Source organism: Rhizobium sp. 01L410 (assembly GCF_056400165.1).
Window position 1 is genome coordinate 224,529 of sequence record NZ_JBFTST010000002.1, and the last position, 224,313, is coordinate 448,841.

The 224,313-nt window shown below is 61.2% G+C and carries 216 protein-coding genes and 2 riboswitches (2 of these 218 running past the window's edge); of the genes, 119 read left to right on the top strand and 97 right to left on the bottom strand.

From position 1 onward, the window contains the following. Nucleotides 1-996, top strand: the end of a protein-coding gene (locus tag AC1DV9_RS05650; RefSeq protein ID WP_477946627.1) for a beta strand repeat-containing protein. Its footprint begins 1,434 nt before the window's first position; only the last 996 of its 2,430 coding nucleotides appear in the window; its start codon lies beyond the left edge, outside the window; its stop codon occupies nt 994-996. 136 nt (nt 997-1,132) lie between these two features. Continuing rightward, nucleotides 1,133-2,194 carry an autotransporter outer membrane beta-barrel domain-containing protein gene (locus AC1DV9_RS05655; RefSeq protein WP_477946629.1) on the top strand — a complete coding sequence of 354 codons (1,062 nt, stop codon included), beginning with the start codon at nt 1,133-1,135 and terminating at the stop codon, nt 2,192-2,194. Nucleotides 2,195-2,235: 41 nt separating this feature from the next. Here AC1DV9_RS05655 and AC1DV9_RS05660 read toward each other — a convergent pair whose 3' ends face one another. After that, nucleotides 2,236-3,285 (bottom strand): LacI family transcriptional regulator, encoded by a 1,050-nt coding sequence (locus AC1DV9_RS05660; RefSeq protein ID WP_112387124.1) that lies wholly within the window; start codon nt 3,283-3,285, stop codon nt 2,236-2,238. Between the two features lie 456 nt (nt 3,286-3,741). Between AC1DV9_RS05660 and AC1DV9_RS05665 the strand changes: the two genes are divergently transcribed. From AC1DV9_RS05665 to AC1DV9_RS05710, 10 genes are all read left to right on the top strand, one after another. Then, nucleotides 3,742-4,974, top strand: a complete 1,233-nt coding sequence (locus AC1DV9_RS05665; protein ID WP_112387125.1) for an ABC transporter substrate-binding protein — start codon at nt 3,742-3,744, stop codon at nt 4,972-4,974. 197 nt (nt 4,975-5,171) lie between these two features. After that, nucleotides 5,172-6,077, top strand: coding sequence for a carbohydrate ABC transporter permease (locus AC1DV9_RS05670; protein ID WP_112516006.1), 906 nt, complete (start codon nt 5,172-5,174; stop codon nt 6,075-6,077). After that, nucleotides 6,070-7,014 (top strand): carbohydrate ABC transporter permease, encoded by a 945-nt coding sequence (locus AC1DV9_RS05675; RefSeq protein WP_112387127.1) that lies wholly within the window; start codon nt 6,070-6,072, stop codon nt 7,012-7,014. The genes AC1DV9_RS05670 and AC1DV9_RS05675 overlap by 8 nt, the downstream gene beginning before the upstream one ends. A gap of 2 nt (nt 7,015-7,016) precedes the next feature. Then, the gene (locus tag AC1DV9_RS05680) at nt 7,017-8,102 is read left to right on the top strand and encodes an ABC transporter ATP-binding protein (protein ID WP_477946631.1); all 1,086 of its coding nucleotides are present in this window, start codon (nt 7,017-7,019) and stop codon (nt 8,100-8,102) included. A gap of 121 nt (nt 8,103-8,223) precedes the next feature. Beyond that, nucleotides 8,224-10,689 (top strand): beta-mannosidase, encoded by a 2,466-nt coding sequence (locus AC1DV9_RS05685; protein ID WP_477946633.1) that lies wholly within the window; start codon nt 8,224-8,226, stop codon nt 10,687-10,689. A 35-nt stretch (nt 10,690-10,724) separates the two neighbouring features. Continuing rightward, the gene (locus AC1DV9_RS05690) at nt 10,725-11,486 is read left to right on the top strand and encodes a sugar phosphate isomerase/epimerase family protein (protein WP_477946634.1); all 762 of its coding nucleotides are present in this window, start codon (nt 10,725-10,727) and stop codon (nt 11,484-11,486) included. Nucleotides 11,487-11,494: 8 nt separating this feature from the next. Then, the gene (locus AC1DV9_RS05695; protein WP_477946636.1) at nt 11,495-12,628 is read left to right on the top strand and encodes a Gfo/Idh/MocA family protein; all 1,134 of its coding nucleotides are present in this window, start codon (nt 11,495-11,497) and stop codon (nt 12,626-12,628) included. Between the two features lie 85 nt (nt 12,629-12,713). Further along, entirely contained in the window at nt 12,714-13,745 is a 1,032-nt protein-coding gene (gene mgrA, locus AC1DV9_RS05700) for an L-glyceraldehyde 3-phosphate reductase (protein ID WP_477946638.1), read from the top strand. Between the two features lie 245 nt (nt 13,746-13,990). Beyond that, the gene (locus AC1DV9_RS05705) at nt 13,991-15,604 is read left to right on the top strand and encodes a glycoside hydrolase family 43 protein (RefSeq protein WP_477946640.1); all 1,614 of its coding nucleotides are present in this window, start codon (nt 13,991-13,993) and stop codon (nt 15,602-15,604) included. A gap of 387 nt (nt 15,605-15,991) precedes the next feature. Continuing rightward, the gene (locus AC1DV9_RS05710; protein WP_477946641.1) at nt 15,992-16,315 is read left to right on the top strand and encodes an RcnB family protein; all 324 of its coding nucleotides are present in this window, start codon (nt 15,992-15,994) and stop codon (nt 16,313-16,315) included. Between the two features lie 213 nt (nt 16,316-16,528). On the opposite strand, the gene zigA is transcribed toward AC1DV9_RS05710, so the two are convergent. Together zigA and znuA are read right to left on the bottom strand one after the other, a co-directional pair. Then, nucleotides 16,529-17,734, bottom strand: coding sequence for a zinc metallochaperone GTPase ZigA (gene zigA / locus AC1DV9_RS05715; protein ID WP_477946642.1), 1,206 nt, complete (start codon nt 17,732-17,734; stop codon nt 16,529-16,531). Nucleotides 17,735-17,829: 95 nt separating this feature from the next. Then, entirely contained in the window at nt 17,830-18,834 is a 1,005-nt protein-coding gene (gene znuA / locus AC1DV9_RS05720) for a zinc ABC transporter substrate-binding protein ZnuA (protein ID WP_477946643.1), read from the bottom strand. A 101-nt stretch (nt 18,835-18,935) separates the two neighbouring features. Here znuA and AC1DV9_RS05725 point away from each other — a divergent pair, with 101 nt between their 5' ends. The 5 genes from AC1DV9_RS05725 (at nt 18,936) to AC1DV9_RS05745 (ending at nt 21,958) form a co-directional block, all read left to right on the top strand. Next, entirely contained in the window at nt 18,936-19,832 is an 897-nt protein-coding gene (locus tag AC1DV9_RS05725; protein ID WP_477946948.1) for an ATP-binding cassette domain-containing protein, read from the top strand. Then, a complete protein-coding gene (znuB, locus tag AC1DV9_RS05730; RefSeq protein WP_112387138.1) occupies nt 19,825-20,637 on the top strand; it encodes a zinc ABC transporter permease subunit ZnuB in 813 nt (270 codons plus the stop codon). The genes AC1DV9_RS05725 and znuB overlap by 8 nt, the downstream gene beginning before the upstream one ends. Beyond that, complete coding sequence (locus AC1DV9_RS05735; RefSeq protein WP_112516017.1) at nt 20,634-21,032, top strand: Fur family transcriptional regulator; 399 nt, start codon at nt 20,634-20,636, stop codon at nt 21,030-21,032. Before znuB ends, AC1DV9_RS05735 begins: the two co-directional genes overlap by 4 nt. Nucleotides 21,033-21,138: 106 nt before the next feature. Continuing rightward, a complete protein-coding gene (locus tag AC1DV9_RS05740) occupies nt 21,139-21,588 on the top strand; it encodes a hypothetical protein (protein ID WP_477946645.1) in 450 nt (149 codons plus the stop codon). A 13-nt stretch (nt 21,589-21,601) separates the two neighbouring features. Next, on the top strand, nt 21,602-21,958 hold the full coding sequence (locus AC1DV9_RS05745) for a hypothetical protein (protein ID WP_477946647.1): 357 nt from the start codon (nt 21,602-21,604) through the stop codon (nt 21,956-21,958). Here the strand turns inward: AC1DV9_RS05745 and AC1DV9_RS05750 are convergent, their stop codons facing one another. Both AC1DV9_RS05750 and AC1DV9_RS05755 read right to left on the bottom strand, forming a co-directional pair. Then, nucleotides 21,959-22,489: a gamma carbonic anhydrase family protein gene (locus AC1DV9_RS05750; protein WP_477946648.1), complete on the bottom strand. Its 531-nt coding sequence runs from the start codon at nt 22,487-22,489 to the stop codon at nt 21,959-21,961. It abuts the gene before it with no gap. A gap of 8 nt (nt 22,490-22,497) precedes the next feature. Further along, nucleotides 22,498-23,196, bottom strand: coding sequence for a fumarylacetoacetate hydrolase family protein (locus AC1DV9_RS05755; protein ID WP_477946650.1), 699 nt, complete (start codon nt 23,194-23,196; stop codon nt 22,498-22,500). Nucleotides 23,197-23,199: 3 nt separating this feature from the next. Here AC1DV9_RS05755 and AC1DV9_RS05760 point away from each other — a divergent pair, with 3 nt between their 5' ends. Continuing rightward, nucleotides 23,200-23,409 carry a hypothetical protein gene (locus AC1DV9_RS05760; protein WP_477946651.1) on the top strand — a complete coding sequence of 70 codons (210 nt, stop codon included), beginning with the start codon at nt 23,200-23,202 and terminating at the stop codon, nt 23,407-23,409. A gap of 395 nt (nt 23,410-23,804) precedes the next feature. Then, nucleotides 23,805-24,017 carry a cold-shock protein gene (locus tag AC1DV9_RS05765; protein WP_007533154.1) on the top strand — a complete coding sequence of 71 codons (213 nt, stop codon included), beginning with the start codon at nt 23,805-23,807 and terminating at the stop codon, nt 24,015-24,017. 75 nt (nt 24,018-24,092) lie between these two features. Here AC1DV9_RS05765 and dusA read toward each other — a convergent pair whose 3' ends face one another. After that, nucleotides 24,093-25,139 (bottom strand): tRNA dihydrouridine(20/20a) synthase DusA, encoded by a 1,047-nt coding sequence (dusA, locus tag AC1DV9_RS05770; protein ID WP_477946653.1) that lies wholly within the window; start codon nt 25,137-25,139, stop codon nt 24,093-24,095. A gap of 398 nt (nt 25,140-25,537) precedes the next feature. Between dusA and AC1DV9_RS05775 the strand changes: the two genes are divergently transcribed. Further along, on the top strand, nt 25,538-26,143 hold the full coding sequence (locus AC1DV9_RS05775) for a J domain-containing protein (protein WP_477946950.1): 606 nt from the start codon (nt 25,538-25,540) through the stop codon (nt 26,141-26,143). Nucleotides 26,144-26,174: 31 nt separating this feature from the next. Here the strand turns inward: AC1DV9_RS05775 and AC1DV9_RS05780 are convergent, their stop codons facing one another. From AC1DV9_RS05780 to AC1DV9_RS05800, 5 genes are all read right to left on the bottom strand, one after another. Beyond that, nucleotides 26,175-27,356 (bottom strand): ATP-binding protein, encoded by a 1,182-nt coding sequence (locus AC1DV9_RS05780; protein WP_477946654.1) that lies wholly within the window; start codon nt 27,354-27,356, stop codon nt 26,175-26,177. Nucleotides 27,357-27,434: 78 nt separating this feature from the next. Continuing rightward, entirely contained in the window at nt 27,435-28,661 is a 1,227-nt protein-coding gene (locus AC1DV9_RS05785) for an IS701 family transposase (RefSeq protein ID WP_477946656.1), read from the bottom strand. A 34-nt stretch (nt 28,662-28,695) separates the two neighbouring features. After that, on the bottom strand, nt 28,696-29,496 hold the full coding sequence (locus tag AC1DV9_RS05790; protein ID WP_477946657.1) for an AlbA family DNA-binding domain-containing protein: 801 nt from the start codon (nt 29,494-29,496) through the stop codon (nt 28,696-28,698). A 78-nt stretch (nt 29,497-29,574) separates the two neighbouring features. After that, on the bottom strand, nt 29,575-32,508 hold the full coding sequence (uvrB, locus tag AC1DV9_RS05795) for an excinuclease ABC subunit UvrB (RefSeq protein WP_477946659.1): 2,934 nt from the start codon (nt 32,506-32,508) through the stop codon (nt 29,575-29,577). 151 nt (nt 32,509-32,659) lie between these two features. After that, a complete protein-coding gene (locus AC1DV9_RS05800) occupies nt 32,660-33,703 on the bottom strand; it encodes a class I SAM-dependent methyltransferase (protein ID WP_477946661.1) in 1,044 nt (347 codons plus the stop codon). A gap of 318 nt (nt 33,704-34,021) precedes the next feature. Between AC1DV9_RS05800 and AC1DV9_RS05805 the strand changes: the two genes are divergently transcribed. Continuing rightward, nucleotides 34,022-36,022: a putative bifunctional diguanylate cyclase/phosphodiesterase gene (locus AC1DV9_RS05805; RefSeq protein ID WP_112387149.1), complete on the top strand. Its 2,001-nt coding sequence runs from the start codon at nt 34,022-34,024 to the stop codon at nt 36,020-36,022. Nucleotides 36,023-36,195: 173 nt separating this feature from the next. Next, on the top strand, nt 36,196-37,446 hold the full coding sequence (locus AC1DV9_RS05810; RefSeq protein WP_477946662.1) for an MFS transporter: 1,251 nt from the start codon (nt 36,196-36,198) through the stop codon (nt 37,444-37,446). Nucleotides 37,447-37,767: 321 nt separating this feature from the next. Here AC1DV9_RS05810 and AC1DV9_RS05815 read toward each other — a convergent pair whose 3' ends face one another. After that, on the bottom strand, nt 37,768-39,024 hold the full coding sequence (locus AC1DV9_RS05815) for an MFS transporter (RefSeq protein ID WP_477946664.1): 1,257 nt from the start codon (nt 39,022-39,024) through the stop codon (nt 37,768-37,770). 224 nt (nt 39,025-39,248) lie between these two features. Between AC1DV9_RS05815 and AC1DV9_RS05820 the strand changes: the two genes are divergently transcribed. Continuing rightward, a complete protein-coding gene (locus tag AC1DV9_RS05820; protein ID WP_112387466.1) occupies nt 39,249-39,602 on the top strand; it encodes a DMT family protein in 354 nt (117 codons plus the stop codon). Nucleotides 39,603-39,798: 196 nt separating this feature from the next. Next, complete coding sequence (locus AC1DV9_RS05825) at nt 39,799-40,263, top strand: phage regulatory CII family protein (protein ID WP_112539345.1); 465 nt, start codon at nt 39,799-39,801, stop codon at nt 40,261-40,263. A 1-nt stretch (nt 40,264) separates the two neighbouring features. Here AC1DV9_RS05825 and AC1DV9_RS05830 read toward each other — a convergent pair whose 3' ends face one another. Beyond that, nucleotides 40,265-40,486: a hypothetical protein gene (locus AC1DV9_RS05830; protein WP_112539343.1), complete on the bottom strand. Its 222-nt coding sequence runs from the start codon at nt 40,484-40,486 to the stop codon at nt 40,265-40,267. A 193-nt stretch (nt 40,487-40,679) separates the two neighbouring features. On the opposite strand from AC1DV9_RS05830, the gene AC1DV9_RS05835 reads away from it, so the two are divergent. The 3 genes from AC1DV9_RS05835 to AC1DV9_RS05845 all read left to right on the top strand — a co-directional run bounded on the left by AC1DV9_RS05835 (nt 40,680) and on the right by AC1DV9_RS05845 (nt 43,692). Beyond that, nucleotides 40,680-40,916, top strand: coding sequence for a hypothetical protein (locus AC1DV9_RS05835; protein WP_477943118.1), 237 nt, complete (start codon nt 40,680-40,682; stop codon nt 40,914-40,916). 80 nt (nt 40,917-40,996) lie between these two features. Next, complete coding sequence (locus AC1DV9_RS05840) at nt 40,997-42,508, top strand: DUF1800 domain-containing protein (RefSeq protein ID WP_477946666.1); 1,512 nt, start codon at nt 40,997-40,999, stop codon at nt 42,506-42,508. 11 nt (nt 42,509-42,519) lie between these two features. Next, nucleotides 42,520-43,692: a DUF1501 domain-containing protein gene (locus tag AC1DV9_RS05845; protein ID WP_477946668.1), complete on the top strand. Its 1,173-nt coding sequence runs from the start codon at nt 42,520-42,522 to the stop codon at nt 43,690-43,692. 11 nt (nt 43,693-43,703) lie between these two features. On the opposite strand, the gene AC1DV9_RS05850 is transcribed toward AC1DV9_RS05845, so the two are convergent. Then, entirely contained in the window at nt 43,704-44,090 is a 387-nt protein-coding gene (locus AC1DV9_RS05850) for an acyl-CoA thioesterase (protein WP_112516033.1), read from the bottom strand. A 567-nt stretch (nt 44,091-44,657) separates the two neighbouring features. Here AC1DV9_RS05850 and AC1DV9_RS05855 point away from each other — a divergent pair. The 5 genes from AC1DV9_RS05855 (at nt 44,658) to AC1DV9_RS05875 (ending at nt 50,278) form a co-directional block, all read left to right on the top strand. Continuing rightward, on the top strand, nt 44,658-46,478 hold the full coding sequence (locus tag AC1DV9_RS05855; RefSeq protein ID WP_477946670.1) for a methyl-accepting chemotaxis protein: 1,821 nt from the start codon (nt 44,658-44,660) through the stop codon (nt 46,476-46,478). 113 nt (nt 46,479-46,591) lie between these two features. Continuing rightward, complete coding sequence (locus AC1DV9_RS05860; RefSeq protein WP_477946672.1) at nt 46,592-47,893, top strand: extensin-like domain-containing protein; 1,302 nt, start codon at nt 46,592-46,594, stop codon at nt 47,891-47,893. A gap of 65 nt (nt 47,894-47,958) precedes the next feature. Beyond that, nucleotides 47,959-48,207: a hypothetical protein gene (locus tag AC1DV9_RS05865; protein WP_477946674.1), complete on the top strand. Its 249-nt coding sequence runs from the start codon at nt 47,959-47,961 to the stop codon at nt 48,205-48,207. Nucleotides 48,208-48,593: 386 nt separating this feature from the next. After that, entirely contained in the window at nt 48,594-49,520 is a 927-nt protein-coding gene (locus AC1DV9_RS05870) for an ABC transporter ATP-binding protein (protein ID WP_112539333.1), read from the top strand. Then, nucleotides 49,517-50,278 carry an ABC transporter permease gene (locus tag AC1DV9_RS05875; protein WP_112387159.1) on the top strand — a complete coding sequence of 254 codons (762 nt, stop codon included), beginning with the start codon at nt 49,517-49,519 and terminating at the stop codon, nt 50,276-50,278. The genes AC1DV9_RS05870 and AC1DV9_RS05875 overlap by 4 nt, the downstream gene beginning before the upstream one ends. Before the next feature lie 7 nt (nt 50,279-50,285). Here AC1DV9_RS05875 and AC1DV9_RS05880 read toward each other — a convergent pair whose 3' ends face one another. Continuing rightward, entirely contained in the window at nt 50,286-50,900 is a 615-nt protein-coding gene (locus AC1DV9_RS05880; RefSeq protein WP_477946677.1) for a TetR/AcrR family transcriptional regulator C-terminal domain-containing protein, read from the bottom strand. 76 nt (nt 50,901-50,976) lie between these two features. Here AC1DV9_RS05880 and tet point away from each other — a divergent pair, with 76 nt between their 5' ends. Beyond that, nucleotides 50,977-52,152, top strand: coding sequence for a Tet(A)/Tet(B)/Tet(C) family tetracycline efflux MFS transporter (gene tet / locus AC1DV9_RS05885; protein ID WP_477946678.1), 1,176 nt, complete (start codon nt 50,977-50,979; stop codon nt 52,150-52,152). Nucleotides 52,153-52,394: 242 nt separating this feature from the next. Continuing rightward, nucleotides 52,395-52,541 carry a hypothetical protein gene (locus AC1DV9_RS05890; protein ID WP_477946679.1) on the top strand — a complete coding sequence of 49 codons (147 nt, stop codon included), beginning with the start codon at nt 52,395-52,397 and terminating at the stop codon, nt 52,539-52,541. A 29-nt stretch (nt 52,542-52,570) separates the two neighbouring features. Here the strand turns inward: AC1DV9_RS05890 and AC1DV9_RS05895 are convergent, their stop codons facing one another. The 5 genes from AC1DV9_RS05895 to AC1DV9_RS05915 form a co-directional block, all read right to left on the bottom strand. After that, nucleotides 52,571-54,223, bottom strand: coding sequence for a hypothetical protein (locus AC1DV9_RS05895; RefSeq protein ID WP_477946680.1), 1,653 nt, complete (start codon nt 54,221-54,223; stop codon nt 52,571-52,573). 21 nt (nt 54,224-54,244) lie between these two features. Next, the gene (locus AC1DV9_RS05900) at nt 54,245-55,747 is read right to left on the bottom strand and encodes a UbiA family prenyltransferase (protein ID WP_477946681.1); all 1,503 of its coding nucleotides are present in this window, start codon (nt 55,745-55,747) and stop codon (nt 54,245-54,247) included. A gap of 90 nt (nt 55,748-55,837) precedes the next feature. After that, nucleotides 55,838-56,539 (bottom strand): retropepsin-like aspartic protease family protein, encoded by a 702-nt coding sequence (locus tag AC1DV9_RS05905; protein ID WP_112387161.1) that lies wholly within the window; start codon nt 56,537-56,539, stop codon nt 55,838-55,840. Further along, nucleotides 56,536-56,748: a DUF1289 domain-containing protein gene (locus tag AC1DV9_RS05910; RefSeq protein ID WP_112387162.1), complete on the bottom strand. Its 213-nt coding sequence runs from the start codon at nt 56,746-56,748 to the stop codon at nt 56,536-56,538. Before AC1DV9_RS05910 ends, AC1DV9_RS05905 begins: the two co-directional genes overlap by 4 nt. An 18-nt stretch (nt 56,749-56,766) precedes the next feature. Next, nucleotides 56,767-57,549, bottom strand: coding sequence for an adenosylcobinamide-GDP ribazoletransferase (locus tag AC1DV9_RS05915; protein WP_477946682.1), 783 nt, complete (start codon nt 57,547-57,549; stop codon nt 56,767-56,769). Nucleotides 57,550-57,706: 157 nt separating this feature from the next. On the opposite strand from AC1DV9_RS05915, the gene cobT reads away from it, so the two are divergent. The 3 genes from cobT (at nt 57,707) to AC1DV9_RS05930 (ending at nt 60,414) form a co-directional block, all read left to right on the top strand. Beyond that, complete coding sequence (gene cobT / locus AC1DV9_RS05920) at nt 57,707-58,723, top strand: nicotinate-nucleotide--dimethylbenzimidazole phosphoribosyltransferase (RefSeq protein ID WP_477946683.1); 1,017 nt, start codon at nt 57,707-57,709, stop codon at nt 58,721-58,723. Nucleotides 58,724-58,808: 85 nt separating this feature from the next. Next, nucleotides 58,809-59,246, top strand: a complete 438-nt coding sequence (locus AC1DV9_RS05925) for a diacylglycerol kinase (RefSeq protein ID WP_477946951.1) — start codon at nt 58,809-58,811, stop codon at nt 59,244-59,246. A 97-nt stretch (nt 59,247-59,343) separates the two neighbouring features. After that, complete coding sequence (locus AC1DV9_RS05930; RefSeq protein ID WP_477946684.1) at nt 59,344-60,414, top strand: hypothetical protein; 1,071 nt, start codon at nt 59,344-59,346, stop codon at nt 60,412-60,414. A gap of 2 nt (nt 60,415-60,416) precedes the next feature. Here the strand turns inward: AC1DV9_RS05930 and AC1DV9_RS05935 are convergent, their stop codons facing one another. Beyond that, complete coding sequence (locus tag AC1DV9_RS05935; RefSeq protein ID WP_477946686.1) at nt 60,417-61,952, bottom strand: sensor histidine kinase; 1,536 nt, start codon at nt 61,950-61,952, stop codon at nt 60,417-60,419. A gap of 105 nt (nt 61,953-62,057) precedes the next feature. Between AC1DV9_RS05935 and AC1DV9_RS05940 the strand changes: the two genes are divergently transcribed. From AC1DV9_RS05940 to AC1DV9_RS05950, 3 genes are all read left to right on the top strand, one after another. Further along, nucleotides 62,058-62,606: a thermonuclease family protein gene (locus AC1DV9_RS05940; RefSeq protein ID WP_477946687.1), complete on the top strand. Its 549-nt coding sequence runs from the start codon at nt 62,058-62,060 to the stop codon at nt 62,604-62,606. Then, nucleotides 62,603-63,220 (top strand): uracil-DNA glycosylase family protein, encoded by a 618-nt coding sequence (locus AC1DV9_RS05945; protein ID WP_477946688.1) that lies wholly within the window; start codon nt 62,603-62,605, stop codon nt 63,218-63,220. The genes AC1DV9_RS05940 and AC1DV9_RS05945 overlap by 4 nt, the downstream gene beginning before the upstream one ends. A 67-nt stretch (nt 63,221-63,287) precedes the next feature. Then, entirely contained in the window at nt 63,288-63,776 is a 489-nt protein-coding gene (locus AC1DV9_RS05950) for an Lrp/AsnC family transcriptional regulator (RefSeq protein ID WP_112387170.1), read from the top strand. A gap of 174 nt (nt 63,777-63,950) precedes the next feature. On the opposite strand, the gene AC1DV9_RS05955 is transcribed toward AC1DV9_RS05950, so the two are convergent. Continuing rightward, on the bottom strand, nt 63,951-64,820 hold the full coding sequence (locus tag AC1DV9_RS05955) for an NAD(P)-dependent oxidoreductase (RefSeq protein ID WP_477946690.1): 870 nt from the start codon (nt 64,818-64,820) through the stop codon (nt 63,951-63,953). A gap of 262 nt (nt 64,821-65,082) precedes the next feature. Between AC1DV9_RS05955 and AC1DV9_RS05960 the strand changes: the two genes are divergently transcribed. Genes AC1DV9_RS05960 through AC1DV9_RS05975 form a run of 4 tightly spaced genes read left to right on the top strand, consistent with a single transcriptional unit; the run spans nt 65,083 to nt 68,941 of the window. Then, complete coding sequence (locus tag AC1DV9_RS05960; protein WP_477946692.1) at nt 65,083-66,051, top strand: aliphatic sulfonate ABC transporter substrate-binding protein; 969 nt, start codon at nt 65,083-65,085, stop codon at nt 66,049-66,051. Between the two features lie 26 nt (nt 66,052-66,077). Next, entirely contained in the window at nt 66,078-67,247 is a 1,170-nt protein-coding gene (gene ssuD, locus AC1DV9_RS05965) for an FMNH2-dependent alkanesulfonate monooxygenase (protein ID WP_477946693.1), read from the top strand. Nucleotides 67,248-67,272: 25 nt separating this feature from the next. Continuing rightward, nucleotides 67,273-68,109: an ABC transporter permease subunit gene (locus tag AC1DV9_RS05970; protein ID WP_112539301.1), complete on the top strand. Its 837-nt coding sequence runs from the start codon at nt 67,273-67,275 to the stop codon at nt 68,107-68,109. Between the two features lie 10 nt (nt 68,110-68,119). Further along, entirely contained in the window at nt 68,120-68,941 is an 822-nt protein-coding gene (locus AC1DV9_RS05975; protein WP_477946694.1) for an ATP-binding cassette domain-containing protein, read from the top strand. A 5-nt stretch (nt 68,942-68,946) separates the two neighbouring features. On the opposite strand, the gene AC1DV9_RS05980 is transcribed toward AC1DV9_RS05975, so the two are convergent. The 9 genes from AC1DV9_RS05980 to AC1DV9_RS06020 form a co-directional block, all read right to left on the bottom strand. Further along, complete coding sequence (locus tag AC1DV9_RS05980) at nt 68,947-69,423, bottom strand: SRPBCC family protein (protein ID WP_477946696.1); 477 nt, start codon at nt 69,421-69,423, stop codon at nt 68,947-68,949. Continuing rightward, nucleotides 69,420-69,755 carry an ArsR/SmtB family transcription factor gene (locus AC1DV9_RS05985; protein WP_477946697.1) on the bottom strand — a complete coding sequence of 112 codons (336 nt, stop codon included), beginning with the start codon at nt 69,753-69,755 and terminating at the stop codon, nt 69,420-69,422. The genes AC1DV9_RS05980 and AC1DV9_RS05985 overlap by 4 nt, the downstream gene beginning before the upstream one ends. Further along, a complete protein-coding gene (locus tag AC1DV9_RS05990; protein WP_477946699.1) occupies nt 69,752-70,444 on the bottom strand; it encodes a glutathione S-transferase family protein in 693 nt (230 codons plus the stop codon). The genes AC1DV9_RS05985 and AC1DV9_RS05990 overlap by 4 nt, the downstream gene beginning before the upstream one ends. A 92-nt stretch (nt 70,445-70,536) precedes the next feature. Further along, entirely contained in the window at nt 70,537-71,922 is a 1,386-nt protein-coding gene (locus AC1DV9_RS05995; RefSeq protein ID WP_477946701.1) for a hypothetical protein, read from the bottom strand. A gap of 399 nt (nt 71,923-72,321) precedes the next feature. After that, the gene (locus AC1DV9_RS06000; RefSeq protein WP_477946702.1) at nt 72,322-73,134 is read right to left on the bottom strand and encodes a class I SAM-dependent methyltransferase; all 813 of its coding nucleotides are present in this window, start codon (nt 73,132-73,134) and stop codon (nt 72,322-72,324) included. A gap of 94 nt (nt 73,135-73,228) precedes the next feature. Further along, nucleotides 73,229-73,495: an usg protein gene (locus AC1DV9_RS06005; protein WP_112387181.1), complete on the bottom strand. Its 267-nt coding sequence runs from the start codon at nt 73,493-73,495 to the stop codon at nt 73,229-73,231. Nucleotides 73,496-73,655: 160 nt separating this feature from the next. Further along, nucleotides 73,656-74,486 (bottom strand): ABC transporter permease, encoded by an 831-nt coding sequence (locus AC1DV9_RS06010; protein WP_477946704.1) that lies wholly within the window; start codon nt 74,484-74,486, stop codon nt 73,656-73,658. After that, nucleotides 74,483-75,286, bottom strand: a complete 804-nt coding sequence (locus AC1DV9_RS06015) for an ABC transporter permease (protein WP_477943098.1) — start codon at nt 75,284-75,286, stop codon at nt 74,483-74,485. The genes AC1DV9_RS06010 and AC1DV9_RS06015 overlap by 4 nt, the downstream gene beginning before the upstream one ends. 112 nt (nt 75,287-75,398) lie before the next feature. Beyond that, nucleotides 75,399-76,169 carry an ABC transporter substrate-binding protein gene (locus tag AC1DV9_RS06020; RefSeq protein ID WP_112387471.1) on the bottom strand — a complete coding sequence of 257 codons (771 nt, stop codon included), beginning with the start codon at nt 76,167-76,169 and terminating at the stop codon, nt 75,399-75,401. 320 nt (nt 76,170-76,489) lie between these two features. On the opposite strand from AC1DV9_RS06020, the gene AC1DV9_RS06025 reads away from it, so the two are divergent. Continuing rightward, a complete protein-coding gene (locus AC1DV9_RS06025; RefSeq protein ID WP_477946706.1) occupies nt 76,490-78,775 on the top strand; it encodes an OmpA family protein in 2,286 nt (761 codons plus the stop codon). 48 nt (nt 78,776-78,823) lie between these two features. Here AC1DV9_RS06025 and mobB read toward each other — a convergent pair whose 3' ends face one another. Genes mobB through AC1DV9_RS06040 form a run of 3 tightly spaced genes read right to left on the bottom strand, consistent with a single transcriptional unit; the run spans nt 78,824 to nt 80,891 of the window. Beyond that, nucleotides 78,824-79,345 carry a molybdopterin-guanine dinucleotide biosynthesis protein B gene (mobB, locus tag AC1DV9_RS06030; RefSeq protein ID WP_112387185.1) on the bottom strand — a complete coding sequence of 174 codons (522 nt, stop codon included), beginning with the start codon at nt 79,343-79,345 and terminating at the stop codon, nt 78,824-78,826. Continuing rightward, nucleotides 79,342-79,974 (bottom strand): molybdenum cofactor guanylyltransferase MobA, encoded by a 633-nt coding sequence (gene mobA / locus AC1DV9_RS06035; RefSeq protein ID WP_477946708.1) that lies wholly within the window; start codon nt 79,972-79,974, stop codon nt 79,342-79,344. Before mobA ends, mobB begins: the two co-directional genes overlap by 4 nt. Before the next feature lie 8 nt (nt 79,975-79,982). Further along, on the bottom strand, nt 79,983-80,891 hold the full coding sequence (locus tag AC1DV9_RS06040) for a DMT family transporter (RefSeq protein WP_112539287.1): 909 nt from the start codon (nt 80,889-80,891) through the stop codon (nt 79,983-79,985). Nucleotides 80,892-81,108: 217 nt separating this feature from the next. Here AC1DV9_RS06040 and AC1DV9_RS06045 point away from each other — a divergent pair, with 217 nt between their 5' ends. Next, nucleotides 81,109-81,300, top strand: coding sequence for a hypothetical protein (locus AC1DV9_RS06045; RefSeq protein WP_112387188.1), 192 nt, complete (start codon nt 81,109-81,111; stop codon nt 81,298-81,300). Nucleotides 81,301-81,328: 28 nt separating this feature from the next. Here AC1DV9_RS06045 and moaA read toward each other — a convergent pair whose 3' ends face one another. Further along, nucleotides 81,329-82,375, bottom strand: a complete 1,047-nt coding sequence (moaA, locus tag AC1DV9_RS06050; protein WP_477946709.1) for a GTP 3',8-cyclase MoaA — start codon at nt 82,373-82,375, stop codon at nt 81,329-81,331. A gap of 134 nt (nt 82,376-82,509) precedes the next feature. Between moaA and AC1DV9_RS06055 the strand changes: the two genes are divergently transcribed. Further along, complete coding sequence (locus AC1DV9_RS06055; protein ID WP_477946711.1) at nt 82,510-82,884, top strand: gamma-butyrobetaine hydroxylase family protein; 375 nt, start codon at nt 82,510-82,512, stop codon at nt 82,882-82,884. 25 nt (nt 82,885-82,909) lie between these two features. Continuing rightward, a complete protein-coding gene (locus AC1DV9_RS06060; protein ID WP_477946713.1) occupies nt 82,910-84,100 on the top strand; it encodes a low temperature requirement protein A in 1,191 nt (396 codons plus the stop codon). 3 nt (nt 84,101-84,103) lie between these two features. Here the strand turns inward: AC1DV9_RS06060 and AC1DV9_RS06065 are convergent, their stop codons facing one another. Further along, entirely contained in the window at nt 84,104-84,571 is a 468-nt protein-coding gene (locus AC1DV9_RS06065; protein WP_112516060.1) for a MarR family winged helix-turn-helix transcriptional regulator, read from the bottom strand. A 45-nt stretch (nt 84,572-84,616) separates the two neighbouring features. Between AC1DV9_RS06065 and AC1DV9_RS06070 the strand changes: the two genes are divergently transcribed. After that, a complete protein-coding gene (locus tag AC1DV9_RS06070) occupies nt 84,617-85,570 on the top strand; it encodes an alpha/beta hydrolase (RefSeq protein WP_477946715.1) in 954 nt (317 codons plus the stop codon). A 50-nt stretch (nt 85,571-85,620) separates the two neighbouring features. Beyond that, entirely contained in the window at nt 85,621-86,232 is a 612-nt protein-coding gene (locus tag AC1DV9_RS06075) for a pyridoxamine 5'-phosphate oxidase family protein (protein WP_112539282.1), read from the top strand. Nucleotides 86,233-86,253: 21 nt separating this feature from the next. On the opposite strand, the gene AC1DV9_RS06080 is transcribed toward AC1DV9_RS06075, so the two are convergent. From AC1DV9_RS06080 to fumC, 4 genes are all read right to left on the bottom strand, one after another. Further along, nucleotides 86,254-87,321: a GGDEF domain-containing protein gene (locus AC1DV9_RS06080; RefSeq protein ID WP_112387195.1), complete on the bottom strand. Its 1,068-nt coding sequence runs from the start codon at nt 87,319-87,321 to the stop codon at nt 86,254-86,256. A 381-nt stretch (nt 87,322-87,702) separates the two neighbouring features. After that, nucleotides 87,703-89,310 (bottom strand): fumarate hydratase, encoded by a 1,608-nt coding sequence (locus tag AC1DV9_RS06085; RefSeq protein ID WP_112387196.1) that lies wholly within the window; start codon nt 89,308-89,310, stop codon nt 87,703-87,705. A gap of 149 nt (nt 89,311-89,459) precedes the next feature. Further along, nucleotides 89,460-90,557, bottom strand: a complete 1,098-nt coding sequence (locus AC1DV9_RS06090; RefSeq protein WP_477946717.1) for a porin — start codon at nt 90,555-90,557, stop codon at nt 89,460-89,462. Between the two features lie 494 nt (nt 90,558-91,051). After that, nucleotides 91,052-92,443, bottom strand: a complete 1,392-nt coding sequence (gene fumC / locus AC1DV9_RS06095; protein ID WP_477946719.1) for a class II fumarate hydratase — start codon at nt 92,441-92,443, stop codon at nt 91,052-91,054. Nucleotides 92,444-92,835: 392 nt separating this feature from the next. On the opposite strand from fumC, the gene AC1DV9_RS06100 reads away from it, so the two are divergent. Beyond that, nucleotides 92,836-94,710 (top strand): L,D-transpeptidase family protein, encoded by a 1,875-nt coding sequence (locus AC1DV9_RS06100; protein WP_477946720.1) that lies wholly within the window; start codon nt 92,836-92,838, stop codon nt 94,708-94,710. A gap of 64 nt (nt 94,711-94,774) precedes the next feature. Here the strand turns inward: AC1DV9_RS06100 and AC1DV9_RS06105 are convergent, their stop codons facing one another. Further along, nucleotides 94,775-95,500 carry an HAD family hydrolase gene (locus tag AC1DV9_RS06105; protein ID WP_442207856.1) on the bottom strand — a complete coding sequence of 242 codons (726 nt, stop codon included), beginning with the start codon at nt 95,498-95,500 and terminating at the stop codon, nt 94,775-94,777. 177 nt (nt 95,501-95,677) lie between these two features. On the opposite strand from AC1DV9_RS06105, the gene rpiA reads away from it, so the two are divergent. From rpiA to gor, 3 genes are all read left to right on the top strand, one after another. Next, entirely contained in the window at nt 95,678-96,376 is a 699-nt protein-coding gene (gene rpiA / locus AC1DV9_RS06110) for a ribose-5-phosphate isomerase RpiA (protein ID WP_112539278.1), read from the top strand. Nucleotides 96,377-96,392: 16 nt separating this feature from the next. Then, on the top strand, nt 96,393-97,034 hold the full coding sequence (locus AC1DV9_RS06115; RefSeq protein ID WP_112539277.1) for a DUF2059 domain-containing protein: 642 nt from the start codon (nt 96,393-96,395) through the stop codon (nt 97,032-97,034). 118 nt (nt 97,035-97,152) lie between these two features. Continuing rightward, nucleotides 97,153-98,538 (top strand): glutathione-disulfide reductase, encoded by a 1,386-nt coding sequence (gor, locus tag AC1DV9_RS06120; RefSeq protein WP_477946721.1) that lies wholly within the window; start codon nt 97,153-97,155, stop codon nt 98,536-98,538. Nucleotides 98,539-98,541: 3 nt separating this feature from the next. Here gor and AC1DV9_RS06125 read toward each other — a convergent pair whose 3' ends face one another. Next, nucleotides 98,542-99,831, bottom strand: coding sequence for a TadE/TadG family type IV pilus assembly protein (locus AC1DV9_RS06125; RefSeq protein WP_477946953.1), 1,290 nt, complete (start codon nt 99,829-99,831; stop codon nt 98,542-98,544). A gap of 315 nt (nt 99,832-100,146) precedes the next feature. Here AC1DV9_RS06125 and AC1DV9_RS06130 point away from each other — a divergent pair, with 315 nt between their 5' ends. Beyond that, nucleotides 100,147-101,520: a class II 3-deoxy-7-phosphoheptulonate synthase gene (locus tag AC1DV9_RS06130; RefSeq protein ID WP_112387204.1), complete on the top strand. Its 1,374-nt coding sequence runs from the start codon at nt 100,147-100,149 to the stop codon at nt 101,518-101,520. 44 nt (nt 101,521-101,564) lie between these two features. Here the strand turns inward: AC1DV9_RS06130 and AC1DV9_RS06135 are convergent, their stop codons facing one another. Together AC1DV9_RS06135 and AC1DV9_RS06140 are read right to left on the bottom strand one after the other, a co-directional pair. Further along, the gene (locus AC1DV9_RS06135) at nt 101,565-103,292 is read right to left on the bottom strand and encodes a pilus assembly protein TadG-related protein (protein ID WP_477946722.1); all 1,728 of its coding nucleotides are present in this window, start codon (nt 103,290-103,292) and stop codon (nt 101,565-101,567) included. Continuing rightward, nucleotides 103,293-103,715: a TadE/TadG family type IV pilus assembly protein gene (locus tag AC1DV9_RS06140; RefSeq protein ID WP_112387206.1), complete on the bottom strand. Its 423-nt coding sequence runs from the start codon at nt 103,713-103,715 to the stop codon at nt 103,293-103,295. It lies immediately after the preceding gene. A 300-nt stretch (nt 103,716-104,015) separates the two neighbouring features. Between AC1DV9_RS06140 and AC1DV9_RS06145 the strand changes: the two genes are divergently transcribed. Continuing rightward, nucleotides 104,016-104,411: a GFA family protein gene (locus tag AC1DV9_RS06145; RefSeq protein ID WP_112539398.1), complete on the top strand. Its 396-nt coding sequence runs from the start codon at nt 104,016-104,018 to the stop codon at nt 104,409-104,411. On the opposite strand, the gene AC1DV9_RS06150 is transcribed toward AC1DV9_RS06145, so the two are convergent. Next, entirely contained in the window at nt 104,408-104,941 is a 534-nt protein-coding gene (locus tag AC1DV9_RS06150; protein ID WP_112387207.1) for a DUF1003 domain-containing protein, read from the bottom strand. The genes AC1DV9_RS06145 and AC1DV9_RS06150 overlap by 4 nt on opposite strands. 74 nt (nt 104,942-105,015) lie before the next feature. Further along, complete coding sequence (locus tag AC1DV9_RS06155) at nt 105,016-106,905, bottom strand: LTA synthase family protein (protein ID WP_477946723.1); 1,890 nt, start codon at nt 106,903-106,905, stop codon at nt 105,016-105,018. Nucleotides 106,906-107,147: 242 nt separating this feature from the next. On the opposite strand from AC1DV9_RS06155, the gene AC1DV9_RS06160 reads away from it, so the two are divergent. The 4 genes from AC1DV9_RS06160 to bluB all read left to right on the top strand — a co-directional run bounded on the left by AC1DV9_RS06160 (nt 107,148) and on the right by bluB (nt 110,976). Further along, the gene (locus tag AC1DV9_RS06160; RefSeq protein WP_477946724.1) at nt 107,148-108,827 is read left to right on the top strand and encodes an NAD+ synthase; all 1,680 of its coding nucleotides are present in this window, start codon (nt 107,148-107,150) and stop codon (nt 108,825-108,827) included. A gap of 44 nt (nt 108,828-108,871) precedes the next feature. Further along, nucleotides 108,872-109,078, top strand: coding sequence for a hypothetical protein (locus AC1DV9_RS06165; protein WP_112539272.1), 207 nt, complete (start codon nt 108,872-108,874; stop codon nt 109,076-109,078). A 141-nt stretch (nt 109,079-109,219) separates the two neighbouring features. Then, nucleotides 109,220-110,050: a TolB family protein gene (locus tag AC1DV9_RS06170; RefSeq protein ID WP_477946726.1), complete on the top strand. Its 831-nt coding sequence runs from the start codon at nt 109,220-109,222 to the stop codon at nt 110,048-110,050. A gap of 17 nt (nt 110,051-110,067) precedes the next feature. Then, a riboswitch (cobalamin riboswitch) is annotated at nt 110,068-110,249 on the top strand. A gap of 43 nt (nt 110,250-110,292) precedes the next feature. Then, complete coding sequence (bluB, locus tag AC1DV9_RS06175) at nt 110,293-110,976, top strand: 5,6-dimethylbenzimidazole synthase (protein ID WP_477946728.1); 684 nt, start codon at nt 110,293-110,295, stop codon at nt 110,974-110,976. Here the strand turns inward: bluB and AC1DV9_RS06180 are convergent. Together AC1DV9_RS06180 and AC1DV9_RS06185 are read right to left on the bottom strand one after the other, a co-directional pair. After that, nucleotides 110,973-112,070 (bottom strand): DUF2865 domain-containing protein, encoded by a 1,098-nt coding sequence (locus tag AC1DV9_RS06180; protein ID WP_477946729.1) that lies wholly within the window; start codon nt 112,068-112,070, stop codon nt 110,973-110,975. The genes bluB and AC1DV9_RS06180 overlap by 4 nt on opposite strands. 124 nt (nt 112,071-112,194) lie before the next feature. Next, the gene (locus AC1DV9_RS06185; protein WP_477946731.1) at nt 112,195-114,507 is read right to left on the bottom strand and encodes an NADP-dependent malic enzyme; all 2,313 of its coding nucleotides are present in this window, start codon (nt 114,505-114,507) and stop codon (nt 112,195-112,197) included. A gap of 213 nt (nt 114,508-114,720) precedes the next feature. On the opposite strand from AC1DV9_RS06185, the gene AC1DV9_RS06190 reads away from it, so the two are divergent. Next, nucleotides 114,721-115,524: a UDP-2,3-diacylglucosamine diphosphatase gene (locus tag AC1DV9_RS06190; protein ID WP_112387475.1), complete on the top strand. Its 804-nt coding sequence runs from the start codon at nt 114,721-114,723 to the stop codon at nt 115,522-115,524. A 150-nt stretch (nt 115,525-115,674) separates the two neighbouring features. Then, nucleotides 115,675-116,895: an MFS transporter gene (locus tag AC1DV9_RS06195; RefSeq protein ID WP_477946733.1), complete on the top strand. Its 1,221-nt coding sequence runs from the start codon at nt 115,675-115,677 to the stop codon at nt 116,893-116,895. Here AC1DV9_RS06195 and dgcA read toward each other — a convergent pair. Further along, nucleotides 116,847-117,830, bottom strand: coding sequence for an N-acetyl-D-Glu racemase DgcA (gene dgcA / locus AC1DV9_RS06200; protein WP_477946735.1), 984 nt, complete (start codon nt 117,828-117,830; stop codon nt 116,847-116,849). The two genes, AC1DV9_RS06195 and dgcA, sit on opposite strands and share 49 nt — an antisense overlap. An 83-nt stretch (nt 117,831-117,913) precedes the next feature. On the opposite strand from dgcA, the gene AC1DV9_RS06205 reads away from it, so the two are divergent. The 5 genes from AC1DV9_RS06205 to AC1DV9_RS06225 all read left to right on the top strand — a co-directional run bounded on the left by AC1DV9_RS06205 (nt 117,914) and on the right by AC1DV9_RS06225 (nt 122,733). Continuing rightward, a complete protein-coding gene (locus tag AC1DV9_RS06205) occupies nt 117,914-119,095 on the top strand; it encodes an MlaE family lipid ABC transporter permease subunit (RefSeq protein ID WP_477946737.1) in 1,182 nt (393 codons plus the stop codon). Nucleotides 119,096-119,104: 9 nt separating this feature from the next. Continuing rightward, the gene (locus AC1DV9_RS06210) at nt 119,105-119,953 is read left to right on the top strand and encodes an ABC transporter ATP-binding protein (RefSeq protein WP_477946738.1); all 849 of its coding nucleotides are present in this window, start codon (nt 119,105-119,107) and stop codon (nt 119,951-119,953) included. 9 nt (nt 119,954-119,962) lie between these two features. Continuing rightward, nucleotides 119,963-121,333, top strand: coding sequence for an MlaD family protein (locus tag AC1DV9_RS06215; RefSeq protein ID WP_112387216.1), 1,371 nt, complete (start codon nt 119,963-119,965; stop codon nt 121,331-121,333). A 32-nt stretch (nt 121,334-121,365) separates the two neighbouring features. Further along, nucleotides 121,366-121,980 carry an ABC-type transport auxiliary lipoprotein family protein gene (locus AC1DV9_RS06220; protein WP_112387217.1) on the top strand — a complete coding sequence of 205 codons (615 nt, stop codon included), beginning with the start codon at nt 121,366-121,368 and terminating at the stop codon, nt 121,978-121,980. Nucleotides 121,981-122,079: 99 nt separating this feature from the next. After that, complete coding sequence (locus tag AC1DV9_RS06225) at nt 122,080-122,733, top strand: glutathione S-transferase family protein (RefSeq protein ID WP_477946739.1); 654 nt, start codon at nt 122,080-122,082, stop codon at nt 122,731-122,733. Nucleotides 122,734-122,736: 3 nt separating this feature from the next. Here the strand turns inward: AC1DV9_RS06225 and AC1DV9_RS06230 are convergent, their stop codons facing one another. Next, nucleotides 122,737-123,600, bottom strand: a complete 864-nt coding sequence (locus AC1DV9_RS06230; RefSeq protein WP_477946740.1) for a D-alanyl-D-alanine carboxypeptidase family protein — start codon at nt 123,598-123,600, stop codon at nt 122,737-122,739. A 242-nt stretch (nt 123,601-123,842) separates the two neighbouring features. After that, nucleotides 123,843-130,235 (bottom strand): apolipoprotein A-IV repeat region-like domain-containing protein, encoded by a 6,393-nt coding sequence (locus AC1DV9_RS06235; RefSeq protein ID WP_477946742.1) that lies wholly within the window; start codon nt 130,233-130,235, stop codon nt 123,843-123,845. Nucleotides 130,236-130,699: 464 nt separating this feature from the next. On the opposite strand from AC1DV9_RS06235, the gene AC1DV9_RS06240 reads away from it, so the two are divergent. Continuing rightward, nucleotides 130,700-131,068 carry an Hpt domain-containing protein gene (locus tag AC1DV9_RS06240; RefSeq protein WP_112539261.1) on the top strand — a complete coding sequence of 123 codons (369 nt, stop codon included), beginning with the start codon at nt 130,700-130,702 and terminating at the stop codon, nt 131,066-131,068. Nucleotides 131,069-131,295: 227 nt separating this feature from the next. Beyond that, nucleotides 131,296-131,616 (top strand): 2Fe-2S iron-sulfur cluster-binding protein, encoded by a 321-nt coding sequence (locus AC1DV9_RS06245; RefSeq protein WP_112387222.1) that lies wholly within the window; start codon nt 131,296-131,298, stop codon nt 131,614-131,616. 285 nt (nt 131,617-131,901) lie between these two features. Here the strand turns inward: AC1DV9_RS06245 and AC1DV9_RS06250 are convergent, their stop codons facing one another. Beyond that, complete coding sequence (locus tag AC1DV9_RS06250) at nt 131,902-132,528, bottom strand: DUF922 domain-containing Zn-dependent protease (protein WP_477946744.1); 627 nt, start codon at nt 132,526-132,528, stop codon at nt 131,902-131,904. Between the two features lie 100 nt (nt 132,529-132,628). On the opposite strand from AC1DV9_RS06250, the gene folP reads away from it, so the two are divergent. Genes folP through folK form a run of 3 tightly spaced genes read left to right on the top strand, consistent with a single transcriptional unit; the run spans nt 132,629 to nt 134,374 of the window. Next, nucleotides 132,629-133,498, top strand: a complete 870-nt coding sequence (gene folP, locus AC1DV9_RS06255; protein WP_477946746.1) for a dihydropteroate synthase — start codon at nt 132,629-132,631, stop codon at nt 133,496-133,498. Next, a complete protein-coding gene (gene folB, locus AC1DV9_RS06260) occupies nt 133,495-133,866 on the top strand; it encodes a dihydroneopterin aldolase (RefSeq protein WP_112387225.1) in 372 nt (123 codons plus the stop codon). The genes folP and folB overlap by 4 nt, the downstream gene beginning before the upstream one ends. Further along, nucleotides 133,856-134,374, top strand: coding sequence for a 2-amino-4-hydroxy-6-hydroxymethyldihydropteridine diphosphokinase (gene folK, locus AC1DV9_RS06265; protein WP_477946748.1), 519 nt, complete (start codon nt 133,856-133,858; stop codon nt 134,372-134,374). The genes folB and folK overlap by 11 nt, the downstream gene beginning before the upstream one ends. 54 nt (nt 134,375-134,428) lie before the next feature. On the opposite strand, the gene AC1DV9_RS06270 is transcribed toward folK, so the two are convergent. The 4 genes from AC1DV9_RS06270 to AC1DV9_RS06285 all read right to left on the bottom strand — a co-directional run bounded on the left by AC1DV9_RS06270 (nt 134,429) and on the right by AC1DV9_RS06285 (nt 138,315). Next, on the bottom strand, nt 134,429-134,977 hold the full coding sequence (locus AC1DV9_RS06270; protein ID WP_112387226.1) for a hypothetical protein: 549 nt from the start codon (nt 134,975-134,977) through the stop codon (nt 134,429-134,431). A 212-nt stretch (nt 134,978-135,189) separates the two neighbouring features. Beyond that, nucleotides 135,190-136,272, bottom strand: a complete 1,083-nt coding sequence (locus AC1DV9_RS06275) for a YcjF family protein (RefSeq protein ID WP_477946750.1) — start codon at nt 136,270-136,272, stop codon at nt 135,190-135,192. Further along, complete coding sequence (locus AC1DV9_RS06280; protein WP_477946752.1) at nt 136,269-137,744, bottom strand: YcjX family GTP-binding protein; 1,476 nt, start codon at nt 137,742-137,744, stop codon at nt 136,269-136,271. Before AC1DV9_RS06280 ends, AC1DV9_RS06275 begins: the two co-directional genes overlap by 4 nt. Before the next feature lie 76 nt (nt 137,745-137,820). Next, nucleotides 137,821-138,315: a SixA phosphatase family protein gene (locus tag AC1DV9_RS06285; RefSeq protein WP_477946754.1), complete on the bottom strand. Its 495-nt coding sequence runs from the start codon at nt 138,313-138,315 to the stop codon at nt 137,821-137,823. A 275-nt stretch (nt 138,316-138,590) separates the two neighbouring features. Between AC1DV9_RS06285 and dksA the strand changes: the two genes are divergently transcribed. Beyond that, entirely contained in the window at nt 138,591-139,010 is a 420-nt protein-coding gene (dksA, locus tag AC1DV9_RS06290) for an RNA polymerase-binding protein DksA (protein ID WP_112387229.1), read from the top strand. A gap of 76 nt (nt 139,011-139,086) precedes the next feature. Here dksA and AC1DV9_RS06295 read toward each other — a convergent pair whose 3' ends face one another. Next, a complete protein-coding gene (locus AC1DV9_RS06295; protein ID WP_477946756.1) occupies nt 139,087-140,190 on the bottom strand; it encodes a flagellar biosynthetic protein FliO in 1,104 nt (367 codons plus the stop codon). Nucleotides 140,191-140,467: 277 nt separating this feature from the next. Between AC1DV9_RS06295 and cckA the strand changes: the two genes are divergently transcribed. Further along, nucleotides 140,468-143,074 carry a cell cycle histidine kinase CckA gene (gene cckA, locus AC1DV9_RS06300; RefSeq protein WP_477946758.1) on the top strand — a complete coding sequence of 869 codons (2,607 nt, stop codon included), beginning with the start codon at nt 140,468-140,470 and terminating at the stop codon, nt 143,072-143,074. 36 nt (nt 143,075-143,110) lie between these two features. Here cckA and AC1DV9_RS06305 read toward each other — a convergent pair whose 3' ends face one another. Together AC1DV9_RS06305 and AC1DV9_RS06310 are read right to left on the bottom strand one after the other, a co-directional pair. Further along, complete coding sequence (locus tag AC1DV9_RS06305; protein ID WP_112387232.1) at nt 143,111-144,037, bottom strand: pseudouridine-5'-phosphate glycosidase; 927 nt, start codon at nt 144,035-144,037, stop codon at nt 143,111-143,113. A 30-nt stretch (nt 144,038-144,067) separates the two neighbouring features. Next, nucleotides 144,068-145,012 (bottom strand): carbohydrate kinase family protein, encoded by a 945-nt coding sequence (locus AC1DV9_RS06310; RefSeq protein ID WP_477946760.1) that lies wholly within the window; start codon nt 145,010-145,012, stop codon nt 144,068-144,070. 241 nt (nt 145,013-145,253) lie between these two features. On the opposite strand from AC1DV9_RS06310, the gene recA reads away from it, so the two are divergent. The 3 genes from recA (at nt 145,254) to AC1DV9_RS06325 (ending at nt 150,148) form a co-directional block, all read left to right on the top strand. Then, a complete protein-coding gene (gene recA, locus AC1DV9_RS06315; RefSeq protein ID WP_112387234.1) occupies nt 145,254-146,339 on the top strand; it encodes a recombinase RecA in 1,086 nt (361 codons plus the stop codon). Between the two features lie 160 nt (nt 146,340-146,499). Then, complete coding sequence (gene alaS, locus AC1DV9_RS06320) at nt 146,500-149,163, top strand: alanine--tRNA ligase (protein WP_477946762.1); 2,664 nt, start codon at nt 146,500-146,502, stop codon at nt 149,161-149,163. Nucleotides 149,164-149,296: 133 nt separating this feature from the next. Further along, a complete protein-coding gene (locus AC1DV9_RS06325) occupies nt 149,297-150,148 on the top strand; it encodes an AraC family transcriptional regulator (protein WP_477946763.1) in 852 nt (283 codons plus the stop codon). On the opposite strand, the gene AC1DV9_RS06330 is transcribed toward AC1DV9_RS06325, so the two are convergent. The 3 genes from AC1DV9_RS06330 to AC1DV9_RS06340 all read right to left on the bottom strand — a co-directional run bounded on the left by AC1DV9_RS06330 (nt 150,140) and on the right by AC1DV9_RS06340 (nt 152,601). Beyond that, on the bottom strand, nt 150,140-150,778 hold the full coding sequence (locus AC1DV9_RS06330; RefSeq protein WP_477946954.1) for a glutathione S-transferase family protein: 639 nt from the start codon (nt 150,776-150,778) through the stop codon (nt 150,140-150,142). The genes AC1DV9_RS06325 and AC1DV9_RS06330 overlap by 9 nt on opposite strands. A gap of 88 nt (nt 150,779-150,866) precedes the next feature. Next, on the bottom strand, nt 150,867-151,310 hold the full coding sequence (locus tag AC1DV9_RS06335) for a GNAT family N-acetyltransferase (RefSeq protein WP_112539250.1): 444 nt from the start codon (nt 151,308-151,310) through the stop codon (nt 150,867-150,869). Between the two features lie 76 nt (nt 151,311-151,386). Beyond that, nucleotides 151,387-152,601 (bottom strand): NADP-dependent isocitrate dehydrogenase, encoded by a 1,215-nt coding sequence (locus AC1DV9_RS06340; RefSeq protein WP_112387238.1) that lies wholly within the window; start codon nt 152,599-152,601, stop codon nt 151,387-151,389. A gap of 189 nt (nt 152,602-152,790) precedes the next feature. Here AC1DV9_RS06340 and AC1DV9_RS06345 point away from each other — a divergent pair, with 189 nt between their 5' ends. The 6 genes from AC1DV9_RS06345 to AC1DV9_RS06370 all read left to right on the top strand — a co-directional run bounded on the left by AC1DV9_RS06345 (nt 152,791) and on the right by AC1DV9_RS06370 (nt 159,937). Beyond that, entirely contained in the window at nt 152,791-153,315 is a 525-nt protein-coding gene (locus tag AC1DV9_RS06345) for a hypothetical protein (RefSeq protein WP_477946765.1), read from the top strand. Nucleotides 153,316-153,388: 73 nt separating this feature from the next. Beyond that, nucleotides 153,389-155,383, top strand: coding sequence for an FUSC family protein (locus AC1DV9_RS06350; RefSeq protein ID WP_477946766.1), 1,995 nt, complete (start codon nt 153,389-153,391; stop codon nt 155,381-155,383). A 56-nt stretch (nt 155,384-155,439) separates the two neighbouring features. Then, nucleotides 155,440-156,270, top strand: a complete 831-nt coding sequence (locus AC1DV9_RS06355; protein ID WP_477943055.1) for an RNA methyltransferase — start codon at nt 155,440-155,442, stop codon at nt 156,268-156,270. Continuing rightward, complete coding sequence (gene murI / locus AC1DV9_RS06360) at nt 156,251-157,054, top strand: glutamate racemase (RefSeq protein WP_477946768.1); 804 nt, start codon at nt 156,251-156,253, stop codon at nt 157,052-157,054. The genes AC1DV9_RS06355 and murI overlap by 20 nt, the downstream gene beginning before the upstream one ends. Nucleotides 157,055-157,137: 83 nt before the next feature. Further along, complete coding sequence (locus AC1DV9_RS06365) at nt 157,138-158,325, top strand: MFS transporter (protein WP_477946956.1); 1,188 nt, start codon at nt 157,138-157,140, stop codon at nt 158,323-158,325. A gap of 97 nt (nt 158,326-158,422) precedes the next feature. Continuing rightward, a complete protein-coding gene (locus AC1DV9_RS06370) occupies nt 158,423-159,937 on the top strand; it encodes an ATP-binding protein (protein ID WP_112516146.1) in 1,515 nt (504 codons plus the stop codon). Nucleotides 159,938-159,943: 6 nt separating this feature from the next. Here AC1DV9_RS06370 and AC1DV9_RS06375 read toward each other — a convergent pair whose 3' ends face one another. Further along, nucleotides 159,944-160,279, bottom strand: coding sequence for a cupin domain-containing protein (locus AC1DV9_RS06375; RefSeq protein ID WP_477946770.1), 336 nt, complete (start codon nt 160,277-160,279; stop codon nt 159,944-159,946). Between the two features lie 99 nt (nt 160,280-160,378). Between AC1DV9_RS06375 and AC1DV9_RS06380 the strand changes: the two genes are divergently transcribed. From AC1DV9_RS06380 to AC1DV9_RS06400, 5 genes are all read left to right on the top strand, one after another. Further along, a complete protein-coding gene (locus AC1DV9_RS06380; RefSeq protein WP_477946772.1) occupies nt 160,379-160,906 on the top strand; it encodes a MarR family winged helix-turn-helix transcriptional regulator in 528 nt (175 codons plus the stop codon). A 198-nt stretch (nt 160,907-161,104) separates the two neighbouring features. Further along, complete coding sequence (gene rpsD, locus AC1DV9_RS06385) at nt 161,105-161,722, top strand: 30S ribosomal protein S4 (protein WP_477946773.1); 618 nt, start codon at nt 161,105-161,107, stop codon at nt 161,720-161,722. A gap of 72 nt (nt 161,723-161,794) precedes the next feature. Continuing rightward, nucleotides 161,795-162,724 (top strand): glutaminase, encoded by a 930-nt coding sequence (locus AC1DV9_RS06390; RefSeq protein WP_112387246.1) that lies wholly within the window; start codon nt 161,795-161,797, stop codon nt 162,722-162,724. Nucleotides 162,725-162,783: 59 nt separating this feature from the next. Then, nucleotides 162,784-163,668 (top strand): tRNA 2-thiocytidine(32) synthetase TtcA, encoded by an 885-nt coding sequence (ttcA, locus tag AC1DV9_RS06395; RefSeq protein WP_477946774.1) that lies wholly within the window; start codon nt 162,784-162,786, stop codon nt 163,666-163,668. A gap of 30 nt (nt 163,669-163,698) precedes the next feature. Continuing rightward, nucleotides 163,699-164,523, top strand: a complete 825-nt coding sequence (locus AC1DV9_RS06400) for an inositol monophosphatase family protein (RefSeq protein ID WP_477946775.1) — start codon at nt 163,699-163,701, stop codon at nt 164,521-164,523. A 115-nt stretch (nt 164,524-164,638) separates the two neighbouring features. Here the strand turns inward: AC1DV9_RS06400 and AC1DV9_RS06405 are convergent, their stop codons facing one another. Next, nucleotides 164,639-164,767 (bottom strand): hypothetical protein, encoded by a 129-nt coding sequence (locus AC1DV9_RS06405; RefSeq protein ID WP_310300038.1) that lies wholly within the window; start codon nt 164,765-164,767, stop codon nt 164,639-164,641. Nucleotides 164,768-164,962: 195 nt separating this feature from the next. Between AC1DV9_RS06405 and AC1DV9_RS06410 the strand changes: the two genes are divergently transcribed. The 3 genes from AC1DV9_RS06410 to AC1DV9_RS06420 all read left to right on the top strand — a co-directional run bounded on the left by AC1DV9_RS06410 (nt 164,963) and on the right by AC1DV9_RS06420 (nt 165,894). After that, a complete protein-coding gene (locus tag AC1DV9_RS06410) occupies nt 164,963-165,199 on the top strand; it encodes a DUF982 domain-containing protein (RefSeq protein ID WP_112387249.1) in 237 nt (78 codons plus the stop codon). A 209-nt stretch (nt 165,200-165,408) separates the two neighbouring features. Then, a complete protein-coding gene (locus tag AC1DV9_RS06415; RefSeq protein ID WP_112387250.1) occupies nt 165,409-165,618 on the top strand; it encodes a cold-shock protein in 210 nt (69 codons plus the stop codon). A gap of 108 nt (nt 165,619-165,726) precedes the next feature. Continuing rightward, nucleotides 165,727-165,894, top strand: a complete 168-nt coding sequence (locus AC1DV9_RS06420) for a hypothetical protein (protein WP_162702600.1) — start codon at nt 165,727-165,729, stop codon at nt 165,892-165,894. 56 nt (nt 165,895-165,950) lie between these two features. Here AC1DV9_RS06420 and AC1DV9_RS06425 read toward each other — a convergent pair whose 3' ends face one another. The 4 genes from AC1DV9_RS06425 to AC1DV9_RS06440 all read right to left on the bottom strand — a co-directional run bounded on the left by AC1DV9_RS06425 (nt 165,951) and on the right by AC1DV9_RS06440 (nt 169,332). Continuing rightward, the gene (locus AC1DV9_RS06425; protein ID WP_477946776.1) at nt 165,951-167,231 is read right to left on the bottom strand and encodes a multidrug effflux MFS transporter; all 1,281 of its coding nucleotides are present in this window, start codon (nt 167,229-167,231) and stop codon (nt 165,951-165,953) included. A 35-nt stretch (nt 167,232-167,266) separates the two neighbouring features. Next, nucleotides 167,267-168,472 (bottom strand): multidrug effflux MFS transporter, encoded by a 1,206-nt coding sequence (locus tag AC1DV9_RS06430; protein ID WP_112443942.1) that lies wholly within the window; start codon nt 168,470-168,472, stop codon nt 167,267-167,269. 141 nt (nt 168,473-168,613) lie between these two features. Next, nucleotides 168,614-168,949 (bottom strand): Grx4 family monothiol glutaredoxin, encoded by a 336-nt coding sequence (gene grxD, locus AC1DV9_RS06435; protein ID WP_112387253.1) that lies wholly within the window; start codon nt 168,947-168,949, stop codon nt 168,614-168,616. A 158-nt stretch (nt 168,950-169,107) separates the two neighbouring features. After that, entirely contained in the window at nt 169,108-169,332 is a 225-nt protein-coding gene (locus AC1DV9_RS06440; protein WP_477946777.1) for a hypothetical protein, read from the bottom strand. A gap of 156 nt (nt 169,333-169,488) precedes the next feature. On the opposite strand from AC1DV9_RS06440, the gene AC1DV9_RS06445 reads away from it, so the two are divergent. Then, the gene (locus AC1DV9_RS06445; protein WP_112516301.1) at nt 169,489-170,646 is read left to right on the top strand and encodes a hypothetical protein; all 1,158 of its coding nucleotides are present in this window, start codon (nt 169,489-169,491) and stop codon (nt 170,644-170,646) included. Here the strand turns inward: AC1DV9_RS06445 and AC1DV9_RS06450 are convergent. The 5 genes from AC1DV9_RS06450 to AC1DV9_RS06470 form a co-directional block, all read right to left on the bottom strand. Continuing rightward, nucleotides 170,643-172,454 (bottom strand): hypothetical protein, encoded by a 1,812-nt coding sequence (locus AC1DV9_RS06450; RefSeq protein WP_477946779.1) that lies wholly within the window; start codon nt 172,452-172,454, stop codon nt 170,643-170,645. The genes AC1DV9_RS06445 and AC1DV9_RS06450 overlap by 4 nt on opposite strands. 119 nt (nt 172,455-172,573) lie before the next feature. Further along, complete coding sequence (locus AC1DV9_RS06455; protein ID WP_112387257.1) at nt 172,574-172,807, bottom strand: BolA/IbaG family iron-sulfur metabolism protein; 234 nt, start codon at nt 172,805-172,807, stop codon at nt 172,574-172,576. 21 nt (nt 172,808-172,828) lie between these two features. After that, entirely contained in the window at nt 172,829-175,063 is a 2,235-nt protein-coding gene (purL, locus tag AC1DV9_RS06460) for a phosphoribosylformylglycinamidine synthase subunit PurL (protein WP_477946781.1), read from the bottom strand. A gap of 127 nt (nt 175,064-175,190) precedes the next feature. Further along, a complete protein-coding gene (locus AC1DV9_RS06465) occupies nt 175,191-175,766 on the bottom strand; it encodes an acyloxyacyl hydrolase (protein WP_477946782.1) in 576 nt (191 codons plus the stop codon). A gap of 131 nt (nt 175,767-175,897) precedes the next feature. After that, the gene (locus tag AC1DV9_RS06470; protein WP_477946783.1) at nt 175,898-177,316 is read right to left on the bottom strand and encodes an aminotransferase-like domain-containing protein; all 1,419 of its coding nucleotides are present in this window, start codon (nt 177,314-177,316) and stop codon (nt 175,898-175,900) included. Nucleotides 177,317-177,397: 81 nt separating this feature from the next. On the opposite strand from AC1DV9_RS06470, the gene AC1DV9_RS06475 reads away from it, so the two are divergent. Beyond that, nucleotides 177,398-177,652, top strand: a complete 255-nt coding sequence (locus AC1DV9_RS06475; RefSeq protein WP_477946785.1) for a DUF1127 domain-containing protein — start codon at nt 177,398-177,400, stop codon at nt 177,650-177,652. Here AC1DV9_RS06475 and AC1DV9_RS06480 read toward each other — a convergent pair whose 3' ends face one another. From AC1DV9_RS06480 to AC1DV9_RS06510, 7 genes are all read right to left on the bottom strand, one after another. Beyond that, nucleotides 177,653-178,051 carry a hypothetical protein gene (locus tag AC1DV9_RS06480; RefSeq protein WP_477946787.1) on the bottom strand — a complete coding sequence of 133 codons (399 nt, stop codon included), beginning with the start codon at nt 178,049-178,051 and terminating at the stop codon, nt 177,653-177,655. It abuts the gene before it with no gap. Nucleotides 178,052-178,098: 47 nt separating this feature from the next. Beyond that, complete coding sequence (purQ, locus tag AC1DV9_RS06485; RefSeq protein WP_477946788.1) at nt 178,099-178,770, bottom strand: phosphoribosylformylglycinamidine synthase subunit PurQ; 672 nt, start codon at nt 178,768-178,770, stop codon at nt 178,099-178,101. Continuing rightward, nucleotides 178,767-179,024 carry a hypothetical protein gene (locus tag AC1DV9_RS06490; RefSeq protein WP_112516161.1) on the bottom strand — a complete coding sequence of 86 codons (258 nt, stop codon included), beginning with the start codon at nt 179,022-179,024 and terminating at the stop codon, nt 178,767-178,769. Before AC1DV9_RS06490 ends, purQ begins: the two co-directional genes overlap by 4 nt. A gap of 19 nt (nt 179,025-179,043) precedes the next feature. After that, a complete protein-coding gene (gene purS, locus AC1DV9_RS06495; RefSeq protein ID WP_477946790.1) occupies nt 179,044-179,286 on the bottom strand; it encodes a phosphoribosylformylglycinamidine synthase subunit PurS in 243 nt (80 codons plus the stop codon). Between the two features lie 18 nt (nt 179,287-179,304). Next, nucleotides 179,305-180,069, bottom strand: a complete 765-nt coding sequence (gene purC / locus AC1DV9_RS06500) for a phosphoribosylaminoimidazolesuccinocarboxamide synthase (RefSeq protein ID WP_112387266.1) — start codon at nt 180,067-180,069, stop codon at nt 179,305-179,307. Nucleotides 180,070-180,297: 228 nt separating this feature from the next. After that, nucleotides 180,298-182,553 (bottom strand): sensor domain-containing protein, encoded by a 2,256-nt coding sequence (locus AC1DV9_RS06505; RefSeq protein WP_477946957.1) that lies wholly within the window; start codon nt 182,551-182,553, stop codon nt 180,298-180,300. Nucleotides 182,554-182,675: 122 nt separating this feature from the next. Continuing rightward, nucleotides 182,676-183,230 carry an RBBP9/YdeN family alpha/beta hydrolase gene (locus tag AC1DV9_RS06510; RefSeq protein ID WP_112516303.1) on the bottom strand — a complete coding sequence of 185 codons (555 nt, stop codon included), beginning with the start codon at nt 183,228-183,230 and terminating at the stop codon, nt 182,676-182,678. 165 nt (nt 183,231-183,395) lie between these two features. On the opposite strand from AC1DV9_RS06510, the gene AC1DV9_RS06515 reads away from it, so the two are divergent. Together AC1DV9_RS06515 and AC1DV9_RS06520 are read left to right on the top strand one after the other, a co-directional pair. Further along, nucleotides 183,396-184,193 carry a DUF2189 domain-containing protein gene (locus AC1DV9_RS06515; RefSeq protein ID WP_477946791.1) on the top strand — a complete coding sequence of 266 codons (798 nt, stop codon included), beginning with the start codon at nt 183,396-183,398 and terminating at the stop codon, nt 184,191-184,193. A 78-nt stretch (nt 184,194-184,271) separates the two neighbouring features. Beyond that, entirely contained in the window at nt 184,272-184,829 is a 558-nt protein-coding gene (locus AC1DV9_RS06520; RefSeq protein WP_477946793.1) for a low affinity iron permease family protein, read from the top strand. A 29-nt stretch (nt 184,830-184,858) separates the two neighbouring features. Here AC1DV9_RS06520 and purB read toward each other — a convergent pair whose 3' ends face one another. The 4 genes from purB to AC1DV9_RS06540 form a co-directional block, all read right to left on the bottom strand. Continuing rightward, nucleotides 184,859-186,160 carry an adenylosuccinate lyase gene (gene purB, locus AC1DV9_RS06525; protein ID WP_477946794.1) on the bottom strand — a complete coding sequence of 434 codons (1,302 nt, stop codon included), beginning with the start codon at nt 186,158-186,160 and terminating at the stop codon, nt 184,859-184,861. A gap of 65 nt (nt 186,161-186,225) precedes the next feature. Next, nucleotides 186,226-186,711 (bottom strand): hypothetical protein, encoded by a 486-nt coding sequence (locus AC1DV9_RS06530; RefSeq protein ID WP_477943035.1) that lies wholly within the window; start codon nt 186,709-186,711, stop codon nt 186,226-186,228. Between the two features lie 28 nt (nt 186,712-186,739). Next, nucleotides 186,740-187,417 (bottom strand): ribulose-phosphate 3-epimerase, encoded by a 678-nt coding sequence (gene rpe, locus AC1DV9_RS06535; protein ID WP_112387271.1) that lies wholly within the window; start codon nt 187,415-187,417, stop codon nt 186,740-186,742. Between the two features lie 88 nt (nt 187,418-187,505). Next, on the bottom strand, nt 187,506-188,582 hold the full coding sequence (locus AC1DV9_RS06540) for an ABC transporter substrate-binding protein (protein ID WP_477946796.1): 1,077 nt from the start codon (nt 188,580-188,582) through the stop codon (nt 187,506-187,508). Between the two features lie 172 nt (nt 188,583-188,754). Here AC1DV9_RS06540 and AC1DV9_RS06545 point away from each other — a divergent pair, with 172 nt between their 5' ends. The 7 genes from AC1DV9_RS06545 to AC1DV9_RS06575 are packed head-to-tail and all read left to right on the top strand — an operon-like array spanning nt 188,755 to nt 194,449. Beyond that, entirely contained in the window at nt 188,755-189,249 is a 495-nt protein-coding gene (locus AC1DV9_RS06545) for a flavin reductase (RefSeq protein ID WP_112516167.1), read from the top strand. Between the two features lie 21 nt (nt 189,250-189,270). Further along, a complete protein-coding gene (locus tag AC1DV9_RS06550) occupies nt 189,271-190,200 on the top strand; it encodes an AAA family ATPase (protein WP_477946797.1) in 930 nt (309 codons plus the stop codon). Between the two features lie 3 nt (nt 190,201-190,203). After that, entirely contained in the window at nt 190,204-191,466 is a 1,263-nt protein-coding gene (locus AC1DV9_RS06555; protein ID WP_477946799.1) for a vWA domain-containing protein, read from the top strand. Continuing rightward, nucleotides 191,463-191,792, top strand: a complete 330-nt coding sequence (locus tag AC1DV9_RS06560; RefSeq protein WP_477946801.1) for an XdhC family protein — start codon at nt 191,463-191,465, stop codon at nt 191,790-191,792. Before AC1DV9_RS06555 ends, AC1DV9_RS06560 begins: the two co-directional genes overlap by 4 nt. Continuing rightward, on the top strand, nt 191,792-192,499 hold the full coding sequence (locus AC1DV9_RS06565; RefSeq protein ID WP_477946802.1) for an XdhC family protein: 708 nt from the start codon (nt 191,792-191,794) through the stop codon (nt 192,497-192,499). Before AC1DV9_RS06560 ends, AC1DV9_RS06565 begins: the two co-directional genes overlap by 1 nt. Beyond that, nucleotides 192,496-194,130, top strand: coding sequence for an NTP transferase domain-containing protein (locus AC1DV9_RS06570; RefSeq protein WP_477946804.1), 1,635 nt, complete (start codon nt 192,496-192,498; stop codon nt 194,128-194,130). Before AC1DV9_RS06565 ends, AC1DV9_RS06570 begins: the two co-directional genes overlap by 4 nt. A 1-nt stretch (nt 194,131) precedes the next feature. Then, nucleotides 194,132-194,449 (top strand): TfoX/Sxy family protein, encoded by a 318-nt coding sequence (locus tag AC1DV9_RS06575; protein ID WP_477946806.1) that lies wholly within the window; start codon nt 194,132-194,134, stop codon nt 194,447-194,449. Here AC1DV9_RS06575 and AC1DV9_RS06580 read toward each other — a convergent pair whose 3' ends face one another. The 5 genes from AC1DV9_RS06580 to AC1DV9_RS06600 form a co-directional block, all read right to left on the bottom strand. Further along, the gene (locus AC1DV9_RS06580) at nt 194,450-194,872 is read right to left on the bottom strand and encodes an NUDIX domain-containing protein (RefSeq protein WP_477946807.1); all 423 of its coding nucleotides are present in this window, start codon (nt 194,870-194,872) and stop codon (nt 194,450-194,452) included. Between the two features lie 7 nt (nt 194,873-194,879). After that, entirely contained in the window at nt 194,880-196,385 is a 1,506-nt protein-coding gene (locus AC1DV9_RS06585; RefSeq protein ID WP_477943027.1) for a DEAD/DEAH box helicase, read from the bottom strand. Between the two features lie 157 nt (nt 196,386-196,542). Beyond that, nucleotides 196,543-197,850: a M23 family metallopeptidase gene (locus tag AC1DV9_RS06590; protein ID WP_477946808.1), complete on the bottom strand. Its 1,308-nt coding sequence runs from the start codon at nt 197,848-197,850 to the stop codon at nt 196,543-196,545. Between the two features lie 101 nt (nt 197,851-197,951). Then, the gene (locus AC1DV9_RS06595; RefSeq protein ID WP_112387282.1) at nt 197,952-198,776 is read right to left on the bottom strand and encodes a ferritin-like domain-containing protein; all 825 of its coding nucleotides are present in this window, start codon (nt 198,774-198,776) and stop codon (nt 197,952-197,954) included. Next, nucleotides 198,773-199,246, bottom strand: coding sequence for a peroxiredoxin (locus AC1DV9_RS06600; protein WP_477943024.1), 474 nt, complete (start codon nt 199,244-199,246; stop codon nt 198,773-198,775). Before AC1DV9_RS06600 ends, AC1DV9_RS06595 begins: the two co-directional genes overlap by 4 nt. A gap of 116 nt (nt 199,247-199,362) precedes the next feature. Between AC1DV9_RS06600 and AC1DV9_RS06605 the strand changes: the two genes are divergently transcribed. Then, nucleotides 199,363-202,764: a YhdP family protein gene (locus AC1DV9_RS06605; RefSeq protein ID WP_477946810.1), complete on the top strand. Its 3,402-nt coding sequence runs from the start codon at nt 199,363-199,365 to the stop codon at nt 202,762-202,764. Nucleotides 202,765-202,813: 49 nt separating this feature from the next. Here AC1DV9_RS06605 and tyrS read toward each other — a convergent pair whose 3' ends face one another. Next, entirely contained in the window at nt 202,814-204,070 is a 1,257-nt protein-coding gene (gene tyrS / locus AC1DV9_RS06610) for a tyrosine--tRNA ligase (RefSeq protein ID WP_477946812.1), read from the bottom strand. 120 nt (nt 204,071-204,190) lie between these two features. On the opposite strand from tyrS, the gene AC1DV9_RS06615 reads away from it, so the two are divergent. Both AC1DV9_RS06615 and AC1DV9_RS06620 read left to right on the top strand, forming a co-directional pair. After that, nucleotides 204,191-205,333 carry an anhydro-N-acetylmuramic acid kinase gene (locus AC1DV9_RS06615; protein WP_477946814.1) on the top strand — a complete coding sequence of 381 codons (1,143 nt, stop codon included), beginning with the start codon at nt 204,191-204,193 and terminating at the stop codon, nt 205,331-205,333. A gap of 4 nt (nt 205,334-205,337) precedes the next feature. Further along, nucleotides 205,338-205,829: a GNAT family N-acetyltransferase gene (locus tag AC1DV9_RS06620; RefSeq protein WP_477946959.1), complete on the top strand. Its 492-nt coding sequence runs from the start codon at nt 205,338-205,340 to the stop codon at nt 205,827-205,829. Here the strand turns inward: AC1DV9_RS06620 and AC1DV9_RS06625 are convergent. Continuing rightward, nucleotides 205,826-206,503, bottom strand: coding sequence for an alpha/beta hydrolase (locus AC1DV9_RS06625; RefSeq protein WP_112516181.1), 678 nt, complete (start codon nt 206,501-206,503; stop codon nt 205,826-205,828). The genes AC1DV9_RS06620 and AC1DV9_RS06625 overlap by 4 nt on opposite strands. A gap of 204 nt (nt 206,504-206,707) precedes the next feature. Between AC1DV9_RS06625 and AC1DV9_RS06630 the strand changes: the two genes are divergently transcribed. The 8 genes from AC1DV9_RS06630 (at nt 206,708) to AC1DV9_RS06665 (ending at nt 214,474) form a co-directional block, all read left to right on the top strand. Further along, a complete protein-coding gene (locus tag AC1DV9_RS06630; protein WP_477946816.1) occupies nt 206,708-207,874 on the top strand; it encodes a cysteine desulfurase family protein in 1,167 nt (388 codons plus the stop codon). Between the two features lie 143 nt (nt 207,875-208,017). Next, on the top strand, nt 208,018-209,487 hold the full coding sequence (gene sufB, locus AC1DV9_RS06635; RefSeq protein WP_112387289.1) for a Fe-S cluster assembly protein SufB: 1,470 nt from the start codon (nt 208,018-208,020) through the stop codon (nt 209,485-209,487). Between the two features lie 70 nt (nt 209,488-209,557). Then, nucleotides 209,558-210,313, top strand: coding sequence for a Fe-S cluster assembly ATPase SufC (gene sufC / locus AC1DV9_RS06640; protein ID WP_112387290.1), 756 nt, complete (start codon nt 209,558-209,560; stop codon nt 210,311-210,313). A gap of 23 nt (nt 210,314-210,336) precedes the next feature. Next, nucleotides 210,337-211,611 carry a Fe-S cluster assembly protein SufD gene (gene sufD / locus AC1DV9_RS06645; protein ID WP_477946818.1) on the top strand — a complete coding sequence of 425 codons (1,275 nt, stop codon included), beginning with the start codon at nt 210,337-210,339 and terminating at the stop codon, nt 211,609-211,611. 12 nt (nt 211,612-211,623) lie between these two features. Further along, nucleotides 211,624-212,865, top strand: a complete 1,242-nt coding sequence (locus AC1DV9_RS06650; RefSeq protein WP_477946819.1) for a cysteine desulfurase — start codon at nt 211,624-211,626, stop codon at nt 212,863-212,865. A 10-nt stretch (nt 212,866-212,875) separates the two neighbouring features. Next, nucleotides 212,876-213,256, top strand: a complete 381-nt coding sequence (locus tag AC1DV9_RS06655) for an SUF system Fe-S cluster assembly protein (RefSeq protein ID WP_112387293.1) — start codon at nt 212,876-212,878, stop codon at nt 213,254-213,256. Between the two features lie 94 nt (nt 213,257-213,350). Continuing rightward, complete coding sequence (gene sufA, locus AC1DV9_RS06660; protein WP_477946821.1) at nt 213,351-213,746, top strand: Fe-S cluster assembly scaffold SufA; 396 nt, start codon at nt 213,351-213,353, stop codon at nt 213,744-213,746. 92 nt (nt 213,747-213,838) lie between these two features. Beyond that, nucleotides 213,839-214,474 carry a LysE family translocator gene (locus tag AC1DV9_RS06665; RefSeq protein WP_477946823.1) on the top strand — a complete coding sequence of 212 codons (636 nt, stop codon included), beginning with the start codon at nt 213,839-213,841 and terminating at the stop codon, nt 214,472-214,474. A 1-nt stretch (nt 214,475) separates the two neighbouring features. Here AC1DV9_RS06665 and AC1DV9_RS06670 read toward each other — a convergent pair whose 3' ends face one another. After that, nucleotides 214,476-214,751 carry a flagellar basal body protein gene (locus AC1DV9_RS06670; protein ID WP_477946825.1) on the bottom strand — a complete coding sequence of 92 codons (276 nt, stop codon included), beginning with the start codon at nt 214,749-214,751 and terminating at the stop codon, nt 214,476-214,478. 202 nt (nt 214,752-214,953) lie between these two features. Here AC1DV9_RS06670 and AC1DV9_RS06675 point away from each other — a divergent pair, with 202 nt between their 5' ends. Beyond that, complete coding sequence (locus AC1DV9_RS06675) at nt 214,954-215,754, top strand: class I SAM-dependent methyltransferase (protein ID WP_477946827.1); 801 nt, start codon at nt 214,954-214,956, stop codon at nt 215,752-215,754. Between the two features lie 7 nt (nt 215,755-215,761). Here AC1DV9_RS06675 and AC1DV9_RS06680 read toward each other — a convergent pair whose 3' ends face one another. From AC1DV9_RS06680 to gcvT, 4 genes are all read right to left on the bottom strand, one after another. Continuing rightward, nucleotides 215,762-216,031: a DUF982 domain-containing protein gene (locus AC1DV9_RS06680; protein WP_477946829.1), complete on the bottom strand. Its 270-nt coding sequence runs from the start codon at nt 216,029-216,031 to the stop codon at nt 215,762-215,764. A 118-nt stretch (nt 216,032-216,149) separates the two neighbouring features. Continuing rightward, complete coding sequence (gene gcvP, locus AC1DV9_RS06685) at nt 216,150-219,014, bottom strand: aminomethyl-transferring glycine dehydrogenase (RefSeq protein WP_477946831.1); 2,865 nt, start codon at nt 219,012-219,014, stop codon at nt 216,150-216,152. After that, nucleotides 219,014-219,376, bottom strand: coding sequence for a glycine cleavage system protein GcvH (gene gcvH / locus AC1DV9_RS06690; protein WP_065693824.1), 363 nt, complete (start codon nt 219,374-219,376; stop codon nt 219,014-219,016). Before gcvH ends, gcvP begins: the two co-directional genes overlap by 1 nt. A 24-nt stretch (nt 219,377-219,400) precedes the next feature. Continuing rightward, nucleotides 219,401-220,537 carry a glycine cleavage system aminomethyltransferase GcvT gene (gene gcvT / locus AC1DV9_RS06695; RefSeq protein ID WP_477946833.1) on the bottom strand — a complete coding sequence of 379 codons (1,137 nt, stop codon included), beginning with the start codon at nt 220,535-220,537 and terminating at the stop codon, nt 219,401-219,403. A gap of 150 nt (nt 220,538-220,687) precedes the next feature. Next, nucleotides 220,688-220,780, bottom strand: a riboswitch (glycine riboswitch). A gap of 159 nt (nt 220,781-220,939) precedes the next feature. Between gcvT and AC1DV9_RS06700 the strand changes: the two genes are divergently transcribed. Further along, nucleotides 220,940-221,320, top strand: coding sequence for a hypothetical protein (locus AC1DV9_RS06700; protein ID WP_477946835.1), 381 nt, complete (start codon nt 220,940-220,942; stop codon nt 221,318-221,320). A 76-nt stretch (nt 221,321-221,396) separates the two neighbouring features. After that, entirely contained in the window at nt 221,397-222,383 is a 987-nt protein-coding gene (locus tag AC1DV9_RS06705) for a copper chaperone PCu(A)C domain-containing protein (protein WP_477946837.1), read from the top strand. 74 nt (nt 222,384-222,457) lie between these two features. Here the strand turns inward: AC1DV9_RS06705 and AC1DV9_RS06710 are convergent, their stop codons facing one another. Beyond that, entirely contained in the window at nt 222,458-222,727 is a 270-nt protein-coding gene (locus tag AC1DV9_RS06710; protein WP_477946960.1) for a hypothetical protein, read from the bottom strand. A 120-nt stretch (nt 222,728-222,847) separates the two neighbouring features. On the opposite strand from AC1DV9_RS06710, the gene crcB reads away from it, so the two are divergent. From crcB to AC1DV9_RS06725, 3 genes are all read left to right on the top strand, one after another. Continuing rightward, a complete protein-coding gene (gene crcB, locus AC1DV9_RS06715; RefSeq protein WP_310299912.1) occupies nt 222,848-223,225 on the top strand; it encodes a fluoride efflux transporter CrcB in 378 nt (125 codons plus the stop codon). A gap of 89 nt (nt 223,226-223,314) precedes the next feature. Then, nucleotides 223,315-224,307, top strand: coding sequence for an RluA family pseudouridine synthase (locus AC1DV9_RS06720; RefSeq protein WP_112539202.1), 993 nt, complete (start codon nt 223,315-223,317; stop codon nt 224,305-224,307). Further along, nucleotides 224,304-224,313, top strand: the start of a protein-coding gene (locus AC1DV9_RS06725; RefSeq protein WP_477946839.1) for an HAD-IA family hydrolase. It continues 641 nt past the right edge of the window; the window shows 10 of its 651 coding nt (coding positions 1-10); its start codon is at nt 224,304-224,306; the stop codon falls past the right edge of the window. Before AC1DV9_RS06720 ends, AC1DV9_RS06725 begins: the two co-directional genes overlap by 4 nt.

A 224,313-nucleotide genomic window follows, 5' to 3' on the forward strand; every position in this document is an offset into this window, starting at 1 on the left:
GGGCTGAGCAACGGCACGGCCTACACGTTCACGGTGACGGCAAGCAACAGCATGGGGGCAGGGACTGCTTCGGCTGCGACCTCTGCCGTCACGCCGGCAGCCGCATTGACCAAGCCGGTCGCCGGTTTGGCATCGGCGACAGTTGCGGCGAATTCGTCCGCCAATCCGATCACGCTCGCGATCACCGGCGGCACGCCTGCTTCGGTTGCGGTCGCCTCGGCGGCTGACCACGGCACGGCGACGGCTTCCGGCACGGCAATCACCTATACACCCGCTGCTGGCTATTCGGGTGGCGACAGCTTCACCTATACTGCGACCAATCCCGCCGGCACATCGTCACCGGCAACGGTCAGCATCACGGTGACGGCGCCGACGTTTACTTTCGCGCCGGTTGCCGGTGCGTTGACGGCAGGCACGGCCGGAACCGCTTACAGCACGACGATCGTCGCCTCGGGTGGCGGTATTTCCTATACTTATGCCGTCACAGCCGGCTCGCTGCCTACCGGTCTGTCGCTTGCCACAGATGGCACGATCTCCGGCACGCCGACAGCTGACGAAAACGCCAGCTTCACCATCACCGCAACGGATACACACGGCGCGACGGGCACGGTATCCTATTCGCTTGTCATCGGCGCCCAAGCTCCCTTCGCCAACGGGGTTTCGGCGACGGTGGCGGCGAATTCATCGGCCAATCCGATCACGCTCGATATCACCGGCGGCGCGCCTGTTTCGGTTGCTGTCGACTTGACGGGTACGCGTGGCACGGCGACGGTTTCCGGTACAGCGGTCACCTATACGCCTCTTGCCGGCTATTCGGGCACTGACAGCTTCACCTATACGGCGACCAATTCTGCCGGCACATCTTCACCGGCAACGGTGACCATCACGGTGACGGCGCCGACATTCACTTTCGCGCCGGCTGCCGGTGCATTGACAACGGGCACAGTCGGAATCGCGTATAGCAAGACTATCGCCGCCTCCGTTTACATCAGCTGACATTACCTTTGTCGAACCGGCCAATGCCGGCAGCACGGCGATCATTCAGGGCCAATTGGCGCAAGCGGGATCGTTCGCGCCTGTCGGCTGGTACCTTCAGTTCACACCGAACCCTGCATATTCGGGTCAGGTTCGAGTGGGCTTCCGGCTTACCAGTTCGCTCGGCAATTCGAACACCGGTACCGTGACCTATAACCTCAACTACGCTGCAGGCCAGGTCGCAGAAAGCATCGACCATCTGGTCCACGACTTCGTCCAAAGCCGCCAGAACATGATTTCCTCGACCATCAAGGTGCCGGGTCTTCTTGAGCGCCGCCAGATGGGGCAGGAAAGCAATCCTGTGACCGCACGCATGATGCCGTCCGAGAACGGACTGACGGTCGGATTCTCGACCAGTCTGGCGCAGATGGAAGCGGCGGGCAGCACGCCGGCGGACGGTAAAAATGCCGATCTTTCGCCTTTCAACATCTGGATCGACGGCGCATTTCTGACACACAGGGACAGCGCCACCGATGACGGAAAGTGGGGAAGCTTCGCCATGATCAACCTGGGAGCGGATTACCTGCTCTCCGACAAGGCGCTGCTCGGCTTCTCCCTGCATTACGACCGTATGACCGATCCGACGGATGCCGATGCAGAGCTGACCGGAAACGGATGGCTGGCGGGTCCGTATGCCTCCTTCGAAATCGGCAAGAACATGTTCTGGAACACCAGCCTGCTTTATGGCGGATCGTCCAACGACATCGATACGGATTTCTGGGACGGCACGTTCGATACAACGCGCTGGATGGCCGATACCTCAATCGAGGGGCAATGGGCGATCGATGACGACACCATCCTGACGCCAAAGCTGCGGGCTGTATACTTCTCCGAAAAGATCGAGGATTACGCCGTCAGCAACGGCGCCGGCGATATGATCGCGATCGATGGCTTCGACGAAGAACAGTTCCGTCTCAGCCTCGGGGCGGAGATTGCCCGGTCGTTTACGGTTGAAAGCGGTTCGGTGCTGACGCCGAAGCTCGGCTTGACAGCCGGATTCTCGGGTTTGGATGGATCGGGCGCATTCGGGTCGCTCACGGCCGGCCTGTCTATCCAGACCGTCGATCTGTGGATGATCGATGCCAGCCTGCTCCTGAATGTGGAGGGCGACGGTGAGACATCGGCCGGTGCCAGGGTCGGGGCGGCAAAACGGTTCTAGAACCGTTTTGTGCCTTCCATCCCGGCGGACTTGCCGTCAGGCTACCAGTCTGCTCGGCGTCGCCCATCCGGCCACACCGGTTTGCTGACGCTTTGCAGCAGTTCCGGTTCGATGCCGTCGATGCGGGCGATGACGGCCTTGGCCATTTCGCGGCCGGCGTGGCGGACGTCTTCGTAAGCGGTGATGATCTCGGGGCGGATCCAGTTGAGGATCGGGGCGGATTCCTTTGAGACCATGTCGACATCCTTGCCGAGGCGCTTGCCGGCGGCCTCGATCCCGGCGTTGACGGCGATGGCAGCACTTCCGGCGGAACAGACGATCGCGTCGGGTGCGCCCGGCGAGCGCATCATCGTCTCCACGGCATTCCTGATCTCGTCGAGCGGCGCATCGATGTTGACCCTGAGCGGCACTTCCTCGGCGCCGTAGTCGTGCAGGCCGGTCTGGAAGCCGATCCGCGTGTGGGTGTAATAGGTGAGTTTGCTCGGCGGCTGAAGCAGCGCGATGTGCTTGCGTCCGCGCTCGACCAGCCGCTTCACGGCCTCGTGGGCGAAGGCCTCGTTGTCGAAGTCGTGGTAAGGATGAACGAGGCCGGCATCGGTGCGGCCGTGGGTCGCGAAGGGGATGTTCTGCTCGGCGAGCAGGCGCACGCGTGCATCATCCGGCTCGATGCGCGAGATGATCACGCCATCTGCCGAGCCGGTGTCGAGAATATAGCGCACCGGCGCCATCGGATCGCGGCTGTGGGAATGCGGCGTGACGACGATGTGGTAGGGCGTTCCGGTCAACACTTCCGAGATGCCGAAGACCATCTGGCTCGAAAAGCCCATGATCTCTTCATCGATCGAGAGAACCAGGGCGATGACGTTAGTCTTGCCGGTGCGAAGGCGTACGCCGGCACGGTTTGGCTGGTATCCGAGCTGGCGCGCCACCATGCGCACCCGCTCCTTGGTTTCAGCGCCGATATCCGGTGCGTCCTTCAGGGCGCGCGAGACGGTGGTGATGCCAAGACCGGTCATGAAGGCGATCGTCTTCAGCGTCGGACGCTCGCGCTGGACGGTCGCCGCCCCCGCGAAATTTCCCTTGTTTTCCATAGGTCTAAGCTACCCTCACGCGATTTGCGTCTGCTTATAGATGCTTTTTGAACGCGCTGTAAGCGCATCCGCATCGAAAAGCCGCTCCTCCCTAAGTCACAAAATCTGTAACGATACAGTAGAAAAGTCGAGCACTTTTTGATGCCTAAGGGGAAGGGATAGACGCATAGGTTGAATCGATGGAAATCGCACAGATTTTTTGCGGCTGCGAAGGGCAGCAATTGAATTTTTCTGGGAATGATTGTAAATGTATAAGCTATAACAATTATTTATGTCATGAAGTGCGCTGCGGTATTGACCGCACAAGTTGGCGCCATAGATGCACGTTTCCTGGCTTTTTGACAGGTATGGGTAGCAATCGCAGGCGCTAAAGAAAATTTTACGTGCAGGCTGTTGCGTCAAAAAATCGATTGCACTAAGTTTTTCCGGCAACGTTTCAGTGAGGGAGGAGAACTCATGAATATCCGTTCGTTCGCGGCCATGCTTGCCGCTTCGGTCATCATTCCGTTTAGCGCCGCGCAGGCGACCGATCTCGAAGTCACCCATTGGTGGACCTCGGGCGGCGAAGCTGCGGCTGTCGCAGAACTCGCCAAGGCATTCGATGCCACCGGCAACAAGTGGGTCGACGGTGCCATTGCAGGTTCCGGCGGTACCGCACGTCCGATCATGATCAGCCGCATCACCGGCGGCGATCCGATGGGCGCCACGCAGTTCAACCACGGCCGTCAGGCTGAAGAGCTCGTCCAGGCCGGCCTGATGCGCGACCTGACCGATGTCGCTACGGCAGAACACTGGAAGGACATCGTCCGTCCGTCGAACCTGCTCGATTCCTGCACCATCGACGGCAAGATCTATTGCGCCCCTGTGAACATCCACTCCTGGCAGTGGCTGTGGCTCTCGAATGCCGCCTTCAAGAAGGCTGGCGTCGAAGTGCCGAAGAACTGGGATGAATTGGTCGCTGCTGCACCGGCTCTCGAAAAGGCAGGCATCGTGCCGCTCGCCGTCGGCGGTCAGGCATGGCAGTCCGCAGGCGCGTTTGACGTTCTGCTGCTGGCTCTCGCCGGCAAGGATACATTCTACAAGGTCTACAAGGACAAGGATGCGGAAGTCGCCGCAGGCCCCGAGATCGCCAAGGTCTTCAAGGCTGCAGACGACGCCCGCAAGATGTCCAAGGGCACCAACGTTCAGGATTGGAACCAGGCAACCAACATGGTCATCACCGGCAAGGCCGGCGGTCAGATCATGGGTGACTGGGCGCAGGGTGAATTCCAGCTCGCTGGCCAGAAGGCCGGTGTGGACTATACCTGCCTTCCGGGCCTCGGCGTGACCGACATGATCGCAACGGGTGGCGATGCCTTCTACTTCCCGCTGCTGAAGGACGAAGAGAAGTCCAAGGCGCAGGCCGTTCTCGCCAAGACGCTGCTCGACCCCAAGACCCAGGTTGCCTTCAACCTGAAAAAGGGTTCGCTGCCGGTTCGCGGTGACGTCGATCTCGGCGCGGCCAACGACTGCATGAAGAAGGGTCTCGACATCCTTGCCAAGGGCAATGTCGTCGAATGGACCGACCAGCTGCTTTCGGCAGACAGCCAGAAGCAAAAGGAAGACCTCTTCTCCGAGTTCTTCTCCACGGCGATGACTGTCGAAGACGCTCAGAAGCGCTTTGCCGGTATCATCGGCTCCGCTGACTGATCCTGTATATCTGCCCTTGCGGTCCGGCCCTGCTTTTCAGGGCCGGATCTGCACTGATCTTCGGGATCGGCGGGCGGGGTAGGTCTCAGGCGTCCTTGAGAGGGCGGCGCTGAGATGGAGACGATTGGAAGCTCGCCTGCAAGGCCGTCTTCCATTCCGGATCACGAAACGCGATTGCGATTTCAGGAGGAGCCACAATGACGGGTCAAGCGCGAGCAGGCCGGCCAAATCAATTACTGCGCAATCTGAATGCGAAGATTGCATCCATTCCCATGATCCTGACCGCGGTGGTTATCTTCCTCGGCGGCACGGTCTGGACCGTATTCTATTCTTTCACCAATTCGAAGCTTCTGCCGCGCATGAGCTTCGTCGGCTTCGATCAGTATCAGCGGCTCTGGGCCGCGCCGCGCTGGGTGACGGCGATCGAGAATCTTGCCGTCTACGGCATTCTCTCGCTGATCTTCTCGCTGGTGATCGGCTTCGTGCTGGCGGCGCTGATGGATCAGAAGATCCGTTTCGAAAACACCTTCCGCACCATTTTCCTCTATCCTTTCGCGCTGTCCTTCATCGTCACCGGTCTCGTCTGGCAATGGGTCCTGAACCCCGATTTCGGCGTGCAGTCCGTGGTGCGTTCGATGGGATGGACGAGCTTCACCTTCAATCCGCTCTATACGCCCGAGATCGTCATCTACGGCATCCTGATCGCCGCCCTCTGGCAGGGCACGGGGCTCGTCATGTGCCTGATGCTGGCGGGTCTTCGCGGCATCGACGAGGACATCTGGAAGGCCTCGCGTGTCGACGGCATCCCGATGTGGAAGACCTATCTCTTCATCGTCATCCCGATGATGCGCCCTGTTTTCATCACCACGCTCGTCATCATCGCGTCCGGTATCGTCAAGGTCTACGACCTCGTCGTGGCGCAGACCTCGGGCGGGCCGGGCATCTCGTCGGAAGTGCCTGCAAAATACGTCTACGACTACATGTTCCAGGCGCAGAACCTCGGTCAGGGCTTTGCCGCATCGACGATGATGCTGATCACGGTCGCGATCATCATCGTTCCCTGGGCCTATCTGGAATTCGGTGGAGGGCGCAAGCGTGGCTGATACAGGAACCCTCAACACCACTGCTGCCGGCATAGACGCCATCAAGCCGAAGCTCGGCGCCGGGCCGAGCGGGCCGCGGCCGAAGCCGATGCTGTCGGGCCGCAACATCATGCTCTACGGCACGCTGACGATCGCAGCGCTCTACTACCTGCTGCCGCTCTATGTGATGGTCGTCACCTCGCTGAAGGGCATGCCCGAAATCCGCATGGGCAATATCTTCTCGCCGCCGATGGAAATCACCTTCGAACCCTGGGTGAAGGCCTGGGCGGAGGCCTGCACGGGTCTGAACTGCGACGGCCTTTCGCGCGGCTTCTGGAATTCGGTGCGCATCACCGTCCCGTCGGTGGTGATCTCGATCGCCATTGCCTCGGTCAACGGCTATGCGCTGGCCAACTGGCGCTTCAAGGGCTCTGAACTGTTCTTCTCGATCCTGATCATCGGTGCCTTCATTCCCTATCAGGTGATGATCTATCCGATCGTCATCGTGCTGCGCGAAATCGGCCTCTATGGCAGCCTGACGGGCCTCGTCATCGTGCATTCGATCTTCGGCATGCCGATCCTGACGCTGTTGTTCCGCAACTACTTCGTGTCGCTGCCGCAGGAGCTTTTCAAGGCGGCGCGCGTCGATGGTGCGGGCTTCTGGCAGATATTCCTGCGCATCATGGTGCCTATGTCGCTGCCGATCTTCGTCGTGGCGATGATCCTGCAGGTCACCGGCATCTGGAACGACTTCCTCTTCGGCGTCGTCTTCACCCGTCCCGACACCTACCCGATGACGGTTCAGCTGAACAACATCGTCAATTCCGTCCAGGGTGTGAAGGAATACAACGTCAACATGGCCGCAACGATCCTGACGGGTCTGGTGCCGCTTATCGTCTACTTCGTGTCCGGGCGTCTCTTCGTCCGCGGTATCGCCGCTGGCGCAGTGAAAGGTTGATCATGAACACAAGCGTTTCCATCAAAGATCTGTCGCTGAATTTCGGTGCCGTCAGCGTCCTCAAGGACCTGAACCTCGATATCAACGACGGCGAGTTCCTGGTTCTGCTGGGCTCGTCCGGCTGCGGCAAGTCCACGCTGTTGAACTGCATCGCCGGGCTGCTCGATGCGTCCGAAGGGCAGATCCACATCAAGGGCAAGAACGTCACCTGGGAAGAGCCCAAGGACCGCGGCATCGGCATGGTGTTCCAGTCCTACGCGCTCTATCCGCAGATGACGGTCGAGAAGAACCTGTCCTTCGGCCTGAAGGTCGCGAAGATCCCGCAGGCCGAGATCGACAAGCGTGTCGCCCGTGCTTCCGAAATCCTGCAGATCCAGCCGCTTCTGAAGCGCAAGCCGGCGGAGCTTTCCGGCGGTCAGCGTCAGCGTGTGGCGATCGGCCGTGCGCTGGTACGCGATGTCGACGTCTTCCTCTTCGACGAACCGTTGTCGAACCTCGATGCGAAACTCCGTTCGGAACTGCGCGTCGAGATCAAGCGTCTGCACCAGTCGCTGAAGAACACGATGATCTACGTCACCCATGACCAGATCGAGGCGCTGACGCTCGCCGATCGCATCGCCATCATGAAGAGCGGCATCATCCAGCAGCTTGCCGATCCGACGACGATCTACAACAAGCCGCGCAATCTCTTCGTCGCAGGCTTCATCGGCTCGCCGTCGATGAACTTTTTGCATGGCGAGCTCACAAACGCCGGTGGCAAGACGGCCTTCGTCTCCAACGGCGTGACCTTCTCGCTCGATGGCTATCAGACCGAGCAGACGCTGCAGCCTGGCCGCAAGGTGGTTCTCGGCGTCCGACCCGAGCATATCAAGGTGAACGAGAATATCGGCGCCGAGGTCCATGAGGCGACGGTCGATATCGAAGAGCCGATGGGCGCCGACAACCTGCTGTGGCTTAAACATGCCGGGCATACGATGTCCGTGCGCATTGCCGGTTCGCGCCGCTTTGCCCCGGGCACGCCGGTCAAGCTCAGCTTCGATATGTCGCTTGCATCGCTGTTTGACGCTGCAAGCGAAGACCGTATCTAAATCGCAATACAGGCGGGGCGATGGCTCCGCCTGATCTTCAATAGCGGCCCTCTGGCCGTCCAAATTCGGCCGCGGTCCGGTTCGTCCGGCACCTCCCAAGGCGGCCTGATCGGGTACTATCATGACGTCCTTGCCGAAGAACGGTTCCTCCATCGATCTCGCGGGCAGCTGGCAGCTGGCCTCCGCCGATGGCGAAATCAAGAGCACGATCGCAATCCCCGGCGATGTGCATTCCGCGCTCCATGCCGCCAAGCTCATCCCGGATCCGTATTTCGGCCGCAACGAAGAGACGATCCAGTGGGTAGCGCACCAGGAATGGGCGATCGAGCGCAACTTCAAGCTGAAGGAGACGGAGGGCGACTGGTATCTGGATATCGATTATCTCGATACGGTGGCTTCGGTCTTCGTCAACGGTTTCCTGGCGCTGTCTGCCGACAACTGCTTCCGCCGCTACCGGCCAGATGTTTCGTCGATGCTGAAGGCAGGCGACAACACCATCCGTATCGTCTTCAAGTCGAGCATCGCCGAGGGCGCCGACCAGCAGGGCAAGCAACCCTTCTACATTCCTTATTCGACCGGCAATTCGCCGATCCCGAACGGCAACATGCTGCGCAAGCCGCAATGCCATTTCGGCTGGGACTGGAACATCGCGATTGCACCGCTCGGCCTCTATGGCACCATTGCGCTGCGGAAGCTGGAGACGGCACGCATCGAGCAGGTGACGACGCGCCAGACGCACAATCTCGACGGCAGCGTCGAGGTGCTGGTGACGGCCACGCTCCATTCCAAGAACCCGGGCATCGTTCCCGTTCATTTTGCGCTGGATGGCGAGCGTGTGCGCCTCGATGTCGGCGTCAGCGGCGGCGAGACCGTCGTCAATCACGTCTTCCAGATCGACAAGCCGACGCTGTGGTGGCCGGCGGGCAGCGGCGAGCAGGCGCTCTATGAGCTGACCGTCGATCTGCCTTCGGACGTGGTGACGAAGCAGATCGGCATTCGCACCATCGAACTGATCACCACGCCCGACGCCGCCGGCAGCCGCTTTGCCTTCAAGGTCAACGGCCGCGAAATCTTCTGCCGCGGTGCCAACTGGATCCCGGCCGATGCGCTGTTTTCGCGGTCGTCGCCGGAGAAGACCGAAGATCTGCTGCAATCGGCCAAAGCCGCCAACATGAACATGATCCGCGTCTGGGGCGGGGGTTTCTACGAGCAGGACTATTTCTACGATCTCTGCGACCGGCTGGGACTGATGGTCTGGCAGGACTTCATGTTCGCCTGCAACCTCTACCCTTCGACCGAAGACTTTCTCGACAACGTCGCCGTCGAGGTCGATTACCAGGTCAAGCGGCTGTCGTCGCATCCGTCGATCGCGCTCTGGTGCGGCGACAACGAGCTGGTGGGCGCGCTCACCTGGTTCGATGAATCGAAGAAGGATCGCGACCGGTATCTCGTCTCCTACGACCGGCTGAACCGGACCATTGAGCAATCGGTGAAGAAGGCGCTTCCGGGCGCGCTGTGGTGGCCGTCCAGCCCGGCTTCCGGCTATCTCGATTTCGGCGATGCCTGGCATGCCGATGGTTCCGGCGATATGCACTACTGGTCGGTCTGGCACGAGAACAAGTCGTTCGACAATTACCGCACGGTGCGGCCGCGCTTCTGCTCGGAATTCGGCTTCCAGTCCTACACGTCGCTGCCTGTCATCAAGACCTATGCGGACGCGAAGGACATGAACGTCGCATCGCCGGTGATGGAGCTGCACCAGAAGAATGCCGGCGGCAACGAGCGGATTGCCGGCACGATGTTCCGCTATTTCCGCTTCCCGAAGGATTTCCCGAATTTCGTCTATCTCAGCCAGATCCAGCAGGGCCTGGCGATCAAGACGGCGGTGGAATACTGGCGGTCGCTGAAGCCGCATTGCATGGGCACGATCTACTGGCAGCTCAACGACACCTGGCCGGTTGCCTCGTGGTCGAGCCTCGACTACGGCGGCCGCTGGAAGGCGATGCACTATCTCGTCAAGCGTTTCTTCCAGCCGGTGGCGGTCGCAGCGATCCCCAATGACGATGGCAAGTCGATCCGTTTCTCGCTGGTCAACGATACGCTGGATGAAGTCAGCGTCGATCTCTCGATCTCGATCCTGACGATGAAGGGCGAACGCAAGCATCTCAGGGATGTGCAGGCGATCTGCACGCCGGATGCGGCGGTCACGGCTGCCTCGATCGACCTGTCCGACGTTCCAGACGGGACGCTGCTTGCCTGGCGCTTCACGGCGTCGAACGGCATGGGCGGCGAGGGGCATTATGTCCACGGCACCTACAAGGCGCTGGAGCTCGAACCCGCCGGCTTGCAGGTGACCCACGAATATCTGGATGAGGACGGTTCCGTCTGCCTCAATGTCACCGCCAAGGGACTGGCGCTTTTCGTGATGATCGAGACGGACGAGGACGGCAAATATTCCGACAACGCCTTCGATCTTGCGGCCGGTGAAACCCGCCGCATTACCTTCACCCCGGCAAATCCGCTCGAAAAGGGCAAGCTGCCGGACTTCCGTTTCTATGATCTGCATTCCTGCCAATCGGCAGAATGATTTGAAAGATGGGCACGAGGCCCGAGGAGGATACTATGACGAAACTCAGCTTCCAGCTTTACAGCGCGCGCAACTTCCAGCCCTATTCGGCGATCTTCGAGAAGCTCGGCAAGGCCGGCTACCAGGAAGTCGAAGGCTTCGGCGGCATCTATGCCGATCTCGACGATGCCGGCCTGAAGAGCCTGCGCGCCGAACTCGACAAGAACGGTCTGACGATGGCGACCGGCCATTTCAGCCCGGATTTCCTCGACGGCGAAGTCAAGAAGTCGCTCAACATCGCAAGGACGCTGGGCATGGATTCGATCTATGCGCCGCATCTGGCGGCCGAACAGCGCCCGAGCGATGGTGCCGGCTGGCTGGCATTCGGCAAGCGCCTGCATGAGATGGCGAAGCCCTACAAGGATGCAGGTTACGAGTTCGGCTGGCATAACCATGACTTCGAATTCGTCAAGCTCGCCGACGGCTCTCTGCCGATCGAGCGCATCTTCGAAGGCGCGCCTGACATTTCCTGGGAAGCCGATATTGCCTGGGTCGTTCGTGGCGGCGCCGATCCCTTCGCGTGGATCGAAAAGCTCGGCTCGCGGATCACGGCGGTTCACGTCAAGGACATCGCGCCTGCGGGCGAGAACAAGAACGAAGACGGCTGGGCCGATGTCGGCCATGGCACGCTGCCCTGGGCAAAGCTGATCGCGGCTCTCAAGGGCACCAAGGCCAAGCATTTCGTCGTCGAACATGACAATCCGGCTGATATCGATCGCCTGATCACCCGCTCGATCGCATCCTACAAGACCTATTGAGGCTTATCATGACCAAGGAACTTGGCGTCGGCATCATCGGATGCGGCAACATCTCCACCACCTACTTCTCCCTGTCGCCGCTGTTCAAGGGCCTAAAGGTCCTTGCCTGTGCCGACATCAACATGCAGGCCGCCGAAGCCCGTGCCACCGAATACGGTGTCAAGGCGCAGACGATCGAGGAGCTGCTTAAGAACGACGAGATCGACGTCGTCGTCAACCTGACGATCCCCGACGCGCATTTCCCGGTTTCGAAGTCGATTCTCGAGGCCGGCAAGCACGTCTATTCGGAAAAGCCGCTGGTCCTGACCCTGGAGCAGGGCGAAGAGCTTCGCCGCATCGCCAAGGCGAAGAGCCTGTCGGTCGGTTGCGCGCCGGACACCTTCCTCGGCGGCGCGCATCAGCTTGCCCGCAAATATATCGATGAAGGTAGCGTCGGCCGCATCACGTCGGGCGCCTGCTATGTCATGAGCCCCGGCATGGAAATGTGGCATCCGAACCCGGACTTCTTCTTCCTGCCCGGCGGCGGCCCGATCCTCGATCTCGGCCCGTACTACATCGCCAACCTGATCAACCTGATCGGCCCGGTGAAGCGCGTCGGCGCCATGACCTCGATAGCATCGGAAACCCGCACCATCACCAGCGCCCCGCGCAACGGCGAAGTCATCCCGGTGAAGACGCCGACGACCATCCAAGCGATCCTCGAATTCGTCAGCGGCGCCACCGTGACGCTGACGGCGAGCTGGGATGTCTGGTCGCATCGTCATGCCAATATGGAGCTCTACGGCACCGAGGGCTCGATCTACGTGCCGGACCCGAACTTCTTCGGCGGCGTCGTCGAGGCGAGCGGCAAGGACAAGGACATCAAGCCGGTTGAGGGCTGGGAACATCCCTTCGGCATCTTCAACCAGGAGAGCCCGCAGGGACCGCGCGCCAACTACCGCACGGCTGGTCTCGCCGACATGGCGATGGCGATCATCGAGGGGCGGGACGCACGCTGCTCGCTCGATCGCACGCTGCACGGCGTCGATGTCATGACCTCGATCCTGAAGTCGGGCGAAGAAGGCCGGTTCATCGAACTGACGACGACCTGCACCCAGCCGGCCGCCCTCGGCATCGAGGAAGCCCAGGCGCTGCTGCGATAAGGCCGCTCTTGAAGTAAGGCTTCAAACGACTATTGTCCCGCGCGGGCAAAATCTGCCCGCGCGATTTTCTTAAAGGAATAGAATTATGAGCTGGCAACCGGCTTCCGACCGTTATTCGAAGATGAAGTACAACCGCACGGGCCGTTCGGGCCTGAAGCTGCCAGCCGTCTCTCTCGGCCTCTGGCACAATTTCGGCGGCGACACCCCGCATGACCGCAAGGTCGATATGTGCCGCACGGCCTTCGATCTCGGCATCACCCATTTCGACCTCGCCAACAATTACGGCCCGCCTCCAGGCAGCGCAGAAACCGCCTTCGGCGAAATCCTGCGCACCGATTTTGCCGGTCTGCGCGACGAGCTGATCATCTCGTCGAAGGCCGGTTACGACATGTGGCCGGGTCCGTATGGCGAGTGGGGCAGCCGCAAGTATCTGATCGCTTCCTGCGACCAGAGCCTGAAGCGCATGGGCCTCGACTATGTCGATATCTTCTATTCGCACCGCTTCGACCCGGAGACCCCGCTGGAAGAAACCTGCGGCGCGCTCGATCATATCGTGCGCTCGGGACGTGCGCTCTATGTCGGGATCTCGTCCTACAATTCGCAGCGCACCCGCGAAGCAGCGAAGATCCTCAAAGATCTCGGCACGCCCTGCCTGATCCATCAGCCGAGCTATTCGATGCTTAACCGCTGGGTCGAGGACGACAAGCTGCTCGACGCGCTCGACGAAACCGGCATGGGCTCGATCGTTTTCTCGCCGCTGGCACAGGGCATGCTGACCACCAAATATCTCGGCGGCATTCCTCAGGACAGCCGTGCGGCGCAGAACCACTTCCTGAAGAAGGATTTCATCCGTCCTTCGATCATCGACAACATCAGGAAGCTCAACGAGATCGCCGAAAAGCGCGGCCAGACGCTGGCGCAGATGGCGATCGCCTGGGTGCTGCGCGGCGACCGCGTGACCTCGGCGCTGATCGGCGCCAGCCGCTCCTCGCAGATCGTCGATTGCGTCAAGGCGCTGGACAATCTCGAGTTCACGGCGGACGAACTGAAGCAGATCGATGTCTATGCCAAGGAAGCGGATGTCAATCTGTGGGCCAAGTCGGCCGAGCTGGACTAGGGCAGGGCGATTGGGGAGTTTGGGGGCTAAATCCCTCGCTCCCTCATCTCTGTGCCCTTAGGGCTGCGCCCACGGGATGTCACAGAGATCCAGCGGTCGCGCGTCTGCGCGACGAATAGACTCTTCCCGGCCCAAGGACTTGGGCCGGCTGGATTCCTGTGACGAGCACAGGAATGAGGGAGTTGGGGAAACGTCGCCCGTACCTCTTGTTATACTGACGTACCGCAAATTCTGGAGGAGCCGCCATGATCCGCAATCCCATCCTGCCGGGTTTCAATCCGGATCCATCGATCTGCCGCGTCGGCGAGGACTATTATATCGCGACCTCGACCTTCGAATGGTATCCGGGCGTGCAGATCCATCATTCGCGCGATCTGGTGAACTGGACGCTGGTGAAGCGGCCGCTGGAACGCAAGTCGCAGCTGGATATGCGCGGCAACCCCGACAGCTGCGGCGTCTGGGCGCCGTGTCTTTCCTATGCGGACGGGTTGTTCTGGCTCGTCTATACCGACGTCAAGCGTTTCGACGGCAATTTCAAGGATGCGCATAATTACATCGTGACGTCGCCTGATATCGAGGGCGAGTGGTCCGAGCCGGTCTATGTGAACTCGTCGGGCTTCGATCCGTCGCTGTTCCATGACGATGACGGACGCAAATGGTTCGTCAACATGCAGTGGAACCACCGCACGGAGAGCTATGGCGGCGCACCGAAGTCACCGGCTTTCGACGGTATCCTGCTACAGGAATGGGATCCGAAAACGCGCGAGCTTGTCGGTCCGATCAAGAACATTTTTGCCGGCAGCCCGCTGGGGCTGGTGGAGGGACCGCATCTCTTCAGGAAGAACGGATACTATTATCTGACGACGGCCGAAGGCGGAACCGGCTACGACCATGCGGTGACCATGGCGCGCTCGCGCAACATCGATGGTCCCTACGAGATGCATCCGAACATGCATCTGATCACCTCCAAGGACCAGCCGGGCGCGGTGCTGCAGCGGGCAGGGCATGGGCAATATGTCGAGACGCCGGATGGTCAGGTTTATCACACGCATCTCTGCGGCCGGCCGATGCCGCCGAAGCGGCGCTGCACGCTGGGGCGCGAAACGGCGCTGCAGAAATGCGTCTGGAAGGATGACGGCTGGCTCTATCTCGAGAACGGCACCGTGGTGCCCGATGTCGAGGTTCCCGGCCTCAATGGTGCGACACTCGCCGAAAAGCCGGTTCGCACCGAATACAGCTTCGACGGCGGAAAACTGCCTGCCGATTTCCAATGGCTGCGGACGCCGGAGCCGCAGCGCATCTTCAATCTCACGGACCGGCCCGGCCATCTCCGGCTGATCGGGCGTGAGAGCATCGGCTCCTGGTTCGAGCAGGCTCTGGTGGCGCGCCGTCAGGAGCACCACAGTTTTCGCGCCGAGACGGTGGTGGAGTTTCAGCCGGATACTTATCAGCAGGTGGCTGGGCTGACTCACTACTATAACCGTCACAAGTTTCACGCTGCCGTCGTGACACTGCACGAGAAGCTCGGCCGTTGCGTGACGATCTTCTCCTGCGATGGCGACTATCCGAATGGGCGTATGACATTTCCGGCCGGAAGCGGTGCCGCATTGCCGCCGGAAGGGCGCGTGCAACTGTCTATGGAAATCCGCGAGAACGGGCTGCAGTTTTTCTGGCAGACGGAAGGGATGGGCGCCTGGCAGCCGATCGGGCCGGAGCTGGATGCCGGTGTGGTTTCCGACGAGGGTGGGCGCGGCGAGCATGGCTCGTTTACCGGTGCCTTTGCCGGTGTGTTTGCCTTCGACACATCGGGCAGGGCGAAGACCGCCGATTTCGACTGGTTCAATTACGAGGAGTTGTGAGGGAGTGGCGGCCTGTCTGCCACTCGCCCTCGTCCTTCGAGGCCCCTGCGGGGCACCTCAGGATGAGGGCTGGTCGTTTGCGGGCTTGGTTGTTGATGGCTTTTCGAGTGGTTTGGTCGCTGATGGATTTGCAGGTGGCTCAGATCCTTGATCCTGATCATGGCGAAAACATCCACTCCAACCTCATCCTGAGGTGCCCCGCAGGGGCCTCGAAGGACGAGGTTGGCCACCAGAGATGCAAGGTAATAATCGCAAATAAGATAAAACTAAATTATAAACTTCTCCCTTTATCATGCAGATTTGATTACGAAAGTTTAATTTAAGTTTCAGATTCGGTTCATCTTTAGAGACGTAACTTCGGGGCGTGTTCAACACGAGGAACCCCCAATGAAAAAGATCTTCGCCGCTCTGCTCTCCGCCTCCTTCCTGCTGTCGCCGATCGTTGCTTCGGAAGCCAGCGCTAACGATTATCGCCGCCCCGGTGTCGTCGAGCGGGACGTACACAAGCAGGTCATCGTCAAGAAGTACCGCTGGACCAAGGGTCACCGCGTCAGCGCTGCGGAAGGCCGCCGCATGTCTGACGTTCGCGACTACCGCCGCTACCGCCTGTCGGCTCCGCCGCGTGGCTACCATTGGGTGAAGGTCGATAACGACTTCCTGCTGGTTGGCGTGGCAAGCGGCATCATCTCCAGCATCATTTCCGGCCGCTAAGCAGCCGGGATCGATGAGGAGGGCGGCAGCGATGCCGCCCTTTTCATTTGTGCTTGATGCTGGATGGACGGCGCCAGATAGCGACACTCAGCAGTGCCGCTCCAAGCGCTGCTGGCTTGCTTTTCTCTTCTTCCGGAGCGCTGAGACCGGGGATCGGCGGCAGCGGTTCGCATTCCTCGCAGACGCACCGGAACGGCTTGATCGGCCTTGCGGTCATGCGGCACGCAGCGCCCAGCTGGCGAAGGGATCCGGCAGGTGGCGCCATTGGTCCGGTGTGAAATCGTCGGCTTCGACAAGACATGCATCGAGGCTGGCGCGGATCGCCGCCTCCTCCATCGGATCGGCGCCGATGAAGACGATCTCCTGACGCCGATCGCCCCAGATCGGGTCAAGATTGCGCGCGAGTGCTGCCGTGAAGCCCGGATCGCGGGGCCATTGTTCGTTCGGCACGGCTGCCCACCACAATCCCATCTTGCCGGTCCGCACGATCGCGCCAGCCTGGCTGATCTCCCCGACATAGTGAGGCCGGGTGGCCAGCCAAAAGAAGCCCTTGGCACGCACCACGCCCGGCCATGACTGATCGAGAAAGGCCTGCAGCCTGGCGGGATGAAAGGGACGCTTCTCGCGATAGACGAAGGAGCGGATACCGTATTCCGCGGTCTCCGGCACATGATCGCGGAAGCCATGGAGCTCCTTGTACCAGAGGGGATGGGTCTCGGCCTTGTCGATATCGAAGCGGCCGGTATCGAGGACGTCGCGGAGGTCCACACGGCCGAAATCGGTCTCGATCAGCCGCGCGTCCGGGTTCAGCCCGGTGATGATGGTGCGGGCCGCGTGGCGTTGTTCTGGCGTTGCGGTCCCGCTCTTGTTCAGCACGACGACGTCGGCGAATTCGATCTGTTCGACGAGGAGATCGACGATCGTCCTGTTGTCGCCATCGCCCGCCGTTTCACCGCGGTCGGCGAGGAAATCGGTCGAGCCATAGTCGGCCAGGAGATTTGTGGCATCAACCACAGTGACCATCGTATCCAGCCGGGCGATATCGGAGAGGCTCTCACCCTTCTCGTCGCGGAACTCGAAGGTGGTGGCGACGGGCAGGGGTTCGGCGATGCCGGTCGATTCAATCAGCAGATAGTCGAACCGGCCCTGGGCGGCGAGCTTACGGACTTCGCTCAGTAGATCGTCGCGAAGGGTGCAGCAGATGCAGCCATTGGTCATTTCGACCAACTGCTCCTCGGTGCGCGAAAGATTGGCGCCGCCGTCACGGATCAGCGCTGCGTCGATATTGACCTCGCTCATATCGTTGACGATCACCGCCACGCGCATTCCCTGCCGGTTGGAGAGGACATGATTGAGAAGCGTCGTCTTGCCCGCGCCGAGAAAGCCCGAGAGAACCGTCACCGGAAGTCTGCCGTCCATGAATATCTCCATTGTAAATGTTATACCATTACATATGATGACCTAAAAAAGGCGAGCAGAAGCGCTCGCCTTCTCTGGCCGGTGCTCGAACGCGCTCAGCTATCGCGGCTGAGGCAATCCTTCATGCTGGCGGCGATGCCGCGCATCAGGGTGAAATAGAGATCGGGGCCGGCCTTCAGCGTTGCGGCTTCTGGATCGAGCACGCCCGATTTGGCCTTCGTGCCTTCGATGACGACATCGACGAGGCGCGGTTCGAATTGCGGTTCGGCGAAGACGCAGGTGGCGCCGAGTTCGCCGACCTTCTGGTGGATCTCGGACACTCGCTCGGCGCCGGGAATGGTTTCGGGGCTGACGGTGATCGATCCTGCCACCTTGATGCCGTAGCGATGTTCGAAATACTGGTAGGCGTCGTGGAAGACGATGAAAGGCTTGTCCTTGACCGGAGCGACTGTCGCCGCCAGTTCCTTGTCGAGTGAATCGAGCTTGTCATCCAGCGTCTTGGCATTGGCCTGGTAGGTCAACGCGTTCGCCGGGTCGGCGGCGACCAGCGTGGTGGTGATTTCGGCGGCCATTGCCTTGGCGTTCATCGGGTCTAGCCAGAGATGCGTGTCGAATTCGCCATGCCCGTGATCGTGGTCATTGTCGTGCCCGCCATCGTGACCGGTGGCCTCCGCAGCCTGGTGATCGTGGTCATGATCGTGGCCCTCGGCCTCGTCGCCGTCATCATGCGGCTCGAAGGCGCCGCCTTCGCGGAATTTCAGCTTGGTGAGGCCGGGCGCATTGTCGAGTTCGGCGATGCTGGCATCACTGCCCAGCGCCTCCAGAGGCTTCTGGAGAAATGCTTCCAGCCCGGCGCCGACCCAGAAGATCACCTTTGCATCCTGCAGCGCCCGCGCGTTGGATGGTTTCAGATTGTAGGTATGCGGGGAGGCGGCGCCATCGACGATCAGCTCTGGCGTACCGACGCCCTGCATGATCGAGGCGACCAGTGAATGAATGGGCTTGATCGAGGTGACGACAACAGGCGCATCGGCAGCCTTGGCGGTTCCTGCCAGCATCAGGGCCGGAAGGGCGAGGGAGAGGCCGGCAGCCAGTTTCATGTGCACGCTCCGCTTGAATTGCGTTTGTTATGTTATTACATCAATTGCGTAATGCTATAACGTGTGCGATAGCAGGACGCAACAGCACATCAGGAAAAATGATGCTATCTCCCGCCAATTCCGGGGCGAAGCCACTGGTTTCCCTCAATAATGCCGGTATCCGCCGCAATGGCCGCTGGCTGGTGCGCGGCGTCGATTTTTCCGTTTCGCGCGGCGAGATCGTGACGCTGATCGGGCCGAACGGCTCCGGAAAATCGACAAGCGCCAAGGCTGCCATCGGCGTGCTCAAGCCTGACGAGGGCAGCGTCGAACGGCTGCCTGGGCTGAAGGTCGGCTATGTGCCGCAGAAGCTTGCCGTCGATTGGACATTGCCGCTGACTGTGCGCCGGCTGATGACGTTAACCGGCCCGCTCGCCGAAAAGGAAATGATGGCCGCGCTCGAGTCTGCCGGCATGGCGCATATGCTGAATGCCGAAGTTCAGCATCTCTCCGGCGGAGAATTCCAGCGCGCCTTGATGGCGCGCGCCATTGCCCGCAAGCCCGATCTGCTGGTTCTCGACGAGCCTGTGCAGGGCGTCGATTTTTCCGGCGAGATCGCGCTCTACGACCTGATCAAGCAGATCCGCAACGAAACCGGCTGCGGCATTCTGCTGATTTCCCATGACCTGCATGTGGTCATGGCCGAGACCGATACTGTCATCTGCCTGAACGGTCATGTCTGCTGCCGCGGTACGCCGCAGGCCGTCAGCCAGAGCCCCGAATATGTGCGGCTGTTCGGCAGCCGGGCGGCGCAGACGCTTGCCGTCTACAGCCACCACCATGACCATACGCATCTGCCGGATGGGCGCGTCCTGCATTCAGACGGATCGGTGACCGATCACTGCCATCCAGAAGACGGCCATCACCACGATCACGATCATGGGGACGGGCACGATCATAGTGCTCACGATCATGATGGCCACGATCACCATCACCATGCGGGAGAGCGCCATGCTTGACGATTTCTTCGTCCGCGCCGTGCTCGCAGGCGTCGGCCTGGCGCTGACGACAGGGCCGCTCGGCTGCTTTATCATCTGGCGGCGAATGGCCTATTTCGGCGATACGATCGCCCATTCGGCGCTGCTTGGGGTGGCGTTGTCGCTGCTCTTTCAGCTCAATCTGACGCTCGCGGTCTTCGGCGTTGCTGCCACAGTGTCGATCCTGCTGCTCTTTTTGCAGAAGCGTCAGGCGCTTTCGGCCGATGCGCTGCTCGGCATTCTCTCGCATGCCACACTCGCCATCGGCCTTGTCATGGTCGCCTTCATGAGCTGGGTGCGGATTGATCTGATCGCCTTCCTGTTCGGCGACATCCTTGCCGTATCCAAGACCGATATCGCGATGATCTGGGGCGGCGGGCTGTTCGTCGTCGCGGCGATCGCCTGGCTCTGGCGGCCACTGCTGGCCTCGACCGTCAATCCGGAGCTTGCCGAAGCCGAAGGCCTGCAGCCCGAGCGGGCACGGCTGTTCTTCATGCTGCTGATGGCGGTTGTCATCGCCATAGCCATGAAGATCGTCGGCATCATGCTGATCACCTCGCTACTGATCATTCCGGCAGCTGCGGCGCGCCGCTTTTCACCGACGCCCGAGATCATGGCGGTGCTGGCATCGCTGATCGGCGCCGTTGCCGTCGTCGGCGGTCTCTTCGGCTCGCTCACCTATGACACGCCGTCAGGCCCGTCGATCGTCGTCGCAGCCCTCATTCTCTTCATCCTCAGCCTGCTGCCGCGGCTGGGGCGCAAGGAACCGCAAGGACAAGGCACATGAACACGCCACAGCTGACCAAGAACCAGGCGCTCGTCTTCGATGTCCTGGAAAAGGCGGAAGGCCCGCTCAGCGCCTACACGATCCTCGACAAACTGCGCGATCACGGGTTCCGGGCGCCGTTGCAGGTGTACCGGGCGCTGGAGAAGCTCCTGGAATATGGCGTCGTGCACCGGTTGGAGAGCATCAATTCCTTCGTCGTCTGCGCCCATCCGGATGAGAACTGCCACAGCCACGGCACCGTCGCCTTCGCCATCTGCGATAGCTGCGGCCAGGTTATCGAGTTCCATGACCACGCTGTCGATCATCAGCTGATGAACTGGATGCGCAGCAAGAAGTTCAAGGCGGAGAAGACGACGATCGAGATCCGCGGCGTTTGCGAGAGCTGCGCGGCCTGACGTCATGCAATCGAATGCATCTATTTGGTGTATTTTATTTTATATGTAATTTAAGATTGCATTTGATTTTGCACGCGCTAGGATGTCCGTGAATGGAGGGCATCCTATGGGTCTTATCCGCAAACTGATGAGCTTGACGCTGCCGCTGCCGCTACTGCTCGGCGGCTGTGCCATTTTCGCGCCCAGTTACAATGAGGCGATCTATACTAAGCTGGACGGCGCGCACGTCAGTCTCACCAAGATCGAAACCTCTATCGAGGCAAGCAGCCCCTCGCGTGTGCCCTATGGCAAGGTGGAGCCCTACTATATCGACGCCTTGGCGGGTGTGAAGGAGGCTGCGGACATTGCCGGCAAGCGGCCGGCCTACCTCCGCGGGCGGCCGGCGGCCAATGCCGCACAGCTTCTTGTCGATAATATCGATAATTGTCGCCGGGCGATCGAGGCCTCGCGCGCAGCATTCAAGGCCGACGGCCAGGCGCCTAACGAGGCCGACAATATTTCCGTTGTTCGAAACGTCTGCGCCATTCCAAAGACGATGGAAGGCGCCTTGAAATAATAGGGGGTTGTTCATGCCGATCGATACTGCGAATTTCGCGCCGGGGTCTGCCAAGGAGCTTTTCGAAGGGCTCCTCGAGGTGGCGATCCTCAAGGCAAAAGACCAATGGAGCGGTATCAAGCAGGAGATGACCTTCCAGCTTGAATTCATCGCCCAGAAAACCGCCAAGGTCATCGCGCAGCTTGCTGCCGGGGAAATTAGCGACAAGAACGCCGACCTGACGCTTCATCTGCTTGAGATCAATCTCAACAGCGCTCTGAAGGAGTTCGAATTCCTTCTCTACAACGCCGCCCAGAAGATTCTGTCCGCCGTGTTCGGCCTTATCAAGGTGGCGGTGAAAAACGTCACCGGCGTCACTCTTCTGTTCTGATCAATCCAGCCGCTGCAAATCCCGCGCGAACCGCTGCCAGTTGGCGACGTATTTTTCGGCCGAGCGTTTCAGTCCCTCGATCGCCTTGTCATCCAGCGTGCGGATCGCGCGCGCCGGTGAGCCGACGATCAGCGAGCCGTCTGGAAATTCCTTGCCTTCGGTGACCAGCGCATTGGCGCCGACCAGGCAGTTGTTGCCGATCTTCGCGCCGTTCAGCACTGTTGCGCCCATGCCGATCAATGAATTGTCGCCGATGGTACAGCCGTGGACGATGGCGTGGTGTCCGATGGTGCAGCCTTCGCCGATCGTCACCGGGGTGCCCGGATCGGTGTGCAGCATGGCGCCTTCCTGGATATTGGTGTTGCGGCCGACGGTGATCGGCTCGTTGTCGCCGCGCAGCACCGCGCCGAACCAGATGCCAACGCCTTCGCCGAGCGCGACATCGCCGATCACATGGGCATCCGGGGCGATCCAATAGAGGCCGTCTGCCGGCAGCCTCGGCCTCAATCCTGCAAGTGCATAGACGGGCATGGCGCGCCTCAGCCGACGGTAACGGTGAGGGTGGCGACGCCGTCGATGCCGCACTCGACCGTGTCGCCCTTCCTGACAGCGCCGACACCGGCTGGTGTGCCTGTCATGATGACGTCGCCGGGGGCGAGAATGAAGAGCTTTGAGAGTTCGGCAATGATCTCCGGCACTTTCCAGATCATCTGGTTCAGATCGCCTTCCTGCACGCGCTTGCCGTTGTGATCGAGCCAGATCCGGCCGCTTTCGGGATGACCGAGCTCATCGGCGGGGACGATCGGCGAGACGGGTGCCGAATATTCGAAGGCCTTGGCCACCTCCCACGGACGGCCCATCTTCTTGGCAACCGCCTGCAGGTCGCGGCGGGTGAAATCGATGCCGATGGCGTAGCCGTAGATGCAGGCGAGCGCCTTTTCGACCGGAATGTTCTCGCCGCCTTCCTTCAGGAAGATCACGCACTCGGCTTCGTAATGCACGTCCTCGGAGAGCGGTGGGTAGGGGAAGGGCTGGCCGGCGGGCAGAAGATTGTCCGGGTTCTTCTGGAAGAAGAAGGGCGGCTCGCGGCTCGGATCATGGCCCATCTCGATCGCGTGGTCCGCATAGTTGCGCCCGACGCAATAGACGCGGCGCACCGGAAAGAAACTGGCGCTGCCTTCGACCGGCAGGAGAACGGGTTGCGGAACAGGAATGACGGTGTTGATGGCGGATGACATGGCATGCTCTTGCTGTTGGTGTCCGGCGATCTTAGACGCAAAGCGGCAGGCAATGAAAGGACGCGGGCGCGATTATCGGTCGCGTGCCGTGCAGCGAACACCGGCAACAAAGCGATTGCGATCGCCCGCGGCAAGTACCGTCGCATGACGCTCGCCTTCCACGGATCGATGGTGACTGTAATCGCCCATCTGATGCTGTTGATTGCGGCCTGATATATCTCTGCAGGTTGTATAACGGTCCCGTTCCGGCACGGAGTCCCGAAATGGGACAGCCGAATCTGTGGGTTGTCACATTTGGTCAACTATCTGAATCTTTGGTATTTCCGGGCTTCGCGAAGGGCGTGCCACAATATTGCCGCTTGCTTTTTATTCCGAATGCTGTCACGTCATGCAGTACTCGGGCATTAGCATGCCGGTGACTGGACAGATTGGTAGCTCTCCCGCAAGGGTGGCAGAGCGGCAAAACCGCTTCGTAGACGTTCTTTCCCCGTACGTGACTTCTCCGACTGACCCTTCGCGCCCGGTTCGCGGGACGAAAGCTAAAGCCGTCCGCTTCCTCTCGAGGGGGCGGATACTAAGACAAGACTAAGGGAAAAGGACTATCCCACATGGCCACCAAGGGCACCGTAAAATTCTTCAACCAGGACAAGGGTTTTGGTTTCATCACTCCGGAAGGCGGCGCTAAGGACGTATTCGTCCACATCTCCGCTCTTCAGGCTTCGGGCATCCAGTCGCTGCGCGAAGGCCAGCAGGTCACGTTCGACACCGAGCCGGATCGCATGGGCAAGGGCCCGAAGGCCGTCAACATCTCGGCCAACTAATTCAGTTTCTGCCATCCGGCAGGAATGAGAACGGCGCCTTCGGGCGCCGTTTTTCGTTTGTGCGCATTGCTGCGCTCAGGCGCTGAGCGCTTCGGCCGGTGCTGCGCTGACATCCACCGCTGCGAAGGCGGCGGCGATCACCTCGGGACCGGCGCCGGGCTTGGTGGCATCGGTCGACAGGATCTGCCGGTAGCGGCGGGCGCCGGGCAGGCCGGTGAACAGGCCGACCATGTGGCGGGCGATATGCTGGACACGGCCGCCATTGTCGATATGCGCCTGCGCATAGGCCATCATCCGGTCGCGCAGGTGATCCCAATCCATCTCGCGGGCCGGGGCGCCACAGAAACGCTGGTCGACGTCGGCGAGAATGGCGGCATTCTGATAGGCGGCGCGGCCGAGCATGACGCCGTCGACATGCCCGAGATGGGCCTCAGCCTCATCCAGCGTATGGATGCCGCCATTGATGCCGATGAAAACGTCAGGCCAGCGCTGTTTCATCCGGTAGACCATCTCGTAGTCGAGCGGTGGAATCTCGCGGTTTTCCTTCGGGCTCAGGCCCTTCAGCCAGGCCTTGCGGGCATGGATCCAGATCGCGTCGGCGCCGGCATCGAGCACGCGGGTGATCAGATCGGGCAGGGCGGCCGTGGGTTCCTGCTCATCGACGCCGATGCGGCATTTCACGGTCACCGGCACCGCCGACACTGCCTTCATGGCACGCACGCACTCGGCCACCACTTCGGGAGTCAGCATCAGGCAGGCGCCGAAGGTGCCTGACTGCACGCGGTCGGAGGGACATCCGACATTCAGATTGATCTCGTCATAGCCATAGGGCGCGGCGATCCTGACGGCCTCGGCAAGCTTGGCCGGATCGGAACCGCCGAGCTGCAGCGCGACCGGATGTTCCGCCGCGTCGAAGGACAGCAGCCGCTCGCGCGGGCCATGGATGATCGCATCGGCCACCACCATCTCTGTATAGAGCAGGGCGTTGCGGCTGATCTGGCGGTGAAAATAGCGGCAATGACGATCGGTCCAGTCGATCATCGGTGCCACGGAGAACACCGGCCCATTCGCATAATGAGCCTTGCCTTCCGTCACCGATGTGCCGCCGCCCTGCGCCGTCATGCCGTTCCGATCCTGTTTCGCTGTCGTCCCGCCATCAAATGGCCCATCACAGATGGGAATACGACGCGCGATGCGCAACCGCCGGGGACGAGGTCCTATACAGAACAAATCCCGGCATGGCGAGCGGCAAAATCCGGATGCGGGGCGGCGTTTTGGCTGTGAAAATCGCCCGCTGTTCACAATTTCGTCCCGACCGGCGGAATAATGTGGGCGCCGGATGCCGGGACTTGATGCAATCAGGGTGAGGGCGTAGGTCAAAGGCAGGCGTTTTCGCGCGTGCGGCTGACGACGCAAATGCGGCCTCACGGCGGCCGGCGCCGGGCTGCTTTCGACGGGGGGCCGGAGACAGGAATGGGAATGCGGAAGGACAGGTGGGCGGTTTGATCGATCCCTATGTTATGCTCGGAATTGACCGCGATGCCGGAGAGCCTGCGATCCGCAGCGCCTGGCGCAAGGCTGCCAAGACCGCGCATCCCGATTCCGGGGGCGATGCCGAGCATTTCGGCAAGCTGCAGGCCGCCTATGATCTCTTGAAGGACCCGGTGCGCCGCCGCGTCTATGACGATACCGGCTACGACCCCCAGCTCGCCGATCCCAAGGATCTCGAGGGCGTGCTGATGCTGGAAAAGCTGGTCAACGACCTCATCCTCGACGAGCGCGAACCCGGCAGCTTCGACCCCGTCGCCGCCATCCGCCGCAAACTCTCCGACGACATCGTCAAGAACCGCTTCCACATCCTGGAACTGGAGCGCCACCGCAACCGCGTCCGCCAGCACATCGACCGCCTCGGCCGGCGCCCCGAAACCGACGTCCTCGGCTCCATGCTGCGCGCCCGCAGCCAATCGATCACCGACGCCATCCAGAAGGCGCAGGGCCAGATCGAGGCGATCGAGCATGCGTATCAGATGCTCGAGGGGTATAGCTATGAGCTGGAGGCGTTGGTGATGGTGGCGGAGCGGGAGAGTGAGCCGCAGGTGGTGAGAAGGGGTGAGGCTGCGGAGTGAGGGGGCTACTCACTATTTACAAAGCTAAAATCTACCGATTCAAGCGCTTCGGCTGAGCGCGAGCGCCGCGCGCCGGCTTGATGATGCAAACTCGATCCTCGATCGTGACTGAGCCTGCGCCTAAAGCTGCCTTCTGAGCATCTTCGGACGAGAACGCTATGAAGCAATAGCCTCTGCCATTCTTTAATTCAACGGACTGAATTTCCCCGAAAACTGACAGTGCGTCATAGAACGACTTTCTGCGAGCACGATAGGGAACATTCGAAACATGGATCTCGAATGACTCTGGAGGCAGGTCTTCCTTCTCCGCTATAGTTTCTGTCCTCTGTACACTTGTCTTTGCCGTCGAAGTAGTTGTCGCGATATCCTCGGGATTTGTGTTGACCCGAAACCGTGCAATACTCCTAATGCCGATCTTTCTTTTAATGGCATGAATTTTGGCCTTTTCTTTCGAAACGGCTGATTGAATTATGCCGATCTTTTGTAAAGATTGCAGTAATTGCCTGTAATGTTCGATGTCGATAATCCCGACGCGATCGATTATGTTTTGCGGAGATATCAAATTTCCGTCGCGACCAAGCAGCACAATTGATTTTTGCTGAGAAGAAAGATTGTACTTGTCAAAGTGACTAAGCCACAAAACTTCATCTTTGCTATAGATCGTTCTATGGTGCATATCCAAGTGGAACGAGTTATTTAGGCTTCTGATTTCCGGCGGTGCGAGTTCGTTTGACTTCATGAGCTCAAAAATTCGGCGCATTCCTTCGCCGAGCTCTCTCATGAAGCCTAATTCTCGCAATGTACGTGCGACGTAAGAGTTTCGAGACTGGTGGACGCCCCTCATTTCCTTTAGATCTTCAAGTCTTACTGAGGAAAGCAGACCGCCTGGATTCTTGATCTCGATACGATCATCGAAAACAAAGATCTCGATGCCTGCGCCCTCGTTTGAGTAATCACGGTGGGCAATCGCATTAACCAATGCTTCTCTGCACGCGTTTTCTGGATACATGAAGGTGGACCGAAAACGTGCATCCTCATGGAAGGTGGTCTGGACCAGAAATGGCCTCAACAGGTCCCACGACGCATCGATAATCCGACATATATTGGTTGAAACAACGTCATCTGAAACCACGTTATAGGCGGCACCAGTCCCTAGCACTACTTTGGCAGAAGAGATTTTGGGGTTCGAATTTGCCCTTTGCAGTGGGGACATCGGATTAGCGTCTGAATTAGCGTCATTGGTCTAGCGAGTGCGCTGATGACGGCTCGACGGATAGCAGGCAAGGTGGGCTCAGGCGGCCCCTTGCGTATTTGTCGCTTCTTTTTTTTCCCGCTTTGCAGTCTGCAATCTCTGGCGCTGCAGGAAGGCATAGGCGATCATTGTCATCAAGGCGTGCCGGTGTAGCCCTTGCCATGATCGGCCTTCGAAGTGGTCGAGGCCGAGTTCCTCTTTCATCTGCTGATGCGCTTGCTCGCAAACCCATCTTGCCTTGATGGCGGCCGCCAGCGCTTTTAATGTCGCATCGGCCGGCAAGTTGGACAGGTAGTATTTGCGCTCGTCGTTTGATCGCCATTCGCCAACCAGCCAGGCTTCCTCACCCGGCATGTGTTGCTGTCCCTTGTCAAGAATGCGTTGCGGCATGCCGTCTGCGATCCGAACGCGCAATGCGGCAAAGCGTGCCGTCAGGCGGCCCTTTGTGCCACGCCGCCAACTGATCTTCTTCCAGCTTGCGTGCGTCAGGATCGTTTCCGCGGCTACCGACAGAATATCGGGGATTGGATGCTTGCGAGGACGACCATGACCGGCGACGGGAAAGATCAATGCAACATCATGAGGATATACTTTCTGATGCTTGGGAATGCCGACCGCCCAGGTCAGGCCGCGGCCACTCAATCCCTGGCGGAAGGCCGCCGACAGGCCGTAGCCTGCATCAGCCAGCACTGTACCAAACCGGACGCCAGTCACGATCAACCGGTCGATCTCGGCGAGAGCAATTTCCGGCTTCGTGCGAGACGTTCGCATGCCGTCGGGAACTCCGGCCTTGGCCATCCGCTCCCTGTCGCTCGTCCAGCTCTCGGGCAAGAACAAACGCAAGCCAACTGGAACTGGCACCTCGTCTCGGGCAAGCGTCACCGACACCAGCGTCTGGCAATTTGCCCTCTTGCCCAGCATCGAGGCGTATTGCGGTGCAACTCCGACCGAGTGATCGCCCTTCTTCGGCAGGCCGGTGTCATCGATCACCAGAAACGCATCGGATGCGCCAACGATCCTGTCCGCCTGCAGCGCAAGCTCAGTTTCAAGAGGAACAGCATCCCAAAGGCCGTCAGAAATGAAATGGTGGAGGCGGTCGTAATGGCCTGGAGCAAACCGTTCCGCCATCGGCTCGATACTCTTGCGATCACCGGGACCAATGAGCCCGGACACGTAAAGAGGGCACATCTGTCGCCGCTTCTTGTGTCCGAGCTTCTCCAGAAATGGCTGCAAAAATGCTGAAAGCTCCGTATCCCAATCTGCCATGTCGCGCCCTCAAATGAAGAGAGCACAAATCATCTCAAACCAGCCTTGCCCGAATCTGCCAAAGTAGTGCTAGGTTGATCCCGTCGATTTTCATGATTCGCACTTGGCATCTGGGGTGCCATTTCGTGATATCTTTTGCGAAGAGTAAAAGCGCTGCGCGACGCAGTCGAAATCCTATCTCCGGCCCACCATATTCAGCCAACCCGAGGTACTGAAGAGATTTCTCGGCGCTCATTCCTTTGGAGATTTGATCTCCCGTTATTTGCAATAGGTCTGCATCTAGATCCCAAACGCTGGCACCATCTACAAATTGCCTATCGAACTCTCTCGACAATATTTCGAATCTATCAAGCTGAATCGATTCGGCTGAAATTGGTATTGTTTCGAGATCGTTTCTTTTTAGGCATCTCCCATCTGATGTCTGATGTATGTATTTTGTTGATTTTGGTATACTAAAGGAAATAACTGTATTTCCATTTATTGTTTCTATGCTTGATTTTACCGATTGCAAAGGTGTTGTGCGAAGCACATGCGTTATCGGAGCCTCCATTATAGTCTCAATGGCTACGGTATCATAACACTGTGAGCCGGTGATCTCTCCCGAGTCCTCTACCCCGATTAAAATTTCGCCTCCATCGGCGTTGGCGAATGCGACGAGTGCCTCAGCGATATCCTTGCAAACGTCTCTCAATGGTCTGGCAATTTTCTTTCCGGGAGCGCCGTGGTAGGCACTTTTGAATTCGCGAAAATGGCTTTCTCCCAGTGATATTGAGACCGAAATCTTTTCGTTTGCTGACAGCATATTCTTCTCCCAATCGCTGTCATCTGTCTTCATAATATCGCATACGTCAATTGAAAATTGAGCTTTTTAAATAAAGCTCATGGTTGAGATGTCTTAAGTGATCGGCGGCTCTCACCGCCCCGGCCGCCCCGTTTTCCCCTTCGTCCGGCTCTTGCGCTTCTGCTCGCCCGAATCCTCATAGCTCCCGACACCTGTCTTGCCGCGCACCAGCGGGCGGACGTCATGGTTCGAGACGGCCCTTTGGGCCTCCTCACCATGAGGGGAGCGCTCCGCTTGCCCTTCGAGCAGGGGCGAGAAGCGCTTGGTGCTCTTTGAAGCATCCGGCTTTTCCGGCAGCTTTCCGCTGACCGGTTTTTCGGTGCGGCCGACGGTCATTTCGTCGAGGTCATTGCGGCGGAAGTAGGAGGGCTGAGCAAGATCGCCCCCCTCTGGCCTGCCGGCCATCTCCCCCACAGGTGGGGAGATTGGCTGGGGGGCGCCGCTCGCTCCATTTTCTAGCTTCGGCGCTGACGCCGTCGACCGCAGCCTCGCAGCATCCCGCTTGCCGGCTTCCATCGACTTGGCTTCCTCGCGGGCCATCGGGTCGTCCATGACGGCGAGTTCGGCGGCCTTGAGGCGTTTGATCTCGTCGCGCAGGCGGGCGGCCTTTTCGAAGTCGAGGTCGGCGGCGGCGTCGCGCATGGATTTTTCGAGCGCGTTGAGATGGGCCTGCAGGTTGTTGCCGACGAGGTTGCCGCCATCGGCGAAGCCCTTGCCGTTGACGCCCGAAATGTCGGCGCGGACGTGGTCGCGCTCGTAGACGCTGTCGAGGATGTCGGAGATCTTCGCCTTGACCGATTCCGGGGTGATGCCGTGTTCGGCATTGTAGGCCATCTGCTTTTCGCGGCGGCGGGTGGTTTCCTCCATCGCCCGCTTCATCGAGCCGGTGATGTTGTCGGCATAGAGGATGACCTTGCCGTCGACGTTACGCGCGGCGCGGCCGATGGTCTGCACCAGCGAGGTCTCGGAGCGCAGGAAACCTTCCTTGTCGGCGTCGAGGATGGCGACGAAGCCGCATTCGGGAATGTCGAGGCCTTCGCGCAGGAGGTTGATGCCGACGAGGACGTCGAAAGCACCCAAACGAAGATCGCGGATGATCTCGATGCGTTCGAGCGTGTCGATATCCGAGTGCATGTAGCGGACGCGCACGCCCTGTTCATGCAGATATTCGGTCAGGTCCTCGGCCATGCGCTTGGTGAGCACGGTGCAGAGCGTGCGATAACCCTTGGCGGCTGTTTCGCGGATTTCGCCGAGCACGTCGTCCACCTGGGAGCGGGCGGAGCGGACTTCGACAGGCGGATCGATGAGGCCGGTCGGGCGGATGACCTGTTCGGCGAAGACGCCGCCGGACTGTTCCATTTCCCAGCCGCCGGGGGTCGCCGAGACGGCGATCGTGTCGGGGCGCATGGCGTCCCATTCCTCGAAGCGCAAGGGACGGTTGTCCATGCAGGAGGGCAGGCGGAAGCCGTATTCGGCCAGCGTCGCCTTGCGCCGGAAGTCGCCCCGGTACATGCCGCCGATCTGCGGCACGGTGACATGGCTTTCGTCGATGAAGACGATGGCGTTGTCAGGAATATATTCGAATAGCGTCGGCGGCGGATCGCCGGGGTCGCGGCCGGTCAGGTAGCGCGAATAGTTCTCGATGCCCTGGCAGGAGCCGGTGGCCTCCAGCATTTCGATATCGTAGCGGGTGCGCTGCTCCAGGCGCTGGGCTTCCAGCAGGCGGCCGGCCTTTTCGAGTTCGGCGAGGCGGAGCTTCAGCTCCTCCTTGATCGACTTGATGGCGCCGTTCAGCGTCGGGCGCGGGGTGACATAGTGCGAGTTGGCGTAAATCTTCACCGATTTCAGGTCGCCGGTCTTGGCGCCGGTCAGCGGGTCGAACTCGGTGATGGCGTCGATCTCGTCGCCGAACATCGAGATGCGCCAGGCCGCGTCTTCCAGGTGGGCAGGGAAGATTTCGATCGTGTCGCCGCGGACGCGGAACGAGCCGCGGGTGAAATCCATGTCGCGGCGTTTGTATTGCTGGGCGACGAGGTCGGCCAGCAGTTGACGCTGATCCAGGCGGTCGCCGACCGCCATCTGGAAGGTCATGGCGGTGTAGGTCTCGACCGAGCCGATACCGTAGATGCAGGAGACCGAGGCGACGATGATGCAGTCGTCGCGCTCCAGCAGCGAGCGGGTCGCCGAGTGGCGCATGCGGTCGATCTGCTCGTTGATCGACGATTCCTTCTCGATATAGGTGTCGGAACGCGGGACGTACGCCTCCGGCTGGTAATAGTCGTAGTAGGAAACGAAATATTCGACGGCGTTATCGGGGAAGAAGTTCTTGAATTCGGAATAGAGCTGGGCGGCCAGCGTCTTGTTCGGCGCCAGGATGACGGCGGGGCGCTGCGTCGCCTCGATCACCTTGGCCATGGTGAAGGTCTTGCCGGAACCGGTGACGCCGAGCAGCACCTGGCTGCGGTCGCCGTTCTCCAGGCCTTCGACGAGGTCGCGGATCGCCGTCGGCTGGTCGCCGGCGGGGCTGTATTCGGAGTCCATGCGGATGGTGATGCCGCCCTCGGACTTGTCGGGGCGGGCAGGTCGGTGCGGCGTCCAGATCTTGCCGTTCTTGTGCAGCGGATTTCCAGATTCGATCAGCGCCGACAGCGCCTCGACGGTCGCCGTCACGGCGGTGCCTGCCTGCAGAGAGGCGGCCTCTTCCAGCGTCGTGTCCATGCCGGCGACGGGATTGAGACCGGCGGCGGCGCGGGTCTTCGGGTCGGTCGAGCCGCCCATCGACGTGCCGCGGGCGGATTTCGACGCGGCGATCTCCACCTTCTTGCGGTGCTTGCCGGCTTTCGAGGCGATCTGGCGCTGCGTCTCGACGGAGGATGCCTCCGCATCGGCCTCCAGCTGCTTCACCCAATCGGCGACGGAACCCTCGAGCGGGACGCCTTCGAAAGACGACTGGGGAGCTTCCTCGAAACCATTCGGGGCGGGGGATTTCTTCGTCGGTTTTGCCATGGCCGGAATATGGAGAGAGTCAGCGCGAAAGTGAAGAGGCAAAGGGTACAAAAGGGAAACGAATGAATCGTTCGGATTCGGCGAATAATGGCGCCAAGCAGAAAGCCGGCCGGGGTGCCCCCGGCCGGCTTTGTCATGCTCTAAAAATGTCTCAGCCGCGCTTCTTGATGACGCCGTAGACGATGTTGCGGTTCTTGCCGAAGAAGACCTTGGATTCGCAATCCTGGCCCGCCGTCGCCTCGTGGATGATCTTCCACATGTCGGCTTCCGAACGAAGCAGCAGTGCCCAGTTCATGAAGGTCTCGATATAGCCGTCGACGAGGATCGGGTAGGAATAATTGGCGAACAGGAAGGTGCCGCCCGGCTTGACCATCTCCAGGCAACGCTGCGTCAGCTTGATGGCAACGCGATCGACCAGATAGTCGTAGAGGCCGGAGGCATAGACGAGGTCGAAAGTGCCGGGGTTGGAGCGGCGCATCAGCAGTTCGCGCACCGAACCATCGATCGCTTCGACGGCCGTCCCCTGGAAATCACGGGCGATGGTGCCGATGCTGATCGGATCCTGGTCGAGAGCGACCCAGCGCTTCAGCGCCTTCTGCCTCATCGCTTCGGAATAGGCGGCTTCGCGCAGGTGGCCGGCGGCGACGCTCAGCACTTCCGTGCCCGGGCCGCGTTCGGCGGCGACTTCATCGACCTGGCGGGCGAGGATGTCGCGGCGGTCCCAGTTGGCCTGCGAGGAGGGCGCGGTGCTGGTATATTCGAACAGCGCCTTGCCGAGATCGGAGGCGGCGGCGACCTTATCCATTACACTTTCGTGGCGGTAGATGAAGTCGAGCAGTGTGGCATCGCCGGAATAGCCGCGCGGCTTGTCCCAGGACCACTTGGTCAGCGGATCCTCGAGGAAATAGCTGGTGACGGCGTGATTTTGGATCAGCGGCACCAGTTCCTGCCAGACGCGCGGATGAATGCGGGCGCGCATCTCATGCAGCGAGATCGTGACGCGATCGATAATCTTGGTCGGGTCTTCGGATTTGGCAAACTGCTGGCGGGCCAGTTCGAGCAGCAGGGCGACTTCACCCTTGCTGATGGCCAGATGCTCTTCGAATCGGTCGCTCTTCGGCGCTTCGAGCTCGGTCGCTATGGCTTTGGGCGTAATAAGGCTATGGCCGTCGAAATCCATCTTGGGCTGGGTCACGCGATACGTCCTCTAATCAATTGGGGTTATATTACCGGGTCACACCTGTATCGTTTTGGGCGTTACCTTGAATTGTACATTAGCGAGAAACTTTTCATTAACCATTGAAATCCATAAACATGATTAACGGCGCCGGTCTGCCGCTCATTTAGCAAGCTTTAATCGAGCCCCTGTATTTTGGTGGTATTAGATTGCCGGTGTTGCCGTGCTTCCTCATCAGAAGGGGCTAAGCGAACCGCACGAATGCGTCAGTCAATTCCGCCCAGAGTATCAGCGGAGAGCTCTGGCGAAGCGTAGTACGGAGCGGTGGAACAGTGCATGAAGCACGAAATTGCCTATGCGGCAGAGATCGATCTTGAACCGAAGTTGCTGCGGCCGACGCCGGGCGAACTGCGGGATCTCTATCGCATCGAGGGGGAAGCTGAACGAAAGATGGCGACACGGCAGGGGCTGTGGATCGCGGTTATCGTCTATATTCTGTTTTCCGCCACCGACCTGCTGCTGATCCCCGATGTTGCCGCCTTCACGATTCTGGCCCGCGTCAGCGTGGGCAGCTTCGCGCTGCTGTTCCTGGAAGCCGAAGTCTATCTGAAGAAAAGTATCCAGTGGCTCGACCGCACCAGTGCGCTGGCGCTGGTGCTGGGCTTCGCGATCTGGTGCTTTCCGGCCGTGCGCACCGTCCATGCCGACAGCCTTTCCTATTACATGATCTTCGGCGCCATCTTCATGATGGGTGCCAACCAGTTCTTCAATTTCCGGTTCGGCCTTTCGGTTCTGGCCTCCAGCGCGGTGCTGGTGACCTTCCTGATCTCGCTGCTGTTCTTCTGGCCGACGAGCGTCTACGCCATGGCCTTCGGCATGTTCTACGTGTCGTGCTTCGTCTTCACCTCCTATGTGAACTGGAAGCTGAACCACGAGCGCTATCACGTCTTCCTCAATGCGCTTGAAGCCAGGATGCAGCAGAAAGAAGCGACGGATCGCGGCGAGGCGCTGCTTCGCATGTCGAACACCGATTACCTGACCGGTCTCGAAAACCGCCGGGCCGTGGACCAGCGGCTGCGCGACTACTGGAAGGAATGGCAGCGCAAGGGCGTCGGCTTCACCGCCATCCTCGTCGATGTCGATTTCTTCAAGAAGTTCAATGACGGCTATGGTCACCAGGAAGGCGACCGCTGCCTCATTCATGTTGCGCGCACCATCAAGGACGCGATCGAGCCCTATGGCGCGTCGATCGGCCGCTACGGTGGCGAGGAATTCATCGTGCTGGCGCAGTTCGACGAGGTCGCGCGCGTGACCGATCTGGCCGAATGCATTCGCGATACGGTCGAGCAGATGGGTTTGATCCACGAGGAGCGCCGTGACGGCACCTCGATCGTTACCGTCAGCGTCGGCGCGGCCTATACGCGTGACCAGAGCGGCAAGCTGGAAAAGATCATCCACGAGGCCGACCGGGCGCTCTACAGTGCGAAGGCGGCCGGTCGCAACTGCGCCCGCCTGTTCGATCCGAACGATCCGTTCAGCAGCGACGAGAGCGAGAATATCGCGGCCCTGCTGCGGATCGCCGTGGCGCAGGATCTGCTTTCGCTGGTCTACCAGCCAATCGAGGATATCCGCACCGGCCGCCGCGATGCGGTCGAAGCGCTGATGCGCCTGAAGACGCTGGATGGCAGCTCGATCCCGCCGAGCCTGTTCATCCCGATTGCCGAGCGTACCGGCATGATTCTCGAGCTTGGCCGCTGGGTCATCCAGACGGCTTGCCGCGAGGTTTTGGCTCCGAACCTGGCGCAGATCGCCAGCGTCAACGTTTCGCCGATCCAGCTGCGTATGCCGGGCTTTGCTGCCAGCGTTGCCGCCGTGCTTTATGAGACCGGCGTTGCCGGTAACCGCCTTGCCTTCGAAATCACCGAAGGCCAGGAAATGGAAATGCATGCCGACGTCCTGAAGTGCATCAGCGATCTGAAGACTCTGGGCATCAAGATCTGGCTCGACGATTTCGGCACCGGTTTTGCCGGCCTCTCCTGGCTGCGCCTCATCGATTTCGACACCGTCAAGATCGACCGCTCGTTCCTGCATGGCAGCGCCACGCCGCGCGGCAAGGCGATGCTCGAAGACATCGTCGGGCTGATCCGCAACCGTGGACCGAAGATCCTCGTTGAAGGCGTGGAGACGGCGGATCAGCTGTCGCTGTTGCGCCAGCTCAGGATCGACTATGCGCAGGGCTATCATCTCGGCCGCCCGGCGCCGGTTCAGGCAATCGATTCCACGCCCGCAAAGCCGAGCCGTCCGGCGCTCGTCGCATCCCGGCCAGCCGGCCGCTAAAGCCTTCCAAGGCCTGCCAAAATGCCGCAGTCAGCTTGGGGGAACAATGTCAGCAGCGCTGACGTTGTGATCCGCTGTCTTCAAACAGCGCTCCCGCCCGCTTCCAGGGCACTCTTTCCGACGGCATCCGGAATTGCCCCGCCTCGCCGCCGTTTTCGGATGGAGGACAACAGATGTCCGCATTGGCAAGTCTGCGTGCACTTACACCGCAGCAGCGCAATACGCTGATCGCCAGCTATCTCGGCTGGACCCTCGATGCCTTCGATTTCTTCATTCTCGTCTTCGTTCTCAAACACATTGCCGAAGAATTTCACACCGACGTTCCGGCCGTCTCGGCGGCAATCTTCCTGACGCTGGCGATGCGCGCCGTCGGTGCTCTGGTCTTCGGGCTGGCGGCAGACCGGTTCGGCCGCCGCGTCACGCTGATGGCGGATGTGCTGCTCTATTCGATCTTCGAGTTCCTGACCGGCTTTTCGACCGGGCTGACGATGTTCCTGATCCTTCGGGCGCTGTACGGCATCGCCATGGGCGGGGAATGGGGCGTCGGCGCCTCGCTCGTCATGGAGACGGTGCCCGACGAATCCCGTGGGATCGTTTCGGGTATCCTGCAAGCCGGTTATCCGTCCGGCTATCTGCTGGCGTCGATCGTCTTCTTCCTGCTGTTTCCGGTTATCGGCTGGCGCGGCATGTTCTTCGTCGGCGCTCTGCCGGCGCTGCTGGTGCTCTATATCCGCCGCAATGTCGAGGAGAGCCCGGCCTTTCTGCGAAGGCAGCGGGAAGGGCGCAGGCCGTTCCTGACCATCCTGCGTGAAAACGTGCCACTGTTCATCTGGTCTGTGCTGCTGATGACGGCGTTCAATTTCCTCAGCCATGGCACGCAGGATATCTATCCGACCTTCATGGAAACGCAGCGCGGTTATGACAGCTACACGACCGGGGCGATCGCCATCGTCTACAATATCGGGGCGATCTGCGGCGGATTGTTCTTCGGTGCGCTGTCGCAGCGGATTGGCCGCAAGAAGGCGATCGTTATCGCGGCGCTGCTGGCGATCCCCGTGGCACCGTTATGGGTCTACGCGCCCGGGCCAGTGCTGCTGGCGCTTGGCGCGTTCCTGATGCAGTTCTTCGTACAGGGCGCCTGGGGCATCGTGCCTGTGCATCTCAACGAGCTGTCGCCGGACGAAGTGCGCGGCACATTCCCGGGCTTTGCCTACCAGCTCGGCAATCTGCTGGCCTCGGGCAATGCAACGATGCAGGCGGGCCTGGCCGCCCATTGGAACGGCGACTATGCCACAGCGCTGCTCGTCGTCGCGGCGATTGTCGCCGCCGTCGTCGCGCTGCTTGCGGGCTTCGGCTACGAGAAAAAGGATGTGCGCTTTGGCGCGGCGAAGGCCGAGACGCCAGAAGGCGCATTCCGGGCCTGAGTAACTGCGGCGGACGCGAGCCGTCCGCCGCCGATCTTTGCCGATTGTAGTCTTTTCTTAACCAGCGTCTTCTAATCTTTCCTTGCGGTGGTCAGGTATTGCGTTCCACTGCGACTTTTTATGATGCGGTTTACACGATGGCCGGCATCACAAAGGCGATAAATTTCGCCATTGCCTTTCCCAATGAATTCTTGCTGACCAGCGGACATGCCGTTTCTGCACCGTTTCCAATGCGGCGTACGAGACGAAGCCGGCGAGCTTTTTCGATTGCGAAGCCGCTGGGTGATTTGAAACGAGTTGAATACAATAAGATGTGGCGATCTAGAGGGCCGCGGTGGTAGCGGCTGGCGCGAGTGTCCGGGCCTTCGGGCGCTCCGGCACGATGGCCCGCCGCGCATACCAGAACACCCCGATGGCGGCGATGGCTGCGGCGCCGTGGACCCAGTAGGCGAGCGCATAGCCGCCTTCCTTGGTCAGCCAGCCGGCAACGATATTGCTGAGGGATGCGCCGATGCCCTGGACCGTCATGACGGCGGCGAGGCCGGCGTTGAAGCGTCCGGTGCCGGAGAGGATGCGCTCGGCGGCAAGCGGCGTGGCGATGCCGATCAGTCCGGCGCCGACGCCATCGAGGAATTGCACTGGATAGATCGCTGCGAAGTTGCCGAAGCTTCCGGCGATGGCACCGCGCAGCGGCAGGGCGCAGAGCGCTATGATGAAGACGAGCGCGAGGCCGAAGCGGCGGATCAGGAAAGGTGCGGCCAGCGCCATGGCGATCATCGACAGTTGAGAGACGCCGGTGACGATTGCCGTCGTGCGGAAGGGTGTGCCGAGCTGGATCGAAAAATCCTGGGCGATCAGGCGGCTCATCGGCGCATTGCCGAAATGGAAGATCAGCAACGTGACGGCGAGCAGGATGAGGCCGCGCGAGCTGGCGATGATTGAATAGCCGGATGGGCCGGGTGTACCGTCGTCGTGGGCCAGACCGCGCGCGACGGCGTTGTCGATACTGCGCGGATCGATCGCCAGCGTGGCGCCGACCGTGGCGATGGCCGTCGCAATCATCAGCCAGATGATGCCGTTGAGCCCGAAAAGCAGCGTAGCGAGATAGACACCGGCCAGAGAGACAACGTTGCCGGCATGGTTCCAGAATTCGTTGCGCGCCACCTGATCCGGAAAGGCCGCCTCGCCGACGAGACCAAGCGTCAGGCCCATCAGCGCTGGGCCGATCACCGCCCCGACAATTGCGGTTGCCGACTGGCCGCCGAAGACGGAGGCGTTTCCGGGGCTGGCCAGCGTCCAGAGTGCGGCGGCGGTGACTAGAATGACCGGGATGATGATCAGCAGCCGTTTGTGTGGCGAGGCATCGACCAAGGCGCCGAACAGCGGCGTGGCGATCAGCCCTAGGATGCCGCCGAGCGTTGCGACAATGCCGAGCGTCATCGGCGACCAGCCATGCGTGGCGAGGAAGCCGTCAAGGAACGGCCCCAGTCCGTCGCGGGCGTCGGCAAGAAAGAAATTGAGAGTTGCCAACGCGACCAGCGAGCGGCGGCTGAGGGCGGATTGTTGCGGCGATGGCATCTCTGCTCTTCCTTCAGGACGGTGGTGTCCTGAAGGTGGCTCCGCCGTTTGCGGGCCGCTTCCGGCGCTCGCCATGAACGGCGGCCCGGATCAAAAGTTCCGCGCCTGCGGCAGGGCCGCTTCGATTTTCTTCAAATGCGCCCAATGGGTTCCGCGGGGCTTGAAGAGCGCGAATTTCGGGATACATGCTGGCGCCAGCAGTCACGCCTTCCAAGGATTCTCATATGCCGTTTTCGCTGAGCCCCGCCGCCGTCTGGCCGGTCATCATGCTTTTTGCCTCCAACATCTTCATGACCTTTGCCTGGTACGGGCATCTGAAGCACAAGAGCAGCGCCATTTTCCTGGCCATTCTTGCCAGCTGGGGCATTGCCTTCTTCGAATATTGCCTCGCCGTTCCCGCCAACCGGATGGGCTCGGAAGTCTATTCGACGGCGCAGCTGAAGACGATGCAGGAAGTGATCACGCTGATCGTTTTCGCCGGCTTCTCGATCTTCTGGCTCGGCGAAAACCTGACCTGGAACCACGCGATCGGCTTTGCGCTCATTGCGCTCGGCGCGTCCTTCATCTTCCGCGGATGAGGATGCGGCCGCCCGCGATGCGGCGTAAGCGGACGGGCGGCCTTCGCCGCGACCGGGGTGGTGATCGCAGCGCGCCGGTTGCCTAGCCGGCCGCGCATGCGAGTTCCATCAAATCGGCGCCGTCTTTTCAACGGCACGTTGCCACTTGCCATTGCCTTCCGCTGCATGGACACTCTTCCCATAGAGGGAGTGGACCATGGCAGAGCGCGGCCGCGAGTTTGCAGATATCGCCTATACCGTCCTCGTCGTCGAGAAGAAGCCGGGTATCGAGGCGGTGGCCGCGGCGCTCGGCATGACCTATGCCGTCTTGCATTCGAGGCTGATCAACCGGACCTGCTTTTCGGCCGACGAAATCAATGCCCTGGTGCGGGCGGTACCGGATGTGCGGCTCGTCAATTGCCTGCTGAAGGAAACGGGTTTCGTGGCAGCCGACCGTCCAGTGCCTGATGCCGCGGGCCACGATGGCCAGCCGGCCGAGACGATCGGCCTCCAGCGCATCGCGACGCGGGTGGTTGTCGACGCAACCGGCATCCTGGAGCTTGTCGATGCTGCACTCGCCGGGGGCGGAATGGACCACAGACGGGAAGCGCTCGTCCGCAACGAGATCAGCGAGACCGAGCGGTCGCTTGCCACCCTGCGACTGCGGATCGCCGAGGCGTGATTCAGCGGACGCGGCGGCGGAGCTTGTCCAGCCAGTCATCGCCTTCTGCTCGCAGCACTTCCATCTCGGCCGAAATGTCGCCGTGGCGTTGTTCCAGCAAACTCTTGCGCGCCGGCGTGCCGCCCTTGCGAAGCTTGGACTCGATTGCAAGAAGCTGAAGCTTGTAGAGGTTAAGCGTGCGCACGACGCGCATATATTCGCTGAGAGGATTGGGATCTGGCATCGACTGTCGGCTGGCTGGATCTGCGTTTCAAACGCGCAGCCCCTATCGCGCCGGACACAACCGCGACATCAAAACGCGTGGTATTTTTCAACGGCGAGGTGGTGGCCTCATGACGGCCGGTAACATCGAGTGACCGGCCAGCGGGGAACGGGTGGAGGCGTTCTGCGTTGGTTTCCAGAACCGGAGATCAATAATGCAGAAGAACAAACCACTCGTCGAAGTCGTCGTATCCACCGCCGAAGGCAAGGTGCCGATGGGCATCATGAACACGGAGCAGGCGCTGGCTCTGCCCGATGATATCGATGCCAAGGTCTCGCATCCCGATCATAAGGCAGGCGAGACGGATGTGTATATTCCGATCGAGGAGTTGGAGCAGCATGCTGTTGCATCTGTCGGTTCAGCGGGCCGAAAACCCAATAATTACAAATAGTCCATGTCTGCAATCTGCCTGAATGCAGTCGCATTTGGTTGAGACCTTGTCACCATCAGGTGATGATGAGGTGATCGGCCATGAGCGTGTCATTTCAGACGATGGCGGCTATCCGTTTCGGTTATGGCTTCCGGCCCGGCGAGTCTGGGCCGCAGGACATCCAGGCGCTTCTCGGCCAGCTGAAGACCGGGGCGCAGAGCCCGCCGTCTTTTCCGGCCGGCGGCGCTGATGCATGCCGCCAGCGGCTGACGGCGCTGCAGGATCAGCTGAAAGCGATGCGTCAGGATGCCAACGCCGGCGGCGACGAGGGCGAGCGCCGCGACCGGCGCCGCGATCTGCAACGGCAAGTGCAGCGCGGGTTCCAGCGCGATGCCAATCAGCGACTGATGCAGCCGGTGCTTTCGGCCAACGGTTTTTACGAGCGGCTGGCGACCTTCTGGACCAACCACTTCTCGACCAGCGCCAACAAGAGCCTGCCGATGCGGATGATCGTGCCACTCTACGAGGCCGAGGCGATCCGTCCGAATCTCGGCGGCTCGTTCCGCGATCTCTTGCGGGCGGCGACCGAGCATCCGGCGATGTTGATCTATCTCGATCAGGCACAGTCTCAGGGGCCGGATTCGCCCGGCGGGATACGGCAGAGGAAAGGCCTCAACGAAAATCTCGGGCGCGAACTGCTGGAACTCCACACGCTCGGCACAGGCAGCGGCTATACGCAGGCCGACGTGCGGGGCGCCGCCATGGTACTGACTGGGCTTACCGTGGATCGTGACGATGTGGATACCGTCTTTCGTCCGCGTCTTTCCGAGCCCGGACAGCATAGCGTGCTTGGCATCTCCTACGGCGGTGAACGGCGAACGCGCAAGGACTACCTCGCGATGCTGGATGACCTCGCGGCGCATCCGAAGACGGCAGAGCACATCTGCCGCAAGCTTTGCATCCATTTCATCTCCGATCAGCCGCCGTCCGAAATGATCGCGGCGATGGCAGATGTCTGGAAGCGCACTGACGGCGATCTGACGGCTGTCTATGGCGCGATGCTCGACCACCCGGCCGCCTGGCGCGACGAAGGCTCGAAGGCGCGCCAGCCTTTCGATTTCGTGGTCGCCGGGCTGCGGGCGCTGAATGCCGGGAGTTTCATGGAAGCCAATCAGGACAATGACGACGATGCCGATGCCGCCATGGCCGCACCGGCCAGGGACATGACTGCCGGCGATGTGATGAAGAGCGTGGCGCCTGCCGATCCCGCGGGCAAAGAGGCGGTCAAGCGGCGCAAGGCGTCTCAAACCGCCAGAGCTTTGGGGCAGGGTGCGTTACGCCGTATGGGCCAGCCGGTCTGGCTGCCGCCGAGCCCCGCAGGTTTCGAGGAGACGTTCGGCGCCTGGATCACCGCAAGCCAGCTTGCCGAGCGGCTCGCCTGGGCCCGGCGGGCTTCGGCGCAATTCGGGAAGGACGAGGATCCTCGCGACTTCCTCAAGGCAACGCTCGGCGATGCGGCGCGCGACGAGACGATCCGGGTCGTTTCGCAGGCGCCGAGCAAGGTCAGCGGGCTGACGCTGGTTCTTGCCTCACCCGAATTCAACCGCCGATAAGGAGACCGGCCATGACAGAGTTTCTGCTTTCCCGCCGCGGTTTTCTGGCCTCCGCCTGCTGTCTCGCCGCTGCTCCGGTTTTCACGCCCGTCACCTTCGCCGCCATGCCGGGCGATAACAGGTTCGTCACCATCGTGCTGCGCGGCGCCATGGACGGGCTCGATCTGGTGCAGCCTTATGGCGAGGCCAGTTTTGCAACGCTGCGTCCGACACTGGCGCTGACGCCGGACAAGGGGCTCATCGATCTCGACGGTCATTTCGGCCTCAATCCGGCGGCTGCCGATCTTCTGCCATTGTGGAAATCGAAGGAGCTGGCCTTCGTCCATGCGGTATCTACGCCTTATCGCGACCAGCGCAGCCATTTCGACGGGCAGGATATGCTGGAATCGGGCGGCGAGCATGTGGCGGAAGAAAAGACCGGCTGGCTCAACAGGGCGCTCGCCGTCATCCCGCGCTCGGATGCGCGCAAGGCGATCGACGTCAACACATCGACGGAGCTGATCCTTTCAGGTCCGAACAATGTCGATGTGTGGGCATCGGATTCCAATCTCGGCACCGCCAAGGACGAAATGCAGTTTCTGATGCGGCTCTATGCCGGGGACCCCGCCTTTGCCAAGGCGATGGAGGAGGCGACCCGGGCCAATGGCGCGGCGATCATCGCCGAACCCGACGGCAAGCGAGGCGAGAAGATCGCCGATGTCGCCGCGCTTGCCGGCAACATGCTGAAGGGCGACTATCGGATCGCCAGTTTCTCGATCACCGGCTGGGATACGCATGTCGGGCAAGCCGCGCAGTTCAAGCGGCCAGTTCAGGATCTGGCGGAAGCGATCAACACACTGAAAACCACGCTAGGCGCTGATATCTGGTCGAAGACGGTTGTCCTTGCGATGACCGAGTTCGGCCGCACAGTTCGCCAGAATGGCTCGGGCGGTACGGATCATGGAACGGGCGGTTGCGCGCTGCTTGCGGGCGGAGCTATCAACGGCGGCCGTATCCTCGGCAAATGGCCGGGGATCGGCGATGCCCAATTACTCGACGACCGCGATCTGATGCCGACGGCCGATGTTCGGGAGATCGCCGCGGCGATGCTCTACCGGCAGTTCGATGTTACTGCCGAAGACCTGACGGCGAAGATGTTTCCGGGGTTGAGTTTTGACAAGGGCTCGCAGTTCCTGCGAGCCTGATGAGAGCCAAGTCACTCGGCAGGGACAGGTTTCGGCGCGCCGTTTTCGTCGAGGGCCACCATGATGAAGGTGCCGGCGGTGACTTTCTCCATCTTGTTATAGCGGGAACGGTGCGCCCAGGCTTCGACACAGAGGGTGATCGAAGTGCGGCCGACGCGGTCGATATCGGTATAGACGGAGAGCGTATCGCCGATCTTGACCGGCAGTTCGAAGGCCATTTCCTTGACGGCGGCGGTGACGACGCGGCCGCGGGCGCGCTCGGCGGCGCGGATGCCGCTAGCCAAGTCCATCTGCGCCATGACCCAGCCGCCGAAAATATCCCCCGCCGGATTGGCGTCGCCGGGCATGGCGAGCGTGCGGAGGGTCAGTTCACCTTTCGGCTTCGGGCTGTCGTTCATCATCAAGTCCTTGTCATGTCACGGAGGGTGAAGATGGCAGGCTTGACCGCCGGATGGCAAGGGCAATGCGGTGGTTATGCAGGGAGGGATTCTCAGAGACGGCCGAGCGTGAAGAAGAGTGCGGCCCAGAAGAGCGCCGAAAGCTCGGCGGCTACCAGAAAACCGATTGCGCGTTCCGTCATAGGAGCTCCCCCTCGTGGTTAAAAGGGGCTCGCGACCCCAGACGCGAGCCCCAATCCCTTCGTGTCCGCCAAGACGCGTTAAGATGGCGAGCGAAATACTCAAAATGGGGGAGGCGCGGTATCGTAAGATCTTGGGATCCCACGGCTGGAACAGTGCTCCGTGTGTCTTCCATGGCTGACCGGACAATTTTTATTCTTGGCAGTCCGCAAAAAATTCGCTGAGCTTAAATATAATAGAATTCATATATTTATCTCTTGCATGGCGGTTCAGGAAGGTTGTTTCCGTTACGTTATGTGAAGTCGAGCTAATAATGCTTCACTGGCCGGTAAGACATGCCCTGCAGAATTTGCGCCGATCATCAGTGCGTGAATGCGAGGGGACTTCGTGCGCAATACAAAGATTTCGACCCGTCTCTACGGGCTTGTCGGGCTTACACTGGCGATTTTCGTCGGCGTGATGGCTTTCTTCCTGAACTATTCCTACTCGGAGCTCGAGGCTGAGCGGAAAGCCGGTCTGGCGCAGATGGATGCGACGGCCATCAACATCATGAAGAAATACTACAAGATGGAGCAGGACGGCACGCTGACGCGCGAACAGGCGCAGACGGCGGTCAAGGATGTCATCGCCTCCATGCGCTACGGCGACAGCGGCTATTTCTGGATCAACGACATGCATCCCAACATGGTGATGCATCCGATCAAGCCGGAGCTTAATGGCACCGACCTGTCGCAGAACAAGGATCCGAACGGCAAATTCCTGTTCGTTGAGTTCGTCAATACGGTCAAGGCGCATGGCCAGGGCTTCGTCGATTACTACTGGCCCAAGCCGGGTGCCGAACAGCCGGTTCTGAAATACTCGCATGTTGCCGGCTTCGAGCCCTGGGGCTGGGTTGTCGGCACAGGCGTCTATGGCGACGACCTTGCTGCGCTTTATCGCCAGAACGCACTATGGGCCGCGCTGCTCTGTGGTGCGGGCGCTATCGTCACCCTGCTCATTGCCTATGCGATCGTTCGCAGTGTTACCGGTCCGGTTGCGCGGATCGGTGCTGCGATGCATGCCATTGCTGCCGACGACTCCACTGCCGCAGTGGTTGACAGCGAACGCCGTGACGAGATCGGCCACATGGCCAAGGCGCTGCTTGTCCTGCGGGACTCGATGATCGAGCGTAGCGAGATGCGATCACGCGAGGATTCCCGTCAGCGCGAGCTGGATGGTGAGCGCCGCAGCAGCGAGCAGCGGATGCGTAGCTCCGCCGAACGCCAGAACCACGCGATGATGGCGCTCGGCCAGGGCCTCGAGCGTCTTGCCGCCGGTGATCTGACGGTCACGGTCGGCGATCTCGGCGAGGAATATGCCAAGCTGCGTTCGGATTTCAATGCGGCTGCCGGTGCGCTTAGCAGCGTCATCCAGGCGATTTCGGAATCGAGCCATATCGTCAACGACAGCGCCGCCAATATCAGCGAAGCGACCAACAATCTTTCGAAGCGCACCGAGCAGCAAGCGGCCGCTCTGGAAGAGACGGCAGCGGCGCTCGACGAGATCACGGCGACCGTCCGCACAGCCTCCGAGCGGGCGACGGAAGCGCGCGAGATGGTGTCCGAGACCAAGACCAGCGCCGGCAAGTCGGGCGAGATCGTCCGCAATGCCGTTGCGGCGATGAGCCGGATCGAGGATTCGTCCAGCCGTATCGGCCAGATCATCGGCGTCATCGACGAGATCGCCTTCCAGACCAACCTTCTGGCGCTCAATGCAGGCGTCGAGGCGGCGCGTGCGGGCGAGGCCGGCCGCGGCTTTGCCGTCGTTGCGCAGGAGGTCCGCGAGCTGGCGCAGCGCTCCGCAAACGCCGCCAAGGAGATCAAGACACTGATCAGCAACTCGGCTGCGGAAGTCGGCAACGGCGTTTCCCTTGTCCGCTCGACGGGCGATGCGCTGGTGGAAATCGAGGCGCTGGTCAACAAGGTCAATGACCACGTGAATTCGATCGCCACGGCGGCGCGCGAGCAGGCAACCGGGCTGCAGGAGATCAACACCTCGGTCAATCACATGGATCAGATGACGCAGCAGAACGCTGCGATGGTCGAGGAGACGACCGCAGCCAGCCAGACGCTGGCTGCCGAGAGTAACCAGCTGCGCACGCTGCTCTCCAACTTCCGCCTCGGCCAGAGCCAGCCGGCGGCGCCGCGCGCCTATAACCGGGCGGCCTGAGAGCATCCGGAAAAGGCGGGAAACCGCCTTTTCCACCAGGGGTAAGCTTTCCTTCACCAGTTTTATTTAAATTTGATTGGAATTCTTCAGGTTGCAAGCAGGGCTGCGGGGCGATGGAGGGTATTGTGTCTGTCTCTCTTCTGCGGCGTATCGTGCTGACCACGCTGGTTTCCACGGCGCTTACGACTTGTTCCATCAGTGACGGCCTCGTGCCGCCTGCCAATGTCGATCGCGGCACCAAAGTCAGCTCCATTTCTCCGCCAAGACAGTCCGCCATGCGCATGGCGCCGATGGAAACGGCGCAGTCCTATCCCGCTGCGGCGCCCGTCTCGCGCGCCGGCGGATCGGTCGATTACCTCGATACGCCGAACCTTGCGGGCGAGGGACGTTCCGCCAGCGATGCCGCTCCAGCACCCGGCCGCAAGCTGCCGATGATCGACAGTGACGAGGCGCTTGCCCAGCAACAGGTGCCGCGTTCGCAGAATGAGCCTGGCAACTGGGGCGGCACGCGCCAGCTTTCCGTTCCCGAGGGCGGCGTCAACATGGATTCCGAACTCGGCGCCGAACCGGTCGTCGGCCTTGCCCAGGAGCAACAGCAGCAGATCGCCGAAGGTGAAACGGCCGAGCCCGTTGTCGATGGCATCGGCACAGATGCGCCTGTTCAGACCAACCAGCGCCACATGCCGCGCCCGGCCGCACAGGCCGAGATGAACCAGGCCGCCGCCTGGAATGACGGCAGCGCAGTCGTTGCCCCGCAGCGCGTTCCCGAAGAGAACGAGAGCCAGGAAGTGGCGATGCTGAGGCCGAACGATCCTATGATGAGCACGCCGGCCATACCCGCTGATCCGAGCGTGATGCCGGCCTCGGAGCTTTCCTGCCGCCGCGAACTGAAGCGCATGGGCGTGGTCTTCACCGACAAGCCGGCGATCTCCAATGGTCCCGCCTGCCAGGTGCCTTACCCAATCTCATTGCAGGGGCTTTCCGGCAATATCGGCGTCCGGCCTGCTGTGACGCTGAACTGCCAGGTGACGCTCGCCTTCGCCAAGTGGGTGAAGAACGAGCTCGCGCCGTCGGCACGCTTTCGCTACTGGTCGGGCATCAAGACTATTGAGCCGCTCGGCGGTTATTCCTGCCGGCGCATGAACAACAGCCGCCAGAAATACAATTCGATGTCGGAGCATGCGCATGGCAATGCGATCGATGTCGGCAAGTTCGTGCTGAAGAACGGTCACGAGATCGATATCCGCAAGAAGGGGCTCTTCTCTTTCCGCGAAGGGCGGCTGCTGAAAGCCGTGCGCAGCGACAGCTGCAAATATTTCAACACGGTGCTTGGCCCCGGCAGCAACCCCGAACACTGGAATCACTTCCACTTCGATCTGAGAGACCGCAAGAGCGGCCGGGTCTATTGCAGCTAGCGTGCCTTCTTGGCGCATGCCGGGGAATCTGATCTGACGGGCACTCCTGGAAGAGGAGAGCAGAGATGGCAGACCGCAGACGCCCGAATTTCGTCATGCTTTTTCTTGTGGTGGTGATTGCCGCAGCCGCCGTTTTCGGCGGGCGGTGGTATGTCTATGTCGCCTATGCGAGCGACCCCTTCGACGAGGTCGGGATCAGCCTCAACACGATGATGCCGGGACCCATCCGCGAGATCGGCTGCGGCATGCTGAAGAGCCGCTTCGAAGGCAAGACGCTGCCGCCCTTCGGCTGCGGCCTCAACGGACAGTGGTGAGCGCTCAAAAAGAAAGCCGGCGAAACGCCGGCTCAGACTGACCGGTCTTCAGGGGAAATCGACCGGATTCTAAAAGTGTTCGTGCTTACGGCGGCATTTCTCTACAAACAGAGGCAGCGGAAATATGGGCGTAACGAGCGCCCGTTGACGGTTCCGCAAAGGGATGGGCGGCGGGGCGGAAACCGTTGCTTGCCTCTGTGGCGGTTATCCTCCGCGAAGATCACCGGTTGATGACAAGGGCGGCGGAAAGACGATTTTCCGCTGGCCGCCTTTCTTCGCGCCACTATGGCTGGCCCGCTGAATAGTGTGTTCACGGGGTACGGGATGTCAAAGTGTTACAAAGGGGCTATATAGCGGCCCAATAAGAGGAAACATCCAAAAGCCGCATGACACCCATCATTTCGATCCGCAATCTCACCAAGCATTACGCCAATGGATTTGAAGCGCTGAAGGGCATCGATCTCGATGTCGAGAAGGGCGAAATCCTGGCGCTGCTCGGCCCCAATGGCGCAGGCAAGACGACGATGATCTCGATCGTCTGCGGCATCGTCAATCCAAGCGGCGGCGAGGTGCTCGTCGGCGGCCACGACGTGGTCAAGGATTTCCGCGCGACGCGGACGATGATCGGCCTTGTACCGCAGGAGCTGACGACCGATCAGTTCGAGACCGTCTGGAACACGGTGAGCTTCTCACGCGGGCTGCACGGCAAGAAGCCGAATCCGGCGCATATCGAGAAGGTACTGCGCGACCTGTCCCTCTGGGACAAGAAGGACAACACGCTGCGCCAGCTTTCCGGCGGCATGAAGCGCCGTGTGCTGATCGCCAAGGCGCTGAGCCACGAACCCGAGATCCTCTTCCTCGACGAGCCGACGGCCGGTGTCGATGTGACGCTGCGCAAGGACATGTGGCGCGTCGTTGAGCAGCTGCGCGAGTCCGGCGTGACGATCATTCTGACGACCCACTATATCGAAGAGGCCGAAGAGATCGCCGATCGTGTCGGCGTCATCAACGGTGGCAAGCTGCTGCTCGTCGAAGACAAGGCAGCGCTGATGGCCAAGCTCGGCCGCAAGCAGCTGATCCTCGAACTCACCGAGCCGCTTGAAAAACTTCCGGAGCATTTTGCCGGAAACGGCCTGTCGCTGGAACAGGGCGGCACGCGACTGGTCTACAATTTCGATGCGCATAACGAGCAGGAAAGCATCGCGGCGCTTCTGACCCGGCTTTCGGCAGACAACATCCATTTCAAGGATCTCTCAACGCGGCAAAGCTCGCTCGAGGATATCTTCGTGGCACTCGTGGGAGGCGCCAAATGAATATCGAAGCCGTCAAATCCATCTACTTCTTCGAGATGGCCCGTACGCGCCGCACGCTGCTGCAGAGCGTCGTGTCCCCTGTCATCTCGACCTCGCTCTATTTCATCGTCTTCGGCGCCGCCGTCGGTTCGCGCATCCAGACGGTGGAAGGTGTCTCCTACGGCGCTTTCATCACCCCCGGCCTGATCATGCTGACGCTGCTCGGCCAGTGCATCAGCAACGGTTCCTTTGGCATCTACTTCCCGAAATTCACCGGGACGATCTACGAGGTGCTGTCGGCGCCTGTAGCGATGACCGAAATCCTGCTCGGTTATGTCGGCGCGGCGGCCACCAAGGGATTGCTGATCGGGTTGATCATCCTGCTGACGGCCAATGCCTTCGTGGAGGTCCGCATCGAGCATCCCTTCATGATGATGCTGTTCTTCCTGTTGACGGCGATCACCTTCAGCCTGTTCGGCTTCATGATCGGTATCTGGGCCGGCAATTTCGAACAGTTGAACCTGATCCCGATGCTGGTCGTCCCGCCGCTGACCTTTCTCGGCGGCAGCTTCTATTCGATCAACATGCTGCCGCCCTTCTGGCAGGCGGTCAGCCATTTCAATCCGGTGCTTTATCTCGTCAGTGGTTTCCGCTGGAGCTTCTACGGGATCGCCGACGTCAATCCGCTGATCAGCCTCGGAATGATCACGCTGTTCCTGGCGATCTGCCTTGGCACGCTCGGCTGGATGTTCAGGACCGGTTACCGGCTGAGAAACTGACGCCGGATCAAGCCTGTCGCTTTGCCAGGCGCATCGCCGCGGCCTCGATCATCAGGGTGACACCGGCCTCGAAGAAGATCTCGGGGCCGCTGTCACGGTAGTGCAGAACGGCGCTGCTCATCAGCGGATAATCGGCGGCTGCCTCATCAAGCTGCTTCGTGTTGGGCTGCGGTTCCGCCTGCTCTTCGATCACGCAGCCGAGCGTATAGCGCCCGAGGGCGACGAGAAGCTCCATCGCGGTCTCCGGCGTCATCCCGGCATCCACGAGCAGGCCGATCTGAGTTTCGACCTTGGCAAGATCCTGCGGGTCGGCCTCCGTTCCTGCATGCACGCGCCCGCCATCACGATAGGCAAGCAGCGCGTTGCGAAAGCTGCGGCAGTTGGCGAGCAGATAGCTGCTCCACACGTCTCCGGGTTTTGGTGCCGCATGCGTATGCCCGCGTCTCAGAATCTCTGCATTCATCGCGTTGATCAGCGCGCGCTTTCCCTTGAAATGCCAGTAAAGTGCTGGCTGGCGGATGCCTAGGCGCTCGGCCAGCGCGCGGGTGGAGAGCGCGTCCAATCCCGCTTCGTTCAAAAGCAGAAGCGCCTCATCGATGATACGCTGGCGGTCGATCTTCATCTCGTTGGCAATCCTGATTGCGTTTTCACCTTATCAGCGATAAATAGCTTATCACTGATAAATTTTGGTGAACGATATGAAGAAAGCGCTCAGCGTCGTCTATGCGTCCGTGGTTCTGGATGCGGCGGGGATCGGCCTGACCTTGCCGATTTTTCCGCGTCTTCTGCGCGATGTCGGCCATACGGACGATCTCGGATGGCGTTTCGGCGCCTTTCTGGCGCTTTATGCGCTGATGCAATTTCTGTTTTCGCCCGTGTTGGGATCGCTGTCCGACCGGTTCGGACGCAAGCCTGTTCTACTCGTCTCGCTTGCGGGCGCTGCTATCGACTATATGTTTATGGCCTTTGCTCCGGCCCTCTGGATGCTGTTTCTCGGCCGTGCGATTGCCGGCCTTACCGGCGCGAGCAATGCCGTTGCGGCGGCCTGCGTCACGGATGTAACCGAAGAGCATGAGCGCGCGCGCCGTTTTGCGCAGCTGAGTGCCTGTTTCGGCGTCGGCTTCATTGCCGGGCCCGCGATCGGCGGGATCCTTGGCGAATATTCCGTTCGCCTGCCGTTCATTGCCGCCGCGGTACTGCACGGTCTGAACTTTGCCGTGGCGATTTTCCTGCTGCCGGAAACCCGCAAGCGCGGCGAGGGAGAGGAGGGGCAACCGCTGTCGCCCTTCACGCATTTCAAATGGTTGTTCAGCTTCAAGCCGTTACTGACGCTGATGGCGGCTTATTTCCTGCTGGCTTTCATCGGCGAAGTCGGCGGCACCGTGTGGGTTCTCTATGGCCAAGACAAGTTTTCCTGGTCGGCGATGATGGTCGGCATTTCGCTGGCCGCCTTCGGGTTTTTCCATGCGGTGGTGCAGGCTTTCGTGGCCGGACCAGTCAGCGAACGCTGGGGGGAGCGGCGTGCAGTACTAATCGGCGTCATTGCCGACAGTATCGCCTATGTGACGATCGCCTTCCTGAGCGAAGGGTGGATGGTGTTTTTTCTGATGCCGTTGTTTTGCCTGGGCGGCATCGGCGCGCCGGCGCTGCAATCGCTCGTCACGGCTAATGTCGATGCGGAGGCGCAGGGCAGGGTCCAGGGCCTTTTGGCAAGCATGGTCAGCCTCGCCTCGATCGCCGGGCCGCTGGCGATCAGCACCATCTATTTCGCCTCACGGGACGTCTTTCCGGGGCTTGTCTGGGTGCTTGGTGCTGCCGTTTATCTGGGACTTCTGCCGCTGATTTTCAGTCGCCGCCCTGCTGTCTCGTCATGAGCCATTTTGCAATGCATGGCTGTGCAATGTCTGATGTCGGCAGGGAATATTTCACCTATGGTGGCGTAAATCGCGATAGAGGTGTGGAAATCGCCCCATGTCACGCCTTCGTCACGCGACAAGCTTATCGATAGTGTGCTTAATAAGCCCTGCGAAGCGAGGGGATCGCTAGCGTTTCCGTTCCTGGCCTGCCACCTGGTGGGCTTCGATATTCTACCGCCATTAGAATACGGACGCCGATTATGATCAGACTTCACATTTTATTCGCCGTCGCGTTCATGGTTGCGATGTGTTCGCTGGCATTTGCGGTCAGCTACAATCATTCGAAGACAAGCGACAGCCACATCAACGGAAGCTCAGGCTTCCTCTGGCTCTCGGCTTCCAGCTGAGCTGAGGGCTGAACGCAAGGATGCCGCGACTAGCGGTTGCTCACTGCATAAACGCAGCTATCGCCTTCCTGATGAACGATTTCGCCGAAGACCGGATCACAATCCGTACCCAGATATGCGGCGCCGTGTGTGCTCGCATAGGCCAATATATCCTGGGACGTCGCAGACTTGCGGCGCAGTTGCCTGCTTCCGTCCCATATATCGAAATAGGCAGGCGACCACATGACGGCCGCGCCAAACTTGGTCGCGAATATCTGCTGCCGTCGAGACGTATACTCGAAACCGAGCGCCGCGATTTCGGGCAGCCGTTTCGGCCAGATCAGGAACTTTGTATCCGGAGGAAGCTGGTGATCGGCCCAACTGCCCAACGCCTGCCATTCATGGCTCACTTCAAGGTTTTTACGCTGGTAGAGGTATGTTGGATAAGACAAGAAGATCACCGTCATCGCGGCAATCGTGCAAAGGGCTACGATCGCAACGGTATGCTTTCCTTGCCGATCCTCGTCCTTTCCAAGACGGTTTGCCGCTCGATAGAAAGCAAACAGCACGCAAGCGAAGGCGGCGCTGAACCAGACGGCAACGAGCGCGATGGCTAGTGTCAGTCCGCGAAAAGCAACTGCTCGGTCTGGCGCCGCCATCCATGCGGCAGCGAGCAGTGCGACAGCGAATGTCGAAAGCATCATGATCATCACGGCGCTGCGAATAAGGTGCAGGTTCAGGACCAAGGCTGAATCGGTGACGAGCGGCGCTGCTGCGCCGATGACAAGCAGCGCACTCGCGCCTCCCGCCAGATGTCGCAAGGCGTTCGCCTGACGGCCGAGCTGCGCGGCGGCAAGAAAGCATGACAGGGCGGCAGCGGCCAAGGCAACCACTTCCAGCCAGCTGTTGCCGTCGAGGAAGAAGTGAGCGGGATAGAACCCTCTCAGGAACCGCCTGTAGGAGAAGACCGGAGCTTCAAGGATCTGGTGGTTTGACAGGACGTTGAGCAGCGGCGGCACCAGGAGCACGCCGCCGATCAATGATCCGAGCAGGCCGCGGACCATCAATGCACGCCACGAGATGGCGCCGGCGCGGAGTTGATAGGCCGCCAGAAAGCAAAGCGGCAGGATCATCCACACCGCCATGAAGGCGTTGAGAAAGAATGTCAGGGCCGTGGCGATGGCGGCCTGCGCATATCTGCCGCGCACGGCATAGGAAAAGCCAAAGATCAAGGGTGCGTTGGCAAGCTCGGAATGGGTGAAATAGTTGAGCATTACGCCGGCGCCGCCCACTGTCGTGCCTTGCAGGCAGGCAGCCATAGCGAGCAGCAATACGTAGATATTGAGCACCCGTCTTTCGTGGAATCCGAAGCTTCGCGCCAGATGCAGCGCGGCAGCGAGCAGCGAAAGATGCGTTGCGGCGAGCCAAAACGCCAGGAACAGTTTGGGATTGACGATCTCTCCAGCGCCGGTGAAGACGATCCAGAAACCGGACGAAAAGTGCTGCAGTGACTGGATGAAGGGATCACTGGCAAACTGCGGCAGCGCGAACGAATTCATCAGTATCGGCAAATGATAGACGTTGTTGTTATCGATTGGCAGATAGCCGGTGCGTAGAAAGCTGAGCACAGTTGCCAGCAAAACCACTGAATAAGGGTGCCAGCTTAGGATGCGGACGAGGGGATTGCGAGATCGGGTCACCACTTGGCTATCCACAGGCGTGTCTCAACGGGCGGCAAGGATGACGGCAATGATGGAAAATCCTACCAGCCAGCTCTTGCGATCACGCAGCGCGAAAGTGATCGGGTCGTCGTGCAACATGCGGCGATGGGCAAGCATAAGCGTCCTGCTGGTCCAGTAGAGGAAGAGCGGGCACAGACCCCAGAGGATATGCGGATGGCTGTAAAGGCTGGCCACCTCTGGTGACGACACATAGAGAGCGAGAACGGTGATCGAGTTCATTCCGGCTGCGGCGGCAAGTGCGGCAATCACCGGAAGATCGGTAAGACGGTAGTCGCGATTGTCCGGATCTGCGAGGCCGTTGTCGAGGCGCGCGGCGAGTTCAATATGCCGCTTCGTCAACGCCAGCGCGGCGAAAATCATAAGCGAGAAAGTGAACAGCCATTCCGATACGACGACGTCGATCGCCGCTGCACCTGCAAAGATCCGGATCGTGTAGAGGATCGCCAATGTTACGACATCGACGATCATTTTCTTCTTGAGTGACAGCGAATAGATCAGTGTTCCGGCAAAATAGACGGCCAGCAACAGCGGAAATAGCGGCGGCAACAACGACGCGACGGCGAATGCTGCGATTGTCAGTGCAGGTATGAGCGCCAGCCCTGATGCCAGGGATGCCCTGCCGGCAGCAAACGGCCGCAGATGCTTGCTTGGGTGAGCCCGGTCGGCCTGCAGATCGAGCAGGTCGTTCAGCAGATAGACGCCCGAGGCACACAGCGAGAAAGCAATGAATGCGAGCGCCGCGGCCAATAAGGCCGCAGGTGTAAATTCGTGCGACGTCAGGGCCGGAACGAAGATCAGGGCGTTTTTGGCATATTGATGCGGCCGCATTGCCGCCCAAAGCGCCCGGTATCCATCATGGCCGGGTGCCAGTTTCACATGCGAGGGATGGGCGGCATCAAGCCGGTTCGACTGACGGGCCGATAAGCCGATGCTAAGTGCCTTGCGGGCATGCGGCCAGATATGAAAATCATCGCCGCTATTGCCGATGTAGTCAAAGCCATTGCGGCCAAACGCGGCGATCAGCGCATCGGCTTTCCGCTGGCCTTTCAGGTTGATCGCTTCATCCGACGCGAAGATCCCATCGAGAAGAAACGGCATTTGTGCGGCCACGGCTTCTGCATGCTGCCGGTTAGCCGCCGTTGCGAGATAGACCTTGCGCCCCTGATCCTTGGCGGCGACGATCGATGCCAGCACCTGTTCGCTGAATGGAAGCCTGGCGTAGTCGATCTGCGATAGCCCGGCGAAATGCGCTTTTAATCCGGCTCTGGAGCCTATCGTAGAGTTCGATGGGAGAAGGGCACGCCATCCATTTCTGGCGATCGAGTCGAATATGCTTTCGAGGAAGAGATCCGAACGCACCAGCGTACCATCGAGATCCACGACGAGTGCGATATTGGTGTCTTCGGCCGGGCGATCAATCCCGGTCTCATCGCCCGTAAAGGGTGCGCCGTATTCGGCGTCTGCCTTGAATTCGTGACTCATCATGCGCCGACCACCAAAGGAACTGGGCTATAATCGGCGAAAAAGATTAATCAAATCGTGGGTGCCGCTACGAAAGCCGTGCCTTGCCGGCTCTCAATCCCGCAGGCGCAGTTCGTCTGTCTGCATCTGCATCGAGCCCAGCGTTTCCAGGAAGCTCATGCCGAGCAGGCTCTGGTCGAGCTTGCCGTCTTCGGCGACGCTGGCGGCGACACCGGTGCGGACGATGGGGCCGATGGCGACACGGTCGAGCGTGACGGGTGCTGCGCGGGTGCGGCCGTTGGCGGTCATGACGGTCATCGAGTAGTCGAGGTTTTCGGGGATGATGCCGATGCGTTCGGCGTCGGCATGCGAGAGTGCGACCATGCTCGCGCCGGTATCGACGAGCATCTGAATGGTCTGACCGTTTACGGAGACGTCAGCTTCGAAATGGCCGTTCAGCAACTTGTGCAGGATGATCTCGCTGCCGCCTTCGCTGGTGGTGACGACGACGGCACGGCCGGGGACGAGCCCGGCCAATAGCCGGTTGCCGACGCCGAGCAGATCCTGCCGGTAGAGATAGACGGTGGCGAGCGCCAGGATGATGACAAGCCAGATCATCAGGTTGCGCATCGTTTCGCCGATATTGCGACGGCTCGCCCAGATGCCGGCCGAGAGCATCAGCGCGATCGGCAGAAGATAGACCATACGCCCGAAATCGTCGGTCTCCATGCCCATGATCCGGTCGTTGCCGTTGTTGAAGACGAGGATGGCGAGGCCGATGCCGAGGATCAGCAGGAAGATCGTCAGACGGCTCATGCAGGCCGCCCCGTATCGATGCTTTGTCGGCTACTCTCCGCGTGCGCCGCGCCTTCGAAGAGCCTGGCGGGCAGAATCGCCATCAGGCTGGCGCGTTCGGCATCGGAATAGCGCATCCAGGCGCCGATTTCCTCGATCGTGCGGCCGCAACCCGTGCAAAAACCGGTTGCAGGATCGATGGCGCATACATGGATGCAGGGTGTTTGCATGAAGGATATATCGTTGTTTCACAAGGCCATGGCAAGGGCGCAGAGCGCGGCGATCTCGGAAATCTGTTCGGCGGCGCCGAGCGTGTCGCCGGTATGGCCGCCGAGTTTTCGTCGGATATAGAGGGTGACGGCGACGACCGAGATTCCGGAGGCCAGCAGGCTGCAGACAAAGGGCAGCAGACCGAGTGCCGGCCAGATGATGAGGGCGGTGAGCAGGCATCCCGAGACCAGCGCCACATGCATCGCGCCTTCGCCCGGCTTGCCGGCAGAGGCGGCAACGCCGTCGGTCTTGGCCGGCGGTAGCCGATGCCATTGCCAGACGAGCGCGGCGCGGCCGAGGCAGGCGGCGGCCGGGATGGCGAGCGCGGCCTCGAAGGCCGATGCTTCCCGGGCGATGGCGGCCAGTGCTGCGGCGCGGAGCGCGATCGAGAGAATGAGCGCAATGGCGCCGTAGCTGCCGATGCGGCTATCCTTCATGATGACGAGCGCATGGTCGCGGTCACGTCCGCCGCCGATGCCGTCGGCGGCATCGGCCAGGCCATCCTCGTGCAGTGCGCCGGTGATGACGGTGAGCGCTGCGATCGCCACCAGCGCCGACATCAGCCGGTCGGCACGCAGGCCAAGCATCATCAGGAAAATTGCAGCAGGGATGATGCCGATCAACAGGCCGGCCAGCGGGAAGGCGCGGGCGGTCCGGGCGAGCTTGCCGTCGTCGCCTGCAAAGACGAAAGCGGGCATGGGGATACGGCTCAGGAACGCGACGGCGCGGGCGGTATCGATCGCATAGGCCTTGATATTCATGTCCCCACTTCATGCATGGAAGCTGCGGCGCTTTTGGAGTTGTTCGCCTCTGCCGCTGGCTTTAAGAGAGTCGCGACGAAAGAAGCCGATTTGCTGCGAAAAGACAAGTTGGCCCCGGATCGCCGGGAAAGAGCAAGAAGACAAGGAATCCCCATCCATGAGCGTTTCAGGCCTGCCGTTCGACGATTTCCGCGCGCTGCTGCGCGATCTGCCGGGTCCGGATGCCCGGGCGCTGGTTGCGGCACGCGAGCGCGACGCGCAATTGACCAAGCCGCCGGGTGCTCTCGGCCGCCTGGAAGAAATTGCCTTCTGGCTGGCAGCCTGGACGGGCAGGGCGCCTGCCGTCAACCGGCCGCTGGTGGCGATCTTTGCCGGTAATCACGGCGTCGCCCGCCAGGGCATCACACCCTTTCCGCCATCGGTCACGCAGCAGATGGTCGAGAATTTTGCCGCTGGCGGCGCTGCGATCAACCAGATCTGCGTTGCCTACGATCTCGGCCTCAAGGTGTTCGACCTGGCGCTCGATTACCCGACCGGTGACATCACCCAGGAAGCCGCACTTTCCGAGCGCGACTGCGCCGCCACCATGGCCTTCGGCATGGAGGCAATTGCCGGCGGTACGGACCTCCTCTGCATCGGCGAGATGGGTATCGGCAACACGACGATTGCGGCAGCGATCAACTACGCCCTTTACGGCGGTTCGGCACGCGACTGGGTCGGTCCGGGCACGGGTTCGGAAGGCGAGATGCTGGAGCGCAAGGTTGCCGCCGTTGAGCGCGCAGTCGAGCTGCACCGCGATCATCTCGACGATCCGCTGGAGATCATGCGCCGTCTCGGCGGCCGCGAAATCGCGGCGATGGCCGGTGCGATCCTGGCGGCGCGCGTCGAGAAGATCCCGGTCCTGATCGACGGCTATGTGGCGACGGCCGCCGGTGCTATCCTGCAGGCGGCCAATCCCTCGGCGCTCGACCACTGCCTGATCGGCCATGTCTCTGGCGAGCCCGGCCATCTCCGGGCCATCGAAATGCTCGGCAAGACGCCGCTTCTGGCGCTTGGCATGCGGCTTGGCGAGGGCACTGGTGCTGCTTTGGCGGCCGGTATCGTCAAGGCGGCTGCCGCCTGCCATTCCGGCATGGCGACCTTCGCGCAGGCAGGTGTCACCAACAAGCATTGATTGGGCGCCTCGCGTTCAGCTTTGTGACAGGTTGATGACGGACGCTTGCGGCGCGGACCGGGAAACGGTATTCGCATTTTCACTGATGGACGGCGCAGGACGCCGTCCCCGACCGCAAGACGAGGACGCCTTGGAAAAACCTGCCGTTCGAAAGCTGACCGGTGTCAGCCACTTCTTTGCCGCTGCGAGCTATTCCTGGGCGGGATTTCAGCGTCTGATCAAGGAATCGGCTTTCCGGCAGGAACTGCTGTTCGGCGCCGTTTCGCTGATCCTGCTGATCGCTGTCGGCGCCACGCTTTCCGAGCTGGTGATCGCGGTGATCCTGCTGCTGGCACTGTTTGCCGTCGAGGCACTCAACACGGCGATCGAAGAGGTCATCGACCGCATTTCGCCTGAAATCTCGATGGTCGGCAAGCATGCCAAGGACCTCGGCTCCTTCGCCGTGCTCTGCATGCTCGGCGCCTGCGGGCTCTACCTGCTGTTCACCATCGGCAAGCATCTGATCGCCATCGTCTTCGGATGATATTCAGACCGACCCTTAAATATTGAGGTTGTATAAATAATAATTGTACGTTTAGGTTGTTTTCGTTTTGCACGACAGGTGCACACGGGGGCGACGATTGGCACATCTTCAGGCGAATGCGGTTCACCAGGTTGAAGGCGGCGAGAAGGCCAGAGACCTTGGCTATATGGGGCTGGCCGCGCTTGGCCTGACCTTTCTCTTCTTATGGCTGTCGCAACAGGGCGGCGTCTCGTCGGCGATCGGCATCGGCGGGCTTATCGTTGCTGCCTCCGCCGCCGTCGGCGGTGTCATGGGATTTCTGTTTTCCGTGCCGCGTATCATGACGAAAGAGGCACCTGCCGTTCCAACTGCGGATGTGAAGGCCGGCGCGGAAGGCTTGAAGTTGCCGCGGCGCGAGAGGCTGCTGGCGTCGAATACCAACCTGGAGCGAATTTCGGAATGGCTGACAACGATGCTGGTCGGCGTCGGGCTGACGCAGGTGGCGAGTCTGCCCTCGCATCTGAATTCATTTGCTGATTTCATCGACAAGCAGGCCGGTGGCCTCTTTGCCGGAGCCAATGCGCCGCTGCTAAATGCGGTCACCGTCTCGTCGCCTTTCCTGCTTGTCTTCGGGCTTATCGCCGGCTTCATATTCTTCTACCTCTACACGAGGATCTATCTGTCGCCGCTGTTCCAACAGGTGGAAATCCTGCTGGATAAGGATCCGGGTGAGCAGAAGCTCGGCGAGCAGACGACAAAGCAGATCGTCGATAGCGTGCCTGTCGAGGATCGAGACGCCTTTCTGTCATACCTGACGAGCAGTGACCGTCTGTCCGTCAATCAGGGGATCGAGATCATTTTCGACCTGCTTTACCAGCCCGGCGGCTATGAACAGGCGATCGCGATCGGCACCAAGCTTGCGAGCACACCGGCCTCGAAGATCGCCCAGTTCTGGTTCCTGATGGCCGCGGCCTACGGGCAGAGGCATCGCGCATTGCGCGTCGGCGAGGCTGCTCCGGAAGAGTTGGCGAAGACGAAGAAGGCGGTGCTGAGTGCGGCAAAGCAGGCGATCCTGCTCGACCCGTCCTACAAGGAGAATCTGAGAAATCTGACGCGGCTGGATAGTATCGACAACGATCTGGGAGACTTCCGCGATGATCCCGCGTTCCTGGCGTTGCTCGCGGGCTGAGCTTAGGCGAAGCTCTTGCGCTTACGGGACACGGCATGCGCTTCCTCGACGGCAGGAAGGCTCTGCAGCACGCGTTTGCCGGGCAGGATGGCAATGACTTCGGTGCCTTCGCGGAGCTTGGACTTCAGCACGAACTGACCGTCGTGCTTGGCGAGGATCGCCTGGACGATCGGCAGGCCGAGGCCGGTGCCCTGTTCGGCGCTCTTGATTGCGATCGAGCCCTGACCGAAGGCGGAGAGGACGATCGGGATTTCTTCTTCCGGAATACCGGGGCCGTTGTCCTTGATCGAGATGTACTGCCCGCCGCCGGCGGTCCAGCCGACCTTGACGTGGATCTCGCCACCCTGGGGCGTGAATTTCACGGCGTTGGAAAGAAGGTTGAGAACCACCTGGCGCATTGATTTCTCGTCGGCCCAGACAGAGGGAAGCTCTGGCTCGAATTGCTGGCTGATGGTGATGTTCTTGCCGCTGGCGCGCAGCTGCACCATGCCGATGCAATCCTCGGAGATATCGAGCAGCGAGATCGCCTCTTCGCTGAGCTCGTACTTGCCGGCTTCGATACGGGAGAGGTCGAGGATTTCGTTGATCAGGTTCAGCAGATGCTGGCCGGAGCGGTGGATGTCGCCGGTATATTCCTTGTAGGTTGGGTTGTTGAGCGGACCCATCACCTCCGACGACATGACTTCGGAAAAGCCGAGGATGGCGTTCAGCGGCGTGCGCAGCTCATGCGACATCGAGGCGAGGAAGCGGGACTTGGCAAGGTTTGCCTCCTCGGCGCGGCGGCGCGCTTCGTCCGACATCGACTTGGCAACTTCGAGCTCGGCAATCAGGTCGTCTTTTTCCGACTGGAAGGACAGGATGCGCAGGTTCTGCTTGAACAGACGGTCGCTGATATAGCTGAAGAAGACAACGGTGGTGGTGAAGAGTGCCGTGAGGCTGAGTTCGAGGACGTCGCGGGAAATCCCGGCCTTGGCGGCGAGCGCTATGATCGCAGGCGTAAAGGTGACGAGCACCGATGGCGCCAGCATAAAATTCGACATTGCCGTGACTGACAAGGCGATCAGCAGCGTCGCACCCTTGTAGAGGATGAAGCTGGAGGGCTCGCAGGCAGGGCAGCTCTGGAAGGCGAAAAAGGCCCAGGCAAGTCCGATCGGCAACTGGCCGGCGAGAAGCGCGCGTCGCCATTTGCGGGCGGATTCTGCTGTCATTTCCTGCTTGCGGGCGCGGCGGACGAGATAGACGTTGGCAGCATAGGCGAACAGCGTTGCAACGGCCCAGAAGAAGATCTGCGTGTCGCCGGTGAAATAGATGCCGAGAGCAGCGATGATGATGACGAAGAGCGGCATCAGGGCGGCACCCTGCGTGAAGGCCGTCATATACATGCGCAGGACGTCGCGGTCGAAAGCTGCGGTCGAGGAATGGCCGGACTGCAAGCGCTCGCGTGTCTGCCGAACAGCCTTGGAAACGGGCTTGTTGCGGTGACTGCGGGACTTGTCGACGATAATCTTATCGGTCGATGTGCTGACGCCGTTACTCATTTGCACTTGAATACTTGATCCGCGGGTGTTTCCACCGTAACCGGCAAATCTTAAGAAGGTGTTTGCCATTTCTCTCAACGGTTTGTTTTTGAAGGAGGCGGAAGCGTGACGCGCGGCTTCAGGACGATACGCGACGGCGTGACCGCCTTTGCCATGCTGGCGCTGATCTGGCTGATCGCGGCCAAGCTTAACGATCAGCCGGAAACGGTGCATAGCGGCGCGTTTCATGCGGCGGATGGCGATAGTCTGGCGATCGGCGGCGAACGCATGCGGCTGAAAGGCATCGATGCGCCGGAGCTCGTGCAGAGCTGCGAGCGGAACGGTAGGCCGTGGTCATGTGGCCGGGAGGCCCGGGATGCGCTACAGCGGCTGGTCGCCGGCGCTGACGCGCAATGCGCCGGGACCGAGCGCGACCAATATCAACGGCTGCTGGTGATCTGCCGGAGCGGCACTCTCGACATCAATGGCGAGATGGTTCGAACCGGCATGGCGGTTTCCTATGGCGATTACCGGCGGCAGGAGGACGAGGCACGCGCCAGACGCTCGGGTCTCTGGGCAGGGACATTCGAGCGGCCGCGGGATTTTCGCGATGACGAGAGACTGCATTCCGGCGGCATCGTCAGGATGATCGGGCAGGCGGTCGGATGGGAATGACGATCGAGACGTTGCAGGGCGAGATTGCTGCCTGCCGCATCTGCCGGGATGCGCCGCTTGATCCGTCGAAGCCTTTGCCGCATGAGCCGCGTCCTGTTGTCATCCTGTCGCAAACCGCGCGCGTGCTGATTGCGGGGCAGGCGCCTGGCCTTCGCGTCCATGAAAGCGGCATTCCGTTCAACGATGCCTCGGGCGATCGCCTGCGCGACTGGCTGCAGGTCGGCCGCGAGGCCTTTTACGATGCAAGCCGTTTTGCGGTCGTGCCGATGGGCTTCTGTTTTCCGGGATATGACGAGAAAGGAAGCGATCTGCCGCCGCGCCGGGAATGCGCGCCTCAATGGCGAAAGCAAGCGATGGATTTGATGCCGCAGATCGAGCTGATCCTGACTGTCGGCCAGTATGCGCAGGCCTGGCATATGGGCACGGCGCGGCAGGCCAACATGACTGATACGGTCAAGGCGTGGCGCGACACGCTGTTTTCGAACCGGTCACCCGCGGTCTTGCCGCTGCCGCATCCGAGCTGGCGCAACAGTGGCTGGCTGAAGCGCAATCCATGGTTCGAGGAAGAGTTGCTTCCAGTTCTTCGCAGTAGAATTAAACTGCTTATAAACTGAAACAAAATTCTTTTCCTGCGCCGGAATCGCGATATACAGAGAATATAATTCGAAAGGGCTTTCGCATATGGACCGTCTCGACCGTAAGATACTGCGCCTGCTGCAAGAAGATTCGACCCTGGCGGTCGCTGATCTCGCCAAGAAGGTCGGCCTTTCGACAACGCCTTGCTGGCGCCGTATCCAGAAGATGGAAGAAGATGGCGTCATCAAGCGCCGCGTTGCCATTCTGGATCCCGAGAAGGTCAACACCAAGGTCACGGTTTTCGTCTCGATCCGCACGGCGACGCATTCGATCGAATGGCTGAAGCGCTTTTCCGAGGTCGTGGTGGAATTCCCCGAAGTGGTCGAGTTCTATCGGATGAGCGGCGATGTCGATTATCTGCTGCGTGTCGTGGTGCCTGACATTGCTGCCTACGACGCCTTCTATAAGCGGATGATCGCCAAGATTGAGATCCGTGACGTCTCATCGGCCTTCGCGATGGAACAGATCAAGTATTCGACGCAGCTGCCGCTCGACTACATGCTACTCGACAGCGCCAAGTCCAACGAAGACTGAGCTATTTCAGTCGGGCGATGACAGCATCGCTCGTCAGCTCGCGCATTGCATCCTTGCCAATCCATCTCGCCGTCTTGCCGGAATTATCCGCAGGGCGGCGAGCCAGTTTTAGCGCCTGCGTGTAGCAGGTCCGGCGCAGCGTGATCAACTCCGCTGCGCCGGAAGAGGGCCCGATCATTTTTCCAGGCGGGCGAGCAGCGAGGACGTGTCCCAGCGATTGCCGCCCATCGCCTGAACGTCGCCATAGAACTGGTCGACCAGCGCGGTGACGGGCAGCTTGGCGCCGTTGCGGCGGGCTTCGGTCAGCACGATGTCGAGATCCTTGCGCATCCAGTCGATGGCGAAGCCGAAATCGTATTTTCCCTGGTTCATCGTCTTGTGGCGGTTTTCCATCTGCCAGGAGCCTGCAGCACCCTTGGAGATGACGTCGACGACCTTCTCGATGTCGAGGCCAGCACGCTTGCCGAAATGGATGCCTTCGGCGAGCCCCTGAACGACGCCGGCGATGCAGATCTGGTTGATCATCTTCGTCAGCTGGCCGGAACCGGCAGGTCCCATCAGGCCGACCATGCGCGCATAGGCGTCGATAACGGGTTTGGCCTTTTCGAAAACGGCTTCGTCGCCACCGCACATGACGGTGAGCACGCCGTTTTCGGCACCGGCCTGGCCGCCGGAAACCGGTGCGTCGATGAAGTCGCAACCTTTGGCCTTGGCGGCTTCATCGAGTTCGCGGGCGACTTCGGCGCTGGCCGTCGTGTTGTCGATCAGGATCGCACCCTTCTTCATGCCTTCGAAAACGCCGCCCTTGCCCGTGGTCACCGAGCGGAGATCGTCGTCGTTGCCGACGCAGGTGAAGACGAAATCGGCACCGGCGACAGCTTCGGCCGGGGTTTGTGCGGAGGCGCCACCGAACTTGGCGACCCAATCGGCGGCCTTGGCGGCAGTGCGGTTATAGACCGTGACGTCGTGGCCGCCTTTCGTTTTCAGATGACCCGCCATCGGGAAACCCATGACGCCGAGACCGATGAAAGCGACTTTTGCCATATGCCAGATCCTTTTCGTGATGTGGGGGCATGCTTAGCGGAAACCGCCGTTGCTGAAAAGTCATCACGGGCAAGCGCGGTACGGCCCGCTGCCGGCTGCCGGGGAATAAAATTCTGCGGGATCGCCGGTTTGAGGTGAGGAAAGTTTCTGTTGGGACAAAACTCACAAATATAAATGTCGATCTAATTTATAGAGTTTCTCATTATCAGCCTTCACAACGCGCAGGCACGCCGTCTGCACTGCCGCCGAAAAGGGGAAAGCCATGATCTCACGCCGTCAGACCTTCGGTCTCCTTGGTGCGGCCGCCGCTGTAGCCGTGCTTCCGTCCATCAAGCCGGCGCGTGCCGCCGCAGCAACGGAGTTTCGCATCGGCTGGCAGAAGAATGGCGTGCTGGCGCTGGCCAAGCGCCGCGGGGCGCTGGAAGCGCGGCTTGCCGACAAGGGGATCACTGTCAGCTGGTCGGAATTCACGTCTGGACCGCCGTTGCTGGAGGCGCTTGGCGCCGGTGCCCTGGATTTCGGCGCCACCGGTGACGTTCCGCCGCTGTTTGCCCAGGCAGCCGGTGGCCATCTCTATTACGTCGGCACCTATCGCGGCAGCCCGGCCGGTTCCGCGATCCTGGTGCACAAGGATTCACCGATCCGGACGCTTGAGGATCTGAAGGGCAAGAAGCTGGCCTTCAAGCGCGGATCGAGCGCCCATAACGTTGCCGTCAAGGCGCTGCGCAAGGGTGGCCTCAAGGTCGAAGACGTGCAGGCGCTGGATCTGTCGCCGCCGGACGCCGCAGCCGCCTTCAAGACCGGCAGCATCGATGCCTGGTCGATCTGGGATCCCTATCTGGCGATCGCGGAGGCCGATCCGGATACGCGGATCTTGACGACGGCTGAAGGCCTCGTCGATTCCTACAGCTTCTTCCTGGCGAACCAGGATTTCACCGACAACAACGGCCAGGTGATCGTCGATGTGATCGATGAACTCGCCAAGGTCGGCAAGTCGGCGCAGGGCAAGCTCGACGAGACGGCCAAGGAGCTTTCCGAGATCACCGGAGTGCCTGCCGAGGTGACCCGGGTGACGCTCAGCCGTCCCGGCGCCGATCTCGGCGCGGTGACGACGATCACCGATGGCGCGGCTGCCTATCAGCAGGCACTGGCCGACGAGTTCTACGCGCTGGGCATCGTGCCGAAGAAATTGACGACGGGCGACATCGTCTGGCGCCCGAAGGCCAGCTGATCCGTTTTTGAAGAAAGGTAAATTTCATGACTTCCAAACCAATCGATTTTCTCTGGTTCATCCCGACCTCAGGTGACGGCGCCTATCTCGGTTCGTCCGACCAGACGCGCGCGCCTGAAATCGGCTACATGACGCAGATCGCCCAGGCGGCCGACCGTCTTGGTTTTTCCGGCGTTCTGCTGCCGACCGGCGTTGCCTGCGAGGAATCTTTCGTCACGGCGGCGGCTCTTTCGCAGCATACCGAGAAGCTGAAATTCTTGGTGGCGATCCGTCCCGGCACGGCGTCGCCGGCCTACTACGCGCGTCTGGCGACGACGCTTGACCGGGTATCGAACGGCCGCGTTCTCCTCAACATCGTCGTCGGCGGCAGCCCGGCAGAACTCGCGGGCGATGGCATTTTCCTGCCGCATGACGAGCGCTACGACCATGCCAACGAGTTCTTTGACGTTTGGGAAGAGCTTCTCGAAAAGGGTGTGGCCAGCATCGATGGCAAGCATATCAAGGCGACCAATGCGCGTCTCGGCTTCCCGTCCTACCAGAACCCGCGTCCGCCGCTCTATTTCGGCGGCTCTTCGGACGCCGGGATCGATTTTGCCGTCGGCCGTGTCGATAAATATCTGACCTGGGGCGAACCGCCTGCACAGGTCGGCGAGAAGATCGAGCGCGTTCGTGCGGCTGCCGCCAAAGTGGGCCGGGAAGTCACCTTCGGCATCCGTCTTCATTTCATCGTCCGGGAGACGGACGAGGAGGCATGGGCCGCTGCCGACCGGCTGATCTCCAAGCTCGATGATGCGACGATCGAAGAAGCGCAGGCGCGCTTCGCCAAGGAATCCGACTCCGTCGGCCAGGCTCGCATGGCAGCGCTTCATAACGGCCGCCGTGACAATCTGGAGGTTTCTCCGAACCTGTGGGCCGGTGTCGGCTTGGTGCGCGCCGGTGCCGGAACGGCGCTCGTCGGCTCGCCGAAGACGGTTGCCGCGCGGCTTCGCGAATATCAGGAGCTCGGCATCGAGACGGTGATCGGCTCCGGTTACCCGCATCTCGAAGAAGCCTACCGCGTCGCCGAGCTGCTGTTCCCCGAACTCGGCCTTGGCCAGAGCGAGCAGCGTCACGGTCTCCGCAACGATTTCGGCTCGAAGCAGGTCTTCGGCGGCGGCAGCCATGGCGGCAACCTGAAGGTCGTTTCGGGTTCCTGATCCGGATAATAACGAGGAGATGAGCATGTCGGTATTCGAAACGCCGCTCGCACGCGTCGCCGCAAGGCAGGCAAGCCGGAAGGGCCGGGCGCTGCCGCGGCTGCCTGACGGCTCCGCGCTGCTGCCCTATCTTCTGCCGGTGACAATCGTGATCTGCTGGCAGATCGCGTCGTCGGCAGGGCTCATCTCCTCGCGCATCATGCCGTCTCCCGCCGATGTCGCCGTCGCCTTCTGGTCGACCACGACCTCGGGCCAGCTGCCGCATGACGTGCTGGTCAGCGCCGGGCGCGCTTTTGCCGGCCTGCTGGTTGGTGGCTCGATCGGCTTCCTGCTTGGCATCGCCAATGGCGTGTCGAAACTCTCCGAGCAGCTGACCGACACGACGCTGCAGATGCTGCGTACCATCCCGCATCTGGCCATGATCCCGCTTGTTATCCTGTGGTTCGGCATCGGCGAGGAATCCAAGCTGTTCCTGACGGCGCTCGGCGTTCTCTTCCCCGTCTATCTCAACACCTATCATGGCGTTCGAAATGTCGATCGCGACCTGATCGAGATGGGCAGGGTCTATGGGATGGGCAACTGGACGCTGTTCCGGAAGGTTATCTTTCCGGGCGCGCTGCCTTCGATCTTCGTCGGCCTGCGCTATGCGCTGGGCATCATGTGGCTAACGCTGATCGTTTCGGAATCGATCGCCGCTTCCTCGGGTATCGGCCATATGGCCAACAATGCCCGCGAATTCATGATGACGGACGTCGTGGTGCTGGCGCTTGTCATCTACGCTGTGCTCGGCAAGCTCGCCGATGTCGTGGCGCGGGCTCTGGAGCGGCGCACGCTCACCTGGAACCCGATCTATCAGAAGTAGGAGCGAGACGATGACCGCGATCACCCACGAACGCTTCCGCGAGCCTGTCGAGGCCGAATACGAGGCAGACATCGACGCCGCCCGGATCGCGCCGGGGACTGCTGCCGCGATCACCCTGACGGGGCTTGAGAAGAGCTTTGACGGCAATCGCGTCCTTCGTGGCATCAATCTGCATATCCCGGCCGGCCAGTTCATCGCCGTCATTGGCAAGAGCGGTTGCGGCAAGAGCACGCTGCTGCGCGTGCTGCTGGGCCTCGACCAGCCGACGGCGGGCAGCATCCGCTTCGAAAGCAGCAATGGCGAGGAAAGCCAGCCGAACGCTCGCATCGTCTTCCAGGAGCCGCGGCTTCTGCCGTGGCTGAGCGTTGTCGAGAATGTTGCGGTCGGCCTTGGCGACGGCGTCGATAAGCGGCGGGCACTTGCAGAATCCGCGGCCGTGCTGTCCGAAGTTCAGCTGGCGGAGAAGGCGAAGGAATGGCCTTCGCGGTTATCCGGCGGGCAGCGCCAGCGCGTGGCATTGGCGCGCGCGCTGGTGAGCAAGCCGGGCGTTCTGGCGCTGGACGAACCGCTCGGCGCACTCGATGCGCTGACCCGCATCAGCATGCAGGAACTGATCAACCGCGTCTGGCGGGAGCTCGGCTTTACCACCGTGCTGGTGACTCATGACGTCAGTGAAGCTGTGCATCTGGCCGACCGGGTGATCGTTCTGGAAGAGGGACGGATCGCGCTTGACGTCGCGGTTCCCTATCCCCATCCGCGCCGTCATGGCAATCCGGAGCTCGCCGAACTCGAAGGCAAGCTGCTCGGCGCCATTCTCGGCACCGGCCGCTGAAAGCGTCAATGCGTGCCGCTGGCCTCGCGATCGAGAAAGGCCTCGAAATTGTCGAGGCCGATTTCCGTGCCCTGGCGGCGCAGGCCATCGTCGGGATAGCCGTCGAGGAACACCACCTGCTCGGTAAACAGCATGCGGGTGCCCGCCGCTGACGGCTCGAAAGTGACGGTGGCAAGGGAGGCGGAGATGCGGGTCTCGCCGAGCTTCATCTCGTAGGCGTAGACGATGCGGGCATTCTCGACGACATCGAGATAGTGGGCGTCATAGGCATGCAGCAATCCTTCGCCATCAGCGGTGTGGTTGCGCTCGCTGCCGCCGGCGCGAAAATCCAGCCGGTATTCGATCGTCGCCCAGCCGTCATGGCAGGCAAACCAGGTCTGCTTCGAGGCAGGATTGGCCCAGGCACGGAAGGCGCGTTCCGGCGTGGCCTTCAGCTGGCGCTCGATGGTGAAGGTCGTGTGTGTGGCGGATGGCGGGGTCACGGTGTCGATTCCTCTTCGGCAAGAAACTGGTCCAGGCGGTCGAAGGCAGCGTTCCACCCGGCCTTGCGCTCGCCGATCCAGCGCTCGAGTTCTGCCAGCCGCTCCTGCCGCAGATGGTAGGTGCGGACGCGGCCGGTCTTTTCCGATTGAACAAGGCCGCTGTCTTCCAGCACGTTCAGATGTTTCAGGACCGTTGGCAATGCCATCGTCAGGGGTTCGGCAAGTTCCGTGACCGATGCCGGGCCGCGGCCGAGGCGATCGATCATGCCGCGGCGGCTGCGATCCGAAAGCGCATGGAACATCCGGTCAAGTGTGGCGGCTTCGATGATCATTCGGCGGGCATAGCCTTGCGGATCGTCTCGGGTAGCTGGTGCTTGTAGGGATAGAATTTGAAATAGGGCAGGGCTTCCTTCAGCACCCGGGAAAAGGAGGGGCGCTCGACGAGCCGGCGGTAATAGCCGGCAAGTTTCGGCCGTTCCGCTCCGAAGGGCACCAGTGTCTCGCTGTAGAAGAGCGCCGGGGCGGCGGCACAATCGGCCATGGTGAAGGCATCGCCTGATATCCAGAGATTGCCCGCCAGCTGCCGCTCGATCATGTCATAGGCCATCTCAAGCGTGTCGCGGGCGTCGGCAACGCCCTGCGGATCCTTCGCATCGGCGGCGCGCATCGTGTCTGCGACGATCTTCTGCATCGGCGTCTGGACATAGAGATCGAAGAAACGATCCCATAGGCGGACCTGCAGGGCGCGGTCCGCATCAACCGGGATCAGATGCGCTTCGCCGGGATAGTGCCGGTCGAGATATTCGATAATGATGCTGGTTTCCGGAATGGTGCTGTCACGCGCTTCATCCCTGAGGATCGGCATCTTGCCGACCGGCCAGTAGCGGAAGAGGTCGGCCCGCGAACTTTCGTCCGAGAGATCGACGAGCCGATCTTCGAAGGGCGTGCCGTTTTCGTAAAGCGCGATCAGGACCTTGTGGCAGAAGGAGGCGAGCGGATGTCCGTAAAGCACGAGCGACATGAGGCGGCCTTTCAGCTGGGATAAAACTTTGCTGATTGGCTAAGTATCAGGATGAGGTGGTTGTGGCAAGGGATAGTTTGCTGATTGGGTAACTATTGTTTTGCGTTGCGAGCTTCGTCCTTGTGAGACGGTGCATTTTCCTCGGAGTCGAGAGTTCTCGATGCGGAACCGAGATCCTTTGACATCTCCTGCCAGATACGCCGAAGCCGCCTTACGTGCAGATCGTCTGCAATCCAGCTCATCATGTGTTCGACACATCGGGTTGTCGTTTTCGGCTCCTTAGCGATGACTTCGCAGACCCAGCGACAATAGTTCTCAATGTTCGTGGTCTCGACGGTATAGCCTGGTGATGGTTCCGTCTTGGCCGCAGCAGCGGCCGGCGTTGATGGCGCTACAGCTGCTGCCGGTGATGTTGCTTCCGTTGTCTCCGTTGTCGCAGGAGGGGTTGCAGCGACGACAGTTGCAGCCTGCGCAGCGGCGGCTGCCTGACCCGCAGGCTGCTCGACCGGAGCTGCTGACTTCAGCATGAATGGTTTCATGCCGCTGATCTTCGCGATCGTGCGCATCTCGTCTGTCGCGGCAAACAGCAAACCGGCGAAAATTCTATCGAACTCGTCAGGGTCGTCTTTTCCGGAATCCTTCCGCTTGTAGCTCAGTGCACGTTCCAGATCGAAGATCGTGCGGACATTCATCTGCCGCAGCAGCAGGAAACGGTCGAGACCAACCGTGTGGCAAAGCTGTGCCTGACTGATCCAATCGACTGCCTGGAATATTTTGAACGGCGATTCGATATGCAGCAGGATCGGGTTATAGGTCGCGAGATTCTGAACATCGTAGATCCCACATTCCTCAAGCCGGAAGCGCGTGAAATAATCGATGCCCTCAATCACATCGAGAGGCGTCAGTCGCGTGACGCTGTTGAAGCGATCGTCATCCATCTTGACCCAGGAGATGATGGACTGCATGCGCAACGCGAGAAACTTGGTTGCGCTCTGTGGCAGCAGGCCGAGCAGGGGTGCCAGGGCAATCCAAGTTGACGGAATGCCATTTCCTGACGGGTGGGCTGCCGGCCCTGCCACAAGAGCGGTTACGTCTCCAACCGGATCGGGGAACGTCCTGAAAAGAATGAGGACGAAGATAACCGAGGCAAACATCTCCACCGTTTGCCAGATGAAAGTATAGGCCGAGAGATCGAAGACGGCGAGGCTACGGACGAACTGTCGGGCGGCCGCAACGAAGGCGCCTGCGAAGGCGAGAGCGCCGATGATCTCCAGGGATCCCACGTCGCCGCTGCAACCAACTCCACCCGCCCGGGTCGGCCCACACCAGACGGGCAGGCCTTTGGCCAAGGTGTCGTAGAGTGAGGCAAAGCCAAAATAGCAGATGACAACCAAGCTAAGCGAGGACAGGAAAAGCCTGAGATCGCCGAGATTGCCAATCGTTCTGGAGGAGCGGATCGCAGTCTCGATCTCCTCCACCATTTTCTCGGCGTCCCATTTTCTCGTGTTGGAGGACGCCTTGGGCGTGATGAGATCGGCTATGTATTTCGACGCCACGAATTCCAGCGACGGGTTGCCACCCTCTGTACCGTCGTCGTGATGAAGCTTGGTGGCGGGATAGGTGGCTATGAAATCCGATATGGTTCTCAGCCGCCTCACACGGATTTCGTTCCGGCTGTAGAGCAGAAGGATTGGTACGAAGAGAGCAAGCGCCAAGGCCGAAAGCCGGACATCTGCAAGCAGGCCCGTGACAAAGCCCCCAAGGTGATTTTGGTCAAAAATGCCCATCAAAAAAGCCCCCGGTTTCCCATCGGGAGCTTCTTGTCGTTGTCAGGCGTTGTCTACTATCGGACTAATCTTATAGGTTGTGTTTCGCAATCACCCAGCCAGCCGTGCAATCACCAGATGCCCGGGGCTCGGTTCACCTTCCTGCATGCGCACGTTGATCTCGGTCATTTCGACCAGCTCGAAGCCGGTCGCCGTCAGGCGGTCGCGGATATAAGTATCGGCGTGGAGGAAGCGCTGGTGCGGGCCGACGGCGTAGGGGCGGGTGTCGGCGGCGGGCAGGCTTTCGGACGAGAAGATGAAGAGGCCACGCGGCGTGAGGTTTTCGGCGGCGCCGAAGAACAGCGGTTCGAGGGCGCCGAGATAGGGCAGAACGTCGGTGGCGGTGATCAGGTCGAAGGCGTCTTCGTCGTTGTCTTCGAGGAAATCCTCGACCTCGGCGACGAACAGCGTCTCATAGAGATCCTTTTCATGGGCGATCTCAACCATGTTTTCGGAGAGATCGATGCCGGTCATGTCTTCGCAGAGATCGCGCAGCGTGCCGCCGGTCAGGCCGGTGCCGCAGCCGAGGTCGAGCAGGCGCTTGAAGGGACCGAGCTTCAGCTCCTGCAGGCGCTGGCGCACCATCATCGGCACATGATAGCCGAGTTGCTCGACGAGCACGTCTTCGAAGACTTCGGCATGTTGGTCGAAGAGCGTCTCGACATAGGCGTCCGGCGCCTTGGCCGGGGTTTCGCCGCGGCCCATGGAGGCGATGCGGACGGCTGCGCCGCCGTGGTCGTCGGGATCGATTGCAAGCACGTCTTCGTAAGCCTTGACGGCCGCGTCGACATCGCCTGCCTTTTCGAGGGCGAGCGCGCGGTTATAGGCTTCTGCCAGTGCGTCTTCGTCGATCTTCTTTGCCATTGCCGGTCCACCTTTTCGCTTTATGGATGCCTCTAAGGCGGCGAGGCGGCTTTGGCAATGGCAAGCGTGACGGTGATGGAACGTGGCGGGGCGCTCAGTGAATGATGAATTCGCCGCGCAGCGCGCGCCATTCGGTCGCCGAGATCAGCTTGCGGTGGATGTAGCGGACGGAATGCAGCGGGCCGTCGAGCTTTTCCTGCCAGAACTTCAGGAAGCCACGCATCTCCGGAAAATCCGGGGCGAGGTCGTATTCCTGCCAGAGATAGGTCTGCAGGATCGCCGGGTGATCCGGCATGCGATAGAGGATCTGGGCCGTCGTCAGGCCGTAACCCTGGAGCTGCTTTTCCATGTCCTTGGTCATGTCAGTCTCGCTTTCGTTCCCACTCCCGCTTATGAGCGGCAGTTAAAATGGAAACACGGCGTGGTTAACCGAAGATTGACACCAAGCGGGCAAAAGAACCATTCATTTTTGTTTGATTTCAATAGTTTGGCAGCATCGCATCGCGAGTGCTGCCAAAGCGTCAGCGGATCAGATGCCGGGTCAGGCGGCGCTCGATCCAGTTCCAGAAATGGCGCAGCGCTTCCACCATCGTCAGATAGAAGATCGCGGCCCAGAGATAGGTCTGGTAATCGAAGGTGCGCGAGAAGGCGTAACGGGTCTCGCCCATCAAGTCCAGGACGGTGATGATGGCGACGACGGCTGAGCCCTTGATCAGCAGGATGATTTCGTTGCCGTAGGGGCGGAGTGCGACGATCAGCGCCTGCGGCAGGATGATCTTGCGGAAGGATATTGCCTTGGACACGCCGAGGGAATCCGCGGCCTCATGCTGGCCCTTCGGCACGCTTTCGAGGGCGCCGCGCAGGATCTCGGCCTGATAGGCGGCGGTGTTGATGGTCATCGAGAACAGGCCGCAATACCAGGCATCGCGGAAGAACCACCAGAGACCGACAGATTCAAGCTGCGGCCGGAAACCGCCGAGGCCGTAATAGATGAGGAAGAGCTGTGCCAGCAGCGGCGTGCCGCGGAAGACGTAGACGTAGCAATAGGCAAAGGTGCTGAGGATCCGGTTCTTCGACATTCTGGCGAAGGCCAGCGGCAGCGACAGGACAGCGCCGCAAACGACTGAGATCGCCACCAGGATGATCGTCGTCATCAGGCCGTGCAGGTAGCGCGGTCCGTAGCGGGTGAACTTGTCCGGATCCCAGCCGGCGACGACCATGTAGATCAGCGTTGCCGCGAGCGCCAGCCAGATGAGGACGAGAACCGTGCCGGTGACGCGCGCCGCCGAAAGCGGCTTGGCGATGTCTTTCGGCGCCGGCTGCGGCGGAATGAGGGTTTCTGCGACGCTCACCGGCGAACCTCCGAGCGCTTGGCCCAGCGTTCGATATAGCTGAGGCCGTAGGAGGAGATGACTGCAAGCACCAGATAGATGATGCAGGCGAGGAGATAGAAGAAGAAGGCTTCCTTGGTGACACGTACGGCAACGGCGGTCTGGCGCAGGATGTCGGCGAGCCCGATGATCGAGACGTAGGACGTATCCTTCAGCAGGATCATCCAGAGATTGGTCATGCCGGGAAGCGCAATGCGGATCAGCTGCGGCAGAACGATCAGCCGCAGGGTTCGGCCGCGGTGGAAGCCGAGCGCATCGCCTGCTTCGTACTGACCCTTCGGAATAGCGCGAAATGCCGAGAGAAGCACTTCGGAGCAATAGGCCGAGAAGACGACGGAAAGGGCGATCATGCCGGCGACAAAGGCGTTGATCTCGATCCGCTCGTCATAGCCGAAAGAGGCGAGCACCGACTGGATCAGGATCTGCATGCCGTAATAGATGATGAACAGCGTCAGCAGCTCGGGCAGGCCGCGGAAGATCGTGGTGTAGATGCCGGCGGCGAGCCGCACGGACTTCTCTTCCGACTGCTGGCCGAGTGCCACCAGAAAGCCGATCACCAGACCGACGGGTAGCGTCAATAGCGCGACGGCGACCGTGGTCTTCAGGCCGACGGCGATTTCATCGCCCCAGCCGGTATCGCCGCAGGCGAGGATCGTCGACTGGCCGAACCAGGTGAAAAGACCGGCAGGTCCGCATAGCGGATCGAAAACATACCCTATCCAGGCCCAGAGCGAGCCCAGCGCGGAAAACAATCCGCCCATCCACTTTTCCCCTCACGGCTTATGCCGTTTTGATCTTTAGCATGTTGTCAGACAAAAATGGCGGAAGAGCAAGCCTTCCGCCATCATCTTTACAGGTCAGTTACAGTTTCTCTCAATCGCCGTAAACGTTGAAATCGAAGTACTTGTCCTGAATTTCCTTGTACTTGCCGTTGGCGCGGATCGCGGCGATCGCGGTGTTCAGCTTGTCCTTCAGCGGGTCACCCTGGCGGACGGCGATACCGGCGCCGATGCCGTTGATTTCCTTGTCGACGGGAAGCGTGGTCAGGATCTTGCAGCAAGCGCCGGCGTCAGACTTGACCCACTGCGAGAGAACGACGACGTCGTCGATAACGGCGTCGATACGGCCGTTCGAAACGTCGAGCTTGTACTCGTCGGCGGTTGGGTAGAGCTTCAGCTCGGTGTCGGCCAGGTGCTTTTCAGCATAGTTGGCGTGGGTGGTCGAGGTCTGGGCGCCGATCGTCTTGCCCTTCAGGCCGGCGACGTCGGTGATCGTCGAATCCTTCGGCACGGCGATTGCCGGCGGGGTGTTGTAGTACTTGTTGGTGAAGTCGACGAGCTTCGAGCGCTCCGGCGTGATCGACATGGACGAAACGATCATGTCGAACTTCTTGGCCTGGAGAGCCGGGATGATGCCGTCCCAGTCGTTGCTGACGAAGGAGCATTCAGCCTTCATTTCAGCGCAAAGAGCCTTGGCGATGTCGATATCGAAGCCCTTGATCTCGCCGCTGGCGTCGACGAATTCGAAAGGCGGGTAGGTGGAATCGGTACCGATCACGAGCTTCTCGCCATCGGCCATTGCCGAGCCGGCGAAGAGGGACAACGCTGCAAGCGAAGCTGCGGCGAGGAGATTGGAGATACGCATAGAGATCCTCTCTGTTGGCGACCGCTGCGTCTTCTTTTTATCCGCCAGCGGCCAAAATGCGGCGGGCATGAGCACCGCCTTGGCGCGATAATCAAACCTTTTTGCCGCAAATTGCAACTGGAATCCGCTCGCCTTTGTTGCGTCGCAAACTATGGCGAAGATGAACGGAGGCGGACCGGGGTGTTCATAGAGGGTTAATGGAGGTGTTCCTAAAAAACGCATGGAACAAATCCGGGCCTCGGAAATTTCGGTCCCGACTCAACATGCGGGGTGCGCGCAACAAGCACTCTGGAAAAGCCAATAAGGAACGAGGAAACCCTATGGGAATGAAATCGAGATTGTTCGCCAGCGCTGCCTTTCCGCTGCTTTCGCTGACACTGGCCGTCACGCCGGTGCATGCGTCAGCGCTCGGCGGCACCGGCGCGGCGCAGTCGCCCCAGGCGATCAGCGGCTCGTATGAGGTTGCCCAGGATGCGCCTTCGGAAGAGGAATTGCTGAAGAAGCGCCACAAGCAGCCGGAGGCCGAACAGCAGCAACAGCAGGAGGCCGCTCCGCAGGCCGAGCAGCAGCAGGAAGCGCCGAGCCGCAAGCAGCGCGAAGCCGCGCCGCAGGCCGAGGAAGCAGCCCCGCAGGCAGAACAGGCGCAGCCATCGGAAGAGCAGCAGCCGCGCCGCAAGAAGCGGGAAGCAGCCCCCGAGCCGGAACAGGCTGCCCCTCAGGCCGAGCCGGCACAGCCAGCTGAAAACCAGGAACAGCCACGCCGCAAGAAGCGCGAGGCGGCTCCCGAAGCTCAGCAGCAGGAGCAGGCAGCTCCGCAGGCAGAACCTACCGAACAGCCAGCCGAGAAGCCGCGCCGCAAGCGCGATCAGCAACCTGAACAGCAGGAGGCCGCTCCGGCACAGAACGAAGCCCAGCCTCAGGTAGAGCAGGCGAAGCCGGAAGTAGAAAAGGCAAAGCCAAAGGCCGAAGAGGCCAAGCCGCAGACAGAAGAGGCCAAGCCGCAGGCCGGTGAAGCGAAGCCTGCAGTAACCGAAGAGGCACAGCCCGAGCAGCAGCGTCCGCACAAGGGCGACAAGAAGCAGCCGGCGACCGAAGGCGAGCAGCAGCAAGAGCCTGCCGCAAAGCCCGGCAAGAAGAATGCCCAGCAGGCCGAGCAGCCTGCCGAAGGCAAGACGCCTGTGCCGACGGAATCGCCAGCCCCCGATCAGGCACCCGTACCGGCCGAATCGCCGGTACCGGCAAAGCCGCCGGTACCGGCAGAACCCGGCCAGGCGCAGAAGCCTGCAGTCGAAGGCCAGCCGCAGCAGGGTGAGCAGCAGCCGGCTCCCGGTCAGCAGCCCGGTGCCAATACTGCGGAACAGCCCGCCGTGAACGGTCAGCAGCCGGTGGCCGAGCAGGCAATCCCGGCACCTGAAAAGGTGACGCCGCAGGAGCTTGAGCGCCGCAAACAGATCGCTGCCGATCCGAGCAAGAGCACGGAGACGGTGGTTCTGCCGGTCGAGAATGGTGCGGCCGTTCTCGATAGCGACAAGGATGCCGATCGCTCGGGTGGCCGTGACGGCCGCCGCCAGCGCGACAAGCAGCGTGCGGACGAGCAGCAGCCGGTCTTCGTGCCGAAGTCGGATGCTGATGCACAGCGCGCAGCTGGCGGCGAAGCCCGTCCGCCGGTCAAGATCGAAGCCGTTACCGCCGAGGAAGGCCGCCGGCTCGACCGCCGTCCGCAGTTCCAGCGTCCTGACGGCGCGCAGGTCGAAGGACGTGTCGGCGACGACAACCGCGTTCTGCTGCAGATCAACAACAATATCGTGGTGCGCAGCGACGACGACCGCCGCTTCATCCGCGATGGCGAACGGCCGATGTATGAGCAGCTGCCGCGTGACCGCTATCGCGAAACGATCGACCGCCCGGACGGCTATCGCATCGTGACGATCCGCAACCGCTATGGCGACATCATCCAGCGTTCGCGTGTCGATAGCCGCGGCCGTGAGTATGTCCTCTACTACTCGCCGGAGCTCTACGACAATCCGGATCAGGACTATTTCGAGGATCCGGGTGCCGATCTGCCGCCGATGCGTCTGCGGATCCCGGTTCGCGACTACATCATCGATACGAGCAGCGACCCGGATCGCGATTATTACGACTTCCTGCGTGAGCCGCCGGTCGAGCCTGTCGAGCGCGTCTACTCGCTGAACGAAGTGAAGTATTCGGCCCGTATCCGCGACAAGGTGCGCCGTATCGACCTCGATACCATCACCTTCGCCACCGGCAGTGCCGAAATTCCGATGAGCCAGGCGCGCAGCCTGCGCAAGGTCGCGGATGCGCTGAATGAGGTGCTGCAGAAGGATCCGAGCGAGACCTTCCTGATCGAAGGTCACACGGATGCCGTCGGCTCCGATCAGAGCAATCTGGTTCTCTCGGACCAGCGTGCGGAATCGGTCGCCAACGTGCTGTCGGATGTCTATGGCATCCCGCCTGAAAACATGGCGACGCAGGGCTATGGTGAGCGTTACCTGAAGGTCAACACGGCCGGTCCGAACCAGGAAAACCGCCGCGTCACCATCCGCCGCGTCACGCCGCTGGTGCGTCCGGTCGCCTCCAACAACTGAGGCGGGCCGATATCGAAATAAGAGCCGCCGGGCGACCGGCGGCTTTTTCTATGGCTGAAAGGCGGGAAGGCCGAGGGTTGCGGCGATGAAATCGGCGATCGCCAGCGTGTCGTCGAGGTCGAAGCGCGGCAGGGCCGTATCCGTGACCGGATGGTCGGCGGCGATGGCGCAGATATAGGGATCGGTGGGCGCCAGCGGCTCGCGCTTGGCGGCCTGCAGGCGGCGGGCCTCGATCTTCGGGATCTTCTCGTGCTTGTAGCCTTCGATCAGCACCAGGTCGCAAGGGGCGAGGCGAGCCAGTATCTCTTCGAAGGCGGGCTCAGGTTCGCCGCGCAGCTCGTGCATGATAGCATAGCGCGTGCCGGAGACGATCGTCACCTCATGGGCGCCGGCCTGCCGGTGGCGGTAGCTGTCGGCGCCAACCTTGTCGATGTCGAAGTCATGATGGGCGTGCTTGATCGTCGAGATGCGATAGCCGCGGCGGGTAAACTCCTCGACGAGGCGCACGGCAAGCCCGGTTTTGCCGGAGTTCTTCCAGCCGGCGATGCCGAAGACCCGCGGGCCGCTCATGATGGCAGCGCCTGCAGCCAGCGCTCGGCCTCGATGAGATCGTCAGGGGTGTTGATGTTGAAAAAGGGATCGAGCATAGCGGCACGAGTCGGGCGGAGCGGAAATTGAACTTCCGCAACGTCATGACGTAACAGGAAGTCGCGGACGCGGCGCTTTTCGTCGGTGGCGATCCAGGATTCCAGGTCTGCCGCGAGCGCGACCGGCCACAGGCCGAAGACAGGGTGGCTGCGGCCTTCCGATGCGGCGATCGCGATCCTTTCCGGGTGATCGAGCGCACCGATGAAATCTGCCACCAGTTCGGCCGGGAAGAACGGGCTGTCGATCGAGATGGTAACGACGTGGCTGACGCCTTTGAGCTTCGCCGCATAGGCCATGGCTGCGTGGATGCCTGCCATCGGTCCGGCCTTGCCGGGGATGATATCCGGAATGAAGGCAAGGCCGCATTGCGCTTCGCTGCCGGCGTTGACGGCAACCGACGAGACTTGAGGCGAGAGCCGCGATATCGCGTGGTCCAGTAGCGTGCGGCCGCCGAGATGGGCCGAGGCCTTGTCGGAGCCCATGCGCGAGGAGCGTCCACCGGCTAGGATGACGCCCGGGATATTGGTCTTCTGCGGCGGGAAATCGGCCATGGTGGATCTCAGACTGGGCTTCTCGGTTCGGATTCCTGCGCCAGCGGTGCAACGCGGCGTTTGGCCTCACGATAGAACGTATAGAGGCCGGAGGCGATGACGATCGCTGCACCCGTCAGTGTCCAGGCATCCGGCAGTTCGGAGAAGAACAGGAAGCCGAGAAGGCCGGAAAAGATCAGGCTCGTGTAGCGGAAGGGCGCCACGAAGGAGACTTCGCCGGTCCGCATGGCCGTGATCACCGACTGGTATCCGATCAGCACAAGAACGGAGGCCAGCAGCAGATGGGACAGCGCTGTCCACGTCGTCGGGTGCCAGCCGCCAAGCGGCGGCATTAAGAGGGCGCCGAAGAAGGCGACCGATATCGCGGTGACGACAGTCACCATCAGCGACGGAATTTCCGGATCGATCGAGCGTGTCGCGAGATCGCGTCCGGCTGTTGTCAAAACGCTGGCAACGCAGAGCAGGGCTGCCGGCGTAAAACCTTCCGGTCCTGGCCGAATGATGATCATCACGCCTATCAGGCCGACGAGGATCGCCGACCAGCGGCGCCAGCCGACCGGCTCGTTGAAGAACAGCGCTGCGCCGAAAGTGACCACCAGCGGCAGCGATTGCAGGATCGCCGAGGCATTGGCGATCGGCATCATTCCGAGCGCCGTGATGTAGGTGACGGCAGCCAGCATCTCGCAGATGACGCGCAGAATGATGATCGGCTTCAGAATGATCGTCCAGGAGCGCAGGGCGCCCATCTTGCGGGCGATCAGATAGACCAGGACGCTGGTGAACAGGCCGCGGATGAACATGATCTGCCCGGCATTCATGTCACCGATAACCGATTTCGAGAGGGCGTCACTGGCCGAAAAACCGGCCATGGCCATGCTCATGAAAATGGCGCCCTGGGTATTGCGAGACCGCGGCATGCTAAGAGATTCCCGATAATGCTGAGGCCCTTTTAGAGGGGAAGAAGTGGGAATGAAATCGATTGCAAGTCACAGTCTGCATAAATCGATGGCGCAGTGCACAATAGGGCAGCAGTCCGTCGCCACGACGGCCGCTTGAACAAAAGCGGAGCGGTAGCGTTTCCCTTATGAGTGAAAGCGGCATGTCCGCGGCTTTCGAAAATCCAGGGAGATCATCATGCCGACCGAAATTCCAAACCCGGCCGAAACGCCCCGCGGCCCGACGCCGACACCCGGGATACCGGATCGTGTTCAGGAGAAGCCGCCGCTGACGCCGGCTCAGGATCCGGCCGACAACAAGAACCCCAACGACCCGACGCCGCCGAATCCGGCATTGCTGCCGATCGGCGATCCCGCAGGGGCGGCGTAGCGCAGGCGCTAACGCAAATTCCAGGAAGTCACCCGCCGGTGACGCTCATGTGGCGTGCGACGGCGGGTTTTTTATGGGTGCGGTCGATGATGAAATCGTGGCCCTTCGGCTTGCGGGTGATCGCTTCGTCGATCGCCGCATAGAGCAGGCCGTCATCTTCGGTGGCGCGTAGCGCGGATCGCAGGTCGGCGGCATCGTTTTGCCCGAGGCACATGTAGAGCGTGCCGGTGCAGGTCAGCCGCACACGGTTGCAGCTCTCGCAGAAATTATGGGTCATCGGCGTGATGAATCCGAGGCGTCCGCCGGTTTCGCCGACGGTCACATAGCGCGCCGGGCCGCCCGTCTGGTAGCCGATATCGGTTAGCGTAAACTGCTTTTCCAGCGAAGCGCGCAGCTCCGAAAGCGGCAAATACTGGTCGGTGCGATCCTCATCGATTTCGCCCATCGGCATCGTCTCGATCACCGTCAGGTCCATGCCGCGGCCATGGGCGAAGCGCAGCATGCCGGGGATTTCATGCTCGTTGAAATCCTTCAGTGCGACGGCGTTGAGCTTGATCTTCAAACCGGCCTTCTGCGCCGCATCGATGCCCTGCATGACCTTTTCCAAGTCGCCCCAGCGGGTGATCTTGTGGAATTTGTCCGGGTCGAGCGTATCGAGCGAGACATTGATGCGCCGTACGCCGCAATCATAGAGCTCCTCGGCATGACGGGCGAGTTGGGAGCCGTTGGTGGTCAGCGTCAGCTCCTCAAGGCCGGTGCCGACCTGCTTTCCGAGCGCGCGGATCAGGAACATGATGTTCTTGCGCACCAGCGGCTCGCCGCCCGTCAGGCGGATCTTGCGGACGCCCTTGGCGATGAAGGCGGAACAGAGCCGGTTCAGCTCTTCGAGCGAAAGCAGATCCTTCTTTGGAAGGAAGGTCATGTTCTCGGCCATGCAATAGGTGCAGCGGAAGTCGCAGCGGTCGGTGACGGACACACGCAGATAGCTGACGGCCCGTCCGAACGGGTCGATCATCGGGCTTGCATCCGCAACAAGCGGTGCAGCGCTTCCTATCGTGCCGACATTGCTGTTCACCAATACCTCCGCAATCATGTTAATGTGGTCATATGTGACTGTGTCGTCAAGGTAAACGGTACAGGCACACGGTAGATTGAGCTTGCCAGAAAACGCCTCAATGCCTACTCAACGAATGCGAACGGAGTGCAGCAATGAGCGACATCTGGCCCACCGAACTCAGGGTTTCGAAAGACCGGCAGCGTCTTGCCGTGACGTTCAACGATGGTCAGAGCTTCGATCTCTCGGCCGAAATGCTGCGTGTACTGTCGCCTTCGGCGGAAGTGCAGGGGCATGGTCCCGGGCAGAAGTTGACCGTTGCCGGCAAGCGCAACGTGGCCATCATCGCCATGACGCCGACCGGAAACTATGCGGTACGCATCGGCTTTGACGACATGCACGACACCGGCATCTTCACCTGGACCTATCTGCGGGAGCTCGGCGAACGGGGTGTCGAGCTGTTTGAGAATTACGAAAAGGAACTGGCCGACAAAGGCATGAGCCGGGACGTGGCGGAACAGCCGCGCTGATTGACAACAGCCATAGGGGGCATGGATGGCGGGAACTGCGATAAGAAACTGGCTCCGGGCGAAGGGTAGCCCGGGTGGCAGCAAGGTCACCTTTCTGGAATTGTTCTTCGACCTTGTCTTCGTCTTCTCGATTTCGCAGCTCTCGCACGCGCTTGCCGCCCACTACACACCGCTCGGCGCCGCCGAAGCGGCGCTGATGACATTTGCGGTCTGGTGGGTCTGGATCTTCACGGCTTGGGTGACCAACTGGCTGGACCCCGATAAAATGCCGGTGCGGGCGATGCTGATCGTCCTGATGCTGCTCGGCCTCATTCTGTCTTCGTCGATCCCCGAAGCCTTCGGCGACAAGGGGTTGTTGTTTGCCGGCGCCTATGTGCTGATGCAGGTGGGGCGCTCGCTTTTCACCGTCTATGCGGTGCGGCATTCCAGCCATTCCAACTATCTGAATTTCACGCGTATCAGCATCTGGCTGGCGGTATCAGGGGTGTTCTGGATCGCCGGAGGCTTGCTCGAGCATGAGGCAAGACTGATCGCCTGGGTGATTGCGCTCGCCATCGAATATGCCGGTCCTGCGTCTGGTTTCTTCGTGCCGGGTCTTGGCAAATCGACCACCGCCGACTGGGATGTTTCCGGTGCGCATATGGCTGAGCGCTGCGCTCTTTTCATCATCATCTGCCTCGGCGAGGCCGTTCTCGTCTCCGGCCGCACATTTTCCGAAATGCCGTTCTCGCCGATGACCGGCCTCGTTCTGGTCACCAGCTTTGCATCGACAGTTGCCATGTGGTGGCTATATTTCCGTTTCGGCCATGAGCGGGCCGCGCATCGGATCGAACATGAGGAGACGCCAGGAAGTCTGGCACGCCAGGCGTTCACCTATGCGCATATCCCGATTCTGGCCGGCATCATCGTCGATGCCGTGGCTGTGGAATTCATGTTCTCGCATCCGCACGAGGTCGGCGATATCGGCATTGCCGCTGCCGTGCTCGGCGGGGCCGGGTTGTTCCTTGCGGGAAATCTCTGGTTCAAGGGTGCCGTCAGCGGGCGGGCGCCGCTCTCGCATCTGGCAGGCATCATCCTTCTGATCCTGCTGGCGTTTCTGTCGCCAGCCGTCGAGATCTACGTGATGGGGATACTGGCAGCACTGGTGCTCGTCATCGTCGCGGTCTGGGAGTACCGGTCGCTGGGTTCGGCGGCGCCCGCGCCGACGCTGCACTAGCGCTCAGTCGTCGTCCTTCAGGTCCTGCTGGAGCAATGCGATGATGCGCTCCATTGAGCCGGCCATGGCCATGCATTGCTCCAGCGGCTCGTCGGATAGCATGCGGTCGATCAGGTCGGTCTGGATCACCATGGCCTTTTCCGTCAGCGCGCGACCGTCCTCCGTCAAATAGAGCCGCAGCACCCGCTTGTCGCGCTCGTCGCCGCGCCGCTCGATCAGGCCGCGCTTTTCCATCTGCGGCAGCAGCATGCTCATGTTGGAGCGGCCGACCAGCAGCTTGCGGGCTAGATCCTGCTGCGTCAGGCCTTCGAAGCGGTAGAGATTGATCAGGATATCGAGATGCGGTGTCTTTATATCGAGTTCGGCCAGCGAGCGGCCGAGCGATTGCTGCATCAGCTGGCAGGCGCGGGCAACGGCGATCCAGCTGCGAAAACGCGGATGATCCCAGGGAAGGGATTGATTTTTGTTCATCGTTGTACTTTATTGTTCAGTGTTGAACATTGTTGGATTCCCACTATGGCAAACTTTGCGCTTGCGGTCACTCGCTTCGGATTTCGCGCGCTGCAGGCTCTTTCGCCCGATCTGGCGGGCGAGGCGGCCTTCCGGTTGTTCTGCCGAACGCCCTCGCTGCGTCCGAAGGGAGCAAAGGCCAAGGCCGCACACGCCGCTGGATCCTTGTGGCTGAAAGATGCCGAGCGCATCGCGATCCGGCTTGCAAACGGCCGGCGTGCGGGAGCCTACAGGATCAATGGCGGCGCGCGCGGGCAGCGCAAGCGCTATCTCGTAACTCATGGCTGGGGATCGGGCATGGCCTATATGACCGATCTGATCGCAATGCTGGCCAAGGATGGTGCCGAGGTCATCGCGCTCGATTTCCCGGGACATGGTATCTCCGGCGGGCGCTCGCTGCATATGGGGTTGGCGGTGGAGACGATTGCAGCAGCCCAGGATCGTTTCGGCCGCTTCGATGCCGCCATCGGCCATTCCTTCGGCGGTGCAGCTTTGATGGTATCGGCGACCGGCATCCTGCCGCAGATCCACAAACTGGAAGCGGAGAAGATCGTCACCATCGGCTCGCCAAGCGAGATGGCCTGGCTGTTTCATGATTTCGGCCGGATGATCGGCCTTGGCAGGCAGGCGCAGGCAGCCCTGGAGCGCAAGGTTCAGCGCGTAACCGGGCGCAAGCTCGCTGATTTCGATGTCGGCACTTCGGCTGGCCGTCTCGCGGTGCCGGTTCTTGTCGTCCATGCCGAAGACGACAAGGAAGTAAGCGCCGATCATGCGCGGCGCTATGCGGCGTCGGGAGAGAATGTCAGGCTGTTCTGGGCCAACAGCTTCGGCCACCGCCGGATCATCGGCGCCGAACCTGTGCTGCAGGAGATCAAGTCGTTTCTTGATGCCGCTACCGGCAAGAGCGATGCCGAGATCGTTTCTCTTTTCGAGCTTCCGGCGAGGCGCGCGTCATTGTAGCGTCATCTTAGGCGGCTAATGAAAGCCGTGAACTAGGATGGCAGGCGATCATGAAAATCATCAGGACAGTGGAAGAGCTCGGCGAGATCTATGCAGGCGGGTTGACGCAGGCTTCGGTTGCCAAGGTCACCAAGGTGCTGACGCCGCTCTACCGGCAGATGATCGAGGCCTCGCCATTCGTGGCGCTGGCGACGGTTGGACCTGAGGGCCTCGACTGCTCACCGCGCGGCGACATCGGCGGCGTCGTCAGGATCGTCGACGAGAAGACCCTCCATCTTCCGGACTGGCGCGGCAACAATCGCGTCGATTCGCTTTCCAACATCGTTCGCGATCCGCGATTGGCGCTGATGTTTCTGGTGCCCGGATCGAACACGACGATGCGGATCAATGGCCGCGGCGTGGTCTCCGATGACGAGAGCCTGCTCGAAAGCTTCGAGATGGACGGCAGGCATCCGCGCACTGTCGTGGTGATCACTGTCGATGAAGTCTATTTCCAGTGCGCCAGGGCGCTGATGCGCTCGCAGATCTGGAACCCGGAAACCTTCGCCGATCCGGCAAGCCTGCCGACACCGGGCATGATGTTGAAGGCGGCAGCAGGCGATTTCGACTACGAAACCTATGATCGCGAATGGGCGGGACGCGCTGCGAAGACGATGTGGTAGCGCGTCACCGGATGGTGATGGTCAGGCCTTGTAGATCAGCCAGCTCTTGGTGAAGTCCTTCTGCATGCCATCCTCATAGAGGACGCTGCAGTTGCGGCCGGCGTGCTTGGCGCCGTAGAGGGCGATATCGGTCTTGTAATAGAGCTCTCCCGCGTCGTCGGCATGGGATGCCATGCAGACACCCATGGAAACCGTGACCGGGCCATAGTTGATCCGGGTGCGGGAGTTCTTGAACGGTGTCGCTTCGAGGGTGCGGCGGATCCGCTCGGCCATGCCCATGACCTCTTCCTGCGTGTTGCCGTCGATGATCAGGGCAAATTCTTCGCCGCCCGTGCGTGCCACGAAGATATCGCGGCGGACATTGGCTCGGATGACCGAGGCAACAGTGGCCAGGATCTTGTCGCCGACCGGGTGGCCGTAGGTGTCGTTGATCTTCTTGAAGTTGTCGATATCGGCCAGCACCAGAGCGGTCACAGGCTTCAGGGCGACGTTGTCGAAGACAGCGGCGAGCCGGTCGTCGAAGGCGCGGCGGTTGGACAGGCGGGTCAGCGAGTCGGTGTTGGCGATGCGCTTGTACTCGTCGAGTTCCTTGCGGACCTCATCCATTTCCTGCGAGCGCTGAGCGACATTCTCGACGGTACGTTCGCCGTGGGCCATGGTGTCGCCGGTTGCCTGGGTCAGTAGGGTGATGGCGTTTTCGAGGAGATCGACACTGGTGGTGTTCTTGGTGTTGATACGGCGGTAGGTTTCGCCGAGCAGCTTGTTGTAGCTCTCGAGAGAGGTCTGCTCCTGGCGCAGCACTCTGAGCAATCCCTCAAGTTCGGCGGCAATGCGGGAATGGACATCGTCGAAGACGCGGGCGGGAGAGTGGGTGAAGTATTGCGAGCCGAGCTCGTCGAGTTCTTCCTGCGTCGCCTGTCCGCCGAGTGCCGCGAGATCGCGCGTCAGGGCCGGATTGGAACCGATATAGGCTTCGTAGAAGAGTTCGTAATTGCGCGGGATTGGCGCGACGCCCATAGAACGCATGGCAAAAGTGATCTGGCCTGCGACATCCGGGATCTGCGCTTTCTGCGCTGCAGCCGTATTCATCCGGCATACTCCTCAAGGAATTAGAAAAGCAATCTTCTATTGGTTAGCTTAAATTCGTTGGGAAACAATTAAGACGATATATACCAACGATTACATGTGATTATTCTGGTTGTATATTCCAGAAATACTATAGCATTGAAAAAACTCAGGAATCTGAGGGATGCTCACACCTGAGGCTGTCTTCCGGCTGTGGCCGGTTGAAAGTTTCCCGGAAAATCTCTGAAAAAATTTGCATAAGCGTGTTCTTATTTCATTGACGGTGACGGCGACGGCGTCCGTCTTTTGTGAACGCGGCTTTGCCCTGCCGTCAGAGAGATATCAAGATCATTGCTTCCGAAGCTATTTTGAACGCTCCGGAAGCTAATGCGTGTAGTCCCGGCATCAGCCGAGATTGAGTTCCTGGAAGAAGTCGTTGCCCTTGTCGTCGATGACGATGAAAGCGGGGAAGTCTTCGACCTCGATCTTCCAGACGGCTTCCATGCCGAGTTCGGGATATTCGAGAACCTCGACCTTCTTGATGCAGTCCTGTGCCAGACGGGCGGCCGGGCCACCGATCGAGCCGAGATAGAATCCCTGATGCTTCTTGCAGGCTTCGCGCACGGCGCGCGAGCGGTTGCCCTTGGCGAGCATCACCATCGAACCGCCGAAGGACTGGAACTGGTCGACATAGCTGTCCATGCGGCCCGCAGTCGTCGGACCGAAGGAGCCGGAGGCATAGCCTGCCGGGGTCTTGGCCGGACCGGCGTAATAGACCGGGTGGTTCTTCATATAGTCAGGCATGCCTTCGCCATTTTCCAGGCGCTCGCGGATTTTCGCATGCGCAAGGTCGCGGGCGACAATAATGGTGCCAGTCAGCGACAGGCGGGTCTTGACCGGATGCTTGGAAAGCTCGGCGAGAATGCCAGCCATCGGCTGGTTGAGGTCGATGCGGACCATCGATTCCGACAGCTTCGTCTCGTCGATCTCCGGCATGTATTTCGAGGGGTCGGTCTCGAGCTGTTCGACGAAGATACCGTCGCGAGTAATCTTGCCCTTGGCCTGACGGTCGGCGGAACAGGAAACACCGAGGCCGATCGGCAGCGAGGCGCCGTGGCGGGGCAGGCGGATGACGCGGACGTCATGACAGAAATACTTGCCGCCGAACTGGGCGCCGACGCCCATCTGCTGGGTCAGCTTGTGGATTTCCTTTTCCATCTCGATATCGCGGAAGGCGTGACCGCTTTCCGAGCCCTCGGTCGGCAGGTCGTCGAGATAGCGCGTCGAGGCGAGCTTGACCGTCTTCAGGTTCATCTCGGCGGAAGTGCCGCCGATAACGATCGCCAGATGGTAGGGGGGACAGGCTGCCGTACCCAGCGTGAGGATCTTCTCCTTGAGGAAGTCGATCATGCGGTCATGCGTCAGCAGCGATGGCGTGCCCTGGTAGAGGAAGGTCTTGTTGGCGGAGCCGCCGCCCTTGGCGACGAAGAGGAAGTCGTAGCTGTCAGTGCCTTCTTCATAAATATCGATCTGGGCCGGCAGGTTGTTCTTGGTGTTCTTTTCCTCGAACATCTTGATGGGCGCCAGCTGCGAATAGCGCAGGTTCTTCTTTTCATAGGCGTCAAGCACGCCCCTGGAGAGCGCCGCGGTATCGCCGCCTTCAGTCCAGACGCGGCGGCCCTTCTTGCCCATGATGATGGCGGTGCCGGTATCCTGGCACATCGGCAACACGCCGCCGGCGGCGATATTGGCATTCTTCAGCAGATCATAGGCAACGAAACGGTCGTTGTCGGTGGCCTCGGGATCATCGAGGATCGAGGCGAGCTGCTTCAGATGGCCGGGGCGGAGCAGGTGGTTGATGTCGGCAAAGGCGGTCTCGGCCAGCAGCCGGATGCCCTCTGGCTCGACCGCCAGGATCTCCTGACCCTTGAAGCTGTCGACCGAGACGTAGTCGCTGCTGATCTTGCGGTATTGCGTCGTGTCTTTGCCGAGCGGGAAGAGATCGTCAGCCATTGGAAACCTTTCGAATGGGCTAGTTTGGAAGCGATCTAAATCCGGGCGCGGCGAAATGCAATGCGCTGGAGAAGGGTCTTGGTTCCGCCGCGGCAAAAAGCCCGCCCGGCAGAGCCGGACGGGCCTCGATCCGAAGGAGTCAGATCAGATTAGAATGCACGCTGCAGGCGGAAGAAGCCCGTAACGCCGGTGTAGCTTGCGCCAACCGTAGAGGTGTCAGAGTCGTGATCGACGTAGGTGACTGCGAGCTTCGCTGCCAGGTTCTGAACGACCTGATAGTCGAGCGTTACGCCTGCGCGCCACTCGCTACCACCGTCAAATTCCTGCTCGCCAGCCAGGCCGGTGACATCGACATTGCCGGTGTACTGGAAGCCAGGGGTGATCGTGAACTTGTCGGTCGCCTTGATGGCGTACTGGGCTGCAACAGTCCATTCGCCCTTGGTGAAGTAGGCGCTAGGACCATCAGCCCAGATCGCTGCGATGCCGAGCGTGCCGGGGCCGATGTCGGCACCGATCTTGCCGCGAACGGCGAAGTTGTCAGCATCGACGTCGTAGCCAGCGAGAACTTCGTATGTGAAGCTGCCGGCCTTGCCGCCGATTGCAGCGTCGATACCGAGGTCGTTGCCGCCAGTTTCCCAAGCGAAGCCGTTACCGCCGAGTTCTTCGAGCGCGACGCCAGCGTAGAAGCCGTTGGCTTCATACTGGTAACGGGCCGTGTTGAAGCTCGTGGTGCCAGAGTTGGTGATGTCGAATTCGCCCGAGAAGTCGTTATCCCACCAGTTGACGAACTTACCGACGCGCAGGCCAGCGATGTCGATGTAGGCGGTGTCGAGAACGGTTGCGTTCTGAGCGCCGCTTGGGCTCAGAGCGCCGTCCTTGATTGACGGGCCACGATAGTTGGCCTGGTAAACGATAACACCAGTGAGCGGGCCGTATTCGGTATCGCTCTTGGCAGTGAACTGAACCTGACCGCGGGTACGGACGTTCCAGTCTTCGCCGCCCTTGCCGGTGGCCGGATTGTCGGTGCCGTCGCCAAACGCGAAGTTGACGTCGAAACGGATGTAGCCGTTGATCTTCAGGCAGCTTTCGGTACCCGGGATGTAGAAGTAGCCGGTGCCGTAAGCGTCGCAGACGCGAACGTATTCGACGGCTTCCGGTTCTGCAGCGACGATGGCGTCTGCGGCGTGAGCGCCGGAAACTGCTGCGAGAGCTGCAGCGGAGCCAAGGAGAAGGCTCTTGATGTTCATGGATAACCTCCAATTCAAAGTTTCGATTGGGCTGGGATTTTTTGCCAACGGCATTCCCTTTCCCGGCCCTTGTTTTTGAGAAGAAGGTGGCATGCCCCCAACTTCGAGGCGGTGGGTACAGGGCGAACGAAACGTCAAAATTACAAGTTTGTCACAACGGGTGGTAAAGTATCGATGTTGCGTATTTGTCACGCGTATGTATATATAAACGCCAACGTACAGTAATATACTGAACTATAGGTAATATATTACATGATTATAATGAATCCTGATGTTGAGTTTATATTTTATAATATATTGTAATTACATTTCGATATTCGAATCTTAATCTTATTTTTCGAAGTCGTGGCGTTTTTATACGTCCGTCATGGAGCGGCGCTAGAGGTTCGCCCCGGGCAAACCCAAGGCCCGTTTATGCCGGGAAAAAACGGCGAAAGGCTCGCGAAGTGACCTCCGCGAGCCTTTCTTGTTCAACAGGCGTTGCTTGATCAGCCTTATTTCGGTCCGATCATCTGCTCCGGCCGGACGACCGAATCATACTGTTCCGACGTTACCAGCCCGCTGGCGAGTGCTTCTTCCTTCAAGGTCGTGCCGTTCTTGTGGGCCGTCTTGGCGATCTTGGCGGCGTTGTCGTAGCCGATCGTCGGGGCAAGAGCGGTGACCAGCATCAGTGATCGCTCGAGGCCTGCCTTGATGTTGTCCTCCCGGGCTTCGATGCCGACGACGCAATTGTCGGTAAAGGAGATCGCGGCATCGCCAAGGAGCTGAACCGATTGCAGGAAGTTATAGGCCATCATCGGATTGTAGACGTTGAGTTCGAAATGGCCCTGGCTGCCGGCGAAGGTGAGGGCGGCATTGTTGCCGAAGACCTGGGCGCAGACCTGGGTCAGCGCTTCGCACTGGGTCGGGTTGACCTTGCCTGGCATGATTGACGAGCCGGGTTCGTTTTCCGGCAGTGCCAGCTCACCGAGACCGGCGCGCGGGCCGGAGCCGAGGAGGCGGATGTCGTTGGCAATCTTGAAGAGGGCTGCAGCTGCGGCATTGATGGCGCCATGGCTGAAGACCATGCTGTCATGCGATGCCAGCGCCTCGAACTTGTTGGGCGCCGTTACGAATGGCATATCGGTGATCTTGGCGATCTCATCGGCAACGGCCTCTGCAAATCCGACCGGCGCATTGAGGCCGGTGCCCACGGCCGTGCCGCCTTGTGCGAGCTCGCAGAGGCCGGGAAGCGTCATCTCGATCCGCTTTATCGCCGAACCCACCTGTGCAGCATAGCCCGAAAATTCCTGTCCCAGCGTCAGCGGCGTGGCGTCCTGCGTATGCGTGCGGCCGATCTTGATGATGTGATTGAACTCGACCACCTTCATGTCGAGCGCGGCGTGCAGATGCTTGAGGGCGGGCAGCAGGTGATGAGCGAGCTGTTCGGCGCAGGCGATATGCATCGCTGTCGGATAGGTGTCGTTCGACGACTGACTCATATTGACGTGATCGTTCGGATGAACAGGCTTCTTCGAGCCCATCACGCCGCCCAGCATTTCGATGGCGCGGTTGGAGATCACTTCGTTAGCATTCATGTTCGACTGCGTGCCGGAGCCCGTCTGCCAGACGACCAGCGGGAAGTGGTCGTTGAGCTTGCCGTCGATGACCTCCTGCGCCGCCACTGAAATCGCCTTGCCGATCTCAGGGTCGAGCTGGCCGAGTTCGACGTTGACGCGCGCGGCCGCCTGCTTCACGATACCGAGTGCGCGGACGATCGACAGCGGCTGCTTTTCCCAGCCGATTTTGAAGTTGCCGAGCGAGCGCTGGGCCTGTGCGCCCCAATAGCGGTCGCTGGTGACTTCGATCGGGCCAAAGGTGTCTGTTTCGGTACGGGTCGTGCTCATCGCAGTGCCTTCCTCTGCTGTCGTCAGGATGGCGTCTTATAGGCCCGGAGCGCCGCCAAGAAAACCGTCTCGCGGCTTAAAATATGAGAGTGATTTTCATGTTTTAGGCCCGGTTGGCGTGGTATTTGGGACACGGCCGGAATTTTATGCGGAACAGCTGAAAAACGGGCTTTGGCGGCGGCGCGAAATTGGGTAAAAAATTAACCAATAATTTCATAATTTTGTGTGAACTGCGGAGCGCCGCCGCGAAGGATCACGTCACGCAAAGTTGAGTCGTCCGGCGCTGGCGGCGCAGGCTGGATTCTGCCAATGGAGCAGTGAGCCAGGCGGTAGAAATCTCGAATGGGCTCGGGCCCACGCCAAGACAGCATGACACTGGGACTGGAAAAAGCATGACATCGTTTTTCAAGGGTGCGGTTTCCGCACTGGCACTTTCCTGCGGCTTTGCGGCACTTGCTGCGCCCGCGCATGCCTATACGCTGATGGACATGATCCGCGGTGACCGGCCGCGCACCCAGAGCACCATCATCGATCCTTCCAATCCCGCGCAGATGCCGGCCATGCAGGCCCCCGTCGACGCGCCGCTGCCGAAGGTGACGTCGCCGACCTATTATACGTATAAGCCGGACCCGATGCGTCTGGTGAACACGGCGAAGTTTGCAGACCCGGTGGTAACCGGTGCCGTCGTTGATGCGTCGGCAACGTCGGGCGACCAGTCTGGCGTTCAGCGCCGCTATCTCGCCGATGCCAAGGTTCGCGCCGACGGCAATGTCGCGAAGTCGCTCGAAAGCTATTACGGCGACACCAAGAACCCGCTCGTCTGGGTCAGCGGCACGGAAGTGAACGATCGCGCCAAGGCCGCCATGAGCTTCCTGGCAAGCGCCGGTTCCGTCGGTCTCGATCCGGCAGACTACGCGGTCGATCTTCCGGCTGCCGATGCCGCCAATCCTGACTCGACCGTTAGCGATCACGCGCTGACGCAGTTCGAACTTGAGCTGTCGTCGAAGGTTCTGGCCTATGTTCAGGACACGGTGCGCGGTCGTATCGATCCGAACAAGCTGTCTGGCTATCACGATTTCAAGCGCAAGGTCGTCAATCTCGATCCGGTACTGAAGCTCGCGCGCATGAGCCCGGATGTCGGCTCTTATCTCGCGAGCCGCAGCCCGGATGGGCGTGAATTCGATATCCTGAAGAAGGAGCTTGCCAAGCTGAAGGCCGAAGGCGGCGACCAGGAGCAGATCACCATCTCGCTCAACGGCCTGCTGCGTCCGGGCGACAGCTCGCCGGAGATCGCCAATATCGTCAAGGCGGTCGGCAAACATGGTTCGGAAACACTGAAGACCCAGCATGCCGCGATGCTCGCTGCCTATACCGGCGGTTCCGACTATTCGCCCGAGGTGGTGTCACTGGTCGAGGACTTCCAGAAAGAGCATGGCCTGAAGCCTGATGGCGTCATCGGTCAGGCGACCGTCCGCGTCATGACCGGCGGCGACAGCAACACGGCGAAGATCAACAAGCTCGTCGTTGCCATGGAGCAGGCCCGCTGGCTGCCGGAAGATCTCGGCTCGCGTTACGTGATGATCAACCAGCCTGCCTTCATGGTCTACTACCACAACGACAACAAGGAACAGTTGTCGATGCGTGTGGTCGTCGGCCAGCCGACGCATCAGACCAATTTCTTCGAAGATGAGATCCAAACCGTCGAGTTCAATCCGTTCTGGGGCGTGCCGCAGTCGATCATCATCAACGAGATGCTGCCGAAGCTGCGCGCCGATCCGAACTATCTCGACCGCATGGGCTATGAGGTGGCCGTCAACGGCCGTGCTGTTCCGTCTTCGAGTGTCGACTGGTACGGTTCGACCGCCAACGTTTCGGTGCGCCAGCCACCGAGCGGTGACAATGCGCTCGGCGAACTGAAAATCCTGTTCCCGAACTCGCATGCGATCTACATGCACGACACGCCGCAGCGCAGCTTCTTCAAGCGTGATATGCGCGCGTTGAGCCATGGCTGCGTGCGCCTTGCCGATCCGCGGGCGATGGCGGCTGCCGTGCTGAACACGACGGTCGACGATGTCGCCAAGCAGATCGCCAGTGGCCAGAACAAGGCTGTTTCGGTGCCGCAGCGGATCCCGATCTATATCGCCTACTTCACGGCCTGGCCGAACAAGGACGGCAATGTTGAATATTTCAACGACGTCTATGATCGCGATACCTACACGATGAAGGCCTTCGACATCACCAGCAAGGCGCGCGGCGCTCAGATTTGAGCGTTTTAATAGTCATGAAAAAGGCGGCCGGTGGCCGCCTTTTTTGTTTGCCATGCTGGCGGGCTCAGGCGGTCTGTACGGCCTTGTTGCCTGCCGCATAATCGCGGATCAGCGCGTTGGCGAAATCGGGCGTCAGTTCATCGAAATGCTGGATGATACGGGTGGGTTCCAGGCTCGCGATCGGCACGTCGGAATAGCCGAATGGGACGCCGATAGAGGCGACCGAGGCGTTCTTGGCGACGGCGATATCGTTAAAACTGTCACCGACCATGATGCTCCGCTCAGGCGTACCGCCGGCCTTTTCGATCGTACCGAGGAGATGACGGGCATCGGGCTTGCGTACCGGAAAGGTGTCTCCGCCGGTGATCGCGTCGAAATAGCCGGTGAGGCCAAGCTTTTCCAGCAGCGTGCGTGCCAGCGATTCCAGTTTGTTGGTGCAGACGGCCAACTTGAAGCCGTTGGCCTTCAGATTGTCCATGGCGGCGACAAGGCCGGGATAAGGCTTCGTGTGGCCGGGCATGGTCTCCGTATAATGCGCGATGAAGCGCTCCAGCAGCAATGGGGCCTCGCTTTCGGTCAGCGGGTGACCGCGCAGCTTGCAGGCGCGCTCGATCATCACCTTGGCGCCGTGACCGACGAGATGGGTCAGGTTGTCATAACTGACGGGCTCGAGGCCGATCGAGCCGATCGAGTGATTGAGGCTCTCAATGAGATCGGCATGGGTATCGAGAAGCGTGCCATCGAGATCGAGTACGACAAGGGCAGGGGTCAAGGTCTGTTGCCTCTTCATGAAAACGGGTCGGTCCGGAGTAGGCGAAGGGCGGTGAAAAAGCAACGTCAAGACTAGCCTGTTTCGGGCCCGCCGCGATGCTTTTGCTTTTCAGTTTGCTTCGGTTATTTTGGCTTTCGTTTGGCATGCGAGCCGTGTTAACAGCACATCCAACGAAACAATCGGAGTAAGCGGCGCATGGATGCCCGCGAGATGAAGATCAAGGCTGCCGCGGTTGCGCTGACCCATGTGAAAAGCGGTATGCGCCTCGGTATCGGCACGGGGAGCACGGCTGAAGAGTTCGTGCGGCTGCTGGCGGAAAAGGTCGCAGGCGGCTTCAAGATCGAAGGCGTTCCGACATCCGAACGCACGGCGCGGCTTTGCGTCGAACTCGGCGTACCCCTGAAATCGCTCGATGAATTGCCGGAACTCGATCTGACCATCGATGGCGCCGACGAGGTGGATGGCGCCCTGCGTCTGATAAAGGGTGGCGGCGGTGCGCTGCTGCGTGAAAAGATCGTCGCCGCAGCATCCGGACGGATGATCGTCATTGCCGACGAAAGCAAGCTGGTGGAGACGCTCGGCCAGTTTCCGCTGCCGATCGAAGTCAATCCGTTCGGTCTGGTTTCGACCCGGATTACGATCGAGAAGGTCGCCGCGAAGCTTGGCCTCAGCGGCAGTCTTGCGATCCGCCGATCGGGTGACGGAGATTTTACCACGGATGGCGGCCACCACATTATCGATGCATCATTTGGCCGCATTCCTGATGCAGAGGCGCTTTCGAGCGAGCTGAATTCAATACCCGGTGTCGTTGAACACGGGCTTTTTCTCAATATGGCGGCACTTGCGATCATTGCTGGTCCATCCGGTGCCCGCACGCTGCAAGCGAACAGATAACAGGAGCATTGAACTCATGAAGACATTTGCAGGTCTTGGCCGCATCGCCGCTGCGACCGTAATTCTCTCCAGCTTCGCTTTCGGTACTGCCGTCAAGGCTCAGGAAGTCACGGAAGAGCAGCTGAAGGCAGCACGCGCGGCAATCGCTGCGATCGGCGCCACCGCTCAGTTCGACAACATCCTGCCGGGTTTGGCAGAGCGCCTCAAGGCCGGCCTGATCCAGGATTCGCCGAACTATGAAGACCAGATTTCGCAGACGGTCGATGCGACCGCTCTCGCCCTGGCGCCGCGCCGCGCTGACCTCGAAAAGGAAGCTGCGACCAACTATGCCAAGGCTTTCACCGTTGAAGAGCTGAAGGCGATCGCCGATTTCTACGGGTCCGACGTCGGCAAGAAGCTGCTCAAGGACGGCCCGATCGCTTCGCGCGAGACCAACCGTGCGGCCGATATCTGGGCTCAGGGTATCGCCCGCGACCTGCAGAAGAATGCCAGCGACGAACTTGGCAAGATCATCAAGGTCGAGCCGGTTCAGCTCGACACGCCGGCAGCACCGGCCGATGCTTCCGGCGCTCCGGCTCAGGCGCCCGCCAAGGCTCCGGCAAAGGCACCTGCCAAGGCTCCGGCTGCTCCGGCCCTCAACCTGCAGACCCCGCAATAAGCGGTTTCACGATTACCATGACGAAAGCCCGGCTCGCGCCGGGCTTTTGTTTTCGTGGCCACCGATACTATATGCTTTGTCAGCCTTCCCTCCCGATTCCCAACCGGAGCATTTCCTCATGTCTGCATATGATTACGACCTCTTCGTCATTGGTGGCGGTTCGGGAGGCGTAAGAAGCGCGCGCGTGGCGGCTTCGCTCGGCAAGAAGGTGGCGATCGCGGAGGAGTATCGTTACGGCGGCACCTGCGTTATCCGCGGCTGCGTGCCGAAGAAGCTGTTTGTCTATGCTTCGCAGTATCATGAGCATTTCGAGGATGCGGCTGGCTTCGGCTGGACCGTTGGTGAAACCAGCTTCGACTGGAAGAAGCTGATCGCGGCCAAGGATGCCGAGATCTCACGGCTGGAAGGGCTCTACAAGAAGGGACTTTCCACTGCCAACGCGGAAATTCTGGAAACCCGCGCCGAGCTTGTCGACAATCACACAATCAGGCTCGTCAACACCGGCAAAACGGTGACGGCCAAGACGATCGTGATCGCTACAGGCGGCAAGCCGAATGCGCATGCAGCGCTTCCCGGCCACGAGCTCTGCATCTCGTCCAACGAAGCCTTCGATCTTGAAGAGCTGCCGAAATCGATCGTTATTGCCGGCGGCGGCTATATTGCCGTCGAGTTCGCCAATGTCTTCCATGGCCTCGGTGTCGAGACGACGCTGATCTATCGCGGCGCCGAGATCCTCTCGCGCTTCGACCATGATCTGCGCCGCGGCCTGCACGAGGCGATGACGGCCAAGGGCATTCGCATTCTTTGCCACGATCTGATCGAGAAGGTCTCCAAGGGCAGTGAAGGTCTCGTGGTCGAGACCAAGAACAACGGCACGCTGAACGCCGGTGTCGTCATGCTGGCGCTTGGCCGCGATCCGAATACCGATGGCCTCGGGCTTCAGGCCGCGGGCGTGAAGACCAACGAGCGGGGCGCCATCGTCGTCGACGATTACTCGCGCACCAGCGTCGATAACATCTATGCGCTCGGCGATGTCACCGACAAGGTACAGCTGACGCCGGTCGCCATCCACGAAGCGATGTGCTTCATCGAAACCGAGTACAAGAACAACCCGACCAAACCGGATCACGATCTGATCGCCACGGCGGTGTTCTCGCAGCCGGAGATCGGCACTGTCGGTTTGACGGAAGAAGCGGCTGCGAAGAAATACCGCGAGATCGAGGTCTATCGCGCCCAGTTCCGGCCGTTGAAGGCGACGCTGTCAGGCCGTGGCGAGAAGATGCTGATGAAGCTGATCGTCGATGCCGCCAGCCGCAAGGTCGTGGGCGCGCATATCCTGGGGCATGACGCAGGCGAGATGGCGCAGATACTGGGCATCACACTGAAGGCCGGCTGCACCAAGGACGATTTCGATCGCACGATGGCTGTTCATCCGACCGCCGCCGAAGAACTCGTCACCATGTATGCGCCGAGCTATCGCATCGTCGACGGCCAGAAGGTCTGATCGTCAGCTGGTGATGCGCGGCATGCGGATGACCTTGAGGAACAGGGCATTCATCGCCTGAGCGATACCGTCGGTCGGCGTTACCTCGAAGTAGAGGCCGGGTGTCGCGCATTCGGCCATCTTCGTGGAAATCTGGCTCTGGAACGGCTTGATCCAGCTGTTGTACCAGCTGTTGTTGGGCAGCGGCAGGTAGGTGGTGTAGAGTACGGCGATCTTGACACCCTTGTCCTTCAGCGGCTTGCAGAAGGATGTGTCGATCGGCTCCTGGCAGCGTCCGCCTGTCGTCGCCTTGGTGCAGGTTGACGGCTTGTTGCTGTCGCCGACACCATCCGAGACGAAGAACAGGATTTTCTGAGGCTGGGTCTGGCTGTTGCCGTCACCCTGGTTGCCGATGATCGTCTTCATCTGTGTCAGGGCGTTGTCGAAGCTGGTCTGCTGGTCGTTGTTGTATCCCTGAAAAGGGATCGACATCAGATCGACGGCATTCGTGTAGTTCGCCACCTTGTCGAGATCGGTGATCGGGTCGGAAATCGTCGTCAAGTTGGCATCCTGCGCGCGTTTGCCGAAGGTATAGACCCCCATGGCGAACTGGTTGTCGGTGACGCGCTGGACTTTCGCTGTCTGCGTCAGCTGCTGCGTCGCCTGGCGCACGACGTCGATGCGCAGGGTGACGTTGTTCTTCTTGGCCAGATTGTAATAGCTGTTCGGGTCTTCGACGCCGGCGTCAGAAACGACGTGGCAGGCGAAGGCACAGGTATCCGACGTCTTCTTTTCCATTGTCGCGACATCGGTCGGCGTCGCGCCGACACCCATCGACGGCGTGTTGTCGAGCAGGATGTAGAAATTCATGAAAGCGGCGGTCTGGAAGACGGCATTTGCCGTGCCGTCGATCTGGATGCTGTTCCGGCCGAAGATCTGCATGAAGGTCGTCGGAATGCTGGCGCTGAACGACACCTGGGAATTCAGCTGATTGGCGACCTTGTTGACCTGGACGTCGAGGCTGACGTCGCTTGCCTTCAGTTCTCCCTGCATCTGGGCAAGAAAGATGCTGCGCGCATCCGCCAGGCCGGTCGAAAGCGGGCCATCGCCACTCGTCATCGCCTGTGTGACCGCACTGGACTGCTGCGAGATGGAGCCGACAGCTGCGGCGTCTGCCGCAGCATAAAGCTGTGTCCGCAGACTCATCGCATGGCCGAAATCGATCGCCATGCCGGCCGAGCCGATCAGCGGCACGGCGAGCAGGGCAGTCAGCAAACCGAAGTTGCCGGAACGGTCGGCGAGCAAACGGCGCATGGTCATCGGCGTCGAAATCCCTGTCTCAGCCGCTCGCCTGCATTTTCAGGAAAGGCACCAGTGCGGCCCATTAATATTGAAGGGTGTTGTAACAGCGAAAGCTAAATCGTCAGCAAAACGACGTGGTATAGTTTGTCTTAATGGCGGGGATTGAAGTGCGGGCGCAGCGTTCCTTTATATGCAGGAAAAACGTCGCCTTTTGCCCTTGAAAGTGTCCGAAACGCCGCTAGGCAAGCCGGGCCTAAAGGTTTATAAGCCGCCGTTATTCTTCAAGGACGATGCCCGGCGTTATCCGGTGTAGCAAAGGTGAGTAAGATGGCACAGACTTGGACCCCGAACAGTTGGCGGCAAAAACCGATCCAGCAGGTTCCGGAATATCCGGACCAGGCCGCTCTGGCGGCAACGGAAGCCACGCTTGCCACTTATCCGCCGCTGGTTTTTGCCGGTGAAGCACGCCGCCTCAAGAAGCAGCTCGCCAGCGTTGCCAATGGCGACGCATTCCTGCTTCAGGGTGGCGACTGCGCCGAAAGCTTCGCCGAACATGGCGCTGACAATATCCGCGACTTCTTCCGCGCCTTCCTGCAGATGGCCGTGGTTCTGACCTATGGCGCGCAGCTTCCTGTCGTCAAGGTTGGCCGCATCGCCGGTCAGTTCGCTAAGCCGCGTTCGTCGAACATCGAAACGATGAACGGCGTGTCGCTGCCGAGCTACCGCGGCGATGTCATCAACGGTATCGAATTCACGGAAGAAGCCCGCATTCCGAACCCGGAGCGCCAGCTCGATGCGTACCGTCAGTCGGCGGCAACGCTGAACCTCTTGCGCGCCTTTGCGATGGGGGGCTATGCCAACCTCGAAAACGTTCACAAGTGGATGCTCGGCTTCATCAAGGACAGCCCGCAGGCGGATCGCTACCGCAAGCTGGCTGACCGTATCTCCGAAACCATGGACTTCATGAAGGCGATCGGTATCACTGCCGAGAACCAGCCGAGCCTGCGCGAGACGGATTTCTTCACCAGCCACGAAGCTCTGCTTCTCGGCTACGAGGAAGCGCTGACCCGCGTCGATTCGACTTCGGGCGACTGGTATGCGACGTCGGGCCATATGCTCTGGATCGGCGACCGCACACGTCAGCTCGACCATGCGCATGTTGAATATTTCCGCGGCATCAAGAACCCGATCGGTCTGAAGTGCGGCCCGTCGCTGACGCCCGACAACCTGATCGAGCTGATCGATGCGCTGAACCCGGCCAACGAAGCCGGCCGCCTGACGCTGATCTGCCGTTTCGGTCACGACAAGGTTGCCGACAGCCTGCCGAAGCTGATCCGCGCCGTCGAGAAGGAAGGCAAGAAGGTCGTCTGGTCCTGCGATCCGATGCATGGCAACACGATCACGCTCAACCACTACAAGACGCGTCCGTTCGAACGGATCCTGTCGGAGGTCGAGAGCTTCTTCCAGATCCATCGCGCCGAAGGCACGCATCCGGGCGGCATCCATATCGAGATGACCGGCAAGGACGTGACGGAATGCACCGGTGGCGCCCGCGCAGTGACGGCGGACTCGCTGTCCGACCGCTACCACACGCATTGCGACCCGCGTCTCAATGCCGACCAGGCCCTCGAGCTTGCCTTCCTGCTTGCCGAGCGCATGAAGGGCGGCCGCGACGAGAAGCGTCTGGCCGTCAGCGCCTAAGTGCAAATGACTGAATTGGAAAAGCCCCGCACTGCGGGGCTTTTTTATTGGACGAGGACCGATTGCTGGCAGCGCGCATCGGTGACGCGGATATCGGCTTCGCCTATCTTGATACCGAGCATCATCAGCGTGTTGTAAAGCAGCTCGTCGAGCGGCTTTGTCAACCCCGTCAGGGTCTGCGCCACGGCCGCGGTCACCGCTTTGGGTGTGCCGAGCGTCAAGGTCAGCAGCTGCACCTCGATATCGGTGTTGCCGAGCAGGCTCTGAACCGTTGAGGTCAGGCTATCCTTCGTCGAAATGTTCTTGACCGTCTTTGCCGCGATGTCGGCTGGCTGGAAGGTCAGCTTGCTCTTGTCGAGGTTGGTGACATTGACGTCGGCCATGGCGCTTGCTTTCAGAAGTCCGAAGACATCGAGAAGCGTGGCGCGATTGACGCGTGGCTTGCTGCCGAAATTCGCGAATGCCGTCGTATCGACATCGGCGAGCGCGATCTCGGCAACACCCGGCACGGCTTCGACGCCGACGCTAGTATTCTTGGCGCCGCCGCCAAGGCAGGTGATATTGGAAAGCCTGGCTTCCGCATAGGCCACCTCGACATAGAGCGGCACGCGGAGTTTCAGGCCGCCGAGCAAGCCGAGACCCGGCACGCTGGTTTCGATCGCCAGACGGATTTGCGGCGTGCGGACGGCGGAACCTGCAGAGCCCACAGCTGTCGCCGCATAGCCGACCGGCCGCTCGCCGACGGCGACGCTGAGCTTGACGTTCAGCAGACCGGGAACGGTGCTGTTGACGTTGGCCGCTACCTGCTTCTTCTGGTTGGCGGCCAGCGCGGTCGCCGAGATCAGCTCCATCGCGGTGGCATCGACCTGCAGGTGCGAACCGCTGCCGATGGCGCGTTCGCCGGTGGAGCCGAGATTGAGGATATCTTCAAGCTTTACTTTGAGCTGAGTGGAGCCGAGACCCTTCTCCAGCGCCGTGATCGTCTTGTTGACCGCAGCAGGGAGACCGGGCGTCTTGCCGAGCGTGTTCAACAGACGCGGATAGGAGACATCGGTCGCCAGCAATTCGTCATAGGTGGCGGCGTTGGCGTTGAGATTGGTCGCCAGGAGATCGAGATAGGAGAGCAGGTTGATGTCGGTCGAAGCAAGGCCTTCGTAATCGACCGCTTTCAGCGAGACAGTGGTGCCGAGGAGGGCGCTGAGCAGGGCGTTCAGCACGCCATCGTTGACGCTTGCCAGACGCGAGCCGACGGAAAAGGCTGCGACTTTTGCGGCCGAGGCGGTACCGGTAGCACTCAGTGTCGGGGCACTGGCGAAGATATTGGCGAAGGCCAATTCACCCTTCTGCGATACTGCAACTTTTACGGCATCGTAGGGCTGCTTTCCGGAAACGAAGCGCTGGCCGGGGGCGACGGTCTCGTCGGCGAGATAGGCGCCCAGCGAATAGCTGACGACAGCCTGGAATTGTGACGTATCCGCGTCCTTCGGGAGCGATCCCTTGCCGGTCAGGTAACCGTTCTCGGTAAGCACCGCCACGTTGATCCCGTTCTCTGTGAAATTGGCAAGAATTTGGTCGGCGGCCCGGTTGATGTCCGACGCAGCGGCGATGGCGCCTATGTCGCTCATCTGCTGCAGCCGGCGCTGCTGCAGCGTCAGCATGCCGTAGTCGACCCCGAGGCCAAGGGAGTAGATGATGAGGGGCGCGCAGAGAGCGGCACTGATGGCAATGTTGCCGCGCTTGTCACGGCAAAGCCTGAAGGCATTCAATGTCATTCAGATGCCTCCCATCCGGATCGTCGCGAAGCGCTTGATGGTATGGTCCGGAAGCGGAAAAGTGTATAAATTCCATATAGGTAGATTGGCGGAATCATATTCCGTCGTCACCGTGAACTGGTTGACGTTGCCGGGATCCGTGGTCACCGTAACGTGGATCTTGTCCTTCTGCAGCAAAGGATGATTGATCGTCGAGGCGGTGATGAAATTGTCGACCAGCGTTTCGCGCTCCTTGGCGGAAATGCCGGCGACAGCCGTCCGGGCGGCGTCGGCGGTGATCTGTTGGACGGAATGGGCCGCGGTCAGGTAGATCGCGTAGGCGATCAGCGTCAACATCACGAGCAGGAACAGCGGAGCGATGATCGCAAATTCAATCGCGGCGGCTCCTTTGTCGTTCGAACGGAAACGGCGAAACACTGTCATACTGCGCCTCATGCGAGCTTCGTAAGCTGCGTTCTGTATAGGCCTGAAACTATTAATTTTGGATTAGCTAATAAAAGTAATGCGTGTGTTCTAGCGCGGCAAGATGACCTATTTCGGGAAAGCCCTCCGGGCACTTCATGCAACTCCCGATGGCTTTCGGCCTGAGAGGGCCTGTCTCGACCAGTGCGGGGCGGTCTTTCAAACCATCAAAAACACTGAGCTTTTCCATCAACAGATTGGATTTGACCCCTTCGCCGTCTGCCGTCAGTTTCCGCAGGAGTTCAAATGGAGACGGCGGCAATGAGCGGAGACTATGCTGGAGGATGCGCCTGTGGCGCCGTGCGGTTTCGGGGCACTGGCAAGCCGGGGCCCGTCGTTGCCTGCCATTGCTCGCAGTGCCGGCGGCAGACGGGGCTGTATTTTACCTCAACCGACGTCCCGCTTGAAGGGCTCGTCATTGACGGCCGGGAGGCTTTGCACTGGTATCAGTCGAGCGATGCGGCAGAGCGCGGTTTCTGCCGCAATTGCGGATCGGGGCTGTTCTGGCAGCGCACCGGCGCTGACACGGTCTCGATCCTTGCCGGTGCCTTCGATCAGCCGAGCGGGTTGTCCATCGGCTACCATATCTACTGCGCCGACAAGGCCGATTTCTACGAGATCAACGACGGCCTGCCGCAATATCCCGAAAGCGCCTAGATGCGTTTGGCGTCGAGCGCGGCACTGAGCCTCGCGACATCTTCGCGCAAAGATGTCAGTTCGGTCAGCACGCGCATGTCGATCTTCTGGTGCAGCGCCAGCACTTCCAGTTCGGCCTTCAGGTTCACCTCGTAATCCTTGGCTGCCTCCAGACGGTCACGCTCGGCCTGGCGGTTCTGCGACATCATGATGATCGGTGCCTGGATGGCGGCGAGCATCGAGAGGATGAGATTGAGGAAGACGAAGGGGTAGGGGTCGAAGGCGCCCGTCGCCAGGATGATGGTGTTGATGACAGTCCAGATCACCAGGAAGGCCAGAAAGGTCAGGATGAAGGACCAGGAGCCGCCGACGCGGGCGATGCCATCGGCAATGCGCTGGCCGAAGGACGACTCGGCGGAAAGGACGGCGTTGACGTTGGTGGAGATGATCTTCCGTTCATGCGCCTTCTGCAGCACGCGCTTCTCGATGTCGCCGAGTTCGTCGGCACTCTTGCCGAAATGCGTGTGGATGAAATTGGGGAGGTTATACATGCGAGGCTCCGATGCTGTATCGCGTCGGAGCCAGTATTCCCGCTGATGGCCTGAATGCAATGCGAATTAGTGTCTTAGCTGCCCGGTTTGGTGACCATCACATGCTGCGGGAAGAAGCGGTCGAGCGTCTGCGCCTTACCGAACATGACGTCGTGCTGCAGGTAGCGGTAATCGCGCACCAAGGGATCGAGCTTCTTCGGATCGAGCACCCAGTCCGGCGTCACCTCGTTCTTGCGGGTTGCCAGCTGGTAGCGGTCGATGATGTCGTATTTCTTCTGCACCCGGCCGAGGAAGCCGGTGTAATAGGGATGCTCGAAGCCGGCGAACTTCAGGAGATTGTAGGAGATCAGCGACGGGCTGATGGTGCCGACATCCTGCTTGACGCCCTTCTTGTTCGACCAGATCACCAGCGGCGTCTCGTGCTGCTGCTTCATCACGTCGAGCGGCGCCTTGCGGGTGGCGACCTGGTCCGGCATGTAGCCGGCGCTCATATAGACATTGCCGAGCGGCGGCAGGTGGTCACCCCAGAGAACGATTATCGTCTCGCGGTCGCGATGCGAGGCCCAGTCCATCAGCATCTTCAGGCTGTCGTCGGCTTCCTTGACACCCTGCGTATAGGTCGCGAGCGTTGCGCGGTCGGCTTCCGGAATGTCGCCCTGGATGTCGATCGAGTTGTGGGCGTAGCGGTTGGCCTCGTAGGGGCCATGTCCCTGCAGCGTGACAGCGAAGAAGAAGAACGGCTTATCCAGTCCGTCGCCCTCGCGCATGATTTCTTTCATCAGCGAGTCGTCGGAGGCAAAGATGCCGCGTTTTTCCATCGGCGGCAGGGTTTCCTCGGTGCGGAACTCCTCGAAACCGAAATCCTTGTAGACCTCGTTGCGGTTCCAGAACCAGCCGCTGAAAGGATGGAGCGCGCGCGCCGTGTAGCCTTCGCCGCGGAAGAAGGTCGCAAGCGAGGGCACGTCGCGGCGGATATATTGCTGATAGGGAATGCTGCCATAGGGCAGGAAGGCATTGGAGAAGCCTGTCAGTGCCTCGAACTCGACATTGGCGGTCATGCCGCCAAATTCGGGCGAAAACACATAGCCGGACTGCGAGGCGCGGATAACAGGCATCGGGTCGGCGCTGAAATTCAGCTTCTTCAGCCGCGTCGGATCCCAGAAGGATTCGCTCATCAGCATGATGACATCGGGCTTTTCGCGCGGGCCGGCGAGATAGCCGTAATTGCGGGCCGGGATCGCGTCGAGCGCCTCGGCATTGAGGCCGGCAGGGGCTGCCACATCGGCCATCGGTACGTTGAAGATGAAGGCCAGGATGAAGCCGTTGCTGCGGTAATTTTCCTTCTGGTCCCACATCATCGGCACGACCTGCAGGCGGTCGCGGATGTAGGAATATTGCGAATAATCCATCAGCGAACCGAAGGCGGCGATCACCGGTAGGCCGAGGCAGAGGCGGCGAAGACGCGCCTGGTTCGACAGCTTCGGAAAGGTGCGCCAGGCATAGCGCCAGCCGAACACCATGCCGGCGGCCAGCAGCACCAGGCCGACGACGATGGCGATGGCCGTGAACGGCCGGTCACGCACCATCACCGGCAGCAATTCCATGATCTGGCGGCCGAAGAGGATGTCCGAGGGATAGAAGGGATCGGACAGGTAATGCTGTTTCTGATTGGAGACGAAAGCCGGGATCAAGACAAGCGGAACGAGGATCAGCGCCGAGAGATAGCGGCGGCCGAAGGCGGCATCGAGCGTCAGCATCAGGATGGTCAGCATGACGACGGTGGTCATGCCGGGGCGGGCCGTCGAGGTCAGGAAATCGCCGACATCGGCAAGCGTGCTGCGGGCGATCCATTCGACGGCGATGACACTGAGCAGCGCCATCGAAAAGGTGAATGCGATGCTGAGGGCGGCTCGGGCGGCGGGAGAGCGGACATTCGCGCCGAGACCAGCAGAAAGCAGCGCCATTCTTCTGGCCTGCGCGGACTTCATGACCAACGCGATCAAGGGCGGACTCCAATGTCATTCCCGCCGTCATCCCGGCGTCATAAAACCTTCACCGAACTGTCACATGCCCGCCATGAACGCTAGATGAACCATTAATGTTTCCTTGCTTTTCCCGAAGATTTGAATTTTCGTCTGAGCAGACCCGGCGGCTTTTCATGGCAGGACACGTTGCGGGGCGAACGCGCGCGCGCTAAATAGATGACATGACACAGGAAAACGCTCCCTTGAACACGCTCCGGATTGCCGTCGGCCAGCTCAACCCAACGGTCGGCGATGTTGCTGGAAATCTTGCCAAAGCCCGCGAGGCACGCGCCGATGCGGCCCGTCAGGGCGCGGATCTGCTGCTTTTGACCGAGCTTTTCATTTCCGGCTATCCGCCCGAGGATCTGGTGCTGAAACCGGCATTCCTGAAGGCTTGCCTCAAGGCCATCGAGGATCTCGCTGCCGATACCGCGGATGGCGGACCGGGGCTGATCGTCGGCTTCCCGCGGCAGGGCGAGACAGGGCGGCACAATTCCGTCGCGGTGCTCGATGGCGGCAAGATCCTGGTGTTCCGGGACAAGATCGATCTGCCGAATTACGGCGAGTTCGATGAGAAGCGCGTCTTTGCCGAAGGCTCGATGCCGGGGCCGGTGAATTTCCGTGGCGTCAGGATCGGCGTGCCTATTTGCGAGGAGATCTGGAACGATCTCGGCGTCTGCGAGACGCTGGCCGAAAGCGGCGCCGAAATCCTGCTGGTGCCGAACGGCTCGCCCTATTATCGCGGCAAGGTGGATGTGCGCCATCAGGTGGCGCTGCGACAGGTGATTGAAACAGGCCTGCCGCTGATCTTCGCCAACCAGCTTGGCGGCCAGGACGAACTGGTCTTCGACGGCGCGAGCTTTGCCTTCAACGGCGACAAGTCGCTTGCCTTCCAGATGAGCCAGTTCGAACCGGCGCTTGCCGTGACCACCTGGAAGCGCGGCGACAACGGCTGGCGTTGCAGCGAAGGGCCGATGTCGCATATTCCGGAGAAAGAGGAGGCGGATTACCGCGCCTGCCTGCTCGGCTTCCGCGACTACGTCAACAAGAACGGCTTCAAGAATGTCGTGCTTGGCCTCTCCGGCGGCATCGACTCGGCGATCTGCGCGGCGATTGCCGTCGATGCGCTGGGCGAGGAGCGGGTGCGCACCGTCATGCTGCCCTATCGCTACACGTCCGAGGATTCGCTGAAGGATGCCGCCGAATGCGCCAAGGCGCTCGGCTGCCGCTATGATATCGTGCCGATCGAGGCGCCGGTGACCGGCTTTACCTCGGCGCTCTCGGACCTCTTCGAAGGCACCGATAGCGGCATCACCGAAGAAAACCTGCAGAGCCGCGCCCGCGGCACGATCCTGATGGCGATCTCCAACAAGTTCGGCTCGATGGTCGTCACGACGGGCAACAAGTCGGAAATGTCGGTCGGCTATGCGACGCTTTACGGCGACATGAACGGCGGCTTCAATCCGATCAAGGACCTCTACAAGATGCAGGTCTATGCGATCTCGCGCTGGCGCAATGCGCATGTGCCGCCGGATGCGCTCGGACCGTCAGGCGTGGTGATCCCGCAAAACATCATCGACAAGGCGCCCTCTGCCGAACTGCGGCCTGATCAGACCGACCAGGATTCGCTGCCACCTTATCCGGTTCTCGACGACATTCTCGAATGCCTCGTCGAAAAGGAAATGGGTGTCGACGAGATTGTCGCGCGCGGCCACGATGTCGCGACCGTGCACCGGATCGAGCATCTGCTCTATCTCGCCGAGTACAAGCGCCGCCAATCGGCGCCCGGCGTGAAGATCACCAAGAAGAATTTCGGCCGCGACCGCCGCTATCCAATCACCAACCGTTTTAGGGATCGGTAGGGGTATCATCAATTGCTGTTTGTCTAGATTGAGAGGTGACGAGCATGGCATTGCGCACAATTGCCTTGGATGAGCTCGATGGTTTTCAATTGGACGAAGCAAACCGGCTTTATTGGCGGGGCGAGACGGTTGTTCTTGAGCGCCGGTTGAAGCTCGAAACATATCAGATTGTTCTCGCTACATTGGCTACGGTCGGCGCCGTCGCATCTGGAATTCATCCTTTCCTGGTGAGTTGGCATCTTCTGAACTGAGGATTTCGTGTCCTTGAACCTCAGTTCGCTTTTGAAGCGCTGCGCCTTTATCGAAACGCAGATGCATGGCACAAACCGCATGCAAATCAGAATGAAGCGGAACGGCTAAGCGCCGGGCCGCAGCAAATGCGGGAGGCATGCATGCGCAGTTCGGTCGAGATCTACAACATCCTCACCGGTCAGAGCCGGGTCGTGTTCCAGACGGAGCAGCTGATCGAGGCGCCGAATTTTTCGCCCGATGGCCGCTACCTACTGCTGAACGGTGATGGCCTTCTCTATCGTTTGTCACCGGATGGTGAGGGCGGTCTGCAGCAGGTCGATACCGGCTTTGCCACGGCCTGCAACAACGATCACGGCATTTCGCCCGATGGCCGCCGCTATGTGATTTCCGACAAGACCGAGCACGGCAAATCCTGCATCTATACGCTGCCGTCGGAAGGCGGCGCGCCAAAGCAGATCACCGAAAACCTGCCATCCTATTGGCATGGCTGGTCGCCTGACGGAAAGGAACTCGCCTATTGCGGCATCCGCGGCGATCTCTTCGACATCTATACGATTTCCGTCGATGGCGGGGCCGAGCGGCGGCTGACGCATGGCGAGGGGCGCAATGATGGGCCTGACTATTCCTTCGACGGCCAGTGGATCTATTTCAATTCCAGCCGCACCGGGCTGATGCAGATTTGGCGGATTCATCCCGATGGGACCGGCCTCGAGCAGGTCACGCACGACAATTACGGCAACTGGTTTGCCCATCCGGCGCCTACCAACGACAAGGTGCTGCTGCTTTCCTACGACCCTGACGTCTTCGATCATCCGCGCGACCTGCATGTGCGGCTGCGGTTGATGGATATGGACGGCGGCAATCTGACGACGCTTTTCGAGCTGTTCGGCGGGCAGGGCACGATCAATGTTCCCTGCTGGTCACCTGATGGTGACGAGTTTGCCTATGTCCGGTATTTCCCGGCTACTTGAAGCGTCTCGTAAAAGCGGGCAAGACGCTTCGGTCAGGTGCCCGCTTGTCGCGGGAGAATCGGGAATCCGGTGCAAGCCCGGAACGTGCCCAACGCTGTAAGGCCGACGCCTGCCGCATCATGCCACTGGTTGACACCGGGAAGGCTGCGGCGGGCGGATGACGCCAAGTCAGAAGACCGGCCTGGCATCATAGACTGATCCCGTGCGGACGGCGGGGCGGTTGCGTTGTTGGGGATTTGACGATGCGGCCCATGAACAAGGATGCGCTTGAAGGCGCGTCTGCCTTTTCCGCTGACGAGCGCGACGCCGTCTACCGGGCGATCATGACCCGGCGCGATGTGCGCGACCAGTTTCTGCCTGATCCCATCCCATCCGATGTGCTGATGCGGCTGCTTGAGGCCGCACACCACGCGCCCTCGGTCGGCTTCATGCAGCCCTGGAATTTTATCGTCGTCGAAGATGTCGCTGTCCGCCAGCGCGTCTGGAACGCCTTCGACCGGGCGAACCGCGAGGCGGCCGGGATGTTCGATGGTGAGCGGCAGGCGACATACCGATCGCTGAAGCTCGAGGGCATCCTCAAGGCGCCGCTCGGCATCTGCATCACCTGCAATCCGTCGCGCAGCGGTGACGTCGTGCTGGGGCGCACGCATAACCCGCGGATGGATAGCTATTCGACCGTCTGTGCCGTGCAGAACCTCTGGCTCGCGGCACGGGCTGAAGGCATCGGCGTCGGCTGGGTCAGCATTTTCCACGAGAGCGAGCTCAAGGACATTCTCGGCGTGCCCGTGCATATCGAGATCGTCGCCTGGCTCTGCGTCGGCTATGTCGATACGCTCTATAGCGAGCCCGAGCTGGCCGTCAAAGGCTGGCGGCAGCGGCTGCCGCTCGACGAGCTGATCTTCCGCGATGGCTGGGGCCGCCGCTAATTCCGCTGTTGCTGCTGCGGCTGCGGGCCCGATGTTGCCGGGTTCTTCAGGTCGATACTGCCCTGGTCGCCCGCGAGAAATTGCGGGCCGATCTGGCGTACCTTGCTGTTTCCGGGGTCGTAGGGGCGGTCCGGTACCTGTGCCTGCGGCGCAGCCGGTGTGGGGGCGGCCGTTGCCGGCGGCTTGGTGGTGATTGTCGTGATCGAGCCCTTTGGCGGCGGCGCGCTGACGGTCTGGTTCTTGCGCATCTGCTCGTAATAGGCGGTCAGATTGCAGGTGCAGGAGGATTTCTCGCCGGGTGCCCGGTTCTTGTAGGCGAAGGCGTTTGGCATGGCGCTGTAGCGCGCGCCGGTCGCGGCCGAGATCATGTTGGCGGCGTCGGTATTCGAAACGTCCTGATAGAAAAGTTCGGTCTCGATGCCGGGACACATTTTCGAGCAGGTCGAGGCGTCGCGGCTGAAATCGATCGAGGTCGCATTGGTGCTGATCGGGAAGAAGCCGCCGTCGCAGCTGCGCACGCACATGGTGCTGACATGCGACATCATCTCGCCGCGCGGCACACCATATTGCGTGTTGCCTTCTTCGCCGTTGCCGAGCGGAATGAAGGTGTCGCCGCGCATCGCCTGTTCTTCGGTACTTGGCGCAGGGACATAGGCGCGCTCGTCCGGCTGATAGCCCGGATCGTCGTTGCAGCCGTTATCGTCGAGGGCGGCCATCAGTTCGCGGCGTTCGTTGACATCGCTGCCGCCGGCCTCCCGCAGTTGGTTGCGGCGGTCCTGGAGGTAGTGGATGTTGTCGATCATCCGCGATTCCGATTCCTGCAGATCGCTGCAGTAGCGGTCATTCTCGCCGCCGATGACGACCATGCTGTCGACACTGCAGCCGTTGCTGCGCAGGTCGTTGCGCAGCTTGCGTAGCTCGAGGTTCTGTTCGGCTATGGCGCTTGCATATTGACGGATCTCCGGGCCGTTGCCGATCACCTGCGGCAGGTCGGCAAGGCGTCCGCGCAGATCTTCGCAGATCGCGCTGGTCTGCGCCGCCGCGGGCGCGGCAGTAGCGAGAAAGAGAGCAAGGGTCAGGCTTCGGCGTTTCACGGTATCATCCCGCAGCATAGTAAACCGGAAGCGGCAGAGCATTTGCCGCATCCGTTCTGTCTAGCTGCCTTCCGTTAACAAGCTAACGACGGAATTCTAACGCATTTTTCCGATCTACGGCAAATCACGCCGGCTGCTGGGCCTCGACGACGGCGAGCGCCGCCATATTGACCACACCGCGCGACGTCACCGACGGAGCCAGGATGTGGGCCGGGAGCGCCGTGCCGAGCAGGATCGGGCCGACATGCAGGCCGTCGGTCATCGACTTGACGACACCGAGCGTGATGTTGGCGGCATCGAGGTTCGGGAAGACCAGCAGGTTGGCTTCGCCGTGCAGCGTGGTGGAGGGCATGACGCGCTTGCGGATTTCGTCGGCGATTGCGCTCTCACCATGCATTTCGCCATCGACTTCGAGATCGGGCGCGGCGTCACGGATCAGCTGCAGGGCACTGCGCATCTTGGTGGCGCTTTCGCTTTCGCGCGAGCCGAAATTGGAATGCGAGACGAGGGCGGCGCGCGGCGTGATGCCGAAGCGCTTGATTTCCTCGGCAGCCAGAACGGCGGATTCAGCCACTTCCTCGGCGCTCGGATTGAACGTCACGTAGGTGTCGGTGAAGAAGGTGGCGCCGCGCTGCGAGATCAGCAGGCTGAGTGCCGAGAAATCGCGGACATCCTTGCGCTTGCCGATGATCTGGCGAACGTCGCGCAGGTGCTTCTCGTAACGGCCTTCGAGGCCGCAGATCAGCGCGTCTGCTTCGCCGCGGCGCAGCGCCAGCGCACCTATGACGGTGGTGTTGGTACGCACGATCGTGCGGGCCGCTTCCGGGATGACACCCCGGCGGCCGACGAGGGACAGATAGAGATCGACATATTCGCGGAAGCGCGGATCGTCTTCCGGATTGATGACGGCGAAGTCGGAAAGCGGGCGGATGCGCAGGCCGTAGCGTTGCAGGCGGGTTTCGATGACCTGCGGACGGCCGATCAGGATCGGTTCGGCAATGCCTTCTTCGATGAGAACCTGAGCGGCGCGGAGCACGCGTTCGTCTTCACCTTCGGAGAAGATCACTCGCTTCTTTTCGGCAGCCTTAGCGGCCGTAAAGATCGGCTTCATGATGAAGCCGGAGCGGAAGACGAAGCGGTTCAGCTGGTCGAGATAGGCGTCGAAATCGGTGATCGGACGGCGTGCGACGCCGCTCTCGGCCGCTGCCTTGGCGACGGCAGGCGCGATGCGCAGGATCAGGCGCGGATCGAACGGCGAGGGGATCAGGTAGTTCGGTCCGAAGATCGGCGTTTCACCAGAATAGGCGCGGGCGGCGACATCGGACGGCTCTTCGCGGGCGAGGCCGGCGATGGCGCGGACGGCTGCCATCTTCATCGCTTCGTTGATCTCCTCGGCGCCGCAATCCAGCGCGCCGCGGAAGATGAAGGGGAAGCAGAGAACGTTGTTGACCTGGTTCGGGAAGTCCGAGCGCCCGGTGCAGATCATCGCGTCCGGGCGGGCGGCGCGGGCGAGTTCTGGCATGATCTCCGGCGTCGGGTTGGCGAGCGCCATGATCAGCGGCTTTTCGGCCATCTGCTCGAGCAGTTCCGGCTTCAGGACGCCGGCAGCAGAGAGGCCGAGAAAGACATCGGCGCCGCCGATGTTTTCGGCGAGTGTGCGGGTATCGCTCTTCTGCGCGTAGACGGCTTTCCACTCGTCCATGAGCACGTTGCGGTCCTCGTAGACGAGGCCTTCGATGTCGTGGACCCAGATGTTTTCGCGCTTGGCGCCGAGTTCGACGAGCAGATTGAGACAGGCGAGCGCCGCAGCGCCGGCGCCAGACGTGACGATCTTGACGTTGCTGATCGACTTGCCGGCCAGTTCCAGGCCGTTGAGGATGGCGGCGGCGACGATGATGGCGGTGCCGTGCTGGTCGTCATGGAAGACGGGGATTCGCATCTTTGCGCGCAGCTGCTGTTCGATCTCGAAGCATTCAGGCGCCTTGATGTCTTCGAGGTTGATGCCGCCAAAGGTCGGCTCCAGCGAGGCGACGGTCGAGACCATCTGCTCGACGGTCGAGGCATCGACCTCGATATCGAAGACGTCGATATTGGCGAATTTCTTGAAGAGAACGGCCTTGCCTTCCATCACCGGCTTGGACGCGAGAGGGCCGATGTTGCCGAGGCCGAGAACGGCGGTGCCGTTGGAGATGACGGCGACCAGATTGGCGCGCGAGGTATAGTCGGCGGCCGTCTCCGGATCGTCGCGGATCGCGAGACACGGCGCGGCGACACCAGGCGAATAGGCAAGCGCCAGATCGCGCTGGTTGCCGAGCGGCTTGGTCGCCTGAATTTCGAGTTTGCCGGGGCGGGGATAGCGGTGGAAGAACAGCGCCTGTTCGTCAAGAGTTCCACCTGTCAGGTTCTTCTCCGTCTTGGATTTGTCCTGATTATCCATTGCCTTCTCCAATACCGCAGTCATGTCGTTTGAAGCCTTCTCCATACAACAATCAGTGCGGCGGGACAGCGGGAATTTGAGGTTGAAAGCGGAAAACTCTTATGCCCGGAGGATGCGTCAAACAACCGCGCTGTCATCTTCCTGAAACACGAGTCTGATTTTGGAAGGCCAGATGAACGATGGGGCACGGGCAGGATGCCTGTGATGGATTACATGGATACGCGACACTTCCGTACGCTCTTCATTTCCGATGTGCATCTCGGTTCCAAGGCTGCCAAGGCCGACTTCCTGATCGACTTTCTGCGCCACCACGAGGCAGACACGATCGTCCTCGTCGGCGATATCGTCGATGGCTGGCGCCTGAAGCGCAGCTGGTACTGGCCGCAGGTCTGCAACGACGTCATCCAGAAACTGCTGCGCCAGGCGCGCAAGGGTACGCGCGTCGTCTACATTCCCGGCAATCACGACGAATTCCTCCGCGACTTCCCGGGCATGCATTTCGGCGGCATCGAAGTGGCCGAGCGGATGATGCACGAGGGCGCCGACGGGAAGAAGTATCTGGTGCTGCATGGCGACGAATTCGACGTCGTGGTCCGCAATGCCCGCCTGCTCGCCTATCTCGGCGACTGGGCCTATGACATGGCGATCCGCATCAATATCGTTCTGGCCGCCATCCGCCGCCGCATGGGCATGCCCTACTGGTCGTTCTCGGCCTGGGCCAAGTTGCAGGTCAAGCATGCCGTCAACTTCATCGGCGAGTTCCAGCGCGTCGTCGCCGACGAGGCCCGCAAGTGCGGTGCCGACGGCGTCATCTGCGGCCATATCCACCATGCCGTGATCGAGGAGATGGATGGCGTGCGCTACATCAATACCGGCGACTGGGTCGAGAGCTGCACGGCGATTGCCGAGCATGAAGACGGCACTTTCGAACTGATCACCTGGAATGCGATCGCCAGCAGCGAGCCGGTGACTTTGAAGCTGACGCACCAGCCCGAGCGCGCGCCGCAGGCTGCCTGATTTTCATCCCGCCATATTGCAAGACATTTAGCCGTTGCCCCCGGGCAACGGCCCTATTTATTTTTTAAAACGTTTCAAATGGGCTATTTCTCGCCATAGTCGCCCCTAGGTTGATGTGTTAGGCAGCGCACAGTTTCCTGCAGGTCCACCATGATTCCCGCCCAGAATGCCTCTGTCGATGAGGGGGCTCCGCCGCGTTTCCGGCTGCTCAGCGCCCTGTCTTACTGCGCCCCGCTGATCGTCAACGGTGTCGCGCTTCCATTCTTCCCTGTCTGGCTTGCTGTTCACAAATTCACCGATCACGAGATCGGCGTCATCCTTGCCGTGCCGATGGTCGTGCGCGTCCTCGTGGCACCGGTTGTGGCGATGTATGCCGACCGGATGAAGGAGCGCGCCGACGTGCTCCTATGGTCTGGCGGGCTGTCGCTGCTGACGGCGATCGCACTTTACTGGACGACGAGCTTCTGGCCGGTGCTGATCGTCTACAGCGTCCAGGGCGCCACCTTTGCGCCCTATGTGCCGATCGTCGAATCGATCGTTATTTCGGGCGTCCGGCGCTGGGGTCTGGATTACGGTTCGATGCGTGTCTGGGGATCGATCGCCTTCATCGTCTCGACGATGATCGGCGGCGAAATGATCGGCCTGTGGGGTGGCGATATGGTGCTGCCGGTCATGATCTTTGGCTTTGCGATGACCATGGCGATGGCGATCTACTGTCCGCGTATCGGCCCGACGCGGCGCCGCAATACGCCTGTCGATCTGCAGCAGGCAACGGGTAGCTCGTTGCGTCAGCCGCATCTGCTGGTGCTGCTCTGGGGCGTGGCGATCCAGCAGTCCAGCCACGCGCTGCTCTATGCCTTCGCATCCATCTATTGGCATCAGCTCGGCTTCACCGGCACGCAGGTCGGTATTCTCTGGAGCGCCGGCGTGGCCTCCGAGGTTCTGGTGTTCTTCGTCTCGAAGCATCTCAGCCGCCGCTTCAATGCCTGGACGCTGATCCGCTTCGGCTGCGCCATGTGCATCTGCCGCTGGATCCTGTTTCCGATGCATTGGGACTTCGCAGGCTTCTTCTTCCTGCAATGTTTCCATTCCTGCACCTACGCCTTCGTGCATACGGGCGTGCAGCGGCGGATCGTGGCTTCGGTGCAGGCGACGCAGGAATCCTCGGCGCAGGGCGCCTATTTCTTCTACAACGGCATGTTCCTGGGCCTGATGACGCTCGCTTCAGGCTATCTGTATGCCTGGCTCGGCCTCGCCAGCTACTACGTCATGGCGCTGGTCGCGGCGATCGGCATGGCGCTGGTGTTCGTCGCCTATTACCTTCAGCCCCAGAGCTCTTTGTCCGGCGGGAAGACGAGGGACGCTTCGTAGCGCAGGCCGGGCTCGCGATCCCTGGCGAGCAGCAAAGGTCCGTCGAGATCGACGAATTCGGCGTCCTGCGCCAGCAGCACCGCCGGCGCCATGGCGAGCGATGTGCCGACCATGCAGCCGAGCATGATCTGGAAGCCCAGCCGCTGCGCTTCGCGCTTCATCGCCAAGGCTTCCGTCAGGCCGCCGGTCTTGTCGAGCTTGATGTTGATCGCGTCGTAACGGTCGCGGAGGCTGGCGAGATCGCCAGTGTGATGAACGCTCTCGTCGGCGCAGACGATGACAGGCCGCTTGATCACCGCGAGCATCTCGTCCTTGCCGGTCGGCAGTGGCTGTTCGACGAGCGCGATATTCATTTCAGCGGAGATCCGCAAGTGATGTTCGAGCGCCTCCTCCGGCCAACCCTCGTTGGCATCGAGAATGATTGCCGCGCTGGGGGCTGCGGCGCGAACAGCGCGGATGCGGCTTTCGTCGTCGCCGGTGCCGACTTTGACTTTCAGCAGCGCGCGTCCGGCATGTTCCCGCGCCTGTGCCGCCATCACCTCGGGCTCGCCGAGCGATATCGTATACGCAGTCGTCAGCGGCTTTGCCGCCGCAAGGCCGATGGTGGCCGCGACGGCGGCACCGGTCAGCTTGGCCTCCAGATCCCAAAGGGCGCAATCGACGGCATTGCGGGCAGCACCGGGCGCCATCGCCGACTGCAGGTCATCTCTTGAAATACCGGCCTCGATCAACGGCCGTGCCGCTTCGATCTGTGCCTCGACACTTTCCATCGTCTCGCCGTAGCGGCGATAGGGCACGCATTCGCCCCAACCGATTCTGCCATTTTCCCTCAGCGTGACGCTGATCACCTCCGCGGAGGTCTTGGCGCCGCGCGATATGGTGAAAGTGCCCGCGATCGGGAATGAATTCATTTGGATTTCGAGGGACCGTGGCATATTTGCAATCCTGAAAGCATGGAAATTCTGCGGGGCTTGAGTATATTAACCCGCCGGGCGCGCGAGATGTTCGCGAGTCGGCAATGTCGCCGCAAGCCCTGAAAGACACAAGCATTTTGAAGCCCGAGCCCAGCAAAGCCGCCTCACTCCACGTGGACGACCAAGCCAAAGGCTCCGGGCGATTGGTGTGTCTCGAAGGCAATTGGCGCAGCGGCAACATCCACACCGTTCTGAAGGATTTCGAAGCGCTGTCTCGCGGTAACGGCGATCTGACGCTCGATCTTTCCGATGTCACCGATATCGATACTGCCGGTGTCTGGCTGCTGGTGCGGCTGAAGCTCGAAGAGGAGGCCGCCGGCCGCCAGGTGCATTTCGAGGGCACCAATCAGCACATCGACGAGATGATCGAGGAATTCTCGCAGCGGCCGGAAAAGCAGGAAGCGGAACCAGCGAAGAAGCGATCGCTTGCCGAGAGGATTTTTGCGCCCATCGGCAAAATGGCCTACGATCTGTGGGATAATTTTGCGGCAGCGATGTATATTCTCGGTTCCGCAGTGCGCGGTGCGCAGATGAAGTTCGGCCGCGGCAGCGGCGTTTCGCCGGCCTCGATCGTCAACCAGATCGATCATATGGGCGTTCGCGCCGTGCCGATCATCCTGCTGATGTCGTTCCTGATCGGCGCGATCATCGCGCAGCAGGGCGCCTTCCAGCTTCGCTATTTCGGCGCCGAGGTCTTCGTGGTCGATCTCGTCGGCATTCTGCAGCTTCGCGAAATCGGCGTGCTCCTGACGGCGATCATGATCGCCGGCCGCTCGGGCAGCGCGATCACCGCCGAAATCGGCTCGATGAAGATGCGTGAAGAGGTCGATGCGCTGAAGGTCATGGGCCTCAACCCGGTCGGCGTGCTGATCTTTCCGCGTCTGGTGGCGCTGACTGTTGCACTGCCGCTGCTGACCGTGCTCGCCAATTTCGCGTCGCTGCTTGGGGCTGCGACCGTTGCTTGGGCCTATTCCGGCATCACCTTCGCGACCTTCACGTCGCGCCTCCACGAGGCGGTGACGCTGTCCACCGTGCTTGCCGGGATGATCAAGGCGCCGTTCATGGCGCTGGTTATCGGCATTGTCGCCGCCGTCGAAGGGCTTAAGGTCGGCGGCAGTGCCGAATCGCTGGGCCAGCATGTGACGGCTGCGGTCGTTAAAGCGATTTTCGTTGTCATCCTCATGGACGGGCTTTTCGCCATCTTCTATGCGGCCATCAATTTCTAGGGTTTGAGCGTGAACGAGCAACAGACGGAAGCGGGCGGAGAAAAGGAGCGGGACATCGTGCTTTCGGCACGCGATGTCACGGTCGGATTCGGCTCGAAGATCGTGCTCGACAAGCTGAACCTCGATATCTACCGCGGCGAAATCCTCGGCTTCGTCGGCGCTTCCGGTACCGGCAAGTCGGTGCTGATGCGCACGATCCTGCGTCTTTTACCGCGCCGTTCGGGATCGATCGAGATCCTTGGTCAGAATTTCGACGAACTGAACGAGAGCGAGCGCAACTCGCTCGACATGCGCCTCGGCGTTCTCTTCCAGCAGGGCGCGCTGTTCTCGTCGCTGACCGTCAAGGAGAACATCCAGGTTCCGATGCGCGAATATCTGGATCTGCCTAAGTCTCTGATGGACGAACTGGCGCATCTGAAGATCAAGCTGGTGGGACTGGCTGCCGACGCTGCCGACAAATATCCGTCCGAGCTCTCTGGCGGGATGATCAAGCGCGCGGCGCTTGCCCGCGCCTTGGCGCTCGATCCGGACCTCGTCTTCCTCGACGAGCCGACATCGGGTCTCGATCCGATCGGTGCCGCCGAATTCGACGATCTCATTGCCAGGCTGCGCGATACGCTGGGTCTCACCGTCTACATGGTGACCCACGATCTCGACAGCCTGTTTTCCGTCTGCGACCGTATTGCCGTGCTTGGAAAGAAGCGGGTAATGGTGGAAGGGACGATCGACGATATGCTGGCCTACGATGATCCGTGGGTTCAGTCCTATTTCAAGGGCAAGCGCGCACGCTCGATCGTGCCGCAGGAAGAGACTGCCGGCGCCTCGCGCGCGGGCAGTCACGACAGCCGCGGGAAGTGACCGGAGACGATGGAAACCAAAGCGAACTATACGATTGTCGGCATCTTCACCGTTCTGGTGATCGCAGCGGCGTTCGGCTTCGTCTACTGGATGGCGGAATATGGCCGCAGCGGCCCGATGGCCGAGCTTGTCGTGCGTATTCCGGGATCGGCAAACGGCCTTAGCGTCGGTTCGCCGGTGCGCTTCAACGGTATTCAGGTCGGCTCGGTGAAGTCGCTGTCGATCGATGCCGACGATCCGCAATATTCGCTGGCCTTCACCGAAGTGCGCGTCGATGCGCCGATCTACCCGTCGACCAAGGCGATCCTTGAAATCCAGGGCCTGACGGGTGCTGCCTATATCGAAATGTCGGGCGGTAAGGTGGGGGAAGAGAACATTCTCCAGAAGTCGATCGATTCAGGCAAACGTGCGGTGATCGTCGCCGACCAGTCGAGCGTTACCAACCTGCTTGCCACTGCCGACAAGATCCTCGACCGCGCCAATGACGCCGTCGGCCAGGTTCAGGGCTTCGTGCAGGATGCGCGCGGGCCGCTGACCAAGACGCTGCAGAATGCCGAGACCTTCTCCGATGCGCTTGCCAAGAATTCCGGCAATATCGACAGCTTCCTGCAGAGCGTCGGGCAGCTTTCTGAGACCGTACGCAACGTTTCCGGCAAGGTGGATTCGACGCTTGCCGCCGTCGAGGCGCTGGTGAAAGCCGTCGATGCCAAGAAAATCGATACGATCCTCGCCAATGCCGAGAAGGTCAGCAAGGACATCGCAGACGCATCCGGTGGTCTGAAGGGCGCGATCGACAAGTTCGACCAGACGGCAACGACCTTCAACGATGTCGGCAAGAAAGCGCAGTCGGCACTTGATCGCGTCGATACGCTGGTGGCGCAGATCGATCCGCAGAAGCTGAAGGGCTCGGTCGACGATATCTCGCAGGCGACCAAGGATGCACGCGTTGCCGTCGCGTCGATCCGCGATGTGGCCAATACCGTCTCGTCGCATCAGAAGGACATTAACCAGACGATCCAGGACGTCTCGCAGATGGCGAACAAGCTGAACTCGGCTTCGACGCGCGTCGACGGCATCCTGATCAAGCTCGACGCGCTGCTCGGCACCGACAATTCGCAATCGCTGTTTGCCGAAGCGCGTGACACGCTGGAATCCTTCAAGAAGGTTGCCGACAATCTGAACGCCCGTATCGGGCCGATCGCCGACAATCTGCAGAAGTTCTCGAGCGGCGGGCTGCGGGACGTGCAGTCGCTGGTCAACGATACGCGCAACACGGTGCAGAACCTCAACGACGCGATCAGCAATTTCGACAGAAACCCGCAGCGCCTGATCTTCGGTGGCGATACGGTCAAACAGACCGACGGCCGCTCGCGCCGTTGATTTCGATATGAGAAAAGCAGGGGAAGCATAATATGGCCGTATCGCATCTGTTGGCGCGCCGTTCATTGCTGGCGAGAGCAGCCTTCACGCTGCCGCTGGTGGCGCTGACCCTTGCCGGTTGCGGCACGGGCGCCAAGAACGACACCTACGATCTGTCTGCGGCCGTCGGCAGCGGTGCCGGTCCGGCCGCCAAGCGCAGCCAGATCCTTGTGCCGGAGCCGACGGCGCTGGCGGCGCTGAACAGCGAGCAGATCGTCGTTCGCGTCTCGCCCTCCGAAATCCAGTATCTGGCCCGCTCGCAATGGAGCGACAAGCTGCCCCGCATGGTGCAGTCGAAGCTGGTCGAGGCCTATGAGAATTCCGGCAAGTTCGGCGGCGTCGGCAAGCCCGGCCAGGGACTGGCGATCGACTATCAGGTCGTGACCGATATTCGCGCCTTCGAGATCGACAGCAGCAAGGGCAGCCAGGCGGTGGTCGAGATCTCTGCGAAGATCCTCAACGACCGCAACGGCACGGTGCGCGCCCAGAAGGTATTCCGGGCTGCTGCTCCGGCTGGAGGTGCAGCCGAGGGCATGATTAAGTCGCTCGACCGGTCCTTTTCGGCAGTAACGACCGAGATCGTCGACTGGACGCTCCAGTCGATCTGATACCAGAGACCGGCGGGCGAACGGGAAAAATCGGCTGCCGCTGTCGGAACATGACGTGCCGGGACGTCCTTTGCTAAGGAGATAGCAAGGAGACAGAGAATGACCGGCCTCGTCCTCACCACTTTCGATTGGGTTCCCGATCTGCCGCGCGGCTATGTGCGCGACATCCGCGTGCGCTGGGCGCTGGAGGAGGCGGGATTGCCCTATCGCGTTGCGGGCATACCCTTTGCAAAGCGCGACGCGCAGCATTTCGCGCATCAGCCGTTCGGCCAGGTGCCGTGGCTGACCGATGGCGATCTCTCGATCTTCGAAAGCGGCGCGATCCTGCTGCATCTCGGCAGCAAGAGCGAAGCGCTGATGCCAGGTGGCGCGAAGGGCCGCAGCGAGGCGCTGGAATGGCTGTTTGCGGCGCTCAACTCCGTCGAGGCGGCAAGCCTGCCCTGGACGATCATGATCTTCTCCGGGCAGGATGGCGACATGCCGGCTTGGAAAAGCCTGGATTCCTTCCTGAAGGCCAGACTGAAGCATATGGAGCCGGTGCTTGCCGCGCGCGAATGGCTGGCCGGGCAGTTTTCCGTCGCCGATATCCTGATGGCGGATGTGCTGCGCCTCGTCGACCGTTTCGACGGGCTGTCGGACTTTCCGGCCTGCCGCGCCTATGTCAAGCGCGCGACGGCGCGGCCGGCTTTCGCGAAGGCCCATGCGGGCCAACTCGCACATTTCGCGGCTGCCGATGTGAAGCAGCCGGCGTAGCGATCAGTTCGCGGGAACGGCGGCACTGGCTGTCGCCGGATCGGCCGACGCCGTCGCCGCGGCGGGAGCGCCGAGCAACGCAGCGTCCAGCATGGCGGCCATCTTGTCGTCGCGGATCGCTGCGGTCTTTTCGCCCATGACAACGCCGACGACGTGGCGGCCGTCCTTGTTGACCGAGGTCACGACGTTATAGCCGGATGCATCCGTGTAGCCGGTCTTGATGCCATCGGCGCCCTGGTAGCGATACATGACATTGTTGTGGCCGCGCAGCTTCATGCCGCGGAACTGGAAGCCGCGCATCGAGAACATCTTGAACTCTTCCGGATAGTCGCGGATCAGCGCGGCGCCGAGCGTCGCCATGTCGCGCGCCGTCGTCATCTGTTCCGGATCGGGCAGGCCGGACGGGTTCTTGAAGGTGGTGTTGGTCATGCCGAGCTGGTGGGCCTTGGCGGTCATCAGCTTTCCGAAGGCATCTTCCGAGCCGCCGAGCTGTTCGGCGATCGCCACGGCCGCGTCATTCGCCGAGAGAACGATGATGCCCTCGACGGCTTCGCGGACGGTGACCTTGCGGCCGGCACCGACGGCGAGCTTGAAGGGCTCCTTGCTCTCGGCATTCTCGGACATGGTGAGCTTCTGATCCCAGCCGAGGCGGCCGGCATGCATGGCTTCGAATGCCAGGTAGAGTGTCATCATCTTGGTCAGCGACGCCGGGTAGTTCAGCTCGTCCTGATTGGCACTTGCCAGCACCTGGCCCGTCTGCGCGTCGATCAGGAAACTCGCCTGTCCGGCTGAGGATGTGGAGGAGAGGCCGAGGAACAGGGAAGCGGAGAACGCTGCGGAGAGAAGCAGCGGCATGGTCTTTGGCATCGAATGTGGTCTCTTCAAAAACGGCGGCAGCGCGCTGGCAACCTGAATAGGGTCGTGACGGAGTGACGTTGTCTGGCCACCGGATTGAGCAAATCTACGGCATTATGACAAGCGTGTCTTGCTTATAAGCCCGGATTTGCGGCGGCCGTTTGTCTCACTTTGCCGTGAGGCGCTTCGTACCGAATGAAAAAGGGCCGCTGATGAAGCGGCCCTTTGTGTAGCGAAGTCCAGGTTCTTTTCCGTTAGGTCAGGCGGCCCGCGGCGTGGGCCAGCATGGTGTAGACCTTGCCGGTATCGGACGTCAGATAAGACTGGGTGATCGTCCGGTCGCGGTCGCTGCGGGCGACGTCCGCAAGCAGCTTTTCGAAGTCGGCGATGTAGCGATCGACAGCTGTGCGGAATTCCGGCTCGCGGTCATACTTGCGCTTGATCTCGTCGAAGGTCTGCTGGCCCTTCAGCGTATAGAGGCGGCGCGTGAAGACGTCGCGCTCCCCACGCTGGTAACGGCGCCACAGATCGACTGAGGCGTCGTGATCGATGGCGCGAGCGATATCGACCGAGAGCGAGTTCAAGGATTCGACGACGTGACGCGGATTGCGGCTGTCGGCGGCGCGCTGCTGTGCCGGAGCGGCTGCTTCGGCGCGCGGTGCTGCCGAACGGGCAGGTGCTTCCTCGGTATCCTCGTCACGCGAGGCGCCACGCAGCAGATCGCTGATCCAGCCACCGGATTCCTGGCGGGCAGGCGTAGCAGCTACGGGTGCGGGCGCAACGGGAGCAGCACGCTGCGGCGCTGCCGCCGGTGCCGGAGCGATGGTGCCGCGAAGTGCGAAGCCATCTTCGATCTGCGGACTGGGTGCCGGAGCAGCCACAGGCTGCGGGGCCGGCTGTGCAGCAACGACGGGCGCTGCAACAGGGGCCGGAGCAGGTGCCGGCGGAGCCTGGCGCGGCGCGGGAGCCGGGGCCGGTTGGGCGGCGCGCGGCGCCGGTTCGGAGACTTCGAACTGCTGCACCGAGCGGCCGACGATATGCGAGATATCCTGCAGCGCCTTGATCTGTTCGGCGACGGCGCGGCGCATGGCGGCAGCGCTTTCCTTGGCTTCCTCTGGAAGATCGAAGGCACCGCGCTTCAGCTCGCTGCGGGTCATGTCGAGTTCCTTGCGGATATCGCCAGCCGAGCGGCGGATTTCTTCCGTCGCACCCGAGAAGCGGGCAACCGCCTCGTCAACGGCTTCGCGCAGCGATTCACGCAGCTGCTGGGCAGCGCCATCCGAGGCGCGGCCTGCTTCGCCGAGCATGCGTTCAACATCTGAAAGGGAAGCCGTCAGGCCGCCGCGGAGACGGTTGGCAAGCTCGCTGGAGCGGCGTTCGGCATTGCCGAAGGTGCCGTCGATCGTGGCATTGGCTTCTTCGCCGGCCTTGACGATCGAGCTGCGCATGGCCTCGGCGGCTTCTTCGGCACGCTTCTCGGTGTCGGAGAGCACGCGGCCGATATCGGCGAAGGAAGACTGCACGCTCTGGCGCAGATTTCCGCTGACCTGATTGGAGCGCTGTTCGGCGCGCTCGAAGGCGCCTTCGACCATGGTGCCAAGCGCACGCATCGTCTTTTCGATTTCTTCCGAACGCTGCACGAGACCGATCGACAGGCTCTGGAGAGCGCCTTCGCGCTCTTCGAGGGTCGAAACGAGGTTCGACTGGGCGGCACCCAGCAGACCGGAGGCCTGCGTCAGAACCTTGGAGTGTTCGTCGAAGCGGCCGATGATCGAGCCGACCTGGGCGAGCGTCTGGCCGGAGATATCCGACAGGCGATCGACCTTGCCTTCGAGAAGGCGGGTGGAGGCGGAGACCATTTCGGCAGCCTTGGCAGCCGAGTCCGTGAAGCGCGAGGTCGTGTCGCCGAGGCGGCCGTCGACGTCGGTCAGATCCTGGGCGGCGCGGTTCATCATCAGCGCCATCGAGGCGCTGTTATCAGAGAGGCGCTCGATCAGCGAATTGACGTTGGCAAGCAGGCTGGTCTCGATGGCGTTGACGGCCGTCGAGGCGCTTTCCGTGCGGGCGGCAATGGCGTTGGCGAGAGCGGCATTTTCGGCACGCAGGCGATCGGCGCTCTGCTCGGCAGCAGCGGCGATGCGGGCGGCGGCCTCGTGTCCGGTCTCGGCATAACGCTCGATCATCGGGCGGGCGGTCTCGTCGATGAGGCGCGAGAGCTCGGAGGAGCGGCCGGCCAGCATCGAGTTCAGTTCGCGGGTGCGCTCGTCGAGCGTTGCACGGATCGAGGTGCCGCGGGCTTCGAGAGCCTTCTCGACATCGGTCAGCGACGCGTCGATTTCGCGGGCACGATCTTCCAGACCGGTGCGGATCGCCGTGCTGCGGGCTTCGAGCGCACGGTCGACATTCGACATGGTGCTGGCGATACCTTCGCTGGCGCTGGTGATCGTCGTGCGGATGGCGTCGCCGCGGGTCTCAAGCGACGACTGGGCGTCGGAGAGAGCCTGCGAGATGGCGTTGACCTGGCCGCTGACCAGGGTCTCGGCTTCGGCAACCTTGTTGACGATGGCGTTGCCGGCTTCGGAGAAGGTCTGGGCGACGGCGGCGGCCTGGCCTGCGAGGCGGTTCTGCGCCTCGGAAACGCGGCCGACGATCTGCTCGGAGCGCTCGTCCATGGAGCGGGCGAACTCGCCGGTCTTGTTATCCAGTGTTTCGGTGAACTGCTGGCCGGTGCGGCCCATCAGGTCTGCGGTGCGCTGTGCTTCGGCATCCATGCCCTGAGCGGCATCGGCCACAGCGTTGCGCAGCGTCGAGGCGAGGCCGGCGGCCTTGCCTTCGATCGTCTGGTTGACGGCGTCGAGACCCATGGTCAGCGCCCGGTCCATGGTGGACAGGCGTTCGCCGAGACGTTCACCGCCGCGGTCCATGGTGTCGCCGAGATTGGCGGTACGCTCGTCGATCGACGACGAAAGCGTTGCCGTGCGCTCATCGAGCGAGGTGGCAAGGCGGTTGGTGCGATCATCGAGCGAGGAGGCAAGACGCGCGGTGCGCTCGTCCAGGGCTGCGGTCAGATTGGCCGAGCTGCTTTCGATCGACGACGTCAGCTGAGACGCGCGGCCGTCGAGGCTCGACGTAAGACCTGCGGCCTGTGCATCGATCGAGGCGGAAAGGCTGCGTGCGCGCTCATCGAGCGTGGCTGCAAGATTGGCGGTGCGTTCGTCGATTGCGCCAGACAGCGTGTCGCTGGTGCTTTCGAGAACGGTGGTGACGCGCAGGGCGGCGTCATCGCCAAGTTCGCGCAGCTGGTTGATGCTGTCGGAGAGCGTCTCCGAGAGGCGCGTACCGGCGGCATCGACCTGTTCGGCAACACCACCGACGCCATCGCGGATGCGGTTTTCGAGCGCCGAGAGGCCGGCTTCGACGCGCGAGCCGGTTTCGGAGAAGCGTTCCGTCATGCTGCCGACCGACTGGTCGAGATGAGCAGAGAAGGTTTCAGCCGAGCGCGAGATCTCGTCGGCGGCACCCTGGAAGCGTCCGGCGATCTGGCCTGCGCCATCGCGCAGGCGTTCGTCGAGTGCGCGTGCGCTGTTGTCGATCGTCTGACGCAGCGAAGCTTCGTGATCTTCGAGCGACATTTCCAGCATGCTGGCGCTGGCGGCGACAGAGGCGCTGATCGTCGTTGCCTGCTCCGACAGCGTGTCGCTGATCTGCGCATGGGCTTCGCCGAGCGCCAGGCTGATGGCGTTAGTGCGGTCTTCGAGGGTCGAGCGGATGCGGTCATGCGCCGATGCCAGGCCACCCTCGATGCGGTCGGCGGCCTCGCCGGTCAATGTCCGCAGGCGCTGCGCAGCATCGCCGGTGACGGCTTCGATGCGATCGGCAGCTTCTCCCGTCAGCGACTGCATGCGGGCAGCGGCATCACCGGTAACGGCCTCGATACGATCGGCGGCTTCGCCGGTCAGCGTCTGCAGGCGTGCGGCTGCATCGCCGGTGACGGTCTCGATACGGTCGCTGTTGCTCGACAGCGAAGAGTGCAGGGCGGCCGCGTGGTCGCTCAGCGAGCGTTCGAGGCGTTCCTGGCTGTCGATATAGGCGCTGCGGATGGCTTCCGACTTGTCGGCGAAGGCGCCGGCAACGCGGGCTTCGGCGCCGGCAACCGTGTCCAGCATGGCATTGGCGCGGGCTTCCAGGGCGCTGTCGAAACGGCTCTGGCTGTCATCCAGCGAAATCGCCATTGCCATAGTCTTCTCGTCGAGCGAGTCCGACAGACGGTCATGGTGACCTGCCATGGCATCGACGAGCGCATTGCTGCGTTCGGACATGGTGTTTTCAAAGCGCTCCTGAGCGGAGTCGAGCGAGATAGCGAGTGCCATTGTGCGTTCGTCGAGAGCGTCGGCGACACGGTCGTGGTGACCGGAGAGCGTGCTTTCCAGAGCGTTGGCGCGTTCGGCCATGGCGCTGTCGATGCGCTCATGGGCGGAATCCAGGGCCGTCGTGATCGCTGCGGCGCGCTCGGAGATGACAGTGTTCAGGTCGTCGGCGCGGCCGAAGGCCGAGGTAATCTGCTCGGTGCCTGAAGAGACCGCTGCCGTCAGTTCCGATGTCGTCGACAGCAGCGTGTCACGGAATTCGGTCGAGCGGGCCTGAAGGTTGTTGTGCAGTTCCGAAGTGCCTGCTGCCAGTGCCAGCGAGATTTCGCCGGTGGCGTTGTGGAGGGCAGACGACAGGGCTGCGGTGCGGTCGGCAAGGCCGGCATGCAATTCGGACGTGCCGGTGGCCAGCGCGTTGGTGATCTCGCCGGTAGCGCCCTGCAGCGCTGCGGAGAATTCACTGGTGCGGCCTGCGAGGCTGCCGTGGAAATCGGCCATGCCTGCTGCCAGCGCTTCGTTGACTTCACCAGAGGCGCTCTTCAGCGTCTGGTTGATTTCCTTGGTGCGGGTGGCCAGCGCTTCGGAAATCTCATCGACCTTGCTGCCGAGCGAGCTTTCGAGAACTTCCTGGCCGGTGCCGAATGCCGTTGCCAGCGCGAAGGACTGGTCGGTCAGCGATGCGCCGAGACGCTCGATGCTCGAGGTCAGGATGCCATCCAGCGATTCCGAACCGCCAGCCAGCGTCTCGTTGATGCGGGCGAGACTTTCCATCAGCTTGGTGTCGAGAGAACCTGCGCGCTTGTCGAAAGCGGTGGCGAATTCGGCGACGCGTTCGTCGAAAGCGGTGGACATCTGCGCGACCGTGCTCTGCAGGCGCTCTTCGAAGAAGCCCGAACGCAGGTCGAGATCCATGATCGCGTCGTCGGCGCTGGACTGCAGGCTCTGGCGGAAGCTCTGGCCACGCTCGTCGAGAGCGCTGTTGAGCTTGGCAAGCACGCCATCCAGCGAGCCGGTGATCTCACGTTCGCTGCCGGTCAGCGTCTCGTTGATCTCGCGGGTGCGGGCAATCAGGATTTCGTTCAGCTGGCGGGCGCGGTCGTTGAGCGCCGCGTTCAGCTTCTCGGCGCTGCTGTCCATGGTGGAAGCGCGCGTCTCGAACTGGCTGAGCAGGTGCTCGCCGCGTTCGCTGAGGCTCGACGTCAGCGTATCCAGGCGGGTGTCGAATTCATGGGCCAGCGCAAAGCCCGACGAGGTCAGGGTCTGCAGCAGGGAATCGGTCTTGACGGCCAGCAGCGAGCCGAGCGACTGGATGGCGGCTTCCGACTTTTCGGTGAGCGTCGCAGCGCGCGTATCGATCATCGAGGCGAAGGCTTCGCCCGAGGTCGAGAGGCGGACGGCGATTTCTTCCGTCGCCAGCGACAGGTCTTCCTTCAGCTGGTCGTGAACGCCGACGATCGAGCTGCGGATGCGCTCGGCGTGATTGACGATCGCTTCGCGTTCGGAGCCGAGCTCGTGGACGAGGCCGCGCACGCGCAGTTCGTTATCGGCGTAGCTGCGCTCCAGCGCGTTGACTTCAGAATGGACAAGGGTTTCCAGCTCGGAGGCGCGCGCAATAGTGCGCTCGATGCCTTCGTTCATGGCGGACACTTCGCGGCGCACAGCCTGGCCGACGGTCATGATGCGCTCGGAGGCGATCGTTTCCGGTTCGGAGAGACGCAGGGCCACTTCAGCCATCGAGCGGGCGGCGTTGCGCATGTCCTGGGCACGCGAAATCATGATCGCGAAGGCGTAGAACAGCAGCACGGGAACGATGATGCCGACGATGCCGGCAATCACGCCAGGCAGGCCGACCAGATCGGCGACCGAACGGATCTGCCAAATCTGCGGCGAATAGAGCAGGGACATCAGACCGATGCCGCCGACAATCCAGATCAGCGAAAACAGAGTGGCGTTGCGCACGGCGACGCGCGTCGAGCTGCCGTCGAGCGACTTCAGAAGCGAAGCGGGCGTGTTGCGGTTGGCATCGTTTGCCGGGGCAAAGGCGGGAGCGCGGGGTGCCTGCTGCTCTGCAGCCTTTGAGCGGCCGCGGCGGCGCTGGCTGTCGTCCTGGTCCTGCTGATTACGCGCAGATGGGTTCTCAGACACATTGGCCTCCGGGGCGTCGGGCGTTTTGCCGCTGCGAGACGGCGCTTTCTGCTGGCTGAAATCGATCTGGAGCGCTTCGTCCAATGCTTTGAACGCCTTGTCCTCGATCGACTCGTTGTACTTGTTGTTCGCCATTCCGTTACGCCTCGTTACATCTCAGCCGGTTCAGCCGCTGGTCCGGACATCGCCGCGTCCGGACGTCAACCTTTTGCCTCTGACCTTCCCATCCAAGACGACGGACGGATAAGCATGTCATTTCAGAGTGGATAGCCGCTTTTTCAAACGGACGGTATCAAAACATTACCATTATCCACTTGGCCCGCAAAGGCGCGTAGCACAAACCCACTGTACCAGTATCGTAGTGACACATCCGGGCTTCGTAGACAATTAACGAAGGCTTGCTAATCACCTGCCGTTAATGGGTTGTTAACATGATTTAACGGCAGAGCCTGTTGAAAAACCAATAATTTAGCGATGTTTAACGGATATTAACCATAGCGCCAGAATCCCGCCCTCAATGTGCCGGAATTTAACGCGATCGCCACTCTCCAACCGCACTGTAGAGTTCAACCGCGGGGATAAAGACGGGAGTTTGGCACATGGCAGCAGTCAGTATCGCGTTCGAGGCGCCGGATAATTCGAAGGGGCCTTGCCCCTCAAAGGTCCGTCCGATCGACCTGGTGCATCTTGCAAAGCAGACGATGGGCGACAAGGCCCTCGAAATCGAAGTCCTCCAGATGTTTGCGCGCCAGGCACGCGCGTGTCTCGGAGAGATCGCCTCTGGAGAGGCGCAGAAGATCGTCGCAGCCGCGCACCGGCTGAAGGGCGCGGCAAGCGCTGTCGGTGCTTTCCGGGTGTCGGAGACGGCGGAAACGCTTGAGGACAATGCTGGTGACGCCGCATCGATGGCAGCCGTCGGTGCTGCTGTCGTCGAGGCCGAGAATTTCATCCTGAAGCTGAGCCGCTAAGAGCTGGCATAAGTCGCAAAGCTGGACCCGCTGCATCATTCCGGAACAGGCCTATCTGTTTCCGATGAGCAGCGGGTCTTTTTGTGACCAGCGGCATGCCGCAATCAAGCAAGCCTGTCGCTTTTAAGTATGGGATGACACTGCCGGGGCGGTCGATGTTGACTGCCTCGCAGATTTGTTGGAAGAAAAATTCTGATCCTCCCTCAATACGGTTACCGGAAATCACCATGCCCAAACTGACCATTGTCGCCTTCGACGGCACGCGCTTTGACCTTGACGTCGATCAGGGTTCCACCGTCATGGAAAATGCCGTGCGCAATTCCGTCCCGGGCATCGAAGCCGAATGCGGCGGCGCCTGCGCCTGCGCCACCTGTCATGTCTATATCGACGAAGAATGGGTCGAGCGCGTCGGCCCGCCCGAAGCCATGGAAGAAGACATGCTGGACTTCGCCTTCGACGTCCGCCCAACCTCGCGCCTCTCCTGTCAGATCCGCATGAAGGCTGTGCTGGATGGGCTGACGGTTCACGTGCCGGAACGCCAGGCCTGATCTCGCCAAAAAAAGCCTCGCGCGCCGGATGACGAGCGAGGCGAGGCGGGCGCATAACCATCGGACGAGGGAGGACCGTCCGCGGCTTGGAACGCGCCAGGAGAACCCAGCGACAGAAAGATCAGGCTGTTCAGCCCTGAACTTTCGAATGTGTTCATATTAGCGCGCCTCAGTTGAGTCGCCTATCGCTAATTTTCACCATTGAGAGGCTGGGGAGGACGCAAGTTTCGCACAGGTTTCGTTGTGCAGCTAACGATCTTTCGTCGTATTTTGCCCGCAAATGCGCTAGTTTTTGCCGCCGGATGATTTGAGTCGGTTGTTGAGCAGCCGCATCATCCGATTCTGGAAATTGACCGCTTCGACCTTGTCGAAGCGCGCCTGAAGGCGGTCGTGCTCGTCTATGCCGCGAGTGGATTCTTCCGATACCAACTCCTGCATTGCCTCGCAGTTGCGCTGTGCGGGAAGCGCGAGAATGCCGCGCTCCATGGCGCGTGCCTGTGTTCTGGCGATTTCGGCGTGGCGCTCTTCGTGGCGCTTGATATCGCTCGATAGCGCATCCCAGATCATCGACAGATCCTTCGTCGCGCCCTTGCGGTTACGCCAGCGCGGCAGGATGATCTGAGTATGGACGGTGACCTTGGCGCTGCCGACCTTGCAGCGTGCGTTGTGCTGGACATAGGTGGCTTCTCCGCCGAAGCGGATCTTGGTGGCGCCGGGGTGGCGGGCGGATGAACCGTTGGCCGTCGGGCCGCGGGTGCTGAGCTGCTGGTCGAGCTCGTCGGCGGTTTTGCCGCGGATGTCGAAATAGGAATAGCTCTTCGTGGCGACCACTTCGGCCGACGCTGAGGTGCAAAGGGCAATCGTCATGGAAAAAGCAAGGAGAAGACGCATATTCGGCGATGCGGAAGGCATTCTAGACGGTGACCCATGTTGAAGTTTGGCGGAGCTTGGGGCATAGCCACCGCGAGCGCAATAGGCGCAGGATTTTTTATTATCAATAGGATAAACGCCGGTGAGTGAGCTTCAGGTCAGCCGATGGCGGGTCGCCCATGACCGCGAATTGACGCTCGGCGCAACGAGCGTGATCATGGCGATCGTCAACGTGACGCCGGACTCGTTTTCCGATGGCGGGAAGTACGATCACGCCGATGCAGCCGTCGCGCACGCGCTGGCGGCGGTGGCCGAAGGTGCTGAGATCATCGACATCGGCGGCGAGTCGACGCGGCCGGGTGCCGCCAAGGTCGATGCGGCCGAGGAGCAGCGGCGCGTGCTGCCCGTCATCGAGGCGCTGCGCGGCAAGACCGAGGCGCTGATTTCTGTCGATACCTACCGGGCGGAGACCGCAAGGCTCGCCATCCAAGCCGGCGCCCATATCGTCAACGACGTGTTCGGGCTGCAGAAGGATCTGGCGATGCCCGGCGTTGTTGCGAAGGCGAATGCCGGCGTGTGCATCATGCATACGGGCCGCGAGCGCGAGAAGCTGCCAGATATGGTCGCCGATCAGGCAGTGTTCCTGGAGCGGTCGCTGGCACTGGCAAGCGAGGCCGGGATTGCCAACGAGCAGATCGTTCTCGATCCAGGCTTCGGTTTCGCCAAGGAAACGGCGGATGAGAATTTCGAGTTGATGGCGCGGTTTGCGGAGCTGTCGCGCTTCGGCTTTCCGTTGCTCGCCGGGACCTCGCGCAAGCGCTTCATCGGCGCGGCGACCGGCCGGGATGCCGCCGATCGCGATGCGGCGACGGCGGCCAGCAGCGCGCTGCTCAGATTGGCGGGGGCTGCGGTTTTCCGGGTCCACAATGTCGCAATCAACAGGGATGCGCTGGCTGTTGCCGATGCTATGCTGGGGGCACGCCGAAATTACGAAGGACGCCGGGGCCAATGACTATGAAATACACGATCCTGATGCAGAACTGTGCGTTCTTCGCGCGCCACGGCGTGCATGACGAGGAAGAGTTTCTCGGGCAGCGCTTCTTCGTCGATGCCGAACTCGATGTGACTGCCGGAAAGGCGCTGGAAAGCGATTCGATCGAGGATACCGTCAATTACGGTATCGCCTTCACCGTCATCGAGGAGATCGTCGTCGGCAAGCGGCGCTATCTGATCGAGGCGCTGGCGCTTGATATCGCCAAGGGGCTCTGTGAGCGCTTTCACCAGATCACCCGCGCAAAGATTACGGTGCGCAAGCCGAGCGCGCCAGTTCCGGGCGTGCTGGATTTCGTTCAGGTGAGCGTCGAACATTTTGCACACTGATCGTTTCAAGGCGGCCACACTCGGTCTCGGCGGCAATATCGGCGATCCCGTCAGCGCGATGGCTTCGGCACTACAGCGGCTCGATATGCGGGACGATTGCCGGGTGACAGCAGTGTCCAGGCTTTACCGGACGCCGCCATGGGGCAAGACCGATCAATCCTTCTTCTTCAATGCTTGTGCCGGGGTCGAGACGTCTCTGGCGCCGGAGGCACTGCTCGATGTCTGTCTTGAGATCGAGCGGGAGATGAAGCGCGAGCGGATCGAGCGCTGGGGCCCTCGCACGCTCGATATCGACGTTCTGACCTACGAAGGTGTCGAGCAGGAAGCGCCGCGGCTGGAGCTACCGCATCCACGCATGACGGATCGCGGCTTCGTGCTGATGCCGCTTGCTGATTTCGCGGGAGATCTTCTGGTGAAGGGGCGGACGGTTCGGGATTGGCTCGCTACTGCCGATGTGCAGGGCATCGAAATCGCTGATGCCAGCTTCGAGTGGTGGCGGGAACCCTGAAACGGAAAGCGGCGGAAAATCCGCCGCCTGGGTGTGCCCTGAGGATGTTCCGTCTTACTGGACTGAGCCGACCGTCATCTCGTCCAGCTGACGGGTGAGGGTGAGGCCGATCACCGGAATCATGCGGTCTTCGACCTTGACTGAGACGGTAACGTTCATCGTCTTGTCATCGCGGATGCGGGCGATCATCGCGCCGTTCAGCTTGGAGCGGTTGAGACCAACGACGACGGTATCCGGGGTGACGGTGCCGGATACAACGTCCAGACCCTTGCCGGCGGCGCCATCCAGGAACTGTCCCTTGTAGCTGCTGCCCGACTGGGTGATCGTCGCGGTCATCGGCTGTTTGAAGACGCCGACGCGGCAGGAGCCGTCAAGCTTTATACCGGTGCCATCTGTAACCGAGGAGCCGACCAGGTTGCAGGTGAACTTCGTGCCCTTGTACTTCCCGGCAACGATTTCGCCCGGTCCACGCCAGGATCCGGCCACCGATTCGAAGAAGGCCTTATCGCGTGTCGCAGCGGTTGCTGCAGGAGTGACGTCAGCCATTGGCGACAGAGCCACGGCGGCCAGGCCGCAGACGAAAAGAAGCTTGCGCAAATACATGGATTTTCCTTGGCACACCTACCCGCTACTGCCTCAGAGTTTTGCCGAATAATGGTTAATGGTTGGTTTCCGGGCTGGCGAAAGGCTCTGGAAAATAGGGATTTCTGGCGCCCGGATAGCCTTCAACCTGGGTAGCTACGCCTATGAAAAATATAGGTTTCCTGATTGCTTCCGTTGCGTCAGGCGAGGAAGCTGAGAAAAACCCGTGGGGATTACTTCTGCTGGTCGCGGCCCGATATCGAAGGCGTGAGATCGCCGATGAAATCGCTGATTCCCGGCCGCTTCAGGGCGTGAAATGCCAGCGGGCGGCAGAGATCCATGGCGGCGATTCCGATGCGGGCCGTCATCAGGCCGTTGATGACGCCTTCGCCAAGGCGCGCTGAGAGCTTCGACGCCAGTCCATGGCCGAGAACCTGCTGCACCAGACTGTCGCCGACGGCGATCGAGCCGGTGACCGCGAGATGGGCAAGCACGTCGCGCATTAGCCTGATCATGCCGAGCGTGCCCGGCCGCCCGCCATAGAGCTCCGCCATGGCGCGGATCAGCCGCGATGCCTCATACAGCACGTAGAGCAGATCGACGATAGCGCGCGGGCTGACGGCGGTGACGATCGAGACGCGCTTCGAGGAATTGACGATCAATGCGCGCGCCTGACGGTCGAGCGGTCCGAGCAACTCGCGTTCGGCAAGCGCCACCAGATGCGGGGCGTCTATGATATCGTTTTCCGAGGCCTTCAGCGTGGCGCGGCCCTTGGCTGTCTCGGGCTTTGCCGAAAGCATTGCCGCTAGCCGGTTGACGAGACTGCGCGCCTTGGCCGGCTTGGTTTCCAGAATTGCCGCCTCGGCCTCCGCCTTGATCGTCTGGACGGCGGCGAGCCGCATCATGCCCGCGGTCTCGCGGATGACGATACCGATCACGGCAAGGATGCCGATCGCAAGGGCGGTGAGGGCGGCGTAACCCAGCCAGTCGGCGCGGGAAAAGAGGTCGCGGATCAGGCTGTCGGTCCAGAGACCGAAGGCGAGCGACAAAAGCACGCCGAAAGCCGCTCCGGCGATCTTTGCGAAGGACGTGCGGCGTCTGCGCGGCATTGCGACTGGAAGCGGCGCGGCATCCTTGTCGGGGTTGATGAAGGGATCATCCTCATCCGGCGTCAGGACGACGTCGGCCTCGAAGCTGGATGGCTTGCGGCGCTGCACCGGCACAGCCGCTTCTAGCGGGCGAGGCTCGTCTTCGTAAACGAAGGCTGCAGGTTTGCGCGTGTTGCCAGCGGCATTTTCTGGACTGGACTTGCTCATGCGAGACGGTCTCCAAACAGGAACTGCATGGCGCGGTCGAGGCGGATATGCGGCACCGAGAGCTTGATGCCGCCACCGGTTTCCTCGAGCTGCGGCGGCCTGAAGCGGACGACGTTAACATCCGGGAGGTGGATATCTCCCGCATTGGATTCAATGGCTGCGAACAGGCTTTCGGGGTTCTCGGGCAGGTCTCCGGGGAAGATAGCGGTCTTGCGGATTCCATCGAAACGCTCGCCGCCGATCGTCTCGCCATCGATCGGCGTGCCCACGATCACAGGCAGGTCGTGTCCGTCGCGCCTGACGGTCGCCTCGCGGGTGGCGCGCACCGAGGCAAGCGCCATGACGTCGATGCCCGCGCCGGCCATGCCGATGCGGTGGACGGCGCGTTCGACGAGGCGCCGCGTCAGGGCGTCGAGCCGGTCGTGGCTTTCGTGATGCAGGTGGTCGGCCTTGGTGGCGGCGACCAGCACGCGGTCAATACGGCGGCCGAGAAGCGAGGAGAGGAGCGAGTTGGTGCCCGGACGGAAGCAGGCCAGCACGTCTGTCAACGCCCGTTCGAGATCCTGCACGGCTTCGGGGCCGCGGTTGATTGCCTGCAGCGCATCGACAAGCACGATCTGGCGGTCGAGACGGGCAAAGTGCTCGCGGAAGAACGGTTTGACGACGACCGATTTGTAGGCCTCGTAGCGCCGCTCCATCATCGCCCAGAGCGAGCCTTTTTCAGCTCGGCCGTCCGCGGGCAGGAGCAGCGGCGCGAAGGTCAGTGCCGGTGAGCCGTCGAGATCGCCCGGCAGGAGGAAACGGCCGGGTGGCAACGTCGAGAGCGAACGTTCGTCTGCCTTGCAGGCCTTCAGATAGGCGGCAAAGGAACTTGCGAGGTCTCGGGCCTGCATTTCGTCCGCGGCCGCGTGAATATCTGCTGTCTGCGTGAGCTCGAGCCAGGTCTTCGAGAGTTCGGCGCGGATGCCGGTTCGGGCGAGCGCCAGCGTATCCTCGCTGAAGGTGCGGAAATCCTTGGCGAGCAGCGGCAGGTCGAGCAGCCATTCGCCCGGATAGTCGACGATATCGATCGACAGGCGCCCTGGCGAAAACATGCGGTTCCAGCCGCTGGCGCTCTGATAGTCGATGGTGACCCGCAGCTCCGAGATGGCGCGGGTGGAGTCCGGCCAGACGCGATCCTTCACCAGCGCCCGGATATGGTCCTCATATTGAAAGCGCGGAACGCCGTCATCGGGCTGCTCTTCGAGACGTATCGCCGAAACGCGGCCCGATTGCACCGGTTCGAACAGCGGCAGGCGGCCGCCATGCAGGAGGTTATGGACCAGGGAGGAGATGAAGACCGTCTTGCCGGAACGGGAAAGACCGGTGACGCCGAGACGGACGGTTGGATTGACCAGGCCCGTGGCACGGTCGGTGAGATTGTCGAGAGCGATGCGGGCATCGTCAGCGAAGGAGGTCAAGCTTGGCGGCAAGGCGGTGTCCCGGTTGTCATTGCTCAAGCATATAGGATGGCGAGGCCGCCGGAAAAAGAACCGGCATGCAACCTCGTCAGCTGCTCAGAAATTCACGCAGCTTCCAGGCGGCGGCCGCGGCGTTGAAATCCAGAACCGCAAGGCCGCCTGCGGGAAAGCCGCCGGGCAGGGCGCGCAGCAGCTGTTCGTGGCCGATCAGCGCTTCCAGCGTCTGCTCGATCGTCGGATTATGGCCGACGAGCATCACCGCATTGGCTTCCTGCGTATCGAGGAGCTCGATATAGACATTGGGGGCAGCGTTATAGAGTTCGTCGATATAGCGCAGCTCCAGCGATAGCCCCATGGCGCGGTGAACAGCATCGGCCGTCTGGCGGCAGCGTTTCGCCGTCGAGCTCAGGATAATGTCCGGACGATAGCCCTTGTCCGCTGCACGGTCGGCGAGGATCTCGGCATCGCCGTATCCCTTTTCGCTCAGGGCGCGGTCGAAATCGCGTTCTCCGGGCTGCGCCCAGGCGGCTTCGGCATGCCGCAACAGGTAGATTCGCGAAGGCGTATGCAAGGTTGCGGCCATAGAAAAATCCACGTGCGAAGGAGCCTTTTCAGTAGCCGCCGGGTATTGCCGGCGTCAACCGGTGACGTGCCGTGGTGGTGCAAAAGCGCTTGGCCTACACGGCTTGTTGAAGGCAGGGTGAGAAAGCGAATCTGGAATAGTGGTGAGAAAATAGACTGTTAGCCTAAAAATATGACAGATTTAAAAATCTGTTTACATGTCGTATTTGGCTTGAATCGATATTGGCGCATGAGATATACAGCCCGCCACATGAGATGTTCTTCAGGAGAATCGCGTTGAGTGAGAAGATCGATCTTAGCAGCTACGTTCCCTCGGAAGACGAGGAGTTCATGAACGTAAACCAGCGAGCATACTTCCGCACGAAGCTGGTCGCATGGCGAAATGACATCCTTAGAGAAGCGCGCGAGACACTGGATCATCTCGCTGAAGAAAGCGCCAACCATCCCGACCTCGCGGATCGGGCATCTTCCGAAACAGACCGCGCTATCGAACTTCGGGCGCGTGACCGTCAGAGAAAACTGATTTCCAAGATCGATGCTGCCCTGCAGCGGATCGAGGAAGGCACTTACGGCTACTGCGAAGAAACCGGCGAGCCGATCGGCCTCAAGCGTCTCGACGCCCGCCCGATCGCCACACTGTCGATCGAAGCGCAGGAACGCCACGAGCGCCGCGAAAAGGTTTACCGCGACGAATAAGCGTCCTGGGAGCAGGCATAAAATAAAAGGCACCGCATTGCGGTGCCTTTTTCGTTTTGGTGCTCCGGCTGACCGATTACTTGTCTCGGTTGACGCTCATCTCGCCAAAGATGCGCGCGACTTCTTTCTGCAGTTCGGCATCGGCGCCGGTGACCGGCGGTGCTTCCGGGTCACGGCGCTGCAGGTTGACCGGCTGCGGCGTAATGGTGCGGATCGGCGTGCTCTGAATGGATTGCACCGGCTGGACCACACGTTCGGCGGCCAGCGTGGTGTTCATCTCTTCTTCGAGAATGCGCTGAAAATCGCCTTTCTGCTGCTGTGGCGGCGCTCCCGCGTCGGCGGTCACCACCGGATGGCCCTCCGAAACCGTCGGAAGGCTTTGTGCCGGCGGTGTCAGCACTTCGGGTTCGATACGCGCCTGTTGCGGCAGGACGCGGGCGCGAGCGGCATCCAGGATATCGGCGGCATTGGTGGTTTCGAGCGACTGTGCCGGTTGCGGCTGCTCCATCGGGCGGACGGTGATCGTCGGCGGGACACGGCTTTCTGCCGCGGCAATGACCGGAGGAACGGTGATGGCCGGAGCGGGAGCCGGAGCGAAGGCGGGCGCTGTAGCGGCGGGCGCGATGGGTTGCGGGCGGCGCGGCTCGATGAAAGGTGCCGGAGCGGGGGCAGGGGCAGGGGCAGGGGCAGGGATGTAGGGCTCGGCCTCTTCCTCGTCGAAGATCGCCACTGGTTCCGGCTTCGGTTCAACCCGGGGCTGCGGCCGCTGTTCGGGAACCGCGCGGAGTGCAGGGCGTTCGGCCACGGCCGGGCGCCGTTCGGTTACGGGAGCTGCAGGTGGTGCAACCGGCGCCGGGCGGAACTCCGACGACGGTTTCGCCTGTTCGGCGCCCTCAGGCAGGATGCGGCTTTCGATGACGATATCGCTGGGGCCGCCGATCATGATCAGGTGCTCGACGTCGTCGCGGCGCACCAGCACGAGGCGGCGGCGGGTATCGACGGCAGCGGCGTCAAGAACCTGCAGGCGGGGCTGGCGGTTCTTGCCGCCGCGCACGAAAGGCGAGGGTGCGCGGTTGCGCATCAGCCAGAGTACGCCGATCAGGACGACCAGGCCAAGGCCGACGCCACCTGCTGCTAGGAGGAAACGGCTGCCGTAGTCGCTCACTACGCTGTCAAACATGATCTTAAACTCCCCTATACGCAGGCCGCATCATGAAGGCTTTTCAGTTCCTTAGGCAATAGGCTGTGTGCTTGTCCAGTCACGCCCGTGCGAGAAGATCGCCTCAGAAGCCCGATGGCTTGCGAAACTGGCGCTGTTCCTTGTGAATTCAAGCGTTCCGGCGGTACGGCACTGTTTTTGCAAGGCCTACAAATTGCTAAGAAGGAACGAACGCCTGATTCCTGCTTTGTCTTCCGGTGACAAAGCGCCATGCCGGATCGGCGCATGCGAGGACTAGATGACGACACCGCGTCAGGCTGACGACTACAATTCCCCGATCGTGGATCGAGGAGGACGTTCCGGCACGGCTATCCGCATCATCCTCCTGGCGCTGGTGCTGATCGCCGCTGCCGCCGCCTTCGTGGTGTTCAAGAGTTCGCTCGACAACGAGATGGTGCTCGGCGTTCTCGGCGTGCTGGCGATGGTCGGCATCTTCTTTCTGGTGTCTTCGGTGATCGGCTTCATAGAAGTGATGCCCCAGCGCCAGTCCGACAGCCTGGCCCGCTCGTTTCTCAACAGTCACCCGGATGGTTCGCTGATCACGGACGACAAGGGCCGGATCATCTATGCCAACGGCGCCTATGGAAAACTGACCGGCGCGCGCAAGGCAACCGAGGTGCAGACGCTGGAAGCGCTGCTGTCGCGTCACCGCGAGTCCAATGAGGCGCTCTACCGTCTGTCGAACGGGCTGCGCGAGGGCCGTGAAGGGCAGGAAGAGTTCCGGCTGCTGCGGGCGCTCGGACCATCGCCGAATGGTTCTGGGGCGCACTGGTACCGTCTGAAGGCGCGGACGCTGAAGACCGAGGAGAGCGGCAGCAAGCCGCTGCATATCTGGCAGATCAGCGACATCACTTCGGAGCGCGACGATCAGGAGCGCTTCTTCAAGGAGTTGCAGAACGCCATCGACTATCTCGACCATGCACCGGCCGGCTTCTTTTCCGCCGGACGCAAGGGCGAGATTTTCTATCTCAACGCGACGCTGGCCGAATGGCTTGGTCTTGACCTCACGAAATTCATTCCGGGCTCGATGACGATCGGCGACGTGGTGGCGGGCGAGGGACTGGCACTGATCCAGTCGGTTCAGGCCGAGCCGGGTCTGAAGAAGACCGATACGCTGGATCTCGATCTGAAGAAGTCGAACGGCCAGAGCCTGCCAGTGCAGATCGTCCACAGCGTCACGTCGATGCGCGACGGTGCGCCGGGCGAAAGCCGGACGATCGTGCTGCGGCGCGAGCCGGGCACCGAGAACGAGCAATCCGCCTCGGCCGCCGTCATGCGCTTTACCCGCTTCTTCAACAATACGCCGATGGCGATCGCGTCGGTTGATGGCGAAGGCCGGATCCTGCGCACCAATGCGCCGTTCCTGAAGCTGTTCTCCGGCCTCGTATCCCGCGATGACGTCGACAATGGCGCACGGCTTGAGGCAATCGTCCAGCAAAGCGACCGTGAACGGCTGCAGAGCGCGCTCGACGCGGCCAAGGACCGGCAGGGCGACATTCCGCCGATCGATTCCCGCACGCCTGATGACGATGCGCGCCATTTCCGCTTCTATATCAATGCCGTCATCGACCAGAGCGATGAGGCGCCGGAAGAGGCGGCGATCGTCTATGCCGTCGAGGTGACCGAGCAGAAGGCGCTCGAGGCACAGATGGCGCAGACGCAGAAGATGAACGCCGTCGGCACCCTGGCGGGCGGCATCGCACATGACTTCAACAACGTGCTGACGGCGATCCTGCTATCCTCCGACCACCTGCTGCTGCAGGCGAGGCCGGCCGATGCGAGCTTCGCCGACCTGATGGAAATCAAGCGTAACGCCAACCGCGCGGCGGTGCTGGTGCGCCAGCTGTTGGCCTTCTCGCGCAAGCAGACGATGCGGCCTTCAGTGCTCAATCTGACCGATGTCGTCGGCGATCTGCGCATGCTGGTCGACCGGTTGCTGTCGGGCACCAACGTCAAGCTCGATGTCGAATATGGCCGCGATCTCTGGCCCGTCAAAACCGACCTCTCTCAGTTTGAACAGGTGCTGATCAACCTCTGCGTCAACGCCCGCGACGCCATGCCCGAAGGCGGCAAGCTGACGGTGCGGACACGCAATGTGACGGCGGATGAAGTCGCGGCCTTCAACTATTCCTATATGCCGAACGAGGACATGGTTCTTGTCGAGGTCAAGGATACCGGCACCGGTATCGCGCCCGAGATCATGGACAAGATTTTCGAGCCGTTCTTCACCACAAAGGAAGTGGGCAAGGGAACCGGCCTCGGGCTGGCGATGGTCTATGGCATCGTCAAGCAATCCGGCGGCTATATCCAGCCGGAGTCCGAAGTCGGCAAGGGAACCACCTTCCGGGTGTTCCTGCCGCGCCATATCGTTGAGCCGGTCATAGCTGCCGAGGGGAGCGCAGACGGCTCTGTTGCCAGCAACGTCGTGCAGATGCCTGTCGCGGTGCAGCCGGAGCAGCCGGAAGACCTGACCGGCAACGCCGTCATTCTGCTCGTCGAGGATGAGGAGGCGGTACGCCGCGGCGGCAAGCGGATGCTTGAGACCCGCGGCTATACGGTTCACGAGGCGGGATCGGGCATCGAGGCGCTCGACATTCTGGAAGAACTCGACGGCAAGGTGGATATCGTCGTTTCCGACGTCGTCATGCCGGAGATGGATGGGCCGAGCCTGCTGCGCGAGCTGCGCAAGACATATCCGGATATGAAGTTTGTCTTCGTTTCCGGTTATGCCGAAGATGCGTTTGCGCGCAATTTGCCGGAGGGATCGAAATTCGGCTTCCTGCCGAAGCCGTTCTCGCTGAAGCAGCTGGCCGTCGTCGTCAAGGAAACGCTCGACAGCAAATGACGGGAGGCGTTTCCGCCTCCCGGGTTTTCAATTCATTCAGGCGTCCAGCGCCACGGCGATTTCGGCCGCCAGCCGCGCGTTGTTTTCCACCAGCGCGATGTTGGTCTTCAGGCTCTGGCCGTCGGTCAGGTCGAAGATGGTGCTGAGCAGGTAAGGCGTGACCGCCTTGCCGGTGATTTCGTCGCGCTCGGCGCTATCGAGCGCACGCTCGATATAAATCTCCATCTCCTCGCGCGGAATTTCGTCGGCTTCCGGAACCGGGTTGGCGATCAGCATGCCGCCATCGATGCCGAGCTGCTCGCGGGTCGTCTGGAAATTGGCGATTGCCGCCGGGCTGTTCAGGGTCAGCGGGCTCTTCAGGCCTGACTTGCGCGACCAGAAGGCCGGGAATTCTTCGTTCTCATAGGTGACGACGGGAACGCCGGAGGTTTCCAGCACTTCCAGTGTTTTCGGAATATCGAGGATCGCCTTGGCGCCGGCGCAGACGACGATGACGCCGGTGCGGGCAAGCTCTTGCAAGTCGGCCGAAATGTCGAAGCTCTCTTCGGCGCCGCGATGCACGCCGCCGATGCCGCCGGTGGCGAAGACCTTGATGCCGGCACGCGCCGCAGCAATCATTGTCGCGGCCACGGTCGTGGCGCCGGTGCGGCGCTCGGCGATCGAGAAGGCGAGGTCGGCGCGCGACACCTTCATGACGTCCTTTTCCTTGGCGAGCCTTTCAAGCTCTTCCGGCTCCAGGCCGATATGCAGGACACCGTGCATGACCGCGATGGTCGCCGGAATGGCGCCCTGTTCGCGGATGATCGCCTCGACGCTGCGGGCCATCTCGATATTGCCCGGATAGGGCATGCCGTGGGTGATGATGGTCGATTCCAGCGCGACTAGCGGTGCGCCGCGCTGCTTGGCGGCGGCAACTTCCTTCGAATAGGAGATCGGCAGCAGAGGGGAGATCGGTTTCGTCATTGTCGTTTCCAGTTCATCGATAAGCGCGCTTCAATGCAGAATTCTGGCGGCCGGAACAAGGGCCAGCGTGTCGCGGAGGAGCTCCGGCGTCAGTTTTTCGCTGACGGCAAGCGGCGATTGGACGGTGACGGCTGCTGCCGCAGCGCCATGGCGCACGGCTTCCTCCAGCGGCAAACCGTTCATGAATGCGGATAGCACGCCTGCGGCAAGCGAATCCCCGGCGCCCGTGACGTCGGCCACGCTATCGACTGCGGGCGGCTGCAGCGCGATCGACTGCTTGCCGGCAAAGGCGATCAGTTCGCGCTGTCCGCGGGTGACGACGCCGCCCTTCAATCCGGTGTCGCCGAGCAGCGACACCCAGCCTGCCGCATCATCAGGGCGCGCTCCGGCGAGAGCCGTGGCTTCTGCCTCGTTGAGGAACAGGAAGTCGATGCCTTCGGCGCAGGCCTTCAGCTTGACCACCTTGGCCGGCGAAATGGCAATCGCCGCCACCGGTTTTCCGAGGCCGTTTGCACGGGTGACGATGGCCGCGATCGTGTCTTCGGGCAGATTGGCGTCGAAGAGGATCAGATCGTTGGCGGCAAAAGCCTCCCGCACCGCGCGGATGGCGAGACGGCGGGGCGAGAAATAGCGGTAGAGGTCCATGTCGGCGAGCGCGATGACGAGATTGCCGTCGCGCTCGATGATCGCGGTGTAGCTCGGCGTCCTGCGGTCGAGGAAGACGAAGGGGCGGTCGTTGACGCCGGCTGCATAGGCAGCCTCCGTCACCATCTCGCCGGTCGGATCACCGCCGCGCGGCGAAATCATCGTCACGTCGAAGCCGAGGCGGGCGAGATTGCGCGCCGCGTTGAAGCCGCCGCCGCCGGCTTCCTCGAACCAGGATCCCGGGTTGCTTGAGCCCGGCGCCGTCTCGCCGGATATCCGTCCGCGCCGGTCGATATGGGCGCCGCCGAGCACGAGAATCTTGCGCTTCATGCGCGAGTTCCAGAGGGGGCGATTTCGCCGAATCGAGCCATCCGCTGCAGCTCGCCGTCAGGCCGCGTCACGCTGCTAAGCCCTTGCGCCGCATCAATAAAACAAATGTAGAACACGTACTGATTTACCTTTTCGTTTCAATTATTTGGACGCCACTTGCGTAATGAGAACAAATCACGTACAAAATCGGCATCGGCGGCAACATTGCTAGAGCGGCTTCAATAACCTAAAGGTGGATCGAATGTCACAGAATACATTGCGGCTTGTAGAGGACAAATCGGTGGACAAAAGCAAGGCACTTGAAGCGGCACTCTCTCAGATCGAGCGGTCGTTCGGCAAGGGCTCTATCATGAAGCTCGGCTCGAATGAGAGCGTGGTCGAGATCGAGACTGTTTCGACGGGCTCTCTCGGACTGGATATCGCACTCGGCATTGGCGGTCTTCCCAAGGGCCGCATCATCGAGATTTACGGACCGGAAAGCTCCGGCAAGACGACATTGGCGCTGCAGACCATCGCAGAAGCGCAGAAGAAGGGCGGCATCTGCGCCTTCGTCGATGCCGAACATGCGCTCGACCCGGTCTATGCCCGCAAGCTCGGCGTCGATCTGCACAATCTCCTGATTTCGCAGCCGGATACCGGGGAGCAGGCGCTTGAAATCACCGATACGCTGGTTCGTTCCGGCGCCGTCGATGTTCTCGTCGTCGACTCGGTCGCTGCACTGACGCCGCGCGCTGAAATCGAAGGCGAGATGGGCGACAGCCTGCCGGGTCTCCAGGCGCGTCTGATGAGCCAGGCATTGCGCAAGCTGACCGCATCGATCTCGAAGTCGAAGACCATGGTCATCTTCATCAACCAGATCCGCATGAAGATCGGGGTAATGTTCGGTTCTCCGGAAACGACGACGGGCGGCAACGCCCTGAAGTTCTACGCCTCGGTTCGCCTCGACATCCGCCGTATCGGCGCGGTCAAGGAGCGTGAAGAGGTGATTGGCAACCAGACGCGCGTCAAGGTCGTCAAGAACAAGATGGCGCCTCCCTTCAAGCAGGTCGAATTCGACATCATGTACGGCGAAGGCGTATCTAAGACCGGCGAATTGGTCGATCTCGGCGTCAAGGCAGGCATCGTCGAGAAGTCAGGTGCCTGGTTCTCCTATAACAGCCAGCGGCTCGGGCAGGGGCGTGAGAACGCCAAGATTTTCCTGCGAGACAATCCGGATACGATGCGCGAGATCGAGACTTCGATCCGCCAGAATGCCGGCCTGCTTGCAGAGAAGCTGCAGAACGGCGGTCCCGATGCCAATGACGGCGATGGTGACGGCGAACCCTGATCGTCAGCGCAGTTATGAGTTCGAAACGGCCGCATTTCGCAAGGAATGCGGCCGTTTCGTTTTGCAGGCGGGTTTGCCTGCTGGACAGTGGTTAATGCGGACGATAAAAGCCACTGGATTTAAGATTTGACCTGCCGTGGGCAGCATTGAAGGGCATAGCATGAGCGGTGTGAATGATATCCGGTCGACCTTCCTCGACTATTTCAAGACCAACGGCCACGAAGTCGTTCCGTCGAGCCCTCTCGTGCCGCGCAACGACCCGACGCTGATGTTCACCAACGCCGGCATGGTGCAGTTCAAGAACGTCTTCACGGGTCTTGAAAAGCGCCCCTATTCGACGGCGACGACGGCGCAGAAATGCGTTCGCGCCGGCGGCAAGCACAACGACCTCGACAATGTCGGCTACACCGCGCGCCACCACACCTTCTTCGAGATGCTCGGCAACTTCTCCTTCGGCGATTATTTCAAGGAGCGGGCGATCGAGCTGGCCTGGAACCTGATCACCAAGGAATTCGGCATCGATGCCAAACGCCTGCTGGTCACCGTCTATCACACCGATGACGAGGCCTTCGGTCTCTGGAAGAAGATCGCCGGTCTGTCGGAGGACCGGATCATCCGCATTCCGACCAGCGACAATTTCTGGGCGATGGGCGATACCGGTCCCTGCGGTCCGTGCTCGGAAATCTTCTACGATCACGGCGATCATATCTGGGGCGGCCCTCCCGGCTCGCCGGAGGAAGACGGCGACCGCTTCATCGAGATCTGGAACCTCGTCTTCATGCAGTACGAGCAGATCACCAAGGAAGAGCGCGTCGATCTGCCCCGCCCGTCGATCGACACCGGCATGGGCCTGGAGCGCGTCGCGGCGCTGCTGCAGGGCAAGCATGACAATTACGATATCGACCTGTTCCGCGCGCTGATCGAGGCGTCCGAAGAGGCGACCGGCGTCAAGGCTGAAGGCGACCAGCGCGCCAGCCACCGGGTCATTGCCGATCATTTGCGTTCGTCCGCCTTCCTGATCGCCGACGGCGTTCTGCCGTCCGCGGAAGGCCGCGGCTACGTGCTTCGCCGCATCATGCGCCGCGCCATGCGCCATGCCGAGTTGCTTGGCGCCCGCGAACCGCTGATGTGGAAGCTGCTGCCGGCGCTGATCCAGCAGATGGGCCGCGCCTATCCGGAACTGGTGCGCGCCGAAGCGCTGATCACCGAAACGCTGAAGCTCGAGGAAACCAAGTTCCGCACGACGTTGAAGCGCGGCCTGTCGCTGCTGTCGGAAGCCACGACCACGCTCGGCAAGGGCGATATGCTCGACGGCGAGACCGCCTTCAAGCTCTACGACACCTACGGATTCCCGCTCGACCTGACGCAGGATGCCCTGCGCGCCCGCGAGATCAACGTCGATCTCGCCGGCTTCACCGATGCCATGGAGCGCCAGAAGGCGGAGGCCCGTTCGCATTGGGCCGGCTCCGGCGACAAGGCGACCGAGACCATCTGGTTCGAGCTGCGTGAGGCGCATGGCGCAACCGAATTCCTCGGCTATGCCACGGAAAGCGCCGAAGGCGTCGTCCAGGCGATCGTCAAGGATGGCGCCTCTACTCCGCAGGCCGTCAGCGGCGACAAGGTGCAAATCGTCGTCAACCAGACGCCTTTCTACGGCGAGTCCGGCGGTCAGGTAGGTGATGCCGGCATCATCTCTTCCGACAATGCCAGGATCGAGATCACCGATACGCAGAAGCGCGGCGAGGGGCTGTTCGTGCATATCGGCACCGTCGTCGAAGGCACGATCAAGACCGGCGATGCGGTTGCGATGACCGTCGATCACGCCCGCCGCTCGCAGATCCGCGCCAACCATTCGGCAACGCATCTGCTGCATGAGGCGCTGCGCGAAGTGCTCGGCCACCACGTTGCCCAGAAGGGCTCGCTGGTGACGCCGGATCGTCTGCGCTTCGACGTGTCGCATCCGAAGCCGATGTCTTCAGAAGAGCTGAAGGTGGTCGAGGATATGGCCAACGAAATCATTCTGCAGAATTCGCCTGTCACGACGCGTCTGATGAGCGTCGACGATGCCCGTGCTGAGGGCGCCATGGCGCTGTTCGGTGAGAAATACGGTGACGAAGTGCGTGTCGTGGCCATGGGCCAAGGCCTGCATGGCGCCAAGACCGGCAAGCCTTATTCGATCGAGCTCTGCGGCGGCACGCATGTGTCTGCGACCGGTGATATCGGGCTGGTGCGCATTCTCGGCGACAGTGCCGTCAGCTCCGGCGTGCGCCGCCTCGAGGCAGTCACCGGTGAAGCGGCCCGTGCCTATCTGGCGGAACAGGACGACCGCGTGAAGACGCTGGCGTCGGCCCTCAAGGTGCAGGCAGGCGATGTGGTTTCGCGCGTCGAAGCGCTGATGGACGAGCGCCGCAAGCTGGAGCGCGAACTGGCCGATGCCAAGCGCAAGCTCGCCATGGGCGGCGGCCAAAGCGGTTCGGCGGATGACGCAGCCCGCGAGATCGGAGGCGTCAAGTTCCTCGGCAAGGCCATTACCGGCGTTGATCCGAAGGATCTGAAGGGCATTGCCGACGACGGCAAGGCCAGCCTCGGCTCCGGCGTCGTGACGCTGATCGGCGTTTCCGACGACGGGAAGGCCAGCGCCGTGGTTGCCGTTACCGAAGATCTCGTCGGCCGCTTCAGCGCCGTCGATCTGGTGCGCATCGCTTCTGCAGCACTCGGCGGCAAGGGCGGCGGCGGCCGTCCCGATATGGCCCAGGCAGGCGGTCCGGACGGATCGAAGGCTGACGAGGCGATCGAAGCCGTTGCGGCAGCGCTCGCCGGCTGATCGTCACCGGATGGTGATAGTGAAAGGCGGAGACTTCGGTCTCCGCCTTTTTTTGTTTTACGCCCGAACTCCGCAGGATTTGTCAAACCGGACTATGGTTGTCTGCTGGTGATCGATTTGCATGAGGTCTGACATGAACGGGCAAACGGCTTGGTCTCTCTATGAAAACCGCCTGAGGCGGGTTTCGGCCTATATCCACGACCACCTCGACGAGGAGCTGGATATGGAGCGGCTGGCCGATATCGCCTGCATGTCGAGCTATCACTGGCACAGGATCTACCGGGCGATCTACGGCGAGACGCTGGCGGCCACCGTCAAGCGGCTGCGGCTGCATCGCGCGGCGGGCGATATCGTCCGTACCGGTCTTGATATCAGTGAGATTGCCAAGCGATCGGGCTATCCCAATCTCCAATCCTTCAACCGCATCTTCAAGTCGGTCTACGGCATGCCGCCGGCGCGCTACCGGAAAGAGGGAAGCCATACAGTCTTCGAACCCTCGATTTCAGGAAAGGCGACAGCCATGTTTGACGTGACATTGAAAACCATTGAGCCGATCGAATTGATCGGCGTGCCGCATACCGGTTCCTACATGCAGATCAGCAAGGCGTTCGAGACGCTGTTCGGAACGCTCTATGCCCGTGGGCTGGCGTCACCCGGCATGCGGATGATCGGTGTCTATTTTGACGATCCCGATATTGTTCCGGCTGAAAGACTGCGGTCGGTTGCCTGCGTCAGCGCTGATGAGACCATCGCCGCCGAGCCGCCTTTCGTCCGGCAGTCTCTCAGCGGCGGCGAGTATGCGGTGCTGCGCCACAAGGGTCCCTATGCGGATATGCACAAGGCCTATCAATGGCTCTATGCTGAATGGCTGCCGGTTTCCGGCCGGCAGCTGCGCGACGGGCTGATGTTCGAGGAATATCTGAACAACCCGCGCGACACAGCGCCGACCGGGCTGCTGACGGATATCTACATGCCGCTAGTGTGAGTGGGCCTTGAGCTGCATGTCCTGCATCGCTTCGTCATCCAGCGCGTTGGCCCGGCGGTAGGCATCCCGGTTGGCGACGCGGCCGAGATAATCGGCAAAGGCCGGCCGTTGTTCGAGCGAACCGAAGTTAAGGCCCCAGCCGATATGCGAGCCGACATAGACATCGGCGGCCGTGAAGCGGTCGCCGGCGATATAGGGGTTGTCGGTCACGGCTTTTTCCAGCGTGTCCATGACATCGCCGAAGCTGCCATATCCGACGCTTCGGGCCTTGTCGGCAGGGGTGACGAAGCCGAGCATACGGATGGTGACGACCGATTCCAGCGGGCCGGCGGCGAAGAACATCCAGCGGTAATAGGCGCCGCGCTCTTTAGGGCGCGGCGCCAGCTCCTTCTCTGGAAACGTATCGGCCAGATAGGCGCAGATCGCGGCGCATTCGGTGACGATGGTGCCGCGATGCGAGATCGCCGGGACCTTGCCCATCGGATTGACCGAGAGATAGTCCGTTCCCTTGATCGTACCGTCGAAGGTCTTGATCTCGGTGCGGTAGGGAACACCGGTTTCCTCCAGCATCCAGCGGGCGATCCGGCCGCGCGACATCGGGTTTGTGTAGAACACCAGCTCTTCGGTCATCATTGTCTCCTCATCGATTGCTCATATCTGGCGCAGGCCAGCGACGCGGCAATGTCTAGGGGAGGATGCTGCCAATTTCTGTCAGCAGTCAGAGCTGCTTTCGGTACTGAATGAAGCCGGAGCGTTCGGCGATCTGATCGTAGAGGCGGCGGGCACGCTCGTTGCTCTCGTGCGTCATCCAGTAGAGCCGGCCAGCACCCTGTTCGCGGGCGAGATCGGCAACGCGCTCGATCAGTGCGGCACCGGTTCCAAGACCGCGCTGGTCCGCCTCGACATAGAGATCCTGCAGGTAGCAGGTCCATTTCGGCAGCCAGGTGGAGCGATGGAAGATGGCGTGGACGATGCCCTTCAGCTTGCCGTCGTCATCGAAGGCGCCGAAGGCATGCATCGGCTCGTTTGCAGCGTGGAAGCGCGCCCAGGTCAGTTCAGTGGTCTCAGGCGGAATGACGACGTCGTAGAAGGTCTGATAGCCCTTCCACAAGGGCTCCCATTGCGAGCGGTCGGATGGCTCAAGCAGGCGGATCGTCGTCATGTGCTGTTCCCTTTGTTGTTGAAATGAAAACGGCGGGAAGATCCCGCCGTTCTGCTGTTCTCTGGTTCTGGCCGCCTCAGGCGCCCATGGCCTTCTTGAGGTTCTCGTCGATCTTGTCGAGGAAGGCAGTCGTTGACAGCCACGGCTGATCCGGGCCGATGAGCAGCGCCAGATCCTTGGTCATGAAGCCAGCTTCGACGGTGTCGACGCAGACCTTTTCGAGCGTCGCCGCGAACTTTGCGAGTTCCGCATTGTCGTCGAGCTTGGCGCGGTGTGCGAGGCCGCGGGTCCAGGCGAAGATCGAGGCGATCGAGTTCGTCGAGGTTTCCTGGCCCTTCTGGTGCTGACGGTAGTGGCGGGTCACCGTGCCGTGCGCGGCTTCCGCTTCGACCGTGCGGCCATCCGGCGAGAGCAGGACCGAGGTCATCAGGCCGAGCGAGCCGAAGCCCTGGGCGACCGTGTCGGACTGGACGTCGCCGTCGTAGTTCTTGCACGCCCAGACGTAACCGCCGGACCACTTCAGCGCCGAGGCGACCATGTCGTCGATCAGGCGGTGTTCATAGGTGATACCGAGTTCGACGAACTTGGCCTTGAATTCGGCCTGGTAGACTTCCTCGAAGATGTCCTTGAAGCGGCCGTCATAGGCCTTCAGGATGGTGTTCTTGGTCGACAGGTAAACCGGCCAGCCGCGCATGATGCCGTAGTTCATCGAGGCGCGGGCGAATTCGCGGATCGACTCGTCGAGGTTGTACATCGCCATGGCAACGCCGGCGCCGGGAGCGTCGAAAACGTCCTTCTCGATGACTGCGCCGTCTTCACCGACGAACTTGATCGAGAGCTTGCCCTTGCCCGGGAATTTGAAATCGGTTGCCTTGTACTGGTCGCCGAAAGCGTGACGACCGACGACGATCGGCTTGGTCCAACCGGGGACGAGGCGCGGAACGTTCTGGCAGATGATCGGCTCGCGGAAGATCACGCCGCCGAGGATGTTGCGGATCGTGCCGTTCGGGCTCTTCCACATCTGCTTGAGGTTGAATTCCTTGACGCGGTCTTCGTCCGGCGTGATCGTCGCGCACTTGATGCCGACGCCGTGCTTCTTGATGGCGTTGGCGGCGTCTACGGTCACTTGGTCGTTGGTGGCGTCGCGGTTTTCGACCGAAAGGTCGAAATAGTCGATATCGAGGTCGAGATACGGATGGATCAGCTTGTCCTTGATAAGCTGCCAGATGATACGCGTCATTTCATCGCCGTCGAGATCGGCGACGGGGTTAGCGACCTTGATCTTTTTCATGTATCTGCCTCGTAAGCTGGTGGGGACTAGGTCCCGTGGCGGGTGATTTTTGAAATCCCGAGCGCTATAGCATTGTGTGCTTGGAAGGCAAAGCCGCAAGCACCCCGGAAAGAGCATTTTGGGGCCATTGCCAAGTCCGCGGATTTGATTAGTGTCCGCGGCAATTGCTTCGTTAACGGACATTTCATCATGAAGACGATTGCCTTGCTGCTTACCGTATTCGCCGGTCTTCCGACCCTTGCAAAAGCTGCCGAAATCCCGGCGCCGGTTCAGGAGGTCATGGACGCCACGGTCAACAACTGGTCGGGCGACGATATCGAATGGGTCGACATCTTCGACCCCGGCAAACTCGACACGCGATACAGCAAGGATTTCGCCGCCAAGTACCGCGAGGCGGCAAAGCATCCTGCCGTGGACGACGGCATCTCACCCTTCGATTACGACGTCATCGTCAACGGGCAGGATGCCTGCCCGCTTGAAGATCTGAAACTGACGCCGCAGAAGACGGCCGATGGTCAGGATGAGGTCGTGGCGTCGTTCCGCAAGATGGCATGCGGCGAGGGTGAAGAGGCCCAGGCGGTCTCCACCGTGCGGTTCGAGATGGCGACGGAAGGCGGCAAGGCCGTGATCGACGACATTATGCTCGAGGATCCCGAGACCAAGGCCACCAGTTCGCTGAAGGCGACGATGGACGAGATCGCCAAGGGCCAGTGAGGGCCGGCCCGGCGTTTGATTTTGCCCGATTGGGCGGTATGTCCGGAGAGGGCATGTTTCGTGACTGCGCCGGATGAGGGTTCATCGGTTGTTTTCGGGCTTCGATCTTCGTGACTGGCTGCTTGCCAACGACCCGGCGCTGTCGCGCTTTCGCATGGCATCGCGGGTGACGCTGACGATCGTCATCTCCTTTGCGATCCTGTTTGCGATCCATCTCTTTGCTGTGCCGCTACCGACTGCCTCCTACGGTCTCGGCATCGTACTGTCGATCGAGGGTGGCGTCGCCGTGCGCGACAAGGGCAATTCGCGCCAGCTGATCACGCGGCTGCTTGGATGCCTGGCCAGTCTTGCCGTCGTGGCAATCGCCGCGGCGCTGGAAGATCATCGGGTGCTGACCGATCTGGTCTTTCTGGTGGTGATCTGCCTTGCGGCCTCGGCGCGCGTCTTCGGTCCGCGTGGGTTTGCCATCGGCATGTTTGCCTTTACCTCTTATTTCATGGGGGCCTATTTCCACCCAGACATTGGCGAATTGCCGCTGATCGCGGTCGGTCCCGTGGTTTCGGCGCTGACCGGCCATGTCGTCCGCGCGATGCTGCTGCCGGATAACTGGCGGCGCGATCTGTTGCGATCACTGGAAAGCGTGCGGGGCAGGGTCAACCAGATCCTCTTCAAGCTGGCAGCGCTTGCTTCGGACGGACAGGTCAATGAGCACGATCGCCAGGAACTGCGCCAGCTGGAGGATCGGCTGAAGGAAGTGGTGCTGATGGCGGAAAGCTTCATTCCACGGCCGGCCGGCGGCGTTTTCGACAAGGGCGGGGATCCGGCAGCCGAACTGGCGATCCGTCTCTTCGATCTGCATCTCGCCGCCGAAAGCGCCATCGTGCTCAGCCAGCAGAGCCTGCCGGATTTCGCGCTCGTTCACGCCGTCATCGAAGGCAAGCAAGGAAGCCTTGCTCAACAGGACGACGCATTGTCCGATGCGGCAGCCGAGACCAGGCGGGCGCTTTTCTGGCTCGGTGACGCCAGACATCACCTCGTGGAGACAATCGCGCAGGCGCAGATGACGGCATTCGCCGCGGTGGAGCAGGTCGAGGAAAAGCCCGCAACTGCGGCGATCGACTTTTCCTTTGCCAACCCGCTGATCAAATCGGCCTTGCAGATCACGCTCGCGGCCGCGCTGGCCATGAGCTTCGGGCTGATGCTGTCGCGCGAACGATGGTTCTGGGCGGTGCTGGCCTCGTTTCTTGTCTTCACCAATACCAATTCCCGCGGCGACACGGCGATGAAGGCGCTGCAGAGGTCGCTCGGCACGCTGTTTGGCATCGTCGTGGGCCTCGGGCTTGCGACGCTGCTGACCGGGCACGACGCGATCGCCATCCCCGTCGCGGTCGTCTGCATCTTCCTGGCCTTCTACTTCCTGCAGATTTCCTATGCGACGATGACCTTCTTCGTGTCGATCGTGCTCTGTCTCGTTTACGGGATGACCGGCGCGTTGACTGTCGATCTGCTGGCGCTGCGCATCGAGGAGACGTTGATCGGCACTTTGGCCGGGACGGCGGTCGCCTTCCTGGTTTTCCCGGCGCGCACCCGCGGCGCACTGGATGCCGCACTTCAGAAATGGTTCGACGCGCTCGATGCGCTGCTCTCGGCGATCCTCGACGGCAAGCCGCGCTACGAATTGATCTCGCTTTCGCAAACGCTCGATGGTGCCTATCGCGATGTCACCGTCGCCGCACGGCCTCTCGGGTCGGCCTGGTCGGTGGTGACACGTCCCGGCCGGATCCGGCAGACGCTGGCAATCTTTCTGTCGGGCACCTATTGGGCCCGGATCGTCGCCAGCTCCTATGGCGAGGGTCTGAGCGATGCGGACCGTGAAAAGGTGAGGGCGGCGCTGGCGGCTGCGCGGACGCGGCTCTCGGCGGTGGCGCCGCGCAGTTCGGAGTGTTTCTTCGTCGAGCGCCAGTCGGCAGCTTCCGCCGCACGGCATCTGCCGATCTCGATGAGCGGCGCGAGGCTCGGCGTTGAGATGGTCGGCGGCGTCCTCGACCGGCTCTATCCGGCCGCATAAGTCTTGCCGTTTGCCGCGCGCAAGGTTATTCCGGCTCGAAAGCAAGGACGGCATTCATGGCAGGCACAAACAGCGAGCGGGAACTTCTGACCGAAGGACCGGCGATCATTCTGGTCGAACCGCAGATGGGCGAGAATATCGGCATGGTGGCACGCGCTATGGCGAATTTCGGCCTGGCGGAGCTGCGGCTCGTCAACCCGCGCGACGGCTGGCCGAACGAGAGGGCGCAGGCGACGGCGTCGAAGGCCGATCACGTCATCGCCGGCACGAAGGTCTACGACACGCTGGAGGAGGCGATCGCCGACCTCAACTTCGTCTATGCGACGACGGCGCGCGAGCGGGACGGTTTCAAGCCGGTGCGTTCTCCCGTGGTTGCTGCCGAGACGCTGCGGACGAGATTTCGCGCCGGGGAGGGTGTCGGCATTCTCTTCGGGCGCGAACGCTGGGGCCTCAGCAACGAGGAAGTGGCGCTGGCGGACGAGATCGTCACCTTTCCGGTCAATCCGGCATTCGCCTCGCTCAACATCGCCCAGGCGGTGCTTTTGATGTCCTACGAGTGGATGAAGTCCGGGATGGACGATCTGGGCGAGGTGCGCTTCCAGGCCATGGAGCAGACGCCATCGACCAAGGAGCAGCTGTTCGGCTTCTTCGACCAGCTGGAAGAGGCGCTCGATGCGCGCAATTATTTCCACCCGCCCGCGAAAAAGCCCAAAATGGTGGACAATCTGCGCGCAGTTTTGTCGCGCCGCGCCTTCACCGAGCAGGAAATCAGCGTGCTGCGCGGCGTGATCTCCTCCCTCGACCGGTTCTCGCGGAAATATCCGCGCGGCAGCCGGGCTCCCGAAAAGACCAAGGAACGGCCGAAAAATGACAGCAGCGGGGAATGAGCTGAAACCGGTCCTGGTTTTCGATTCCGGTATCGGCGGGCTGACCGTGCTGCGCGAAGCGCGCGTGCTGATGCCGGAGCGTGGCTTCATCTATATCGCTGACGACGCCGGCTTTCCCTATGGCGGCTGGGAGGAGCAGGCGCTGAAGGAGCGTGTCGTCAGCCTGTTTGCCAGGCTGCTTGAAGAGCATGATCCCGAAGTCTGCATCATCGCCTGCAATACGGCCTTCACGCTTGTCGGCGCCGATCTGCGCGCTGCGTTTCCGCAGATGACCTTCGTCGGAACGGTGCCTGCGATCAAACCGGCGGCTGAGCGGACACGTTCCGGGCTGGTTTCGGTGTTGGCAACGCCTGGCACCGTCAAGCGCGCCTATACGCGCGACCTGATCCAGTCCTTCGCGCAGCAATGCCATGTCCGTCTCGTCGGATCGGAAAACCTGGCGCGGATGGCAGAGGCCTATATCCGCGGCGAGACCGTATCGGACGTCGCGGTGATGAGCGAAATCGAGCAATGTTTCGTCGAGAAGGACGGGCGCAAGACCGATATCGTCGTGCTCGCCTGCACGCATTATCCGTTCATGGCCAATCTTTTCCGGCGGTTGGCGCCGTGGCCCGTGGACTGGCTGGATCCGGCCGAGGCGATTGCGCGCCGTGCCCGCAGCCTCGTGCCCGAAGTTGCCGATGCGGTTCATCCTGACAATTTCGATTTTGCGGTCTTCACGTCGGGCAACCCGGATTTTGCGACCACACGGCTGATGCAGGGCTTCGGCCTCAGCACCCGCTAAGGCGTTTCAACGCTTTCTTTCGCTCTGGTGATGACGCAGACTCGCTGCCGGGGAATCAGGTGCGGCGCCTTCCGTGCCTGAGAATGAAGGAATGCGCCGTGCCGCTTCAACGACTTGTCATGCTGATCTTTTTCCTGCAGCCGATTGCCTTCGGCGCCTGGCTGCCACGGATTCCCGACATTCAGGCGAAGCTGCAGCTCGGCACCGCCGATCTGGCGATCGCCCTGCTTGGCTTGCCTGTCGGAACGCTGCTGACGCTCTCCTTTGCCGGGCGCGTCGTGTCGCGCATCGGCGGACGGGCGGCGATTATCTATGGCTTCGTCTTCTTCCTGGCCGTTGTCTCGCTGCCGGCCTTTGCGCCGACCGTCACATTGCTGTTCTTCTCGCTGATGATCCTCGGCGTTGCGCTGTCGACCGTCGAGCTCGGCATGAATGTCGAGGCCGACCTGACTGAGAAAGTCACCGGGCTGATCATCATGAGCCGGTCGCATGGCTTCTGGAGCCTCGGCATCATGTTCGGCAGTCTGCTCGGCGTTGGCGCGATCGCCATCGGCGCTGCGCCGCATTGGTCTGTCCTGGCGATATCGGTGATCGTGCTGCCGATCGCACTCATCGTCAGCACCCGATTGCCGAAACTGCCGGAAAGTCACCATGCGGAGACTGCGGCGAAAAGCGGTTTCAAGCTTCCGGGGCTGGCGCTGCTCGGCGTCTGTGCCTTCGTTTTTGGCGTGACCATGACTGAGGGAGCGATCGCCGATTGGTCGGCGGTCTATCTGCGTGATGTCTTTGGCTCAGAGGGAGCGCAGATGGGGCTGGGCTACTCGGTCTTCGCGTGCATGGTGGCCGCCGGGCGGTTCAGCGGCGACTATCTGAAAGGCCGCTTCGGCGCGGTGGCGATCGCACGGGCCTGCGGCACCGCTTCGCTTGCTGGGATGGCGATCATCCTGCTGGCACCGGCAGCTCCCCTGGCGCTGATCGGATTTGCGGCTGTTGGCGTCGGCGTCTCGGTCGGCTTTCCGCTTGCGGTCACGGCGGCTGCAGCGCTGACCGACCGGCCGGCGGCCGCAAGCCTTGCGATCCTCTCCTTCGTCGCACTTCTCGGCTTCCTGATCGGCCCGCCGATCATCGGCTTCATCGGCGAATATTGGGGGCTGAGGGCAGGGCTTGCGGTGCTGATCGTGCCGCTTTCCGTCAGCCTGATCTTCACCCGGATGCTGACGCCACGCAGCGGCGATGCGCAGAGCCGTCCTGTGGAACGCGAGGCTGTCTGAAGCCTGCAGTCTTTCTGTGGGTTTCCATCAGAGACGGGTAACAAAGACAGCGGCGAATCTGCTAGAGACGGCGGACAGATTTTAAAAGGAATTCGACTTGCAGGTTGGCATCGATATGGGAACGGCGTCCGGCAGCAGCCCGGCGACACTCGATATCGAGGAGCTGCTGGCAACGCGTTTGCTGGTGCAGGGCAATTCCGGTTCCGGAAAATCACATCTTCTGCGGCGGCTGCTTGAGCAGTCTGCCCAATGGGTTCAGCAGGTCATCATCGACCCCGAAGGCGACTTCGTGACGTTGAGCGACCGGTTCGGCCATATCGTCGTCGATGGCGAGCGGACCGAAGCCGAGCTTGCCGGTATCGCCAACCGCATCCGTCAGCACCGTGTCTCCTGCGTCCTGACGCTGGAAGGGCTCGATATCGAGCAGCAGATGCGCGCTGCCGCTGCCTTCCTCAACGGCATGTTCGATGCCGACCGCGAATATTGGTATCCGGTTCTCGTTGTCGTCGACGAGGCGCAGATGTTTGCACCGTCAGTCGGCGGGGATGTTTCGGAAGATGCGCGCAAGATGTCGCTGGGCGCGATGACTAACCTGATGTGCCGTGGCCGTAAACGCGGCCTGGCCGGTGTCATCGCCACGCAGCGTCTGGCAAAGCTTGCCAAGAATGTTGCCGCCGAAGCCTCCAACTTCCTGATGGGCCGCACCTTCCTCGATATCGACATGGCGCGCGCCGCCGATCTTCTCGGCATGGACCGGCGCCAGGCGGAAATGTTCCGCGACCTGAAGCGCGGAAACTTCGTGGCGCTCGGTCCGGCATTGTCGCGCCGCCCGCTGCCGATCCAGATCGGCAATGTCGAGACATCGGCGCGCTCGTCGAGCCCGAAGCTGATGCCGCTGCCGGATGCTCCGCAGGATGTCGAAGACCTGATCTTCACACCGGACCCGGAAGAGTTTCAGCGGCCGCTCGTTCGCCGCGCTCCGCCAGCACCGCGGCCGACCACCGATATCCTTGCCGAGCTGGCCCGCTCGGCACCAGCAGCCACGCCAGCACCAGCCGAGCCACGCAGCAGCCAGCCGGAGCTTTCGGCAGACGAGCGAGAAGAGCGCCTGTCGGCGGTCCTTGCCGAAATTCTCGACGATCCGGCCTCGGGTTTCCGCACGGATTCTGTGCTCTACCAGGAGTTCCTGGTGCGTCTGCGCATGCGCCGCGTGCCGGGCCCGCCGATGCCGCTGCCGGAATTCCGCCGCCGCGTTGCGGTGTCGCGCTCCGGCGTCGATGCGGACATGGCGGCTGGCGAAGCCTGGGCGACGGCGCTCTCGCTTTCAAACGGCGTCACCGACGACCTGCAGGGCGTGTTCCTGATGATGGCGAAGGCCGCAATCGGCGGCGAACAATGCCCGTCGGATGCCCGGATCGCCCGTGCCTACGGTACCCACTCCGCCCGCCGCGCCCGCCGTCTTCTCGGTTATTTCGAGGAACAGGGCCTGATCGTCGTCCACACCGACTTCACCGGCAAGCGCATTGTCGCATTCCCCGACCTGCAGGCCGAAACAGCTCCGGGCTCGGCGGATGCGCCAGACGATGATGCGCTGAAGAGTGCTGCGGAATAATCTCGCTCAAACCCAAGTCTGAATGATTTCGGGGCTTGCATGGATGCAGGTGAGCTCGAGCCGCGTCGTGCCGATATTCTTGAAGCGGTGCGGCGTCTCGGGGTTGACGACGACGATGTCGCCGGGATTGGGGTCGAGCGTTTCGTTGCCAACCGTGAAGCGCGCCTGGCCGGAGCGGACGATCCACATTTCCGTGTAGGGGTGCGTGTGGAGTGCCGGCCCCTGGCCGGGTTCGCTGTCGATCAGGAAGACCGAGACGGGTGCACCGAAATTTCCGCCTTCAAAGAGGATGGTGCGATTGGGGAACTGGTTCTGATCTTCGCGCGGGATGACGTGGAACATGATTTCCTCCTTGGATCGTGCGCCGGACTTCGCTATCTAACTATCTTAGTGAGAAGATAATCCAATTTATCTTCTCGTCAAGATAAATTGGAGCTGTTGATGACGACGGAAGACCACGTTGACCGGCTGCGCGCGCTTTGGGCCGAGGAACTGCCCGATCTCGACACGGTGCCGATGAGCATTCTCGGGCGGATCTACCGGCTCTCCAATCTTGTGCGGCCGTCGATCGAGGCGACCTTCGCGGAGTTCGGCCTCGATCGCGGCGAGTTTGATGTGATTTCGACGATCCGCAGGGCAGGGCCGCCCTACCGGATGATCCCTACCGATCTCTATCGCCTGCTGATGATCTCGTCCGGCGGTCTGACGCACAGGCTGGACAGGCTGGAGAAGGCGGGGCTGATCGAACGGCGGCGGTCGGAGCAGGACAAGCGCAGCTTCGAGGTGGCGCTGACGGAAACGGGTATCGCTCGTGCCGAGGCTGCGTTCCGCGAAGACATGGCCCGCGAGCTCCGTCATCTGAATGTGCTCGACGAGGGTGAGCGGAGGGCTCTTGCCGGTCTGCTGCGAAAGCTTGCCGGTTCGATCGAGGCGGCTGGCGCAGACGCGGCGGAGCCAAATTCCGTTTGACAATCCCGTGACTTATCCCTAAAGACCGCGCCAGCACGGGGCAGCAATGTCCCGTGTTTCATTTGACATGTCCCGTGGATCTTTCCAGTTCGCGTAACCGGAAAATCCTGTCGGGCCTCCCAAAAGGGGCCAAAGGAGGGCGTGTTTCCTTCGAGCGATCTGGCAACAGACCGTTCTAACACTCTGAAAGGAAATACGATGAGCAAGCGCGAATCGTCTAAGTACAAAATTGACCGCCGTATGGGCGAAAACATCTGGGGCCGTCCTAAGTCCCCGGTGAATCGCCGCGAATACGGCCCGGGCCAGCACGGTCAGCGCCGCAAGGGCAAGCTTTCGGACTTCGGTGTGCAGCTGCGCGCCAAGCAGAAGCTGAAGGGTTACTACGGTGACCTGCGTGAGAAGCAGTTCCGCGCAATCTTCGCTGAAGCCGACCGCCGCAAGGGCGACACTTCCGAAAACCTCATCGGTCTGCTGGAGTCGCGCCTGGATGCGATCGTTTATCGCGCCAAGTTCGTTCCGACCGTCTTCGCTGCACGTCAGTTCGTCAACCACGGCCACGTGACTGTGAACGGCGTCCGCGTCAACATCGGTTCTTACCGTTGCAAGGCCGGCGACGTCATCGAAGTTCGTCAGAAGTCGAAGCAGCTCGTAACGGTTCTGGAATCCGTCGCTCTCGCTGAGCGTGACGTTCCTGACTACATCGAAGTTGATCACAACAAGATGGTTGCGACCTTCGCTCGCGTCCCGACGCTCTCCGACGTGCCGTACGCGGTCGTCATGGAGCCGCATCTGGTGGTCGAATTCTATTCGCGTTAATCAACGCGAGGCGTTTTCGCATACGGAGAAGCCGCCTTACAGGGCGGCTTTTTTGTTCTCTGGAGAGAAGTCATGGTGGATTTGCAGGCAGTCCTCGACAGCATCTACAAGGAACTGACGCCGCGGATCGGCGAGGGCAAGGTTGCGGATTACATTCCCGAACTCGCCAAGATCGATCCGAACCAGTTCGGGATGACGATCTCCACCGTCGACGGCAAGGTCTACAGCGTCGGCGATGCGGCGGTGCCCTTCTCGATCCAGAGCATTTCCAAGGTCTTCATGCTGACGCTGGCGCTCGGCAAGGTGGGCGAGAGCCTGTGGAAGCGCGTCGGCCGCGAGCCATCAGGTTCGGCCTTCAATTCCATCGTCCAGCTGGAGCATGAGGGCGGTATCCCACGCAATCCCTTCATCAATGCCGGCGCCATCGCCGTTACCGATGTCGTCATGGCGGGACATGCGCCGCGCGAGGCGATCGGCGAGCTGCTGCGTTTCGTCCGTTATCTCGCCGACGACGAATCGGTGACGATCGACGAGAAAGTGGCACGCTCGGAAACGCAGACCGGTTACCGTAATTTCGCGCTCGCCAATTTCATGCGCGCCTACAAGAATATCGATCATCCGGTCGAGCACGTGCTCGGCGTCTATTTCCATCAATGCGCCTTGTCGATGACCTGCGAGCAGCTGGCGCGCGCCGGCCTGTTCCTGGCGGCACGCGGCAGCAACCCGGTGACCGGCCATTCGGTCGTCTCGCCGAAGCGTGCGCGGCGTATCAACGCCATGATGCTGATGTGCGGCCACTATGATGGATCCGGCGACTTCGCCTATCATGTCGGCCTGCCTGGCAAGAGCGGTGTCGGCGGCGGGATCTTTGCGGTGGCGCCGGGCGTGGCCTCGATCGCCGTCTGGTCGCCGGGGCTCAACAAGGTCGGCAACTCGCAGCTCGGCGCCGTGGCGCTGGAGATGCTGGCGGCGCGCACCGGGTGGTCCATTTTCGGCGATTGATGCTGTGTCTGCCGGCCGCTTTCTGCTAAAGGCAAAGTCCTGACCATCTGGAAGAAAATATGAATATCGCAGCCAACATTGCCGATGCACTCGATGAAACCGCCGACGAAGGCGGGATCGGCCATGCGCTGTTTGCCGATGCGCCGTCTTCGGTTTCGTTCAACAAGCTGCGCAAGCGTCTGCTGCGGCAGATGCGCCAGGCCTTCGACGATTTCGATATGCTGAAGGGCCAGAAGCGCTGGCTGATCGGCGTGTCCGGCGGCAAGGACAGCTACGGCCTATTGGCGCTGCTGCTCGACCTGCAATGGCGCGGGCTGCTGCCGGTCGAACTGACCGCCTGCAATCTCGACCAGGGCCAGCCGAACTTCCCGAAGCATATTCTGCCGGAATACCTGAAAAGCATCGGCGTCAAGCACCGGATCGAATATCGCGACACCTATTCGATCGTGAAGGAAAAAGTGCCCGAAGGCGCCACCTACTGTTCGCTCTGTTCGCGCCTGCGCCGCGGCAATCTTTACCGTATTGCCAAGGAAGAGGGCTGCGATGCGCTGGTTCTCGGCCACCACCGCGAGGATATTCTCGAGACCTTCTTCATGAACTTCTTCCACGGCGGGCGGCTGGCATCGATGCCGGCGAAGCTGCTCAACGACGAAGGTAACCTGATGGTTCTCCGGCCGCTTGCCTATTGCGCCGAGGATGACATGGCGAAGTTTGCGGCGGCGATGCAGTTCCCGATCATTCCGTGCGATCTCTGCGGCTCGCAGGACGGTCTGCAGCGCAATGCGATGAAGGACATGCTTGCCGATATCGAACGGCGGATGCCTGGCCGCAAGGACACGATGCTGCGCGCACTCTCCCATGTGAACCCGTCGCATCTTCTCGATCCGAAGCTCTTCGATTTTTCGAGCCTGATGGTCACGGAACCGTCACCGAAGAGCGAGTAACTGGGCGCAACGCTCAAACAGGGACTTATCATGACCTCGACAATTGATATCACGACGCTTTCCGATCTTCTTCGGCGGGCGGCGAAGGCCGAAATATTGCCGCGATTCCGCCGGCTTAGCGCCGGCGACGTGCGCGCCAAGAGTGAGGCGACCGATCTGGTAACGGAGGCCGATGAGCAGGCCGAGCGGATGATCAAGGCCGAGGCTGCCAAACTCTGGCCGAACGCTTTGTTCATCGGCGAGGAATCGGTGGCTGCCGATCCGGTATTGCTCGAGCGCCTGAAAGGCGCGGATCTCGCGATCATCGTCGATCCAGTCGACGGCACGTTCAATTTCGCGTCCGGCATTCCGGCTTTCGGCGTCATGGCATCGGTGGTGTCGAAGGGCGAAACCGTTGCGGGGATCATCTACGATCCGATGGGTGACGATTGGGTTCTGGCGGAGAAGGGTGGCGGCGCCTGGTTGAAGCGGCCGGATGGTGACACGGAGCGGCTGAAGGTTGCTGAGCCTGTCGAACTTGACCAGATGGTCGGCATGGCCTCGACCGGTTTCTTTGCCAAGGAAAAGCGCGCCGAAATCCTCGGAAATCTGGCCAAGGTGCGCTTTCTCGCCAACTACCGTTGCGCCGCGCATGAATATCGCGCCTTTGCATCCGGGCACGTGCACTATCTCTCGTACAACAAGCTGATGCCGTGGGATCATCTGGCAGGGACGCTGATCTCTCAGGAAGCCGGAGCCCATGCAGCGCGTTTCGACGGCACGCCTTATCTGCCGCATCACGTCGATGGCGGATTGCTGATCGCGCCGGACAAAGTGTCCTGGGAGTTGCTGCGGAGAGAAGTTTTCACCGTTTAGGTGGCGAGGCCGAAAGCCTCGATCCATGCTCGATATATAGGAGGGAAAGCATATTTCCTCCCAAGCATTTTGATCACGAAACGGCCCCGCTTATCGAGCGGGGTTTTTCGTTTGGTCAGTTCGTCGAACTCGTGGTGATTTGGTCGACCGGCACCGCCGGTAGGTTCTGCGGAAGGGAGGCGATTGCGAACATCGCAAACGCATAAGCGGCAAATACGGACGCCGCGACGGTGGTCTTGATCATCTCTTGCTCCAACGTTGCCCTTAAAGAGTAACCCCAAAGAGCGATGGCAGCAAGGAATATGAACGCCAGATGAACGAAACGTCATCAATCCCATGCCGAAGCGGTCTTGAACCGTGATTTGCACGGGCGCGCGTTGGTCCGGAACGACTCGCAAGGTGATTCGTTGAGTTGCATGTTTTGCGTGAGGTTGATGTCATGAAGAGCATCCCTGCATTTTCTCCAGTGCGTATCAGGCTCGGTGGCCGTTACCGCGTCGTCAAGACTGTTCATGACGCCTACCGCCTGATGGTGACGGAGTGGCCCTTGAAGGAAGGACCTGCTCTGTATCGTGCGGAGGTTACCTGTCTCGACGCCTTCAATGGTTTGGCGGATGCCGGCGAGGCCCGGAAGAAATTTCTGGTGGCCGCTACAGAAGCGCACCTCATTGGGTGATTTCGGCGCTCCACACGCAATAGTTTTCGCCAAATCACGATCTGCCTTTATGCGAGCACAATTGAGGTCTACATACCGGCGCATCGAACTTGCCTGTTGAGCTTCGTTTTTGCGCTTCGAGCGCCCGAGCTAATCTTTCCTCTCAAATCGATCACTCACCGACGGCGTGCGCCGGGCGGTAATCTCAACGCGATTGAAAGGAAATCGTCATGAACAATGGAATCGTCAAGTTTTTCAATTCTGCCAAGGGCTTCGGCTTCATTCAGCCGAGCGATGGCTCGCCCGATATCTTCGTTCATATCTCGGCCGTCGAACGGTCGGGCATGAGCAACCTCGTTGAAGGTCAGAAGATCACTTTCGACGTCGTGCGCGATAATCGCAGCGGCAAGAATGCTGCCGAGAACCTCGCGACTGCATAACACTACCGTCTTCGACCTTTGACCACGGATGTACTGGCACTGGTCTTCAGACGATCGGGAGGCTGGGTTTTCGCCCAGCCTTTTTTCATTGATCCAATATTGAGAGCCATGATGAAAAAGACAAATGCAGACTTGCTTCTTCGCAGAGCCGAACGCCAGGTTGCCAACACCAGCGGCGGCGGCCATCTCGGCGGCACGAATTTCGGTCAGGCCTACGATGCAAAGACATCGTCGGTAAAGGGCGACAAGAGCCGCAAGCCAATGGGCAAGCGATAAGCTTCGCCACCAGTGCCGCAATCAAAAAAGCCCGCCAATCCGGCGGGCTTTTTTTATTAGAAGTGGGCAGCACCGGGATCGAGCTGCGGGCTGTCGCCGGGGTGGGTGAAGAGCTTGCCTTTTTCGGCCCAGAGCGTTGCGGCAACGCTGATCGCACCGAAGACGGCAAAACCTGCGAAGAGCGGCTGGACTGTGCCATTGAATAGCTGGCCGACGCCGCCGCCGAGAAGGGCGCCGAAAGTCGTCGATACGAAGCCGGTGATCGCGGTTGCTGTGCCGGCCAGGTTGCCCATCGGCTCAAGGCTGATTGCCGTGAAATTGGTGGCGATCACCGCAAACAGCATTAGCAGCACCGTGAAGAGGGCGTAGTCGAGCGCGAAATTGACTGTGCCTCCGAGCGCCATGACGAAGCCGAAAGCAGAGATGACGGTAAAGAGAAGCACCGCTGCATGGGAAATGCGGCGCATGCCGAAGGTGCGGACGAAAAAGCCGTTGGCAAAGTTGGCGACGGCGATGCCACCGGCGGTCGCCGCAAAGGCGATCGGCAGCCAGTCGCCGAGGCCATAGACCTCGCCGAAGACTTGCTGGACGGAGATGACATAGGCGCTGATGACGCCGGTGAACATCGTGAGACCGATCATGTAGCCGCAGGTAATGCGGTTGGTCAAAACGGTCTTGAAGCCATTGCCGACGGCGGCAAACGAGAGCGGTATGCGCTCCTCGCGCGGCAGCGATTCCTTCAGCCGGGCGGCTGCCCATATGAAAAGGATAGAGCCGACGAGGCCTAGCAGAATGAAGATCCAGTGCCAGTTGGCATAGCTGATGATCAGCTGACCGACCGATGGTGCGACGATCGGCACGATCATGAAGACGATCATCACGAAGGACATGACGCGTGCCATTTCGCGGCCGCCGAAGCAGTCGCGGACGATCGCCATGCTGGTGATGCGCACCGCCGCGCCGCCGATCCCCTGGACAAAGCGCATGACGAGCAGCATTTCAAAGCTCGATGTCGCGGCTGCGCCGAACATGGCAAGCACATAGACGGCGAGACCGCCAAGCAGGATGTTGCGGCGGCCGAAGGCATCGCAGAGGCTGCCGAACAGGATCTGCGACACGCCGAAGCCGAAGAAGAAGACGGCGATGACCAGCTGGGCGTCGTTGGTGTTGATGACGTTGAGCGAATGGCCGATGGCCGGCAATGCCGGCAGCATGCTGTCGATCGCCATTGCAACGCTCGCGGTCATGATCGCGATGGTGATGACGAATTCGGCAAAGCCCATGCCGATGCGGGCCGAGCCCTGGTTTTCGATATGCGCCGTGTGATCCGCCGCCATGATGAAGTCCCCCAAAGAAAATGCTGTCCGGCTGGCTAGACAGCCGGATTGTGAGGCTGGAAAAGCCGTCCCTTTTCGGCAATCAGCACGAAGCCGAGACCGATGAAGGCGACGGTGAAATAGCCGATGACCATCGGCAGCGCCGTGCCGTTGAAGGCCTGGCCGATGGCCGCACCGATAGCTGCACCGCCGATGGTGCTGGTGAAGCCGAGAACCGATGATGCGGTACCGGCGACATGGCCGAGCGGCTCCATTGCCAGCGAATTGAAGTTCGAGCCGATCCAGCCAAACTGGAACATCGCCAGCCCGAACAGACAGATGAAGACCGGGAAGGGCGTTGGCTGCGGACCATAAAGCTGCACCAGCAGCCAGATGGTGTTGACGATGATGAAGCCGACCAGCGAGGCATGCGACAGCCGGCGCATGCCGAAGCGACCGACGAGACGCGAATTCAGGAATGACGAGAAGGACATGAAGATCGCGACGCCGGCAAAGGCGAAGGGGAAATAGACCCCGAGATCATAGATGCCAACATAGACCTGCTGCGCTGAGTTGATGAAGCCGAACAGCGCGCCGAAGACGACGGTGGTCGCCAGCGTGTAGCAAAGCGCGCTGCGATTGGTCAGCACCAGCTTGAAGCCGCCGATAACGGACTTGGCGGTGAACGGGCGGACATTGGCGGGCGCCAGCGTTTCCGGCAGGCGGTTATAGGCCCAGATCAGGATCAGCGTCGCCATCGTGCCGATGAAGACGAAGATCATGTGCCAGGTGGAAAACAGCATCACGAGCTGGCCGGTGCCCGGTGCGATCACCGGCACGATCATGAAAGTCATCGAGATCAGCGACATCACTTCGGCCATCTGGCGGCCGCCATAGATGTCGCGGACGATCGATATGGTGATGACGCGGGTGGCCGCAGCGCCGATGCCCTGGATGAAACGCAGCACCAGCAGGCCGCCAAAGGACGGGATCAGCGCGATGCCGAAGGCCGAACAGATATAGATGACGAGGCCGACGAAGAGTGGTTTGCGGCGGCCGAAACGGTCCGATATCGGGCCGAAGAACAACTGCGCCAGACCAAAGCCGAAGAGATAGGCTGAGACAACGAACTGGCGGTGATTTTCGCTTTCGACTCCAAGATTGGCGCCGATCTGCTGGAGGGCGGGAAGCATGACGTCGATGGCGAGAGAATTGACCGCCATCATGAAGGCAGCCAGAAAGATGAACTCTCGCTTGCCCATAGGTGTTCGACCCGCGGCAACGGTGGGAGAGGTGTCCGTCACTTTAGAAATTCCCATAAACAGGCCAAGGCGCTGTTCAGCACAGCGCCTCGGACTCAAATCAAATCAGGTTTGGAAACCGGACGGACGCCCGGTGCCCGGTCAGGAGGCGGCGCGAACCGCGACGCCGTTTTCCTGCAGATGCTGCTGCAATTCGCCCGCCTGGAACATTTCCCGGACGATGTCACAGCCGCCGATGAACTCACCCTTCACGTAAAGCTGAGGGATCGTCGGCCAGTTGGAGTAATCCTTGATGCCCTGGCGGATTTCCGAGTCGGCGAGCACGTTGATGCCCTTGTAGTCGACGCCGATGTAATCGAGAATCTGGACGACCTGGCCTGAGAAACCACACTGGGGAAACTGCGGCGTGCCCTTCATGAAAAGGACGACGTCGTTGGTCTTGATTTCGTTGGCGATGAATTCGTTGATGCCGCTCATGGGACCTAATCCTTTCAACAGGCGGGTTAAAGGCCCACCGTTTCAATCGTTTGCTTTAGATAGCATGCGCCCGATCAAATTCCAGCAGTCAATGCCAAAAAAAGACCAATCGTAAGCATGCTAGGTAATGCTGTTGCGCTTTCGTTACGCCGCCGTCTTCAGCGGCTGCGCTGCTTGGTGCGCACGGCTGCGGTGCGGCGCTTGCTGACCTGCTTCTTGGCGGTCTTGCGCGGGGCGGCAGCCTTCTTGAACCGGCCTGTTATTGCTGAGCGCGTCTGACGTTTCGTGCGCTTCGTCGTGTTGCTTCCGGTGGTCTTTTTCAGGATCTCCTTGAGAACGCTTTCGACCACGCCGTTGACAAGTTCCTTGATAAGATCGGCCATTCAATGCCCCCTGCGATACAAACCGGTTCCCAGGCTATTGAATTCCGGATGTTTTAGGTTAGCAAGCGGAGTTCGCGTCCGTTCGTGCTTTTTCCGCCTTATTTGGCGTGCAAGGCGGCGGCCAATGGCGCCATGGGGCTTGCCGGAAAGATAGTGATGGAACTGATCAGGAAGCGGGTGGTCCTGCATTTCCCGGGCTTCGAGCCGCTGGATGGACGCGCGCAGCGGGCGCGCTACGAGCGCTCCGCCAAGCAGAGTGCTGCGGCCTGGAATTACGCGGTCGAGACGGGAGACGCCGAAACATCCGATTATCCTCTGCGCTTTACCGTTCATGCCAATGCGCCGGCTTGGCAGACCGAAAACACGATCCACATCTTCGACCACGACGAACTCGTCCAGTCGCTTCGCAATAAGCCTTTGGCGCGGCGGATGGCGGATGGATTTGCCGCGGCAGCGAGGATTATCGCCGATGGCGCAATGACCGGCTATTTCCGCCACGCGTGGCGCTTCGGCCTCTTCTTCATCTTTCCCTTTCTGCTGATGATGCTCGGCATGCTGCTGACTGCCGCCATCGCGCTGCTGCCTGTTGGGGGCGGTTTTGCCGCATGGCATCTGGTCTGGAGCCTGCCGCTTGCCGGCATCTTCTTTGCCTTTGTGTTTCTGCCGTTCACGGAACGATTCCATACGCTGCACCTGTTTGCCGATTGGGAGATGGCTGTTGGGCTGGGGCGCATGAACAAGTCGCAATTCCAGGACTTTCTGGAGCGCTGTGCTCTGGCCGCGCGTGCGGCTCTTGCGGAAGAGGCGGACGAATATGTCATCTCATCGCACAGCATGGGCTCAAGCGTGGCTGCGCATGTTCTCGGGATGCTGCTTGAGCGTGAACCGGGCCTGCTCGATGGCAAGCGTGTCGTTTTCGCCTCGCTTGGCTCCGCGGTGCTGCAATGTGCGCTGCTGAAGTCTGCCACCCTGTTGCGGTCGCGCGTCGGCGCCATTGCCCGAAATCCCGCGATCTTCTGGCTCGACGTTCAATGTCTGACGGACGCCATCCATTTCTATAAGGTTCCGGTGGTCGCCGTTTCCGGTCACGGTGATGCGCCGCAGGCAAAGATGCTGTTCATCCGCGTCAAGCAGATGCTGACGCCCGAGCACTACAAGAAGATCAAGCTCGATTTCCTGCGGGTACACCGGCAATATGTGCTTGGCCCTGATTTGCAGGCGTCCTTCGATTTCACGCTGCTGACCGCTGGGCCGTTGGCGGGAACGGTGATGGCTGACGGGGCGTTGAAAGCGGGGCTAGCAGAGATCAGCTAACGGAAAAGTTGGTGATCGATGCGAAACAGCTTGAAATCCGATGACGATGGATTGTTGATCTGGATCAGTCCCGGCCAGGTGCCGCCTTGCGCAAGCGCAGCATAGACCGGCGCTTGGCTCGCGTCGACCGGTAGCGGAAACGCACAGACGGCGACATAATCAAAAGGAGCGGCTGCTTCTCTTCGGATTTCGCTGTCTGCGGACGTGAAGAGTTCGAACATGCGCTTCATGCCGGGCGAGGCGCGGTGAAATGGAAGCGCTGCGACCGAGAAACCCGGAGGCAGGGCGAACGCAAGCGGAAGCGAAAGCCCGGCCGGAACGGCGATCTTGCCCGGCGCGACAGATGACAGAACCGAGAAATCCTGGCCCTCACACTCGCTGTAGGCCATGTAGTCGATCGCGTCGTAGCTCTGTTCCTGGGGCGGGAAAACCAGACGGAGCAACAACGCGATCGCGATGACCGATACCAAAGCGGCGCCGACGAAGCGCTGAACCTGCTTGCCGTTTGGCCCAAAGCTCTCGGGAACGGTCGCTATTTGCAGTGCGTACGGCAGAAAAAGCGGTACGAAAGCGAAGGTAAATCGGATGTTTCGGGTCTGCAGCAGTGTTATCGCAAGACTGGCGACGGCGATTGCAAAGACGATGGCAAGACCGGCATTTCCCCGCCGGGCGGCTTGAAGAATGGCCGGTAGTGCCGCAATGGCGATACACACGAGTACGCCAAGCATCATCAGGATCGTGAACTGCGGATGCTGGAAATAGTATATAAAACTGAATTCCTGCGGAACGCGGTCAAGCCAGTCGTGACGCGACAGCGGATCGATCATCCAGTAGGGGCCGGATAGACATCTCGGGAAGATGTAGGCCGTCACGCCTAAGAATGCGCCGCCCATTGCCGTAAGGGCAGCAATCTTGATTGGTGCTGTCTGCCGATGCAGCACCAATCCGCCAATCAACAGAATCGATGAACAGCCCAGCGCCAGCACGATGTACGGAGCCGAGAAGGAATCGCATTGTGTCGATCTTATTCCTGCAGGTCCGATGAATGCGAAGGCTGCGGGCAATGTCAACACCAGGATCGTGGCCGCCGCGCCGAGAAGGACATCCCGGGATCCGGCGATCTGAAAGATGAAGCAGCCCACCAGCCCCAGAAAGGCGACGGCGATCAGCGGCAGACCCTCAAGGCCGACGATGATGCAGATCATCGTCCCGATGCCCATCAGAATTCCACCGCCTCGGCTCCAGCGCTCCAGGCCGACACCGATCATCAGCAAGCCCAGGATCTGCATGTTGTGATGGTCTATGCGCGTGGGAACGAACTCCCAGATCGCATAGGTCATAAAAACGATACTGATGACGAGGATCGGATAGCTGATGACGACGCCGCTGCGCATCTGCCGGGAGAAGAACATGGCCGTCAGAGCGCTGAAGCCAATAAGCATCGCTGGCGGCCAGATATGGAATGCGATCTGGAGCGCGTGCTCCGGTCCAAATGCCGGCGAGAGCAGATAGGCAATCGTCACAAAGGGGAGGTCGATCAGCCGCGACCAGGGCGATGTGTAGGGTTCTGGCGTTGCAATAACCGGCAGACCGAGATCAAACCAGTGTCCGCCACCGAGGAAAAGATGACGGATCTGAAGTTCCCGCATCTTGTCGTCGATATCGCCGAGAAACGCCTGACCGTCGGCCAGATCCAGGAGGGCGATGATCAGGCTGAGCGGCGCGATGATCGCAAATACTCTCAGCCAGGAAGAAGAACGGTCGCTACTCTCTGCCTCAGCTGCAATGCCCGGGAAACCAGAAGTCATGCCAATATCCGCCGCTCTCGTGTGCGGGGGAATTATGGACGGCAGACGATTAAAATTGCGCTAGGGCGCGGAAGGGGCCGAAAAAGAAAATGCCCGGCTTGGCCGGGCATCCATCTGTCTTATTCCGGCGCCGATGTCTGAAGCGCCAAGGCGTGCAGGATGCCGCCCATGTTGCCTTTCAGCGCCTCGTAGACCATCTGGTGCTGCTGAACGCGGCTCTTGCCGCGGAAGGCTTCGGCGACGACTTCGGCGGCGTAGTGATCGCCGTCACCCGCGAGGTCGCGGATCGTCACCTTGGCACCGGGGATCCCGGACTTGATCATGTCTTCGATGTCGCCGGGTTTCATGGGCATGATCGATTTACTCCTTGCGCATCATTCGGCAGCGACAAGCGCGTTGCCGCCGTCCATGAATTTAGGGAACCACGATTCATGGGCATTGCGCAATTGCTGAATGGGCAGCGAGATCAGATCGTCGACAACAAGGTTCTCACCGGAAACAGAACCAAGGCGGCGGAACGGTACGCCGGCACCTTCCGCATTGGCACAAACGAAGTTTGCGACATCGGCCTTGACTGCGATCACATAGCGGGCCTGGTCTTCGCCGAAGAGCAGGGCATGGGCGGCACCCTTGCCCTCTGACAGCGTGACATTGAGGCCCTTGCCCGACGACATTGCCATTTCGGCAAGCGCCAGCGCCAGACCGCCGGACGAAATATCGTGGCAGGCGGAAACCTGGGCATTGCGGATCGCGGAGCGGACGAAGTCGCCATTGCGGCGCTCTGCAAAGAGATCGACCTCCGGCGCCGGACCATCGGTGCTGCCGATGATGTCGCGCAGGTAGATCGAAGAGCCGAGATGGCTGCCGTCGGTGCCGATGAGGATCAGCTGGTCGCCTTCGGACGCGCTGCCGATGCGGGCCATCGACTTCCAGTCGGGCAGCAGGCCAACGCCGGCAATGGTCGGGGTCGGCAGGATGGCGACGCCGTTGGTCTCGTTGTAGAGCGAGACGTTGCCCGAGACGATCGGGAAGTCGAGTGCGCGGCAGGCTTCACCGATGCCCTTGATGGATTCGACCAGCTGGCCCATAATTTCGGGCTTTTCCGGATTGCCGAAGTTCAGGTTGTCGGTCGCAGCCAGCGGCTCGGCGCCGGTGGCCGTGATGTTGCGCCAGCATTCGGCAACAGCCTGCTTGCCGCCTTCGAACGGATCGGCCTCGACATAGCGCGGCGTGACGTCCGAGGAGAAGGCGAGCGCCTTGGTCGGATGGCCCTCGACGCGGACGACACCGGCGTCGCCGCCCGGCAGCTGCAGCGAGTTGCCCTGGATCAGCGTGTCATACTGCTCGTAGACCCAGCGGCGGCTCGACTGGTTGGCGGAGCCGACGAGGTCGAGCAGGGCCTTGTTGTAATCGGCGGGTGCTTCGACGAGTTCGGCCGGGAGCGGCGCGCGCTTGCCGAATTCGCGCCATGGGCGGTCGTATTCCGGAGCCTGATCGCCGAGATCCTTGATCGGCAGGTTCGCGACTTCCTCGCCCTGGTGGACGCAACGGAAGCGCAGATCGTCGGTGGTCTTGCCGACGATGGCGAAATCGAGGCCCCACTTGACGAAGATCGCCTTGGCGACCTCTTCCTTCGACGGTTCGAGAACCATGAGCATGCGCTCCTGGCTTTCAGACAGCATCATTTCATAGGCGGTCATCTGCTCTTCGCGGACGGGAACCGTGTCGAGGTCAAGCAGGATGCCGAGGTCGCCCTTGGCGCCCATTTCTACGGCAGAGCAGGTGAGGCCGGCGGCACCCATGTCCTGGATGGCGATGACGGCGCCGGTCTTCATCAGCTCGAGGCAGGCTTCCAGCAGGCACTTTTCGGTGAAGGGGTCGCCGACCTGAACGGTCGGACGCTTCTCTTCGATCGACTCGTCGAATTCGGCCGATGCCATCGTCGCACCGCCAACGCCATCGCGGCCGGTCTTGGCGCCGAGATAGACGACCGGCAGGCCGACGCCCTTGGCTTCCGACAGGAAGATGGCGTTCGACTTGGCGAGGCCTGCAGCAAAAGCGTTGACGAGGATGTTGCCGTTGTAGCGGGCATCGAACTCGACTTCACCGCCGACAGTGGGGACGCCGAAGGAATTCCCGTAGCCGCCGACACCGGCGACAACGCCGGAGACGAGGTGGCGGGTCTTGGGGTGGCTGGGTTCGCCGAATCGCAGCGCGTTCATCGCGGCAATCGGGCGGGCGCCCATAGTGAAGACGTCGCGCAGAATGCCGCCAACGCCCGTCGCCGCACCCTGGTAGGGCTCGATGTAGGACGGGTGGTTGTGGCTTTCCATCTTGAACACGACGCAGTCGCCGTCATCGATATCGACGACACCGGCATTTTCGCCCGGACCCTGGATGACACGCGGTCCCTTGGTCGGCAGCGTGCGCAGCCACTTCTTCGAAGACTTGTAGGAGCAGTGCTCGTTCCACATGGCCGAAAAAATGCCGAGCTCGGTGAAAGTCGGCTCGCGGCCGATCAGATCCAGAATCCGCTGATATTCATCCGGCTTCAGGCCGTGGCTGGCGATGAGTTCGGGGGTGATCGGGCGGGTATTGGATATGGTCATGAGCTCTCGAAAGTCCCTGCCGTTGCGCGTTTTGGGGTGTCTTTAACCCAAGTTGGCGCGGCGCGCGACAGGAAAATGCCCGCCGTCAACAAAGACGGGACGGAGCGCCTTTCGAAGCGGCAAGTGCCTAGAATTTGTAGCCAAGTTGAAGGCCGGCACGGGTCATGCCGTTGTTCGGGCCATCGCAGAGATTGGCATGCGAGGAGTGGGCGACCTGGGCCATGACATTCCAGTGATTGTCGAAACGGTAGCCGGCGCCGATATATTCGTGAAACAGCACACGGCAGCCAAGCGCCGGGCCGTCGTCGTTCTCATCCAGTTCACCCGTGTGGATGACGCCGCCGAAACCCGCTTCGGCGAAGACCTTTTCCGAAAAGTCGGCGGTCCAGGAAAAGCCGGTGAAGACCTGTGTTGCCGATCCGGATGTGCCGATCGACGTTCCCAAATGGATGCGCGGGCGGGCCAGTTTCTGCAGGCCGGTGGCCTCGTCGTGGCCGAACGGATCGAAGAACAGCGTCAATTCAGGGAAGACGCCGTCCTCATGTTCGCTGCCGCCCTGGATGGAGGCCGAGGCGCCGAAGCGCAGTTCGTCGAATATCTGATCCTGCGCATGGGCAGGGAGGCTCGCTGATCCGGCAATGAGAACGGCGGCTGCAGATGCTGACAGGAAACGCAACGCCACTTCACGGATACAAGCGTCCATAGGCTTTTCCTCGCGCCCATCGAATCACAGCCGCGGCTGTTATTCGATTGGAACTCAGCGTGAGACGCCGGTAAAGAGGCCCCTAAAATATGACAGGGTTCGGAACTGCGATGGCGCGAAAATGCAACAGGTCACACTTCGCTGTCATAGGACGAGACGCCGCTTTCCAGCAGGCGGCGGAGGATCATCATTCCCTTGGCAAGCTCGGCGCTGCCGCCCGGCGATGAGAAGGCAACGCGGACACGGTGGAACACGCGCTCCGAGCGGGCCGCCTTGAACTCGTCCTCGTCGTCAACAAGCACGCCCTCCTGATAGGCGGCATTCTTGAATGTGCCCGAGAGCCAGGGTTCCGGAAGCTTCAGCCAGAGGAAAGGCACATGCGGATGCGACACGAAGTCGAAACCGCCGAGGTGTTCTCTGACCACGGCCTGGCGCGATGCCAGCTCCTTGACGCAGGCGGCGCGAATGCGCTCCGCTTCGCCACTCTCTACAAGACGGGCCGCGGTCTCTGCCAGAATGAAGGGCAGGCCGCCGGTTATCATCTTGTGGGTGACCTTGATGCGCTGGGCGAAATGCGGCGGGCAGGCGACCCAGCCGCCGCGAACCCCGGCTGCGACCGATTTCGACAGGCCGTTGACGAGGAAGGTACGCTCGGGCGCCAGTGAGGCCAGCAGCGGTGCATCGTCTCCGGTCATGCCACCATAGAGATCGTCCTCGATCAGCCAGACACCGTGGCGGCGGGCAATGTCGGCGATGGCCACGCGGCGCTCCGCCGGCATGGTTGCCAGCGTCGGATTGTGGGCTGTTGGCATCAGGAAGGCGATCTTTGGGTGCTGCTGATGGCAGACGCGCTCGAAATCTTCGGGGATGACTCCGTGCTCGTCGGAATCGACGATGATGGTGCGGCGGCCGAGAATGCGGGCGCTGCGGCTGACCTGCGTGTAGCTCAGGTTTTCGAAAACGATCTTGTCACCGGGCGCAGACATGGCCGAGATCACCGCGATCGCGGCAGCATGGACGCCAAGCGTCGGCACGATGTTTTCGGCATCGGGCGTCCAGCCGTTGCGCGCAAGCCATAGGCGTCCGGCAGTGAACCAGTTGGTTGGGAAATGCCGCGAGTAGGACGAGACCTCGGCCATGTGCTGTTCGCCGATCTCACCGAGAATGCCGCCAACGATCTTGCCTTGGCCAAGGTCCGGCGCCGCTGTCGTGTCGAAGCGGATCTTGTTTGGCGGCGCATCGATGGCACGCGTACCGCCAAGCGATAGCGTCAGCGGATCGGCCTGTTCGTTGGGTGCCACCTGCGTGCGATCGAGAACGTAGGTCCCGCGTCCCACTTCCCCGGCAACCAGTCCGCGTTCATGCACCAAGGCGTAGGCCCGGCCGATCGTGCCGATTGTCACCCCGATATCGTAGGCGAGGTTTCTCTGTGGCGGAAGCTTGCCGCCGGCGGGCAGGGCGCCGCTGGCAATGGCGGATTCGATGCTATCAGCCAGCCGCATATAGACCGGACCGGAGCCGCGCGAGAGATCAGGGAGCCAATTTGTCATGGTGACAATGAATAGATTGTCACCGTTGATCTGTCAACTTTATGAGACATTACCGCCAAGCAAGATGACAGGAGAACGGCGATGTCGATAGTACAGCAGATCAAGGGTGGTAATGTATCGATTGTGTCGGTCGATGGTCCGCACGTGATCGTTCCCCGGGTCGAGACGACTGGTCAATCTTGGCTCCAGCGCATGTGGAATGGATTTCTCGTCTGGCACGAGAAGCGCGAGGGAAGACGTGCCCTGCGCGAACTCACGGCGGATCAGCTCAAGGATATCGGTCTATCGCAATCTGATGCTGCGCGCGAAGTCGGAAAATCGACCTTCTGGGACTGATCAGCTGCAGGCTTTGCTGCCCGATGACCAGCGATTGACGTCGGCGGCAATGCGGGCAGAGACCGGCTGCGACATCATCGGGCCGAAGGCCTGGAGCTTCGCGGGATTGCCTTCCGCCTGCACTACCAGATGCGGCAACCCAGCCGGGCTGTTCTTGTGTACGACGAGGATGCGCGGGCGGCCGGAAAAGGAATTGAGTTCCGGTGCCAGGCGGTAGGTGGCGAAGGATGCCTCGCCCGACTTGAACCAGCAATTATTGGCACCGACAGCGACGCGTTCCATGGTGGAGAGCGCGTCGCGGTTTGCGCTGACGGGAGGCGCCTTGGACTGGCAGGACGCAGCCAGCATTCCGATGACAGCAAGAGCGGCGGCAGCCGTGAAGGTGGTCGCAATGCGCATCGGTGGTCTCCCATGGTGGTTTAGATCCACCTGATATCCGGCGAAGGTTAAGCGGCGATTACGTCGAGCGCCGAAGCGAAGAGACCGCGGCCGTCGGAGCCGCCATGGGCTGCTTCGATCAGGTTTTCCGGATGCGGCATCATGCCGAGAACATTGCCGCTCTCGTTCACCACGCCAGCGATATCGTTGATCGAGCCGTTCGGGTTCGTTCCCTCGGCGTAGCGGAAGACCACCTGGCCGTTGCCTTCGATCTTCGCCAGCGTCTCGGCGTCGGCGAAATAGTTGCCGTCGTGATGGGCAACGGGCGAGCGGATGATCTGGCCCTTGGCATAGGCGCGGCTGAAGTCGGTATCGGCGTTGACGACCTCAAGCTTGACTTCGCGGCAGACGAATTTCAGCGAGGCGTTGCGCATCAGCGCGCCGGGCAGGAGGCCTGCCTCGACGAGGATCTGGAAGCCGTTGCAGACGCCCAGAACCTTGGTGCCCTGCTTGGCCTTCTCGATGATCGCCTGCATGACCGGCATGCGGGCAGCAATGGCGCCGCAGCGCAGGTAATCGCCGTAGGAGAAGCCGCCCGGGATGACGATCAGATCGACATCCGGAACCTGCGTTTCCGTCTGCCACACCGTTACCGGGGTGTGACCGGAGATCTTGGTGAGCGCTGCGATCATGTCACGATCGCGATTGAGACCAGGGAGCTGAACGACGGCGGACTTCATGGGTGCGGTTCAAACCTTGCTTGTGCTTCTGCGAGTTCTCGAAGTTCTAGGCGATTTTCAATGCGATCGAGACGATCGAGAACCTGCCCCATCGTCCCGCGCATATTGTTGATGTCGCCTTGCATCACATGCATGTAATTTCGGAGGCCGATGATTTCCTGACGCACATCGCGCTGCCCTTCCTTGAAGGTGGCGATCTCTGCTTGAATCTTTCTCAAGACTTCAAACAGCAATTCTTGCGTCAGCTCAGCCATCGCGCATTCTCCGCAACCTTCAGTCGAGAGAAATAGTATAATTCTCGATAACGGTGTTGGCGAGGAGTTTTTCGCACATCGCTTTCAGGTCGGATTCGGCCTTGGCCCTGTCCGCACCTTCGAGCTGCAGGTCGAACACCTTGCCCTGGCGGACATTGCCGATACCAGCGAATCCAAGGCCGCCGAGAGCGCCTTCGATTGCCTTGCCCTGCGGGTCGAGAACGCCATTCTTGAGCGTGACGGTTACACGAGCTTTGATCACTTGCCTGTCTTCCCTGACTTACTTGACCAATACGGGCCCGGTGCCGCGCACGGGCTCGTTTTCATTGATGATGCCGAGGCGCCGCGCGACTTCGGAATAGGCTTCCAGCAAGCCGCCCATATCGCGGCGGAAGCGGTCCTTGTCCATCTTTTCCTGCGTTTCGATATCCCACAGACGGCAGCTATCCGGCGAGATTTCGTCGGCCAGGATGATGCGCATCATGTCGCCTTCGAAGAGGCGGCCGCACTCGATCTTGAAATCGACGAGCTGGATGCCGACGCCAAGGAAGAGGCCGGTCATGAAGTCGTTGACGCGGATGGCAAGCGCCATGATGTCGTCGAGTTCAGCGGGGTTGGCCCAGCCGAACGCGGTGATGTGCTCTTCCGAAACCATCGGGTCATCGAGCGCATCGGACTTGTAATAGAATTCGATGATCGAGCGTGGAAGGACGACGCCCTCCTCGATGCCGAGGCGCTTGGCCAGCGAACCGGCTGCAACGTTGCGCACGACGATCTCGAGCGGAATCATCTCAACTTCGCGGATCAACTGCTCGCGCATGTTGAGGCGACGGATGAAATGCGTCGGGATGCCAATCTTGTTCAGATGGTTGAATATGAACTCGCAAATGCGGTTGTTGAGAACGCCCTTGCCGTCGATAACTTCGTGTTTCTTCTTGTTGAAGGCGGTGGCGTCATCCTTGAAGAACTGGATCAACGTACCCGGTTCCGGTCCCTCATATAGAATCTTGGCCTTGCCCTCGTAGATACGGCGGCGACGGTTCATTTTAAGCTTTTCTCTGTCTTGGCGCTCTTGGGATAGCGCAGTGGATCGATCTCGTGGCGTCCCCATAAAGGAAAAGAGTCACTTTCACAATGCGCCAGTAACTCCTTCCCCGGATTCCCAAGATATAGGGATGCGGTCTGAGAGAATCGAAGATATTGCGGATATCAGCCTACAGAGTTTTGATGACTGTTGGAAATCAAAGCCGTGGGACGCGCCGGTTATGCAGGCTTATTTGGTGGCGTTGCGCTTGATCTCGCGGCTGAGGCCGCTTTGCAGCGCCCGCGCTCCGCCTTCCTGATGGCGCCAGCTTGCCGCCTGGACATAGGCCGGAATTTGCGCTGCGGGCATTGGCCGGGCAAGCGCGTAGCCCTGCAGCACGTCACAGCCGAGATCGGCGAGAATGCGGACGTGATCCATGGTCTCGACGCCTTCGGCCGTCACCAGGATGTTCAGCGAGCGGCCGATATCGATGATCGAGCGCACGAGTTTTCGCTGTTCCGCCGATTGCGGCAACATGCGGATCAGCTCGCGGTCGATTTTCAGCGTCCGCGGGCTGAGCTTCAGAAGGCTGACGATCGAGGCGTGACCGGTTCCGAAATCGTCGATCTCGATATCGATGCCGAGCCTGCGGAAATGCCGGAGGTTGGCGATCACGGCGTCGTCGCAGTCATCGAGCGAGATCGATTCCAGCAGCTCGAAAGAAAGCGTGCCCGGAGCAACCTTGAGGGCGCGCAGCTTCTTACCAAGCGCCGGATCGTTGAGGCGGCTGGACGAGACGTTGACCGAGATTTTCGGCGCAAGGAATCCGTCCTTTGCCCAAACGGCGCGGTCGGCGAGGGCATGTTCGAGAATGAGCCCGTCGATCGTAGAGACGACGTCGAGATCCTCAGCGATCTTCAGGAAGCGGTCAGGCGCCATCAGTCCGTGTTCGGGATGCTGCCACCGCGCTAAGGTCTCGACGCCAGCGACTTCGAGCGTGCGGGCATGGAACTGCAGCTGGTAGACGGGTACGAATTCGTGGCGCTCAAGGCCCTGCAGGATTTCGTCGGCCAGGCGTTTGGCGGCAATGATGCTGCGGCGCGCGTCCTTGGAGAAGAATTCGTGGCGGTTCCGGCCCGCACCCTTGGCGCGGTAGAGGGCGATATCGGCGTTTAGCAGAAGCTGCTTGGCGTCCAGATCGGCGCCGCTGTCGGCGGCTATGCCGATGCTGGCGCCGAAGCGGCATTCATGGCCTTCGTAGCGGATCGGCTTGGAGAGTTCGCGGATGATGCGGGCCGCCATGTTCGACAGCTTCTTGGTGCCGCTTTCGACGGCGCAGAGGACGACGAACTCGTCGCCGCCGATGCGGGCAACGAAATCCGTCGAGCGGACGCAGTCCTTCAGCACCTTGGCGGCATGTTTCAGCATCGCGTCGCCGGCGCGATGGCCGAGCGTGTCGTTAATCTGCTTGAAGCGGTCGAGATCGATATGCAGTACGGCAAGCGTCAGCCCGCCCTTACGGCATTCTTCGGCGCGTTCTTCAAGCGTGCGGTCGAGGTAGCGACGGTTCGGCAGGCCGGTCAGATAGTCGTGGAGAGCGAGATGCTCGATGCTCTCCTTGGCGGCTTCAAGTTCCTGGTTGCGCGCCTCGGCGAGGTTCTTGGCATTCTGCAGGTCGTTGCGAAGCTTGACCTCTTCCGTGACATCCCAATTGGCGCCGATCAGCTTGCGCTTGCCTTCGGCATCGACGAAGAAGGCGGACCGGGCGCGAATAACGCGCTCGAGGCCGTCGGTCCGGATGATGCGGAACTCGTGCAGCAGGCCCTGGTCCTTGTCGAGGCTCTCGTCCAGCTTGGCGAGCGCCGCGGTTCGGTCATCGGGATGCAGCATCTGTTCCCAGGCCTCGCCCGGCTGGATGCGAGCCGTGCCTTCGAGGCCGTACATGGTGAGAAGCCGGTCGTCCCATTCGACGGTGCCAGCCTCTAGATCAGCTTCGAAGACGCCGATGCGGGTGATGTCGAGCGCCAGATCGAGGCGGCGGGAGAGATGCTCCAGCATCTCCTCGGCGCGCTTGCGGGCGGTAATGTCGGTGTCGGTGCCGACGATGCGGGCAGGATTGCCGTCCTCATCCCACTCGACGCAGGCACCGCGGCATTCAATCCAGACCCAATGTCCGTCCTTGTGCCGCTCGCGATACTCGAACACCTGGTATTCCGGGTCGCCGGCGATCTGCCGCTCGATCGCCTTGATCACGAAGTCGCGGTCATCAGGATGGAGGAGGGCCAGCCACTCTTCGTAGTCGCCGTTAGCTTCTTCATCCGGGCCCATGCCGCGGATTTCTTTCCAGGTCTCGGAATAGTATTTGGTGCCGCTGCGATGGTTATGATCCCAGACGCCGAGGCCGGAGCCGATCAGGGCGTAGTTCCACCGGCTTTCGCGTTCGGCCAGATCCGGCGTATCGCGCACTTCGAGCTGCCGCTTGTCCGCCGGCTTGGCGGGCTTCAGCTCTACGGTTGCCGGATGGTCTTGTCTGGATCGCTTCAAATGCGCGCACTCGATTCATTCGCCTCGGCGCATTATCGTAGCGTTCACTGAAATATCTATTAAAACTCAGGGGTGCCGCGTGGTCAGGGCTTCAGTTTCGACAGAAACTGCGCAAAGACCATCGTGCCCTCCGGCCACGGACCGTGACCGGACTCGGCGTTGATATGTCCAGACTCGCCAGCATCGATCAGCATCGAACCCCAGCTGGCGGCGATATCGTCGGCATGCTCGTAGGTACCGAACGGATCGTTGCGGCTGGCGACGGTGAGTGTCGGGAACGGCAGCGGATCGCGCGGATAGGGGCCGAATGTCATCAGGTGCTTCGGGCGGATATCCGGATTGGCGACATCCGGGGGAGCGACCAGAAACGCGCCAGCCACCTTGTTCTTGAACTGCGGGATCGCATGGATCACCGAGGGGATGCCGAGCGAGTGGGCGACGAGCACCACCGGGCGCGTGGAGGCGTTGACCTCCTCGGCGATCCGGGCAGCCCAATCGTCGCGAACTGGCTTCGACCATTCCGCCTGTTCGACACGGCGCGCCGTGCTGAGCTTGGCTTCCCAGCGGCTCTGCCAGTGATCGGGGCCGGAATTGGTGTAACCGGGAATGATGAGAATATCTGCGTCTGAAACCTTCATGATGCCGCCGATGTGAGAAAGCTTGACCCGTCTGTCAAGGGAAGACGGGACAAAGGCGGCAAAATTTGTTATCGTTTGGCGATTGCCGGTTGCGGATTTCGTGTCGGCCGCCTCAAAGCCGATGCTTTTTCCGCCGCCGGTGTACGGCTCACGGAGGAGAAAGCCATGACGGCATTCCATGTCATGACGGGAGCAGGCGAAGCCTATGCGCATCCCGCCATAAACAAGATCAGCATTGCAGACGTCTTCGACGCGCTGAAGCGCGGACTGGACGATTTTCGCGAAAAGCCGTCTCACTATGTCTTTCTGTGCCTGATGTATCCGGTCGCCGGTGTGTTCCTGGCCGTCGCAACATCGAGCGCCAATTTGCTGCCGATGATCTTCCCCCTGATTTCAGGCTTCGCGCTGATCGGCCCGATCGCGGCGATCGGTCTTTATGAGATCAGCCGCCGCCGCGAAACCGGGCTCGATACGTCCTGGACCCATGCGCTCGACGTCCGTCATTCTCCGGCGCTGCCCTCGATCATTGCGGGCGGGCTGCTGCTCTTCGCCTTCTTCGTCGTCTGGCTGGTTGCAGCACAGACGCTCTACAGCAATCTTTTCGGCGACGTCTTCCCGCGCTCGGTCGAGACATTCTCGGCGCAGATCTTCGGAACGCCCGATGGTATGCAGCTGATGCTCTGGGGCAACGTGCTCGGGCTCGTCTTTGCCATCGTCGTGCTGGCGACGACGGTCGTGACGTTCCCTATGCTGCTCGACCGCGATGTCGGTCTGGTGGCTGCCATGGGTGCCTCGATCCGGGCAACGGCGGCCAATCCGGTGCCGGTGTTCTTCTGGGGGCTCATCATTGCGGTGCTGCTCGTCATCGGCAGCATTCCGCTGTTTGCCGGACTGGCGCTCGTGATGCCGATCCTCGGACATGCGAGCTGGCATCTCTATAGAAAGCTCGTTGCGCCGGCCTGATCTGGCCGGTTCGGGCGCCACCGGAACTTTGCGGCCTTCCTCCGAGTTGTCTTGCGATATCTTTGAGGGAGGCAGCGCATGGAAGGTGCCAAAAAACTCTTTGCGCATTTCGCGACGAAGATCTCCGAGTTGGCGGGCGCGCCCGTCACCTTCGTTCTTGCCGTCATCTCCGTTCTTGTCTGGGCCGGGCTTGGCCCGGTTTTCGATTATTCGGAGACCTGGCAGCTGGTGATCAACACCGGCACCACCATCGTCACCTTCCTGATGGTTTTCGTGCTGCAGAACGCCCAGACGCGCGATACGCGGGCGATCCAGGCGAAGCTCGACGAGATCATCCTGACCAGCCATGCCGAGAACCGCTTCATCGGGATCGAGAACCTCGACGAGGACGATCTGAAGCATCTCGACCGGCTGGTCGCCAAGGCCGCCAAGGGCCGGCGCGACGCGCAGGAGGATGGTGGGGACGTTAAGCTTGCCGATGAAGACAGGAGCGGCAAGGGCCCGAAACGGCAGCAGGCCGCTACTGTTGCAAAGAAGGCCAGTGTTGCCGTCAAGAGATCAGCGTCTGCAAAGGCGGCCGGGCGCAAGCCGACGGATGCGAAAAGCCGCAAGCAGAAAACAAAAACGGCGCCCTGAGGCGCCGTTTGCGATGCCGATGGACGGTATCAGCCGAAGACGCGCTTGAAGATCGTGTCGACATGCTTGGTGTGATAGCCAAGGTCGAACTTCTCGCGGATCTGCTCTTCGGAGAGCGCGGCGCGCACCTCCTGGTCGGCGAGCAGCTCTTCGAGGAAGTCCTTGCCCTGTTCCCAGACCTTCATGGCGTTGCGCTGTACCAGGCGGTAAGCGTCCTCGCGGGAGACGCCAGCTTGCGTAAGGGCAAGCAGAACGCGCTGCGAGTGAACAAGTCCCCGGAACTTGTTGAGGTTCTTTTCCATATTCTCAGGATAGATCACCAGTTTCTCGACGACGCCGGCAAGGCGGTTGAGGGCAAAGTCCAGGGTGATCGTCGTATCCGGGCCGATGGCGCGTTCGACGCTCGAGTGGCTGATATCGCGCTCATGCCAGAGGGCAACGTTTTCCATCGCCGGAACGACCGACATCCGCACGAGGCGTGAGAGGCCTGTCAGGTTTTCGGTCAGGACCGGGTTACGCTTGTGCGGCATGGCCGACGAGCCTTTCTGGCCCGGCGAGAAGAACTCTTCGGCTTCCAGAACTTCGGTGCGCTGCATGTGGCGGAATTCGGTGGCGATGTTTTCGATCGACGAAGCGATGACGCCGAGCGTGGCGAAGAACATCGCGTGGCGATCGCGCGGGATGACCTGGGTCGAGACCGGCTCCGGCGTCAGGCCGAGCTTGGCGCAGACATGCTCTTCGACGCGCGGGTCGATATTGGCGAAGGTGCCGACGGCACCCGAGATCGCGCCAGTGGCGATTTCGGCGCGGGCAGCGACGAGGCGGGCGCGGTTGCGGTCCATTTCGGCGTAGAAGCGGGCAAGCGTCAGGCCCATCGTCGTCGGCTCGGCATGGATGCCGTGGCTGCGGCCGATGCGGACGGTGTCCTTGTGCTCGAAGGCGCGGGTCTTCAGGGCGGCGAGCACGCGATCGACACCGGCAAGCAGGATGTCGGCGGCGCGGACGAGCTGGACGTTGAAAGTGGTGTCCAGCACATCCGAAGAGGTCATGCCCTGATGCACGAAACGGCTGTCGGGACCGACGAATTCGGCCAGATGGGTCAGGAAGGCGATGACGTCGTGCTTGGTGACGGCTTCAATCTCGTCGATGCGCGCGACGTCGAACACGGCCGCGTTGCCCTTTTCCCAGATGGTCTTTGCCGCGTCCTTGGGGATGACGCCGAGTTCGGCGAGCGCATCGCAGGCGAAGGCTTCGATCTCGAACCAGATGCGGAACTTGGTTTCGGGCGACCAGATGGCGACCATCTCTGGGCGGGAGTAACGCGGGATCATGGCTCACTGCTTTCGTTGGTAGACAAAACTTGCTGGCGCCCCTGTAGCAAAGACGGGCGGCAATCTCAACGCATGCGTTTCGCCAGCGCGAAACTGGTGGCGAGCAGGCAGATCAGGCCGAAGGGCAGGAACAGCCGGACGCCGAGTACCGAGAACTGGTAGACGGCATTGGCGCCGGTGAAGATGAACTCGAAAATCCAGATGACGCTGCCGAAGGGCGCATGCCATCGCGAATAGAAGACGCGGTAATCCATCGAAAACAGAAACGCCGTCATCAGGATCGTGCCAATCGTCAGGCAGGCGAAGAAAGCGGCGAAGCGTGTCTCGATCGGGCGCCGGAAAGCGAAGAAGCGAGCGAGCGGCAGCATGAAGGGCCAGGCGAACAGGCCGCCGAAGAAATAGAGCAGCGCGAGTTCGGCAAGATGGCTGGTTTCGAAGCGGTTGCGCAGATAAAGCGCCGCGGTCGCCGAGGCCGTCATCATCAGGCCCCAGAGCAGGGCGCCCGCAAGGACATCCAGCAGCGGTGGCTTTGCGGCGCGCAGGCGTTCCATGGTCAGCGGGCGATCGCGGAGAGTGCCGTCATACGCGGCCGGCTTCGGCTGCTGCCCGCAATGCGGCGATCTCGCTGCGATAGGCTTCGGGCGATCCCGCCTTGAAGATCGCCGAACCGGCGACGAGCACATTGGCGCCAGCCTTGCCGACAATGGGTGCTGTTTCCAGCGTCACGCCGCCATCGACCTGCAGCTCGATCGGCCTGTCACCGATCAGGGACTTGGCGGCGGCGATCTTTGCGGCCATCGCCGGAATGAATTTCTGGCCGCCGAAACCGGGGTTCACGGACATGATGAGGATCAAGTCGATATCGTCGATGACGTTTTCGATGACGGAGAGCGGTGTTGCCGGATTGAGCGTCACGCCGACCTTCTTGCCGAGATTGCGGACGGTCTGCAGCGAGCGGTGCAGATGCGGGCCGGATTCGGCATGAACAGTGATGCGGTCGCAACCGGCCTTGGCAAAGGCTTCGAGATAAGCGTCGACCGGCGCGATCATCAGATGGCAGTCGAAGGTGGCGTCGGTATAGGAGCGCACCGACTTGATGACATCGGGGCCGAAGGAAATGTTCGGAACGAAGTGGCCGTCCATGACGTCGAGATGGATCCAATCGGCGCCGGCTGCGGTCACGTCTCGGATTTCCTGTCCGAGCTTGGCGAAGTCGGCGGCGAGGACGGAGGGGGCGATGCGGATCGGCAGCGTCATGGGGAACTCTCTCTCGTTAAGATGCTCGACGCGGATTTAGCAGCGTAGGACGCGGCGGGCAACTGATCGAGGTGCCCGATCTGCAGCATCACTCCGAGGCCGCGCCGAGGATCGTGAAGGCGCCGTTGCGCCATTCCTGCAGGCGGTAAGGGTTGTCCGTCAGTTCGTGATTGGCTCCGAATGTGACAGGACCTATCGGCGTCTCAAAGCGCGTGCCGGTCAGCACATCGGGGAGCGGCTTGCCGTTTGCCGCGGAGACCGCCTGCTGTGCAATCGCGGCGGCTGCGGCTGCGGGAAGCACATAGCCTTCCGGTTCGATGCCCTGTTCGCGCGTCGCCTGGGCGGCAGCCTTGCCATCCGGCTGGCTTGCATATTCGGGGATCGCGATAGCGTGCACGCCGTCCGCCAGCGCCAGCGGTTGATTGGCGGCCCGCATCGCGTCGCCGCCGAGGATATCGAGCGGGATTTTTTCGGCTGCCGCATCGCGGGCGATGATCGCCACGTCCGAGCGGTCGCCGCCGATGAAGACTTTGGCGGCGCCGGCGCGTTTCAGCCGGCGAACAAGCGCGATCTGCTGTTCCTGGCCCGGCCGGTAGGTGTCGGTGAAGGCCGCCTTCAGGCCGTTCTGCTCAAGAGCGTTCCTGACGGCTTCGGTCAGTTCGCGGCCGTGGATCGTGCCGTCCTCGATGAGTGCGATCGGCGCGGCCGCCCAGTCGCGCAGGATAACCTCGATGATGCGAGCGGCTTCAGCCCCATCAGGCGGGCCAAGACGGAAGAGCGGCCAGCCGTTCTTCAGTGAATCTTCCATCAGGATACGGGAACGGACGGACACGGTGATTGCGGGGATATTGGCATCCTTCAGCTTCGGCAGGGCGCCTTCCAGCGTCTCGCTGCAGAGAAAGCCGATGGCGACCTGGACCTTGGCGGCGATCAGCGCGTCGGCAATCGTGCCGCCGCTGTTGTCCTCGCAGGGTTCGTTGACCGCGACGAAGGTGTTGCCATCCTTGGTGACCTGAAAATTCGCACCGGCGAAGATCTGGGTTCCGAGCTGCTGGAGATTGCCGCCCTGGGGGGCAACGACGCCGATGGTGATGCCAGCTGCATGGCCTGCCGGCGCCGCCATCAGCAGTATCGAAACAGCAGCTATGCCACGCAGAATATTCATAAAAGTCGCCGGCTCCTGACCTTTGTCCATGCCCTTTTATCCGGCGAATACTAATCGTCAAAGAAAAACAGCGTAATAGGCAGCATTTCGTCGCGTTCATTGTAGAAAATGTAACCGATGGCGGCCATATTAGTGACATAACAACAAGCGGCGAGGCCGCAGGAGACCTTCTGTGTTGAGCAGGCAACCGATCGATCCAGCGCTGTATCGCGATGCCATGAGCCGCTTTGGCGGGCATGTCCAGCTGGTGACGACGGCGCTCGGCGATCAGAAGCGCGGCGTGACGATCACTGCCGCATGCTCCGTCTCCGACAGTCCGGCCTGCGTGCTCGTCTGCCTCAACAACAGCAACCCGAAGAACGAGATCTTCTTCCGCAGCGGCATCTTTGCGCTGAACACGCTGGGCGCCCATCATCAGGGGCTGGCGGACGCCTTTTCCGGACGCATGAAGCTCGACAACGAGGACAGGTTCTCGACGGGCAAGTTCGAGAAGCTGGTAACCGGGGCGCCGGTGCTTTCGGATTCACTCGCCTCCTTCGATTGCCGGGTCATGGAAATCAAGGAGATGTCAACGCATCACGTCATCTTCGGCGAGGTGGTCGGCGTGCGTTTCGACGAAACAAAACCGGCTCTCCTCTATATGAACCGCGACTATCACACGCTATAACTTCTCCAAAAGGGAGGAGACATGGCTGATCAGAGCGCGCCGCTTCTGCCGCAGTCGATCGATGAAACGATCGCGCTGCTCGGCGGGCAGGATTATCTTGCGGGCCGGGCGCTCGGCACCGTGCTTTTCCTGGCATTGAAGATGAAGCGGCCCTTGTTTCTCGAGGGCGAGGCGGGCGTCGGCAAGACGGAGATCGCCAAGGTTCTGTCCAGGGCGCTCGGGCGGCCGCTGATCCGGCTGCAGTGCTACGAGGGGCTGGATGTCGCCTCTGCCGTCTACGAGTGGAACTACCCGGCACAGATGCTGGAGATCCGGCTGTCGGAAGCCTCTGGCCTGACCGACCGTGCGCGGATTGAATCCGATATCTTTTCCGAGCGCTACCTGATCCGCCGCCCGGTGCTGCAGGCGCTTTCCTCCACAGACGGGCGTGCGCCGGTTTTCTTGATCGACGAGCTCGACCGTACCGACGAGGCCTTCGAGGCCTTCCTGCTGGAGGTCCTGTCCGATTTTCAGGTGACTATTCCCGAGCTCGGGACGATCAGGGCAGACGAACCACCCATCGTCATCATCACCACAAACCGCACGCGTGAGGTGCACGATGCCCTGAAGCGGCGCTGCCTCTACCACTGGGTCGATTATCCCGAGGCGCAGCAGGAGCTTGAGATCATCCGCCGGAAAGTGCCTCACTGCAACGAGACGCTGTCGCGCCAGATCGTTGCCTATGTGCAGCAGCTACGGACACTCGATCTCTTCAAGAACCCAGGCATTGCCGAGACGATCGATTGGGCGACGGCGCTGACGGAGCTCGACCGGCTGGCGCTCGACCCGGAAACGATTTCCGACACGATCGGCACGCTGCTGAAATATCAGGACGATATCGCCCGCATTCAGGGCGGCGAGGGCGCACGGGTGCTGAAGGATGTCCAGGACGTTTTGCGGGTTGCGGGATAGGCGATGCAGGGCGAGAAGGCAGAGGATGGTATCGTCGTTCCGCCGCTTCCGCTGGGTGACGGCCGGTTTGCCGACAATATCGTTTTCTTCGGCCGGACGCTGCGCAAGGCGGGACTGAAAGTTGGCCCAGCGGCGATCGCTGACGCCATCGAGGCGGTGGAAGCGATCGGCATGGGATCGCGCGACGAGTTCCATGCGGCGCTCTCGGCCGTCTTCGTCAAACGGCATGAGGATGCGGCTGTCTTCGACGAAGCCTTCCGGCTTTTCTGGCGATCGCGCAATCTCGTCGAGAAGATGATCGCGATGATGTCGCCACGGGCGCCGGATACGCGGGAGAAGGAAAAGCAGAGACCGGGAGAGACCCGGGCAAGCGATGCGCTGCTCGGTGACCGGCGCGCCGACAAGCCGCCGCGCGAAGAGCCCGATATCGAGATCGATGCGCGCTTCACGATGTCGGGCAACGAGATCATCCGGCGCATGGATTTTGCGCAGATGTCGGCGGCGGAAATGGCACTCGCCAAGAAGGAGCTGGCACGCCTGCAGCTGCCGCTCGACCGTGTCACCACCCGGAGATTCAAGCCATCGCATCGCCACGCGACGGTCGATCCCCGTGCAACGATGCGCGCCGCCCTTCGCACCGGAGGATCGCTGATCCTGCCGCGCTACCGCGAGCGCAAGGAGATCCAGCCGCCCTTGGTGGTGCTCGCCGATATTTCCGGCTCGATGAGCCAATATACACGGATCTTCCTGCACTTCCTGCATGTGCTGACCGAGCGGCGGCGCCGCGTCAGTACCTTTCTGTTCGGGACGCGGCTGACCAACGTGACGCGGCAGATGCGCAACAAGGATCCGGATCAGGCACTGGACGAATGCGCGGCCGCGGTCAACGACTGGTCGGGCGGAACGCGGATCGGCGAGACGCTGCACGAGTTCAACCGCCTCTGGGGCCGGCGCGTGCTGGGGCAGGGCGCCGTGGTGCTGCTGATTACCGACGGACTGGAGCGCGAGGGCGTCGAGCAGCTTTCGGCCGAGATGGACCGGCTGCACCGCTCCTGCCGGCGGCTGATCTGGCTCAATCCGCTGTTGCGCTTCGACGGCTTCGAGCCGCGGGCGCGCGGCGTTCGCGCCATGCTGCCGCATGTTGACGAATTCCGGCCGGTCCACAATCTATCATCCCTGAGTGATCTTGCTGCGGCGCTCGAGTCCGGCCGAGCCGAGGCCTACCAGCCGCGGCGCTATCTGGAGAGAATGAGAGGCTCTGCATGAGCGAGACGTCAGTTGGTCTCGATCCGCTGATGACGGCGGAAGCCTGGAGGAAGAGTGGCCGCGATGTGGCGATCGCCACGGTCATCGAAACTTGGGGTTCGGCGCCGCGGCCTGCGGGCAGCCATCTGGTGATCGATGCCGACGGCAATTTCGAAGGCTCCGTTTCCGGCGGCTGCGTCGAAGGTGCCGTCATCACCGAAGCGCTCGATGTTATCGGCAGCGGCGAAGCGAAGATGCTGGAATTCGGCGTTGCCGACGAGACGGCCTGGCGTGTCGGGCTTTCCTGCGGCGGACGGATCCGCGTCTATGTCGAAAGGCTCGGCTGATGGAGCTGGCGGCGCTTGAGCGGCTGAATGCCTTGAGGCAGGCACGGATCGCGGCCGCACTGGTCACCGATCTCGGTGGTGGCCCGGCGAGCGTCATTTCAGAAGGTGATCGGCTCTCCGGCGCGCTTGGCGAGGCCACAGCGGCGGCCTTTCGCTCGGGGCGCTCGAGCATTGTGGAGGCCGATGGCGGGCGCTATTTCCTCAACGTCCATCTGCCGCCACCTGATATCGTCATCATCGGCGCGGTCCATATCAGCCAGGTGCTGGCGCAAATGGCAGCGCTGGCAGGCTTCGACGTCAGGATCATTGATCCACGGACGGCTTTCGCGACGCCGGAGCGTTTTGCGGGGATCGACTTGACGGCCGATTGGCCGGTCGATGTCCTGAAGCACAAGCCGCTCGATGCCTATACGGCGCTGGTCGCGGTGACGCACGATCCGAAGATCGACGATTTTCCGATTGCCGAGGCTCTGCGCCGCGGCTGTTTCTATGTCGGCGCGCTGGGAAGCCGGAAGACCCATGCTTCGCGTCTCGAGCGGTTGAGGGCCGACGGTTTCCCGGATGAGGCGCTGGCGCGCATCAACGGGCCGATCGGGCTCAATATCGGTGCAGCCAGTCCGGCAGAGATCGCCGTCGCCATCTTGGCGCAGATCATTGAGGCGCTGCGCTCGCGCAATCTCCTATCTCCGAAGGGTGACATGGGATGAAATTTGGCGAGTTTCCGGTCACCGTTGCGGAAGGACTGATGCTGGCGCATGCGGTGAAACTGCCCGGCCGGACCTTGCACAAAGGCCACCGCGTTTTGCCGGAGGATATCGAAACGCTCCAGCGGGCCGGTATTGTCAATATCACCGCAGCGCGCATCGAGGACGGGGATCTGAGCGAAGACGAAGCAGCGCGGCAGCTCGCTGCGGCAATTGCTCCGGATCATTTGCGCTTTTCGGAAGCCGCCACAGGGCGGGTGAATGTCTATGCGGCGGCAGATGGGCTGTTTGTCGCGGACCGCGCCATCGTCGACCGCGTCAATCGCATCGATCCGGCAATCACGCTTGCCTGTCTTGCTGATCATGCGCGCGTGCGGACGGGCGACATGGTGGCGACTTTCAAGATCATTCCGCTTGCGGTGTCAGGAAGCAAGGTCGAGGCTGCCTGCGATGCTTTGCGGGCTGCGATGGCCTTCGAGGTCAAGCCTTTTGCCGAATATGCGGTATCGCTTGTCGCCACCGAACTGCCGTCGCTAAAACCGGTGGTCATGGACAAGACGGCGCGCATTCTGGAGCGGCGGCTGGCAGCCTCCGGCAATCGGTTGGCACGCGAGCAGCGTGTGGCTCACCGGCGTGACGCAGTCGCTGCCGCCATCAGTGAGGCAATGGTGGCTGCCGATCGCTTTCCGAAGCTGGTGATCGTCTTTGGGGCCTCGGCCGTCATCGACGAGGATGATGTGATCCCGGCGGCGATCCGGCAGGCCGGCGGAGAGATCCTGAGCGTCGGCATGCCCGTGGACCCCGGCAATCTGATGGTACTTGGGCGGATCGGGGAGACCTATGTCGTCGGTGCGCCGGGCTGTGCCCGCAGTCCGAAGGAGAACGGTTTCGACTGGGTGCTGGATCGCATCCTGGCTGGAGAGAAACCCGATGCCCATGATCTGACGGGCATGGGTGTCGGAGGGTTGCTGATGGAAATCGAGACACGGCCGCGGCCGCGGGACAGTGCCGAGGATCGTCACTGGCCGGTGACGGTTGCCGCGGTCATCCTGGCGGCGGGCAAAGCCAGCCGTATGGGTGAGGGTGGTGCCCACAAGCTGCTGGCGGAGTTCGACGGCAAGCCGCTGGTGCGCCGTACCGCCGAAACCGCGCTCGCTGCCGATGCGGCATCCGTCATCGTCGTGACTGGTCACCGGGGGAGCGAGATCGAGGCTGTACTCGCCGGATTGGGTTTGGCGTTCATCGGGAACACCGATTATGCGTCCGGCATGGCAAGCTCGCTGATATCAGGATTTTCGGCTTCGCCGGCACGCGACGCGGATGGCGTGCTTGTCATGCTCGCGGATATGCCGGGCGTGACGGCTGCCGATCTCGACGCCCTGATTTCCGCCTTCCGCACGGCGTCCGGACGGGCGATCGTTCGCGCGGTGTCCTGCGGCAAGCGTGGCAACCCGGTCATTCTTCCGCGCTCGCTCGGCGATGCCGTGATGCGGCTTGAAGGCGATGTCGGGGCGCGGCATATCATCGAGACATCCGGATTGCCTGTGATAGATGTCGATATCGGCGATGCGGCGCATCTGGACGTGGATACGCCGGAGGCTGTTGTGGCGGCCGGTGGCATTTTGAGTGGGTAGAATGGATACGGCGGCGATCGAGGAAATGTTTCAGGGCCTCGGCCCTGTCACCATCAAGCGTATGTTCGGCGGCAAGGGAATCTATCACCTCGGCCGGATCATCGCGATCGAGCTGCGCGATGAAATGCTCCTGAAGGCTGACGAGAAGAGCGCGCCGGAATTTGCCGATGCCGGCGCCAGCCAGTGGTCCTACGAGGGCAAGAAGGGCAATCAGGTGAAGATGCCCTACTGGTCTATCCCCGAGAATGCCTATGATGATCCGGACGAGATGGCGAAATGGGTCAGGCTTGCCTACGAGGCAGCGCTGCGGGCCGAGTAGTCAGCGGAGGTCGGTGTCGCCGAGGAAATAGATTGCCGCACGGGCAAATTCGGAGAGTGGCTGCGGCAGCTCGTTGCGGCCGAACCAGCCGAAATCGGAAAGCTTATCCGGCTCAGTGATCTCGGGATTGCCGCGAAACTCGTCAGCGATGTAAAGCAGCGAAATCCAATGCTGCCTGTCGGCCTGGCTGAGCACCTCCGCCGGACCAAGCAGTCTGACAGTGCGGATTTCGAGGCCGGTTTCTTCCTCAGCCTCGCGGCGTGCGGCCTCGGCTGTGGATTCCATAAAATCCACCTTGCCGCCTGGAATGCTCCAGTGACCCGGTTCGGGCGCCTTGACGCGCTTATAGAGAAGAATCTTGCCGTCGCGCAAAATCACCAGGCCTACGCCGAGGCCTGGGAAATCGATGCCGGGCTGACCCATCGCGGGATCAGACCTTGGCGCTGGCTGCAATCAGCATGAAGGCAGGGATGTCGTCGCCGAAACCAACCGGTGTCGGGCCGTCATCGTGGTCACGGTAGCGGCGGCGGTCGCGAGAGTCGTCGTTTGCCGGATAGGGCCGAGCGTTGCGCGCGTTGTTGTGCTGCTTGTTCTCTGCCTTGCGCTCTTGCTTCACGCTTTCGACCTTTACTGGGGCTGGTGCTGCGACTTCGATGATTTCTGCGGTAGTATGTTCGACGGCGGTATCAGATTTATGACCCGAAGCGCCACGGCCCTTGCCGCGGCCGCGATCGCGGCTCTTGTCGCCACGGCCGCCGCGTCCCGGACGATCCGTCTCCTTGCTTTCCTCTGCGGGAGGCAGGGCGCTGAGATCGCCGTTCAGCCATTCGACCTTTTCGCCGATCAGCTTTTCGATCGCATCGGTGAATTTCATATCGCGCTTGGTCACCAGCGTGAAGGCGGCGCCGGAACGGCCTGCGCGGCCGGTACGGCCAATACGGTGAACGTAATCTTCCGAATGGATCGGTACATCGAAGTTGAAAACGTGGCTGACATCGGGAATGTCGAGGCCGCGTGCAGCGACGTCAGAGGCCACCAGAAGCTGGAGCTGGCCGTCGCGGAAGTTTTGCAGCATGGTGGTGCGCGAACGCTGATCCATATCGCCATGCAGCGCGCCGACGGAGAAGCCGTGCCGCTCCAGCGAGCGGAACAGATCGGCCACATCCACCTTGCGATTGCAGAAGATGATGGCGTTCTTCAGCTCTTCCTGGGCGCGCACGAGATCACGCAGGGTAGCGCGCTTCTCATAATCCTTGCCATGGGTGGCGACGAAACGCTGGGTGATGGTCTTCGAAGCGGAAGCCGGCTTGGCGACTTCGATGCGCTCCGGGTTCTGCAGGAAGCGGTCGGCCAGCTTCTGGATCTCCGGCGGCATGGTGGCCGAGAAGAACAGCGTCTGGCGCGTGAACGGGATCATCTTGGCGATGCGCTCGATATCCGGGATGAAGCCCATGTCGAGCATGCGGTCGGCTTCGTCGATGACGAAGATCTCGACGCCGCTCATCAGCAGCTTGCCGCGCTCGAAATGGTCGAGCAGTCGGCCGGGCGTGCAGATCAGAACGTCGGCACCGCGCTCAAGCTTGCGGTCCTGTTCTTCGAAGGATACGCCGCCGATCAGAAGGGCGACGTTCAAACGGTGGTTCTTGCCGTATTTCTCAAAGTTCTCGGCGACCTGGGCCGCGAGCTCGCGGGTCGGCTCGAGAATCAGCGTGCGGGGCATGCGGGCGCGGGCACGGCCCTTTTCCAGCAGCGACAACATCGGCAGAACGAAGGACGCCGTCTTGCCCGTACCCGTCTGCGCAATGCCGCAAATGTCGCGGCGCTGCAGGGCGAACGGGATGGCGCCCGCCTGAATAGGGGTAGGGATCGTGTAGCCGGCGTCGGTAACGGCGGAAAGCACTTTTTGGCTCAAGCCAAGATCAGCAAATGTCGTCAAAGGGAAAACTATTTCCGTTCAGGTTCGGCCGAACTCTGGCTGAGTCGGCGGGATTGCATGCCGCAATGCAGCGCGACATATTCCCAAACGGCTTGCAAGTCAAGGAATACGGGCCTTGCAGCCCTTGCACAGGTAAAGCTGTGGTTACTGCCTTTGGTTATTTTATATAGGTCGCCAGTTTCAACCCTGCATTCATGAAATACATCGGGTCTACGGCGCGGCCGTTCTGGCGTACTTCATAGTGCAGATGCGTGCCGGTAGAGCGGCCGGTGCTACCTGCGAGGCCGATAACATCGCCACGATCGACGGTGTCGCCGACCTTTACCAGGATCTGCGACATGTGCCCATAGCGGGTGGAAATGCCGTTACCGTGATCGACTTCCACCATGTTGCCATAGCCACCCGTCCAGCCGGCGGTGATGACCTTGCCTGCGGCCGTCGGGCGAACCTTTTCGCCAGGGGCAAAGCGGAAGTCTATGCCGGAATGAAGTGCCAGGCGGCCGAGGAACGGATCGCGGCGGTTGCCGAATGGGCTGGTGATGTCCTTGCCGATGCCGGGATTGCGGAAGGGCAGGGATTCGGCGGTATTACGCACGGTCTCGAGCCGGGTCAGCGCGGTGTCGAGCTGCACCAGGGAATTGTCGAAATCGTCTTCGCTCTCCGGCTCGACATAGGGGCCGCCGATGGCGCTGTCGTCATCGCCGGCTTTTGCCGTCTGCTGCGGGACTGAAATGCTGAAGCGGTTCAGGACGCTGGAAATGGCGTCGGCGGCATCGCCTGCATCGGCTGTCAGTTGATCGACCCGCGAACGCTGGTCTTCCTCGACGCCTTTCAGCGAAAGCGTGACCTTGGAAAACAGACGGTCGGCGCGGTCGCCGACGGTTTCAGGTGCGGGAACATAGGCGAGGGTGGTATTGTCAGGCGTGGCGTCCGCCGGTTCGCTGCCGCCTGAAAGCATCTTGTTGATCGCTGCGGCGCCGCCCGAAAGCGATGCGCGCTTGTCCTTGGTATCGGGGATGAAGGACTGGACCGGTGTCTGCACGTCCTTGTCTGTCAGGCCCGAGCTTTCGGCCCGGTCGAGCAGCGATCCGAGCTTCCCATGACGCGAGGTCAGCGCCATCTGCTGTTCCATCAGCTTGTCGACCTTGTCCTCGACAACCTGCTGATCGAGCAGCTGGCGGGAGGTGACGCGGTCGACCTGGGCACGCAAGGCTGCGATCCGGTCTTCGTAATCGTGCTGCATCCGGGCCTGGCGGGCCATGGTGGCGCCGATCAGATCGTCGCGGAGTACGAGATAGGAGGTTGCGAGCAGATAGCCGATGGCGAACACACCCACGAAGCAGAAGGCAAGCGCGGCCATCCAGGGCTTGACCGTCATGTGGCGGACCTTGTCGCCGCTTGCCAGAATGAGGATATGTTCCTGTGAACGCTTGCCGAATACGCGCTGGTGCTGTGCATGCGTCACGGAGAATCTCCCAATTGATGCGCCCGTGCTTCAATTGGGTTGATTACACACTGTTAAGGTTAACAAATTACTTCGGCCATGGAGCCGGCGCACGCAATGGTTCAGCCGCTGCTTGTCGATGTCAATGAACGGTAGAATGATGGTGTCAGTCCGGCTTCGGCACGCGCCAGGTCGTTGAAAGGCGGTTTCAGCGGGCCGCGGAAGTTTGCCCGGACGAGCTCTCGGAAGGTCTGAGCGGGATCTCGGCGTTCGCGGGCGCAGAGGAAGCGGAACCACTTGGCGCCGATCGCAACATGGCCCTTTTCATCGTTGTAGATGACATCGAGGATGGCAGCGCTTTCAAGGTCGCCGGTTTCGCGCATCTTCGCCTGCAGCGACGGCGTGACGTCGAGGCCGCGTGCTTCGAGAATGAGCGGGACGACGGCGAGCCGGGCGGTCAGGTCGTTGCGGGTGGAGTGCGCCGCTTGCCAGAGCCCGTCATGGGCCGGAACATCGCCGTAATCGGCGCCGAGGTCTCGCAGCCTGTCGCGGACCATACGGAAATGCTTGGCTTCCTCGAAGGCAACCTGCATCCAGCCGTCGAAGAAGGAGTTCGGCACCGGTTCGGTGGCGAAGCGGGCGACGATGTCGAGCGCCAGATCGACGGCGTTGAGTTCGATATGGGCGATCGAATGAAGCAGGGCGATACGGCCGTGAACCGTGTGCAGCGAGCGCTTCTCAACCTGGGTCGGCGGAACAAGCTTGGGTTTCTCCGGGCGGCCCGGCCGCTCCGGCAATGGGGGATCGAGCGGCGAGCGCAGCGAAATCCGGCGCTCGAACCAGCGCGTCGCTGCTTCCTGGGCGAGTTCCGTCTTCCTGTCGAGATCGGCGGAGCGGATGGCGTCGATCGCGCCACCTCGCAACGACGTCATCGTCAGTGCGGTCATGCGGCGAGGTTCCTGACGGCCTGCAACACTGCCTCTGCATGGCCGGGCACTTTGACCTTCTGCCAGATGGTGGCAATGGTGCCGTCGGCGCGGATCAGGAAGGTGGTGCGCTCGACGCCCATATAGGTGCGGCCGTACATGCTCTTCTGTTTCCACACGCCATAGGTCTGCAGCACGGTCTTTTCCTCATCCGAAGCAAGCGCGACGGCGAGGCTGTATTTCTTGATGAAACGCTCGTGGCATTTGACCGAGTCGGGCGACATGCCGACGAGCCCGGCACCGGCCTTTTCGAATTCGCCGGCAAGCTCGGTGAAGCCGATCGATTCGGCGGTGCAGCCCGCCGTGTCATCTTTCGGATAGAAGAACAGAACCAGAGGTTTGCCCCTGAATTCTGCGAGCGATACGCGGCCGCCGCCATCACGCGGGAGGTCGAAGTCCGGGGCTTCGGCGCCGATGCCGATATCCGCCATGTGGAAACCTTTCTTTTGCCGGGTTTATGGGTGACACTTAACCCAGCCGATATATATTGGGCGAGTACCGGGCGAGCTAGACCGGAAATTGGAATTCAAGGAGTTACCCAAGACGTATGTCGGCGATCCGCGGCGAAAAAGTTACGTTTCGCAAGAAAGACATCGTCGCCTTGCATGAACTCCCTTCGGCCCAAACCGAAGACCCCATGATCGTGCATTGCCCGCCGCCGCGCTCCAAGCTGCGGCGCACCGCCGGATGGACCGGCGGATGTTTCGCCGTGCTTGTCCTCATTCTGGCTGTCATCGCCGCCGTCATCGAAAGCGGAATGGTCGATCAGACGCTCTCGAAGCAGGCGCAGATGGCGCTCAATTCGGCGATCGGTCCGCGATACAGGGCCGAGGTCGGATCGACCGTGATCCGTTTCACCTCCGGTCTTCGGCTGGCTCTCGAAGCGCGTAACGTCAACATGATCGACCAGCAAAGCGGCCAGCATCTGTCGACGACAGGCGCCATGCGCATGGCTCTCAATCCGCTGGCGCTGTTTCGCGGGCGGATAGCGATTGCCGACGTCGAGGCCGAGGATATCGCCCTCGACACCGCGCTTCTGCCGTCAGGCAATCCGGTAAAGCTCGAAAATCTGCGGGTCGATCAGATCCCTGAGGCGCTGGAAGCGGCTTTCTCCCATCTCGACCTGTTCGACAGTTTCGCACAGCGGGGCGGTACGGACAGCATCCGTATTTCAGGCATCGACATCAAGATCGCCGACACCGCCAACGGGCCGCTGTCGATCGTTGTCGATGATCTCGTTTTTTCCCGTCCTTCGGCAACCGCGCTGCATCTGGCCGGTCAGATCTCGATCAACGGCGAGCCGGCGATGCTCGATGTCCAGGCTGACAACCGCGACGGGAAGACCCAGCGCTTTACCGCCAAGCTCAGCCACGCCGATGTCACGCCGTTTGCCATCAAGCGGAACGTACTTGGCGAGATCCGGCAGGGGGTCAATGCATTTGCCGATTTTACGGTGTCGGCAGCGAGAGACGGCGAGGGTACCGATCCCGCGCTGAGCGCCGGCATTACGCTTGCGCCCGGTCTGATCTATGTCGACGGCGACCAGCAGGAACTCACCAGCGGGCAGATCAATCTTGATTACGACTTCAAGAAACAGACGATCGAGATCGCCAAGTCGCACGGGCAGTTCGGCGCCACATCGGTGCCGTTCAACGGTGCGCTGATCGATCTCGACCGGCTCGATCCAGCGGCCGGCAAGGGTTTCGGGGTCGATCTCCTGGTTAGCGGCGGCAGCGCTTCGCCCGTTGGTTCCGGCGAGCAGCCGGTACCCTTCGATATCCAGGCAAGCGGCCGCTTCATGGTCGCTACCCGCGAATTGCAATTCCCGGGCATCACGGCCTCCAGTCCACTTGGACAGCTTTACGGCGCTCTGCATGTGAAATTCGGCAACGTCTCGCCGGAGATAAGTTTTGCCGGGCAGTCGCAGCAATTGCAGACGGCGGCGATCAAGCAGCTCTGGCCGTTCTGGATGGCGCCGAAGGCGCGCGACTGGGTGTTGAAGAACCTGTTCGGCGGAACGGTGAGTGATGCCTCGATTTCGGTCTTCATCCCCTTCGGCCGGCTGGACGAGGCTGTCGGCAAGGGGCTGAAGCTCGACGAGAACCAGATCAAGATCGATTTCGATATCGCCAATGCGCGAATGAACGTTGCCGGCGATATTCCGCCGATCCGCGATACGGCGGCGCATTTCGATCTCAAGGGACCGCGGGCAACGGTGTCGATCAAAAGCGGCCGGTCGTTCTTTCCGTCCGGGCGTACGGTGGATCTCGGCGAAGGCACGTTCGTGCTGCCGGCGACTTACGACAAGCCGCTGATGGCGGAGATGCAGCTTGCCATATCGGGGGCTGCCGATGCCGTCGGCGAACTGCTTACCTATAAGCCCGTGCAGGTGCTGCAGCGCGCCAACCTCGTGCCGCAGGATCTCAGCGGCAAGATCAGCGCGACGGTACAGGCCCGTTTCGGACTGGTCAGCGCCCAGAACCCGCCACCACCGGACTGGAAGGCGTCGATGCAGCTTTCGGGCGTCGATGTCGCCAAGCCGGTGTCCGGCCGCAAGATCACCGATCTCGATGGTACGCTCAACGCCGATCCGAAACAGGTAACGCTCGACGGCAAGGGGCAGATCGACGGCGTTCCTGCCGATATTTCGCTGCTGGAGCCGGTCGACAAGAATTCGGGCATCTCGCCGGAGCGCGAAATCACCGCGACGTTGACCAACGACCAGCGTGAAAAACTGTTGCCCGGTCTGTCAGGCATCATCGACGGCAGCATCAAGGTAGAGCTGACGCGGATCGACAACGACCGTCAGGCCGTCAGTATCGACCTGTCGCGCTCGACGCTGCAGCTTCCGTGGATCGGATGGTCGAAGGGCTCGGGCATTCCGGCTGGGGCGGACTTCGAGATATCCGGTCCGGCGGACAATACGCAGGTCAAGAATTTCAAGTTGAAGGGCGACGGTTTTGGCGCCAGCGGTTCGCTCGTGGTCAGCAAGGGCGGACTGACCTCTGCGACATTCGATAGCGTGAAATTGTCGTCGCTCGACGATTTCGCGATCTCCATCCGCCGCGCCAAGGGCGTCTTCGAAGTCTCGGTTTCCGGTGACACCGCGGATGCGCGGCCGATCCTGGCTAGGTTGAAGAACGGCCAGGACGGTAGCGGCGACGGCGACGGGAAATCCGACAGCGGCGGCGACATCACGGTGCGCGCCAAGCTCGGACAGGTGGTCGGCTTCAATGACGAGCGTCTGCGCAGCCTCGATGCGCTCTACATGATGCGCGACGGCGATCTGCAGGTCCTCAACCTTTCAGGCGTGACCGATAGCGGCGAGGCGGTAGTCACGCAGATGAAGGACGGGCGGATCCTGAACGTCACGACCGGTGACGCTGGCTCCGTGTCGCGCTTTGCCGATTTTTACAAGCATATGCGCGGCGGGCTGCTCAACATGACGGTGCGCTTCGGCAATGGCGGCTGGGACGGTTCTGCCGATGTCCGGCGGTTTTCGATCGTCAATGAAGACAGGCTGCATTCCATCGTCTCGACCCCTGTCGGTCAGGATCAACGAAGCCTGAATTCGGCGGTCAAGCGCGATATCGATACATCGGCACAGCGCTTCCAGCGCGGCTTTGCCCGTATCGTATCGCAGAACGGCATCGTCAGCATCGAAAACGGTGTGGTGCGCGGCGAGCAGATCGGCGCGACCTTTCAGGGCACCATCCGCGATCCGAAGGGCAATATGGACATGACGGGCACGTTCATGCCGGCCTATGGGCTGAACCGCCTGTTCGCAGAATTGCCGGTTATCGGCATCATTCTCGGCAACGGTTCCGATCGCGGCCTGATCGGCATCACCTTCAAGCTGACGGGCAAGTTCGACAAGCCGAACCTGCAGATCAATCCGCTGTCGATCATCGCGCCCGGCGTCTTCCGCAACATCTTCGAATTCCAATAAAAAAGCCGGCGCGAGGCCGGCTTTCGATGATGGCTGACTTGCCCGCTGATCAGGCAGCAGGACGGATCAGGATGTGCTTCTTCTTACCGAGCGACAGCTTGATGACGCCATCGGCGGTGATCTCGCTGCTACCGATCATCTTGCGCTCGTCGCTGACGGCCTGATCGTTGATGCGGACTGCACCACCCTGAACGTGACGGCGCGCTTCGCCATTCGATGCGGCGAGGCCGGCACGGACGATCAGGGACAGCAGGCCGAGACCGGCATCCAGTTCGGCCGAAGGAATTTCGACCGACGGAAGATTGTCGGAAAGCGCGCCTTCCTCGAAGGTCTTGCGGGCGGTTTCAGCTGCCTGCTCGGCCGCTGCACGGCCATGCAGGATAGCCGTCACTTCAGTCGCGAGGATCTTCTTGACCTCGTTCAGCTCTGCGCCGCCGATCGCCGAGAGGCGGGCGATTTCATCCATCGGCAGGGTGGTGAACAGCTTGAGGAAGCGCGGAACATCGGCATCCTCGGTGTTGCGCCAGTACTGCCAGAAGTCATAGACCGGCAGCAGTTCGGCATTCAGCCACACGGCGCCGGATGCCGACTTGCCCATCTTGGCACCCGAGGAGGTCGTCAGCAGCGGCGAGGTCAGCGCGTAGAGCTGCTCTGTCCCCATGCGGTGACCGAGATCGATCCCGTTGATAATGTTGCCCCACTGGTCGGAACCGCCCATCTGCAGGCGGCAGTCGTAGCGCTTAGCGAGCTCGACGAAATCGTAGGCCTGCAGGATCATGTAGTTGAATTCGAGGAAGGACAGCGACTGTTCGCGGTCGAGGCGCGTCTTGACGCTGTCGAAGGACAGCATGCGGTTGACCGAGAAGTGACGGCCGACATCGCGCAGGAATTCGAGGTAGTTCAGCGAGCGGAGCCACTCGGCATTGTTGATCATCAGCGCCGGGTTGGCGGGCTTGCCGTAATCGAGGTAGTTCGAGAAGCAGCGCTTGATCGAGGCGATGTTGTCTTCGATCATGTCGATCGTCATCAGCTTGCGCGCTTCCTCCTTGAAGGAGGGGTCGCCGACCATGCCGGTGCCGCCGCCCATCAGCGAGATCGGGCGGTGACCGGTCGCCTGGAACCAGTGCAGCATCATGATCTGCGTCAGGTGGCCGACGTGAAGGCTCGAGGCCGTCGGGTCGTAGCCGATATAAGCCGTCACGGTTTCCTTGGCGAGAAGATCGTCGAGGCCGGATTCATCGGAGATCTGATGAATGAAGCCGCGCTCTTTCAGAGTGCGCAGGAAATCGGATTTGAACTCGGACATGAACTTCGTCTCTTGAGGCTGCGGAGGGAATTGCGATCGGCACTTGTTGAAGCGCCGCGGCGCGTTTAGCACTGTTTTGCCGAAAGTGCACTATTCGGCGGCGCAGTTTTTGGAGGAAGCATGCCCGGAGTAAGAACCGCGATCGGCCTGATGAGCGGCACGTCGATGGACGGTATCGATGTGGCTCTGGTGCGGACGGACGGCGCGGGCGTCGTCGAGCGAGGGCCGTTTCTGGGCATCGACTACGATGCTTCATTCCGCAACCGGCTGAAACTGGCGCTGGAACAGGCAAAGACGATCAAGAAGCGGAGCGAACGGCCGGGCGATCTGGCAGCCATCGAGCACGAGCTTACGCTACGGCATGTGGCTGCCGTTAGGGAATTTCTCGACACGAACGGGATCGCGGCCGGAGCGGTGGATGTTCTCGGTTTTCACGGCCAGACCATTCTGCATCGTCCAGACGAGGCGCTGACCGTCCAGATCGGCGATGGCGCGCTGCTGGCGAATGAAACCGGGATTGCCACGGTTTTCGATATGCGCGCCAACGACATGGTGCATGGCGGTCAGGGCGCGCCACTGGTTCCGGCCTATCACGCGGCTCTGGCTGCCAACATAGACGGCGGCAGGCTTCCGGTCTGTTTCGTCAATATCGGCGGGATCTCGAACCTGACCTATGTTGGTGCCGACGGGACAGTGATTGCCTATGACAGCGGCCCCGGCAATACGCTGATCGATCAGTGGGTGGAGACGCATGCCGGCATTCCCTTCGACCAGGGCGGGATGATCGCCTCGGAGGGGCGTGTCGCCGATGATCTCGCGGAGCGCTATCTCGCGAGTCCTTTCTTTACCGCTACGAAACGCCGTTCGCTCGACCGCAACGATTTTCTGCCGCCTTCAGGTAGCGATGCTGAGCTCGCCGATGGCGCACGCACGCTTGCCTATGTAGCCGCGGCCTCGATCATCAAATCCGCCGGTCACCTGCCGGTGACTCCTGCACTCTATGTGATCTGCGGCGGCGGGCGGCTGAACCGGGTGATCATGCGCGACCTTACGGAACTCGCTGCGAGGCAGGACGCAGCGGTGATTTCGGCCGAGGATGCCGGTTTCAATGGCGACGCGATGGAAGCGGAGGCTTGGGCCTATCTGGCAGTCCGTTCGCTCGAAGGATTGCCGCTGACCTATCCGGGAACGACGGGTGTGCGGGAGCCTGTCAGTGGTGGAGTGCTTGCGGAGGTGAGACGTGGAGACCATTCTCGAGACTGAACGGATGCGCCTCGTGATGTGGCAGCCGGATGATGCGCGGCTGGTGCATGACCTGCATTCGACAATGGCGACGAGCCGCTTCATGTCCGGTGGCGAGCCGTGGAATATGACGAGGTGCGAGGAGCGCATCGGTCAATGGTTTCGTGAACAGGCCGAGGACGGGACGACGAAATATAAGGTTCTCAGCCGGGACGGTGGCCGCTTTATCGGGCGCGCGGGGATATCGCTGCACGATCGGGAAACCGGCGAATACGAGATGGGTTACGCGTTTCGCGAAGATGAGTGGGGCAAGGGCTTTGCCACGGAAGTGGCCCGGGCACTGATCGATTGGTTTTCGGCAAGAAACATGGGCCGGCTGATCGCCTTCACCCATCCGGACAATCATGCGTCGCAGCATGTGTTGCGAAAGGCCGGTATGCGGCAGATTGCGCCGCGCCATATTGATGGCTTCGTGGCGCCGACCTTTGAGATGGGCGCCACGAATAGCAATTCCTAGCGGATGCGCTTTGCAGCCGGCTCCGGCACCAGTTCGCCGTTCAGGCGGCGATCGAGATAATCCTCGCATTCGGCCATCAGCGGCTCGACCTGGCCGTTGAAGAAGTGGTTGGCACCCGGCACCGTGCGGTGGGTGATCAGGATGCCCTTCTGGGTCTTCAGCTTCTCGACGAGGCCGTTGACGTCCTTTTCAGGCGCAACCTTGTCCGAATCGCCGTTGATGATCAGGCCCGAAGACGGGCAGGGCGCCAGGAACGAAAAGTCGTAGGTGTTCGGCTGCGGGGCGATCGACATGAAGCCTTCGATCTCCGGGCGGCGCATCAGAAGCTGCATGCCGATCCAGGAGCCGAAGGAATAGCCGGCGACCCAACAGGTCTTCGAATCGGGATGCAGGCTCTGCACCCAGTCCAGCGCCGAAGCGGCATCCGAGAGTTCGCCGGCGCCGTGGTCGAATTCGCCCTGGCTGCGGCCGATGCCACGGAAATTGAAGCGCAGTGTCGTGAAGCCGCGCTTCTGGAACATGTAGAAGAGCTGGTAGACGATCTGATTGTTCATCGTGCCGCCGAACTGCGGGTGCGGGTGCAGGATGAGGGCAATCGGGGCGCTTTTTTCCTTGGAGGGCTGGTAGCGGCCTTCAAGACGGCCGGCTGGGCCGTTGAAAATGACTTCGGGCATCGGTACTCCGGGTTTTATTTTCGCGTTCGGACTGCGCAGACTTGACGGACGTTGTCAGCTTTTCTAAAACGCAGTTTAGAACAATTCGAAACTTTGCATGGCAAGCCACGTCGTGTGGAACGTGTCATACGGCAAGCCCGACGGAAATTTCAAGAAAAATGAGCCGGGCGGCCAAAGCAGAAACCAAACGCAGGACCTGAGATCATGGCGTTGCCCCGCCTTTATCTTGATTGGAACGCGACGGCGCCACTGCATCCTGCAGTGCGCGAGGCCATGCTGCGCGCCATGGATCTGTTTGGCAATCCGAATTCCGTGCATGCCGAGGGCCGTGCCGTCAGGGCCGCGATCGAGGGCGCGCGCCGTCAGGTCGCAGCGCTTGTCGGCGCCGAGGCTTCGCATGTGGTGCTGACCAGCGGCGCGACGGAAGCGGCCAATATGGTGCTGACGCCGGAATTTCGCATGGGGCGCACGCCGCTGGCGATCGGACATCTCTATTATAGCGCCGTCGAACATCCGGCCGTGCGCGAGGGCGGACGCTTTTCGAAGGACAAGGCCAGCGAAATTCCGGTGACATCGGAAGGTGTGGTCGATCTCGCGGCGCTTCAGGCGCAGCTTGCCAATCATGACGTAGCGTCAGGCCTGCCGATGGTGGCGATCATGCTGGCCAATAACGAGACCGGCATCATTCAGCCGATCCGCGAGGCTGCCGAGATCGTCAAGGCGCATGGCGGGCTGCTGGTCGTCGATGCGGTTCAGGCAGCAGGCCGCGTCGAGATCGACATCAACGCGCTGGGTGCCGACTTCCTGATCCTCTCGTCGCACAAGCTTGGCGGTCCGAAGGGCGCCGGTGCCTTGGTGTCGCGCGGTGAGGTCCTGATGCCGAAGCCGCTGATCCATGGCGGCGGGCAGGAGAAGGGTCACCGTTCGGGAACGGAGAATTCGCTGGCTGCCGTCGGTTTCGGCGCCGCAGCCGCTGCGGCTGTTTCGGACTTTGCCGGCCGGAACGGACGTATCGCGGCCTTGCAGCGCCGTCTTGAAGACGGCATGCGGAATGCCGCCCCTGACGTCGTCATCTATGGCGCTGAGGGGTCGCGGGTCTGCAACACGACGTTTTTCACGCTGCCGGGGCTGAAGGCCGAGACAGGGCAGATCGCCTTCGATCTCGAAGGTGTGGCGATTTCGGCGGGTTCGGCCTGTTCTTCGGGCAAGGTGGGCGAAAGCCATGTCCTGGTCGCCATGGGCCATGACCCGCAACTGGGGGCGCTGCGCATCTCGCTCGGCTTTGCGACCAGCGACGAAGACATAGACCGGGCGCTCGGCGCCTTTGCGAAAATTGCCGGGCGGCGAAGGCCGACCGGAGAGGCGGCCTGAGCGCTTCAGAAAATTGCGGAAACGGAAATTTCTGCTTGCCATCAGGGCTGAAAAGGCCCTTTTGGCCCACTACATAAGGGGCAATCAAAAAATGCCCGCACGACAGCCTGCCGGCCCTTTATCCGGCGAGATTGGAGAACGACATGCCAGCCGTACAAGAAACGGTTGATCGCGTCCGCGAGATTGACGTCGATCAGTACAAATACGGTTTCGAGACCATCATCGAAATGGACAAGGCACCCAAGGGCCTGTCCGAAGACATCATCCGCTTCATCTCCGCCAAGAAGCAGGAGCCGGAATGGATGCTGGAATGGCGCCTTGACGCCTACAAGCGTTGGCTGACGATGGAAGAGCCCAGCTGGGCACGCGTCGATTATCCGAAGATCGATTTCAACGATCTCTATTACTATGCCGCGCCGAAGAGCACGCCAGGCCCGAAGTCGCTTGACGAAGTCGATCCCGAGATTCTCAAGGTCTACGAAAAGCTCGGCATTCCCCTGAAGGAACAGGAAATCCTAGCGGGTGTCGAAAAGCCCCGGATCGCCGTCGATGCGGTCTTCGACAGCGTTTCCGTCGTTACGACCTTCAAGGCGGAGCTGAAGAAGGCCGGCGTGATCTTCATGTCGATCTCCGAAGCGATCCGCGAGTATCCCGAGCTCGTTCAGAAGTATCTCGGCTCCGTCGTCCCGACCACCGACAACTACTATGCTACGCTGAATTCTGCCGTCTTCACCGATGGCTCGTTCGTCTTCGTTCCGAAGGGCGTTCGCTGCCCGATGGAACTGTCGACCTATTTCCGCATCAATGAGAAGAACACCGGCCAGTTCGAGCGGACGCTGATCATTGCCGAGGAGGGCGCCTATGTGTCTTACCTCGAAGGCTGCACGGCGCCGCAGCGCGACGAAAACCAGCTGCACGCGGCTGTCGTCGAACTCGTTGCGCTCGATGATGCCGAGATCAAGTATTCAACCGTCCAAAACTGGTACCCGGGCGATGCCCAGGGCAAGGGCGGCATCTACAACTTCGTCACCAAGCGCGGCGATTGCCGCGGCGACCGCTCGAAGATCTCGTGGACGCAGGTCGAAACCGGTTCGGCCATCACCTGGAAGTATCCGTCCTGCATTCTGCGCGGTGATGATTCCAGAGGCGAGTTCTACTCGATCGCCGTTTCCAACGGCCATCAGCAGATCGACTCGGGCACCAAGATGATCCATCTCGGCAAGAACACGTCGAGCCGCATCGTTTCCAAGGGTATCGCCGCCGGCGTCTCGCAGAACACCTATCGCGGCCAGGTCTCGGCCCACCGCAAGGCATCCAACGCCCGCAATTTCACGCAGTGCGACTCGCTGCTGATCGGCGACAAGTGCGGCGCCCATACGGTGCCCTACATCGAGGCGAAGAATTCGACCGCGCAGTTCGAGCACGAGGCGACCACCTCGAAGATCTCCGAGGATCAGCTCTTCTACTGCCTGCAGCGCGGCATCCCGACCGAAGCGGCGATCGCCCTGATCGTCAACGGCTTCGTCAAGGAAGTCCTGCAGGAGCTGCCGATGGAATTCGCCGTTGAAGCGCAGAAGCTGATCAGCATCTCGCTCGAGGGGTCTGTCGGCTGACGCCGTCGCGATTGACTATTCAGGGGCGCGACTGAGCGCCCGTTTCCGAACGCTTTTATGGAAAAAGAACATGCTTGAAATCAGAAACCTGCACGCCCGCATCGCCGAAGACGGCACCGAGATCATTCGTGGTTTGAACCTGACGGTGAAGGCCGGTGAGATTGCTGCGATCATGGGGCCAAACGGCTCCGGCAAGTCGACGCTCTCCTACATCCTGTCGGGCCGCGAAGACTATGAGGTCACCGAGGGTGACATTCTCTATAACGGCGAGAGCATTCTCGAGCTCGACGCTGCCGAGCGTGCCTCCAAGGGCATATTCCTCGCCTTCCAGTATCCGGTCGAAATCCCGGGCGTTGCCACCATGCAGTTCCTGAAGGTGGCGATGAACGAGCAACGCAAGGCGCGCGGCGAAGACGAGCTGAAGACGCCTGATTTCATGCGCCTGGTGAAGGATGCGGCCGCCAAGCTGCAGATCAACACCGAGATGCTGAAGCGTCCGCTGAACGTCGGTTTCTCCGGCGGTGAAAAGAAGCGCGCCGAAATCCTGCAGATGGCGCTCCTGCAGCCGCAGCTTTGCATTCTCGACGAGACGGATAGCGGCCTCGACATCGACGCGCTCAAGATCGTGGCCGACGGCGTCAACGCGCTGCGTTCGCCGGATCGCGCCGTCATCGTCATCACTCACTACCAGCGCCTGCTCGACTACATCGTGCCTGACACCGTCCACGTCCTCTACAAGGGCCAGGTGATCAAGTCGGGCGACAAGACGCTGGCGCATGAGCTGGAAGCCAATGGCTATGCCGACATCATCGGAGCGGCAGCCTGATCGAGGCGGAAAGGACGACGTCCATGAACATGCAGACGACGAGCCGCCTGACTGCTGCGGAAGCAGCGCTGATCGAGGCTTTCAACAACCAGTTCGGCGAATTGCCGGGCGACGGCGCGGTCACCGCGACGCGCGACCGCCTGCTTGACGATCTGAAGAAGTCCGGCCTGCCGACGCGCCGCGTCGAGGCCTGGCACTATACCGATCTGAAGAACCTGCTGCGCGCGGTTCCGGCTGTTGCCGGCGATGCCGCTTCGAAGAGCGTAAAGCCGCTCGTCGAGGGATCTTCGGTGCTTTCGATTGTCCAGGGTCATGTCGATACCAAGGCTTCGGTGCGCGATCTCGAGGTTTCGAGCTATGCGCAGCATCTGCTCGACGGTTCGGCTGCGACGTCTCTCGGCGCACTCGGCGCCGATGACGCGGTCGGCCGTATCAATGGCAGCTTCGTGCGCGACGGTTACGTGATCGACGTTGCCGATGGCACCGAACTCGACAAGCCTCTCGAAATCGACATCGTCCATGCTGGCGGTCAGATCCATACACGTCTGCCGGTGACGTTCGGCGCCAACGTCAAGGGGACCGTGATCGAGCGTCACCTGACGGTGACATCGGATGCCGCGCTGGTATCTCATGTCAGTGACATCACCATCGGCGAAGGCACCGAACTCACTTGGATCATCCTGCAGCAGCAGGGCGCCGATGACACGCATCTCGCCCAGATCCGCGTCGATCTGGGAGCTGACGCCAAGTTCAGGCTGTTCGTGATCAATGCCGGCGGCAAGCTGGTGCGCCAGGAACTGCATATCAAGGCGACGGGCGAGGGTTCCGACCTGACGCTACGCGGCATCAACCTGCTCGGCGGCGATACGCATACCGACGTCACCATGGTTCTCGGCCACAACGTGCCGAACACCGGCTCGACGGAGATCATCCGCAACGTCGTGTTCGACCGCGCCAAGGGCGTCTTTCAGGGCATGATCCGGGTTGCTCCGGATGCACAGAAAACCGACGCCAAGATGGCCTGCAACACGCTGCTGATGTCGGATGATGCCGAATTCTCGGTCAAGCCCGAGCTCGAAATCTTCGCCGACGACGTGCAGTGCGGCCATGGCGCGACGGTTGCCGATATCGACCACAACCATCTCTACTACCTGATGGCGCGCGGCATTCCGGAGAACAAGGCGCGGGCGATGCTCGTCAATGCCTTCGTTGCGGAAATCGTCGAGGAACTGGAAGACGAAGGTCTGGTCGAAGCGCTTGAGGGCGTTATCTCGGCCTGGCTTGAAAAGCACGCTTGATCGGATCGCATTATGGATAAGATCGCGCCAGTAACCGCATATGACGTCGAAGCCATTCGCAAAGATTTTCCGATCCTGGCGAAGCATGTCTATGGCAAGCCGCTGGTCTATCTCGACAACGGCGCCTCGGCGCAGAAGCCGCAGGCGGTGATCGACGCGATCAGCCATGCCTATTCGAATGAATATGCCAACGTGCATCGCGGCCTGCATTTTCTCTCGAATGCGGCGACCGAGGCTTACGAGGCCGCGCGCGAAAAGGTGCGCCGCTTCCTGAATGCGCCTTCAGTCGACGAGATCGTCTTCACCAAGTCCTCGACCGAAGCGATCAATACGGTCGCCTATGGCTGGGGTATGCCCGAGATCGGCGAGGGCGACGAGATCGTCCTGTCGATCATGGAACATCACTCCAACATCGTTCCCTGGCATTTCATCCGCGAGCGCCAGGGCGCCAAGCTGGTCTGGGTCGATGTCGACGACGAGGGCGCGTTTCAGATCGAGGCCTTCGAAAGGAGCCTGACCGAACGCACCAAGCTGGTGGCGATCACCCATATGTCGAATGCGCTCGGCACCGTCGTTCCAGTGAAGGAAATCTGCCGCATCGCCCATGAGCGCGGCATTCCGGTGCTGGTCGACGGGTCGCAGGGTGCGGTCCATATGCCTGTCGACGTGCAGGATCTCGATTGCGACTGGTACGTGATGACCGGCCACAAGCTTTATGGTCCGTCGGGCATCGGCGTTCTCTACGGCAAGAAGGATCGGCTTCGTGCCATGCGCCCATTCCAGGGCGGCGGCGAGATGATCTTCGAGGTTACCGAGGACAACGTCACCTATAACGAGCCGCCGCACCGTTTCGAAGCCGGTACGCCGCCGATCGTGCAGGCGATCGGTCTCGGCTACGCGCTCGACTACATGGAAAAGGTCGGCCGCGAAGCTATATCCCGTCATGAGGCCGATCTGACGGCTTATGCCACGGAGCGGCTGCGCGACGTCAACTCGCTGCGGGTTATCGGCACGGCGGCCGGCAAGGGCGGCATCTTCTCCTTCGAGCTCGCGGGCCTGCATGCCCATGATGTCTCGACGGTGATCGACAGGCGCGGTGTCGCGGTTCGCGCCGGGACGCATTGCGCCATGCCGCTCTTGAAACGCTTCGGCGTGACCTCCACATGCCGTGCATCCTTCGGCATGTACAATACCCGTGCCGAGGTCGATGCCTTGGCCGATGCGCTTGAATACGCGCGCAAGTTCTTTGCTTGAGGATACTGTTATGAGCCTTGACGACAGCGAACAGAAGATCGACGTGCGCGAGGGCATCGTGCATTCCAGCATTCCGGCGGAAGAGCTGGCACGCCTCAGCGACGACGTGATCATGGCGCTGAAGACGGTCTACGACCCTGAAATTCCCGCCGACATCTTCGAACTCGGACTGATCTACAAGATCGACATCGAAGACGACCGCATGGTGAAGATCATGATGACGCTGACGGCACCCGGCTGCCCCGTGGCCGGCGAGATGCCGGGCTGGGTGGAAAACGCCGTCGGTTCCGTCGAGGGTGTTTCCGGCGTCGAGGTCGAAATGACCTTCGATCCGCCGTGGACGCCCGACCGCATGTCGGAAGAGGCGCAGGTCGCCGTTGGCTGGTACTAATTGGCCGCTGGTATTGATCGGTTAAGCCACTGGCACTACATTTGATTCATGAAACACCGGACCTTCAATCCGTGTGCGTAAGGAGAATGAGCCGATGGGCTTTGCAGTGATGAGCATGACGCAGGAAGCGGCCGATCGCGTGAAGGCGATCGTCGGCGGTGCTGGACCGGATGCGAAGGGTATTCGCGTCGGCATCAAGAAGGGCGGCTGCGCCGGGATGGAATATACCATCGACATGGTGACAGAGCCCAATCCGAAGGACGACCTGATCGAGCGCGATGGCGCGCGCGTCTGGATCGAGCCCTCGGCGGTACTTTATCTGCTCGGGACCCAGCTCGGCTTCGAACAGACGACGCTGCGCTCCGGTTTCACCTTCACCAACCCGAACCAGACATCGGCCTGCGGCTGCGGTGAATCCGTCGAGCTGAAGCCCGCCGATCTCGCGGCACTCGCCGCGCAGGGCAATCCGGTCGTGACCGCTTCGCATTGATGCGCGGTCTCATGGCCACCGACAGGCCGCCAGCGATGGCGGCTTTTTGTTTTTGCAGTTGTCCGGTCGCGGCGGCTTAACATTTCTCAGACATGATCATCGAAACGCTGCTTCTGCTGTTTGCCAAGGGCGCCCTGCTCGGTCTCGTCATCACGATACCGCCGGGCCCGATCGCGACGCTTTGCATTGATCGCAGCCTTAACCGCGGCTTCGCCTCGGGAGCTGCGATCGGCATTGGGGCGGCACTTGGCGACTCCATCTACGCGCTGGTCGTCGCGGCTGGTCTCGCGATGGTCTCCGACGTCGTCGATACCTATTCGCTGATGATCGCGGCTGTTGGCGGCGTGCTGCTGCTGTTCCTCGGCATCCGGGACCTGATGACGCCGCCGGCCGCGGCCAGAGAAGTGGGCGCCGGCAATCTCTTCCGTCTGATCGCCTCGACCTTTCTGCTGGCAATCTCCAATCCGGGGGCGCTGCTATCCTTCGGCGGGTTGTTCGCGGGCCTCGGGCTTGTTGACGGCAATACGGTCACGGAGACGGCGGCGATCGTCATCGGCGTCTTCTTCGGGGCGATGGCGTGGTGGGTGGCGCTGAGTGCGGCGGTCAATCTCGCCAGAGACAGGATTTCCAGCGACGTGACACTGCTGATCCGCCGCATTTCCGGCTGGCTGATCATCGGCTTCGGCATTGCCGTGCTTGGCTATGCCGCGATCAATCTTCTCGGGTAATTCAGTCGCGCTTGATGGTGGCGAGCCACTGCCAGAGGTCGGCTCCGGTCTCGAAGACCACGGCGTTTGCTTTGTAGCCTTGAGCTGCCTGCATCATGTCCGTCATCTCGGTGGCGAGATCGGCCGGCTGGCCTTCGTCCGTGGTGAGCGTTGCGGGGTCGGCACGGCTGTAGCCCGGGGTGCTCAAGTTCGCGACATTGTTGGCAACTGCGGCGAAACGGTTGGTCTGCGCCCGCATGCCCGACGATGCGGTATTCATGATGCTTGAAATGTTCATCGGCCGGCATTCCCCACGCGTCCCGTCACTGTCCTATAGCAGCCGGAGCTTAGTGAATGCTGAACGCGTTTCGTTAACGGTGACCGGGGTTGGAAGCACGATCTGTGTCGAGCTGGTGCAGGTCGTGAAGGCTGGATGAGCGGTCCACGCTTGGCGTCGTGGTGGCCGGGGAGTATCATGCGGCCTGATGGTGGAGGCGGCGATGTCTTCAAGCTTCAATGTTCACAAGGCGGATGGATACGAGCAGCTGATGGGCCGCTGGAGCCGCAAGCTCGCGCCGTCATTCATTGCGTTTTCAGGTGTCGAGGATGGCGAGCGGGTGCTCGATGTCGGCTGCGGCACGGGCAGCCTGACCTTCTCCCTGGCAGCAACCGTCAATGCCGGCGCGATCGAGGCGATCGACTTTTCGCAGACCTTCGTCGACGAGGTGATCCGCCGTAACAACAATCCGCGCATCACCGTGCGGCAGGCGGATGCCTGCGCGCTGCCTTTCGACGAGAAGAGTTTCGACCGGGCGCTGGCCCTGCTCGTCCTGCACTTCGTACCGGAGGCGTCCAAGGCCATTTCCGAAATGCGGCGGGTCGTACGCCCGGGTGGCGTGGTTGCGGCGGCGGTCTGGGATCATCTCGGCGGCATGCCGGGCATGCGGATGATGATCGATACAGTGGCCGCTCTCGGCGAGGGCGGGCGGCAGTTGCGCGCCCGCTATTGCTTTCAGCCGGTGATGCAGCCCGGCGAGATGAAGCAGGCCTTCATGGACGCCGGTCTTCTCGATGTCGAGGAGACGCAGCTGATGGTCCGCATGGATTACGAGAATTTCGAGGACTACTGGAAACCGATTGCCGCGGGGGAAGGGCCGCTCGGCGCATTCATGGGCAAGCTCGGCAGCGCGGAGAGGGCGCAGGCCGATGCGGCGGTACGCGATGCCTATGAAGCCGGGCGGCCCGACGGCCCGCGTTCCTTTGCCAATATCGCCTGGGCCTGCCGCGGCAGGGTTCCCTGACTGCAGTTCACTTCTGGATATCGATGCCTGCTTCGACAGCCGCGGCAATAAAGGCCTGACGGGCCTGTTCATTGCTGGCCTTTCCCTTGACGACGTCGGCGCAGATCAGCAGGGCCTTGTCGAGCGCCGGGCCGTCTTCTGTCGGCCAGTCCTCGATCATCGCCCAGGAGGCCGCCTGTGTCGTGTTGATGGTCACGTAGACACCGGGCTCTTCAAGCGCGAGCTGCACGGGTTTAGCCCAAGGCACCTGCGTGAGATCGTCGTCGGATTTTGCCATGGCGGTGTCACCTGTGATTGCCTGAAAGTGGGAGACCCTTAGCTTTCACTCGGGCTGCTCACAAGCTTTCGAGAAAAGAAAACGCCCGGACAAGGCCGGGCGTTTCGTTGTTCAGACCTTATTCGGCCGCTTCGGCGTAGTCTTCGAGCGGCGGGCAGGTGCAGATCAGGTTGCGGTCGCCGAAGACGTTGTCGACGCGGTTAACCGGCGACCAGTATTTGTCGACGCGGAAGGCGCCGGGCGGGAAGCAGGCCTGTTCGCGCGAATAGGGGCGATCCCATTCGCCGACCAGGTCTTCGACCGTGTGCGGGGCGTTCTTCAGCGGGTTGTTCGCCTTGTCGGAACGGCCTTCCTCGATGTCGCGGGCTTCCTGGCGGATCGCCAGCATGGCTTCGCAGAAACGGTCGAGTTCTGCCTTGGTTTCCGATTCCGTCGGCTCGATCATCAGCGTGCCGGCAACCGGCCAGCTCATGGTCGGGGCGTGGAAGCCGCAGTCGATCAGGCGCTTGGCGACGTCGTCGACGGTGACGCCGCAGCTGTCGACCAGCGGACGGGTGTCGATGATGCACTCATGCGCCACGCGGCCGGCTTCGGACTTGTAGAGCACGTCGTAGGCGCCCTTCAGCCGGGCTGCGATATAGTTGGCGTTGAGGATCGCCACCTTAGTTGCCTGCGTCAGGCCTTCGCCGCCCATCATCAGGCAGTAGCTCCAGGAGATCGGCAGGATCGATGCCGAGCCAAAAGCTGCCGCGGAGACCGCGCCCGGGCGGCCGTCGCTTTCCGGGTGACCCGGAAGGAAGGGCGCCAGATGCGACTTGACGCCGATCGGGCCCATGCCGGGGCCGCCGCCGCCATGCGGAATGCAGAAAGTCTTGTGCAGGTTGAGGTGCGAGACGTCGGAGCCGATGTCACCAGGGCGGGACAGGCCGACCATAGCGTTCATGTTGGCGCCGTCGAGATAGACCTGGCCGCCGTGCTTGTGCACGAGGTCGCAGATTTCCTTCACCGTTTCCTCGAACACGCCATGCGTCGAGGGGTAGGTGATCATGCAGCAGGAGAGGTTTTCCGAATACTGCTCGGCCTTGGCGCGGAAATCGTCGAGGTCGATATCGCCGTTTTCGCGAACCTTGACGACGACGACCTTCATGCCGACCATCTGGGCCGAAGCCGGGTTGGTGCCATGCGCCGAAGTCGGGATCAGGCAGACGTCGCGGTGACCATTGCCATTGGCGATATGGTAGTTGCGGATCGTCAGCAGGCCCGCATATTCGCCCTGGGCGCCGGAGTTCGGCTGCATCGAGAAGGCGTCATAGCCGGTGACGGCGCAGAGCTTTTCGATCAGATCGTCGATCATCTCGCGATAGCCAAGCGCCTGGTCCGCCGGGACATACGGATGGATATCCGAGAATTCCGGCCAGGTGATCGGCAGCATTTCCGCCGTGGCGTTCAGCTTCATCGTGCAGGAGCCGAGCGGGATCATCGAGCGGTCGAGCGCCAGATCGCGGTCCGAGAGACGGCGGATATAGCGGGTCATCTCGCTTTCGGCGCGGTTCATGTGGAAGATCGGATGCGTCAGGTATTCGCTGGTACGGGCGAGACCCTTCGGCAGGCGGTAGCTCGGCTCGAATTCGGCAACGGCGAAGTTGCCACCGAAGGCGCGCCAGACGGCTTCCAGCGTTGCCGGGCGGGTGCGCTCGTCAAGGCTCATGCCGATCTTTGTGGCGCCGACCTTGCGCAGGTTCACGCCCTCGGCAACAGCCGAGCGCAGGATGACACCCTGCATGTGGCCGACATCGACGGTGATCGTGTCGAAGAAGGTCTCGGGCTCGATCGTGTAGCCGAGTTTTTCGAGACCCTTGGCCATCAGAACGGCCTTCTGGTGGACCTGCTGGGCGATCGCCTTGATACCCTTCGGACCATGGAAGACGGCGTACATCGAGGCCATGACGGCGAGCAGAACCTGCGCGGTGCAGATGTTTGACGTCGCCTTTTCGCGGCGGATATGCTGTTCGCGGGTCTGCAGCGACAGGCGGTAGGCACGGTTGCCGCGGGCGTCGACGGAGACGCCGACGAGACGGCCCGGCATCGAACGCTTATGGGCGTCCTTGACCGACATATAGGCCGCATGCGGACCGCCGTAACCGACCGGAACGCCGAAGCGCTGCGAATTGCCGATGGCAATATCGGCGCCCATTTCGCCCGGAGACTTGAGCAGCGTCAGCGCGAGGATATCGGCGGCGACGATGGCGATGGCGCCGGTCTGGTGCAGGCGGGAAATCAGGCCGGTGAAATCATGGACGTGGCCATGCGTGCCCGGATACTGGAAGATCGCGCCGAAGACATCGACGGGATCGAGATCGGTGAACGGGTTGCCGACGATAACGCTCCAGCCGAGCGGCTCGGCGCGCGTCTTGATCAGCTCGATCGTCTGCGGATGGCAGGCTGCATCGACGAAGAAGGCCTTGGCCTTCGACTTCGAAACGCGCTCGGCCATCGCCATGCCTTCGGCAGCGGCCGTCGCTTCGTCGAGCAGGGAGGCGTTGGCGACGTCGAGACCGGTCAGGTCGCAGATCATCGTCTGGTAGTTCAGGAGCGCCTCGAGGCGACCCTGCGAAATTTCAGGCTGGTAGGGCGTATAGGCGGTGTACCAGGCCGGGTTTTCCAGGATGTTGCGCTGGATGACCGGCGGCGTGATCGTGCCGTAATAGCCCTGGCCGATCAGCGAGGTCAGAACCTTGTTCCTGTTGGCGGTCTCGCGCAGCTTGTCGAGCGCCTCGCGTTCCGTCATCGGCGCGCCCCAGACGAGCGGCGCCTTCTGGCGGATGGAGGGCGGCACGGTCGCATCGATCAGCCCGTCGAGGCTGTTATAGCCGATGACCTTGAGCATATCGGTCATTTCGGCCGGGGACGGTCCGATATGACGGCGGTTTGCGAAGTCATAGGGCTGGTAATCGGTAAACTGGAATTCCGTCGGCGTCGTCATTACGCGGTGAGCTCCTTGTAGGCCGCCTCGTCGAGCAGGCCATCGGCATCAGCGGCATTGGCAAGCTTCAGCTTGAAGAACCAGCCGGCACCCTGCGGATCGGAATTGACCAGCGACGGGTCGGCAACGATGGCCGGGTTCACTTCGGTGATCTCGCCATCAAGCGGACAATAAACGTCGGAAGCAGCCTTCACGGATTCGACCGTCGCAGCATTGTCGTTCTTGCCGAAAGTCGCGCCGACCTCAGGCAATTCGACGAAAACCAGATCGCCGAGCTGGTCGACCGCGTAATTGGTGATGCCAACCGTTGCAACGCCGCCTTCGATCTTCAGCCATTCGTGTTCTTCGGTAAATTTCAGCATGGAAAGGTCCTCTCTGGAAAAGGTTCAGCGTTTGTAGGTCGGCGTGATGAAGGGCAGGGCGCTGACGGTGATCGGCAGATATTTGCCGCGCACTTCAGCATAGATTTCGGTTCCGGCAGCCGCATGCGAGACGGGCACGTAGCCCATGGCAACGGGTCCCTCGACGCTCGGGCCGAAGCCACCGGACGTGACTTCGCCGATCTCGGTCTTGCCTTCGGCATCGGCGTAGAGCTTGGCATGGCCGCGCGCCGGCGCCTTGCCTTCGGGCTTCAGGCCAACGCGGCGGCGCGTGGCGCCGTTGTCGAGTTCGGATAGAATACGGGCAGCACCGGGGAAACCGCCGGCGCGGGCGCCACCGGTCTTGCGGGCCTTCTGCATGCCCCATTCGAGGGCCGCTTCGACAGGCGTCGTCGTCGTGTCGATGTCGTTGCCATAGAGGCAGAGACCGGCTTCGAGGCGGAGCGAGTCGCGGGCGCCGAGGCCGATTGCCTCGACATCGGGATGCTCAAGCAACCGCTTGGTGACATCCTCGGCCTTGTCGGCGGGAATGGAGATTTCGAAGCCGTCCTCGCCGGAATAGCCCGAACGGGAGACGAGACAGGAAACGTCGTGCAGGCGGCAGTGGCGCACGTCCATGAATTTCATGGCCGCGACATCGGCCCAGAGTTCGGCAAGCACATCGACGGCGCGCGGTCCCTGCAGCGCAACGAGCGCGCGGTCGAGCACGGTGATGTCGCAGCGGTCGCCGATATGTTTGCGCATATGCGCGACGTCTTCGTCCTTGCAGGCGGCGTTGACGACGACGAACAGGTGGTCGTCGAGATGGGTGATCATCAGATCGTCGAGGATGCCGCCATTGTCGTCGGTGAAGAAGCCATAGCGCTGGCGTCCCTCGGCGAGACCGAGAATGTCCACGGGTACGAGGCTTTCGAGCGCGAGGGCTGCATCCTCATACTTGCCGGTCTTCGCCTTCACGATGACCTGGCCCATATGCGAAACGTCGAAGACGCCGGCAGCCTGGCGGGTCTGCAGATGCTCCTTCATCACGCCGGCCGGATATTGCACCGGCATGTCGTAGCCTGCGAAGGGAACCATGCGGGCGCCGAGCGACAGATGCAGCGCATGAAGCGGGGTTTTCTTGAGGGCAGCAGTATCGTCCAATGACGCCTCCGGTCGTTGCGCGTGGAAGTCCATGCGCGGGCTCAAATGAAGGCGCAGTTACGCCTCGTTATCGAGCCCCCTCTGTCCTTGCGCCTGAGATTGTTATCCCTTCGGCGAGCGTTTCGCGAACGCTTCTCTCCAGAGTTCCGTCTGCCCCTTGTGGTCCTTTTGCCTGAGAGTTTCCGGGGCGGTTGCTCCTTCGGCACTGGTTCTTGCAAACCAGCTTCTCCCAACAAGGTTGCGGCAATTATCGGGCGGAACGGGTGCTTGGCAAGAGGGGAATGTCGCCACCGAGCAAATTTTTGTCGCGCCGCCCCGGCGCGAATTGCATTCTGCGGCAAATCGGCTTTTGCTTTTCGCCAATAAAGTGATTAATCGCGACACCAGCGGTGAGGGGATTGGATGACTGCAAGGAGCCGGAAAGCCGGGATGCTGACGCGCATGATCTGCGCGCTGAGCCTGCTTTTGCTCGGCCTTGGGCACCAGCTGCCGCAACTCGGCGCTGAGCCGCTTTACAACGCTGCCGAATATACACTGCCTGACGGTTCCTTCGCCTCGCTCTGCGTCACCGTCAAGGATGACGAAGGCAAGCGGATCCCGATGGGGCCGAATTGCGACGTCTGCCGCCTCGCTGCCTCGGTGATCCTGCCCGCGCCGGATGCTGCCGCATGGCTGAAGCTCGATTTTGCCTCGGTCGAGAACGGCCTGACGAGCGATATCGCGGCACTGCCGCTTCGCGCCGTGGCGCAGCCGAAATCACGGGGGCCGCCGGTTCTGGCCTGATCTCCAACCTGAACCGAAATGCAATATGATGCCGGAGCCCGCCAAGACGATGCGGATGCCGGCGAGGAGACATCAGATGAAAACCGTTCAAACCCTTGGCCTTGCCGCTGCCCTTTCCTTTGCCGCGACGGCCGCCAGCGCTCATGTGACCTTTCTCGACGCCGAGGCGCCGCAGGAAGCCACCATCCTGGCAACGCTGCAGGTCCCGCATGGCTGCGACGGCAAGCCGACGAATGAAGTGCAGGTGAAGCTGCCGGAAGGCTTCGTCTTCGCCAAGCCGCAGCCGAAGGCCGGCTGGGAGCTCGAGGTCATCAAGGGCGACTACAAGAAGAGCTACGACAATCACGGTACGCCGGTGAAGTCGGGCGCGATCGAGATCCGCTGGAAGGGCGGCAATCTCTCCGATGATTTCTACGACACCTTCGTGATCCAGGGTAAGGTCTCCGGCGTCGATGCCGGCACCTCGCTGGCTTTCCCGGTCACGCAGCTCTGCGGCGATACCGTCGAGGCCTGGGATCAGATCGCCGCCGATGGCAGCGATCCGCACAAGCTGAAGAGCCCGGCGCCGGTGCTGAAGGTGGTCGAGGGCAGCTATCACGGCCATGGCCACGACGACATGGCCGGCATGGACATGAGCGGCATGGCCGGAATGGCCATGGCGGCGCCCGCGGGCGACGAGGCGAAGATCGGCGATCTCGAAATATCCGGCGCCTTTGCCAAGGCGATGCTTCCGGGCCAACCTGTCGGCGGTGGCTTCTTTACGGTCAAGAACAACGGCAAGAGCGATGATACGCTTGTCGCCATCACGTCGCCAAATGCCGGCGAGGTGCAGATGCACGAGATGAAGACCGAGAACAATGTCATGAAGATGCGCGAGCTGAAGGGTGGCATCGCCATTCCTGCGGGCGGAACCGTCAAGCTTGAGCCCGGCGCCCTGCATCTGATGTTCCAGAAGGTCACGGCGCCCTTCAAGCAGGGTGACACAGTTCCGGTGACGCTGACCTTTGAAAAGGCGGGCAAGGTCGATGTGACGCTGAAGGTGCTCTCGGCGCAGGGCAAGTAAAACGTTCGTCAAGGCACTCAACAAAAAGGCCCGCGTCACAGACCGCGGACCTTTCTGCCTTCCGGGGACAGAAGTTAGAAGTCTTCGTAGGATTTGAGCGCGTGCTGCAGACCTGCCTGCGGCTGCTTGTTGCCCTTGGTCATCAGGTCCAGCGCCACTTCGGTCGACTGGATGATGTTCGGCATTTCTTCATGTTCGTCGGCCGCTTCGACGCCACGCAGCTGGCGCTCGGCAATCCTGCGGGCATCCTTCGCGGCCATGCTTGCCGGAACGTGCGGAGCGATCCGCAACGAGTCGAAGGCGGCAGCCGCAGTGCTTGCCGATATGGTCACGACCTGTGTCATGCTTTCGACGATACCGGTGTGGCGTTGGCTCCCGGCTAAGGAAAATACTCGCATTTTACCGATCTGCCGGAATTACCGGGAAACGATTGGAAATGCTCTTCTGCTGCGCTAAACAGAGCCATGTTCCAGGCTTTTCTCGTTGCCGCCGGTGGCGCTCTCGGCTCTCTCCTGCGTTATTTCGTCGGCCAGTGGTCGCTCAGGCTGTGGGGTCCCAACTTTCCGTGGGGCACGCTGATCGTCAATGTCGCCGGATGTTTCGTCATCGGCGTCTTTGCCGAGATGATCGCCCGCCGTTTCAATGCGTCGGTAGAGTTGCGGCTCTTGCTGATCACCGGCTTCCTCGGCGGGTTCACGACGTTCTCAGCCTTTTCACTAGACGCAATTTCGCTTTTCGAACGCGGCGAAGCCGTGCTTGGCGGCGTCTATATCGCTGCCAGCGTCGGTCTCTCGATGGCCGCCGTTGTCGCCGGTCTTGCGCTGATGCGGGCGCTGATCTGAGATTCGGGTTTCCGTTTTCGACAAAAATGCTCTAAAGCCACCGGCAAAGGCCGCGCCTGGCGCTGGCAACTCTTTCCGAAAGTACTTTCATGGCTGGCATTGAACATATCACCGTCGAACCGGACGAGGCGGGCATGCGGCTCGATCGCTGGTTCAAGATCCATTTTCCGGGCCTGGGCTTCGGCCCTCTCCAGAAGCTCCTGCGCTCCGGCCAGGTGCGTGTCGATGGCGGCCGCGTCAAGACCGATGCGCGGGTGCAGCCCGGCCAGGTGGTGCGCGTTCCGCCGATAGACGTTGACGCCAAGAAGAACACTCCGATCGCCGGGCACGATTTGAAGCATGGTGGCGACTACGAATTGCTGCAGCGCATGGTTCTGCACGAGGACGACAAGGTGATCGTGCTCAACAAGCCGGCTGGCCTTGCTGTGCAGGGCGGATCGGGCGTAACGCGCAATATCGACAAGATGCTCGAGGCCTGGACTAGCCCCAAAGGCGAGAAGCCGCGGCTGGTGCATCGGCTCGACCGCGACACTTCGGGCGTGCTGGTGATTGCCCGCACCCGTGGCGCGGCGCAGAAGCTGACGGCGGCGTTTCGCGAGCGCGACACCAAAAAGACCTACTGGTCGCTGGTGAAGGGCGTGCCGCGCAAGCACGAGGACAAGATTTCGACCTGGCTCGTCAAGGAGCAGACGCCGGACGGTGACCGCATGCGGGTCTGTAAGCACGGCGAGGAGGGGGCCGACCACGCGATCTCCTACTACAAGGTGCGCGAAACGGCAGCGCAGAACCTCGCCTGGCTGGAGATGGAGCCCTATACCGGGCGTACGCACCAGTTGCGTGTGCACGCGCTGCATATCGGCCACCCGATCATCGGCGACCCCAAATATTTCGACGACGACCATAACTGGGATTTCCCCGGCGGCGTGCAGAAGAAGCTGCATCTGCATGCGCGCAAGATCGACGTTCCTCATCCGAACGGCGGCCGTCTGCGGGTCACCGCGCCGCTGCCCCCGCATATGGTGCAGACCTGGAACCTGCTCGGCCTCGACCTCGCAGAGGCGGATCGGGAAGACTACGAATGAAGCTCG

Coding starts and splice junctions, on each gene's coding strand:
- AC1DV9_RS05660 (WP_112387124.1), bottom strand. CDS start 3,285: ATGGAAAACAAGGGAAATTTCGCGGGGGCGGCGACCGTCCAGCGCGAG.
- AC1DV9_RS05665 (WP_112387125.1), top strand. CDS start 3,742: ATGAATATCCGTTCGTTCGCGGCCATGCTTGCCGCTTCGGTCATCATT.
- AC1DV9_RS05670 (WP_112516006.1), top strand. CDS start 5,172: ATGACGGGTCAAGCGCGAGCAGGCCGGCCAAATCAATTACTGCGCAAT.
- AC1DV9_RS05680 (WP_477946631.1), top strand. CDS start 7,017: ATGAACACAAGCGTTTCCATCAAAGATCTGTCGCTGAATTTCGGTGCC.
- AC1DV9_RS05685 (WP_477946633.1), top strand. CDS start 8,224: ATGACGTCCTTGCCGAAGAACGGTTCCTCCATCGATCTCGCGGGCAGC.
- AC1DV9_RS05690 (WP_477946634.1), top strand. CDS start 10,725: ATGACGAAACTCAGCTTCCAGCTTTACAGCGCGCGCAACTTCCAGCCC.
- AC1DV9_RS05695 (WP_477946636.1), top strand. CDS start 11,495: ATGACCAAGGAACTTGGCGTCGGCATCATCGGATGCGGCAACATCTCC.
- mgrA (WP_477946638.1), top strand. CDS start 12,714: ATGAGCTGGCAACCGGCTTCCGACCGTTATTCGAAGATGAAGTACAAC.
- AC1DV9_RS05705 (WP_477946640.1), top strand. CDS start 13,991: ATGATCCGCAATCCCATCCTGCCGGGTTTCAATCCGGATCCATCGATC.
- AC1DV9_RS05710 (WP_477946641.1), top strand. CDS start 15,992: ATGAAAAAGATCTTCGCCGCTCTGCTCTCCGCCTCCTTCCTGCTGTCG.
- zigA (WP_477946642.1), bottom strand. CDS start 17,734: ATGGACGGCAGACTTCCGGTGACGGTTCTCTCGGGCTTTCTCGGCGCG.
- znuA (WP_477946643.1), bottom strand. CDS start 18,834: ATGAAACTGGCTGCCGGCCTCTCCCTCGCCCTTCCGGCCCTGATGCTG.
- AC1DV9_RS05725 (WP_477946948.1), top strand. CDS start 18,936: ATGCTATCTCCCGCCAATTCCGGGGCGAAGCCACTGGTTTCCCTCAAT.
- znuB (WP_112387138.1), top strand. CDS start 19,825: ATGCTTGACGATTTCTTCGTCCGCGCCGTGCTCGCAGGCGTCGGCCTG.
- AC1DV9_RS05735 (WP_112516017.1), top strand. CDS start 20,634: ATGAACACGCCACAGCTGACCAAGAACCAGGCGCTCGTCTTCGATGTC.
- AC1DV9_RS05740 (WP_477946645.1), top strand. CDS start 21,139: ATGGGTCTTATCCGCAAACTGATGAGCTTGACGCTGCCGCTGCCGCTA.
- AC1DV9_RS05745 (WP_477946647.1), top strand. CDS start 21,602: ATGCCGATCGATACTGCGAATTTCGCGCCGGGGTCTGCCAAGGAGCTT.
- AC1DV9_RS05750 (WP_477946648.1), bottom strand. CDS start 22,489: ATGCCCGTCTATGCACTTGCAGGATTGAGGCCGAGGCTGCCGGCAGAC.
- AC1DV9_RS05755 (WP_477946650.1), bottom strand. CDS start 23,196: ATGTCATCCGCCATCAACACCGTCATTCCTGTTCCGCAACCCGTTCTC.
- AC1DV9_RS05760 (WP_477946651.1), top strand. CDS start 23,200: ATGCTCTTGCTGTTGGTGTCCGGCGATCTTAGACGCAAAGCGGCAGGC.
- AC1DV9_RS05765 (WP_007533154.1), top strand. CDS start 23,805: ATGGCCACCAAGGGCACCGTAAAATTCTTCAACCAGGACAAGGGTTTT.
- dusA (WP_477946653.1), bottom strand. CDS start 25,139: ATGACGGCGCAGGGCGGCGGCACATCGGTGACGGAAGGCAAGGCTCAT.
- AC1DV9_RS05775 (WP_477946950.1), top strand. CDS start 25,538: ATGCTCGGAATTGACCGCGATGCCGGAGAGCCTGCGATCCGCAGCGCC.
- AC1DV9_RS05780 (WP_477946654.1), bottom strand. CDS start 27,356: ATGTCCCCACTGCAAAGGGCAAATTCGAACCCCAAAATCTCTTCTGCC.
- AC1DV9_RS05785 (WP_477946656.1), bottom strand. CDS start 28,661: ATGGCAGATTGGGATACGGAGCTTTCAGCATTTTTGCAGCCATTTCTG.
- AC1DV9_RS05790 (WP_477946657.1), bottom strand. CDS start 29,496: ATGAAGACAGATGACAGCGATTGGGAGAAGAATATGCTGTCAGCAAAC.
- uvrB (WP_477946659.1), bottom strand. CDS start 32,508: ATGGCAAAACCGACGAAGAAATCCCCCGCCCCGAATGGTTTCGAGGAA.
- AC1DV9_RS05805 (WP_112387149.1), top strand. CDS start 34,022: ATGAAGCACGAAATTGCCTATGCGGCAGAGATCGATCTTGAACCGAAG.
- AC1DV9_RS05810 (WP_477946662.1), top strand. CDS start 36,196: ATGTCCGCATTGGCAAGTCTGCGTGCACTTACACCGCAGCAGCGCAAT.
- AC1DV9_RS05815 (WP_477946664.1), bottom strand. CDS start 39,024: ATGCCATCGCCGCAACAATCCGCCCTCAGCCGCCGCTCGCTGGTCGCG.
- AC1DV9_RS05820 (WP_112387466.1), top strand. CDS start 39,249: ATGCCGTTTTCGCTGAGCCCCGCCGCCGTCTGGCCGGTCATCATGCTT.
- AC1DV9_RS05825 (WP_112539345.1), top strand. CDS start 39,799: ATGGCAGAGCGCGGCCGCGAGTTTGCAGATATCGCCTATACCGTCCTC.
- AC1DV9_RS05830 (WP_112539343.1), bottom strand. CDS start 40,486: ATGCCAGATCCCAATCCTCTCAGCGAATATATGCGCGTCGTGCGCACG.
- AC1DV9_RS05835 (WP_477943118.1), top strand. CDS start 40,680: ATGCAGAAGAACAAACCACTCGTCGAAGTCGTCGTATCCACCGCCGAA.
- AC1DV9_RS05840 (WP_477946666.1), top strand. CDS start 40,997: ATGAGCGTGTCATTTCAGACGATGGCGGCTATCCGTTTCGGTTATGGC.
- AC1DV9_RS05845 (WP_477946668.1), top strand. CDS start 42,520: ATGACAGAGTTTCTGCTTTCCCGCCGCGGTTTTCTGGCCTCCGCCTGC.
- AC1DV9_RS05850 (WP_112516033.1), bottom strand. CDS start 44,090: ATGAACGACAGCCCGAAGCCGAAAGGTGAACTGACCCTCCGCACGCTC.
- AC1DV9_RS05860 (WP_477946672.1), top strand. CDS start 46,592: ATGGAGGGTATTGTGTCTGTCTCTCTTCTGCGGCGTATCGTGCTGACC.
- AC1DV9_RS05865 (WP_477946674.1), top strand. CDS start 47,959: ATGGCAGACCGCAGACGCCCGAATTTCGTCATGCTTTTTCTTGTGGTG.
- AC1DV9_RS05870 (WP_112539333.1), top strand. CDS start 48,594: ATGACACCCATCATTTCGATCCGCAATCTCACCAAGCATTACGCCAAT.
- AC1DV9_RS05875 (WP_112387159.1), top strand. CDS start 49,517: ATGAATATCGAAGCCGTCAAATCCATCTACTTCTTCGAGATGGCCCGT.
- AC1DV9_RS05880 (WP_477946677.1), bottom strand. CDS start 50,900: ATGAAGATCGACCGCCAGCGTATCATCGATGAGGCGCTTCTGCTTTTG.
- tet (WP_477946678.1), top strand. CDS start 50,977: ATGAAGAAAGCGCTCAGCGTCGTCTATGCGTCCGTGGTTCTGGATGCG.
- AC1DV9_RS05890 (WP_477946679.1), top strand. CDS start 52,395: ATGATCAGACTTCACATTTTATTCGCCGTCGCGTTCATGGTTGCGATG.
- AC1DV9_RS05900 (WP_477946681.1), bottom strand. CDS start 55,747: ATGATGAGTCACGAATTCAAGGCAGACGCCGAATACGGCGCACCCTTT.
- AC1DV9_RS05905 (WP_112387161.1), bottom strand. CDS start 56,539: ATGAGCCGTCTGACGATCTTCCTGCTGATCCTCGGCATCGGCCTCGCC.
- AC1DV9_RS05910 (WP_112387162.1), bottom strand. CDS start 56,748: ATGCAAACACCCTGCATCCATGTATGCGCCATCGATCCTGCAACCGGT.
- AC1DV9_RS05915 (WP_477946682.1), bottom strand. CDS start 57,549: ATGAATATCAAGGCCTATGCGATCGATACCGCCCGCGCCGTCGCGTTC.
- cobT (WP_477946683.1), top strand. CDS start 57,707: ATGAGCGTTTCAGGCCTGCCGTTCGACGATTTCCGCGCGCTGCTGCGC.
- AC1DV9_RS05925 (WP_477946951.1), top strand. CDS start 58,809: ATGGACGGCGCAGGACGCCGTCCCCGACCGCAAGACGAGGACGCCTTG.
- AC1DV9_RS05935 (WP_477946686.1), bottom strand. CDS start 61,952: ATGAGTAACGGCGTCAGCACATCGACCGATAAGATTATCGTCGACAAG.
- AC1DV9_RS05945 (WP_477946688.1), top strand. CDS start 62,603: ATGACGATCGAGACGTTGCAGGGCGAGATTGCTGCCTGCCGCATCTGC.
- AC1DV9_RS05950 (WP_112387170.1), top strand. CDS start 63,288: ATGGACCGTCTCGACCGTAAGATACTGCGCCTGCTGCAAGAAGATTCG.
- AC1DV9_RS05955 (WP_477946690.1), bottom strand. CDS start 64,820: ATGGCAAAAGTCGCTTTCATCGGTCTCGGCGTCATGGGTTTCCCGATG.
- AC1DV9_RS05960 (WP_477946692.1), top strand. CDS start 65,083: ATGATCTCACGCCGTCAGACCTTCGGTCTCCTTGGTGCGGCCGCCGCT.
- ssuD (WP_477946693.1), top strand. CDS start 66,078: ATGACTTCCAAACCAATCGATTTTCTCTGGTTCATCCCGACCTCAGGT.
- AC1DV9_RS05970 (WP_112539301.1), top strand. CDS start 67,273: ATGTCGGTATTCGAAACGCCGCTCGCACGCGTCGCCGCAAGGCAGGCA.
- AC1DV9_RS05975 (WP_477946694.1), top strand. CDS start 68,120: ATGACCGCGATCACCCACGAACGCTTCCGCGAGCCTGTCGAGGCCGAA.
- AC1DV9_RS05985 (WP_477946697.1), bottom strand. CDS start 69,755: ATGATCATCGAAGCCGCCACACTTGACCGGATGTTCCATGCGCTTTCG.
- AC1DV9_RS05990 (WP_477946699.1), bottom strand. CDS start 70,444: ATGTCGCTCGTGCTTTACGGACATCCGCTCGCCTCCTTCTGCCACAAG.
- AC1DV9_RS06000 (WP_477946702.1), bottom strand. CDS start 73,134: ATGGCAAAGAAGATCGACGAAGACGCACTGGCAGAAGCCTATAACCGC.
- AC1DV9_RS06005 (WP_112387181.1), bottom strand. CDS start 73,495: ATGACCAAGGACATGGAAAAGCAGCTCCAGGGTTACGGCCTGACGACG.
- AC1DV9_RS06015 (WP_477943098.1), bottom strand. CDS start 75,286: ATGGGCGGATTGTTTTCCGCGCTGGGCTCGCTCTGGGCCTGGATAGGG.
- AC1DV9_RS06020 (WP_112387471.1), bottom strand. CDS start 76,169: ATGCGTATCTCCAATCTCCTCGCCGCAGCTTCGCTTGCAGCGTTGTCC.
- AC1DV9_RS06025 (WP_477946706.1), top strand. CDS start 76,490: ATGGGAATGAAATCGAGATTGTTCGCCAGCGCTGCCTTTCCGCTGCTT.
- mobB (WP_112387185.1), bottom strand. CDS start 79,345: ATGAGCGGCCCGCGGGTCTTCGGCATCGCCGGCTGGAAGAACTCCGGC.
- mobA (WP_477946708.1), bottom strand. CDS start 79,974: ATGGCCGATTTCCCGCCGCAGAAGACCAATATCCCGGGCGTCATCCTA.
- AC1DV9_RS06040 (WP_112539287.1), bottom strand. CDS start 80,891: ATGCCGCGGTCTCGCAATACCCAGGGCGCCATTTTCATGAGCATGGCC.
- AC1DV9_RS06045 (WP_112387188.1), top strand. CDS start 81,109: ATGCCGACCGAAATTCCAAACCCGGCCGAAACGCCCCGCGGCCCGACG.
- AC1DV9_RS06055 (WP_477946711.1), top strand. CDS start 82,510: ATGAGCGACATCTGGCCCACCGAACTCAGGGTTTCGAAAGACCGGCAG.
- AC1DV9_RS06060 (WP_477946713.1), top strand. CDS start 82,910: ATGGCGGGAACTGCGATAAGAAACTGGCTCCGGGCGAAGGGTAGCCCG.
- AC1DV9_RS06065 (WP_112516060.1), bottom strand. CDS start 84,571: ATGAACAAAAATCAATCCCTTCCCTGGGATCATCCGCGTTTTCGCAGC.
- AC1DV9_RS06070 (WP_477946715.1), top strand. CDS start 84,617: ATGGCAAACTTTGCGCTTGCGGTCACTCGCTTCGGATTTCGCGCGCTG.
- AC1DV9_RS06075 (WP_112539282.1), top strand. CDS start 85,621: ATGAAAATCATCAGGACAGTGGAAGAGCTCGGCGAGATCTATGCAGGC.
- AC1DV9_RS06080 (WP_112387195.1), bottom strand. CDS start 87,321: ATGAATACGGCTGCAGCGCAGAAAGCGCAGATCCCGGATGTCGCAGGC.
- AC1DV9_RS06085 (WP_112387196.1), bottom strand. CDS start 89,310: ATGGCTGACGATCTCTTCCCGCTCGGCAAAGACACGACGCAATACCGC.
- AC1DV9_RS06090 (WP_477946717.1), bottom strand. CDS start 90,557: ATGAACATCAAGAGCCTTCTCCTTGGCTCCGCTGCAGCTCTCGCAGCA.
- fumC (WP_477946719.1), bottom strand. CDS start 92,443: ATGAGCACGACCCGTACCGAAACAGACACCTTTGGCCCGATCGAAGTC.
- AC1DV9_RS06100 (WP_477946720.1), top strand. CDS start 92,836: ATGACATCGTTTTTCAAGGGTGCGGTTTCCGCACTGGCACTTTCCTGC.
- AC1DV9_RS06105 (WP_442207856.1), bottom strand. CDS start 95,500: ATGAAGAGGCAACAGACCTTGACCCCTGCCCTTGTCGTACTCGATCTC.
- rpiA (WP_112539278.1), top strand. CDS start 95,678: ATGGATGCCCGCGAGATGAAGATCAAGGCTGCCGCGGTTGCGCTGACC.
- AC1DV9_RS06115 (WP_112539277.1), top strand. CDS start 96,393: ATGAAGACATTTGCAGGTCTTGGCCGCATCGCCGCTGCGACCGTAATT.
- gor (WP_477946721.1), top strand. CDS start 97,153: ATGTCTGCATATGATTACGACCTCTTCGTCATTGGTGGCGGTTCGGGA.
- AC1DV9_RS06125 (WP_477946953.1), bottom strand. CDS start 99,831: ATGCGCCGTTTGCTCGCCGACCGTTCCGGCAACTTCGGTTTGCTGACT.
- AC1DV9_RS06130 (WP_112387204.1), top strand. CDS start 100,147: ATGGCACAGACTTGGACCCCGAACAGTTGGCGGCAAAAACCGATCCAG.
- AC1DV9_RS06135 (WP_477946722.1), bottom strand. CDS start 103,292: ATGACATTGAATGCCTTCAGGCTTTGCCGTGACAAGCGCGGCAACATT.
- AC1DV9_RS06140 (WP_112387206.1), bottom strand. CDS start 103,715: ATGACAGTGTTTCGCCGTTTCCGTTCGAACGACAAAGGAGCCGCCGCG.
- AC1DV9_RS06145 (WP_112539398.1), top strand. CDS start 104,016: ATGAGCGGAGACTATGCTGGAGGATGCGCCTGTGGCGCCGTGCGGTTT.
- AC1DV9_RS06150 (WP_112387207.1), bottom strand. CDS start 104,941: ATGTATAACCTCCCCAATTTCATCCACACGCATTTCGGCAAGAGTGCC.
- AC1DV9_RS06155 (WP_477946723.1), bottom strand. CDS start 106,905: ATGGCGCTGCTTTCTGCTGGTCTCGGCGCGAATGTCCGCTCTCCCGCC.
- AC1DV9_RS06160 (WP_477946724.1), top strand. CDS start 107,148: ATGACACAGGAAAACGCTCCCTTGAACACGCTCCGGATTGCCGTCGGC.
- AC1DV9_RS06165 (WP_112539272.1), top strand. CDS start 108,872: ATGGCATTGCGCACAATTGCCTTGGATGAGCTCGATGGTTTTCAATTG.
- AC1DV9_RS06170 (WP_477946726.1), top strand. CDS start 109,220: ATGCGCAGTTCGGTCGAGATCTACAACATCCTCACCGGTCAGAGCCGG.
- bluB (WP_477946728.1), top strand. CDS start 110,293: ATGCGGCCCATGAACAAGGATGCGCTTGAAGGCGCGTCTGCCTTTTCC.
- AC1DV9_RS06185 (WP_477946731.1), bottom strand. CDS start 114,507: ATGGATAATCAGGACAAATCCAAGACGGAGAAGAACCTGACAGGTGGA.
- AC1DV9_RS06190 (WP_112387475.1), top strand. CDS start 114,721: ATGGATACGCGACACTTCCGTACGCTCTTCATTTCCGATGTGCATCTC.
- AC1DV9_RS06195 (WP_477946733.1), top strand. CDS start 115,675: ATGATTCCCGCCCAGAATGCCTCTGTCGATGAGGGGGCTCCGCCGCGT.
- dgcA (WP_477946735.1), bottom strand. CDS start 117,830: ATGCCACGGTCCCTCGAAATCCAAATGAATTCATTCCCGATCGCGGGC.
- AC1DV9_RS06205 (WP_477946737.1), top strand. CDS start 117,914: ATGTCGCCGCAAGCCCTGAAAGACACAAGCATTTTGAAGCCCGAGCCC.
- AC1DV9_RS06215 (WP_112387216.1), top strand. CDS start 119,963: ATGGAAACCAAAGCGAACTATACGATTGTCGGCATCTTCACCGTTCTG.
- AC1DV9_RS06220 (WP_112387217.1), top strand. CDS start 121,366: ATGGCCGTATCGCATCTGTTGGCGCGCCGTTCATTGCTGGCGAGAGCA.
- AC1DV9_RS06225 (WP_477946739.1), top strand. CDS start 122,080: ATGACCGGCCTCGTCCTCACCACTTTCGATTGGGTTCCCGATCTGCCG.
- AC1DV9_RS06230 (WP_477946740.1), bottom strand. CDS start 123,600: ATGCCAAAGACCATGCCGCTGCTTCTCTCCGCAGCGTTCTCCGCTTCC.
- AC1DV9_RS06235 (WP_477946742.1), bottom strand. CDS start 130,235: ATGGCGAACAACAAGTACAACGAGTCGATCGAGGACAAGGCGTTCAAA.
- AC1DV9_RS06240 (WP_112539261.1), top strand. CDS start 130,700: ATGGCAGCAGTCAGTATCGCGTTCGAGGCGCCGGATAATTCGAAGGGG.
- AC1DV9_RS06245 (WP_112387222.1), top strand. CDS start 131,296: ATGCCCAAACTGACCATTGTCGCCTTCGACGGCACGCGCTTTGACCTT.
- AC1DV9_RS06250 (WP_477946744.1), bottom strand. CDS start 132,528: ATGCCTTCCGCATCGCCGAATATGCGTCTTCTCCTTGCTTTTTCCATG.
- folB (WP_112387225.1), top strand. CDS start 133,495: ATGACTATGAAATACACGATCCTGATGCAGAACTGTGCGTTCTTCGCG.
- AC1DV9_RS06270 (WP_112387226.1), bottom strand. CDS start 134,977: ATGTATTTGCGCAAGCTTCTTTTCGTCTGCGGCCTGGCCGCCGTGGCT.
- AC1DV9_RS06275 (WP_477946750.1), bottom strand. CDS start 136,272: ATGAGCAAGTCCAGTCCAGAAAATGCCGCTGGCAACACGCGCAAACCT.
- AC1DV9_RS06285 (WP_477946754.1), bottom strand. CDS start 138,315: ATGGCCGCAACCTTGCATACGCCTTCGCGAATCTACCTGTTGCGGCAT.
- AC1DV9_RS06295 (WP_477946756.1), bottom strand. CDS start 140,190: ATGTTTGACAGCGTAGTGAGCGACTACGGCAGCCGTTTCCTCCTAGCA.
- cckA (WP_477946758.1), top strand. CDS start 140,468: ATGACGACACCGCGTCAGGCTGACGACTACAATTCCCCGATCGTGGAT.
- AC1DV9_RS06305 (WP_112387232.1), bottom strand. CDS start 144,037: ATGACGAAACCGATCTCCCCTCTGCTGCCGATCTCCTATTCGAAGGAA.
- AC1DV9_RS06310 (WP_477946760.1), bottom strand. CDS start 145,012: ATGAAGCGCAAGATTCTCGTGCTCGGCGGCGCCCATATCGACCGGCGC.
- recA (WP_112387234.1), top strand. CDS start 145,254: ATGTCACAGAATACATTGCGGCTTGTAGAGGACAAATCGGTGGACAAA.
- alaS (WP_477946762.1), top strand. CDS start 146,500: ATGAGCGGTGTGAATGATATCCGGTCGACCTTCCTCGACTATTTCAAG.
- AC1DV9_RS06325 (WP_477946763.1), top strand. CDS start 149,297: ATGAACGGGCAAACGGCTTGGTCTCTCTATGAAAACCGCCTGAGGCGG.
- AC1DV9_RS06330 (WP_477946954.1), bottom strand. CDS start 150,778: ATGACCGAAGAGCTGGTGTTCTACACAAACCCGATGTCGCGCGGCCGG.
- AC1DV9_RS06335 (WP_112539250.1), bottom strand. CDS start 151,310: ATGACGACGATCCGCCTGCTTGAGCCATCCGACCGCTCGCAATGGGAG.
- AC1DV9_RS06340 (WP_112387238.1), bottom strand. CDS start 152,601: ATGAAAAAGATCAAGGTCGCTAACCCCGTCGCCGATCTCGACGGCGAT.
- AC1DV9_RS06345 (WP_477946765.1), top strand. CDS start 152,791: ATGAAGACGATTGCCTTGCTGCTTACCGTATTCGCCGGTCTTCCGACC.
- AC1DV9_RS06350 (WP_477946766.1), top strand. CDS start 153,389: ATGAGGGTTCATCGGTTGTTTTCGGGCTTCGATCTTCGTGACTGGCTG.
- AC1DV9_RS06355 (WP_477943055.1), top strand. CDS start 155,440: ATGGCAGGCACAAACAGCGAGCGGGAACTTCTGACCGAAGGACCGGCG.
- murI (WP_477946768.1), top strand. CDS start 156,251: ATGACAGCAGCGGGGAATGAGCTGAAACCGGTCCTGGTTTTCGATTCC.
- AC1DV9_RS06365 (WP_477946956.1), top strand. CDS start 157,138: ATGAAGGAATGCGCCGTGCCGCTTCAACGACTTGTCATGCTGATCTTT.
- AC1DV9_RS06375 (WP_477946770.1), bottom strand. CDS start 160,279: ATGTTCCACGTCATCCCGCGCGAAGATCAGAACCAGTTCCCCAATCGC.
- AC1DV9_RS06380 (WP_477946772.1), top strand. CDS start 160,379: ATGACGACGGAAGACCACGTTGACCGGCTGCGCGCGCTTTGGGCCGAG.
- rpsD (WP_477946773.1), top strand. CDS start 161,105: ATGAGCAAGCGCGAATCGTCTAAGTACAAAATTGACCGCCGTATGGGC.
- AC1DV9_RS06390 (WP_112387246.1), top strand. CDS start 161,795: ATGGTGGATTTGCAGGCAGTCCTCGACAGCATCTACAAGGAACTGACG.
- ttcA (WP_477946774.1), top strand. CDS start 162,784: ATGAATATCGCAGCCAACATTGCCGATGCACTCGATGAAACCGCCGAC.
- AC1DV9_RS06400 (WP_477946775.1), top strand. CDS start 163,699: ATGACCTCGACAATTGATATCACGACGCTTTCCGATCTTCTTCGGCGG.
- AC1DV9_RS06405 (WP_310300038.1), bottom strand. CDS start 164,767: ATGATCAAGACCACCGTCGCGGCGTCCGTATTTGCCGCTTATGCGTTT.
- AC1DV9_RS06410 (WP_112387249.1), top strand. CDS start 164,963: ATGAAGAGCATCCCTGCATTTTCTCCAGTGCGTATCAGGCTCGGTGGC.
- AC1DV9_RS06415 (WP_112387250.1), top strand. CDS start 165,409: ATGAACAATGGAATCGTCAAGTTTTTCAATTCTGCCAAGGGCTTCGGC.
- AC1DV9_RS06420 (WP_162702600.1), top strand. CDS start 165,727: ATGATGAAAAAGACAAATGCAGACTTGCTTCTTCGCAGAGCCGAACGC.
- AC1DV9_RS06425 (WP_477946776.1), bottom strand. CDS start 167,231: ATGGCGGCGGATCACACGGCGCATATCGAAAACCAGGGCTCGGCCCGC.
- AC1DV9_RS06430 (WP_112443942.1), bottom strand. CDS start 168,472: ATGGGCAAGCGAGAGTTCATCTTTCTGGCTGCCTTCATGATGGCGGTC.
- grxD (WP_112387253.1), bottom strand. CDS start 168,949: ATGAGCGGCATCAACGAATTCATCGCCAACGAAATCAAGACCAACGAC.
- AC1DV9_RS06440 (WP_477946777.1), bottom strand. CDS start 169,332: ATGGCCGATCTTATCAAGGAACTTGTCAACGGCGTGGTCGAAAGCGTT.
- AC1DV9_RS06445 (WP_112516301.1), top strand. CDS start 169,489: ATGGAACTGATCAGGAAGCGGGTGGTCCTGCATTTCCCGGGCTTCGAG.
- AC1DV9_RS06450 (WP_477946779.1), bottom strand. CDS start 172,454: ATGACTTCTGGTTTCCCGGGCATTGCAGCTGAGGCAGAGAGTAGCGAC.
- AC1DV9_RS06455 (WP_112387257.1), bottom strand. CDS start 172,807: ATGCCCATGAAACCCGGCGACATCGAAGACATGATCAAGTCCGGGATC.
- purL (WP_477946781.1), bottom strand. CDS start 175,063: ATGACCATATCCAATACCCGCCCGATCACCCCCGAACTCATCGCCAGC.
- AC1DV9_RS06465 (WP_477946782.1), bottom strand. CDS start 175,766: ATGGACGCTTGTATCCGTGAAGTGGCGTTGCGTTTCCTGTCAGCATCT.
- AC1DV9_RS06470 (WP_477946783.1), bottom strand. CDS start 177,316: ATGACAAATTGGCTCCCTGATCTCTCGCGCGGCTCCGGTCCGGTCTAT.
- AC1DV9_RS06475 (WP_477946785.1), top strand. CDS start 177,398: ATGTCGATAGTACAGCAGATCAAGGGTGGTAATGTATCGATTGTGTCG.
- AC1DV9_RS06480 (WP_477946787.1), bottom strand. CDS start 178,051: ATGCGCATTGCGACCACCTTCACGGCTGCCGCCGCTCTTGCTGTCATC.
- purQ (WP_477946788.1), bottom strand. CDS start 178,770: ATGAAGTCCGCCGTCGTTCAGCTCCCTGGTCTCAATCGCGATCGTGAC.
- AC1DV9_RS06490 (WP_112516161.1), bottom strand. CDS start 179,024: ATGGCTGAGCTGACGCAAGAATTGCTGTTTGAAGTCTTGAGAAAGATT.
- purC (WP_112387266.1), bottom strand. CDS start 180,069: ATGAACCGTCGCCGCCGTATCTACGAGGGCAAGGCCAAGATTCTATAT.
- AC1DV9_RS06510 (WP_112516303.1), bottom strand. CDS start 183,230: ATGAAGGTTTCAGACGCAGATATTCTCATCATTCCCGGTTACACCAAT.
- AC1DV9_RS06515 (WP_477946791.1), top strand. CDS start 183,396: ATGACGGCATTCCATGTCATGACGGGAGCAGGCGAAGCCTATGCGCAT.
- AC1DV9_RS06520 (WP_477946793.1), top strand. CDS start 184,272: ATGGAAGGTGCCAAAAAACTCTTTGCGCATTTCGCGACGAAGATCTCC.
- purB (WP_477946794.1), bottom strand. CDS start 186,160: ATGATCCCGCGTTACTCCCGCCCAGAGATGGTCGCCATCTGGTCGCCC.
- AC1DV9_RS06530 (WP_477943035.1), bottom strand. CDS start 186,711: ATGGAACGCCTGCGCGCCGCAAAGCCACCGCTGCTGGATGTCCTTGCG.
- rpe (WP_112387271.1), bottom strand. CDS start 187,417: ATGACGCTGCCGATCCGCATCGCCCCCTCCGTCCTCGCCGCCGACTTC.
- AC1DV9_RS06540 (WP_477946796.1), bottom strand. CDS start 188,582: ATGAATATTCTGCGTGGCATAGCTGCTGTTTCGATACTGCTGATGGCG.
- AC1DV9_RS06550 (WP_477946797.1), top strand. CDS start 189,271: ATGGCTGATCAGAGCGCGCCGCTTCTGCCGCAGTCGATCGATGAAACG.
- AC1DV9_RS06555 (WP_477946799.1), top strand. CDS start 190,204: ATGCAGGGCGAGAAGGCAGAGGATGGTATCGTCGTTCCGCCGCTTCCG.
- AC1DV9_RS06560 (WP_477946801.1), top strand. CDS start 191,463: ATGAGCGAGACGTCAGTTGGTCTCGATCCGCTGATGACGGCGGAAGCC.
- AC1DV9_RS06565 (WP_477946802.1), top strand. CDS start 191,792: ATGGAGCTGGCGGCGCTTGAGCGGCTGAATGCCTTGAGGCAGGCACGG.
- AC1DV9_RS06570 (WP_477946804.1), top strand. CDS start 192,496: ATGAAATTTGGCGAGTTTCCGGTCACCGTTGCGGAAGGACTGATGCTG.
- AC1DV9_RS06575 (WP_477946806.1), top strand. CDS start 194,132: ATGGATACGGCGGCGATCGAGGAAATGTTTCAGGGCCTCGGCCCTGTC.
- AC1DV9_RS06580 (WP_477946807.1), bottom strand. CDS start 194,872: ATGGGTCAGCCCGGCATCGATTTCCCAGGCCTCGGCGTAGGCCTGGTG.
- AC1DV9_RS06595 (WP_112387282.1), bottom strand. CDS start 198,776: ATGACCGCACTGACGATGACGTCGTTGCGAGGTGGCGCGATCGACGCC.
- AC1DV9_RS06600 (WP_477943024.1), bottom strand. CDS start 199,246: ATGGCGGATATCGGCATCGGCGCCGAAGCCCCGGACTTCGACCTCCCG.
- AC1DV9_RS06605 (WP_477946810.1), top strand. CDS start 199,363: ATGTCGGCGATCCGCGGCGAAAAAGTTACGTTTCGCAAGAAAGACATC.
- tyrS (WP_477946812.1), bottom strand. CDS start 204,070: ATGTCCGAGTTCAAATCCGATTTCCTGCGCACTCTGAAAGAGCGCGGC.
- AC1DV9_RS06615 (WP_477946814.1), top strand. CDS start 204,191: ATGCCCGGAGTAAGAACCGCGATCGGCCTGATGAGCGGCACGTCGATG.
- AC1DV9_RS06620 (WP_477946959.1), top strand. CDS start 205,338: ATGCGCCTCGTGATGTGGCAGCCGGATGATGCGCGGCTGGTGCATGAC.
- AC1DV9_RS06625 (WP_112516181.1), bottom strand. CDS start 206,503: ATGCCCGAAGTCATTTTCAACGGCCCAGCCGGCCGTCTTGAAGGCCGC.
- AC1DV9_RS06630 (WP_477946816.1), top strand. CDS start 206,708: ATGGCGTTGCCCCGCCTTTATCTTGATTGGAACGCGACGGCGCCACTG.
- sufB (WP_112387289.1), top strand. CDS start 208,018: ATGCCAGCCGTACAAGAAACGGTTGATCGCGTCCGCGAGATTGACGTC.
- sufC (WP_112387290.1), top strand. CDS start 209,558: ATGCTTGAAATCAGAAACCTGCACGCCCGCATCGCCGAAGACGGCACC.
- sufD (WP_477946818.1), top strand. CDS start 210,337: ATGAACATGCAGACGACGAGCCGCCTGACTGCTGCGGAAGCAGCGCTG.
- AC1DV9_RS06650 (WP_477946819.1), top strand. CDS start 211,624: ATGGATAAGATCGCGCCAGTAACCGCATATGACGTCGAAGCCATTCGC.
- AC1DV9_RS06655 (WP_112387293.1), top strand. CDS start 212,876: ATGAGCCTTGACGACAGCGAACAGAAGATCGACGTGCGCGAGGGCATC.
- sufA (WP_477946821.1), top strand. CDS start 213,351: ATGGGCTTTGCAGTGATGAGCATGACGCAGGAAGCGGCCGATCGCGTG.
- AC1DV9_RS06665 (WP_477946823.1), top strand. CDS start 213,839: ATGATCATCGAAACGCTGCTTCTGCTGTTTGCCAAGGGCGCCCTGCTC.
- AC1DV9_RS06670 (WP_477946825.1), bottom strand. CDS start 214,751: ATGAACATTTCAAGCATCATGAATACCGCATCGTCGGGCATGCGGGCG.
- AC1DV9_RS06675 (WP_477946827.1), top strand. CDS start 214,954: ATGTCTTCAAGCTTCAATGTTCACAAGGCGGATGGATACGAGCAGCTG.
- AC1DV9_RS06680 (WP_477946829.1), bottom strand. CDS start 216,031: ATGGCAAAATCCGACGACGATCTCACGCAGGTGCCTTGGGCTAAACCC.
- gcvP (WP_477946831.1), bottom strand. CDS start 219,014: ATGACGACGCCGACGGAATTCCAGTTTACCGATTACCAGCCCTATGAC.
- gcvH (WP_065693824.1), bottom strand. CDS start 219,376: ATGCTGAAATTTACCGAAGAACACGAATGGCTGAAGATCGAAGGCGGC.
- AC1DV9_RS06700 (WP_477946835.1), top strand. CDS start 220,940: ATGACTGCAAGGAGCCGGAAAGCCGGGATGCTGACGCGCATGATCTGC.
- AC1DV9_RS06705 (WP_477946837.1), top strand. CDS start 221,397: ATGAAAACCGTTCAAACCCTTGGCCTTGCCGCTGCCCTTTCCTTTGCC.
- AC1DV9_RS06710 (WP_477946960.1), bottom strand. CDS start 222,727: ATGACACAGGTCGTGACCATATCGGCAAGCACTGCGGCTGCCGCCTTC.
- crcB (WP_310299912.1), top strand. CDS start 222,848: ATGTTCCAGGCTTTTCTCGTTGCCGCCGGTGGCGCTCTCGGCTCTCTC.
- AC1DV9_RS06720 (WP_112539202.1), top strand. CDS start 223,315: ATGGCTGGCATTGAACATATCACCGTCGAACCGGACGAGGCGGGCATG.